Genomic DNA, 228,736 nt, shown 5'->3' with positions numbered 1-228,736 from the left:
CGCGCATGAGCGCTCGTTCCTTTCCGTTGAACGCCGAGGTCCACATCACACCATGTGTGCAGCTCTTCACTGTGCGTACAAGTGGGCGTATCATCGCCTCTTGCCGGTGGCATGGGCGACCCCCCGCTTCGCCTGCGACAGGATCGCCGCCCGGGGGCCGAACGTGGGCTGTAGTCCATTAAACGCATGGCGAGGGGTGGCGCGCGCCTGGCGCTTGCTGTCCCGCTGAACTTTTCCCCGCCACTCGGGGATGGGGCGCGGCCTCCGGCTGTTAAGACGCCCGGGCCCGCCGCCAGGTTCCGGGGCGGTCCCAACTGCCCCTGGCCATCACCGTTTACGTACCCATCACGCTTGGAATGACGCCCTACTGACCGCCCTCAGTCGACCTCAATCAACCGCCATAGGGTGCATTTTTCAGCCAAGTTAACAGTCTCGTAGACACCACCAATCCCACTGGGACAATGCTGGACATCCCCTTACGTGTGCGTGTACATGTGGATGCATGGATAGCCGCGCAGAATGACATGGGGGTTTGCGATGCTATTGAGCGAAACGCACCAGTCGGAAAGCCGACTGCCATGAGCGCCCCTCACCTGCCGAAAGTGGCTGGAATCGATTCAGCTGTTCCAGCACCCGCGCACACTTCCTCGCCCCTGCCCGCCCTTCCTGCCTCAGCGGCCCCTCCCGGCGCGGTGATTCAGGACCGGCTGGCCGGCTGGGTCTCCGATCTGACCACCCTCCACGAACTCACAGAGCGCCTGGCCAGAACCGCTTCGCTCGACGCCGCCCTCCATGAACTCCTGCGCGCGGGAGCCGCCCTGGTCGGTGCCCGCCGCGGCATGGTCGTCCTCGAACCCGCGCCGGGCTCCTCGCGCGCCGACTGTTTCGAGCCCGACCACGGCCCCGCCCTCACCAAGGGCCTCGGGCTCACCCATGCCGAACTTGGCCATATCGAGACGGTGCCGCGCGGCGCGACCGCGTACGGCAGGATTCTGGACGGTCGGCTCCCCGACGGGCGGCCCGGTCCGGGCGGCCCCCCGGAGGCCGTCGCGCATCCCGACCTGCTCGCAGAAACCCTCGACCCTCGCCACCGCGACGTCGTCGTCCGCCTCGGCTATGCCGCCAGCTACACCCAGCCGCTCGCCTCCGATGCGGCAGGCACACTCGGCGCCGCCGTCTGGATGTACGACGAGCCCGCCGCGCCGGTGGAGCGCCAGTGCCATCTCGTCGGGCTCTATATGCGCTACGCCACCGAGCATCTGGCCCGGCTCCTCGAGCTGGAACACGCCCGCGCCACGGTGGCGACCGTCGCCGAGGAGCTGCTGCCGAGCCGGCTGCCCCGGGTACCGGGCGTCCAGCTTGCAGTCAGGCACCGCACAGGACCGCACGGCGGCGGCGACTGGTACGACGCGCTGCCGCTGCCGGAAGGCGCGCTGGGGCTGGCCGTTGGCTCGGTCAGCGGCTCCGGGCCGAGCGCGCTGGCCGCCATGGGGCGCCTGCGGGCATCCCTGCGGGCGTACGCCGTGATGGAGGGCGAGGACCCCGTCGCCGTACTGTCCGATCTGGAGCTGCTGCTGCGGCTGACCGAGCCGGCCAGGACCGCCACCGCGCTGTTCGCGTACGCCGAGCCGGCCAGCAGGAAGATCGTGCTGGCCGGGGCGGGGCACACACCGCCGCTGGTGGTCGGCGAGCGGCGCACCGAGTTCGTCGAGACGTCCCTGTCGGCCCCCTTGGGGATGCTCGCCTGCTGGGAGGCGCCGAGCGTGGAGCTGTCGCCCGAGCCAGGAGAAACGGTGCTGCTGTACACGGACGGGCTGCTGCGGCGTACCGGAGATCCCATGGACCGGGCCTTCGCGCGGCTGCACGCGGCAGCGGCAAGTGTGCCGAAGGCGGTACGCCACGACCCGGCGGCGATCGCCGACCAGGTGCTGCGCACGGTCCTTCCGGAAGGCCTGGACGAGGCCGGCAGCGTTGAGGACGTGGTGCTGCTCGCCGCTCGTTTCGACTGACGTCCCACACGTTTTCCACAGGGCACCGGGCGGTCTTCCCGTCGCACATACGATGGAAGCCGGTCCAGTGTCGTATCGAGGAGAAGACGTGGCTGAGGAGCTCACCCCGGCGGAGTCCGATGAGGCTGCTGCCGCAGCGGGCCCGGAAGAAGAAGAGCAGCCGATCAAGCAGCGCAAGAACGGCCTGTACCCGGGCGTGTCCGACGAGCTCGCCGAGAACATGACGACCGGCTGGGCCGACACCGAGCTGCACGATCTGCAGCCCATCGCCCAGGCCTCGCACACCGCCGCCCGCCGTGCCGCGCTCTCGGCGCGTTTCCCCGGCGAGCGCCTGGTGATCCCGGCAGGCAATCTGAAGACCCGCTCCAATGACACCGAGTACGCCTTCCGCGCCTCGACCGAGTACGCCTACCTCACGGGCGACCAGTCCGAGGACGGCGTCCTGGTCCTGGAGCCGCACGGCGAGGACCACCGCGCCACCGTCTATCTGCTGCCCCGCTCCAACCGTGAGAACGGCGAGTTCTGGCTTTCGGGTCATGGCGAGCTGTGGGTCGGCCGCCGCCACTCCCTCGCCGAGGCCGAGCAGCTGCTTGGCATTCCCGCCGAGGACGTGCGCGAACTGCCTGAGAAGCTGCGCCAGGCGACCGGACCGGTCCGCGCCGTGCGCGGCCATGACGCCGGGATCGAGGCCGCGCTGACCGACAAGGTCACCGCGGAGCGCGACGAGGAGCTGCGGGTACACCTCTCCGAGGCGCGTGCCGTGAAGGACGAGTTCGAGATCGGCGAGCTGCAGAAGGCGTGCGACTCCACGGCGCGCGGTTTCGAGGACGTCGTCAAGGTCCTGGACAAGGCCGAGGCGACCAGCGAGCGCTATATCGAGGGCACCTTCTTCCTGCGTGCCCGCGTCGAGGGCAACGACATCGGCTACGGCTCGATCTGCGCGGCCGGACCGCACGCCACCACCCTGCACTGGGTGCGCAACGACGGCCCGGTCCGCTCCGGCGAGCTGCTGCTGCTGGACGCCGGCGTGGAGACCCACACCCTCTACACCGCCGACATCACGCGCACGCTGCCGATCAACGGCCGCTTCAACGAGCTGCAGCGCAAGATCTACGACGCGGTGTACGAGTCGCAGGAGGCGGGCATCGCTGCCGTGAAGCCGGGCGCCAAGTACCGCGACTTCCACGACGCCGCGCAGCATGTGCTCGCCGAGAAGCTCGTCGAGTGGGGTCTGCTCGAAGGACCGGTGGAGCGCGTGCTGGAGCTGGGTCTGCAGCGCCGCTGGACGCTGCACGGCACCGGCCACATGCTCGGCATGGATGTCCACGACTGCGCCGCCGCGCGCACCGAGGCGTATGTCGACGGGACGCTGGAGCCGGGCATGTGCCTGACGGTGGAGCCCGGACTCTACTTCCAGGCGGACGACCTGACGGTGCCGGAGGAGTACCGCGGCATCGGCGTCCGGATCGAGGACGACATCCTGGTCACCGAGGACGGCAACCGCAATCTGTCGGCGGCGCTGCCCCGGCAGGCCGACGAGATCGAGGCCTGGATGGCCTCGCTCAAGGGCTGACCTGCGGACAGCTGAACCGCGGACGAACGAGCAACACGGCGGAGGGCGCGCGGCTCAAGGACCTCAGGGATCTCCAAAGACGTCAGGAGACGTCAAGAGGCCTCAGGAGACCTTGAGCAGCGCGTCCTCCCGCCATTTCAGGATCTTGTCGAAACTGACCACCGCGCCGTGGCCGGGCCGGTTGCGGAAGTGCACATGGTCGGCGAGCTGCTCGATCAGACAGAGTCCTCGGCCGCTCTCGTCGGTGGGCCCGGCCTGCGGCAACGCGTGGGCGCACCCGCCCCGCCGGACGGGAAAGCCGGGGCCCGAATCGGCCACTTCGATACGGCACTTCTCGCCGTCCAGATACGCGGTGACGCGGTACGCGGCGGAGGCTTCGCCCGAGCCCTGGCCGCCGCCGTGCTCCACGGCGTTCGCACAGGCTTCGCTGAGCGCGACCGACAGATCGTAGGAGATGTCGGGGTCGACACCTGCGGTCTCCATCGTGCCGAGCAGCAGGCGTCGGGCGAGCGGGACGCTCGCGGCTTCGCGCCGCAAGTGGAGAGACCACCAGATGCTCATGCTCCAGCCTCCTGGCTGCGGCTCGACATACCGATACGTATTGCCGCAAGGCACGGTCCGTAAGCACACAGTTGACGTGATTGCGCTCATTCGGCCGACGCGCACGGGTAGCGCGGCGATGTATGTCCTCAAAGGGGATCTTCCGGACCTGCCGTATGGCCGCTTCCACCGCAGTGCGATGATGACCCGGCCATGTCGTCCATCCCCGTTGCACGCGCCGACGCCGGTCTGCGGCTGCTGAGGGCTGCGGTGTTCACCGCGGTCTGCGTTGTGCTGTCCGCGACGGGACATGTGCTTGCCGCCTGTGCGGCCGTGCCCTGGTGGACGCTGGCGGCAGGCTTCACCGGGGTGTTCGCGCTGGTCGCGCCGTTCGCCGGGCGGGCGCGCTCGCTGCCGTCCATCGCCGTCGCGCTGACCGTCGGACAGCTCGCCCTGCACGCCCTGTTCGGGGTCGGGCAGCACCGGCTGCAGCTGGCCCCGACGGCCGACGACGCGCTGATCAGAATGGCCGCGAAGCTCATGTGCGGGGCGGGCGCCGCGTCGCTGAGCCCTGCGGACGCGCGCCGGATCGTCACCACAGCGGGCATCACCCCGCCGGACCCCGGCACCCACGACCATATGGCGCAGACTGTCGCCGCTTCGCCCCAGCTGCTGCCCAGCCTCCCCATGCTGCTCGGGCATCTGCTGGCCGCGCTCGCGACCGGCTGGCTGCTTCGGCGCGGGGATCTCGCGCTCGTACGGCTGACCCGGCTGTCGGCGGACTCGGCCCATGAGGTGGCCCAGACCGCGTGGCTGCGGCCGCTGCGCGCCGCGCTCACTCTCGTACGGACGCTGCGCGCCGGCCTCTCGGGGGCGCCCATGGTGGATCCGCGCGCTCCCCGGACGTCGTCCGAACCTCCCGCACCGGCCGCCGGGGAGGCGCTCCAGCACACGGTGATCAGGCGCGGGCCTCCCGCGGATCTCGCTCTCGCAGCCTGACGCGGCCCACTCGACGGGAGTGGCGCCGCGGTGCCGGCGCATCCCTGTGTGCGCGGCGCGCATCCGCCTCTCCTGAACTGTGGAGTGTCCTCAAGCCATGAACGTTTCCCGCATCGCTGTCGCGACCGGTATCGCCGCCTCCTCCGTGCTGCTCCTGTCCGGCACGGCCTTCGCGCACGTCAGCGTGCAGCCGCAGGGCGAGGCCGCAAAGGGCGGCTACGCGACGGTCAACTTCAAGGTCCCCAACGAGCGCGACAACGCCTCGACCGTGAAGCTCGAAGTCACCGTCCCCACCGACCACCCGCTGTCGTCGGTGATGCCGCAGCCCGTGCCCGGCTGGAAGATCGAGGTCACCAAGTCGAAGCTGGCCAAGCCGCTCGAGGTGCACGGAAAGCAGATCACCGAGGCGGTCTCCAAGGTCACCTGGACCGCGGACGGTTCCAAGATCGCCCCTGGCCACTTCCAGCAGTTCCCGGTCTCTCTCGGGAAGCTGCCCGAGGACACCGACCAGTTGGTGTTCAAGGCGCTCCAGACATACGACAACAAGGAGGTCGTGCGCTGGATCGAGGAGACCAAGGAGGGCGCTGAGGAGCCCGAGTCCCCCGCGCCGGTCCTGAAGCTGTCGGCGGCCACCGATGATCACCACGGCGGCGCCACGGACGCGGCAGCCAAGGACGGCCAGGACGCCAAGAACGCCGGGCACGACGAGGACGAGAAGACCGAGGCCGCGTCCGACGACAGCAGCGACAACACGGCGCGTGTCCTGGGCGTCGTCGGCATCCTCGTCGGCGCCGCGGGTGTCGCCTTCGGCGTCCTGGCCGGACGCCGCCGCACCTCCTGACGCGCCGCTTGACGCACCGCCTGACGGTCCGTACATCACATTTGGGATATTTCTCCATGCGCAAGAAGAATGTGCTCACGGCCGCGCTCGTCGTGGCCGCCGGGCTCACGCTGTCCGCCTGCTCGGCCGGCGGCGACTCCGCCAAGGGCTCCGTCGCCGATGTCTCCGCCCAGCCGAACCGGCCGGCGACCCTGCTCGACCAGCCGTACGCCAAGCCGAACCTCGTCCTCACGGACACCCACGGCAAGAAGTACGACCTGCGCGAGCAGACCAAGGGCAAGCCGACGCTGATCTACTTCGGCTACACGCACTGCCCCGACGTCTGCCCGCTGACGATGAGCAACATCGCCGTCGCCAGGAAGCAGCTCCCCAAGGCCGACCAGGACAGACTCCAGGTCGTCTTCGTCACCACCGACCCGGAGCGGGACACCCCGGCCGAGCTCGCCAAGTGGCTGCCCAGCGCGGGCGACCCGTCGTTCACCGGCCTCACCGGCGACTTCCCGACGATCCAGGCCGGCGCACGCCAGATGGGCATCGGCATCGACCCGCCGAAGAAGGAGAAGGACGGCACGGTCGTCTCCATGCACGGCGCACAGGTCATCGCGTTCTCCCCGAAGACCGACAAGGGCTATGTCCTGTACGGCGAGGACACGACGGCGGACGAATACGCCAAGGACCTGCCGAAGCTCATCCGTGGGGAGAACCCGTGAACCGCCGCACAACCGCCGCCTCCGCCCTCGCCTCGGTCATAGCCCTGACCGCGGGGCCGGCGCTGGCGGGTTGTTCCACCTCGTCCGACAGCGGGCCCGAGTTGAAGGTCAGCGGCGCGTTCATGCCGCAGCCCGTGGGGGACGACATGGCGGCCGGGTTTCTGACCGTGCAGAACAAGGGAGGCGGGGCGGACAAGCTCACCTCTGTCACCAGCGACATCTCCGACGACATCACCATCCACGAGTCGAAGAACCAGAAGATGCAGGAGGTGAAGGCCTTCGACGTGCCTGCGGACGGCGAGCTCGATCTCGAACGCGGTGGAAACCACATCATGTTCATGAAGCTCAAGCAGAAGCCGATGCAGGGCGAGAAGGTCGCCGTGGAGCTGCGTTTCGAGAAGTCCGGCCCGATCAAGGTCGAACTTCCGGTGAAAGAGCCCACGTACAACCCGCCAGCCACGATGAAGCACTGAGCATTGAGGGACTGATCACGCCATGACAGCCACCGCCCCGCGCTTCGGCCCTTCCCCGGTACGGATGCTGCTCGCCGCGGCCGTGCTCATCGGCACGCTTCTCGGCGCGCTCCTGGCCGGTGCGAGTCCCGCTTCTGCGCACGCCGCGCTGACCGGGAGCAACCCGAAGGACGGGGCGGTGGTCGCCACCGCCCCCAAGGAAGTCACGCTCACTTTCTCCGAGCAGGTGGCCATGGGGAACGACTCGATCCGGGTCCTCGAACCCAGCGGCAAACGCTCCGACAAGGCGAAGATCCGCGATCTGAGCTCCGGTGGCACGGTCAGCTACGGCGTCGATCTGCTGTCCGGACTGCCCAACGGCACCTACACCGTTGCCTGGCAGGCCGTCTCGGCCGACAGCCATCCCATCTCCGGGGCATTCACCTTCTCGATCGGAGCGCCCTCCAAGACCACTGTCGCCCTGCCCGAGAGGGAGGTCGGCGGAGGAGTCGTCGGCGTCCTCTACGACATCGCGCGCTACGCCTCGTACGCGGGCTTCGTACTGCTGGCCGGCGGCGCGGCCTTCGTGCTCCTGTGCTGGCAGCGCGGCGCTTCCGTACGCCCCCTGCAACGCCTCGTCGTACAGGGGTGGGTGACGCTCACCGCGGCCACCCTCGCGACCCTCCTGCTGCGCACCCCCTACACCGGCTCCGGAAAACTGGCGGACGCGTTCGACCTCGGCGGACTGCGGGACGTCCTGGAGACCAAGACCGGGGCGGCGTTGATCTCCCGGCTGCTGCTGCTCGGGGCGGCGGCGCTGTTCGTCGCCGTGCTCTTCGGGGCGTACGCGAAGCGCGAGGACGAGGCCGCGAAGAAAGACCTCACCTTCGGTCTCGCCATCGGCGGCACGGTCGTCGCGGCCGGGATCGCCGCGACCTGGGCGCTGTCGGAACATGCGTCGACCGGCATCCAGCCGGGGCTCGCGATGCCCGTGGACGTCATTCATCTACTGGCTGTGGCCACCTGGCTCGGCGGGCTCGCGGCGCTGCTGACCGCGCTCTACCGTGCGCCGTCGATCGAGCGGGCGGCGGTGCGGCGGTTCTCCACAGTCGCGTTCAACAGCGTCGTCGTGCTGGCCGCGACCGGGCTCTACCAGGCCTGGCGGCAGGTCGGTTCGTGGTCGGCGCTGACCGGAACGTCGTACGGACAGCTGCTGCTGGTCAAGGTGGGACTGATCGTCGTCATGGTCGGTGTCGCGTGGATCTCGCGACGGTGGACGCGGCAGCTCGGGGAGACGACGGCGGCGGCGGAGACGACGGCGGCCGGCGCCGAGGAAGAAAAGGAAGAAGCGGAAGAAGCAGACTCGTCGGACCCCGAGCGGGCCGCTCAACTCGCCCGCCAGAAGGCCGCAGTGGCCACTGCCCAGAAGAAGAAGACACGGGACGCCGACCCCTCGCGTTCCGGACTGCGCCGATCCGTGCTGGCAGAGGCGGGTGTCGCGGTGGTGCTGCTGGCCGTGGTCACCGTGCTGACAACCACCGAACCGGGCCGTACGGAAGAAGAGGCTGCCGGGTCCGGAGGTTCCGAGGCTGCGGCGACTGTGCCCGCGGGTCCCACTGAGATCAAGCTGCCCTTCGACACCGGCGGCCAGAACGGCAGGGGGACGGTGCGGCTCAGCCTCGATCCGGCCACCTCCGGCGCCAACGAGATGCACGTCTGGATCGACACCCCGGACGGAAAGCCGCTGGACGTGCCCGAGGTGAAGGTCGCCTTCACCCTCAAGGCCAAGCAGATCGGCCCGCTGCCGATCACGCCCGACCGCCTCACGGCCGGACACTGGAGCGCGGGCGCGGTCCAGATACCGATGCCGGGCGAGTGGCAGGTCCAGGTGACCGTGCGGACCTCCGACATCGACCAGACCACCATCGACAAGAACGTGAAGATCGGCTGACGTACCCGTGAGTGACTCCGTGAAAGACCCCGTGCACGACCGCGTGAGTGGCCAAGTAAGCGACCCGGCGAGCGAAAACGCGAGCGACCCCGCGAGCGACAAGAACATCTCGCGGCGGCGACTGCTCGGCACCGTCGGCGCGGTGGGCGCGACCGGGCTGGTGCTGGGGGCCGCGGGCGGCGCCGCCGCGCACGCGGCCGCCTCCGGGGACTCCCCGACCGCGCTGACGACGGTCGGCTCGACCGGCGTCGCATTCCACGGCGAGCACCAGGCGGGCATCACCACGCCCCTGCAGGCCCGCGGTCATCTGATCGCCTTCGACCTCGCGCCGGGAGCGGGCCGCAAGGAAGCCGCCGCGCTGATGCGCCGGTGGTCCACGCTCGCCGCCGAACTGATGGCGGGCGGGGCGGGCGGCGACGGCAGCACAGGCGTCGCACTGGACGCGGGGCCCTCGTCGCTGACGATCACCTTCGGCTTCGGCCGCACGTTCTTCGACCGTACGGGGCTGGTGGCGCAGCGCCCGCCGGAGCTGGACCCGCTGCCCGCCTTCTCCTCCGACCAGCTGGACGCCAGGCGCAGCAACGGCGATCTGTGGGTGCAGATCGGCTCGGACGACGCGCTGGTCGCCTTCCACGCGCTGCGCGCGGTCCAGAAGGCGACAGGGGAAGCGGCCCGGGTGCGCTGGCAGATGAACGGGTTCAACCGTTCGCCGGGGGCCACGGGCAAGCCGATGACCGCCCGCAATCTGATGGGCCAGGTCGACGGCACACGCAATCCCAAGCCGTCAGAGCCCGACTTCGACCGGCGGATCTTCGTGCCGTCCGGGACTGAGTACGCATGGCTGGCGGGCGGCTCGTACGCCGTCGTACGCAGGATCCGGATGCTGCTCGACGACTGGGAGAAGCTCTCGCTGAAGAAGCAGGAGCTGGTCATCGGCCGGCGCAAGTCCGACGGCGCGCCGCTGACCGGCGGCACCGAGACGACCGAGCTCGCGCTCGACAGGACAGGCCCCGACGGGAAGCTGGTGATCCCCGACAACGCCCATGCCCGGATCTCCGCGCCGGAGCAGAACGGCGGTGCGGCGATGCTGCGGAGGCCGTTCTCGTTCCACGACGGCATCGGCCCGGACGGGGTGCCGGACGCGGGCCTGCTCTTCATCTGCTGGCAGGCCGATCCGCTGCGCGGCTTCGTACCCGTACAGCGCAAGCTCGACCGCGGCGATGCGCTGTCGCCGTTCGTCCGGCACGAGGCGAGCGGACTGTTCGCGGTGCCGGGCGGGCCCAAGGAGGGCGAGTACGTGGGGCAGCGGCTTCTGGAGTCGTGAATCATGGCGGCCCATTAGGGTGACGGTATGTCGGCCACGCGCTACACGTATCTCGGTCCCGAGGGCACCTTCACCGAAGCCGCCCTGCGCACGCTCCCCGAATCCGCCACCCGGGAACTCATCCCCATGGTGTCTGTGCCGGCTGCGCTCGACGCCGTACGCAATGGGGACGCCGCCGCCGCACTCGTACCGATCGAGAACTCCGTGGAGGGCGGCGTCACCGCGACCCTTGACGAGCTGGCCTCCGGCGAGCCGCTGATGATCTACCGCGAGGTGCTGCTGCCCATCGCCTTCGCGCTGCTGGTACGGCCGGGTACCCCGCTGTCCGAGGTGAAGACGGTGACCGGGCACCCGGTCGCCCAGCCGCAGGTCCGGAACTGGCTGCGGAACAACCTGCCGGACGCCCTGTGGGAGTCGGCAGCCTCGAACGCGGACGGCGCACGGCTGGTGCAGGAGGGGCGGTACGACGCGGCCTTCGCGGGCGAGTTCGCGGCGGCGACGTACGGGCTCGAGCCGCTGGTCACCGAGATCCATGACGCGGAGAACGCGGAGACCCGCTTCGTACTGGTGGGCCGACCCGCCAGGCCCGCGGCACCGACCGGCGCGGACAAGACGTCTGTCGTCATCTGGCTGGGCGACGACCACCCGGGTGCGCTGCTCGAACTGCTGCAGGAGTTCGCGGTGCGCGGGGTCAACCTGATGCTGATCCAGTCGCGGCCGACGGGCGCGGGGATCGGGAACTACTGCTTCGCCGTGGACGCCGAGGGCCATATCGCGGACCGGCGGGTGGGCGAGGCGCTGATGGGGCTGAAGCGGATCTGCCCGAATGTGCGGTTCCTCGGTTCGTACCCGCGGGCGGGTGTGGCGGTGGGGGACGTACGGGAGCTGCGCGCGGGGACGTCCGACGCGGAATTCACGGCGGCGTCGGACTGGCTGGCGCGGTGCCAGGACGGCCGCGCCTGAGCGGACGCGGAGGCTGACTATCCGGTCCTACCTGCAGATTTTCGTTGTCCACAGAAGTTATCCACAGGCGCGCTTCTCGACCTGGGGACAAGTCGACAACACAAGCCGACATGGTCGACAAATCTGCTCACTCACCCCACTTCCGTCCACAGGGCCGCAGGGTGCCCCCTGTCACCTCAATTCCATTGATCAACTCTTTAGAGCGAGGAATTCCCACCCGAATGAGTGTGTGAGGTGGGTTTGGCTGGGGAATCCTCCGGCTCACGCACAGCCCTCAAAATGATCTTTTCCGTGATTCCCCGTGGTCCACAGATCCCACACACAGCCTGTGGATAACTTTGCCGGAAGCCGCATCCCTGTGGACAAGGGGAGCCCAGGCCCCATCACCAAAAGGTGCGGGTCAATGCGACCCGCACCTTCTTGCCCCATTTCGGCGAATAGCGTCGCATTTATTGACGCTTACCCTCTCAATCAGCATCCGCTTTACCGCCCCTTTCCAATTCCGGCAATTCAAGCAATTCAGACAAAACGCACGCGCGGCGATATCGTGTGGGGCGCCGTCAGTCCGCACCGGTAGCCTGGTGGGGTGATTGACCTTCGCCAGCTCCGTGAGGACCCCGACCGTGTTCGCGCCTCCCAGCGCGCCCGTGGAGAGGACGTCGCCCTCGTCGACGCCCTGATCTTGGCCGATGAGCGGCGCAGGTCGTCCGGCCTCCGCTTCGACGAGCTGCGCTCCGAGCAGAAGCAGCTCGGCAAACTCATCCCCAAGGCCTCTCCCGAAGAGCGCGCCGAGCTGCTGAAGAAGGCCGAGCAGCTGAAGGCCGACGTCAAGGCGGCCGATGCCGCGCAGGACGAGGCCGACGAAGAGACCAAGCGGCTGCTGCTCCAGCTGGGGAACATCGTCCATGAGGACGTTCCGGTCGGCGGCGAGGAGGACTTCGTCGTCCTCGAGACGCACGGCACGATCCGGGACTTCGGCGCCGAGGGCTTCGAGCCCAAGGACCACCTGGAGCTCGGCGAGGCGCTCGGCGCCATCGACGTCGAGCGCGGCGCCAAGGTGTCCGGCTCGCGCTTCTACTACCTGACGGGCGTCGGCGCGCTGCTCGAACTCGCGCTCGTCAACGCCGCGATCGCGCAGGCCACCGAGGCCGGCTTCATCCCGATGCTGACCCCGGCGCTGGTCCGTCCGCGCGCCATGGAGGGCACCGGCTTCCTCGGCCAGGCCGCGGAGAACGTCTACCACCTGGAGAAGGACGACTACTACCTGGTCGGCACCTCCGAGGTCCCGCTCGCCGCGTACCACATGGACGAGATCATCGAGGCCGACAAGCTGCCGCTGCGCTATGCCGGCTTCTCGCCGTGCTTCCGCCGCGAGGCAGGGACGTACGGCAAGGACACCCGCGGAATCTTCCGGGTGCACCAGTTCGACAAGGTCGAGATGTTCTCGTACGTCGCTCCCGAGGACGCGGAGGCCGAGCACAAGCGGCTCCTGGACTGGGAGAAGCAGTGGCTGACCGGCCTGGGGCTGCCGTTCCAGGTGATCGATGTGGCGACCGGCGACCTCGGTGCGTCGGCCTCGCGCAAGTACGACTGCGAGGCGTGGATCCCGACCCAGGGCAAGTACCGCGAGCTGACCTCAGCGTCGAACTGCGACAGCTTCCAGGCGCGCCGCCTGTCGATCCGGATGCGCGACGGCAAGAAGGTGCAGCCGCTGGCGACGCTGAACGGCACGCTGTGCGCCGTACCGCGCACGATCGTGGCGATCCTGGAGAACCATCAGCTGGCAGACGGTTCGGTGCGGGTCCCCGAGGTGCTCCGTCCGTACCTGGGTGGGCGTGAAGTGCTGGAGCCGGTCGCCAAGTGACGTTCCCCTACCGGCTCGTCGCGACCGATCTCGACGGCACGCTGCTGCGTGACGACGAAACGGTCTCGGATCGCACACGTCACGCCCTCGCCGCGGCCACCGCGGCGGGCGCCGCGCACATCATCGTCACCGGACGTGCTGTTCCGTGGACCCGGCACATCCTGGACCACCTGGGGTACGACGGGCTCGCGGTCTGCGGCCAGGGCGCGCAGGTCTACCACGCGGGCGAGCACCGGCTGCTGACGTCCGTGACACTGGACCGGCAGCTGGCCGGACTTGCGCTCTCCAAGATCGAGGCGGAGGTCGGCCCGCTGGCGCTGGCCGCGAGTCGCGACGGGCTCGACGGCGAGGTACTGGTCGGCGCCGGCTACCGGGTTCACGATGGCCCGCTGCCGGTGGTGGCGTTCGAGGACCCTTCCGAGCTGTGGTCCGCGCCGATCAACAAGGTCTACATCCAGCATCCGGGGCTCGATGACGACGCGCTGGCGAGGGTGGCCAGGGCGACGGTCGGCAGCCTGGTGGACGTGGTGATGGCGGGCTCGGGCGTGGTGGAGATCCTGCCGCTGGGGCTGAGCAAGGCGACGGGGCTGTCGCTGGCGGCGCGGCGGCTCGGGCTGCGGGCGGCGGACACGATCGCGTTCGGTGACATGCCGAACGACATTCCGATGTTCGGGTGGGCGGCGCACGGGGTGGCGATGGCCAACGCGCACGAGGAGCTGAAGGCCGTGGCGCACGAGATCACGGCGTCGAACGAGCACGACGGCATCGCGGTGGTGCTGGAGCAGCTGCTTCAGCGCTGACGCGCGAGGATGCTTGGGCGCTGCGGTGCTTGGGCGCTGCGGTGCTTCTGCGCCGACGCGTGGCTGTGCGGCTGTGCGGCTGTGCGGCTGTGCGGCTGTGCGGCGGAGGATGCGCGGATCGAACGCGCGCGGGGTTTCCGGCCCCGACGACGGCTTAGCAAGCCGCTGCCTTACCACTCGGCCAATCCTCCGGGAGGGGGCGGCCCGCGCAGATGCGCGCTCGAAGCGGCCGCCCCCGGGCAGCTGCCTGCGGGCGGCTTCGCAGAGTGGTCGGTGGCTACTCCGCTGCCTGCCCGGCGCTGCCCTGCTGGGAGCTCGACGGACTCGTACTCGTACTCTCGGTCATCGCCGCGCTCCTCTCCCGGTCGGTGGCGTCGGTCGCACTGGCGTGCGCCGGCTCAACTACTGTGCCCCGGGCGGCGCTTCGGTGCCACTGATTTTCGAGGCGGGTCACCGCACGGCAGATGCTCGCGGCCCGCGACCGGAGGTGTCCGACGGTGTCCAGGTTCGCCTCGACCCTGGTGACGCGGCGGTCGAGGGATGCGTAACCCTGGCGCCAGCCCCCTTCCTCCTCGGCGTCGAGGAGGTACGTACGGACGCAGCGGGCGATGTCGCTGTCGCGAAGAAGCATCGCGATGTTGAGCACGGTGCGGCGGGTGTAGAGCCGGAGCTGGGTAGCTCGCCTGTGGATAACTCTCGTCCCATGTGGCCAGAACGGCCACATGGAAACTCTGCAGTTCAGAGCCCTTCAGAGTGATCAGTCCATTGGCTTGCAGCTCGTCACGGTGGCGCTTGACGACACTGTGGACAGCGTCCCTGTGGATTTCGAAGTAGCGGGCCACGTCCTCTGTGCGGACGTGAATTCCGTCCGGAAGCATGACAAGCGCCTTCACCTTGTCCAGGACTTCGACACGCCCCTTGTGCTCGTCGCGCATCGCGCGCGACTCGAGCAGGGCGACTTCCGATGGCATGAAAATGCCTTCCGTTCGCAGAACCGATCATGGACGGCCCTCCTCCCCGGGCTTCAGGGGTGGAGGTCGGCTCACGGTGCTACTCACCCAATGACCGGCCCGGCTTTCGATCCGGCACCGGCAATCCCCAGTTTCACGAACTCTCGTCGCCACGAACTCCAGTTGCCTCCACGCACAGTGGACAACGAACCGATAACCGTACAGTTATGCGGATATGCGTCAACCCCCGCCCACCGGACAGGGGTTGACACCAAAGAGGCGGGGCGCCGCCGCCTCACTCCTCCCCGGCGAGCTTCAGCACCCTCAGCTTCTGCCCCGCGTACCACGTCGCCACCACCGTGACCCCCGCCAGCAGCGCCACCGCCAGCGGCAGCCCCACGTCCGAGCCGATCAGGCCCTCCCCGCCGATCCTCTCGGCGAGCGACAGCGACCACTGCTGGACGCTCAGCGTGCGCGCCCCCGGCACCAGGCTGCCGAACAGCGTCTCCCACACCAGCGCGTAGACGAGTCCGATCACCACCGCATGCCGGCTGACCGTCCCGAGCAGCAGGAACAGCGCGCTGTACACGATCGACGCGACCAGCGCCGCCACGGTGTAGGCCACCGCGACCTGCTGGCCGTTGCCGTTCAGGATGAATCCGGCGATCAGTGTGGGCACCGCCGAGAAGGCCATCGTGATCGCGATGGCCACGATCAGTTTCGTGAAGATGATCGTCGGCCGCTTCACCGGCTTGGCCAGCAGATAGACGATCGACCCGTCGTCGATCTCGGGTCCGATCGACCCGGTGCCCGCGATCACGCCGATCAGCGGCACCATCGTGGCGATGGCGAACCCGCCCAGGACATCCGCGGCGACCTGATCGTCCACGCCGTTGAAGCTCCGTACCGCCGCCGCGATGAGCAGCAGCAGTCCGGGCAGTACGAACAGGATCGCTGCCCGGCGCCTGCCGAGCACGGCCCGATAGGTGAGCCGGGCGACTGTGGGGTTGTACATCTGCGTCACAGCTCCTTTCAGGCCGCTACGAGGTAGGAGAAGACCGACTCGAGGGACTCGTCCGAGGGCGAGACCGTGAGCAGCCGGATGGAGTGCTCGCGGGCGACCCGCGGCAGAAGTTCGGTGAACCGGCCGAAGTCGACGGCTTGGATGCGCAGCGCGCCCTCGGCCACGTCGACCTCGATGCCCGCCGTCGACGGGTCGGCGATCAGGGCAGCGGCGAGCGCCCGGTCGTCGCTGGACCGTACGAGATAGCGGTGCGGCCGGTCCGTCATCAGCCGGCGGATCTTGCGGAAGTCGCCGGAGGCGGCATGCCGGCCGGCCACGATCACCTCGATGTGGGAGGCGAGTTGCTCGACCTCCTCCAGGATGTGGGAGGAGAAGAGGACCGTGCGGCCTTCGCCGCCCATCCGGCGCAGCAGGTCCATCAGCTGCATCCGCTGGCGCGGGTCCATGCCGTTGAAGGGCTCGTCGAGCAGCAGCACGGAAGGATCGTGCACCAGCGCCGATGCCATCTTCACGCGCTGCCGCATGCCCTTGCTGTACGTCGCGATCTTGCGGTCCTGCGCGTACTCCATCTCGACGGTGGCCAGCGCGCGCTGGGCCTCCTTGGTGCCCAGGCCGTGCAACTCCGCGTTGGCGACAACGAATTCGCGGCCGGTGAGGAAGTCGTACATCGCTTCCCGCTCCGGTACGACGCCGATCTGCCGGTAGACGGATTCATTGCGCCAGATCATCTGACCGTCGAGCGTGACGCTTCCCGTCGAGGGGGCGAGGAAGCCACCCATCATGTTGATGATCGTTGACTTTCCGGCGCCGTTGGGGCCGAGCAGACCGGTGACACCCGGGCCAATCGTCATGGTCACGTCGTTGACGGCCACGACATTCCCGAACCACCGTGAGGTGTGCTCGATGTTGATGGTGGTCACAGCCCGACCTTTCGGTAGCGGCGCATCAGTACGGCGTACGAGCCGAGGACGAGCGCGAGAACGACGAGCAGATAGACCACGCCCGCACCGGCTCCCGGTCCGGCCTCGCCCGGGAAGGCCGAGGTCGCGCCGAGGAATGCGGTCTGTACGCCGTCGATGAGGGTGACCGGCGAGAAGAGGCCGAGCCACTTGATCACTCCGGGCGATCCGGTCTCCCAGGCGATCGCCTGGACGGTGGAGACAGCGCCGTACGTGATGGTCAGCGTCGCGATCACGGCGGCGACGCCGAAGCCGCGGCGCGGTGTGAGCGCGGCCATCACCAGGCCGAGGCCGCCGAAGAGCACGGAGAGGAGCGCCACGGAGACCATGCCCTGCGCGAAGCCCTTCGTCTGGTCCGCGAAGTCCATTTCGGCGAGCAGCGAGCCGATGTAGAGGATGACCAGCGGCGCCGCGGTGAGTACGAACAGCGCTGAGGCCATCGCCCCGTACTTGGCCAGGACGTAGTCGATGCGCTCGATCGGGCGCGAGAAGTACAGCGGCACCGTCTTGAAGCGCAGATCGCGGGAGACGGACTGCGGGGCCTGCGCGGCCAGGAAGAGGCCGATGACCGCCTGGGTGACGATCGCGTAGCGGGTGTAGTCGAGGGGCAGGTCGTTGAGCTTCGTGGCGACGGCGACCGCGACGATGATCGCCGCGGGCAGGCACATCACCGCGAAGAGGATCATCGGCAGCACCTTGGACTTGGCCGCGCGGCCGAGTCCGTAGGCGCCGCGCAGCGACTGCGAGTAGAGGGAGCGGCGCGCGTACGCACGGCCGAGCCGCGGGCCTTCGTAGTTCCGGTATCCGATGTTGTGGATCCGGGTGGTGTCCTTCTGGACCCCGGTGGTCTCGATGCTCATCGCGCCTGCACCTCCATGGGCTGTGCCGCTGCCTCCGGACGGAAGACCTCCGCGATGTGGTGGCGGCGCTGTTCCATCCGTACGAGTCCGAGGCCGAGCCCGGCGACGGTGTCGCGTACGACGTCGTACGTCTCCTCGCCCGTCGCCTCGATGAGCAGGATGTGGCCCGCGCCGGGCAGGCCGTCCTCCACGCGCGCGTGGAGCGTGATTCCTGCGGCGGCGAGTGCCTTACGGAGCTCGGCGGTGCCGTCGGGATGCGTGTCCGTGTCGGTGACCTCGACCGCGAGGGTCGCGGTGGTCTGGGTGAAGTCGCTGGTGGAGCTGGAGCGCAGCAGGGCGCCGCCGTCGATGACGACGACATGGTCACAGGTGCGCTCGAGCTCTCCGAGGAGGTGCGAGGTGACCAGGACCGAGATGCCGAAGTCGGTGTGGACGCGGCGGATCAGGCCCAGCATCTCGTCGCGGCCCACCGGGTCGAGGCCGTTGGTCGGCTCGTCCAGGAGGACCAGTTTCGGGTCGTGGACGAGGGCCTGCGCGAGTTTGACGCGCTGCTTCATGCCGGTCGAGTAGCCGCCGATGGGGCGGTACCGCTCCTCGTAGAGGCCGACGTGGCGCAGGGTGTCCGCGGTGCGCTCGCGGGCGGCCGTCGGCGGCAGCCCGGACATGCGCGCCATATGGACGACGAACTCGGTGGCCGACACGTCGGGCGGCAGGCAGTCGTGCTCGGGCATGTACCCCACCTGTTCGCGGATGGCGGCGCCGCTCGTGGCGACGTCGAGGCCGAGCACCGCGGCCCGGCCTTCCGTGGCGGGGGACAGACCCAGCAGGATCTTGATCAACGTGGACTTGCCGGCTCCGTTGGCGCCCACCAGTCCGGTCACACCGGGTCCGATGTCCAAGGAGAGCCGGTCAAGCGCGGTCACCCTGGGGAACCGCTTGCTCAGGCTTTCGGTCGCGATCACAGTCACAATTCGAAGGTAGTGGCGCACCACACATGGGGGCGTCAGCCCTGGCGGCTGGATCGGTGTCCGACTCGAGAGGTACGGACCCGTAGGGGGCAGCGACGAAAGTGAACAGCGGCGGGGCTGTCCGAAAGCCGGCTGTCCAGGCTCGGTGGTCCGAAGGCCGTTGGCCCACAGGCCAGTTGTCCCCGCCCGGTTGTCCGCAGATCGGTTGTCCACAGGTCGGTTGTCCACAGGGTGATGCACGGCCCTTGACGTAGCCGTCGGACATTGTCACATTCATCAGTGTCAAGTTACGGCTACGTACCGCATTCAGGACGTATGGACGGGCGGGTGGCATGACCTCAGCAGCAGCAAGCGAACTGACCGGGGAACTGCGGGGGTTCAGAGAGGTGCAGCGCCTCGCGTACGAATGCGCGGAGGCTGTCGCGGCGCAGCTCAAGCCCGGGGTGACCGAGCGCGGGGCGGCACGGATGCAGCGCGAGTGGCTGCGGGAGCGAGGTGTGCGCGACTGGTTCCACCTCCCCTTCGCCTGGTTCGGGGACCGCACGGCTTTTGCCGGATTCCGAATACCGTTGCAGTTCTTCCCGACCAACCGCGTCCTCGAAGCGGGCATGCCCTTCATCCTCGACATGGCCCCGGTCTACAAGGGCTACACCGCGGACATCGGGTACTCCGGCTGTCTCGGCCCCAGCCCTGTGCACAACAGACTGCTCGCCGATCTGGAGGCGCACCGCGAGCTGATACTGCGCGAGGTGCGGGAGCGGCGCTCGCTGCGCGAGATCTACGAGGACGTGGACCGGCTGATGCTCCGGCAGGGGTATGCCAACCGGCACCGCGCGTATCCCTTCGGTGTGATCGCCCACAAGATCGACCGGGTGAAGGAGCGGCGCTGGTCACCGCATCTCTTCGGGTTCGGCACACAGTCGCTGAAGGGGCTTGCGGGCGACGCGCTGCACGGCCACCGGGACGGCTGGTCGCCGCTGTGGAGCCCGTACAAATTCTCCGACCACCCGCCCCGGCCGGGGCTGTGGGCGGTCGAGCCGCACCTCGGGTTCAGGGGTACGGGCGCGAAGTTCGAGGAGATCCTGGTGGTCACCGACTCCAGGGACCCTGAGCAGAGCGCGTTCTGGCTGGACGACGATCTGCCGCATGTGCGGCGCTGGGCGGAGGAGTCGGCGTGAGTCTCAAGGGCGCGCGGGAGCGCTGGGTCCGTACGGGCGGAATCGAGCTCTGCGTCGCGGAGCTGGGCGACGCGACACAGCCGACCGTGCTGCTGGTGCACGGCTATCCGGACAGCAAGGAGGTGTGGTCGGAGGTCGCCGAGCGGCTGGCCGGCCGCTTCCATGTGGTGCTGTACGACGTCCGGGGGCACGGCCGCTCGACCGCGCCGACGCCCCTGCGCGGCGGCTTCACCCTGGAGAAGCTGACGGACGACTTCCTGGCTGTCGCGGACGCGGTGAGTCCGGACAGGCCGGTGCATCTGGTCGGCCACGACTGGGGCTCGGTGCAGTCCTGGGAGTTCGTGACCGTGCAGCGCACCGAGGGCCGGATCGCCTCCTTCACCTCGATGTCAGGACCGTCCCTGGACCACTTCGGCCACTGGATCAAGAAGCGGATGAGCCGGCCCACGCCCCGCAGGGTCGGCCAGCTGCTCGGCCAGGGCGCCAAGTCCTGGTACGTGTACATGCTGCATACGCCCGTGCTGCCGGAGCTCGCCTGGCGCGGGCCGCTGGGCAGGCAGTGGCCGAGGATCCTGCAGCGGCTGGAGAAGATGCCCGGCGGTGACTATCCCACGCCATCGCTGCCGCAGGACGCGGCGCACGGCGCCTGGCTCTACCGCGACAACGTCCGCGCGCGGCTGCGCCGCCCGCGCTCCGACGCGTACGCCCAGGTTCCGGTCCAGCTGATCACACCGACCGGCGATATCTTCCTGTCCGAGCGGCTCTACGACGAACTGGGAGAGTGGGCACCGCAGTTGACCCGTCGCTCGCTGCCCGCCAAGCATTGGGCGCCGCGCACCAGGCCGGACCAGCTGTCGGCCTGGATCGGCGAGTTCGTCCTGGCCAACGAGGACAGCGCTACCGGGGTGGCCGCGCGGGAGACCGTGGCCCGCGGCCCGTATGCCGAGCGGTTCGGGGGACAGCTCGTCCTGGTGACCGGCGCGGCCAGCGGCATCGGGCGCGCCACGGCCTTCGCGTTCGCCGAGGCGGGGGCGCGGATCGTGGCCGTGGACCGGGACGCGGAGGGTGCGACCAGGACCGCGGAGATGTCGCGTCTGATCGGCGCGCCCGCGGCCTGGGGCGAGACGGTCGACGTGAGCGACGAGCAGGCGATGGAGAAGCTCGCCGACAAGGTCGCCGCCGAGTACGGAGTCGTGGACGTCCTGGTCAACAACGCGGGCATCGGCCTTGCCGGCTCGTTCCTCCAGACCACCACCGAGGACTGGAAGAAGGTCCTCGACGTCAATCTGTGGGGCGTCATCCACGGCTGCCGGCTCTTTGGCAAGCAGATGGCCGCGCGTGGCCAGGGCGGCCACATAGTCAACACCGCGTCGGCGGCGGCCTATCAGCCGTCCAAAGCACTGCCCGCGTACGGCACGTCCAAGGCCGCGGTGCTGATGCTCAGCGAGTGCCTGCGTGCCGAGCTGGCCGGGCAGGGGATCGGGGTCTCCGCGATCTGCCCCGGCTTCGTCAACACCAGCATCACCTCCACCGCGCGTTTCGCCGGCGCGGACGCGGAGGAGGAGAAGAGGCGCCAGAAGAAGTCCGCCCGGCTGTACGGGCTGCGCAACTACCCGCCGGAGAAGGTCGCCGACGCGATCCTGCGCGCCGTCGTGAAGAACCAGGCCGTGGTGCCGGTGACGCCCGAAGCCCGCGGCGCCCACTTCATGTCCCGCTTCATGCCCAGGACTCTGCGTGCGATCGCCCGATTGGAGCCGCCGCTGTGAGCGCCGAGGAGCACACCGGCCGCCACCCCATCACGCCGCGCCGGGTCTCGTTCGACTGGGACAGGACCCCGCTGCACTGGATACCGGACGAGCCCACCGCCACGCATGTCATCAATGTGCTGCATCTGCTGCTGCCGGCCGGCGAACGGTGGTTCGTCAAGGTCTTCAAGGAGGCCCTGCCGCTGGTCTGCGACCCGGCACTGCAAAAGGACGTCAAGGGCTTCATGGGCCAGGAGGCCACGCACAGCGTGCAGCACGCGTACGTACTGGACCACCTGGCCGCGCAGCGTCTCGACACAGAGGGATTCACCAAGTACGTCGACTTCCTCTTCGAGAAACTGCTCGGCGAGAAGCCGCCGTTCTCAGCGCCGGTACCGGCCCGGGAGTGGCTGCGTTTCCGGCTGGCGATCATCGCCGCGATCGAGCAGTTCACGGCGGTCCTTGGCAACTGGGTGCTGCACGCCGAGGGGCTCGACCGGGCGGACGCCGACGAGATCATGCTGGATCTGCTGCGCTGGCACGGCGCGGAGGAGGTCGAGCACCGGGCCGTCGCCTTCGACATGTACCAGCACTGCGGCGGCAAGGGGCTGCCGCGGTATGCCCGCCGGGTCGAGGGCATGGTTGTCACCGCGCCCGTGCTGCTCTGGCTGTGGGGGTGGGGCACGGCCTATCTGATCCGGCACGATCCACAGCTCGCCGGCCGTCTGCGGTACTCACTGCGCGAGCACAATCGCGCGGTCGGCAAGGGGCTGCTGCCCACCTGGCGGGAGCTGGGCGCGGCCATACCCCGCTACTTCCGGGGGTCGTACCATCCCTCGCAGGAGGGCTCGCTGCGCAAGGCCGTGGACTATCTCGCGACCTCGCCCGCGGCCCGCGCCGCGGCGGGAGCAGTGGGTCGCGCCGCCTTGTCGTAGGCGGCCTGTCATCGAGCTGTCATCGAGGGAGCGCGCTTGTCCGAGCAGTCAGTAGCCGAGTACCGGATCGAGGATCTGGCCCACCACAGCGGCGCCACCGTCCGTACGATCCGCGCCTACCAGGACCGCGGACTGCTGCCGAAGCCGGAGCGGCGCGGGCGGGCCAATGTGTACGGCTCCAACCACCTCGCCCGGCTGAGGCAGATCGCGGACCTGCTCGACCGCGGCTACACCCTGGCCTCGATCAAGGAGCTGCTGGAGGCGTGGGACACCGGGCGCGGGCTCGGCGGGGTGCTCGGCCTGGTCGCCGAGGTGCAGGGGCCGTGGACGGACGAGGAGGCGGCCCGGATCACCCGCGCCGAGCTGGACGGGAAGTTCGGCGGGAAGCCGGACGAGGCGGCCGTCGCGGAGGCGGTGGACCTCGGTGTGCTGGAGCGGGTCCCGGGCCGTGACGACGAATTCCTGGTGCCGAGCCCCCAAGAGCTCGCGGTGGCGGCCGAGTTGTACGCGGCGGGGGTGCCGCTCACAGCAATCTCCGGTCATCTGCGGGAACTTCGCGGGCAGGTGGAGCACATAGCCTCCCGTTTCCTGGAGTTCACCAGCGAGCACGTCTTCGCGCGCTATCTGGGCCACCGCCCGCCGACCGACGCGGATGCGGCCGAAGCAGCGTCGCTGGTCCGGCGGCTGCGGCCGCTCGCGCAGCAGACGGTCGACGCCGAACTGGCGCGGGCGATGCGGACGTTCGCCACGCGGCATCTTCAGCAGCATCTGGGTTCGGAGGGTCCGCCGCCGGTTGACCGTGAGCCGCGCTCGGTGGCACTGCCGCCGGAGACAATGCGGGCCGTGCTCCGTCTGGTTGGCCAGGAGAACGCCGCAGCCTTCATCACGGCGGCGACCGAACGGGAGGTGCAGGCCAGGACGTTGGATACTTTGGCCTCAAAGGGCAGTAATTCTGGACAATTTGACCAAAGAGCCTAAATCGGCAAGGTGTTGTCCACAGAGATGTCAATTCCCTTGTGGATAACTACAGTTGGCTGTGGATCAAACCTGCAGAGCGATTTTTTTGGTGGCGCTCGGCCGAACCGACGGGCACGCTGACGGCATGAACGCAAGACCCGATGAACAACGCACCGTGAAGGTGTCGAAGTACCTCTCGAAGCATCTGCGGCACCAGCCGGACCGGCTCGGAATCACCCTCGACGAGAACGGCTGGGTGGCGGTCGACGAGCTGATGCGGGCCGCGTCCGCGCACGGCTTCCGGTTCACCCGCGCCGAGCTCGACCATGTCGTCGCCGTCAACGACAAGCAGCGCTTCACGATCGACGGCACGCGCATCCGCGCCAATCAGGGCCACACCGTCGAGGTCGATCTGGACCTCCCGCCGGCCGAGCCGCCCGAGTACCTCCATCACGGCACCGTCGCCCGCAGCCTGGAGTCAATCCGCGCCGAAGGCCTGCGCCCGATGAAGCGCCACCATGTCCATCTCTCGGCCGACCGCGAGACCGCAACCCGCGTCGGCGCCCGCCGTGGCCGCCCCGTCGTCCTCTCCGTACACGCCGGAGCGATGCATCGGGCGGGCCGCCTCTTCCACGTCAGCGCCAACGGAGTCTGGCTCACCGACGCCGTGCCGCCGGAGTTTCTGCGCTTCCCCGGCACGTAGGCCATCGTCAAGGCGTGGGCACCATGAGCCCGTCGCCCCCACGAAGCCCTGCTCAGCGGGCCAACTGGGCGAGGCCCTCCGTCGCGATCTGCTCGAAGACCGCTTGGTCCGCGGCGAAATCCGAGTCGGGGATCGGGGCGTGGACCACGATCTCCGTGAAGCCGAGCTCGAAGTGCTTGCCCGCGAAGTCCACAAAGGCATCGAGGGACTCCAGCACACGGCCGGGTTCCGGGGTGAAGCCGGTGAGCAGGATCTTGTCCAGCTCGGCCACATCCCGGCCGATGTCCGCACACGCCTTGCCGAGCTTCTCGATCTGCCCGCGGATGGCCTCGACGGACTGCTCGGGCGTGCCCGTCTCGAACAGCTTCGGGTCGCCGGTGGTCACCCACGCCTGCCCGTGCTTCGCCGCGAGCTTCAGCCCGCGCGGCCCGGTGGCCGCGACGGCGAAGGGCAGCCTGGGCCGCTGCACGCAGCCGGGGATATTGCGGGCCTCGACCGCCGAGTAGAAGGTCCCGTCGTACGTCACGGAGTCCTCGGTCAGAAGCCGGTCGAGCAGTGGCACGAACTCCCCGAACCGGTCGGCCCGTTCGCGCGGTGTCCAGGCCTCCTGACCCAGCGCCGTCGCGTCGAAGCCCATGCCGCCCGCGCCGATGCCCAGCGTGATCCGTCCGCCGGAGATGTCGTCGAGCGAGATCAGGTCCTTGGCGAGGGTCACCGGGTGCCGGAAGTTCGGCGAGGTGACGAGGGTGCCGAGGCGCAGCCGCTCGGTGGCGGCGGCCGCGGCGGTCAGCGTCGGGACCGCGCCGTACCACGGGCCGTCGCGGAAGGTGCGCCACGACAGATGGTCGTAGGTGTACGCGGTGTGGAAGCCGAGCTGCTCGGCTCGCAGCCACTCGTCGCGGCCACCTTTGTGCCAGGGACGGACAGGGAGAATCACGGTACTCAAACGCATGCATCGAGCGTACGTGGCCCCGGAGTGCCGCGTGCACACTCAAATGTGCGCCCTCTCGCACGCCCGTGCGCCGGCGTACGGGAGAATGGATCTGTGACCTCAGCTACCGATCCACTCCCGCTGCCCCCTTCCATCCGGCTGATCGCCACTGATCTGGACGGCACTCTGCTACGCGACGACAAGTCCGTCTCGGACCGTACGATCGCCGCCCTCGCCGCCGCCGAGGAGGCGGGAATCGAGGTCTTCTTCGTCACAGGAAGGCCCGCCCGCTGGATGGACGTCGTCAGCGATCATGTCCACGGCCATGGGCTGGCCATCTGCGCCAATGGCGCGGCCGTCGTGGATCTGCACGCCGGCGGGAAGCTGCTCGAGGTCCGCGCCCTGGAGCGGGGCATCGCCCTCGATGTCGTACGGACCCTGCGCGACGCCGCTCCCGGCACCTCTTTCGCGGTCGAGCTGACCACCGGCATCCACTACGAGCCGGACTATCCGCCGTTCCATCTCGACCCGGGCGCGACCGTCGCCACCGCCGAGAAGCTGCTCGACGAGGACCACCCCGACGCCGGCGTCCCGGTGATCAAGCTGCTCGCCCACCACCCCGAGCTGACGCCCGACGGCTTCCTCACCCTGGCCCGTACGGCCGCCGGTGAGCTCGCGTCCTTCACCCGCTCCAGCCCGACCGCGCTGCTCGAGGTCAGCGGCCTGGGCGTGAGCAAGGCAAGCACACTGGCACTCTGCTGCGCCCAGCGCGGTATCTCCGCCGACGAGGTCGTCGCCTTCGGGGACATGCCCAACGATGTGGAGATGCTGACCTGGGCAGGGGCCTCGTACGCGATGGGCAACGCGCACCCGGACGTGATCGCCGCGGCCTCCGGACGGACTGTCGCCAACAACGAGGACGGTGTGGCGGTCGTCATCGAGCAGATCCTCAAGAACGTCTAGCAGCGACCGCTAGAGCCAGACGCCGCGCTTGCGCAGCCAGGCCACCGGATCCACCCCGGACCCCAGATACGGCGTGAGCCGCACCTCGAAATGCAGGTGCGGCCCCGTCGAGTTGCCTGTGGTGCCGGCCTGTCCGATCCACTGCCCGGTGCGTACCTGATCGCCCTGGTCGACGGTGACCGCCGCCAGATGCGCGTACTGCGAGAAGTAGCCGCCCGGGTGCTGCACGATGATCTCGATTCCGAAGCCGCCGCCGCAGGAGACCGAGATCACCCGGCCCGCCCCGATCGACCGCACCGGGGTCCCGATGCCGACCGCGAAGTCCTGGCCGGTGTGCCGCTTCGCCCAGCGCGCACCGGAGCTGTTGAACCCGGCGGACAGTGCGTACTGCTGCACCGGCGCAACCCACGCCACACCCCGCGGCGGCCCCGCCCCGCGGCGGCCGAGCTCTACGGCGCCCGAACACCTGCCTGCCGCGACGCTACGGTCCGCCTCACCCTGCAGCTCCCACTGCGCGGACTCCAGCTTCGCTTCGATGGACCGCTTGATCGTCGCCAGTTGCTCCTCGCGGGCTTCGAGCTCGCGCCGGACGGCCTGGGCCTTCCCCTCGACCACGGCGAGCTTCCGCCCGGCCTGCCCGGCCCGGCCGAGCAACTGGTTCACGGCCAGCTCCGCCTGCCAGGCCAGCCGCCGCCCGCGGAGCAGTTCGTCGGGGTTTGTGGCGAGCAGCAGCTGCGCGGTGAGCGCGAGCGTCCCGCCGGTGCGGTACTGGGCGCGGGCAACGCTGCCCACCTCGTCGCGGATCATGGCGACTTCATGCCGTTGCTCGTTCAGCTGCCTTTCCAGCCGGCCCGCCTTCTCGCGCTGTGCCTCGGCCACCTGGCTGCCCTTCTCGTAGGTCGCGGTGGCCTTCGCCGCGTCCTCGAACAGCTGCGCCACCTTGGCGCTGGTGCTGGCGTCCGGCCCGTCGGACGCCATGGCCTCGTGCGCGCTCGGACCAAGGAGCGCGCACAGCACAACCGGGACGAGCAGCAACCGGTCGCGGTGTCTCAAGCGCATCCTCGGATAATCGCCCGGTGCCGCGGCGATTCCTGGTACCCGTGAGGTGTCGTACCGCCACCTGGCTCAGTTTCCCGCCGAACGACGGGGATTTCCCCCCGCCGTCCGGACTACGGCGGGGCCTGCCAGGACACCGTCGTACCCCTCGCCGTCCTCATCCGGAGGGCCGGGTACCGAGCAGGTCCGCCGCCCGCTCGCGCTCCAGCATCCGTCTCAGCGGACCCTCGGCCGCGGCGATCTCGACGTAGGAACCGCGCTGCACGATCCGCCCCGCTTCCAGGACGACGATCTCGTCGACGGCGTCCAGCCCTTGCAGCCGGTGCGTGATCAGCAGCGTTGTCCGCCCCTCGGTCGCCGTCAGCAGATCCGTCGTCAGCGCGTCCGCCGTCGCCAGGTCGAGATGCTCGGCGGGCTCGTCGAGTACGAGTACGGGGAAGTCGGCGAGGAGCGCGCGGGCCAGCGCCAGCCGCTGCCGCTGACCGCCGGAGAGCTGCGCGCCGTGCTCGCCGGCGAGGGTGTCGAGGCCGTCGGGCAGCGCGTCGACCCACTCCAGCAGCCTCGCCCTGTCCAGCGCCTGCCTGAGCTCGTCCTCCGTCGCCCCCGTACGCGCCAGCCTGAGGTTCTCCCGTACGGAACTGTCGAAGAGATGCGCGTCCTGCGCGCACAGGCCGACGAACCGCCGGACCGCGTCCCCGTCGAGCGCGGCCGCCGGCACGCCGCCGATCATGTACGTCCCCTCCCTGGCGTCCAGGAAGCGGAGCAGCACCTGCGCAAGCGTGGTCTTCCCCGACCCCGAGGTCCCGACGACCGCGATGCGCTTCCCCGCGGTGAGCGTCAGATCGACGTCGTCGAGCGCGTCCCGCTCCTGCCCGGCGTACCGGGCCCGAAGGCCCCGCACTTCGAGCGGGAACGCCGTTCCCGGCGGGGTGAGTGGCGACTCCGGTTCGTGTACGGGGACGGGCGCGTCCAGCACCTCGTACACCCGCTCGGCGCTCCGCTTGACCCGCTGCCGGTACTGGACCGCCGACGGAAGTCCGGTGACCGCCTCGAAGGCCGCGAGCGGAGTGAGCACCACCACCGCCAGAGACACCCCGTCGAGCCGCCCGTCCCGCACCGCCTGCACCCCCACGAACGCGGCGCACACGACGGTCAGCCCGCAGGCCAGCGCGGAGAGCCCGCCGCCGAGCGCGGTGGCCGCGGCGCCCTGTGAGGCGATCCGGGTCAGCCGCCGGTCGGCCTCCCGTGTCCTGTCCAGCCGGCCCTTCAGTGCTCCGGCGACGGTCAGTTCGGCGGTCCCGCGCAGGAGGTCGACGACCCGGGTGGCCAACGCCCCGCGCGAGGGGGCGAGTTGCCGCTCGGCCCGCCGTGCGCAGGTCCCGCTGATCAGCGGGACGGCCACCCCGGCGACGAGCAGGCCGACGGCGAGCACCGCCCCGGCCTCTGGCAGCAGCCACGCCGTGAAGCCGACGGACCCCGCTCCCACGACGACGGCCACGCCCGCGGGCAGCAACCAGCGCAGCCAGTAGTCCTGCAGGGCGTCCACATCGGCAACGAGCCGGGACAGCAGATCGCCGCGCCGGGTCTGCCGCAGCCCGGCGGGCGCGATCCGCTCCAGTCTGCGGTAGACGGCGACGCGCAGCTCGGTGAGCATCCGCAGCACGGCGTCGTGCGAGACGAGCCGCTCGGCGTACCGGAAGACGGCCCGCCCGATGCCGAAGGCCCGGGTCGCCGTCACGGCCACCATCAGATAGAGCACCGGCGGCTGCTCGGAGGCGCGCGAGATAAGCCAGCCGGATACCGCCATGAGCCCCACCGCGGACCCCAGAGCGAGGCTGCCGAGCAGCAGCCCGAGCGCGAAGCGCCCCCGCAGCTCCCCGGCTGTCCCCCGCACCCGCGCAAGGACAGCCGAGCCGGCCCCGGAGGGACGCGGCCCCTCGACCAGGCCGTCTCCCACACCGTCCGGCGAAGCCGACGGGCGTGGCAGTCCCGAGAGGGCCGGGGAATCCTCCGGTTCCCCCTCTTCCATCAGGGGCGGGCGGGCGGGGAGACTCCCCACCCCGGCGGGGCGGAAATCCCCGGCGGAGCCGAGCACCGCGGGTGCCCGCAGCTCCACCACCCTGTCCGCCACGGCCAGCAGCGCCGGGCGGTGGACCACCAGCAGCACCGTCCGCCCCTCCGCCAGCCGCCGTACCGCATCGACGATGCCGGCCTCCGTCTCCCCGTCCAGCGCCGCTGTCGGCTCGTCGAGCAGCAGCAGCGGCCGGTCCGCGAGGAACGCCCGGGCCAGCGCGAGCCGTTGGCGCTGACCGGCCGAGATCCCCGCGCCGTCCTCTCCGAGCAGCGTGTCCACACCCCGGGGGAGTGCGGTCACGAACTCGTACGCCCCGGCGTCCCGCAGCGCTTCCCGCACCGCCGTGTCATCGGCGTCCGGCCGCGCAAGCCGTACGTTCTCCGCGACCGTCCCCGCGAAGAGATACGGGCGCTGCGGCACCCAGGCGATCTGCTGCCGCCACCCGTCCAGGTCGAGGCTCGCCAGATCCGCGCCGCCGACCCGCACCCGCCCCTCGGCCGGCTCCACGAACCCCAGCAGTACGTCCAGCAGCGTCGACTTGCCGACGCCGCTCGGCCCGACCAGCGCCACCGTCTCGCCGGGCGCCACCACCAGCGAAGCCGCGTCCAGCGACGCCTCGCTGCGCCCCGCATGGCGGACGGTCACCCCCTCCAACTCCAGCCGCAGCGTGCCCGGCATCTCCCCCGCGCCGTCCGCCCGCGGCTCGGTCTCAAGTACCCGGAAGATCTCCTCCGCGGCCGAAAGCCCCTCGGCTGCCGCGTGATACTGCGCCCCCACCTGCCGGATCGGCAGATACGCCTCGGGCGCCAGGATCAGGATCACCAGCCCCGTGTACAGATCCAGGTCCCCGTGCACCAACCGCATCCCGATGCCGACGGCCACCAGCGCCACAGAAAGCGTCGACAGCAACTCCAGCGCGAACGACGAGAGGAACGCGATCCGCAGCGTCCGCAGCGTGGCCCGCCGGTACTCAGAGGTGATGGCGCGGATCGACTCGGCCTGGGCCTTCGCCCGCCCGAATACCTTCAGCGTCGGCAGACCGGCGATCACATCCAGGAAGTGGCCCGACAGCCGGGACAGCAGCCGCCACTGGCGGTCCATCCGCGCCTGGGTGGCCCAGCCGATGAGCACCATGAATACCGGAATCAGCGGCAGCGTCACCACAATGACAGCGGCCGAGACCCAGTCCTCGGTGACGATCCGCGCCAGCACCGCCACCGGCACTACCACCGCGAGCCCCAACTGCGGCAGATAGCGCGAGAAGTAGTCGTCCAGCGCGTCGACACCGCGGGTGGCGAGGGCGACCAGCGAGCCTGTGCGCTGTCGGCTCAGCCAGCCCGGCCCCAGCTCGGCGGCCCGCTCCAGCAGTCGCCCGCGCAGTTCCGACTTGACCGCCGCGCTCGCCCGGTGCGCGGCCAGTTCGGTCAGCCAGGAGACGACCGCCCGGCCGACCGCGACCGCCGCCAGCAGCGCCAGCGGCGTACCGAGGCCGTTGGTGGAGAGCCCCTTCTGGAAGGCCCCCACCACCACTTCGGCGATCAGCATCGCCTGGGCGACGACCAGCGCCGCCCCGACAAGTCCGAGAAGCACCACCGCGATCAGAAAGCGACGGGTGGCCCGGGCGTACCGGAGCAGACGCGGGTCGATCGGTTTCACGTGAAACATCCCCCACTAATGGGCATCGGCGATGTGCTGCGTACCGATCCGCTTGCGGAACACCCAGTAGGTCCAGCCCTGGTAGAGCATCACCAGCGGCGTGGCAATGCCCGCGCACCAGGTCATGATCTTCAAGGTGTACGGACTCGACGAGGCATTGGTGACCGTGAGACTCCAGTCCTCATTGAGCGAGGACGGCATGACGTTGGGGAAGAGCGTCAGGAACAGCATCGCGACCGCGGCCGTGATCGTCAGACCGGACAGCGCGAACGACCAGCCTTCGCGGCCCGCCTTGATCGCCACAACAGCCCCGACCAGCGCCAGCACCGCGACGATCATCGCGACCAGACTGCTGCCGTCACCGCGCGAGACCTGGGTCCAGCTCAGGAAGCCGAGCGCCAGCGCGGCAGTGAGCAGCCCCAGCTTCAGCGCCAGAGCGCGGGCCCGCATCCGGATGTCCCCCACCGTCTTCAGCGCGGCGAACACCGCGCCGTGGAAGGTGAAGAGGGTCAGTGTGACCAGCCCGCCCAGGATCGCGTACGGGTTGAGCAGGTCGAAGAGGTTGCCGACGTACTCCTTCTGTCCGTCGATCTTCACGCCGCGCACGATGTTGCCGAAAGCGACGCCCCACAGCACGGCCGGCACGAGCGAAGTCCAGAAGATCGCGTGCTCCCAGTTGGTCTGCCACCGCTCCTCGTCCCGCTTGTGCCGGTACTCGAAGGCGACTCCGCGCACGATCAGGCAGACCAGGATGAGCAGCAGCGGCAGATAGAAGCCGGAGAAGAGAGTGGCGTACCACTCCGGGAAGGCGGCGAAGGTCGCGCCGCCCGCGGTCAGCAGCCACACCTCATTGCCGTCCCAGACGGGCCCGATGGTGTTGATCAGGACCCGCCGCTCGGTCCGGTCCCGGGCCAGCAGCTTGGTCAGGACGCCGACCCCGAAGTCGAAGCCCTCGAGAAAGAAGTAGCCGATCCACAGGACGGCGATGAGTACGAACCAGACGTCGTGAAGTTCCATGCCTCAGCAGCTCCTCAGGGCCTCAGTACGAGAAGGCCATCGGCCGGTCGGCGTCACGGTCGTCGCCGCCGATCTTGGTGGGCGGGTTGAGGTCGGCCTCGGTGAGCTCGGGCGGTCCGGCCTTGACGTACTTCACCAGCAGCTTGACCTCGATGACGGCGAGCACCGCGTAGAGCAGGGTGAAGACGATCATGGAGGTGAGTACTTCGCCCTGCGAGACGCCGGGGGAGACCGCGTCGCGGGTGCGCAGCACGCCGTACACGACCCAGGGCTGACGTCCCATCTCGGTGAAGATCCAGCCCCAGGAGTTGGCTATCAGCGGGAAGAGCATGGTCCAGAGGGCGACGATCCAGTACCACTTGGTGAGCTTGGGGTTCAGTGCCTTGTTCTTGAAGAGCACCACATGCGGCACTTCGTCCTCACCCGTCCGCAGCCCCGGCGACAGCATGAACTTCTTGCGGGTGAGCCAGAGCCCGATCAGCCCGATGGTGAGGGACGCCATGCCGAAGCCGATCATCCAGCGGAATCCCCAGTACGCGACAGGGATGTTGGGCCGGTAGTCGCCCGGCCCGAACTTCTCCTGCTCGGACTTGTTGACGTCGTTGATGCCGGGGACGTACGAGTCGAAGTCGTCGTTGGCCAGGAAGGAGAGCAGTCCTGGCACTTCTATGGCGACCTTGTTGTGGCCGGCGTCGACGTCTCCGTACGCGAAGATCGAGAAGGGGGCCGGCGCCTCGCCGTCCCACAGTGCCTCGGCGGCGGCCATCTTCATCGGCTGCTGCTTGAACATGACCTTGCCGAGCAGGTCACCGCTGACCGCGGTGAGCAGTCCGGCGACCATCACGGTGATCAGCCCGAGCCGCAGTGAGGTGCGCATCACCGGGATGTGCTTCTTGCGCGCCAGATGGAAGGCGGCGATACCGACCATGAAGGCGCCGCCGACGAGGAAGGCGGCCGTCATGGTGTGGAAGAACTGGGTGAGCGCGGTGTTCTGGGTCAGCACGTGCCAGAAGTCGGTGAGCTCGGCCCGCCCGCGCTCCTCGTTGATCCGGTAGCCGACGGGGTGCTGCATCCAGGAGTTGGCGGCCAGGATGAAGTACGCGGAGAGGATGGTGCCGATCGACACCATCCATATGCAGGCCAGATGGATCTTCTTCGGCAGCTTGTCCCAGCCGAAGATCCACAGCCCGATGAAGGTGGACTCGAAGAAGAACGCGATCAGCGCCTCGAAGGCGAGCGGGGCGCCGAAGACGTCACCGACGAAGCGCGAATAGTCGGACCAGTTCATACCGAACTGGAACTCCTGGACGATGCCGGTGACGACACCCATGGCGATGTTGATCAGGAAGAGCTTGCCCCAGAACTTCGTGGCCCTGAGGTACTTCTCCTTCCCCGTCCGCACCCAGGCTGTCTCCAGGCCGGCTGTGAGCGCGGCGAGCGAGATCGTCAGGGGGACGAAGAGGAAGTGGTAGACGGTGGTGATGCCGAACTGCCATCGCGCCAGGGTTTCCGGCGCCAGAGCCAGGTCCACGTCGTCTTCTCCTTACATCGCCATGGTCACAGCGGCGGTCCGCCCCTTTAATCCGTCCGATCCCGGGATGATCAGGGCGCGCTTGTGAACGCGTTCACATTCACAAGCATTATGGCTCATGCGAAATTCGTACCTTCGAGCGGGGTGCCTCTTCCGGGGAACGGTCGCCTTCCGGACCGGGCGGCGGTCCGCTCCGGCGACCCGGTCCGGGTGGAAACAGTCGAGGCCTTGAGCGGCCGGGACCGGCTAGAGCTCCTTGCGGAACGCCTCGGCAGTGTGCAGGAAGATGTCGTTGGCCTCGGTCTCCCCGATGGTGACCCGTACACCTTCACCCGCGAACGGCCGCACCACGACGCCGGCCTTCTCGCAGGCCGCCGCGAAATCGACCGTACGGTGGCCGAGCCGCAGCCAGACGAAGTTCGCCTGGGTCTCGGGCACGGTCCAGCCCTGCTCGACGAGCCCCTCGTACACCCGCGTGCGCTCGGCAACCAGCGAGCCGACCCGGCCCAGCAGCTCGTCCTCGGCACACAGCGAGGCGACCGCCGCGTCCTGCGCGAGCTGGCTGACGCCGAAGGGAACCGCGGTCTTGCGCAGCGCGGCGGCCACCGGCTCATGGGCGATCGCGAACCCGACCCGCAGCCCTGCCAGGCCGTAGGCCTTGGAGAAGGTGCGCAGCACCGCCACGTTGGGGCGGTGGCGGTAGATCTCGATGCCGTCCGGGACATCGGCGTCGCGGATGAACTCGCGGTAGGCCTCGTCCAGCACCACGAGGACATCCGACGGCACCCGGTCCAGGAACCGCTCCAGCTCCGCCCGGCGCACCACCGTGCCGGTCGGGTTGTTGGGGTTGCAGACGAAGATCAGCCGGGTCCGGTCGGTGATGGCGTCGGCCATCGCATCCAGATCGTGCACGTCACCGGGGGTAAGCGGCACCTGCACCGGCTTTGCCCCGCTGATCCGGGTGATGATCGGGTACGCCTCGAAGGACCGCCAGGCATAGATGACCTCGTCGCCGGGGCCCGAAGTGGACTGCAGCAGCGACTGCGCGACGCCCACCGAGCCGGTGCCGGTGGCCAGGTGGGTCACGGGCACCCCGAAGCGGTCAGCCAGCTCGTTCATCAGGCCGGTGCAGGCCATGTCGGGGTAGCGGTTGAAACCCTGCGCCGCGGCGATCACTCTCTCCATCACACCCGGCAGCGGCGGATACGGGTTCTCGTTGGACGACAGTTTGTACGCGACCGGGCCGCCTGCAGCGGCGGGCTTGCCCGGCTTGTAGGTGGGAATGCCGTCCAGCTCGGCGCGCAGCTTGGGGCTCGTCTCGCTCACCGCAGGTCCTCCTCGTGCCATCAGTTGCTATCAGCAGCTTCGAATACTCCTCACCTTATGAGGATTCCCGGCTGCTGCGAACGGCAGCGGCCGGGAAAGGGGGGAGCGCCCTCTCCCGTGGCGCGCGCCGGTAGCTCACTCCGTGGCGCGCATCGCCCGTAGTAGTGAGTTGAGACCTCTTCGCAACATCGACCATTCGAGAGGTCTATGCGTCTCCACGCCCGAGACGATATGGGATGATCGCTCAAGTCCCTTGGTTTCCAAGGCAGTTGATGGCAAACGATCATGCAGAAACGTGCCTGTCAACGAGTGAATATGCGCACGGCTCAACCGCCCACGCGAGCCCTACTATCGGCTCGCCATGACAGCAGCAGGGAAGCACCAGGTGAGCCGGACGGAGACATCCCGCCGGGGCAGCAGGCGGAGTCGGGCGGGCATCCGAGACGTTGCCGCCGCAGCCGGAGTCTCCATCACGACTGTCTCAGACGCACTCAACGGCAAGGGCCGGCTCCCGGACGCCACCCGCCGACATGTCCGCGAGGTCGCCGACCGGCTGGGCTACCGGCCCTCCGCGGCGGCCCGAACGCTCCGTACGGGAAAGTCGGGCTTGATCGGCCTGACCGTGACCACGTACGGGGATGAACCTTTCACCTTCACAGAATTCGCCTACTTCGCCGAAATGGCGAGAGCCGCGACCTCCGCCGCGCTGGCCCGCGGCTACGCCCTCGTCATTCTCCCCGCCACCTCACGCCATGACGTCTGGTCGAACGTCGCCCTCGACGGCACCGTCGTCATCGACCCCTCCGACCACGACCCCGTCGTCACCGAGCTTGTCCGCCAGGGCCTCCCCGTCGTCTCCGACGGCCGCCCGGCCGGCACGCTCCCGGTCACCGCCTGGGTCGACAACGACCACGAAACCGCCGTACTCGATCTGCTCGACCATCTCGCCGCCGCCGGCGCCCGCCGGATCGGCCTGCTCACCGGCACCACCACGGACACCTACACTCGCCTGTCCACCACCGCGTATCTGAACTGGTGCGAGCGCGTGGGCCAGGACCCCGTCTACGAGTCCTACCCCGCCCACGACCCGTGCGCCGGCGCCGTCGCGGCCGACCGGCTGCTCGCCCGCCCGGACAGGCCCGACGCCGTCTACGGACTCTTCGACCCCAACGGCACCGATCTCCTCGCCGCCGCCCGGCGGTACGGACTGCGAGTCCCCGACGATCTGCTGCTCATCTGCTGCAGTGAGTCGACCGTGTACGCCACCACCGAGCCGCCCATCACCACGCTCTCGCTCAAACCACGCAGAATCGGCACTGCGGTCGTCCAGCTCCTCATCGACGCCATCGAGGGAATCGACGAAGACCGGCCGGTCGAACAGGTGATACCGACCGAACTGATCGTCCGGACGTCCTCGCAGCGCCGCCCTTCGCGGACGACTGTCAGCCCCCCGCGATCCCCTTCATCGGACTAGACCTTCCCAAACAGGACGAAACAACCGGCGAACCAGGGGTGCATCCGGATTCACCACCCCTGGTGCGTCACACAGCGCGGAGCTCATTCCTATGATGGGCGCACGACACCGCGGACCACCCCGACCAGGCTGGGCCGAGAGGTGAACGGCGGCGCGACGGTGTGGAGGGGTCGATGACTCAGGGGGCCGGTCAAGGACCCGTGGTGCGGACAGCGACATTGCGCGACTTCCGCGTTCCGCCGTACGCGCAGGTTCCCGTGCAGTCGCAGGAGCAGGCGCCGTCGCACGAGCAAGTGCCGTCGCACGAGCAGGCGCCGTCGTACACGCGGCCGACGCGGCAGTCCACCGAGTCCGACCACCCCGGCAACGCCGTCCCGGAGGGCGATGAGCCGGACGGCTACACCCCCACCGAGCGCGATCTTCCGGTGATCGGCCGCGGCGGGCCGGGCGACACCGTCCAGGTGCAGATCACAACGGACGAGACGCCCACCCCAGAAGGCCTCGGCCCGCTCTACGTCGTCGGCGACGTCCACGGCTATCTCGACGAACTCGTCGAGGCCCTGGCCCAGCAGGGCCTCATCGACGCCGACGGCCACTGGGCCGCGGGCCATGCCCGCCTCTGGTTCCTCGGCGACTTCACCGACCGCGGCCCCGACGGCATCGGCGTCATCGACCTCGTCATGCGGCTCTCCGCCGAGGCCGCGGCCGCCGGCGGCTACTGCAAGGCCCTGATGGGCAATCACGAACTGCTGCTGCTCGGCGCCAAGCGATTCGGCGACACTCCCGTCAACTCCGGTGCCGGCACCGCCACCTTCCAGGCCGCCTGGCTCCTCAACGGCGGTCAGAAGACCGACATGGACCGGCTGCAGGACGTCCATCTGCAGTGGATGGCACGCCTCGACGCGGTGATCGAGGAGGACGAGCATCTGCTGATGCACTCCGACACCACCGCCTATCTCGAGTACGGCGACACCATCGAGGACGTCAACGACACCGTCCACGCGATCCTCACCCGCAATGACGCCGACGAGTGCTGGGACCTGTTCCGCAAGTTCACCAAGCGCTTCGCCTTCCGCGACGACGAGGGGCCGCAGGCCGTACGCGAACTGCTCACCACCTACGGCGGCCACCGCGTCGTGCACGGCCACAGCCCCATTCCGTATCTGCTGGGCGAAGTGGGCACCGAGGACGGCGAGGACGGCACGCGCCCGGTCGTCGAGGGCCCGCATGTGTACGCGGACGGGCTCGCGATCGCCATGGACGGCGGTGTGACCATGGCCGGAAAGCTCCTTGTCGTCCAGCTTCCGCTGCCCAACTGATCCGAGCCCGACAGGCGATTTACTCAAACCCCCTGTCACCCCGTGCCGTAACCGCTCTACCATCGGCTTATCCGTAGCAGGCTCTCCTCCGTTTCTGCCCAACCGCCCGGTCGATGCGGGCAATCCGGCCCTACGGAGCATCGGGGGATGCACATGAACAGCGCTCCGCACCTGCAGACCGAGGACCGCGCCGAATACGAACGCATCCTCGACGACGCACTGCGCAACGCCCATGACCGTCCGGATCTCGCTGCCGTTGGGCAGCGCCTGAACACCGAACAGCTGCGCACGATGGCCCTGAACGCGACGGCAATGATCACCGCCGCCGCCGCTGGCGAGTACGAGCACTACACAAAGATCCGCGAGGAGATGAGAAGCCCCGCGGCCGGCGCCTCCATGCACAACTCCGTGCTTTCGCCCGCCGTCGGCGAGGCCTCCGAACGCGGCGCGGGAATCGCCGCCGTCATAGCCGTGCTCGCCCCGGTGCTCGCCGGGACGGCCGCGGTGATCTTCCTGCTGGTCGGCTACATCCTGAAGATGCTCAGCCCCACGCCGTCGTTCGCGGATGCCCTGGTGTCCGCGGGCTGGTTCTTCGGGGCTCTCACGGCGGCCGCCATTCTGGTCGCCGCGATCGGGCTGCTGCTCACCGCCCTGCGCAACGGCGCGACGCAAGTCCCGGCCGAGGAGTCGACGGGCGAGCTGCCCGACGAGGTGTCCCGGGCCAAGGAGGCCTGGCGGCACGCCCTGCTGGAGCGCGGCCTGCTGCCCTTCCTGCGGGCAGCGCTGGCGGACCCCAGCGCCGACCCGACCTCCGCGGACCCGCCGCGCCATGTGAGCCGTATCCCCAAGATCGGCTACAGCGGCCCGGACTACTCGAGCCCGAGCGAGGGCTCGACGGCGGGACAGCGGCCCACCTTCACCAGCCCGGACTTCACCAGCCCGGAATTCGGCGGCCCCGAGCACCAGCCGGAGTGAGCCCCGGTCGGCGCTCGTGGCCGCACGTCATCGCGGGATCACGCCGCCATCACTCCGGCATCACTCCGCGATTGGCAGATAGACGCGGTTGCCGGCGGCGGCGAACTCCTTGGACTTCTCCGCCATGCCGTCCTCGATCTCCTGCTGGGACTGCGGAGACTGCTCGGTCTGCTCGGTCTGCTGCGAGCCCCCGTGCTGCCGCCGGATGTCCTGCGAGATCTTCATGCTGCAGAACTTCGGGCCGCACATCGAGCAGAAGTGCGCGGTCTTCGCCGGCTCCGCCGGGAGCGTCTCGTCGTGGAACTCCCGTGCCGTGTCCGGGTCGAGGGCCAGGTTGAACTGGTCCTCCCACCGGAACTCGAAGCGGGCGTCGGACAGCGCGTCGTCCCACTCCTGCGCACCCGGGTGCCCCTTGGCGAGATCCGCCGCATGCGCAGCGATCTTGTAGGTGATGACGCCGGTCTTCACGTCGTCACGGTTGGGCAGGCCCAGGTGCTCCTTGGGCGTGACGTAGCAGAGCATCGCCGTGCCCCACCAGGCGATCATCGCCGCCCCGATGCCAGAGGTGATGTGGTCATACGCCGGGGCCACGTCCGTGGTGAGCGGGCCGAGCGTATAGAAGGGGGCCTCCTCGCAGATCTCCTGCTGGAGGTCGATGTTCTCCTTGATCTTGTGCATGGGGACGTGACCGGGTCCTTCGATCATCGTCTGCACATTGAAACGCTTGGCGATGGAGTTGAGTTCCCCGAGCGTGCGCAACTCAGCGAACTGCGCCTCGTCGTTGGCGTCCGCGATCGAGCCGGGCCGCAGCCCGTCGCCGAGGGAGTACGTCACGTCGTACGAGGCGAGGATCTCGCAGAGCTCCTCGAAGTTCTCGTACAGGAACGACTCCTTGTGGTGCGCCAGGCACCAGGCCGCCATGATCGAGCCGCCGCGCGAGACGATGCCGGTCTTGCGGCGGGCCGTCAGCGGCACGTACCGCAGCAGCACGCCCGCGTGGACCGTCATGTAGTCGACACCCTGCTCGGCCTGCTCGATGACCGTGTCCTTGTAGACCTCCCAGGTCAGCTCCTCGGCCTTGCCGTCGACCTTCTCGAGCGCCTGGTAGAGCGGCACGGTGCCGATCGGCACGGGGGAGTTGCGCAGCACCCACTCCCGGGTGGTGTGGATGTTGCGGCCGGTGGAGAGGTCCATGACCGTGTCCGCGCCCCAACGCGTCGCCCAGGTCATCTTCTCGACCTCCTCCTCGATGGAGGAGGTGACGGCGGAGTTGCCGATGTTGGCGTTGACCTTCACCAGGAACCGCTTGCCGATGATCATCGGCTCGATCTCCGGGTGGTTGACGTTGGCGGGCAGGACGGCCCGGCCCGCCGCGATCTCCTCGCGTACCACCTCTGGGGAGACGTTCTCGCGGATCGCGACGTACTCCATCTCCGGAGTGATCTCGCCACGGCGGGCGTACGCGAGCTGCGTCACCGCCTGTCCGGCCCGGCCCCGTCGGGGCTGGCGCGGGCGGCCCGGGAAGACCGCGTCGAGGTTGCGCAGGCCGCCCCTCGGCGAGGTGTGCTTGATTCCGTCGTCCTCGGGGCGGACCGGGCGGCCCGCGTACTCCTCGGTGTCGCCGCGGCCGATGATCCAGTTCTCCCGCAGCGGGGGCAGGCCGCGGCGGACGTCGGTTTCGACGGTGGGGTCGGTGTACGGCCCGGACGTGTCGTACAGCGTCACGTCCTTGCCGTTGGTGAGGTGCACCTGGCGGACCGGCACCCGGAGGTCGGGGCGTGAGCCCTCGACGTATCCCTTGTGCCAGCCGATGGACTTCCCGCCCTCGTCGTTCTGATTCGAGGCAGGCGTGCGTGCGTCCGATACGGTCATGAGACCTACTCCCTACGCCGGCATTACCCGGTAACAGGTTCGGCGGTCGACGCAGCGGCTTCCGTAATCGGCGTACTGGCTTCAGCCAGTCGGCGAATGCGGAGGTCAGCGTCCTCTCAGCCCGGTGCTCCGAGCTCCCGCGTGTGCAAAGGTGACACCACGCTAGCGTCATTTCTGGCGCGCTGAACAGAGGGCCCCCGTCGTTCTTGCGATGATCGGTCTGTGACCTACTCGCCGCCCCCTTCGCCGCAGACGCCCGAACCCCACGGCCACTCGCACAGCCATGGGCCCGCCGCGCCTGTCTCGCAGCATCTCCGCAAGGTCATCGCCGCGGTGCTGATTCCCTTCGCCGCCGCGGTCGTCGTGGGCCTTCTCGTCCTCTGGCCGGGCGGCGCGCCCGGCCATGAGCGCAGCGGTGTCGGTTTCGACCGGCAGACCGAGCAGGGCAGGGTGGTGCAGGTCGACAAGGTCAACTGCAAGGACGTGAACGCCGCGCAGGTCCCGCCGACCGGCGATACCTCCACGCCCGAGGGGCGCGAAGCGGTCAATGCCCAGCAGGGCAGCTGCGAGAAGGCGACGATCGAGGTCACCAGCGGCAAGGACAAGGGCCGTAAGTTCATCGAGATCGTCCAGCCGGACGCGCCGCGGCAGTTGGACAAGGGCCAGGGGGTGGTGGTCGCGTACGCCCCCGACGCGCCGCGTGACCTGCAGTACTCCGTGACCGATGTGGACCGTGAGCTCCCGATGGCGCTGCTGGCCGGGATCTTCGCGCTCGCGGTGGTGCTGGTGGGACGGATGAAAGGCGTGATGGCGCTGGTCGCGCTGGCCATCTCGTTCGCCGTACTGACCCTGTTCATCCTGCCCGCGATCCTGCAGGGCTCGAATCCGCTGATCGTCGCGGTGATCGGGGCGAGCGCCATCATGCTGGTCTCGCTCTATCTGTGCCACGGCTTCACCGCCCGCACCTCGGTCGCGGTCCTCGGCACGTTGATCTCGCTGCTGCTGACCGGGCTGCTCGGCTCGCTCTTCATCGGCTGGGCGAGCCTGACCGGCAACACCGACGACAACACCGGTCTGATTCACGGTCTGTATCCGAACATCGACATGAGCGGTCTGCTGCTGGCCGGCGTCATCATCGGATCGCTCGGCGTGCTCGACGATGTGACGGTGACCCAGACCTCAGCGGTCTGGGAACTGCGTCAGGCTGACCCGAACATGGGCCCGCGGGCACTGTACCGGGCCGGGATCAGAATCGGCCGGGACCACATCGCTTCCGTCGTCAACACACTCGTACTCGCTTACGCGGGTGCGGCGTTGCCGCTACTGCTGCTCTTCTCGATCGCGCAGAGCAGTGTGGGGACGGTGGCCAACAGCGAGCTGGTGGCGGAGGAGATCGTACGGACCCTGGTGGGGTCGATCGGGCTTGTCGCCTCGGTGCCGGTGACCACCGCGCTCGCGGCCCTGGTGGTCACCGCCGACCGGCCCGGAAACGCAGCGGCCGACGAATCACCGGCCCGGAGTGGATCGCCCGTCCGGGGCGGCAGGGGCCGCCGCCGCAAGAAGTAGCGGCGTCGACTGCTCAGCCGGCGTTCTCCTCTGCGAGGATGCGCCCGAGCTCCACGTCCAGATTGTCCTCGAAGTCGGCGAGCGTACGCTCCTGCCCCAGCGGCACCAGCTTGTCGGTGCGGTCGAGGAAGGCCACGAGCGGCGCCGCGCTCACCCGGAACAGCGCCCGGTCGCTGCCGACCTGGAGCCGGATGGCGACGTCGGACAACCCCTGGGGACCACTCGGAGCGATGCGCACATCACCGTCCCCGCTCGGCACATTGATGCCGTCCAGCAGCAACTCGCGCCCGAAAGCCCAGGTCACAGGGGCATCGCCGGGCAGGTGGAAGGTCATCCACACGGCGTACGGATCCCCCGTCTCGTACCGGAGCTCCACCGGGATCCGGAAAGAGAGCTCCTCGGAGACATGGAAACTCATCAGGACCTCGGCCTGGACCGACTCGCGCATCATGTACCCCGCAGTGGATGAAGCCGTGTGAAGAACTCAGCTGAGAACGGCCAGGAATATCCCGATGGCCTCTTGACGCAATCTTCCTGTAAGTGACCAGGAGATCACAAGGAGTGATTTTTCAGATACTGATAGAGACCGCTATGGAGCCGAGGAGCCCTCCGATGGCGTCGCAGCTGCTCGACCGCCGGAAGCAACAGTTCTTCCTGGTGGAGGGGGAGAGAAATGTCCATCACGGCGGCACCGGATCCGGTCGTGATCTCAAATGGCGGCGCAGCCGGCACCGAGCGCGTACTCCTGTCGCCCCAGGACCGGTTGCATCCGCTCCGTTGACGCGAGCCGCTCCAGCAGCGTGCGCCACTCGGCGACGCCGGGCGCGTACGGGCTCTCGGCAACGGCGACGATCTCGATTTCACCCTCGCGGCAGACCGCGAAGTAGACCGCGCCTCCGATGGCGTCCCGCCAGTGCGCGAGCAAGTCCACCAGGGTGGTGCGACGATTCTGCAGAGCGCCGCCGATGGCGAGCCGCTCGACCGCGTCACCGAGGATGAACACGCCCTTCTCACGGCGCAGATAGTCCTCGTGCGCCAGAGTGCGCAGCAGGTGGTACGCGGTGGGAAGGGGAAGCCCGGCCTCGCGCGCGAGCTGCTTCGCGGGGGCCCCGTCCGGATGGGAGCTCACGGTCTCCAGCAGCCTCAGCGCCCGCTGCACCGAAACGATCAGGGTAGGGGCAGGAGCGTTCACAGCCGTGGCCAAAGGTCACCCCCAGGCATGTGGTGACGGGCTGCGCGCCCGCCTGCGGAGGCCGCCCCCGCGGCCCGCCGCGCGTACTTCCCATGGGCGGAATTCCCATGGGGCCGCAGCGGGGTTGTCACAGTAATGGCCGCCCGGTGCGGCAGTGGGGGTTTGCCGGAGCGTTCCCCCGCCCGGGCTAACGCCCGGACGGGCACGGGCTACCAGTCGCTGCGTGAGCTCGACGACATGAACTTCCGTACGACAAAGACGAGTCCACCGACGAGGGCGACGAAGACAAGGATCTTGAAGAGCAGTCCGATCACAAAGCCGACGACGCTCGTGATCAGCCCTCCGAACACCACAAGGGCGATGACGGGCACCGCGACCCACTTGATCCACCACGGCATCCCCGCGAATACTTCCCGCACAGCCATCGTCCATACCTCGCTTCTTTGAGTTCCTGCCTCGATGCTAGGCGGGAGGGGGTGGTGCGCGGGGGGCCGCGAGCCCTTGATCTCCCCTGACCGAACCCCTAGGGACCGGGGGTGCTTGCGGTCAGCTCTCAGGGGGAGAGAAGACCACCATCACCCGCAGATCCTCGGTGATGTGATGGAACTTGTGGGACACCCCTGCCGGGACGTAGACAACGCTGCCGCGTCCGACCTGCGTCGTCTCCATCCCCACCGTGATGGCGGCGCGGCCGCTGACGACGAAGTAGACCTCGTCCTGGCGGTGGGGCAGTTGCGGGTCCAGCTCGCCGGCGTCCAGTGCGTACAGCCCGACCGACATGTTCCGTTCGCGAAGGAACTGTAGGTACGCGCCATCATTGGCGGCGCGCTCCGCCTCCAGCTCGTCCAGTCGGAATGCCTTCATCGTCCGTCCGCCCCTGCCCTTGGTCCGATCACGTCTGCCACGATCAGACACATGATGAATTTCGTAGTCAAGACGATCGCCAACGCGGCAGCCCTGGCCGTGGCCATCTGGGTGCTCCAGGACATAACACTGACCGGAGACAGCACCGGCAAGAAGGCACTGACCCTGATCCTGGTGGCGCTGCTCTTCGGGCTGGTCAACTTCCTCGTCAAGCCCGTCGTGAAGCTGCTGACGCTGCCGCTGTTCATCCTCACCCTGGGGCTGATCACGCTGGTCATCAACGCCCTCATGCTGCTGCTGACCTCCTGGCTGGCCGACCTGGTCGATCTGAACTTCCATGTCGAGGGGTTCTGGACCGCCGTGCTCGGCGGCCTGATCATCTCGGTCGTTTCGTGGGCAATGAATGTCGCCCTGCCCGACAAGGACTGAACACCGTATGAGGTCTGGGTATCGCGTCCGCGGCTTCGGGAGTGCCGGAAGAGTGCCTGAAGATGGTGGAGGCGGCGAGCGAGGTCTGCTCGACGCGGTACGGACAGCAGTCGAGGAGCGTGCGGCATGAGTGAGGGAAGTGCGGCATGAGTGAGGGAAACGGCGTCCCGGCGGGGGCAGGGGACGGAACCAGGGCGGTACGCGCGGGGCTGCCCGTGCCGGTGAAGTACGAACCGACCCTGCCGGGACCGGTCTTCGCAGCCCACTTCCATCTGCCGGGCGAGCCCACCGGGCCGTACACCTACGGACGGGACGAGAATCCGACCTGGACCCATCTGGAGCGGGCGATCGGCGAACTCGAGGCGCCGGGGGAATCCGTCGAGACCGTGACCTTCGCCTCGGGGATGGCGGCGATCTCGGCCGTGCTCTTCTCCCAGCTGAAGGCCGGGGACACCGTAGTGCTGCCGAATGACGGCTATCAGGCGCTGCCGCTCGTGCGCGAACGGCTCGAGGCGTACGGCGTCGAGGTCAGGACCGCCCCGACCGGCGACGACGCACAGCTGACCGTCCTGGACGGGGCGCGACTGCTCTGGATCGAAACTCCGTCCAACCCGGGGCTCGACGTGTGCAACGTGCGGCGGCTGGCGGAGGCGGCGCACGCGTCCGGCGCACTGGTCGCAGTCGACAACACTCTCGCGACGCCACTCGGACAGCGCCCCCTGGACCTGGGCGCGGACTTCTCGGTGGCAAGCGACACCAAGGGCATGACGGGCCACGGCGACATCCTGCTCGGCCATGTGACCTGCCGCGATCCCCAGTTGGCGGCGGGCGTACGGCGCTGGCGCAAGGTGGTCGGGGCGATTCCGGGGCCGATGGAGGCATGGCTCGCGCACCGTTCGCTGGCCACGCTGCAGCTCCGGATCGAGCGGCAGTGCGCCAATGCGCTGGCGCTCGCTGAGGCACTGGGCGCTCGCGACGAAGTGACCGGGCTGCGCCATCCCGGACTGGCGAGCGACCCCTCGTACAAGATCGCCTCGCAGCAGATGCGGCGGTTCGGCTGCGTGGTCTCGTTCGTGCTGCCCGATCGCGGGCACGCGGAGCGCTTCCTGGAGGGCCTGCGGCTGGTGGACGACGCGACGAGCTTCGGCGGGGTGCGCTCCACGGCGGAACGTCGCGCTCGCTGGGGCGGCGACGCGGTACCGGAGGGTTTCATCCGCTTCTCGGCGGGCGCGGAGGACGCGGAGGACCTGGTGGCGGATGTGCTGCGGGCGCTGGACAAGGCGGCGGGGTAGCGCGGTCACCGGGGCGCTTGGAGGGGCACGGGGGGGGGCGCTTTCCGGCCGTCGGAAGGTGCGGGCCGGGGGCGCGGAGCGCGGCTGCGCGGTGGACGGGGGCGTACGCCGGGGTACGCCGGACGCTGAGCCGGGCTACGCACAACGGGCGGCCCGAGCCTCCCCCCTCATGGCTCGGACCGCCCTCGGTTCCCCATCCCGAAGAACCGCGTGACCAAGGCTAGTTGACTCTGCGTCAGTGTCCAATCACAGTAGCGACAGCGACCTATCGACATATTTATAGTTGTACGGGTCTGCGGGCGTCGTCGGTCGAGAGGGGCATGGCATGGATCTGGCCCTGTTACGCACATTCGTCACGGTGCACCGGGCCGGCTCCTTCACCCGGGCCGCCGCGCTCCTCGGCCTCTCCCAGCCCGCGGTGACCGGTCAGATCCGCACGCTGGAGCGGCAGCTGGGGCGCCCGCTGTTCCTGCGCCAGGCCCGCGGCGTGACCCCCACGACCATCGGCGACGAGCTCGCGCACCGGGCAGCGCCGCACCTGGACGCCCTGGTGGAGATCACCGAGAGCGGCCTCGACGAGGAGTCGGGCGTACGGACCCTGCATCTCGCCGGTCCCCCGGAGTTCACCTCGCTGCGCGCCCTGCCGGCCCTCACCCCGCTGATCTCGCAGGGGCTCGCGCTGCGGGCCTCGTTCGGGACCGCAGAGGAGACGCTGGAGGGACTGGCCGCCGGGCATCACGATCTGGCCATCACCACGGCCCGGCCGCGCGGCGCATTGCTCACGGCGACCCCGCTCTGCGACGAGGAGCACGTACTGGTCGCCTCGCCGCGCTGGGCGGCCCGGCTGGGGCCCGGAGTGCTGCGCGGCGGCCATGTGGTGCTCGAGCAGCTGCCGGTGGTGGAGGTCCACGAGTCCCTGCCCCTGGTCTCGCGCTACTGGTCAGCCGTCTTCGACTCCCGGCCGGCCGCCGCGGGCGCCGTCATAGCCCCCGACCTGCGGGCCGTCCTGGAGGCCGCGACCTCGGGCGCGGGGCTCGCCGTGCTGCCGCGCTACCTGTGCGAGGAAGCCCTTCAGCACGGGCGCGTGGTGGCGCTCCTCGATCCTCCGGTGCCCCCGCTGCGTACCTACTTTCTCGTCGTACGCACCGGCACACTCGCCCTGCCGCACATCGCGCGGGCGCACGAATGGCTGCTGCGCGCTGCCGTCGAGTGGTGATCACCCGGCGGTCAGGAGTTTCAGAACCTGCTTCGCGGGCCATTTTCTAGCCATGACCGAACGGCCAGTGGTCAAGCGCACCGCACGCGCCATCCTGCTCGACGGCGACGACCTCGTCCTCATCAAGCGCACCAAACCCGGCGTGGATCCCTACTGGCTCACGCCCGGCGGCGGGGTCGAGCCAGAGGACGCCACCGTCGTCGATGCGCTCCACCGGGAGGTGGACGAGGAGCTCGGCGCCAAGATCACCGATGTGGTGCCCTGTTTCGTCGACACCGTCGAACACATCGCGGACGGCGGTGTGACGGGGGTGAAGGTGCAGCACTTCTTCGTCTGCCGGCTGGAGTCCATCGACCTCGCACGACGGCACGGCCCGGAGATCGACGAGCCCTTCGGCGAGTACGAGATCGTACGGGTGCCGTTCAGCCGGGTGGGTATCGCAGCCGTCCATCTCGTACCGCTGTCGCTGCGGCACTACCTGGACGGCAATATCGAGGGCGTTCGGGCGATGCACGCCCCCGACCTGGGCTGACCAGCCCCTTTCCCTCTCGGGCCTAGTCGCCTGCCGCGACGAGTTCCTCGAGCGAGTCGTGGCGGATCCGGTCGTACGGGATGCCGATGCCGCGCAGCGCGTTGACGCCACTGCGGATCATGCCGGGCGGGCCGGAGAGATAGGCGTCGTACTCGTACCACGGGCCGAACTCGCGCACGGCGTCCGGGAACTGCGCCCGGTCGTCCACGACAGGGCGGACCGAGAGCCAGGGGTGGGTCTGCTGGAGCCGCAGCATGGTGTCGATGTCGTACAGGTCGTAATTGGTGCGCGCCCCGTAGAAGACCTCCACCGAGCGCCGGTCACCGTGCTCGGCGACATCCTCTACCAGCGCCTTGATGGGGGCGATGCCGGTGCCTCCGCCCAGACAGAGCAGGCCGTTGTCGGTGCTGTGGTCGACGGTCATCGAGCCGGCGGGCGGGCCGAGGCGCAGCACGTCGCCGGGGCGGGCGTGGTGGACCAGGGCGCTGGAGACCCAGCCGGCCGGGACCGCCTTGACATGGAAGGAGAGCAGACCGTCGGCACGGGGGGCCCCGGCGAAGGAGTAGTGCCGCCAGATCCGCGGCCACCAGGGCGTCTCCAGGCTCGTGTACTGCCCGGCCAGGAAGGCGTACGGCTGGTCCGGGCGGACGGTGATGATCGCTATGTCCGGGGTTCGGAGGTCGTGCGAGACCACCTCGCCATGCCACCAGGCGGGGGCATGCCGCTCGTTCTCGGCTGCCGCGTCGATCATGATCTGGGAGATCGTGGTGTACGTCCGCACCCAGGCGGCCTCGGTCTCCTCGTCCCAGGTCGTCGTGGCGTACCGGGTCAACGCGCCGATCAGGGCCTCGCCGACGGCGGGGTAGTGCGCCGCGTGGGTGCCGTATTTGCGGTGGCCGCGACCCAGGTTCTGCAGATAGTCGGTCAGCACGGCCGCGTTGTCCATGTGCTCGGCGGCGGTGAGCAGCGCCTTGAGGAGCCGGTCGCGCTGGGAGTCCATGGCGGCGGGGAAGAGGCCACGCAGGTCCGGGTGGCGGACGAAGAGCAAGGCGTAGAAGTACGAGGTGACCTTGTCCGCGACCGGCGCGATCTCCGCCATGGTGCGGCGGATGAGGATGGCGTCCGGGGACGCGTCGTCCGCGGGCGCGGCGGGCCGCGGATGGTGGGCCTGGTGGTCTGCGGGAGGACCGTGGTGGGCCGGGGTTTCACGCGACCCGGGGGCTTCGCGGGGGTCGGCCGCGGCGGGTTCCGGAGGCTTTACGGCTTCGTGCGGATGAGCGGCTTCATGCGGATGAGCGGCTTCGTGCGGCTGGCCCGCCGGATGGAGTCGTTCTGCGGGCTCGCGGTGCCAAGCCTCACGGGGCGTATCGCGAAGGTGGGTGCCTTCGCGAGGCCGAAAGGTTTCGCGGGGCTGCAGGGCTTCGCCGGGGTAAGGGGCTTGGCCGGGGTGGGCGGCTTCGCGAGGGCTCGGCACCCGGGGAGCGGCCTCGTGGCTCTCGCGGCCGCCGCGCTCTTCACGGCGACCGGCGCTCTCTGGGGCCGTGTGCCCTTCGTAGGCTCCCTGGGGAAGGTGGCGCTGATCCTGGGCCCGCTCGGCCGCGTGGTGCTCGGCGGGCGCGTGCTCGGCCGGCCGATCGTCGACGGGGGCCTCGTCCAGCGCGGTCTCGTCGGTTGGAGCCCCGGGCTCCCTCGCATCTCCGATCGGCGGCGGGGCGGACCGGGACGTACCGGAGCCCACCGGGCGAATCGAGGCGACCGAGCGCCTCGGGGCTGCTATTCGTTCCTGATCTGCGTCACCTGTGGAAGCCCCCTCGCCGGGGGCGGGCCGGCCCCGGCCCGGCGGCTTACGAGGGGTGAACCATCCGCCCCCGTTGTTGTCGCCTGAAGTGCCGTTGTCGGCCGACGTGGTGGTCGGAGCGTCCATTGTGTGCCTCGCCTCGAACATCTTTCGGTCGGTCCACGCACTTCCGCTGGCTCGGAACGTGCCTCAGTTCCCCGCTCTGCCTCAGGACTACTGCCAGCCACACTAACCATGGCCACAAGCTGAATCGGGACGACTGGCCCCGGAATGTGACATTGCCCGCAGCGCCCGTCGTCGCAGCATGCCAGGCAGCGCCACCGTAGGTGACAAAGAGCGGAAAGTCCGGGCATCCGGCCCGGCATTCCCGTTAGGCTCCAGTGCCTCCATGTTCATGTCCGGGTGCTCCCGGACCGCCCAGGGGCTCCTGAACTAGCTGCGGAATCGCACCAGTTCATAGGCCTCGCGCAGATCGCCCCCCGTATAAGTGTGTGTGGCCAGACCTGACAGATGGTGATCGGCATTCATCGCCACCGCTGTGGGCACTACCGTGAAGATCTCCGCGTCCGACATGGAATCACCGTATGCAACACATCCGTCCAGACCAACCCCCAACTCTGCACAGAGCTCGTCCGCGATCTTCACTTTCGCGGCCGCGCTGAGAATGCCTGACGGGTCCACGGGCCGAGTGAAGGGCAACTCTGGAAAGCGCGAGCCGTGCGCCGCATGAGCTCCCCAACCCAGCAGCCGCTCAACGAAGAAGGACGGCGAGAGGGAAATTACCGCGCAGTAGTCCCCGCCCTCACGGATCTCCCGCCACACCTCTTGGATGCCGTCGAGCCAGGGCGCCGCCTCGAAGGCCGCCGCTACATGTGCGTCGGTGAGATCGCTCCAGAGAGCGTGCACCCGCACCGCGTACTCCGGCGGGTCTATTCGGCGGGCGATCATGTCCCGCTCCAGCTCGCCTATCTCTTCCAGCAGTCCCAACTGCCGTGATATCTCCACCGGTGCCGCCGATCCACGGATCAGCGTGCCGTCGAGGTCGAAGATATGCAGCCTGCGCGTTCTCTCCCTGTACGCCATGTACGCCGAGGTTAGTACCCGCGATTACTCCCGTCGTCAGATGCGGTACGGCGCCCCCGCCCGGCACGGTGTTTCACGTGAAACCACTCAAGCGGCCCGCTCGCCGGACCCTCCTCGTCGTCCATGTCGCCGCGTCCGCCGGCTGGCTCGGGCTTACGCTCGGCCTGCTGGCGCTTGCCCTCACCGCAGTCGGCACAGAATCCGCGCCCATGATCGAGGCTGCCTGCCGCTCGATGAAGGTCTTCACGGACTGGCTGGTGATTCCCGTCGGACTGCTGACTCTGCTCAGCGGTCTCCTTCTGTCGCTCGGCACCAAGTGGGGCCTTGCCAGGCACCGCTGGGTCTATACGAAGTCCTGGCTGACCCTCATCACCCTCACCGCGTCGATCTTCGCGCTGCGTCCGGGTGTCAATGACGCAGCCGACACTGTCGCTGCGGGCACCCCGCTGGCGGACCCCCTCGACCTGGTGATGGGACCGGTCGTCTCCTTCACCGCCTACGTCTTCATGACGGTCATCTCCGTCCTCAAGCCATGGGGTCTCACGCGGCGCGGCCGGCGGTTTCGCCTCTCGGCCACTTCTCGGAAAGCACTGGACGAACGATCACTGCGTCCGACAGCCTGACCCGTATGTCGACACCGCTGTCCGAGCTGCCCATCCGCCGTCTGACCATGGACGACCTCACATCCTGCGCCGATCTCTCCGCGGATCGCGGGTGGCCCCGCGAAGAACACAAATGGGGCCTGCTTCTTGCGGCGGGGACGGGGTACGGCATCGATGACCCTGGGGGCAAGGGGCTGGTGACCGCCTGTGTAGTGACGTCGTACGAACGCGGGCTCGTCGCGATCGGGATGATGCTCGTCGCCGAGCGGTACGCGCGCCAGGGCGTCGGACGCCGGCTGATGAAGCACGCGCTCGCGGAGGCCGCGGACACCCCGGTCACGCTGCATGCCACCCCGTACGGGCAGCCGCTCTACGAGGAGCTCGGCTTCGTCAACGTCGGGCGGGCCGAGATGGTCCGCGGCCATCTCCAGGTCCCGGACGCCGAAACGGCGGTGAGCACCCGCCCGACGACCGCCGATGATCTCCCCGCAGTGCTCCGCCTGGACACCGAGGTCTTCGGCCTGGACCGCACCCACATGATCACGCGGCTGCCGGCCTTCGCCGACCAGTTCCGGGTGGCGGAGGAGGACGGAGTCCTCACGGGATTCGCGGCGGCCTGGCCGAACATGGAGACCCATGTCATCGGCCCACTGATCGCCCGGGACACTCGGACGGCGAAGGCTTTGATCACCTCCCTGGCTGCCGGGACCGACAGGCCGCTCCGTACGGACATCGACGTACGCCACGAGGAGCTGCTGGCCTGGGTGAAGGAACGCGGCCTGGAGACGATTGCCTTCAATGCGGTTATGACCTACGGCATCCCGGATCTCCCGGGCGACTGGACCCGCCGCTTCGCCCCGCTCTCGGTCGCGGCGGGCTAGTCGCCTTTGAAATAGGAAAGGGATAATTGCAAGCGCGGACTATTGCAGTAGTCGTCTATCCTCGAGAGATAGCCGCTCCGGCAGGAGGAGGAAGACAGATGACCGCGACCGACCCCGCACTCACCGCGCTCTCCCAGAGCTGGTGCGCCCTCTCCCTGCTCCACGGGAAGATCGAGGCGCACATCGAGCGCGCACTCGAGACCAATCACGGCCTGAGCATGCGCGAGTACTCACTCCTCGACGTCCTCAGCCGCCAGCACAACGGGCCGGGCGGCCATCTGCAGATGAAGCAGGTGGCCGATGCCGTCATGCTGAGCCAGAGCGCCACCACCCGCCTCGTCACACGACTCGAGGACCGCGGGCTGCTGACCCGCTATCTCTGCGACACCGACCGCCGCGGCATCTACACCGACGTGACCGAGTCCGGCCTTGCCCTGCTCGCCGAGGCCCGGCCGACCAATGAAAGGGCGCTGCGCGAAGCCCTCGACGAGGCAGCCAAGAACCCCGAGCTGGCTCCCCTGGTCAGGACGGTCGAGGAACTGCGCGTCCCCGCGTAATCTGCCGATCATGAGCGATCTGGAAATACGGCCCGCGGAAAACGACGACATTCCGGCGATCGTGGCGATGCTCGCCGACGACCCGTTGGGCGCCAGGCGTGAATCGCCTGACGACCTCACCCCGTACACCGCCGCCTTCGAGCGGCTGTCCCGGGATCCGAACCAGATCCAGGCCGTCGCCGTACGCGAGGACCGGGTCGTCGGGACTCTCCAACTCACGATCATCCCCGGGCTGTCGCGGCGCGGCTCGACCCGCTCGATCATCGAAGGTGTACGGATCCACGCTGAGGAGCGCGGCAGCGGTCTGGGAACCCGGCTCATCGAATGGGCCATCGACGAATCCCGTCGCCGGGACTGCCAGTTGGTGCAGTTGACCTCGGACGCCTCGCGCACCGACGCCCGCCGCTTCTACGAACGGCTCGGTTTCGAGGCATCCCATGTGGGTTTCAAACTCCAGCTCTGACCAAGGGAATTCGCCGTGCACCGGATCAGTGACGAGCAGCGCCGCATCCGGCTCGGCCGCCGCCATCTGCTGGCCCCGTCCGTTCGGGCGGACTCGCCTGTGGCTGCCGCCGATGCGGTGGTCGCCCTGCACGCCACCGACGCCGCGACCGTCTTCCTCGCCGCCTGCGCACGCCTCACCGCCCCGAGCATCGCGGTTGTGGAGCGGTCCCTGTACGAGGACGTAGCTCTGGTCCGGCTCCTTTCCATGCGGAACACGCTCTTCGCCGTCTCCGCCGAACTCGCCCCGTGTGTCGATGCCTCCACCGCTCGCTCCATAGCCGCCAAGGAGCGCAGGACACTCGTAAGCCATCTCGCGGAGGACTCGAACAGGCTCGACGCAATCTGGCTCGCCGAGGCCGAGGAGGCGGTGCTTGCAACCCTCGCCATGCACGGCTCCGCGACCGGCAGCCAACTCTCCGCCGACGTGCCGGCCCTGAAGACGAAGATCACCGTCTTCCCCGGCAGGAAGCACGAGACGGTGCAGGGCGTCGCCACCCGCGTCATCCGGCTGCTGGCCGCCGACTGCCGCATCCGGCGAGACCGGCCGCGCGGCTCCTGGACCTCAAGCCAGTTCCGCTGGACGGCGAGCGATCCCTGGCCCGCGCTGCCGGCGGCCGAGGCACGGGCCGAGCTTGCCCGACGCTGGCTGCACTCGTACGGGCCGGCCACCGAGGCCGACTTCAAGTGGTGGACGGGATGGACCCTCGGCAACGTACGCAAGGCGCTCGCCACCGTCGGCGCGGAGGAGGTCCGGCTCGATGAGGGAACCGGCTATGTGGCGCCGGGCGACACCGCACCCGAACCACCTGTGGAGCCCTGGGCCGCGCTACTCCCCGCGCTCGACCCGAGCGCCATGGCCTGGGCCGACCGAGGTTTCCACTTCACCGCGGACCATCGCGCGGAGCTCTTCGACCGCTCCGGCAATGTCGGTCCGACGGTGTGGTGGAACGGGCAGATCATCGGCGGCTGGGCCCAGCGCGCGGACGGCGAGATCGTCTTGCGGCTGCTGGCCGATACCGGCCGCGAGGCCACCGCCGCCATCGAGGCAGAGGCCGCACGGCTGAGGGGCTGGGTGGGCGAGGCCCGGATCACGCCCCGCTTCCGTACGCCGCTGGAGCGGGAGTTGACGGCCTGAGGGCTGCTGCAGCAGCCTTTTGCGCGCGGCACTGGTGCCGCGCCCGTTTCACGTGAAACATCAACGGCGTTTCACGCCTGGAGTCCGCGCCAGCCTTCCTTGTCCACGCCTCCCGGAACCGGTGCCCCCGGCTCGTACGGCTTACGGGTAAAGACAAATGACCCGAGGTCGAGATGGCTCACCGAGCCGTCCTCCCGACGCACCACGCGCAGCGTCTCCCCGGCGTAGTAGCCATCGAGACCGGTCCAGGTCCCGTCCGCCTCCGCGACGAAACGCGACCCGCGGCCGTTTCCTCGGAGCGGATGCAGCTCCACGCCGCGGTCGGCGACAAGGCGTAGACCGAAGGAGGACGTCCCCCAGTACCAGGGCCCCGTCAGCTCCAGGAGCTCCTGGTCGACCTCCGGCAACGGCCGCCAGGGCTCGGGTATGCGCGGCTCGGCCTCTGCAACGATCCGTACGAGATCGGCGGCGACGACCGCCGTGAGCGGCCCCGAGGTGGCATTGGCAAGCGCGACCGCTGCCACCCCATCCTCCACGCTCACCCAGAGACCCGCGACGAAGCCGGGCAGTGAGCCCGTGTGCCCCGCGAGGGTGCGGCCGTCCTTGCGTACGATCTGCACGCCCAGGCCGTAGGCGCTGTGCCACTCACCGGCCTCTGGCGGCACGGACGGCGTACGCATCTCCCGCACGGACTCAGCGCTCAGCACGCGCTCGTCGCCCTCTGCGAGGAAGGTGGCGAAGCGGCAGAGGTCGGCAACCGTCGACCAGAGCTGTCCGGCCGGGGCCATCAGACCGAGGTCCTCGGAGGGTTCGGGCAGCATCACATCGGCCCAGGGATGCACGGCCCAGCCACCGGCATGCGGAGCTCGGGGCTGTGCGCTCGTACGGTTCAGCGCGAGCGGTTCAAGGATCTCGCGCCGCAGGACGTCCCCCCAGGACGCCCCGCGTACCGCCTCGACCAGCGAACCGAGCAGCGTATAGCCGGGGTTGGAGTAGTGGTGGCGGCGGCCGACGGGATGCATACGTGACTGGTCACCGAGGACATCGGCGAGTTCGGGGCGGAGCGAGCCCGACGTCCGCTCCCACCAGGGCGCCGGTGCTTCAGCGCTCAGTCCCGCGCTGTGGCCGAGAAGTTGTGCGATGGTCACGTCCCCCACGCCCGTACCGGGAAGGTGCTTCTCCAGGGGATCGTTCAGATCGAGCAGCCCCTCGTCGCGGAGCCTCAGCACCAGGACGGCCGTGAAGGTCTTGGTGATCGAGCCGATGCGGTACTGGGTGTCGGCGTCCGGCGCATGCCCGTCGACCGAGCTGCGGGATCCCGTCCAGACCAGCTGCCCGTCGCGCTCCACTCCGGCGACGAACGAGGGTGCGCGCCCTTCGGACTGGGCGACCGCGATGCGATGCAGTAGGGCGCGCTGCGTGGCGGGGAGCAGCTCTTCAAAAGGTGAGGTCATGAGGCAGGTCTATCGGTGCCGTCCCGTCTCGGTCGAGTTCATTACGCGGCGGGCGGAAGGGGAACCGCACCGCAGTCCGCCTGACCACCGACCGGCCCCAGGCCGCCGCCAAGGCATGGTCCCGAGCAGGCCAACTCCTCGCGCAACTGCGGCAGTGAGACACCAATGAGATACGCCACCCGTCCACCACGCCCAGCCGGATCGGACCGCCTCGGTTGATGTCGGATGCCACTACGCGGCTCAGGAGATCTGGGTGTGGTGGTCCAGCAAGCGAGTGAGCAACTGCACGAACTGGTCGCGTTCGGCCGGACAGAGCGGCGCGAGCAGTTCGTCATGGAGGTCGTCCAGGACCTTGTCGAGGAGGCGTAGGTGGCGGCGGCCTTGGGTGGAGATCGTGATGATGTTGCGGCGCCGGTCGCCGGGATCCGGCGCCCGCTCGACAAGGTCACGCTCGGCGAGTTCGGTGAGCACGCCGACCATGTCGCTGCGGTAGATACCGGTGCGCCGGCTCAGCTCCGCCTGGCTGCCCGGCCCGAAATCCTGCAGTGAGGCGAGCACGGCATAGTGCCACTTGGTGGCGTTGGCCCGGGCCAGCCCCTCGGTGATCAGCCGGTCCGACCGCAGGGTCAGCTGCGACAACAGTCGGCTCGCCCGCCTGCGCAGCCTGTCGGGCGTCTTGAGCACGCCGGCGTCGGGCGCGTCCGCGGCTTCGGCTCTGGTCATGGCGCCCATCCTACCCATTGCGTTAGTCCGACTAACGATATATGTTCACTCGCGCCGAAAACGTTAGTGCGACGAACGTCTATCGAGTGAACTCCAAGGAAGGAAGCTCTTGCCCACCAAGACACTGCAGATTCCCACCACGGACGGCCAGTCCGACGCTTTCGCCGCCTTCCCCGACCACGGCGAGCGGCACCCAGGGGTGCTGATGTACGCGGACGCCTTCGGCATCCGGCCCGTGCTGCGGGAGATGGCCCGCGAACTGGCCGGGCACGGGTACTACGTGCTCGTCCCCAACCTCTTCTACCGGCACGGCCCGGCACCGCTGATCGAACTTCCCGAGCACATCGGGGAAGAGGTCCGGCTCGCGGTCATCGCCCAGCTGATGCCCTTGATCGAGGCGCACACCGCCGAACGTGTCCTGAGCGACGCCGACGCCTACCTCAGGTTCCTCACCGCGCAACCCGAGGTCGGCGCCGGACCGGTCGCGGTGACCGGCTACTGCATAGGCGGCCTCCTGGCGATGCGCACCGCCGCGGCGCACCCCGACCAGGTGGCCGCCGTCGCCGGATTCCACGGCCCCGTGGTCACCGACGCGCCCGACAGCCCGCACCGCCGCCTCTCCAAGCTCACCGCCGAGGTCCACCTCGGCCACGCCGAAACCGACATGACTCCCGAGACCCTCGGCGAGCTCAACCAGGCCCTGAACGCCGCGGGTGTCGGCTACACCTCCGAGATCTACCCCGGCACCATCCACGGCTTCACGATGTCCGACACCGACGCCTTCAACCCCGCCGCTCTGCAGCTTCACTGGGACCGCCTGCTCCCCCTCCTCGGCCGCACCCTGGCCAACAGCTGAGGCTCCGGCCCGGAAACCAAACCCGAAGTGCACGGCTCCGCAGCCGGTAGCTCACACTCCAGCCGCAACGCGCCGGGTCCGGTGAAGGCGGGACGGAGGATTTCCGGTGCCTCGCGGGCCTGAGCTGCCAGCTGCGCGAGTTCGGGGCTGGTGTGCCCGTTCACCTTGGTCACGGGGATTCCGTGGAATTGGCCCACCGGGTCAGCCCCGGCATCGCGGCGCGGATTCCGACACGGGATTCGGGACCCTACAGGGCTCAAGATCAGGTCTGCGCCATATCCACAAAGCGGGAGTAGTGGCCCTGGAAGGCGACCGTGATCGTCGCCGTCGGACCGTTTCGGTGCTTGGCGACGATCAGGTCCGCCTCGCCCGCGCGCGGCGACTCCTTCTCATACGCATCCTCGCGGTGCAGCAGGATGACCATGTCCGCGTCCTGCTCGATGGAGCCGGATTCACGCAGGTCGGAGACCATCGGCTTCTTGTCCGTACGCTGCTCGGGGCCACGGTTCAGCTGGGAGAGCGCGATCACCGGGAGTTCCAGCTCCTTGGCCAGCAGCTTGAGGTTTCGGGACATGTCCGAGACCTCCTGCTGGCGGCTCTCGGCCCGCTTCGAACCGCCGGACTGCATCAGCTGCAGATAGTCGATGACGACCAGCTTCAGGCCATTGCGCTGCTTCAGCCGCCGGCACTTCGCCCGGATCTCCATCATCGACAGGTTCGGGGAGTCGTCGATATAGAGCGGGGCCTGCGACACATCCGGCATCCGGCGGGCCAGCCGGGTCCAGTCCTCGTCCGTCATCGTCCCCGAGCGCATATGGTGCAGCGCCACCCGCGCCTCGGCGGACAGCAGGCGCATCGCGATCTCGTTGCGGCCCATTTCGAGGGAGAAGATCACGCTCGGCAGGTTGTTCTTGATCGAGCAGGCCCGGGCGAAGTCCAGTGCCAGTGTCGACTTACCCATCGCGGGCCGGGCAGCGATGACGATCATCTGGCCCGGGTGCAGGCCGTTGGTGAGCGAGTCGAAGTCCGTGAACCCGGTCGGCACACCGGTCATCTCGCCACTGCGCGACCCGATCGCCTCGATCTCGTCGAGCGCGCCCTCCATGATGTCGCCCAGCGGCAGATAGTCCTCACTGGTGCGCTGCTCGGTGACGGCATAGATCTCGGCCTGGGCGGAATTGACGATCTCGTCGACGTCGCCGTCGGCGGCGTATCCCATCTGCGTGATCTTGGTGCCCGCCTCGACGAGACGGCGCAGCACGGCGCGCTCATGGACGATTTCCGCGTAGTACGAGGCGTTGGCCGCGGTGGGGACCGACTGGACCAGGGTGTGGAGGTACGGTGCCCCGCCGACCCTGGTGATCTCTCCCCGCTTGACCAACTCGGCGGCGACGGTGATGGGGTCGGCGGGCTCACCCTTGGCGTAGAGGTCGAGGATCGCCGTATAGACGGTCTCGTGGGCGGGCCGGTAGAAGTCATGGCCCTTGATGATCTCCACGACGTCGGCGATGGCGTCCTTGGAGAGGAGCATGCCGCCGAGGACGGACTGCTCGGCGTCCAGATCCTGCGGAGGTACGCGCTCGAAGCCGGGGGAGCCACCGTCCCAGCCGCCGTTGTCCCTGCCGCGCTCGTGCTGGTCCTCGCGGCCACCACGGCCGTCGTTGCGGCGCTGGCGGGAGACGGGGAGACGGTCACTTGGGCCGCCCTCGGCCGCCCAGGGATCGTCCAACGGCTCGGAAATGCTCACCCGGGCCACCTCCTCCCGTCCGCTCCGCGGACCTAGCCGTGCGAGTCTTTTTCTACGGCACAGCACTGACAAAACGAACGGCCCGACTCCGCTTCCGGAGCGTCGGGCGACGCCCCACGGTAGGCCCGTCGGCACCGTCAGCCAATCTGGTTATCCACAGGCCATGTGGACGACCGACCAGATGCTGTGGAGAACCCCACAGAACCTGTGCACGGACCGGGGGACAGCACTGTGGACAAGTTCATAGCCACCCCACCGAACAACCCCTGACCTGGGCTTTTTCCGTCCACCGGCTGTGGGGGAGAAAAACTTTCCCAACTGGACCAAGATCAGAACAAAGGGCGCACAGCAGAACGCGGACCGGCGGGTTCGGTAAGGAGTGCAAAGTAATTGCATCTCTTACCTGTGGAAGATTAGATTGCTGCCATGACACAGGCACCCGCGGCCCCGAAGGCCGTCCGACGGCGCCACGATCGAGAGATCGTCGCGCTCGCCGTCCCCGCCTTCGGCGCCCTTGTCGCCGAGCCGCTCTTCGTGCTGGTCGACAGCGCCATCGTCGGCCATCTCGGCACCCCGCAACTCGCCGGACTGGCAGTCGCGGCGGCTCTGCTGACGACCGCCGTGAGCGTCTTCGTCTTCCTCGCCTACGCCACCACCGCCGCCGTCGCTCGACGCGTCGGCGCGGGCGATCTCGCGGCCGCCATCCGCCAGGGGATGGACGGTATCTGGCTCGCGCTGCTCCTCGGCGTCGCCGTCATCGCCGTCACCCTGCCCATGGCGCCCTGGCTCGTCCAGGCATTCGGGGCGTCCGATACAGCCGCTCCGTACGCCATCACCTATCTACGGATCTCCAGCCTCGGCATACCGGCAATGCTGATCGTGCTCGCCGCGACCGGCGTACTCCGCGGTCTCCAGGACACCCGGACCCCGCTGTACGTCGCCATCGGCGGCTTCGCCGCCAACGCCGCGCTCAACGTGGGACTCGTCTACGGCGCCGGCCTCGGCATCGCCGGCTCAGCCTGGGGCACCGTCATCGCCCAGGGCGCCATGGCCGCCGCCTATCTGATCGTGGTCGTACGGGGAGCACGGCGGCACGGGGCTTCTCTGCGCCCCGACGCTGCGGGCATACGGGCCAGCGCCCAGGCCGGCGTCCCCCTCCTGGTCCGCACGCTCTCGCTGCGTGCCGTCCTGTTGATCGCCACCGCCGTCGCGGCCCGCCTCGGCGACACCGATATCGCCGCCCACCAGATCGTCCTCTCCCTGTGGAGCCTGATGGCCTTCGCGCTCGACGCGATCGCCATCGCCGGGCAGGCGATCATCGGCCGCTATCTCGGTGCCGATGACGCCGAAGGAGCACGCCAGGCCTGCCGCCGCATGGTGCAGTGGGGCATTGCCTCCGGCGTGGTGCTCGGCATACTCATCGTGGCGTCGCGGCAGCTCTTCATCCCGTTGTTCACCAGCGACTCGGCGGTGCACGACACGCTGATCCCTGCCCTGCTGGTGGTCGCCGTCTCCCAGCCGATCGCGGGCGTGGTCTTCGTACTCGACGGTGTACTGATGGGAGCGGGCGACGGCAACTACCTCGCAGGGGCCATGCTCGTGACGCTGGCGGTCTTCGCACCCGTCGCCCTGCTCGTGCCCACCTTTGGCGGCGGACTGACGGCTCTGTGGTGGACCATGACGCTGATGATGACCATCCGCATGCTGACGCTCTGGCTGCGGATGCGCTCCGGCCGCTGGCTCGTCACCGGCGCCACGCGCTGACGCCATGCGCTGACGCCACGCCCGATGTTTCACCATCGATGTTTCACGTGAAACAGGGCTGAGCCGGACGGCAAATCGGAAGGGCCGCACCCATCGGGTGCGGCCCTTCCTACTGCTCAGAGCTGCTCAGTCGAGAGCCAGCTCAGGCGGCGACGACCTCGACGCCGAGCTTCGCGGCAACCTCGGGGTGCAGACGCACAGACACCTGGTGCGAGCCCAGGGTCTTGATCGGCGAACCGAGCTCAACGCGACGCTTGTCGACCTCCGGACCACCGGCAGCCTTGATCGCCGAGGCGATGTCGGCCGGGGTGACGGAGCCGAAGAGGCGGCCGGCGTCGCCGGAGCGAACAGCCAGACGCACCTTTACGGCCTCGAGCTTGGCCTTGACCTCGTTGGCCTGCTCGATGGTCGCGATCTCGTGGATCTTGCGGGCGCGGCGAATCTGCGCCACGTCCTTCTCGCCACCCTTGGTCCAGCGGATCGCGAAACCACGCGGGACCAGGTAGTTGCGAGCGTAACCGTCCTTGACGTCAACGACGTCGCCGGCGGCGCCGAGGCCAGAGACCTCGTGGGTGAGGATGATCTTCATGATTCGGTCACCCTTCCCTTATCGCGCGGTGGACGTGTAGGGCAGCAGCGCCATCTCACGGCTGTTCTTCACAGCCGTGGCGACGTCACGCTGGTGCTGCGTGCAGTTGCCGGTCACGCGACGGGCACGGATCTTGCCGCGGTCGGAAATGAACTTCCGCAGCATGTTCGTGTCCTTGTAGTCCACGTACACGGTCTTGTCCTTGCAGAATGCGCAGACCTTCTTCTTCGGCTTGCGCACAGGCGGCTTCGCCATGTGTATCTCCTGTGTGATCAAGAAGTGGGGTACGAGCTGCCCTTAGAAGGGAGGCTCGTCCGAGTAGCCGCCGCCGGAACCGCCGGAGCTTCCGCCCCAACTGCCCCCACCGCCCTGCTGCTGGCCGCCGCCGGCCGGCGCGCTGGTGGCCCAGGGATCGTCGGCGGGTGCACCGCCGCCGCCCTGCTGCTGACCACCGCCACTGGAGCCGCCGCCCCAGTTGCCGCCGCCCTGCTGCTGACCGCCGCCGTAGCCACCCTGGCCACCGCGGCCGGTGGTCTTGGTGACCTTGGCCGTGGCGTTCTTGAGGCTGGGGCCGACTTCCTCGACGTCCAGCTCGTAGACCGTGCGCTTGACGCCCTCGCGGTCCTCGTAGGACCGCTGCTTCAGCCGACCCTGCACGACGACACGCATGCCTCGTGTGAGCGACTCAGCGACGTTCTCCGCCGCCTGACGCCAGACCGAGCAGGTGAGGAAGAGGCTGTCGCCGTCCTTCCACTCATTGGTCTGACGATCGAAGGTGCGGGGAGTGGACGCGACGCGGAACTTCGCGACCGCCGCACCGGACGGGGTGAAGCGCAGCTCGGGGTCGTCGACGAGATTGCCGACGACCGTGATGACGGTCTCGCCTGCCATGGGTGAACCTCTCGGCGGGGATTGCTTCTGGCTGCTTGCTGCTACTCGAACCCGATGACCTCTGAGCTAGGCGCTCAGTGGGTCTCGGGACGGAGGACCTTGGTCCGGAGGACCGACTCGTTCAGGTTCATCTGGCGGTCGAGCTCCTTGACGACCGCAGGCTCGGCCTGCAGGTCGATGACCGAGTAGATGCCCTCGGGCTTCTTCTTGATCTCGTAAGCGAGACGACGACGGCCCCAGGTGTCGACCTTCTCAACCTTTCCGTTGCCCTCACGGACGACGGAGAGGAAGTTCTCGATCAGCGGGGAGACTGCGCGCTCCTCGAGATCGGGGTCGAGGATGACCATCACCTCGTAGTGACGCATGTGGAACCCACCTCCTTTGGACTCAGCGGCCACGGTCGTTCCGTGGCAGGAGGGTCGTGATGCGTAAGCAACGGTATCGGCCGCCACTGACAATCCGGGGTGGATTGTTTTCTGGTCTGGACAGACACCGGTGCAGACCGTACAGAGTACCCGCAGACAGGCTTCCGGTTGAAATCCGGTGGCCGGGGGACGCAATCTGTACACATCGGGTGTGCGCGGCGCTACAGTGCGCCGCCTTCCGGCAACGCCAGGAGGTGCCCCATGGCACAGGCAATGCGACGTCGTTCCGTCTCCCTCTTCGCCACAGACGGCAAGCCTCACCCCCTCCAGGACACCCTGCTCGCGGTGACTCTGGTGCTCGGCGCTATCGCCTTCGTCTCGGCGATGTTCGACAACCTCCATCTGCTCAGCTCCTGGACCGGGCTGGTGGGGATCCTCACAGGCGCCTACGGCCAGTTCATCTCGGTGACGACCCGCGAACGCTTCGCGCTGGTCATCGGTCTCGGCGCCTCTGCATTCGGCTTCTTCCTCGGCATGGCCCACGGCGGACTCTTCGGCGGGGTCCTGGGCTAGGCGGGGTCCTGGGCGAGGATCCCAGCAGCCATTCGGAGCGCTCCCCCAGCGCAGTAGGCTTCGGCGCGAGAGCCGGAGCCCCTGTACCCATGGGGACACACCTGCCGAGGAGCGCCCCGCATGAGCTTGACCCTGAGGACCATCAGCCGTGAGCAGCATCTGGCGTACATCCAGAACCTGCCCGCGGCAAGTCACTGCCAGGTCCCGGCGTGGGCTGATGTGAAGACGGAATGGCGCTCGGAGAACCTGGGCTGGTTCGACAAGAGCGGTGAACTGGTGGGCGCAGGCCTGGTGCTGTACCGCCAGCTGCCAAAGATCAAGCGCTATCTCGCGTACCTGCCGGAGGGCCCGGTGATCAATTGGTATGCGCCGAACCTGGACGACTGGCTGCAGCCGATGCTCTCCCACCTCAAGCAACAGGGCGCCTTCTCCGTGAAGATGGGCCCTCCGGTCGTCATCCGCCGCTGGGACGCGCCCGCGATCAAGGCCGGAATCCAGGACCCGGATGTGAAGCGGCTGCGCGACATCGAGGCGACGCATATCGAGCCTCGTGCCTTCGAAGTGGCGGACCGGCTGCGGAAGATGGGCTGGCAGCAGGGCGAGGACGGCGGTGCCGGCTTCGGTGACGTACAGCCGCGGTACGTCTATCAGGTGCCGCTGGCGAACCGCTCGCTCGACGATGTCCTCAAGGGCTTCAACCAGCTGTGGCGGCGCAATATCAAGAAGGCCGAGAAGGCCGGTGTCGAGGTCGTCCAGGGCGGCTACGAGGATCTGGCCGAGTGGCAGCGGCTGTACGAGATCACCGCTGTACGGGATCACTTCCGGCCGCGCCCGCTCTCGTACTTCCAGCGCATGTGGACGGTGCTGAACAGCGAGGATCCGAACCGGATGCGGCTGTACTTCGCGCGGCACAACGGTGTGAACCTGTCCGCGGCGACGATGCTGGTCGTCGGGGGGCATGTCTGGTACTCGTACGGCGCGTCCGACAACATCGGCCGCGAGGTCCGGCCCTCGAACGCGATGCAGTGGCGGATGCTCCGCGACGCCTACGCGATGGGGGCGACCGTCTATGACCTGCGCGGCATCAGCGACTCCCTCGACGAGACCGACCACCTCTTCGGCCTGATCCAGTTCAAGGTGGGCACCGGCGGCGAGGCCGTCGAGTACGTCGGCGAGTGGGACTTCGCGCTCAACAAGCTGCTGCACAAGGCGCTCGACATCTACATGTCGCGCCGCTGACGGCGCCGCGGCCAACGCCGTAACCTCGTAAATCTCGTACATACCTCTGATACACCGCAGCCACCAGAAAGGTTCCGGGCCGGCCATGGCGCTCTCCCTCTACGTCGACACCGCGCGCTGGCGGGCGCACCAGAAGTCCGTGATCGACCAGTTCCCCGGTCTCGTACCGGTCTGCAAGGGCAACGGCTACGGCTTCGGTCACGAGCGCCTCGCCGACGAGGCCTCGCGCTTCGGCTCCGACATGCTGGCCGTCGGCACGACGTACGAAGCGGCCAGGATCAAGGACTGGTTCAGCGGTGATCTCCTGGTCCTGACCCCCTTCCGGCGCGGTGAGGAACCGGTTCCGCTGCCGGACCGGGTCATCCGCTCGGTCTCGTCGGTCGACGGTGTGCACGCGCTGGTCGGCGCGCGCGTGGTCATCGAGTGCATGAGCTCCATGAAGCGCCACGGCATCGCCGAGCAGGACCTGGGCCAGCTGCACTCCGCCATCGAGGACGTACGCCTGGAGGGCTTCGCCCTGCACCTGCCCCTCGACCGGACGGACGGCTCCGACGCGGTCGAGGAAGTCATCGGGTGGATGGACAGGCTGCGTGCGGCACGGCTGCCGCTGCACTCCATGTTCGTCAGCCATCTGCGCGCCGAGGAACTGGCCCGCCTCCAGCAGCAGTTCCCGCAGACCCGCTTCCGCGCCCGCATCGGTACGCGGCTGTGGCTCGGCGACCACGATGCGACCGAGTACCGCGGCGCCGTCCTGGACGTCACCCGTGTCGCCAAGGGCGACCGCTTCGGCTACCGCCAGCAGAAGGCCGCATCCGACGGCTGGCTGGTCGTCGTCGCCGGCGGCACGTCCCACGGCGTAGGCCTGGAGGCCCCGAAGGCCCTGCACGGCGTGATGCCGCGCGCCAAGGGCGTCGCCCGCGCGGGTCTGGCGACCGTCAACCGCAACCTGTCGCCGTTCGTCTGGGAAGGCAAGCAGCGCTGGTTCGCCGAGCCGCCGCACATGCAGGTGTCGATCCTGTTCGTGCCGGCGGAATCGCAGGAGCCGAAGGTCGGCGACGAGTTGGTGGCGCATCTGCGCCACACCACGACGCAGTTCGACCGCCTCGTCGACCGCTGAGGCGCCCCCAGGGGGCCTGTTCGCGCCGCCCTGAGCGGCCCGCTGGGGCGCATTGAGAGGCCCGCTGGGGCCCCGGCGGGGGGGCGCTGGCGTAGCGCCGCTAAGCCGACGGCTGCGCCCCGCCAGGCCCCTGGGACTGCGCCCCCCACTCCACCCGCGGTCCCTCCACCGCATGTGCCGCGTGCCGCGGCGGATGCGCCGCATGCCCCACCACGAACACGTCCTTGGCCCCGTCGAGCACCCCGCCCGACGGATCGTCCGAGCCGTCCTTCCGTACGCCGTCCCGTTCCGGCATCAGAATGTCCCGTACGACCACGGCGCACAGATACAGCGTCCCCAGCAGATGCAGGGCGATCGCCACCTGATAGCCCTCGGGCGGCAGCCCCTGGTGCTTGGGGCTGGTCGTGTACGCGAGGTACATCCAGATCCCCAGGAAGTACATGACCTCGCAGGCCTGCCAGATCAGGAAGTCCCGCCAGCGCGGCCTGGCCAGCGCGGCGAGTGGAATCAGCCACAGTACGTACTGCGGTGAGTAGACCTTGTTGGTGATGATGAAAGCCGCGACGACCAGGAAGACGAGCTGCGCGAAGCGGGGCCGCCGGGGCGCACTCAGCGTCAGCGCCGCGATGCCCGCGCACGCCAGGATCATCAGCAGGGTCGCGTACGTGTTCACGGAGTCGACTTCCAGCGGCTCCCCCGTGCGCTGCGTGATGATCAGCCAGAACGAGCCGAAGTCGACCTGCCGCTCCTGGCTGAAGGTGTAGAACTTCTTCCACCCCTCCGGCGCCATCAGCATCACGGGCAGGTTCACCGCCAGCCAGGCACCGGCCGCGCCGAGCGCCGCGGTGGCGAACTCTCGCCATTTGCCTGCTCTCCAGCACAGCAGGAGCAACGGGCCCAGCAGCAGAATGGGATAGAGCTTGGCGGCGGTCGCGAGCCCGATGAGGATGCCGAAAGCCAGCGCCCGGCCCCGTGACCACATGAGCATCGCGGCGGCTGTGAGCGCCACGGCCAGCAGGTCCCAGTTGATGGTGGCGGTGAGCGCGAAGGCGGGCGCCAGTCCCACCAGCAGAGCGTCCCAGGGCCGACGCCGGTGGGTGCGGGCCACACAGACGGCGATGACCGCGGTGCAGACCATCAGCATGCCCGCATTGACCATCCAGTACATCTGCTCCTGGTTCTGCATGGAGCCGCCGGCCAGATTGAGCCACGACGCGACCTGCATGAACAGGCCCGTGAGGACCGGGTACTCGAGGTACTCCATGTCGCCGGGCAGCCGGTTGAAGTACGGGATGAGCCCCTCGGAGAAACCACGCCCCAGGTAGAGGTGCGGAATGTCGGAGTAGCAGGCGTGGGTGTACTGGGAGCTCGTGCCCCGGAACCAGGCCCAGTTGTAGCAGGGCATCTTCTGCACCATGCCCAGCGCAAACATGCCGATTGCCACCAGTGCGACAACGCGTACGGGAGTCAGCCGACCGCTGCTGCCTCGCCAGGCCCACCGGCCTGCCGGACCGCCGATCAGCTCGCTGCCGGCCGCGGCGACGGAGTCACGCCGTGTGGGCCGCACGTCCGGGCGCTCCGGTCGCACCGGTCGGTCCGGCCGGTCCTGGTACACGCTCGTCTCTTCTGCGCTGGGCATGGTGCACATCCTGCCGTACGGCGTCTGGGATACGGCCAGGGCCGCCGCCCCGGAGTGCACAGGTGCTGTGCGTACCGGGTGCGGCGGCCCTTGCGCTGCTGGAACTGGTCCGGTTGCCGCTACCCCGAGCCTCCGAAGAAGCCCCCGTTGCCGTTGCCGCCGCCGTTGCCGTTGGTTCCCGGTGGCGTTGTGGTCGGACTGAGCGACGGGGTGATGGTCGGGTCGCCGGTTCCGCCATTGCCACCATTGCCGCCATTGCCACCCGTGGTGCCGCAGGTCCAGTCCTCCCAGGGATTGCAGGACTGGCTTGGGTCGGGGCTGCCGGACGGGCTGGTGGACGGCGTGCCCGACGGGGTCGACGACGGGGTGCTGGAGGGCGTGTTGGACGGCGACGGGGGCGGGCTGGAGGCGCCGCCGCCCCAGACGGCCTCGGCGTCGAGAGGCTCGGGTTCCGGGAAGGTCAGCTTCGGCTTGCCCTTGAGCGCCTCCGACATGTACGACTGCCAGATCTCGGACGGGAACGACGCACCGTGGATCTTGTCCTGGCCACCGGTGCCGAACATCTCGAGGAATTCGCGCTTCTTGGCGCTCTTCTCGTTGTCGTCGAGCCGGTACATGTCGATGGCGGTCGACAGCTGCGGCGTGTAGCCCACGAACCAGGCCGACTTGTTGCCGTCGGTGGTACCGGTCTTCCCGGCGACCTCGCGGCCCGGGAGCCGGGCGTTCTTGCCGGTGCCCTCGGGGTCGTCGACGACATCCCTCAGCACATCGGTCACATTGCTCGCGACGGCACTGGTGAAGGCCGGCTTGGGCGTGTCGTCGTGCTTGTAGACCGGGCTGCCCTCGTAGTCGACCTTGGTAACGGAGAACGGATCCATCTGCTCGCCGTTGGCCGCGAAGGTCGCGTAGGAGCCGGCCATGCGGATCGCGCTGGGCTCCGAGATACCGATCGAGAAGGAGGGGACGTTCGACGTCGACAAGGAGGACTCGAGGAGGCCTGCGTCGATGGCCGCCTTCCTGACCTTGGGAATGCCGACGTCCATGCCCAGCTGCACGAAGGGCGAGTTGGCGGAGTGGATCATGGCTTCACGCAAGTTGATGTTCTTGTACGACTCATCGCCGTCGTTGCGCTGCAGCCATTCCTTTCCTTCCTCGTTCTTCCAGACGGTGCCGTCGTATTTCTTGATCTTGAGCTTGTTCTTGCCGTTGTACACGCTCTTGTCAGGGTCGACCTTGCGGCGGTACTCGTCTGCCTGATCTTCGGGCTGACGCGGGTCGCGCACGCCGTCCCTCATCGCCGCGGCCAGTACGTACGGCTTGAAGGTCGATCCGACCTGGGCACCGGTCTGGTCGGCGTTGTTGGTGAAGTGCTTGGTGGCGTCCTCGCCACCGTAGATGGCGACGATCTTGCCGGTCTTCGGTTCTACCGAGGCACCGCCGAACTGGACGAATGTGTCGGTCTTCGGGCGCTTGTCCGGCTTGATGTTGGCTTCCCGGACCTTCTTGACCGCCCTCTCGAGCTTCTCGACCCTGTCCTTCTCGAAGGTCGTGTGGATCTCGTAGCCGCCGCGCGCGAGGTCGTCGGCCTTGATGCCCTTCTCGTTTTTGCTGAGGAAGTTCGACTTGGCGAGGGCCACCAGATAACCGACCTGCCCGCCCAGCTGTGCGTTCTTCTTGGGCGGGTCGATCTCCGGGAGCTTGGTGTACTTGGCCCGATCAGCGGCACTGAGGTGGTTGTCCTTGACCATCTCGTCGAGGATCCAGTTCATGCGCTCGGTAGCGCGAGCCTTGTTGGCTGCCGGGGTCGCCGCGGGGTCGATGTCCTCGGCGCCGGCGGGGTCGAAGTAGGTCGCGCCCTTGAGGACCGAGGCGAGGAATGCGCACTCTCCGGGGTCCAGGTCCTTGGCGTTCTCTCCGTAGTACGTACGAGCTGCCGCCTGGATGCCGTAGGCACCGCGTCCGTAGTACGAGGTGTTCAGATAGCCGGCCATGATCTCCGGCTTGTCCATGTCGGTGCCGACCTTTATGGAGATGAACAGCTCCTTGAACTTACGGCTCAGGGTCTGGGACTGGTCGCCGAGCCGCGCGTTCTTCACGTACTGCTGGGTGATGGTGGAGCCACCCTGGGTCTGCCCGCCCTTGGCCATGTTCAACAGCGCTCGGCTGATGCCCATCGGGTCGATTCCCGAGTCGTTCTTGAACGTCTTGTTCTCCGCCGAGATCACCGCGTTCTGCATGGCTTCGGGGATCTGCTCGATGCCCACGATCTGCCGGTTGATCTCACCACCGGTGGCAGCCATCTGGCTGCCGTCCGACCAGTAGTAGACGTTGTTCTGCGCCTTGGCCGTCTTGTTCGGGTCCGGGACCTCCACCATCGCGTACGCAATGGTCGCCGCAGCCATCAGGCTGCCGATGAAGCCCAGGCAGAGTCCGGTGACGAGCTTCCAGGACGGCACCCACCGGCGCCATCCGTACTTGTTGTGGCGCGGGTAGTCGATCATCCGCTTCTTGGACGGCCGCCCGCCATGACCGTGCCCGGGACCGTCATGGCCCCCGCCGCCGCCTCCGCGGCGGCCGACTCCCCGGCCTCCGTGGCCGGCGCCCGCGGCTTCGTCCACGCGCCGGCGACCACCGCCGTTGCGCTGTGCGGCGCGGCGAGCCTCGGCACGGCCGCCGTACGAACGCTCCTCGCCGGACGAAACGGCAGGAGACCCTGAGGTGGTGCCCCGGGACGGGGCTGCGCGGCGGCCGGACGGCTGCGGGGCGGCGCGCCTGGCCGCGGCACGCCCGCCACCCTGCGACTGCGGCGGTTTGCGACGGTGCTCGCTCATCGAACGACTACTCCTCGGGCAGGCGAGACGCCTGGAAGCGGCAGTTGAGTTCCGGTCCCCCCGAAATGGATACGGACCAGCCCTGCGAAGGGCTCATCCGCTGTGCATCCCAGGCGAGGACGCTCTCAGGCGTCTCGTGGTTCCCGGTGGTCTGCATGGCGCACAGACTACGCACGGTCAAAACCCCCCTAGGGCCAAAATTCACCCCAAATCAGGCAACTTGCTCGCTATGAATTGACGATGTGACGCCGTTCACCATGACACCTCTTGTCGCAGCAGCAACGCCGTTCTATCGTGCTGATGTATCGAGTCGATACATCAGCACGGCATAAGCGACCGGGACGGCGAGGGAGGCGACGATGAGCAGGCGCTCCGGCATCCTCGAATTCGCCGTGCTGGGTCTGCTCCGTGAGGCCCCGATGCACGGGTACGAGCTGCGGAAGCGGCTCAATACCTCGCTGGGAATCTTCCGGGCCTTCAGTTACGGGACCCTCTACCCCTGCCTCAAGACGCTGGTCGCCAACGGCTGGTTGATCGAGGAGCCGGGTAGCGCTCCCGAGGATGCGCTCGCCGCTTCACTCGCAGGGCGCCGCGCCAAGATCGTCTACCGATTGACGGCGGAAGGTAAGGAACACTTCGAGGAGTTGCTCTCCCACACTGGCCCGGACACCTGGGAGGACGAGCACTTCGCTGCTCGTTTCGCCTTCTTCGGGCAGACGGAGCGCGAGGTGCGGATGCGGGTGCTGGAGGGCCGCCGCAGCCGGCTGGAGGAGCGTCTGGAGAAGATGCGCGCCTCCCTGGCCCGTACTCGCGAGCGCCTCGACGACTACACGCTTGAGCTGCAGCGACACGGCATGGAGTCCGTGGAGCGCGAAGTGCGCTGGCTGAACGAGCTCATTGAGAGCGAGCGGGCGGGGCGGGATCAGCGACAGCCCGGCCCCGAGAGCTCAGCTCAGCAGAACAACACATCTGGAGAGACGGACGGCCTGCCCCGGCACAGGGGTGCCGAGCCTTCCGGGGGAACACCCCCCGGGCACTCCACCCCGCCGGATCCGTCCGACGACACCGCCAAGTGAGGCCTTGCGGTCCGCAGGGTTTCATCCGGAATACCGAGATCAAACAGGGAGCAACCGGAATGGGTTCGGTTCGCGTAGCCATCGTCGGCGTGGGCAACTGCGCCGCCTCGCTGGTGCAGGGCGTCGAGTACTACAAGGACGCCGACCCGGCCGCCAGGGTGCCGGGTCTGATGCACGTCCAGTTCGGCGACTACCACGTCTCCGACGTCGAGTTCGTGGCCGCCTTCGATGTCGACGCCAAGAAGGTCGGCCTCGACCTCTCGGATGCCATCGGTGCCAGCGAGAACAACACCATCAAGATCTGCGACGTGCCCAACTCCGGCGTCACCGTGCAGCGCGGCCACACCCTCGACGGCCTGGGTAAGTACTACCGCCAGACCATCGAAGAGTCCGCCGAGGCGCCGGCCGACATCGTCCAGACCCTCAAGGACAAGCAGGTCGACGTCCTGGTCTGCTACCTGCCCGTCGGTTCCGAGGACGCTGCGAAGTACTACGCGCAGTGCGCCATCGACGCCAAGGTCGCGTTCGTCAACGCTCTCCCGGTCTTCATCGCCGGCACCAAGGAGTGGGCGGACAAGTTCACCGAGGCGGGTGTCCCGATCGTCGGCGACGACATCAAGTCGCAGGTCGGCGCCACGATCACGCACCGCGTGATGGCGAAGCTCTTCGAGGACCGGGGCGTCATCCTGGACCGCACGATGCAGCTGAACGTCGGCGGCAACATGGACTTCAAGAACATGCTCGAGCGTGAGCGCCTGGAGTCCAAGAAGATCTCGAAGACACAGGCGGTCACCTCCCAGATCCGTGACCGCGAGCTCGGTGAGGACAACGTCCACATCGGCCCGTCGGACTATGTGGCCTGGCTGGACGACCGCAAGTGGGCGTACGTCCGCCTCGAAGGCCGCGCCTTCGGTGACGTCCCGCTGAACCTGGAGTACAAGCTCGAGGTCTGGGACTCCCCGAACTCCGCGGGTGTCATCATCGACGCCGTGCGCGCCGCGAAGATCGCCAAGGACCGCGGCATCGGCGGCCCGATCCTCTCCGCGTCCTCGTACTTCATGAAGTCCCCGCCGGTTCAGTACTTCGACGACGAGGCCCGTGAGAACGTCGAGAAGTTCATCAAGGGCGAGGTCGACCACTAAGCGTTCGCCTGCTCCACCGAGGAGGGTCCCCTGGTAATCCGCCAGGGGACCCTCCTCGTATGTGAGGCTTGATCGCATGCCTGTCGTACGTGATCTGCGCGTACTCCTGCGCCTGACGAACTTCCGCCGGCTTCTGGCGGTCCGGCTCCTCTCCCAGTCCGCCGACGGCGTCTATCAGGTCGCGCTCGCCACGTACGTCGTCTTCTCCCCGGAGAAACAGACCTCGCCGACCGCGATCGCCTCGGCCATGGCGGTCCTACTGCTGCCGTACTCCTTGATCGGCCCCTTCGCCGGCGTCCTGCTGGACCGCTGGCAGCGCAGGCAGGTCTTCCTGTACGGCAATCTGCTGCGGGCGCTCCTCGCGAGCGGGACGGCGGTCCTGATCCTCGCCTCCGTACCCGACTGGCTCTTCTACGCCTCGGCCCTGTCCGTCACAGCGGTCAACCGCTTTGTACTGGCCGGACTCTCCGCCGCACTGCCCAGGGTGGTCGACGCCGACCGGCTCGTCATGGCCAACTCCCTGTCTCCTACGGCCGGCACACTCGCCGCGACCGCGGGCGGCGGACTCGCCTTCGCGGTACGGCTGGTGTCCGCGGATTCCGACGCCGCGGTGGTCCTGCTGGGCGCCGCGCTCTATCTCTGCTCGGCCCTGGCCTCGCTCCGGATGCCACGCGAACTGCTCGGTCCCGAGAAGGAGTTGGTACAGCCGCGACTGGCCGCCGCCCTGTCCTCCACCGCGCGTGGACTGGTGGGCGGACTGCGGCACCTGACCGAGCGCCGGACGGCGGCCCGCGCAATGTTCGCCATGACGCTGATGCGCTTCTGCTACGGGGCGCTGACGGTCATGGTGCTGATGCTCTGCCGGTACGCCTGGTCCGAGAAGGAGTCGGACGGCCTGGCCCTGCTGGGGCTGGCCATTGCCATCTCGGGCGCGGGGTACTTCGCGGCGGCGGTGCTGACCCCGTGGGCGGTCGACAGGCTCGGCCAGTTCGGATGGATGGTCGCGTGCGCGGCGGCGGCAGCCGTTCTTGAACCGGCTCTGGGGCTGCCGTTCGAGCCCGTGCCGATATTGGTCGCCGCGTTCATCCTGGGGCTGATCACCCAGGGCGCCAAGATCGCCACGGACACAGTGGTGCAGACATCGGTGGACGACGCCTACCGCGGCAGGATCTTCTCCCTCTACGACGTGCTGTTCAACGTCGCCTTCGTGGCCGCGGCGGCCATCGCCGCGCTGATGCTGCCGCCCGACGGCCGCTCGGTCCACCTGGTGGTCGTGGTCGCGGTCATCTACGCGGCCGTCGCGGCAACCATGGCCCGCTGGAGCCGTGTCGGCGCGGTGCCGTAGCGGGAGACCTCACACCCGACCTGCCCCGCCCAGCACGCCGAAGGGGCGATGTTTCACGTGAAACATCGCCCCTTCGCTTATCGATCCGGCTCCATGTTTCACGTGAAACATGGAGCCGTTTCCCGCTCAGCCCTGTGTCGCCCACCACTCCTTGAGGGCGGCGACGGCCGCATCATGCTCCATCGGCCCGTTCTCCAGCCGCAGCTCCAGCAGGAAGGCGTACGCCTTGCCGATCACCGGGCCGGGGCCCACACCAAGGATCTCCTGGATCTGATTGCCGTCCAGGTCGGGCCGGATCGCGTCCAGCTCCTCCTGCTCCTGCAACTGCGCGATGCGCTCCTCGAGCCCGTCATAGGCCCGGGAGAGGGCGGTGGCTTTGCGTTTGTTCCGCGTGGTGCAGTCCGAGCGGGTCAGCTTGTGCAGCCGCTCCAGCTGCGGCCCGGCATCGCGCACATACCGCCGTACCGCCGAGTCCGTCCATTCCCCGGTCCCGTAGCCGTGGAAGCGCAAGTGCAGCTCCACCAACCGCGAGACGTCCTTGATCACGTCATTGGAGTACTTGAGCGCGGTCATCCGCTTTTTGGTCATCTTCGCGCCCACCACCTCGTGATGGTGGAAGGAGACCCGGCCGTCCGTCTCGAAGCGCCGTGTCCGTGGCTTTCCGATGTCATGGAGAAGAGCGGCCAGCCGCAGCACCAGATCCGGCCCGTCCTCCTCCAGATCCATCGCCTGCTCCAGGACGGTCAGGGAGTGCTCGTACACATCCTTGTGGCGGTGGTGCTCGTCACTCTCCAGACGCAGCGCGGGCAGCTCGGGCACCACATGGTCGGCCAGGCCGGAGTCGACGAGCAGCGCCAGCCCCTTGCGGGGGTGGGCCGAGAGGATCAGCTTGTTCAACTCATCGCGAACCCGTTCGGCGGAGACGATGTCGATCCGGTCGGTCATCTCCTTCATCGCGGTGACGACCTCGGGTGCTACCTCGAAGTCCAGCTGCGCAGCGAAACGGGCGGCCCGCATCATGCGCAGCGGATCGTCGGAGAAGGACTCCTCGGGCGTACCCGGGGTCCGCAGGACTCGCGCCGCGAGGTCCTCGAGACCGCCGTGCGGATCGATGAACTCCTTCTCCGGCAGCGCCACGGCCATCGCGTTCACGGTGAAGTCGCGCCGGGCGAGGTCTTCCTCGATCGAGTCGCCGTAGGACACCTCGGGCTTGCGTGAAGTCCTGTCGTACGCCTCCGAGCGGTACGTCGTGACCTCGATCTGGTAGCCCTGCTTCTGGCAGCCGACCGTGCCGAAGGCGATCCCGACCTCCCAGACCGAGTCCGCCCACGGGCGGATGATCTTCAGCACGTCGTCGGGGCGAGCGTCCGTCGTAAGGTCCAGGTCATTGCCGAGCCGGCCGAGGAGCGCATCCCGGACCGAACCGCCGACCAGGGCAAGACTGAACCCGGCCTCCTGAAATCGGCGGGCAAGGTCGTCGGCGACAGGGGACACCCGCAGCAGTTCGCTCACCGCGCGGCGTTGCACCTGGCTCAGTGCAGTGGGGTTGTCTTCATTGGCATTCGGCACAACAGAAAAGGGTACGTGCCCCGCCGACCGCAGCGCCCCTGTTTATGACGCCGATCCGATCATGTGGGGCACTCCGCGGCACTTCGACACAGCGCACCTCGTTACCATGCGTGGACGCAACCAGCGACACCCACCAACAGCAGCAGACGACGAGGACGGACGAGCGCGTGGCCGAGTCGGCAGACTTCCAGGAGATGAATCCTTCTCCTGCCCGCCGGTGGCTGCGGCGCACAGCCTCCCTGATCCTCGGCGTCCCGCTTGTGGCCGGACTGCTTTGCGGCCCGGCCGCACCAGCCGCGCACGCGGCCGACAACGCCTCGGACTCCAGCGCGGTCGATGTGTCTCTCGACACTCTGACGCCGACCGCCCCTGGTAAAAGCGACACGCTCACGATCTCCGGCACGGTGATCAACAAGGGCAAGCAGACCATCACCGACGCCGAGATCGATCTACGGGTGGGGCCGAGGCTGGACAGCAGGGCCGCCATCGACCGCGTCGCACAGCGGACCAGCTTTGCGCCGGGCACCGACGCCTCGCCGGTCGGCGACAAGTACACAGTCAAGATCTCCAAGCTCGTCTCCAACATCGGCCGCGATTTCAAGCTCTCCATCCCGGTCGAGGAACTCGAGCTCGACGAAGACGGCGTCTACCAGCTCGGTGTGTCCCTGTCGGGCCAGACCCCGGACCAACCGTTCAGCCAGGTCCTGGGCATCGAGCGGACCCTCCTCCCGTGGCAGCCCGAGGCTGCGGAGAAGAAGACCCAGTTCACCTATCTCTGGCCGCTGATCTCCTCGACCCACCTCACCTCGGAGACGGGATCGGACGAGCAGCAGACTCCGGTCTTCGAGGACGAGACCCTGGCCACTGAGCTCGCCCCGGGCGGACGGCTGGACCAGCTCGTCTCCCTCGGCAGGGATCTGCCCGTCACCTGGGTCGTCGACCCGGATCTACTGGCCAGCGTCGACGCGATGACCAGGAACTACCGGGTGAAGAACGGGGCCACCACAGTCCCGGGCAAGAACCAGGCGGTCGCCAAGCGGTGGCTGAGCACCGTCGAGGCCGCGGTCCAGGGCCGCAAGGTGGTCGCGCTGCCGTTCGCCGATCCTGATCTGGCGTCCCTGGCGCACCGCGGCAAGAACATCTCCGGATCCCTCAGCCATCTGCAGCCGGCCACCAAGGTCGCCGAGACGACCGTGGAGACGATCCTCCATGTGAAGCCGTCCATCGACTTCGCGTGGCCCGTTGACGGTGCCATCGACTCCTCGATCGTCGATGTCGCTACCTCGGCCGGCGCCCACAAAGTGATCGCACGCAGCGACAGCCTGCGGGACGACCTGCCGTACACGCCCAGCGCGGCGCGTCCCATCGGCGGCGGCACAACGGCGGTGGTCGCCGACGAGCGGCTCTCCACCGCCTTCCAGGGCGACATGATCAAAACCGGGAATTCCACCCTCGCGGTTCAGGAGTTCCTCGCCCAGACGCTGGCGGTGACCCTCCAGGCCCCCGCGAACCAGCGGAGCATCGTCGTCGCCCCGCAGCGGATCCCGAGCGCATCCCAGGCGCAGTCCATGGCACGCGCGCTGCAGGCCCTCGAAGCCCAGCGGTGGACGCAGCCGCTCGACCTGGTCGCTGCCGCGGGCGCCAAGCCCGACGGCAATGCCGCGACCAAGGTGCCCGGCACCTCTCGCTATCCCCAGCAGCTACGCAGGCAGGAGTTGCCGCCCCAGGCGTTCCGCGACATCAGGAACACGCAGAACACCCTCGACAACTTCAAGGTCATCCTCACCGCGCAGGACCGGGTGGAGACACCGTTCGGCAGGGCGATCGACAGGGAGATGTCCACCTCCTGGCGTGGCAACCCGGCGGGGGCCCAGCTGTACCGCAACGGTGTGCGGGCCTATCTGCAGAGCCTCACCGAAGAGGTGCAGCTGATTGAGAAGTCGGCCATCACCTTGTCGGGGCGCAGTGCGACGATCCCCGTCACCGTCCAGAACAGGCTGGTCCAGGGGATCGACCGCCTGGTGCTGCGGCTGACGTCGGACAACGCCACCCGCCTCAACCTCGACCACGACAAGGCCACCGCCCAGCAGCCGATCAAGGTCGAGGGAGGCCACAGCCAGTCGGTGAAGTTCGCCGCCGCGGCCAACGCAAACGGCCCCGTGCAGATGACGGCCCAGCTCTTCACCGAAGACGGAAAGCCGTACGGTGCCCCGATGAAGTTCACGGTGAAGGTCTCCGAGATCACTCCCACCGTGATGCTTGTCATCGCCGGCGGTGTGCTGCTACTCGTCCTCGCAGGCGTCAGGATGTACACCCAGCGCAAGCGCGCGGCCGCGCGAGACGTGTCTGCCGAGGATCCGGAAGGCACAGAGGTCACAGAGAGCACAGAGCCGGAGGGCTCACAGAGTTCAGAGAGCTCAGAGGGTGACATCAGCAGTCCCGATCCCGGGCAGCCGAGTGACCCGACACCGGACACCGGACCGGGAAGCGGCGACCCGTCGGGCACGGGTGAGAAAGTGGACCGTTGAGCGATGTCGTGGCCGGTGGGCCGGGGACGATGAGGTGGGGTTGCAATGAACGCGCCGTACGACGGTGACCGCAGTCAGGGCGCGGGCGGAGCTGTGCCTTCTCCTGGGCCGACCCCGGATCCCTCGCTGCCGGGCGAGGGCCCTCCGCCGCCACAACCGGAGCCCGATCCTTACGCCCAGGATCCGTACCTCCAGGACGCCTACGACCGTGATCCTTACCGGGCGCAGGATCTGTCCGCCCAGGACCCCGTGACCGAGGCGCTGTACGACCGGGCGTCCCACCCGCCACCGCCCCCCGGCATGTACCAGGAGCCCCAGCCGCTGTATCAGCAACCCCCGACGCCGCAGCACGCACCGGACCCCCGCGTCTGGGCGCAGACCCCGGCGCCCGAACCGGCCGGCCCCTCCCGTCATCTGCCGTACGGGGACGACGCCAGGACCACCCAGTTCACGGGCGTGGACGACCTGGTCACCCGGGCCGGCGAGCAGGAGCCTGAGCCCGACGCGTTCGCACACCTCTACCGGGACCAGCAGGCCTCCGGCCCCCCAACCCCGGCCCCGGAAAACATCCCGGCGGCACCGGCCCCCAAGAAGTCCGGCGGCCGGGCCTCCGGATTGCTGAGGTCCAGCGCGGTGATGGCAGCCGGCACTCTGGTGTCCCGCCTCACCGGTTTCGTACGCAGCCTGGTGATCACCGCTGCGCTCGGCGCCGCCCTGCTCGGTGACACCTACACCGTCGCGTTGACCCTGCCGACGATGATCTACATCCTCACTGTCGGAGGCGGCCTCAACTCCGTGTTCGTACCGCAGCTGGTGCGGGCGATGAAAAACGACGAGGACGGCGGCGAGGCCTACGCCAACCGGCTGCTGACGCTCGTCATGGTGGCGCTCGGTGCCATCGTCGCCATCGCGGTGTTCGCGGCTCCGCTGCTGATCCAGCTCATGTCGGACACCATCGCCTCCAATCCGGCGGCGAACAGCGTCGCCGTCACCTTCGCTCGCTACTGCTTGCCCACGATCTTCTTCATGGGCGTGCACGTGGTCATGGGACAGATCCTCAACGCCCGCGGGAAGTTCGGCGCGATGATGTGGACCCCGGTCCTCAACAACATCGTCATGATCACCACGTTCGGCCTGTTCATCTGGGTGTACGGCACCTCCGCCGAGTCGCAGATGGGCGTCCAGACGATTCCGCCGGAGGGCGTGCGGCTGCTGGGAATCGGCACTCTGCTAGGCCTCGCGGTCCAGGCCCTGGCGATGATCCCGTACCTGCGTGAGACCGGTTTCCGGTTCCGGCCGCGGTTCGACTGGAAGGGCCACGGTCTCGGCAAGACCGTCAAGCTGGCCAAGTGGACCGTGCTGTTCGTCCTGGCCAACCAGGCGGGCGTGCTGGTCGTCACCCAGCTCGCCACCGCCGCCGGTGAGGCGTCCGGCAGGGACGGCGCGGGCTTCATCGCGTACACCAACGCCCAGCTGATCTGGGGCATGCCGCAGGCGATCATCACCGTTTCGGTCATGGCCGCCCTGCTGCCGCGGATTTCCCGTGCCGCCCATGACGACGATCCGGGCGCGGTGCGCGACGACATCTCCCAGGGGCTGCGCAACTCCGCAGTCGCGATCGTTCCGGTGGCCTTCGCGTTCCTGGCTCTCGGCGTCCCGATGTCCAGCCTGCTGTTCGCCTCCAGCGGCCAGGAGGCCGCCCGCAGCATGGGCTTCATCCTGATGGCCTTCGGCCTGGGCCTCATCCCGTACTCCGTGCAGTACGTCGTGCTCCGCGGCTTCTACGCGTACGAGGACACCAGGACGCCCTTCTACAACACCGTCATCGTCGCCGCGGTCAACGCCGCCGCCTCCGCCGCCTGCTATGTCGTGCTGCCCGCGCGCTGGGCAGTCGTCGGGATGGCAGCCTCCTACGGTCTCGCTTACGCCGTCGGCGTCGGCGTCGCCTGGCGGCGGCTCAAGAACCGCCTCGGCGGCGATCTGGACGGCGCCCACGTCATGCGTACGTATGCGCGTCTCAGCATGGCCTCTGTCCCCGCCGCGGCCGCCGCCGGCACGGTCGCCTTCTTCATCGTCAGGGCACTCGGGAGCGGCGCCCTCGGGTCGTTGGCCGCTCTCGCCGGCGGCGGGATCGTGCTGCTGGGCATCTTCTTCGTCGCAGCGAAGCGGATGCGTATCGAGGAGCTCAACGCCATGGTCGGCATGGTGCGAGGCCGCCTCGGCCGCTAGCGGGCGCGCAGTCCCGCACAACCATCGTCGGCCGCCGTGTGTCGTGCATAGCGGCGGACTGTGGGCACAATTGGCATGGCTGTTGAATATGCGCAACGGATAGGGGAGGCAGGAGCGACGGTGGCGGAACGTAGCACGGCTGCCGTCGACGTGGCCGACAACAGCGGAGACGATCCGCTGACCGCCCAGGCGGGCAAGGCCACGACCGACGGGGCGGCGGAATCCCAGGACACGGCGGAGAAGACCGCACCGGACAAGGGCAGCGAAGGACAGGGGACCGATCCCGCCATCGCCACGCCCGAACTGCACAGTGGTCACAAACTCGCCAGACGCTACCGACTCGAGGAGTGCGTCACCCGTCTGGACGGTTTCAGCAGCTGGCGCGCAGTCGACGAGAAATTGCGGCGCGCTGTCGGCGTCCATCTACTCCCTGCCGACCATCCGCGGGCCCGGTCCGTACTCGCGGCGGCCCGCTCCTCGGCGCTTCTCGGTGACCCGCGCTTCGTACAGGTCCTCGACGCCGTCGAGGAGAACGACCTCGTCTATGTCGTCCACGAGTGGCTTCCGGACGCGACGGAGCTCACCGCGCTGCTCGCCATGAGCCCCATGGAGCCGCACGACGCGTACCAGCTCGTCGACCAGCTCTCCCAGGCAATGGCCGCGGCGCACCGTGAGGGGCTGGCCCATCTCAGGCTGACGCCCGGCGCGGTGCTGCGAACCTCGACCGGGCAGTACCGGATCCGCGGTCTCGCGGTGAATGCCGCCTTGCGCGGGATCACCGCCGATGGTCCGCAGCGTGCCGACACCGAGGCGATCGGCGCCCTGCTGTACGCCGCGCTGACTCAGCGCTGGCCGTACGAGAACGACGCATACGGCCTGTCCGGACTGCCCAAGGGCGTCGGACTCATCGCCCCCGACCAAGTGCGGGCCGGTGTCCACCGCGGGCTCTCGGAGCTCGCCATGCGCGCTCTGGTCAACGACGGCGCCACGGCATCCCGCCAGGAGCCGCCGTGCACCACGCCCGACGAACTCGCGAAGGCCGTCGCTGCGATGCCCCGCATCCGGCCGCCGGAGCCTGCGTTCACCTCACCGCCCGAATACCAGCGGACCACCTACCAGCAGGGCACGTACGGCCGTCCTGCCGCCCGTCCTAACGCCACCCCCCAGCCGGTGCCCAGCCTGCCCGCGCCGCTCCAGAGCCGTACGGGCAAGGCTCTCAAGTGGACCGTGGCTGCTCTGCTCATCGCCGCGCTGGGACTCGGCAGCTGGCAGGTCGCCGACAAGCTGATCGACCGCGACAAGGACCCGGTCGATCCGGGCACCTCGCAGACGGACAGCGGCGAGAAGAACAGCGGGGTCGAGACCGGCAAGCCGGTCGCCATCACCGACGCCCATGACTTCGACCCGCTCGGCGACGGCTCCGAGAAACCTCCCGGGATAAAGAACAGCTACGACGGCGACCCGGCCACCTACTGGAACACCGATGGCTACCTCAGCGCGGACTTCGGCCGTTTGAAGGCGGGCGTTGGCATCGTGCTGGACCTCGGCAAGGTCCAGCAGGTCGGCACCGTGGACGTGTCCTTCCTCGGTGGCGAGACGTCTGTGGAACTGCGGACCGCGCCCGAGGATGCCTCGTCCGAGCCGACGACCCTCGACGGTTTCACCAAGGTCTCCGACGGATCCGGTTCGAATGTGTCCCTCAAGCCCGGCAAGCCGGTGCAGGCACGGTACGTTCTGGTCTGGCTGACCGAGCTGCCGCAGACCGACGAGGGCAACTTCCGGGGCAAGGTCTCGGAGATCAAGATCACCAGCTGACGGCATCAGGGGAGGGGGCTCACCGTTGGACGACGCGACACTCGGCGACACGAACGACCAGGACCTTCTGGCCCGCCACGTCGCGGGGGACCCGGATGCCTTCGGTGAGCTTGTACGGCGCCACCGCGACAGGCTCTGGGCCGTCGCCCTGCGCACCCTGGGGGACCGCGAGGAGGCCGCGGACGCGGTCCAGGACGCCCTGGTTTCCGCCTTCCGGGCCGCCCACACATTCCGCGGCCAGTCCGCCGTCACCACCTGGCTCCACCGCATCACGGTCAATGCCTGTCTGGATAGGGCCCGCAAGGCGGCCTCGCGCAAGACCTCCCCCGTCGACGACACCGAGCGCCTGGAGCAGCTCCTCGAGCCTCATGAATCCGCAGAGGCTCCGGCAGAGCGTCAGGATCTCCACCGTGAGCTCCTGGCCGCGCTGGCAAAACTCCCCCTCGACCAACGGGCAGCGCTGGTTCTGGTGGATATGCAGGGCTACCCGGTGGCGGAGGCGGCCAGCGTTCTCGATGTGCCGGTCGGGACCGTAAAGAGCCGCTGTGCGCGTGGTCGGGCACGACTGTTGCCGATGCTCACTCATCTGCGCGGTGATGCCGGGGATAGCACCGAGCTCAGCATGGGAAGGAACCGGACGCCGGGGGCATCCGTCCCACCGGCGTCGGGACAAAGGGACGCAGGGCCAAGTGATCCTGCAGCTGTGAAGGGAGGTGGGCGCGCGTGACATCCACGGCCGACACGACTGAGCACCCGGACGTCTCGGAAATCGCCGACCTCACCGAGGGGCTGCTTTCTCCGTCCCGTACGACCGATGTGCGACTGCATCTGGACGGCTGTTCACTGTGCGCCGATGTACGCGCGTCCCTCGAGGAGATCCGTGGGCTCCTCGGCACGCTCCCCGGTGCACACCGAATGCCCGCCGATGTCGTCGGCCGCATCGATGCCGCGCTGGCCGCCGAGGCTCTGCTGGACTCCACCGCTCCCGAACGGACCGCGGATGTTTCACGTGAAACGGAGCCCGCTGAAGTGCCCGCCGCACAGCTGGCCGAGTCCGCTCCGGCCGACCGGCCGGCGGGGCACGCGCGTGCTGCCACCGGTCCCGGCCGCGGGCGCCAGACCCGGCGGCGACGCAAGGCTGTCCTGGGTGCCGTCCTCGGGGCGGCGGCGGTCAGCATGAGCGTCCTGCTCCTGCAGTCGTTCCAGTCCGCGAGCAACAGCTCCGCCCAGAAAGATGCGAACGTCAGCTCCGCGGCTGGCGACGCCCACGAATTCTCTGCGGCAGGCCTTGAGGATCGCGTACAGGCGCTGATCACCACGAGCCCCACCCAAGCAGAGCCACGGATGGAGAAGGGGCCGTCCATCGACAGCCACTCCAACACCAATTCTCCGAAGCGCACACCGGACATCGCCGTACCGCCCTGTATCCAGAAGGGCACCGGCAGGACCGATGCTGCGATCGCCGCGGAGCGGGGCCAGTACGAGGGCACCAATGCCTTCCTTGTTGTGCTGCCGCATTCCACGGACAGCGGGCAGGTCCAGGCGTATGTGATCGATGCGGCCTGCATCGGGACCACGCCCGCGCCCACCGGCAAGCTGCTGCTGACGAACTCCTACCCTCGCCGCTGAGTCACCCCGCTGCGCCGCTCGGACGTCCAGGGAATGCAAGCCCCGTAGGATCCGTTGGGTGGGGTGGGAGTCATTGACCCGGCCCCCCGTAGGCAGCAGGCAGTCCGCAGAGACGAGGAAGAAACCCGTGAGCGACGTCCGTAACGTGATCATCATCGGCTCCGGGCCGGCCGGCTACACGGCGGCGCTGTACACCGCGCGCGCTTCGTTGCAGCCGCTGGTCTTCGAGGGTGCAGTCACCGCCGGCGGTGCGCTGATGAACACGACCGAGGTGGAGAACTTCCCCGGCTTCCGCGACGGCATCATGGGTCCGGATCTGATGGACAACATGCGCGCCCAGGCCGAGCGCTTCGGGGCCGAACTCGTTCCGGACGATGTCGTCTCCGTCGACCTCACCGGCGAGATCAAGACCGTCACCGACACCGCGGGTACCGTCCACCGGGCCAAGGCCGTCATCGTCACCACCGGCTCCCAGCACCGCAAGCTCGGCCTGCCCAACGAGGACGCGCTCTCCGGACGCGGCGTCTCCTGGTGCGCCACCTGCGACGGCTTCTTCTTCAAGGACCAGGACATCGCCGTGATCGGCGGTGGCGACACCGCGATGGAGGAAGCGACTTTCCTCTCCCGCTTCGCCAAGTCCGTCACCATCGTCCACCGCCGCGACACCCTTCGTGCGTCCAAGGCCATGCAGGACCGCGCCTTCGCCGACCCGAAGATCTCCTTCGCATGGCACAGCGAGGTCGCCGAGATCCAAGGCGAGCAGAAGCTCACCGGTCTGACTCTGCGCAACACCAAGAGCAGCGAGACCTCGGAGCTCCCGGTCACCGGGCTGTTCATCGCCGTCGGCCACGACCCGCGCACCGAGCTCTTCAAGGGCCAGCTCGACCTGGACGACGAGGGCTATCTGAAGGTCGATGCGCCGTCGACGCGCACCAACCTGACGGGGGTCTTCGCAGCGGGTGACGTCGTCGACCACACGTACCGGCAGGCCATCACCGCCGCCGGCACCGGCTGCTCCGCCGCCCTGGATGCCGAGCGCTACCTCGCCGCGCTCGCCGACAGCGAGAAGACTGCCGAGCCGGAGAAGTCCCCCGCGGTCTGACCCCCTGAACCATCCCCTCCCACCCCGCAAAGAAGTTAAGGAGGCCGCCGTGGCCGGCGCCCTGAAGAACGTGACAGACGACACCTTCGAAGAAGATGTCCTCAAGAGCGACAAGCCCGTGCTGGTGGACTTCTGGGCCGCCTGGTGCGGTCCCTGCCGCCAGATCGCGCCGTCCCTCGAGGCCATTGCGGCCGAGCATGGCGACAAGATCGAGATCGTCAAGCTCAATATCGACGAGAACCCGGCCACCGCGGCCAAGTACGGCGTCATGTCCATCCCGACGCTGAACGTCTACCACAACGGCGAGGTCGCCAAGACGATCGTCGGTGCCAAGCCGAAGGCCGCGATCGTCCGCGACCTTGAGGGCTTCATCGGCGAGTAGTCCGAGCACTCGGCTCCGTTGTTTCACGTGAAACACGAATGGGCTCATCCCTCGGGGGATGAGCCCATTCTCGCGTTCGGGATCACAGCGGCCGCAGCACCGGCTCCTTCTGCACAGCGCCCAGCAGCCGGTCCAGAGCCAGCTCCACGTCTTCCTTCCAGGAGAGGGTGGTCCGCAGCTCCAGCCTCAGTCGGGGATACGTCGGGTGCGGACGGACCGTCTTGAAGCCCACGGCAAGCAGATGATCGGCGGGCAGCACGCAGGCCGGCTCTTTCCAGCGGGCATCGCCGAATGCCTCGATCGCGCGGAAGCCTCGCCGCAGCAGATCCTTGGCCACCGTCTGCACGATGACCCGGCCGAGCCCCTGTCCCTGGTAGCCCGGACTGATCCAGGCAGTCATCAGCTGGACGGCGTCCGGTGATACAGGGCTCGTCGGGAAGGCCATGGAGCGCGGCACATAGGCCGGAGGCGCGTACAGAACGAATCCGACCGGTACCTCGTCGACGTAGACAACCCGGCCGCAAGAGCCCCACTCCAGGAGCACGGCAGAGATCCAGGCTTCCTTCTCCAGATCAGGCGTGCCCGCCTCTACCGCGGCTTCGCCGCTGACCGGATCAAGCTCCCAGAAGACGCACGCACGACAACGCTTGGGAAGGTCCGAAAGGTTGTCCAACGTGAGCGGTACAAGCCGACGTCCCATGAAGGCTGTTCCTCGCTTCCCTCACCTGCCGCGCTACGAGCGGCTGCCAGGGCGCTCCGCTCCTGGAGCAGACTGCTGATGAAACCTCCGACTGCCCCAAGGCCCAGGCCTGCCGTCACCAGTTGGCTGCGGCTCACAGTTCGCACTGCCCTCGCCTTCCCTTTGAGGTGGATCAAGGCGGATGCGCTATACCAGAACGCATCGTATCCACCCAGCCCCGGCACGGATACCGTCCTACGCCAAAGGGCGGGTCGTGTCCGGTCAACCAACCGGAGACGGCCCGCCCTTTACGACACTGCGGGGGCCTCAGCCCTCGTCGTCCTCCTCGGGCTCCTCGGCGAGTCCCTTCTCCAGGACCCGTCCCTCCCCGGGGGCGAGGGTGCCGAGGATGCGCTCCAGATCGTCTATCGAAGCGAACTCAACGACGATCTTTCCCTTCCTCTGGCCGAGGTCGACCTTTACCCGGGTCTCGAAGCGGTCCGAGAGCCGAGAGGCGAGGTCCGTAAGCGCCGGCGACAGCCGCGCTCCGGCCCGAGGGCTCTTCGGCTTGGCCGTGCTCTTGGAACTCGAATTGATCAGTGTCACGATCTCTTCGACCGCCCGCACCGAGAGCCCCTCGGCCACGATGCGGTGGGCGAGCCGGTCCTGTTCCTCGGAGTCCTCCACCGAGAGCAGGGCCCGTGCATGACCTGCCGACAGCACACCGGCGGCGACCCTGCGCTGGACGGGAGGCGACAGGCGCAGCAGACGCAGAGTGTTGGACACCTGCGGACGCGAACGTCCAATCCGGTCGGCCAGCTGGTCGTGCGTGCAGTTGAAGTCCTTGAGCAGCTGGTCGTAGGCGGCAGCCTCTTCCAGCGGGTTCAGCTGTGCGCGGTGCAGGTTCTCCAGCAACGCGTCCAGCAGGAGCTTGTCGTCATCCGTGTGCCGGACGATGGCCGGAATGCGCTCCAGAGCGGCCTCACGGCAGGCCCTCCAGCGGCGCTCGCCCATGATGAGCTCGTACCGCTCGGGCCCCAACTGCCTAACGACGACGGGCTGGAGAAGCCCCACTTCCTTGATGGACGTGACCAGCTCCGCAAGGGCGTCCTCGTCGAAGACCTCACGCGGCTGGCGCGGATTGGGCGTGATGGCGTCGAGCGGCAGCTCGGCGAAGTGCGCGCTGGCCGGCTCAGCGGGGTGCGCTGCCGCCTCAGGCTCCGGCACCGGGGTGATCGCCTCGGGAGCGGTGGCAGCCGCCGGTAGCGTCGTCACCTTGGCTGCTGCCACACCTCGTTCCGCGGTCAGCACCGGAGTCGCTCCCGGAGAGCTCGAAGCCCCGGAAGGAGGCACCTGCTTCTCCTGGGGAGCGGCCGGGATCAGCGCACCGAGCCCACGCCCCAATCCTCTACGTCGCTCGCTCACTGCATCCCCTCCGACATGTTCTGCTGGCTGTTCTGACTGCCCGCATGGGCATGCTGCGGGTCGTAGTGAATCCCGACCCCACGCAGCGCGATCTCACGAGCCGCCTCAAGATACGACAGGGAGCCGCTGGAACCCGGATCGTAGGTCAGCACCGTCTGTCCGTAACTAGGGGCCTCGGAAATACGCACCGACCGAGGGATGCTCGTCCGCAGCACCTCTTCACCGAAGTGGCTGCGCACCTCATCAGCCACCTGCGAGGCAAGGCGAGTTCTGCCGTCGTACATGGTGAGCAGAATCGTCGAGACATGCAGCGTCGGGTTGAGATGCCCGCGCACCAGGTCCACGTTCCTGAGCAGCTGCCCCAAGCCCTCCAGCGCGTAGTACTCGCACTGGATGGGGATCAGCACCTCCGCACCGGCGACCAGCGCATTGACGGTCAGCAGACCGAGGGATGGCGGGCAGTCGATGAGGATGTAGTCCAGCGGCTGCTCATAAGCCTGGATGGCTCGCTGCAGTCGGCTCTCCCGCGCCACCAGCGACACCAGTTCGATCTCCGCACCGGCGAGATCGATGGTGGCGGGGGCGCAGAAGAGGCCTTCGACGTCCGGGACCGGCTGGACCACATCGGAGAGCGGTCTGCTCTCCACCAGGACGTCATAGATCGAGGGGACTTCGGCGTGGTGATCGATCCCCAGCGCCGTGGAGGCGTTGCCCTGTGGATCCAGGTCGACCACCAGGACGCGCGCGCCGTGCAGCGCGAGCGAGGCGGCGAGGTTGACCGTGGTGGTGGTCTTCCCTACGCCGCCCTTCTGGTTGGCGACAACCATGATGCGCGTCTGCTCAGGTCGGGGCAGACCCTCACCGGCACGCCCCAGCGCCTCCACGGCCAGCTGGGCAGCTCGACCAATGGGGGTGTCGTCCATCGGGGGCGGTGTTTCACGTGAAACATCGTCCCCCGGTGACTCGGTACGGGGACCGGGGACCGGATCGGTCATCGGTCCCGCGATGTTGGCGTCGGACCGCAAGGATTCACTCTCCTCGACTTCAGGCTCGCAATAAGCAGAGCCTGCCATGCTTTCGGGGTCGTGAACCAGCGAGGCCGGTGGTTCTGTGGATGAATCCACCTCTGTGGACAATTCCGTAACCCTCGAGAAGGGCTTGCGGTCCCGCATCGGGGCGGCAGCACGGCCGCGGCTGATGATTCCCTGCAGCAGTGAGCGACGTTTCACGTGAAACACGATGCACGCGACGCCGGACTACGGGCGCACGACACTCCGAAATGCGTACGTATGGCAGCTTGTATGGAGCATCGCTGATAGACAGTTACGAACTGCTATCGATCAGCGACGCCGACGGGTACGACTGGTCCGGGCGGCCTTGGCCCGCTTCGCTGCGAAGCGCACTCCACCCGGGCTCTCCCCGACCTCCACACGCACCACAGTGGACAGTGGGTCGACGAGCCCCTCACCGACATGCAACACCGAGGTCTCCACGACGCCGAGCTTGCTCAGTGCGGCCCGGGCTCCCTGGACCTCCTCCTCGGCGGTGTCGCCCTTGAGCAAGAGCATCTCTCCGTAGGGACGCAGCAGCGGCACTCCCCAGCCCGCCAGCCGGTCCAGCGGCGCCACGGCACGCGCCGTCACCACATGGACCGGAGGGAGCTTGCCCAGGACCTCCTCGGCACGGCCCCGAACCACGGTCACATGGTCCAGGCCCAGCAGCTCGACGACTTCCTGAAGAAAGTTCGTGCGCCGCAGCAGAGGTTCAAGAAGCGTGATCTTCAGATCCGGACGTACCAGCGCCAGGGGAATGCCCGGCAGGCCGGCGCCCGAGCCCACATCGCAGACCGTCACACCCTCCGGTACGACCTCGGAGAGCACCGCACAGTTCAGCAGATGCCGTTCCCACAGCCTCGGCACCTCACGGGGACCGATCAGGCCACGCTTGACTCCGATGTCCGCGAGCAGCTCCGCATACCGCACGGCCTCCGGAAAGAACTCGCCGAATACCGTCCGCGCCTCTTCGGGCGCCTGGGGAAGCTCTGCTGCCTCCGTCACGGGAACCGTCCTTCCGTACCGCACAGTCGCATGTGGACTGCGGTGGCTGGCTGATGATCAGGCTGACAAAGATCGGCCCCGCCTGCGAACAGACGGGGCCGACAGAACGGTGGAGGTCAGGCGGGGAGTACGACGACGAAGCGCTGCGGCTCCTCGCCCTCGGACTCGCTGCGCAGACCCGCCGCGGCGACCGCGTCATGCACGACCTTGCGCTCGAACGGCGTCATCGGGTCCAGCTTCACCGGCTGACCGGTGCTCTTCACCTCGTCGGCGGCCTTGGCCCCGAGCTCGGCGAGCTCCGTGCGCTTCTTGGCCCGGAAGCCCGCGATGTCCAGCATCAGCCGGCTGCGGTCCCCCGTCTCCCGGTGTACGGCGAGCCGCGTGAGCTCCTGGAGCGCCTCCAGAACCTCGCCGTCGCGGCCCACGAGCTTCTGCAGATCTCGGCCGCCCGCCTCACTGATGATCGAGACCGCGGCCCGGTCGGCCTCGACGTCCATGTCGATGTCACCGTCGAGATCGGCGATGTCGAGCAGACCCTCGAGGTAGTCGGCCGCGATCTCCCCTTCCTGCTCGAGGCGGGTCAGGGTGTCGCCACCCTCGGCGGCGGCGGAGATGGTGCCTTCCGTCACGGATGGACTCCTTCTTACTTACTTCTTGGACGCTTACTTCTTGGACGACGGGTGCTTGGGCCGCTGCTGGCCCTTGCGCTGTCCGGACTTGGGCTGCTGGCGTGCGGAACCTGAGGCAGGCTTCCCCGCCGGCTTCGGCTTGGTGTCTCCCCCAGAGCCTCCGGCCTGGGAGGTACCCCCAGGGCGCGGCTCCTTCTCGAGCGAGGGCCTCGACTCGGAGTCGGCGGACTCGGAGCTCTTGGCTGCGCCCTGCTGTGCAGCGGCGGCCTGACGCTTCGACTTGGTCTGACGCTTGGGCTGCTGCCGCCTCTGTGCGGGGCCGCCATCGGCCTCGGCGACAGCCGTGTCGCTCTTGGCCACCGTGCCGTCGGGCTGGGCAGCGAGGCCCGCCTTGGCCAGGCCCGTGATGAACCGACGCTCGTTCTCGTTGCGGTCCGTGCCCTTGGCCACGATCGCCTGGATGACATTGCGCTTGCGACGCGACCGAACCTCGCTGTGGGCGGTGACGCTCTTCAGCAGGCGCTGCAGGTAGTGGTCCTGGGCCTTGCTGCCCGGCGTCGGGTTCTGGTTGATCACGTACATCTGCTGGCCCATGGTCCACACGTTGGTGGTCAGCCAGTAGACGAGGACACCGACGGGGAAGTTGATGCCCATCACGGCGAAGATGACCGGGAAGATGTACATCAGCATCTTCTGCTGCTGCATGTACGGCGTCTTGACCGTCAGGTCGACGTTCTTCTGCATCAGCTGGCGCTGGGTGTAGAACTGCGACGCCGACATCAGCACGATCATGATCGCGGTGACGATGCGCACATCGGTCAGCGAGGCGTTGAGTGCGGCGACCTTCTCCGTGCTGTCCGTGAACTTCGACGCCAGCGGGGCGCCGAAGATGTGCGCCTGACGGGCGCTGTCCAGCAGCGATTCATTGATAACGCCGACGGTCTTGCCCGAGGCGATGCTGGAGAGCACGTGGTACAGGGCGAAGAAGAACGGCGACTGCGCGAGGATCGGAAGGCACGAGGAGAGCGGGTTGGTGCCCGTCTCCTTGTACAGCTTCATCATCTCTTCGGACTGACGCTGCTTGTCGCTCTTGTAGCGCTCCTGGATCGCCTTCATCTTCGGCTGGAGCGCCTGCATGTTCCGGGTCGACTTGATCTGCTTCACAAAGAGCGGGATCAGACAGATCCGGATGAGGATCACCAGCGACACGATGGACAGTCCCCAGGCCCAGCCCGTGTCGGGGCCGAAGATAGCCCCGTAGAGCGTGTGGAACTGGACGATGACCCACGAGACAGGTGTGGTGATAAAGCTGAAGAGACTGGCAATCGTGTCCACTAATCAGGCTCCTTGAGCATTGGGCGAGGTCTCTGCGGCCGCACTCGGGGGTTCTGGGGTCGACTCCCGGGGAGGCACATCGGCGGCGGAGTGCCCGCCCTTGCTGCCACGCAAGGCGTCGCGCAGCATTTCATGCCATCGCGGACGCTTACGCGGCGGCACATGATCCACGCCGCCCGGCGACCATGGATTGCATCGCAGGATGCGCCAGGCGGTCAGTGCTGTGCCCTTGACCGCGCCGTGCCGGTCGATGGCCGTATATCCGTAGTGGGAACACGATGGGTAGTACCTGCAGACAGGCCCCAGCAGCGGGCTGATCGTCCACTGGTACAACTTGATCAGAGCCAGCAGCGGGTACTTCATCGCGCGCCCCCTCCCAGCAGCCGCTGAAGAGCGGCATCCAGGTCTCGGGCCAGCTGTGCATAGTCGGCGTCGCCCGCACCGGGCAGCGCCCGTACGACCACCAGGCTACCGGGGGGCAGCTCGGCGAGCCGGTCGCGTATCAGGTGGCGCAGTCTCCGCTTGACCTTGTTGCGGACGACCGCCCCGCCCACGGCTTTGCTTACGACGAAACCCGCACACGTCGGGGGAGCGCTCTCCCCAGGCGCGTGCGGGTCCGTTGCACCGCTCTGTAGGTGGACGACAAGGAGCGGGCGTCCGGCCCGGCGTCCTCGGCGTACCGCGGTCGCGAAGTCCTCGCGCCGCCTCAGCCGATTCTCGGTAGGCAGCACGTCATGACCTGTGTATGCGATCAGGCGGACAGGCTGGCGCGACCCTTGCCACGGCGGTTCGCGAGAATCGCGCGGCCGGCACGGGTGCGCATCCGCAGGCGGAAGCCGTGGGTCTTGGCGCGACGACGGTTGTTCGGCTGGAAGGTGCGCTTGCTCACTCGGGGGCTCCAGAAATGATTCGTTGGTGGCGGGACATCGCCTGGCTGTCACCGTGCGCCCACGAGTAGCTCGCGTTTACGCCCGAGTGCACCGCTTCACGATCACAGACCGTGATCATTGCCCATCGGAGGCAGGCGGCAGCAGCCATCGACAACTCGACCTGGTTACGGTACGCGCGGCTACGCCATCGGGTCAAACCAGGGTCACGGCGTGCTCCACTGTGCACAGGCTGTGGACAACAACTTGAACCGCGCGGGTCGCCCTGACTACCGTGGCTGAACTCCAATTCCTTTCCTGCCTGTCTTCCCATCCCGTCCCGAGAACCACATATTCGTGGGACCTGCGAGAGAGCGTGCCTTGTGGCTGACGTACCTGCCGATCTTGCCGCAGTGTGGCCACGAGTGCTGGAACAGCTCCTCGCCGAGGGCCAGCAGGGCATCGAACCCAAGGACAAGCAGTGGATCGAGCGCTGCCAGCCACTCGCACTGGTGGCCGACACCGCGCTGCTCGCCGTACCCAATGAATGGGGCAAGCGCGTCCTCGAGGGCAGACTCGCCCCGTTGATCAGCGAGACCCTCAGCCGTGAGTGCGGCAGGCCGATCCGGATCGCCATCACGGTGGACGACTCCGCGGGCGAGCCCCCAGCTCCCCAGTCACCCCCCGCACAGCAGCAGGCGCCTCGCTATCAGGGCCCGCAGCACGACGAGCGGCAGAACGACCCGTACGACGACTACGGGCACCGCCCCGACGACGACCGGCTGCCGAACGTCCGTCCTGCCTACCCCGATTACCAGCAGCGCCAGCACCAGCAGCAGCGCCCGGAACCCGGCGCCTGGCCGCGTACACAGGAGGACCTCTCCTGGCAGCAGCCGCGGCTCGGCGGTTTCCAGGACCGCGACCCGTACGCCACCGCCCGGCCGCGCCAGCCCCAGCACGACTACCGGCAGCCGCAGCCGCCAGAGCGCCAGCAGTACGAGCAGCCGCACCCGGAGCGTCACGACCTGCCCGATCGGCAGGCACCCCATCGCAGCGCTCCCGGGGGCGCGCCCGGACCGCTGGGCGCTCGGCCCTCGCCGGCGCCCGGTCCCGGTGAGCCGCATGCCCGCCTGAACCCGAAGTACCTCTTCGACACCTTCGTCATCGGCGCGTCCAACCGGTTCGCGCACGCCGCGGCGGTCGCTGTCGCGGAGGCGCCGGCCAAGGCGTACAACCCCCTGTTCATCTATGGGGAGTCAGGGCTCGGCAAGACCCACCTGCTGCATGCCATCGGGCACTACGCGCGCAGCCTCTACCCCGGCACCCGGGTGCGGTATGTGAGCTCGGAGGAGTTCACCAACGAGTTCATCAACTCGATCCGCGACGGCAAGGGCGACACGTTCCGCAAGCGCTACCGCGATGTGGACATCCTGCTGGTCGACGACATCCAGTTCCTGGCGAGCAAGGAGTCGACGCAGGAGGAGTTCTTCCACACCTTCAATACGCTCCACAACGCCAACAAGCAGATCGTGCTGTCCTCTGACCGGCCGCCCAAGCAGCTGGTGACGCTGGAGGACCGGCTGCGAAACCGCTTCGAGTGGGGTCTGACCACCGACGTACAGCCGCCGGAGCTGGAGACGCGGATCGCGATCCTCCGTAAGAAGGCCGTGCAGGAGCAGCTCAACGCTCCGCCGGAAGTGCTGGAGTTCATCGCCTCCCGGATCTCGCGCAACATCCGCGAGCTGGAGGGTGCGCTGATCCGGGTGACCGCGTTCGCTTCGCTCAACAGGCAGCCTGTGGACCTCGGGCTCACCGAGATCGTGCTCAAGGATCTGATCCCCGGTGGGGAGGACGCGGCTCCCGAGATCACCGCAAGCGCGATCATGGCGGCGACGGCCGACTACTTCGGGCTGACGGTGGAGGATCTCTGCGGATCGTCGCGCAGCCGGGTGCTGGTGACCGCCCGCCAGATCGCAATGTATCTCTGCCGTGAGCTCACCGATCTGTCGCTGCCGAAGATCGGCGCGCAGTTCGGCGGCCGTGACCATACGACCGTGATGCACGCGGACCGCAAGATCCGCGCGCTGATGGCCGAGCGGCGCTCCATCTACAACCAGGTCACCGAGCTCACCAACCGCATCAAGAACGGCTGACGCAGGCCCCCAAGAGGCCCCCAAGAAGCCTTCGAGGGCGCCCCGGGACGAGGTCCCGGGGCGCCCTTCGTCGTTCCGGAGCCATCGCCGCAGCCCTCCCGCACCCCTCCTCCAGATGTCCGGTGTTCGAATAGTCGGCGACCGGGAGGTGTTCTCCACAGATCTGGGGGCGACCTTCCGTCCACAGCCTGGGGACTGCAAAGTTGTCCAGATTGCGTCCACAGAGGCAGTTGCAGAGACTTCATCACGCCAGGTCAGACCCTTGTGGATTTGTGGCCAACCGCGCTCCACAGACTGTGGACACAGAAGTCCTCCACAGGGCGCGATCAAGGTTGTCCACCGGCGGCCCACAGGCAGCGCCGCGTTGCCCACAGCTTCTCCACACCCCTGTCCACTGTTCGGCAACGAAACACCCCGACTCACTGCGTCGAGTGAAAGGCGTCACACCGACGAGGTCGGTTGGCCTGTGGGGAACGTGGGCAAAGCTGGGGACGGCGCTGGGGAGAAGTCCCCTCGGGCTGTGCATCGGATGTGCAGAACTTTCGGGCGTCCACAGAAGCACCGGGTTGTCCACCGGCTCCGCCCACAGGCCCGGTGGACAAAAAAACGGGTCTGACCTGCATGGATGGCGTTATCCACGGTTTCCACAGGCCCTACTACTACTCCCACTTAGAGTTACCGGTGAATTCGCTTCGAAGAAGGCCCTGTGCACAACTCGAGCCCGGAGCGCCCGGCACCTCTTGCCACGACTTGACCCCGACCCGCACCGACTGTCGGTGCCGTACGTCAGACTGGTCCCCGGCGACACAGCCGACGACGAAGGCCAGCAAGGGCGAGCCAGCAACAGCAGGAGGCGGTTCCGGTGAAGATCCGGGTGGAGCGCGATGTACTCGCGGAGGCGGTGGCCTGGGTGGCCCGGAGCCTCCCGGCCCGTCCGCCGGCGCCCGTACTCGCGGGCCTTCTTCTGAAGGCGGAGGACGGCGCCCTCAGCTTCTCGAGCTTCGACTACGAGGTCTCGGCCCGCGTCTCCGTGGAGGCGGAGGTGGACGAGGACGGCACCGTCCTGGTCTCCGGCCGACTGCTCGCAGACATCTGCCGTGCCCTCCCCAACCGGCCGGTGGAGATTTCCACAGACGGTGTACGGGCGACCGTCGTCTGTGGCTCCTCGCGATTCACACTCCACACCCTGCCTGTGGAGGAGTACCCGGCCCTGCCGCAGATGCCGACCGCGACCGGCACCGTGCCCGGTGAGATCTTCGCCTCCGCCGCCGCGCAGGTCGCGATTGCCGCCGGCCGCGACGACACGCTCCCGGTGCTCACAGGTGTACGTATCGAGATCGAGGGCGACACCGTCACGCTGGCCTCCACCGACCGCTACCGCTTCGCGGTCCGCGAGTTCCTCTGGAAGCCGGAGAACCCGGACGCATCCGCTGTCGCGCTGGTGCCCGCCAAGACGCTGCTGGACACCGCCAAGGCGCTGACCAGCGGTGACACGGTCACCCTCGCGCTCTCCGGCTCGGGTGCGGGCGAGGGGCTCATCGGTTTCGAGGGCGCCGGGCGGCGGACCACGACCCGGCTGCTCGAAGGCGATCTGCCGAAGTACCGGACGCTGTTCCCCACCGAGTTCAACTCGGTCGCCGTGATCGAGACCGCGCCCTTCGTCGAGGCCGTCAAGCGAGTGGCCCTGGTCGCCGAGCGGAATACCCCGGTGCGGCTCAGCTTCGAGCAGGGCGTGCTGATCCTGGAGGCCGGTTCCAGCGACGATGCACAGGCTGTGGAGCGCGTCGACGCGAACCTCGAGGGCGACGACATCTCGATCGCCTTCAACCCGACCTTCCTGCTTGATGGCCTGAGCGCCATCGACTCGCCGGTCGCCCAGCTCTCGTTCACCACCTCCACCAAGCCGGCACTGCTGAGCGGCAAGCCGGCTATGGATGCCGAGGCGGACGAGGCGTACAAGTACCTGATCATGCCTGTGCGGCTGTCCGGCTGAGTCCGGTTTGGTCCGCCCAAGGGCTGATCCCGACGGGCCTGCTCACGCCGCAGCAGGCCCGTCAGGCCGTTCCGTACCGGCCCGGCGTAGGCTCGGATCCGGGTACGAATCGGCATACAACGCTTAAGGAATCTCTGATGGAGCTCGGTCTCGTCGGCCTCGGCAAGATGGGCGGCAACATGCGCGAGCGCATCCGCCGCGCAGGCCACACCGTCATCGGCTACGACCGCAACCCGGATGTCGCCGATGTCCACAGCCTCGAAGAGCTTGTGGGCAAGCTGAAGGGCCCGCGAGTCATCTGGGTGATGGTCCCGGCCGGATCCGCGACCCAGTCCACCATCGACGAGCTGGCCGCGCTGCTGTCCCCCGGCGACATTGTGGTGGACGGCGGCAACTCCCGCTGGACGGACGACGAGAAGCACGCCGTAGAGCTGGGCATCAAGGGCATCGGCTTCGTCGACTGCGGTGTGTCCGGCGGCGTCTGGGGCCTGGAGAACGGCTACGCGCTGATGTACGGCGGCCATGCCGAGCACGTCGCGAAGGTGCAGCCGGTCTTCGACGCGCTGAAGCCCGAGGGCGAGTTCGGCTCGGTGCACGCGGGCAAGGTCGGCGCGGGCCACTTCGCGAAGATGGTCCACAACGGCATCGAGTACGCCATGATGCAGGCCTACGCCGAGGGCTGGGAACTGCTGGAGAAGGTCAACTCGGTCACCGACGTACGTGAGGTCTTCCGCTCCTGGCAGGAGGGCACCGTCATCCGCTCCTGGCTGCTCGACCTGGCGGTCAACGCGCTGGACGAGGACGAGCACCTGGAGCAGCTGCGCGGTTATGCGGAGGACTCCGGCGAGGGCAGGTGGACTGTGGAAGCGGCGATCGACAACGCGGTGCCGCTGCCCGCGATCACCGCGTCGCTGTTCGCGCGGTTCGCGTCCCGTCAGGACGACTCCCCACAGATGAAGATGATCGCGGCGCTGCGCAACCAGTTCGGTGGCCACGCCGTCGAGAACACGAAGTAGCCCTGAGCCGGGGGAGGTCGGCGTACATCCATGCACGTCACGCATTTGTCGCTGGCCGACTTCCGCTCGTACGCCCGGGTCGAGGTCCCTCTCGACCCGGGCGTCTCCGTCTTCGTGGGGGCGAACGGGCAGGGCAAGACCAATCTCGTCGAGGCGGTCGGCTATTTGGCGACGCTGTCGAGTCACCGGGTCTCCTCGGACGCGCCGCTGGTACGGATGGGGGCTGACCGGGCGGTGATCCGGGCCGCCGTCACTCAGGGCGAGCGCTCCCAGCTGGTCGAGCTCGAGCTCAATCCGGGGAAGGCGAACCGGGCCCGCATCAACAGGTCTTCGCAGGTCAGGCCGCGCGATGTACTGGGGATAGTGCGGTCGGTGATGTTCGCGCCGGAGGATCTGGCGCTGGTGAAGGGCGATCCGGGCGAGCGGCGGCGGTTCCTCGATGAGCTGGTCACTGCGCGGTCGCCGCGGATGGCGGGGGTGCGGTCCGACTACGAGCGCGTGCTCAAACAGCGCAACACCCTGCTGAAGTCGGCGGCGATGGCACGGCGGCACGGCGGGCGCGTGGGGTCCACTCCCGGGACGAAGTCCGGGGGCGCGGATCTGTCGACGCTGGACGTGTGGGACCAGCATCTGGCGCGAGCAGGCGCGGAGTTGCTGGCGCAGCGGATCGAACTGATCGCGGCGCTGGAGCCGCTGGCGGAGAAGGCCTACGAGCAGGTGGCGCCGGGGGGCGGGCCGGTAGCGCTGGAGTACCGTTCCTCCGCCGCCGGCGGCGGTGTGGCTGCGAGTGGGGTGCAGGGGCGCGACGCGCTGTACGAGCAGCTGATAGGCGCGCTGACGGAGGTACGCAAGCAGGAGGTCGAGCGGGGCGTGACGCTGGTCGGGCCGCACCGGGACGACCTGGTGCTCAAGCTGGGGCAGCTGCCGGCGAAGGGGTACGCCAGCCATGGCGAGTCCTGGTCGTACGCGCTGGCGCTGCGGCTGGCCTCGTACGACCTGCTCCGGGCGGAGGGCAATGAGCCCGTGCTGGTGCTGGACGACGTGTTCGCGGAGCTGGACGAGCGGCGTCGGGAGCGGCTGGCGGAACTGGTGGCTCCGGGTGAGCAGGTGCTGGTGACCGCGGCGGTCGAGGACGATGTGCCGGGGGTGCTGGCGGGGACGCGGTACGTGGTGGCGGGCGGGGCGGTGGAACGCGTATGAGCGAGGACCCAGGCGGCGAGCCCGTGGAGACGCCGAAGGCGCCCGAGTCGTCGGGCGTCGACCTGGCGCGCGTCGCGCTGCGCGCGGCGAAGGAGCAGGCGAAGGCTCAGGGTGCGGCGGCGCAGCAGAAGAAGCAGGCCAGGCGGGGTGGAGGGCTGCGCTCGGGGGCGCATGCGGACGGCCGCGATCCGCTGCCGCTGGGTGCGGCGATCAACCGGCTGATCACCGAGCGGGGCTGGGAGACGCCGGCCGCGGTGGGCGGGGTGATGGGGCGCTGGCCGCAGATTGTGGGCGAGGACCTGGCGAACCACTGTGTGCCGTTGAAGTACGACGAAGATCCTGCCGAGCGCGTCCTGACGGTGCAGTGCGACTCGACGGCGTGGGCGACGCAGTTGCGGCTGCTGGCGCCGAGGCTGGTGGCGCGGCTGAACGAGGACTTGGGGCACGGGACGGTACGGCTGATCAAGGTGCTGGGGCCGGGCGGGCCGCACAGGGGGTACGGGCCGCTGAGGGCGCCCGGGAGTGTGGGGCCGGGAGACACGTACGGCTGAGGGGTGCCTCTCCCCACCTCCATCCCCTTGCTGAATACGGGGCTGTGCCCCGTACCCCGGGCATTTCCGCCCCGGCCCCGCCCTCGACGGGGCCGGGGCGGGCCCCCGGCCGCACGGCCGTGGCTGCGTCCATGGCGACACCCCACCCCCAACGAGCGAAACCCCACGAGTTGTGTGAGGTGTCTCTCACCACAGCCGGAACATAGTCAGACGGTAGCGAGTGGTTGACAGGCCGAAGCGCTCAACGCCCGTGTGAGCCCCTTGGAGCCCCTTCCTGGATATGGGGAGTCGGACCAACATGGTTCAGGGCGGCACATGCGGACTCAGCCACCGGCAAACCCCCACTCGGGTCGGCGGTACCGGTAGACTGGTGGACAATCCCGCCCACCCGCGGAACATGTCGAACGACGCAGCCGCTCCCGCCTGCCCGGAGAACGGCTTGTGCTGTGCCAGAAAGGGCGCTTCGTGGCCGATTCCGGCAACCTCAACGAGAACATTCCGTCCACTCCTGCCGGCGGGAACGGCGAGGTCACCGCCTCGTACGACGCCAGCGCGATCACCGTCCTCGAGGGTCTGGACGCGGTCCGCAAGCGGCCTGGCATGTACATCGGCTCGACCGGTGAGCGTGGCCTGCATCACCTCGTGTACGAAGTCGTCGACAACTCTGTCGACGAGGCCCTCGCCGGGCACGCCGACGGGATCGACGTCACGATCCTCGCCGACGGCGGCGTACGCGTGGTCGACAACGGCCGCGGCATCCCGGTGGACATCGTCCCGTCGGAGAACAAGCCGGCCGTCGAGGTCGTACTCACCGTGCTGCACGCCGGCGGCAAGTTCGGCGGCGGCGGCTACGCGGTGTCCGGCGGTCTGCACGGCGTCGGCGTCTCGGTCGTCAACGCCTTGTCGTCGAGGGTCTCCGTCGAGATCAAGCGCGACGGCTACCGCTGGACGCAGGACTACAAGCTCGGTGTCCCGACCGCGCCCCTCGTGCGCAACGAGCCCACGGACGAGACCGGCACCACGGTGACGTTCTGGGCCGACCACGACATCTTCGAGACGACCGAGTACTCCTTCGAGACGCTCTCCCGCCGTTTCCAGGAAATGGCCTTCCTCAACAAGGGCCTGACCCTGACGCTGACGGACGAGCGCGAGTCGGCGAAGGCCACCGTGGGTGCCGACGCCCCCGAGGAGCCGGACGAGGAGCCGCCCGCACGCACGGTGAAGTACTACTACGAAGGCGGCATCGTCGACTTCGTCAAGTACCTCAACTCCCGCAAGGGCGAGCTCATCCACCCGACCGTCATCGACATCGAGGCCGAGGACAAGGAGCGGATGCTCTCGGTCCAGATCGCGATGCAGTGGAATTCCCAGTACACCGAGGGTGTGTACTCCTTCGCGAACACGATCCACACCCACGAGGGCGGTACGCACGAGGAGGGTTTCCGGTCCGCTCTGACGGGCCTGGTCAACCGGTACGCGCGCGACAAGAAGCTGCTGCGCGAGAAGGACGACAACCTCTCCGGCGAGGACATCCGCGAGGGTCTGACCGCGATCATCTCGGTCAAGCTGGGCGAGCCGCAGTTCGAGGGCCAGACCAAGACCAAGCTGGGCAACACGGAGGCGAAGACCTTCGTCCAGAAGGTCGTGCACGAGCACCTCACCGACTGGTTCGACCGCAATCCCAACGAGGCCGCGGACATCATCCGCAAGTCCATCCAGGCGCAGACGGCGCGTGTCGCGGCCCGCAAGGCCCGCGACCTGACCCGTCGCAAGGGCCTGCTGGAGTCGGCTTCCCTGCCGGGCAAGCTGAGCGACTGCCAGTCCAACGATCCGACGAAGTGCGAGATCTTCATCGTCGAGGGTGACTCCGCCGGTGGCTCGGCGAAGTCCGGCCGTAACCCGATGTACCAGGCGATCCTGCCCATCCGAGGCAAGATCCTGAACGTCGAGAAGGCGCGGATCGACAAGATCCTGCAGAACACCGAGGTCCAGGCGCTGATCTCGGCCTTCGGCACCGGGGTCCACGAAGACTTCGACATCGAGAAGCTCCGCTATCACAAGATCATCCTGATGGCGGACGCCGACGTCGACGGCCAGCACATCAACACGCTGCTGCTGACCTTCCTGTTCCGCTTCATGCGGCCGCTGGTCGAGGCCGGGCACGTCTATCTCTCACGCCCGCCGCTCTACAAGATCAAGTGGGGCCGGGACGACTTCGAGTACGCGTACTCGGACCGTGAGCGCGACGCGCTCGTCGAGCTCGGCAAGCAGAACGGCAAGCGGATCAAGGAAGACTCGATCCAGCGCTTCAAGGGTCTCGGCGAGATGAACGCCGAGGAGCTGCGCATCACCACGATGGACGTGGACCACCGAGTGCTCGGCCAGGTCACGCTCGACGACGCGGCGCAGGCCGACGACCTGTTCTCGGTGCTGATGGGCGAGGACGTCGAGGCGCGGCGCTCGTTCATTCAGCGCAACGCCAAGGACGTCCGCTTCCTCGACATCTGAGTCGGTCTGTCGCTGACCGCTTCGAAAGGATTTTGACCAGCAATGGCCGACGAGAACACTCCCGCCACGACCGAAGAAGAAGAGCCGACACTGCGGATCGAGCCCGTCGGGCTCGAGACCGAGATGCAGCGCTCGTATCTCGACTACGCGATGTCCGTCATCGTCTCGCGTGCGCTGCCCGACGTACGGGACGGTCTCAAGCCCGTCCACCGTCGTGTGCTGTACGCGATGTACGACGGCGGCTACCGGCCCGAGAAGGGCTTCTACAAGTGCGCCCGCGTCGTCGGTGACGTGATGGGTACGTACCACCCGCACGGCGACTCCTCGATCTACGACGCGCTCGTACGTCTCGCCCAGCCGTGGTCGATGCGTATGCCGCTGGTGGACTCCAACGGAAACTTCGGTTCTCCCGGCAACGACCCGGCCGCCGCCATGCGGTACACCGAGTGCAAGCTGATGCCGCAGTCGATGGAGATGCTCCGGGACATCGACGAGGAGACCGTCGACTTCCAGGACAACTACGACGGCCGTAACCAGGAGCCGACGGTCCTGCCGGCGCGCTTCCCGAACCTGCTTGTCAACGGTTCGGCCGGCATCGCGGTCGGTATGGCCACGAACATCCCGCCGCACAATCTGCGCGAGGTCGCGGCCGGCGCGCAGTGGGCGCTGGAGCACCCGGAGGCCACCCACGAGGAGCTCCTCGACGCGCTCATCGAGCGGATCAAGGGCCCGGACTTCCCGTCCGGCGCGCTGGTCGTGGGACGCAAGGGCATCGAGGAGGCGTACCGCACCGGTCGCGGCTCCATCACGATGCGCGCGGTCGTCGAGGTCGAGGAGATCCAGGGCCGGCAGTGCCTGGTGGTCACCGAGCTTCCGTACCAGACCAACCCGGACAATCTCGCGCAGAAGATCGCCGACCTGGTGAAGGACGGCAAGGTCGGCGGCATCGCCGACGTACGCGACGAGACCTCGTCCCGTACGGGCCAGCGTCTGGTCATCGTGCTCAAGCGCGACGCCGTTGCCAAGGTCGTGCTGAACAACCTCTACAAGCACACCGACCTCCAGACGAACTTCGGCGCGAACATGCTGGCGCTGGTCGACGGCGTGCCGCGCACGCTGTCGCTGGACGCCTTCATCCGCCACTGGGTGCACCACCAGATCGAGGTCATCGTCCGGCGCACGAAGTTCCGCCTGCGCAAGGCGGAGGAGCGGGCGCACATCCTGCGCGGTCTGCTCAAGGCGCTGGACGCGATCGACGAGGTCATCGCGCTGATCCGGCGCAGTGACACCGTCGAGATCGCGCGTGAGGGCCTGATGGGCCTGCTGCAGATCGACGAGATCCAGGCCAACGCCATCCTCGAGATGCAGCTGCGCCGACTGGCCGCCCTGGAGCGCCAGAAGATCGTCGCCGAGCACGACGAGCTGCAGGCCAAGATCAACGAGTACAACGCGATCCTGGCCTCGCCCGAGAAGCAGCGTCAGATCGTCAGCGAGGAACTGGCAGTCATCGTCGAGAAGTTCGGCGACGACCGGCGCTCCAAGCTGGTGCCCTTCGACGGCGACATGTCCATGGAGGACCTGATCGCCGAGGAGGACATCGTCGTCACCATCACGCGTGGCGGCTATGTGAAGCGTACGAAGACGGACGACTACCGCTCGCAGAAGCGCGGCGGCAAGGGCGTACGCGGCACGAAGCTGAAGGAAGACGACATCGTCGACCACTTCTTCGTCTCCACGACCCACCACTGGCTGCTGTTCTTCACCAACAAGGGCCGTGTCTACCGCGCCAAGGCGTACGAACTCCCCGACGCCGGCCGGGACGCGCGCGGCCAGCATGTCGCCAACCTGCTGGCCTTCCAGCCGGACGAGCAGATCGCCGAGATCCTGGCGATCCGCGACTACAACGCCGCGCCCTACCTGGTGCTCGCCACCAAGGGCGGTCTGGTGAAGAAGACATCTCTTAAGGATTACGACTCGCCCCGCTCGGGTGGCGTCATCGCGATCAATCTCCGCGAGACGGAGGACGGCAGCGACGACGAGCTGATCGGCGCCGAGCTGGTGTCGGCCGAGGACGATCTGCTTCTCATCAGCAAGAAGGCGCAGTCGATCCGGTTCACCGCGACCGACGACGCGCTGCGTCCGATGGGGCGTGCGACGTCGGGTGTGAAGGGGATGAGTTTCCGCGAGGGCGATGAACTGCTCTCGATGAATGTCGTCCGGCCAGGTACGTTCGTGTTCACTGCCACCGATGGTGGGTACGCGAAGCGGACCGCCGTCGACGAGTATCGCGTCCAGGGTCGCGGCGGCCTCGGTATCAAGGCCGCCAAGATTGTGGAGGATCGCGGTTCGCTCGTGGGTGCGCTGGTGGTCGAGGGGACGGATGAGATCCTCGCCATCACCCTCGGTGGCGGCGTGATTCGTACGCGAGTCAATGAAGTCAGGGAGACGGGCCGTGACACCATGGGCGTCCAGCTGATCAACCTGGGCAAGCGCGATGCCGTGGTCGGTATCGCTCGTAACGCCGAGGCGGGTCGCGAGGCCGAAGAGGTCGACGGGACCGAAGAGGCCGACGTTGTGGCGGTCGAGGCGGTGGTCGAGGGCACGCAGCCTTCGGCCGGGGAGCACGAGGAGTAAAGCGTGAGTGGAGCCACGGGCGCCGGATCGGCCGATTCCGGAGCGAACGGTGCCCGTGGCCCTGCCGCGGACTCCCAGGGTGGGGGCACCCCCGCCGAAGGCAGGGGGATTACGGTGACGGACACCCGGGGGCAGACGCCCCCGTACGACAGATTCGGCGGCGAGCAGCCGCCGCAGCATGCCCCGTCGCCGCAGCAGGCCGGGCAGCCGTACCACCCGCCGCAGGCGTATCCCTCGCCCCAGGGCGGTGGCGGCGTGCCGCAGGCGGGCGGCGCTGTGCGCCGGCCGCGGACCGGGGCGCGTACGACGCCGCGTACCCGCAAGGCGAGACTGCGGGTGGCCAAGGCCGATCCGTGGTCGGTGATGAAGGTCAGCTTCCTGCTCTCCATCGCGCTGGGCATCTGTACGGTGATCGCGGCCGCGGTGCTGTGGATGGTCATGGACGCGATGGGCGTTTTCTCCACGGTCGGCGGGACGATCAGCGAGGCCACCGGCTCCAACGAAAGCAATGGCTTCGACCTTCAGTCGTTCCTTTCGCTGCCGCGGGTGCTCGTCTTCACCTCGGTCATTGCGGTGATCGATGTGGTGCTGGCCACAGCGCTGGCGACGCTCGGGGCGTTCATCTACAACCTGTCCGCGGGGTTCGTCGGTGGCGTGGAGCTGACCCTGGCGGAGGACGAGTAACCAATTTTGGCACTGCCCCGGACGTGCGCTAATCTTCAGAGGTCAGCGCGCAGCGCGGCGGGGCTATAGCTCAGTTGGTTAGAGCGCATCCCTGATAAGGATGAGGCCACAGGTTCAAATCCTGTTAGCCCCACAGTTGTGATTCGGCCCGGACGAGCTTCTCTGTCCGGGCCGATCGCTTTGTCCGGGGCCCGAGTTGGGGCGTTCGCCGGTCCCTCGGACGTCGCACGCAGGTCACCGATCGGTATCGGTCGGTGTGTATAGTCGGGCGCCAGAAGTCCTCATACGTCAAGGAAAGACGAGGTCGCGCGGTGAAGAAGCTTCTCCTGGTCGCACTGGCCGCCATCGGCGGGCTCCTCGTGTACCGCCAGATCCAGGCGGATCGCGCCGAGCAGGATCTGTGGACGGAGGCGACCGACTCCGTGCCCGCAGGTTCGGGTGTGTGAGACGCAGCAGTCTTGGTTCGAAGCCCCGGTCGCGGAAGCGGCCGGGGCTTCCTGCTGCCCCGAAGCATGCCCGCTGCACGCGCCCCCTTCTGCCGTTGCGTGACCGTGACAATCTTGCTCTTGAGTTCACCCAAGCAAATCATTAACTTGCAAGAGCAAACTTCGGGGACTCGGGAGGGGAACACGGGTGAAGGCACGACTGGGCCGCCGTACGACGGTGGCCACGATCGGTGCGGCGCTGCTCGCCCTGGCGGCGGGCCCGCTGCCGGCGGCGAGCGCTGCCGGGCAGGTCGGGCAAGCGGAGCGGAACGGGCAGGCTGGGGAGGCGAGTCGGGCGGGGCAAGCGCGGCAGGCCGAAGCGCCGGACGGCAAGAGCGGCCTGGTGATGGTGCTCGACTCCTCCGGCTCCATGGCCGACGACGACGGCAGCGGGCAGAGCCGGATGGACTCCGCCCGCGCGGCCGTGGGGACGGTCGTCGACGCCCTCCCCAACGGCTTTCCCACCGGTCTGCGGGTCTACGGCGCCGATCGGCCCAAGGGCTGCACAGACACCCGGCTGGTCCGGCCCGTCGAGCCGCTCGACCGTGCGGGCATGAAGCAGGCCGTGGGGGCTCTGCGACCCAAGGGCGACACCCCCATCGGACTCTCGCTGCAGAAGGCTGCCGAGGACCTACCGAAACCCGCGGACGGCACGATCGGGACGCGGACGATCCTGCTGATCTCCGATGGCGACGACAACTGCGGCTCTCCGCCGCCCTGCGAGGTCGCCGAGCAGCTCTCCAAGGACGGCATCGGGCTGCGCATCGACACGGTCGGCTTCCAGGTGCGGGGCGCGGCGCGCCAGCAGCTGGAGTGCATCGCGAGGGCGGGCAACGGGCGCTACTACGACGCGCCTGACGCCAAGGCGCTTGCCCGCCAGCTTCAGCGCTCGGCCCAGCTGTCGGCCGACGGATACCGCTTCCGCGGCAAGCGGGTCGAGGGCGCGCTGCCGCGGGACGCGGCGCCCACTCTCGTACCCGGGCAGTATCTGGACACGATCGGACCCGGTGAGCAGCGGTACTACGCGGTCGACCTGGATGCCGAATCCACTGTGGAGTTCTCCGCGACGGCGGTGCCGCAGCCCGGGGCGGCTGTCGACACCCTCGACGTCCTGCGCACCAGGATTGCGTACGGCACTGACAGTGCCTGCGCCACCAGCACGGAGCACTTCTTCCAGAAGGAGGGAGCGACCCCTCTGACCTCGGCCGTTGCCCGGATTCCGAGCGAGAAGGGCACGAGTGGCTGCGACAAGGCGGGCCGGTACTGGCTGGTCGTCGAGCGGGAGAGCAAGAAGGACTCGGACGCCGCGCGCTGGCCGCTGGAGCTGACGTACGGCGTCGAGCAGCCGCTGCCCAAGGATGTGACGCCGGCTCAGTCGCAGCCTGAGTACGGGAAGGGCGACAAGGACGCCCCGCTGCCGATCGGGGACCCGCGTGACGTGACGGGCGGCACCGGCTTCAACGACGCCAAGGAGATCGGGCAAGGCGTGTGGCGGGACAAGGTGTTGCCGTCGCAGACGCTCTGGTACAAGGTGCCGGTCGGCTGGGGGCAGCAGCTGCGGAACGACGTGGAGTTCGCCAACGAGCCCACTGTGGAGGGCTCTTCGTCGGTGTGGTCCTACGGAGCGACGCAGGTCTTCACGCCGGGGCGGGCGCCGGTCGGCGGAGGCACCGGGGAATTCAGCCCGCGGGCCATCTACAACGGCCGGCCCATGGCGCTGGAGATGGGCACCGTGCCGGTCGCCTGGACCAACCGCCACGAGTCTCACCCCAATGTCGTCCCGGTGCATGCCAAGGGCGGTTTCTACATCGCCGTCACGCTGGGCGCGAAGGCTGCCGAGATCGCCGAGAATCCGCAGATCGGTGTGGTGCTGCGGGTGGCGGTGATGGGCGACGAGCTGGCCGGGCCGCAACACAACGCGCCGGTCCTCGCGAACAAGGCGGACAAGAAGGGTGATTCGGCTGCCCGCGCAGACAGCGAAGCGACCGGCGGGGCAGGATGGACCGGCACCACGATCGCCGCGGCAGCAGGCGGGGCGGTCATCCTGATCGCGGGCCTGGTGCTCGTACTGGTACGGCGCAAGCCGACGACGGGCGCCACGGACACGACCACACCAAGGAGAAGCGCGTGAAGAGGCAGCGCGGCAGGGGCCGGGTGGCGCTGGCCGGCATGGCGGCGATGTGCGCGGTGGCGGCGCTTCCCGGGCAGGCGTGGGCGGTCGGCGAGCCCAATCCGTACGTCTTCGACAGCGAGGCCAAGGCGGTGCGGGGCTCGGCGGTCAACAGCGATGGACCGCCCCTGACGGCCGGATCGACCTACAAGGACACGATCAAGCCCGGCGGGAAGCGCTACTACCGTGTCGACCTGGACGCCAAGATCAATGCGTACGTCTCGGCGGTGGCCGTCCCCAAGCTGGCCACCAAGGTCGGGTACGCGGACAAGCTGACGGTCAGCATCGAGGACCGCTCCGGGACCAAGTGCGGTGACGACGATGCCCAGTTCGGCTCCGCCACGTACGCCAGGCCGGTCGCCGCGTACGCGGACCGGACGATCAACAAGGAGAGCAGCAGCTGTCAGGAGGCGGGCGCGTACTACGTGCTTCTGGAGCGTTCCAGTGAGGGCACATCGACGCCCGAGCCATGGGACGTGGAGATCCGTTTCGCCTCGGAGCCGGGTCTGAAGTCCGCCGGCCCGACGGCACCGCCCGAGACCTGGCCGTCCGCATCGCCCGCCGCGCCCGGCGGCGGGCCGGAGAAGCGGCAGGGCGGCACGAGCTTCACCGACGCCACCGGCCTCGCGCAGGGCGAGTGGCAGGACGAGATCAGGCCCGGCCAGACGCTCTTCTACCGGGTGCCGGTCGACTGGGGACAGCAGATCTTCGCCAGCGCCGACCTCGGCACCAGCGCGGCGGACGACAGCGCGGAGGGCGTCGGCAACGCCCTCGTGCTGGCTTTGCACAACCCGGCCCGCGGGATCGTGCAGGACGCGTCGAGCGTGTACTACGACGGCAAGCAGAAGTCGCTGGCGATGGATCCGCTGCCGCCGGTGGCGTACGAGAACCGCTACGACTCCGACTCCTCCACCAAGGCCATGCGGTTCGCCGGCTGGTACTACCTCTCGGTCACGCTCAACCCGGAGGTCGGCGAGGAGTTCGGCCAGAAGCCGATCTCGCTGACCCTGCGGGTGAACGTCGAGGGCGAGGCGAACAGCGCTCCGGCGTACGCGGGGCCCGCGGGGGACTTCGAGGTCACCAAGGACGACCAGGAGGCCGCCGCCAGCGGGAAGAACGCGCCGGAGGCGGCGAAGAGCAACACGATGCAACTGGTCGCCGCCGCGGGGATCGGTGCCGGGGCCGTGCTGGTGCTCGGGCTCGGGGTGTGGATGCTGCTGGCGCGGCGGCGGACGGCGAGCGCGGACGCGACCGCGGCACCGGGGCCCGGGCCGGGGGCGGGGGCGGGGGCGGGGGCGGGTCCGGTGCCTGGTCCTGTCGGTCAGGGGCAGGTGCCGGGGCAGGCACCCGGGCAGGCGCCGACGCCGGGGCAGTACGGGCCGCCGCCCGCCTGGTAGGTCAGGACTGGTAGTTCAGGACTGGCGGCTCAGGACTGGGTCAGCGCCCAGATGCCGACCGCGAAGCAGAGCAGAGCAACGATCAGCACCGGGACCGCAACCTTCGGGGGCGGTCCCGGTCGCTTTGTGCCCGCCGTCGGAATCGGTGCGTGCGGGAGCGGAACCTGCGGGCTCTGAGCGGTGTAAGCACGAGTAAGAGCTTGTTCGTACTGCGCCGGGGCGGTCGGAGCTGTCTGAGACTGCGCGGGCTGCTGGGGCGCTGGGGCGTAAAGGGGGGAGGCGCTGTGCGCCGGTACGGGTGTGGGGTTGGGAATCGGCGTGGGGGTCGGTGTCGGAGTCGGCGTTGGCTCCGCGGCCGCAGGCATGGGGGGAGGAGTGGACGGCTGCGCCGCGTACGGCAGTTGTGTGTTGTGCTGCTGTACGGGCGGCTGCTGCGGCGGCGGGGCCAGATGGAAACTGCCCGTCTCCGACAGGGGGAGCGGCTGCTGCACGGGAGCCTGCGCTCCCTGCTGGCCTGCCTGGGGGTCGGTTACGGGACCGGTGGGGCCGAATCCCGCGGGGAGCGGCCCGATCTGGTCGAAGACCTCGACGGGCTCGTCGCCGGCTCCGGCCTCAGGCAGCATCTCCACGGCCGCCGTGAGCGCCTTGCGCGCGCCCGTGGCAGTGCGGAACCGGGCCTGCGGGTCGGGCTGCAGCAGACCGGCCAGCACCTGCCACAGCGGTTCCGGCATGCCCTGGGGGGCGCCGGGAGTGCCGTGGCTGGCGAAGTGCTCGACCAGCGCCCGGGAGTCGGGCTTCTGGCCCTGGAGCAGATAGAGCGCGACCAGTCCGACCGCGAAGAGATCGGCCGTGAAGTCCGGCTCCGCGCCCATCATCTGCTCGGGCGCGAAATAACCGGGCGTGCCCACCACGTAGTTGGTCTCGGTCAGCCGCGGCTCGCCCTTGCGCATCGAGATCCCGAAGTCGGACAGCCGCAGATGCGGCCGTCCGGTCCCGGTGGCCTCCAGCAGGATGTTCGCCGGCTTGATGTCGCGGTGCACGACCCCCTCCGCGTGCACCGCGGCCAGACCGGACAGCAGCTGATCGAGCAGGGTGCACACAAAACGGGGCGGCAGCGGGCCGTAGTCGCCGATCACATGCGCCAGCGACCCGCCGCTCACCAGGTCCATGGTGAACAGCACCTTGTCGTCGTCCGCGGCCCAGCTGGCCGGGGCGAGGACATGGGGATGATCGATCCGCAGTGCCTGCTCGCGGACGAAGCGCAGCAGGGTGTGCGCATCGCTCTGCTGCAGCACCTTGGCCGCCACATAGCGGCGGCGCCGGTGGTCCCAGGCGCGCCAGACCGCACCGACACCGCCGCGCCCGATCGGGTCGATCAGTTCATACCGACCAGCGAAGACCTCACCCATTGCGCTGCGCCCGCTCCCCGTTCCCTTGTGAGGCGCCCTGCCTCGATCAGCTCTGGTGCGCCTCGTAGTGGGCAACCGCGTCCGCGGTGCGCCCGGCACCGTACACCCGGAGGAACTCTGCCAGTTCGGGGTGGCTCGAGGCGAGGGAGTCCGCCGCATCGATGATGTCGCCCGCCGCCGAGACGGAGCGCAACAGCGACTGGATCTCGCGTACGACGCGGCGCACCGTCGGTGCGCCAGAGCTGCTCGTGCTCTGGCTGGTGCCGGTCAGCACGGAGCCGCCCTGCGACTTCTTGATCTCTTCCATCCGGTCGGTGGCCTCGACCGCGCTGACGCTGCCGTCGGCGACCTGACTCGACAACTCCTGGAGCGCCTGCACCCGTTGGACCACCGCAGGGTTGCCGATCTTGGCCCGCTGGCCGCTCATCAGCTGGGAGAGCATCGGCGCCGACAGCCCGAGCACCGCCGCGAGGCGGGCCTGGTTCAGACCCAGATCATCGATGAGCCGACGGAAGAGCGCCCCCAGCGGCTCTCCGTACCAGCTGCGCTGCAGCTCTCTGGCTCTTGCGGTCGTTTCCTGCTGTGTGGCTTCCATCGCGTCTCCCCATCGCTTCCCCAAGCGGGCTTCGCTGCTGCGAACCTCGCCGAGCATCTTACGGAGCGTGGTCGCCGACCGGGAGCCCCAATCCTTTTGCAGGATCACGGGGGTCACCCGGTACTCTGGTCTGCGGCGGTGGCCGAGGCACGTTTCTGCTCGGTCGTATCCACCTTTCCGGGGCCTTAGCTCAGTTGGTAGAGCGCTGTCTTTGCATGGCAGATGTCAGGGGTTCGACTCCCCTAGGCTCCACGCTTCAAGACCCCCTTTGACCTGTGGAAACGCGGGTCGGAGGGGGTCTTTTGCGTCGATCGGCGCGAAGGCGCGTACCTTCGCCGCGTGACTAGCCGCCCGTGCGGCCGAGCCGGGCCTCCTGGCCGTCGAGTACTCGCTGGAGCCCGTAGTCGAAGTCGTCATCACGGATCTTCTGCGGATCGCGGATCCTTGCCCCGCTGTGCGGACTGCCCCTCCCGCAGCGCTGGCGGGCCTTTCGTCGGACGCCGGCTCCCGTCATCCTCATCCGCGACCACAAGGCTGACGCGGATGAGGCCGGCCGGTGGCGGAGCAGGCCATCGCCGCGGGCACGAGCTCGTAACCGGGCGGATGCTCCGGCGGCCACCCGCGCCGGAGCATCCGGCCGCGACATTCGCTCTTGTGGCCTTGCGGCCCTGCTCACGCTGCCGATTTGGGCTGTTGCCGGGGCCGCCGCTGGACCGTACGGGTGGTGTTCATCGGAAGAACTGCACGGCGGCGGCGTAGATCCCCCACTTCCCAAGATGCGTACACATCATGAGGAAGGTATGTAGATCGCTCAACCTGAAAGTGAGGGGTCATGGCCGCCTTCAAGGTCAAGAACCTGTGGACCGCGTTCATCACCGCGTTCTTTGCGCTGCTTGCCTCGGTGGGGCTGACCACTGCCGCCAACGCCGCTCCGAAGTCGGCCGTGCGGACGCCGGGCCGACTGGACCTGCCGAAGCAGGCTCGTCCGCAGGGCGTCCGGGCGACGGTGCCTGTCCCTGGCACACGATGGAGCAGTACACGGTGGAGCCCCCTCGCGCGCGGCTGGTCAGTGCCGCCCACCATCAAGCAGCGCATCCGCGCCGAGGCCCATGGCTCGTCACCCGCCACCAGGCACCGGCCCGTGGTCGACGCCGACAGCGCCGACAGCGTGCTGCGCACCGTCTCCGCCCCCGGCGCGGATCCGGCGCTCGCCGCCGCATGAGGCGCCGGGAGCTCACACTCCTCCCGACGCCACCGGCCACAAAGGCGGTATGCGATCAGCGACGGTCGTCGCGGTCCCCAGACTCCGCATCGGCCTGCTTCGCCTGCACCTCAGGATCGAGATCGCCCTGTCCAGTGCCGTCGACTGACGTCAGCGGTGCGCGGTCGGAGACCTCCGTGGCGGCGGGCGGTTCCACCAGCCAATCGGGGTTGGCCTGCTTGTCCCACCACTTCCAGGCGGCGAAGGCGCCACCCGCCAGCGCGCCGGCGACCGCGAGACCCTTGGCGAGACGTCCGGCCTTGGCCCGCCGTTCGTGCTTCCTCACCAGCTTCTGAATCTCCTTCGCCGTCACCTGTCCGCGCAGAGCGGCCAGCGCGGCAGCGGAGCGGGCCGCAGCCTGTTCCCCTACGGGCTGAGCGACGGCCACCGCGTGCTCGACACGCGGAACCGTGTAATCCGCCGCCTGCCGAGCGGCCTTACGGGCCCGCACCGCAGCTCGGTGTGCGGCCTTGTCGACCTTTGGCGGCACATGCGGCGCCACTCGCGCGTCGTACTGATGACGGGCCTGATTCGCGGCCTTCGAGACTTTGGGCGCGAGCCGTACACGAGCCTCGTGCGCATACTGCGCGGTCTGGTGCTTGGCCGTCCCGGCGTAGGGCGCCACCACTTCCGCGGCGTGCAGCACGCTCTCCTTCGCCGTACCGGTCGCGGCGCGCACGCTGTCGATGCGGGTCACGGGATCCTCCTCCTCGGTGGCGTTCTGGGGCGCTGGGGTTCATCCCCAGTTGGGCACAGTTTCGCCTTTCCACCCGTTTGAAAATCATGCCTGTTGACGGCCACCTCGGCACGCGGGGCGGGCATCCGGGTCATGTAGGGAGCTTTGCGGACGACGATGCCACGGTTCGCCCTGCAGCGCGCCGCTCGTGCGACGACTCGGTGCCTTTTATCCGTAGGCGGCCCTTCCGTGCGAGGATCGGAGGACGTCAGAGCAGACTTACGGAAGGCAGACCGTGGCCGAGCAGCTTTACGCCACCCTGAAGACCAACCAAGGCGACATCGAAATCCGGCTTCTGCCGAACCACGCGCCCAAGACGGTCAAGAACTTCGTCGAACTCGCCACGGGCGAGCGTGAATGGACCCACCCGGCGACCGGCAAGAAGTCCACGGACAAGCTGTACGACGGTACGGTCTTCCACCGCGTGATCAGCGGCTTCATGATTCAGGGCGGTGACCCGCTGGGCAACGGCACCGGCGGCCCGGGGTACGAGTTCGGAGACGAGTTCCACCCGGATCTCGCCTTCGACAAGCCGTACCTGCTGGCCATGGCCAACGCCGGCCCGGGTACCAACGGCTCGCAGTTCTTCATCACCGTGTCGCCCACTGCCTGGCTGACCCGTAAGCACACCATCTTCGGTGAGGTCACGAGCGAGGCCGGGAAGAAGGTCGTGGACGCCATCGCGGGTACCCAGACCAACGCGCGCACCGACCGCCCGGTCAACGACGTCGTGATCGAGTCGGTCGTCGTCGAGACCCGCGAGGGCTGATTCCCGGATGATCCCCCGGGTGTGATCCCGTGTGATCCCGTGGTTTCCGTGTGATCCCACGTCGTGATCCACGCGTGATCCCCAGGGAACCTTTTCGCCCCGCCCGTCCGTATGGATGGGCGGGGCGGTGTGTTGAGCCGGAGAGATTGTGGGGACCTCATGGACCAGGCGCCAGGCAGTCCGCAGGAGCCGCAGGGCACGCAAGGCCTGCCGAGCTGCTACCTGCATCCGGGCCGCGAGACGGGCATCAGCTGCACCCGCTGCGAGCGGCCTATCTGCCCGGAGTGCATGGTCAGCGCCTCGGTCGGCTTCCAGTGCCCGGAGTGCGTCCGTACCGGATCCGGTACGGGACACGCCCCGACCGCCAACCGGCCGCGGACGCTCGCGGGCGGCACCGTCGAGGCCGACCCCTTCCTGATCACCAAGATCCTCATCGCGGTCAACATCGCGGTGTATGGCGTGGTGCTCGCGCTCGGCGACCGCTTCGTCGCCGAGATGGAGCTGATCGGACTCGCCCGCAATCCACAGCTCGGCGGCGAAATCGTCGGAGTGGCGGACGGCGAGTGGTACCGGCTGATCACCGCGACGTTCCTGCACCAACAGGTGCCGCACATTCTGTTCAACCTGCTGAGCCTGTGGTTCCTGGGCAGACTCGTCGAACCGGCCCTCGGTCGCACCCGTTATCTCGCCGTCTATCTGCTCTCGGGCCTCGGCGGCAGCGCTCTCGCCTATCTGCTGACCGTCCCCTACCAGCCCTCGCTGGGCGCCTCGGGCGCGATCTACGGCCTGATGGGTGCGTTCGCCGTACTCGTACGGCGTACGAACCTCGACATGCGGCCGGTCATCGCTCTGCTCGCGCTGAGCCTGCTCTTCACCTTCACGTGGTCGAACATCTCATGGCAGGGGCACATCGGCGGCCTGGTGGCCGGCGGTCTGATCACCCTCGGCCTCGTCTACGCACCGCGCCAGCACCGCACCCTGGTGCAGGTCGGGACCTGTGCACTCGTCTTCCTGCTCGCCGTGGCGGCCGTGCTGGCGAGAACCGCCTCGCTCACCTGAGCGAGACCTTTCCCCAAAGTTGTCCACAGCGTGTGGCGGATCTTGTGCATGCTGTGGGGAACAAGCGTGCCCCTCGTCGCTGAGCTGGGTTTTCCCAGCAGGGACAAGGGGCGGGCTGCTTCACCAAGATGGCCGATGCAGTCACACCGGCGTCAATGCTCCGAGGGTTATCCACAGATCGTCTGACCTTTTCCCCACTGTGGACAACGCTGTGGATAACCTCAGGGCAGGGCTTGACGGCCGGGCTGCGGAAAAGCTACTTCCACTGAGTGGAGACGCCGAAGCCCGCGGCGATGAAGCCGAAACCGGCGACGATGTTCCAGTTGCCGAAGCTCTTGATCGGCAGGTCGCCCTCGGTTACATAAAAGAGGACAATCCAGGCGAGACCGATCAGGAACAGCGCGAGCATCACTGGTGCTACCCAGCTACGGCTGGTCAGCTTGATGCTCGTCGCCTGCTTCGATGCCGGCGGCGGCGTGAAGTCGGCCTTCTTGCGGATACGTGACTTCGGCACGAGGGACTCTCCTGTCGATGCGCTGCGTGACCGCGCAGGGAACTGTGGCTGGCGCCGGGGGCTGTAGCGAGGGGGACGACTGCCTCCCCCGGGCGTCCGTTAGCGTAGTGCTTCCGCGGCGCCTGAGGAGCTAAGGGTACGTTGAGCAATTCTGCCGACGCCCCCCAAGGGCCGGTCAACCGCTTCGAGGGACAGAAAGGTGGGCGAGCTCGATGAGGGGTGGTGGCGGGGTGATGGGCGGGACTGCCCGGCTGCTGACGGCTGCCGTCTTCGCCCTCGCCGGGCTGATCTTCGTGACCAGCTTCAACACCGCCAAGGGCACCAATATCCGTACGGACGCCTCGTTGCTGAAGCTCTCCGACCTGATCCAGCAGCGCAGTGCGAAGAACGGCGACCTCAACGAGACCACCGCGGCGCTGCGCGGGGACGTCGACGCCCTTGCCCAGCGCGACGACGGCTCCACCAGGGCCGAGGACGCCAAGCTCGGCGCCCTGGAGACGGCGGCGGGCACCAAGAAGCTGAGCGGGCCCGCCCTCACGGTCACCCTCAACGACGCCCCGCCGAACGCTCAGGCCGCCCCCGGCTACCCCGAGCCGCAGGCCAACGACCTGGTCATTCACCAGCAGGACCTGCAGGCCGTCGTCAATGCCCTGTGGAAGGGCGGCGCCAAGGGCATCCAGGTCATGGACCAGCGGCTGATCTCCACCAGCGCCGTGCGGTGCGTGGGCAATACGCTGATCCTGCAGGGCCGTGTCTACTCCCCGCCGTACAAGATCACCGCTGTCGGTGACCAGGACGCGCTCAAGAGGGCGATCGCCGCCTCTCCGGCGATCCAGAACTACCAGCTGTATGTGAAGGCGTACGACCTCGGCTGGAAAGTCGACGAGCGTGAGGCGGTGACTCTCCCCGCCTACTCGGGCACAGTGGATCTCCACTACGCGAAGCCCGTTGGGTAGTGCTTGGGGGAGCCGTGTCGGTGCGCCTGGTCGTCAGGACCTTCAGCGAACTCTGCATCACCGTCGGCACGTTGATTGTCCTCTTTGTGGCGTATCTGCTGTTATGGACCGGTATCAAGGCCGACAGTGCCACTCACAGCCAGATCGACAGGCTCCAGGACGAATGGTCGCAGGGCCCGGTCGCGGCCCCCGCGCCCGCACAGACGGCGTCGCCCGCTCCCCGGACGTACGAGGACGGCAAGCCCTTCGCCGTCATGTACATCCCCCGTTTCGGCGGGAGTTGGGACTGGCCGGTCCTGGAGGGCACCGGGACCGCCACCCTCAAGAAGGGCCTCGGGCACTACGCCTCCACCGCCGCGCTCGGCGAGAGCGGCAACTTCTCGGTCGCCGGCCACCGGCGCACGTACGGCGATCCCTTCAAGGACTTCCCGGAGCTGCGCGCCGGGGACGCGGTGGTGCTGACGGACGGGACGACCTGGTTCACGTACCGCATCGAGAAAGAGCCCTACCGCACCGTGCCGAGCGACGTCGGCGTCATCGACCCCGTCCCGCGTAAGTCCGGCTTCGACGGGACGGGGCGCTATCTGACGCTGACCACCTGCGACCCGGAGTGGGGCAGCAGCCACCGGCTGATCGCCTGGGCGCATCTGGACGCCACCCAGCCTGTGACCGACGGCAAACCGGAAGCTTTGCGCAGCTGACCCATGTGCCCCTGCCGCCCTTTAGTCTGGTGCGGTACCGAACGGAAAGGGACAGCATGTACGGCTGGATCTGGCGGCATCTGCCGGGCAACGCATGGGTGCGGGCTTTCATCTCGCTCGTGCTTGCCCTCGCGGTCGTCTACGTGTTGTTCCAGTACGTCTTTCCGTGGGCGGAGCCGCTGCTTCCGTTCAACGACGTGACGGTCGACGGAGCGGGGGCGGCCCGATGAGCGCCCGCATCCTGGTCGTCGACAACTACGACAGCTTTGTCTTCAACCTCGTCCAGTACCTGTACCAGCTCGGAGCCGAGTGCGAGGTGCTGCGCAACGACGAGGTGGCCCTCAGGCACGCACAGGACGGCTTCGACGGGGTGCTGCTCTCCCCCGGGCCCGGCACGCCCGAGCAGGCCGGTGTGTGCGTCGAGATGGTGCGGCACTGCGCGGACACCGGCGTTCCGGTATTCGGCGTCTGCCTGGGCATGCAGTCCATGGCGGTGGCGTACGGCGGTGTGGTGGGCCGCGCCCCCGAGCTGCTGCACGGCAAGACCTCGCTGGTCGCGCACGAGGGCAAAGGTGTCTTCGCCGGGCTGCCCTCGCCCTTCACCGCGACCCGCTACCACTCGCTGGCCGCGGAGCCGGCTCAGCTGCCGGACGAGCTGGAGGTCACGGCACGAACTGCGGACGGCATCATCATGGGGCTGCGCCACCGCGAACTGGCCGTCGAGGGCGTGCAGTTCCACCCCGAGTCGGTCCTGACCGAGCACGGGCATCTGATGCTCGCCAACTGGCTGGAACAGTGCGGCGACACCGGGGCGGTCGGGCGTTCTGCGGGGCTCGCACCGGTGGTGGGCAAGGCCGTGGCGTGAGTGGTCCGCGCCCTGAGGACGGGTACGAGTACGACCCGCTGACGGACCCTTTGCCGCCGGGGGAGAGCGGCTCGCCGTGGTTCCGGGCGACCAGCGTTCCGGAAGAGGAGGAGCAGGCTCCGCCGCCGTCCCCGCCCCCGCCCCCGTCCCCGCCCCCGCAGGAGTGGTCTGACTACCGCCAGTACTCCGTGGACGACTCTGGGGGCTATCAGCGGGACTGGTACGCCCAGCCGGAGGCGGCGCGGGTACCGGAACCGGGGCCAGTACCCGTAGCGCGCCCTGAGCCGGAGCCCGTGCCTGTGCCAGCGCCGAGGCCGGAGCGGATAACCGAGCCGGCGCCGGTGCCCGACCCGATTCCGGTACCTGACGACGAGACCGTCGCGCTGCGTAGGGCTGACACCCGGCGCGCGCTGGAGACCCCCGCAGGCCCCGGCCGGGCGGAGCGCCGCCGGGCGGCCAGGGCCAGGGGCCGTAAGCGCCCTGAGCCTGCCGCCCCGACGACTTCCGAGTCCGGCAGGCCCCTTTCGCGCGTCGAGGCCCGCCGTGCCGCGCGTGCGGCGAAGGACAGCCCCGCCGTCATCGCCAGCCGTGCCATAGGTGAACTCTTCATCAGCTTCGGCGTGCTGATGCTGCTGTTCGTCACGTACCAGCTCTGGTGGACGAACATCCGCGCCGGTCAGCAGGCCAACCAGGCGACGAACAAGATCCAGGACGACTGGGCGAACGGCCGCAAGCCCGATGCGTTCGAGCCCGGGCAGGGCTTCGCCATAATGCACATCCCCAAGCTGGATGTCGTCGTCCCGATCGCCGAGGGCATCAACAAGCCCAAGGTCCTCGACCGCGGAATGGTCGGGCATTACGCCGAGGGGAAGCTGAAGACCGCGATGCCGTCGGACAAGTCGGGTAATTTCGCGGTCGCGGGCCATCGCAACACTCACGGCGAACCGTTCCGGTACATCAACCGTCTCGAGCCGGGGGACCCGATCGTTGTTGAGACGCAGGACGCGTACTACACGTACAAGATGGCGAGCATCCTCCCCCAGACCTCGCCGTCGAACATCGGCGTCATCGGCCCGGTGCCCCCGGGTTCCGGGTTCACGGAGCCGGGCCGGTACATCACGCTGACGACGTGTACACCCGAGTTCACGAGTACGTACCGCATGATCGTGTGGGGCAAGATGGTCGAGGAACGGCCGCGCAGCAAGGGAAAGCCGGACGCGCTTGTCGGCTGAGACAGCTGAAGCGCCGTGAGACTTCAAGACGGGAAAAGGTGCAGTGGCACGTGCTCGTGGCCGGATCGCCGGCGTCATCAGTGTCCTCGGTGAACTGCTGATCACTGCGGGCCTGGTGCTGGGGCTCTTCGTCGTCTACTCACTGTGGTGGACGAATGTTCTCGCCGACCGTGAGGCGTCCAAACAGGGCGACCAGATCCGCGACGGCTGGGAGAACCGCGGCCCGGGTGCGCTCGACACCAAGGACGGCATCGGCTTCCTCCATGTACCCGCCATGAGCGACGGCGAGGTGCTGGTGAAGAAGGGCACCGACCCCAAGGCCCTGAACAACGGCATCGCCGGCTACTACACCGACCCGATCAAGTCGGCGCTCCCCTGGGAGGCCAAGGGGAACTTCACGCTCGCCGCGCACCGCGACGGCCATGGCGCGAAGTTCCACAACATCCACAAGCTGAAGGACGGCGACCCGATCGTCTTCGAGACGCGGGACACCTGGTACGTCTACAAGGTCTACAAGAAGCTCCCGGAGACCTCGAAGTACAACGTGGATGTGCTGCAGCCGGTCCCGAAGGAGTCGGGCAAGACGAAGCCGGGCCGCTACATCACGCTGACGACCTGCACGCCGCTGTACACGTCGGACTACCGCTACATCGTGTGGGGCGAGCTGACGCGTACGGAGAAGGTCGACCACGACCGTACGCTGCCACAAGAGCTGCGCTAGGCCGTACGAACGGACGCAGGAAGCCCCGGCACCCTCTGGGAGGGTGCCGGGGCTTCTCGCTGTACGGAGCGTTCCCGGTCGGCTAGTCCCCGTCCCCGGCTCCGCCGATGAATCCGCCGCCGTTGTTTCCGCCGTTGTTCCCGCCGGCATCGACCGTCTGGACCGTGATCGTGGTGGTCGCCGGATCAACCTGGGTGCCGGGCTGCGGGTCGAGCCCGGTCACTATGGCGTTGTCGTCCGTGGAGCTGCCAGGCGCGAACGTGATGTTCGTGAAGCCGCTCTGCGCCAGGATCTGCTTGGCCTCGGACAGCTTCTTGGTCCTGATCTCGGGAACCGGCACCAGCGTCTGCTGCGGGCCCTTCGAGACCTCCAGCGTGACCTGCGTGCCCTTGGCCGCCCTCGAGTCGCCCGACGGGCTCTGCTTGGTGACCTGGCCCGCAGGCTGGTCGGAGTCCACGTCGACCCGCGCGACGGTGAATCCGAGGCCTTCGAGCTGGGCCTTGGCGGCGTCGAACTGCGCGCCCACGACCGGAGGCACGTTGATCTTGGACTGCTTGGCCACGGTGAGGGTGACCGTCGAGCCACTCTCGGCCTGGGTGCCGCCCGTGGGGTCCTGTCGGAGCACGGTGCCCGGGTCCTCGTCGGACTCGGTTTCCTTGACCTCGACCTTGAATTTCTTGCCCTGCAGCTGGTCCCTGGCGTTCGCCAGGGACTTCTCCGTGACGTCGGGCACCTCGACCTTGGGCGCGCCCTCCGAGACGACCACCTGGATCGTCTCGCCCTGAGCCATCTTGCCGTCGGCCGGTGTCTGGGTGCAGATGCTGCCCTTGGGCTGGTCGCAGCGGTCCGTACCGGACTGTGCGACCTTGACGCCCGCGTTGGTCGCGAGCGTCTGAGCCTCCGCGAACGGCTTGCCCACCAGCTGCGGCACCGGCACATCGCCGTTGCCGCCGCCGTTGCCGCTGAAGACCGACTTGCCGATCAGCACCGCGCCGACCAGCACCAGGATGCCCGCGAGCACCAGCAGGATCGTCGAGGTGTTCGACTTCTTCTGGCGGCGGCGGTCCGGCCGGTCGTCGTAGCCGTTGTAGCCCCCGTCGTCCGGGTTCATCGGCGGGAGCATCGACGTCTGGCCGCCCTGGTCGGCCTGGCGCAGCGCCGTGGTCGGCTGGTCGTCCGGGGCGTACCCGCCGTAGCCGACTGCGCCCATCGCCGCCGTCGCCGCGACCGGCTGGCCGTCGAGGCAGGCCTCGATGTCCGCGCGCATCTCGTCGGCCGACTGGTAGCGGTAGTCGGGGTCCTTGACCAGGGCCCGCAGGACGATGGCGTCCATCTCGGGTGTGATCTCGGGGTCGAAGTTGCTCGGCGGCTGCGGCTCCTCGCGCACATGCTGATACGCCACCGCCACCGGGGAGTCGCCCACGAAGGGCGGACGCACGGTGAGGAGCTCGTAGAGCAGGCAGCCCGTGGAGTACAGGTCGGAGCGCGCGTCGACCTGCTCGCCCTTGGCCTGCTCCGGGGAGAGGTACTGGGCGGTGCCGATGACGGCCGCGGTCTGCGTCATCGTCATGCCGGAGTCGCCCATGGCACGGGCGATGCCGAAGTCCATCACCTTGACCTGGCCGGTGCGCGTCAGCATGACGTTCGCCGGCTTGATGTCGCGGTGGACGATGCCGTTGCGGTGCGAGTACTCGAGCGCCTGGAGGATGCCGATGGTCATCTCGAGCGTGCGCTCGGGCAGCAGCTTGCGCCCGGAGTGCAGCAGCTCTCTGAGCGTGGACCCGTCGACGTACTCCATGACGATGTACGGGATCGAGACCCCGTCCACATAGTCCTCGCCCGTGTCGTAGACCGCGACGATCGCCGGGTGGTTGAGCGAGGCGGCAGACTGGGCCTCACGGCGGAACCGGGCCTGGAAGGACGGATCGCGGGCGAGGTCGGCCCGCAGCGTCTTCACGGCGACGGTGCGGCCGAGCCGGGTGTCGTGGGCGAGGTAGACCTCTGCCATGCCACCACGGCCGAGCACCGAGCCCAGTTCGTACCGGCCGCCGAGGCGACGCGGCTCTTCCATAACTGTTCCAGCCCTCTCCGTCAGTCCCGACCGCACCGGTGTGTGGTCCGGCGGTGTGCTGTTCGCGCATACGCTACCGGGCACGCCGCACCTGATCCGCCCGTGACCGTCACCTGATACCCGACCGGTATCGCAATGTGCAGGTATGGACGGCGGACGTGATCCGCGTCACTTCTTGCTGTCCAGTACCGCCTGCATCACGGCCTTGGCGATGGGGGCGGCGAGACCGCCACCGCTGATGTCGTCCCGCTTGGCCTCGCTGTCCTCGACGACGACCGCCACGGCGACCGGTGAGCCACCGTCGGGGGACTTCGCGTACGAGATGAACCAGGCGTACGGGTTCTTGCTGTTGTTCTCGCCGTGCTGGGCGGTACCGGTCTTGCCGCCGACCTGGACGCCGTCGATCTTGGCGTTGGTACCGGTGCCCTCCTCGACGACGTTCTCCATCATCTCCTGGAGGAGCTGCGCGTTCTTCTGGGAGAGCGGGCGGCTCATCTCCTGCGGCTCGTTCTTCTTGATGATGTCCAGGTTGGGCGCTTCCAGCTGGTCGATCATGTACGGCTTCATCAGCTTGCCGTCGTTGGCGATCGCCGCGGTGACCATGGCCATCTGGAGCGGGGTGGTGGCGGTGTTGAACTGGCCGATGGACGACAGGGCGTTGCCGGGGCGGTCCATCGTCTTGTCGTAGACGGAGGCGGCGGCCCGCACCGGGGTGTCGATCTCGGGGTTGTTGAAGCCGAACTCCTGGGCCGTCTCCACCATCTTGTCCCGGCCGACCTTGTCACCGAGGTTGGCGAAGACGGAGTTGCAGGAGACCTTGAGCGCCTGGTTCAGGCTGGCGTTCTTGCAGCCGCCTGCGTGGTTGACCATCGGCGTGCGGGTGTTCGGCAGGATGTACGGCTCCGGGGTGTCCGTCGGCGCGTTGATGTCGTCGACGGCGCCGTGCTCCAGAGCCGCGGCCGCAGTGAGCACCTTGAAGGTGGAACCGGGCGGGTAGACCTCGCGCAGAGCGCGGTTCAGCTTCGGCTTGTCCTTGTCCCGCTCGAGCGCCAGCCACGCCTTCTCGTCCTTGCCGGAGTAGCCGGCGAAGGTCGACGGGTCGTACGAGGGGGTGGAGGCCAGGGCCAGGATCTTGCCGGTCTGCGGGTCGATCGCCGCGACCGCGCCCTTCTTGGAGCCGAGGCGCTCGAAGGCGGCCTTCTGCGCGGCGCCGTTGAGGGTGGTGACGACGTTGCCGCCCTTCTTCTTGTCGCCGGTGAACATCGCCATCGTGCGGTCGAAGAAGAGCTGATCGGAGTTGCCGGTGAGGATGCTGTCCTCGAGCTTCTCGATCTGGTTGGCGTCGAAGGCCTGCGATGCGTAACCCGTGACCGGTGCCCACATGGGGCCGTCGACGTAGGTGCGCTTGTACTTGAAGTCCGTGTCGTTCGTCTCCACGGAGCCGGTGATCGGCTTGCCGTCGACGATGATGTTCCCGCGCTCGCCGGCGTACCGCTCGATCAGGACACGGCGGTTCTTGGAGTGCGTGTTGAGTTCCTCGGCCTCGACGTACTGGAGCCAGTTCGTGCGCACCAGCAGGGCCAGCACGAGGAGCCCGCAGAAGATCGCGATACGGCGCAGGGGCTTGTTCACGGTCGGACCACCTGGGTCATCTCGGCGTCGGGGGACGGGGCAGGCGCGGGGGCGGGACGGCGGGCGGTGTCGCTGATGCGGATCAGGATGCCGACCAGGGCCCAGTTGGCGATCACGGACGAGCCGCCGTACGCGACGAACGGCATGGTCATACCGGTCAGCGGGATGAGACCCATCACGCCGCCGGCCACCACGAAGACCTGGATGGCGAGGGCGCCGGAGAGGCCGATGGCGAGGAGCTTGCCGAAGGGGTCGCGGGCGGCGAGGGCGGTGCGGACGCCGCGCTCCACGATCAGGCCATAGATCAGCAGGAACGCCATCATCCCGGCGAGACCGAGCTCCTCGCCGAAGGTGGAGAGGATGAAGTCGGAGTTGGCGGCGAAGCCGATCAGGTCGGAGTCGCCCTGGCCGAGACCCGTGCCGAGTGTGCCGCCCGAGCCGAACGACATCAGGGCCTGGCCGATCTGCTCGCTCTGTGCCCAGGTCTTCTCGGCGAAGGGGTTGAGCCAGAACTCGACGCGCTGCTGGACGTGCGGCTCGAAGGTGGCCACGCCGACCGCGCCGACCGCGGACATCAGCAGACCGAAGACGATCCAGCTGGTCCGCTCCGTGGCGACGTACAGCATGATCACGAACAGGCCGAAGAACAGCAGCGAGGTACCCAGGTCGGTCTCGAAGACCAGGATCAGGATCGACATCACCCAGACCACGAGAATGGGTCCGAGGTCACGGCCGCGCGGCAGGTACAGGCCCATGAACCGGCGGCTGGCGAGCGCCAGGGCGTCCCGTTTCACCATCAGATAGCCCGAGAAGAAGATCGCGATGATGATCTTTGCGAACTCGCCGGGCTGGATGGTGAAGGGGCCGATGCTGATCCAGATCTTCGCGCCGTTCACGGCGGGGAAGAACACCGGCAGGATCAGCAGGACCAGCGACACCGCCATCGAGATGTAGGTGTAGCGCTGCAGGATCCGGTGGTCCTTCAGCAGGATCAGTACGCCGACGAAGAGGGCGATGCCGATCGCCGAGTACAGCAACTGCTTGGGGGCGTCGGGGCTGAAGTCCCCGAAGAGCGTCTTCGCCCGCTGGATAAGCCGGGGCGACTGGTCCAGGCGCCAGATCATCACCAGGCCGAGGCCGTTGAGCAGGGTGGCCAGCGGCAGCAGCAGCGGGTCCGCGTACTTGGCGAACTTGCGCACCACGAGGTGGGCGACGCCGGCGAGCAGGCCGAGGCCGAGCCCGTAGCCGAGCAGTCCGGCAGGCACTTCGCCGTTCAGGGCGAGGCCGACGTTGAGGTACGCGAACACCGGGATGATTACGGCGAAGGCGAGCAGCGCCAGCTCGGTGTTGCGGCGGCTCGGTGCTTCGATCGCGCCGATCGTGGTGGTGTTGGTGACAACGCTCATGGTGGAGAAGGCCCCCTACGGCCGATTACTGCTTTCCGCAGTTCGAGGCCAGCTTCTGCTCCTCCTCCGAGAGGGTGGGCCCCGGAGAGGGAGTAGCTGCGGTCGGCTTGGTCTTGGCGTTCTGGGTGGTCGGCTTGCCGGTGGCGCCGCCGGCCTCGCCCTCGCCGGGCGGCGGGGTGCTGGCGCGGTCGGCCGCCTCGCGGCGCTGCTCGACCTTCTTGCAGGCGGTGGCCTGGACGGCGAGCTCGTCGATCTTCGCGCGTGCCTTGCCGAGGCTGTCGGCGGTGATCGTCGCCTCCACCTGCTTGCGCTGGTAGGGCGGGAGGTACTTGAGTTCGATCTCGGGGTGGTCCTTCTCGACCTTCGAGAGCGAGACCCAGGCCAGGTCCTGGCTGATGCCCTGGTAGAGGGCGACGTGCTCATCCTGGGAACCGACGTAGTACTGGGTCTGGGTCCACCGGTAGCCGCCGTACAGCCCGCCGCCGACGACCGCCAGGGCGAGCACGATGTAGAACGATCTCTTCAGCCACTTGCGGCCGCCGCGCGGCTTGACGAAGTCCTCGTCGGTGTACGCCCCGAAGCTGCCCTCGGGCGGCATGCCGCCGTATCCCATGCCGTCGCCGCTGCCGGGCGGGCCGAAGCTGCCGTTCGGCTGCGGGGGCACCGGGCGGCCGAGGCCGGCCGCGCGTCCCGCCGGGGTCTGCATGGCGCCGCCGTCGTTCAGCTGGAGCTGGTTCTCGGCGACCGCGCCGACGACGACCGGGGTGTCGTTGAGCTGCACGGCCAGGGTGTCGTTGGAGTCGGTGTCGAGAACGTCGGCGACGATGCAGGTGATGTTGTCGGGGCCGCCGCCGCGCAGGGCGAGCTGGATCAGGTCCTGGACCGTCTCCTGCGGGCCCTGGTAGCTGGCGAGGGTCTCCTCCATCGTCTGGTGGGAGACGACGCCGGACAGGCCGTCGGAGCAGATCAGATAGCGGTCGCCGGCGCGGACCTCGCGGATGGAGAGGTCGGGCTCGACATGGTCGCCGCTGCCCAGCGCGCGCATCAGCAGGGAGCGCTGCGGGTGGGTGGTGGCTTCCTCCTCGGTGATCCGGCCCTCGTCGACGAGGCGCTGCACCCAGGTGTGGTCCTGGGTGATCTGCGTCAGCACGCCGTCGCGGAGCAGATAGGCGCGCGAGTCGCCGACATGTACCAGGCCGAGGCGCTGGCCGGTCCAGAGCAGGGCGGTGAGCGTGGTCCCCATGCCTTCGAGCTGGGGGTCCTCCTCGACCATCAGCCGCAGCTGGTCGTTGGCGCGCTGTACGGCACTGCCGAGCGAGGTGAGGATGTCCGAGCCGGGCACGTCGTCGTCGAGCGTGACGAGCGTGGAGATGACCTCCGAGGAGGCGACCTCGCCGGCGGCCTGGCCGCCCATGCCGTCGGCGATGGCCAGAAGGCGGGGGCCGGCGTAGCCGGAGTCCTCGTTGCCCTCCCGGATCATGCCCTTGTGAGACCCGGCGGCGAAGCGCAGAGACAGACTCATGCGCACCTCGCCCGTCGGCTCGGGGTACAGCCGGTCTCGAGCCACACTGCCCACCCTCCGGTCGGGAGCCCGTCCCGGTCCGCTGTCGGGACCGCTGCGGCTCGCTCGCTCCGCTCGCTCATTGTCGTACTACTTCCGCAGCTCGATGACGGTCTTGCCGATGCGGATCGGCGCGCCCAGCGGAATCGGTGTCGGGGTGGTGAGTCGGGTCCGGTCGAGATATGTGCCGTTGGTGGACCCGAGATCCTCGACGATCCACTGGCCGTCACGGTCCGGGTAGATCCTGGCATGCCTGCTGGACGCGTAGTCGTCGTCCAGCACGATCGTGGAGTCGTGCGCCCGGCCCAGCGTGATGGTCTGGCCCTGCAGGGCGACCGTGGTGCCGGTGAGTGTGCCTTCGGACACAACGAGTTTGGTGGGCGCCCCACGGCGCTGGCGGCCGCCGCCCGTCTGCTGGCGCTGCTGCGGCGGCGCCGCGGTCTGGCGCGTCTGCTGGGGACGCGCGTCGGCGTTGCGGCGTGAGCCGCGCTGCGTGACGCGCGTACCGAACAGATCACTACGGATGACCTGGACGGCCACGATCACGAACAGCCACAGAACGGCCAGGAAACCTAGCCGCATGACCGTCAGGGTCAGCTCTGACATTGCCCCCGCTTCACCCTTCGGCTTGCCGGAAAACGATGGTGGTGTTGCCCACGACGATCCGCGAGCCGTCGCGGAGCGTAGCGCGGGTTGTGTGCTGCCCGTCTACCACGATGCCGTTGGTAGACCCGAGATCCTGGATCGTCGAGGGCGTTCCGGTCCGGATCTCACAGTGCCGGCGCGATACGCCGGGGTCGTCGATCCGCACATCGGCGTCGGTGCTGCGACCCAGCACCAGCGTCGGGCGGGAGATCTGATGGCGGGTGCCGTTGATCTCGATCCAGCGTCGTACTTGAGTGCTCGGCATCGGGCCTGGGCCTGGCGCCGGGCGGCGGTCCGCGACGGGCGCGGGACCGGGTCGGCCGCCGCCAGGAGGCGGCGCGGCCGGCATCGGAGGTGCACCGGTGGGCGGATAACCATAGCCGCCGCGGGGGCCGCCCTGAGGGACTGCGGCCGGCCCGGGGCCGGCCGGGGCCCGCTCGGGCGCCTGTGACGTACTCGACGCGAGAGTGCGGCTGCGTACCCGGTACAGACCGGTGTCGAGGTCCTCCGCCTTCTCCAGGTGGACCTTGATGGGGCCCATGAAGGTGTAGCGCTGCTGCTTGGCGTAGTCGCGGACCAGGCCGGAGAGCTCGTCGCCGAGCTGGCCGGAGTACGGGCTCAGGCGTTCGAAGTCGGGCGCGCTGAGCTCCACGATGAAGTCGTTGGGGACGACTGTCCGCTCGCGGTTCCAGATCGTCGCGTTGTTGTCGCACTCGCGCTGGAGCGCGCCCGCGATCTCGACGGGCTGGACCTCGGACTTGAACACCTTGGCGAAGGTGCCGTTGACCAGACCTTCGAGTCGCTGCTCGAACTTCTTCAGGACTCCCATGAGGCACCTCCTCCGTCGTTGCCGTCCTGGTACTGCTTACTGATCGTATCCACGCGTAGGGAAATCGGCTGGTTCCCCTTGTCTGCCCCGTCGATGAGTGTCACCTCTCACACGGATCGTAGAGGCGGCCTCCTGACAGTGTCCCGCACTCAGGGTGCACCCAGGAGGAGTGGGGGGCGGCCGCTCTCCGTTCCCTGTTCCTTCGTCCGCTCTGCCGAAACAATCGAGTGTGAATGCACCCTGGGCCGCGTGCTAATCTTCTGGATGTCGCCAGGGGGTCACGCCGAGCAGGTGTGACGCAAGGCGGCAGCACCCAATGCGCGGGTGGCGGAATAGGCAGACGCGCTGGATTCAGGTTCCAGTGCCCGAAAGGGCGTGGGGGTTCAACTCCCCCCTCGCGCACAGATTCAGAAGCCCCGTAGGTCATCGACCTACGGGGCTTCTGCGTTGCCGACAGCGGTCCGGGGGACTCTGTGCGGGCGGGGCTCTCCTCCGCGCGGGCTGCCGGAGTGTGGGATGTACGACTGTGCGACGTTCGTCGCTCCGGGGCGAGACGAAAGTGGGCCGTGGGCGGCGGGCCGGGCTGCTTAGGGTGCGGGCGTGAACGCGTCATCGAAGATACGGACCGGCTGGACGATACGAGCCGGCTGGGCTTGGCTGGCGGCACCCGAGCTCTGGTCTCGGAAGCGGATCGCCGGCGAGGTGGTGCTCGCGCTGGTGCTCGGTCTGATGGCCGCCGGAACCGAGGAACTGACGGGCAGCACGGGGCTGCGGCTGCCCGTCGTCGGGGCGGCGGCCGCGCTGCTGTCGCTGCTGCGGCGCCGGATGCCCGCTCCGGTGCTGGCGGCCACCGGGGCGCTCGCGCCGCTCCTGAGCGGCTTGGCGCCGCTGCTGATGGTCGTGGGCTGGTCGGCCGGGCGCAGGATCCTGGGAGCCGGGCGGGCGCTGGCCGCGTTCACCGTCGCGTACGGCCTCTTCGTCGGCATCATGCTCGTCGACAGCTGGTCGGAGCAGACGCCCATGACGCTGGTGCTGCTCAGCACTCTGTACTTCCTTGCGACGGCGGTCGTACCGGGCCTGGCCAGCCGCTACTGGACGCAGCGCCGGACCCTGCTGCACACCCTGCAGCAGCGCAACATCCAGCTGTTGCGGGAGCGCACGATGGTGGAGGGGCAGGCGCGGCTGCGTGAGCGCCAGCGGATCGCCCAGGACATGCATGACAGCCTCGGTCATCAGCTGGCGCTGATCTCCGTGCACACCGGCGCGCTGGAAGTGGATCCCGAGCTGACGCCGCGGCAGCGGGAGGCGGTCTCGGTGCTGCGGGACGCATCGGTGACCGCGATGCACGAGCTGCGTGAGGTCGTCGGGATTCTGCGGGACGGGGTCGAGGGGCCGGCGGCGGTTGACGAGTCGGGGCGGGTCGCGCGTGGGACGGCCGGTATCGAGGGACTCGTGGAGGCCGCGCGGGCGGCGGGCAACACGGTGGAGTTGCGGTGCAAGGGCGAGGTGCGGGCGCTCGCCGCGGCGGCCGACCATGCGGCGTACCGCATCGTGCAGGAGGCGCTGACCAACGCGTACAAGCATGCTCCCGGCGCTCCGATCGAGGTGGAGCTGCGATATGAGCCGGACTCGGTCGTCGTCGAGATCGTCAGCGGGGCGGCTGGGGCGCCGGCACCCGGCGAGGTGGTCAGCGGCGGGCAGGGGCTGACCGGGCTGCGCGAGCGGGCGCGGCTTGTCGGCGGCATCGTGCATGCGGGGCCGGCGGACGGCGGGGGCTTCCGGGTGGCGGGAGTGCTGCCGTACGGAGTCGTGGAGGCCGCGCCCTTCGTCGTTGCGGAGGACGACTTCCGCCAGCAGTCGCCGAAGCCCTCGCTCGGGAACGGTGATCCGGTCATGGACTGGACCGTTTCTGAGCGGGAGTTGGCGATGGGTGGGAAGAGCAATGGCGGGGGTTTCGCGGTGGGCTGCGGGATTGCCTTGGCGGCGTTGCTGGTGCTGGTGGTGGCGGGCGTCTTCGGACTGTTCTTCCTGGTGGGGTCGGTGAACGACGGGATGATCGATCCGGCCGACTACGAGAAGGTGGAGGTCGGGGCGCCCGAGGAAGAGGTGCGCGATCAGCTGCCGAGCGGGGACACGATCACGACGACCGGGCTGAGCGGCAAGGGTCCGAAGGAGCCCAAGGACTCCGAGTGCCTGGTGCTGATGTCCTCGGCGGTGGGGGAGGACATCGAGACCGAGCCGGTGTTCCGGTTCTGCTTCAAGGGCGGCAAGCTGATCGAGAAGAAGTCCTACGAGGTCAGCCGCTGAGGGCTGCAGTCGGCGTCAGGGGCCGGTAGGTAAGGGCGGATGTGTGGTGGGGGTGCGTGTGACGGGGTCGCAGACGGGTTCGTCGACAGGGGCGACGGGGGCGCCGCCTGGGTCGCCCATCCGGGTCGTCGTCGCTGATGACGAGCCGCTCATAAGGGCCGGGATCAGGATGATCCTCACCTCGGACCGCGAGATCGAGGTCGTGGCGGAGGCTGCGAACGGGCGCGAAGCCGTCGACCTGGCGCGTTCGCACACCGCCGATGTAGTGCTCCTCGACATCCAGATGCCGGTGATGGACGGGCTCACGGCGCTCGGGGAACTTCGTAGGGCGGCGCCGGCGACGCGCGTGATCGTGCTGACGACCTTCGGTGAGCGGGAGAACGTCCTACGGGCGCTGGAGCACGGAGGCGCCGGATTCCTGCTCAAGGACACCGCACCCGCGGAGTTGATCCGAGCGGTACGGGCCGCAGCCGCGGGAGAGGCGTACCTCTCCCCAGGAGCGACTCGGCATGTGGTGGACCAGCTCGCATTCGGGCGGGCCGCTGAACGCGGCGCAGAGGCGCGGGCTCGCGTTGCCGGGCTGAGCGCGCGCGAGCGGGAGGTGCTGGCGCTGCTCGGGGAGGGGCTGTCCAACGCGGACGCCGGGAGGCGGCTGCATATGAGCGAGGCCACGGTGAAGACGTATGTGAGTCGCATCCTGGCGAAGCTGGAGTGCGAGAACCGGGTGCAGGCGGCACTGCTGGCGCGGGACGCGGGGTTGGACGGTGGGTGGTGAGGGCGTCCTGACGGACTGACGTTTCACGTGGAACATCCGCGTTGACTGTTTCACGTGAAACGCCCGCGGAGGCGAACCCTCCGCGGGCGTTCGCGTGTGCATGCGCTGTGCGCGCGGCGCCTGTACTCAGGCGACGAGGCGGGCAGCCAGGGCCTTGCCCTTCTGGGCCGCCTCGTCCAGCGCCTTGGCACGGGAGGCGTCGGCGAGCGGAATCAGCTCCGCCATCTCGGGCTTGGAGCGCGCCAACGTCAGCTCGGGGACGATGAAGTCGACCTCGGCGCCGAGCATGCCGGTCAGCACCTTCTCCAGGTAGTTCTGGACGAACTCGTAGTCCTCGCGCGGGGTGCCTGGAGCGTACGAACCGCCGCGGCTGGCGACGACCGTGACCGGGGTGCCGGCAACCGGGCCGTCGGGGCCCGCGTTGTGGCCGACGACGATCACCTGGTCCAGCCATGCCTTGAGGGTGGACGGGATCGTGAAGTTGTACATCGGTGCGCCGATCACAACGGCATCAGCCGCCTCGAGTTCGGAAGCGAGCTCGGCGCGCAGCGCATTCTCTATCCCCGCGGAAACGGCGGCGAAGTCCAGGTGGGGCAGAGGTGTGGCGGCGAGGTCGCGGTAGACGACCGCGCCTTCGGGATGCTGCTCCTGCCAGGCCTGGACGAAGGAGGCCGTGATTTCGCGGGAGGCCGAGCCCTGGGGGAAGACGGCGGAGTCGATGTGCAGCAGTGTGGCCATGAGGTTCTCCATCAGAGGGGCGTGATGAAATTTCGTATGCACCTATACATAGCATAGGTACTTATTTTTTGTAAGCTCATTGAGATGGCGCAGTACTCTGGAGGCATGGCGGAACACAGCGAAGAGGCGTGCAAGAGGGTCGATGGGGGCATCACGCGCGTCTTCGAGCTGCTCGGCAAGCGCTGGACCGGGCCGATCGTCTCGGTGCTGATGCAGCGCGCGGTGCATTTCGCGGAGCTGCGGCGGGCCATTCCGGGCATCAGCGAGCGCATGCTCTCGGACCGGCTGACCGAGCTGGGGGCGGCGGGGCTGGTCGTGCGAGAGGTCGACGAGGGGCCGCCGTTGCGGGTCGCGTACCGGCTGACCGAGGCCGGGGCGGCGATGGAGCCCGCTCTCAAGGAACTGGCGCTGTGGGCCGATACGCATCTGGCGAAGGGTGAGTCGGGCTCCTGTTAGCAGGGCTACCGGCTCGGGCGGAGGCTCGGGGCCGGGTGTGGGCGCTTGATCCATGCCGGCCGCGGAGTTGCGCGACGTTATCCACAGGGGGAGACGGCTGTCGGGCAGCGGCGGTACGGTCGTTGACAGTTGATGTTGAAGTCGGTACGACGACGGGGGAGGCAGCGCGTCATGAGCGAGGTTGAGACGGTGATGCCGGTGCAGCAGGTCGGGCCAGGGACAGGGCCAGGGACAGGAGCGACGGGCGGGGAGCGCATCCCGCTGGTGCCGGGCTTCGCACGGCGTCCGGGTCAGGAAGCGCACGGCCCTGCGGAGGACGCCCGGTCGCCGAAGGAGGCCGGGAAGGCGCTGCGAGAGCGGGTGCCGCGGGCCTCGCACGACTCGCTTGTGCTGGCGGTGGGGCGGCCCGACGCGGTCGAGGCCGTCGAGGAGTCCAGCCGCGGCCGGGTGCCCGAGCTCACGCCGATACGGGTGGGCCGCATGGCCGCCTCGCCCTTCGCGTTTCTGCGCGGCTCGGCGGGATTGATGGCCCACGACCTCGTGGGCACTCCGGTCACCGGGGTGAGCGCGCAGATCTGCGGCGATGCGCACGCGGCGAACTTCGGGCTGTACGGCGATGTGCGCGGCCGCCTCGTCATCGACCTGAACGACTTCGACGAGACCGTCGTCGGCCCGTGGGAATGGGACGTCAAGCGGCTCGCCGTCTCGCTCGTACTGGCCGGGCGGGTGGCGGGCGCGGATGAAACCGTCTGCCGGGCGGCCGCGTTCGACGCGGTGGGCGCGTACCGGCGCACCATGCGGCTGCTGGCCAGGCTGCCCGCGCTGGACGCGTGGAACGCCATCGCCGATGAGGAGCTCGTTTCCCACACGGACGCGCGCGATCTGCTCGGCACGCTGGAGCGGGTCTCGGAGAAGGCCCGTAACAACACCAGTGCGCGTTTCGCCGCCAAGGCGACGGAGGAGTGTGGCGACGGGGGACGGCGCTTCGTGGACGCGCCGCCGGTGCTGCGGCGAGTGCCGGACGCGGAGGCGGCGGCCGTCGCCTCGTCGCTCGAGGGGTATCTGCACACGGTGTCGGAAGACCGGCGGCCGCTGCTCGCGCGGTACGCGATCCACGATGTGGCTTTCCGGGTGGTGGGGACAGGCAGCGTCGGCACGCGGTCCTATGTGGTGCTGCTGCTCGACCATCGGGGCGAGGCACTGGTGCTTCAGGCGAAGGAGGCGCGAGCCTCGGCCCTGCTGCCCTATCTGCCGGCCGCCGGGTTCCAGGTGGCGGAGGCGGACCACGAGGGGCACCGGGTGGTGCTCGGCCAGAAGCGGATGCAGGTGGTCAGCGACATTCTGCTCGGCTGGACGACCGTCGACGGACGGCCTTTCCAGGTACGGCAGTTCAGGAACCGCAAGGGAAGCGTGGACCCGACGGCGCTCGCACCCGACGAGGTCGACGACTACGGGCGGATGACCGGCGCGCTGCTGGCCCGGGCGCATGCGCACAGTGCCGACCCGCGACTGCTCGCCGGGTACTGCGGCAAGAACGAGGAGCTGGACGAGGCGGTGGCCGGCTTCGCCATGACGTATGCGGACCGTACGGAAGCGGATCATGCGGAGCTGCTGGCGGCGATCAAGAGTGGGCGGATAGCCGCTGAGCTGGGGGTGTGACGGGGGGCTTCGTCGCGCCCGTAGGGTGGGCGGGTGACCCAGGATGCATCCGGCGGGCCGACGACCCGGAACGACGAAGAGCAGGACGCGCAGCCACGGCCCGAGGCCCGGCTGGAGAAGGCGGTGCGCGCGGCCGAGCAGGCGCTGATCGAGTTCGAGATCGCGCTGGAGACGTTCCGGGTGGAGGTGGAGAACTTCTCCCGGCTGCACCACCAGAAGCTCGGCCCGATGTACGCGCGCCTGGACGAGCTGGACGCGCAGATCGCGGAGGCCCGGGCCGCTCGTAGCGGCGACCCGGAGGATCTGCGCAAGGCGCAGGAGGCGCGGGCGATGGTGATGCCGATGCCCGGTGTCGAGGAGCTGTTCCACGACTGGATGGACTCCGAGGGCCTCTCCCCCGAGGCCGCCGCGATGCTCAACGAGCAGCCCGTGCGGGCGCCGAAGCGGGTGCGTCCCAGCGAGGAGGCTCGCAAGCTCTACCGCGAGCTGGCCCGCAAGGCGCACCCGGACCTGGCCCAGGACGAGGAGGAGCGGGCACGGCGCGACGAGTTCATCACGCGCGTGAACGCCGCGTACGGGCTCGGCGACGCGGCGCGTCTGCGGGAGCTGGCCGAGGAGTGGGCGGCCGGGCCTGTGCCCGCAGAGCAGCCGCTCAGCGAGAGCGAGGAGCTCTACGCCCGGCTCGAGTGGCTGTCGCAGCGCAAGGAGCTGCTGACCGCGGTCGCGCAGGAGCTGGAGGAGAGCGCGATCGGCGCGATGCTGAAGATGGCGCCCGAGGACCCCGACCGGCTGCTGGAGGAGATCGCCGAGCAGCTGCTCGCGCAGGTCGCCGAGCGTGAGAAGGAACTGTCCGGACTGGTGCAGTAGGTTTCCTGAGGTCTCAGACCCGAGAACCCGCCGCGTATGTTCTAGATTTTCTGTATGTGCGAGATGTGCCCGATGCATGAGAGAAGGCAGGATCCATGAATTTCGCCCCGCTGCCCTCGGTGGACGCCTCGGCAGTACCGTCCGATGGCCTGGTACTGGACGTCCGGGAGGACGACGAGTGGGCCGCCGGGCATGTCAAGGGCGCACTGCATGTCCCGATGAGCGACTTCGTGGCCCGCTTCGGTGAGGTGACCGAGGCCCTGGCCGACGGGGGCCGGGCGTATGTGATGTGCCGGGTCGGCGGGCGGTCCGCGCAGGTCACCCAGTACCTGGTGCAGCAGGGCATCGACGCGGTGAACATCGAAGGCGGCATGCTCGCCTGGGACGGCGCCGGCCGTCCGATGGTCACCGACACCGACAACCCGGCGTTCGTCCTCTGAGGCTCGGGGCCCGCGGCTCGGAGTGGCTGCCGAGCCGTTAGCCGAGGGGGTGGGCGGCCAGCAGGTCGCCCAGGGCCTCCTGATGGGCCGCGGCCGGGCCGAGTGAGAGCTCGAGCTGCTTGGCCCAGGCGTGGTAGCGGTGCAGCGGATAATCGGTGTCTGCGCCGAAGCCGCCATGGAGATGCTGCGCGGTCTGGACGACGCGGCGTACGCCCTCCGAGGCCCAGATCTTCGCCACCGCGACATCGCCGGACACCGGCAGCGGGCCGCCGACTCCCGTGCTCCCCCGCGCCGGGGTCAGCCGCCAAGCCGCCTGCCAGAGGGTCGCTTCCATCGCGCGCAGATCGATATAGCGGTCGGCGGCCTGGACGGCGACCGCCTGGAATGTCGCGACTGGGAAGCCGAACTGCTCGCGTTTTCCGGTGTACTCGCTGGTCATCGTGAGCACGCCCTCGCCGAGCCCTAGAGCCAGTGCACAGGTCCCGGTGGCCAGGAGCTGGCGCAGCCACTCCCAGGCGCCGTCGGCGTCGATCAAGTCGCGGCTGTCGATCCGCACGGAGTCGAGGCCGACCTCGGCGAACCGCTCGCCGCTGGTGGAGATCTGCTCGCCGAGCGTGATCCCTTCACGGTCCCGGGGGATCAGGGCGAACACGGCCCGGCCGTCCCCGGTGTGCGCCGGTACGGCGATCCGGTCCGCGGACTGCGCCCAGGGCACGCCCGTCTGCACGCCGTCGAGCACCCAGCCTGCCCCCTCCCCGTCCCTGTGCGCGGGGTCAGGGCGCGCGGCGACGGCGAGCTCGGCGGGGTCGTGGCCGGTGCGGCCGTTGGCCCCGACGGTGAGCGCCAGTTCGCCGCGGCCCACGCGGGGCAGGATTTCGTCGCTCAACTCGGCGCTGCCGTAACGCTCCACGGCCATGGCGACCGCGCTCGTCTCCAGCAGAGGCACCCGCGCCAGCACCTTCGCGGACTCGCGCAGCACCAGGCAGAGCGCGATGGGATCGAGGCCTGCTCCGCCGTGCTGTGGCGACAGGACCAGGCTCAGCAGATCGCAGTCCGCGAGCCTGGCCCACAGCGGCCGGTCGAACTCCTCGGCCACCGCGCCCGGGGTGAGCGCGGGGCTCGGCACTCCGTCGGGCGCGACGCCCGAGAAGACCGCCTTCGCGGCCTCGACCGCCGCCTGCTGCTCCTCGGTGAAGGTGAAGTCCACTGCCCTGTCCTCCCACGCACCGTGCTGTCCTGAATGCTGCCCGAATCCATATCTGACGGACCGTCAAGATAGAGCAGGTTCTGTAAAAAGAACACAGCGTGGGCGGAGCGACCCCGGCGTCCGCTCAGCGGTCGAAGTCCAACTCCACTTCCGGTGTGGCCGGATGGGACTGGCAGGCCAGCACATAGCCCGCCTCGGTCTCCTCCGCCTCCAGCGCGAAGTTGCGGTCCATGCGCACCTCGCCCGAGACCAGGAAGGCCCGGCAGGTACCGCAGACTCCGCCCTTGCACGCGTACGGCGCGTCGGAGCGGCTCCGCAGCACGGTCTCCAGCAGCGACTCGCCCTCCCGCACCGGCCACTTGCCGGAGCGCCCGTCCAGGGTCGCGGTCAGCTCGGCGTGGGCCGGCGCGGTCGCCGCCGCCGGGCGGGCCGTCGAGCCGTCGTCGACGTGGAAGATCTCCTCGTGGATACGGCTTCGGTCCACCCCGAGCCCGCGCAGCGCGCGCTCGGCCCCCTGGACCAGGCCGAAGGGGCCACACAGGAACCAGCCGTCCACGTCGGCCACCGGAAGCAGAGCGGGCAGCAGCCCGGTCAGGCGCTCCTGGTCCAGCCGTCCGGACGGCAGCCCCGACTGCTGTTCCTCCCGGGAGAGCACGGTGACCAGCTGAAGACGGTCAGGGAAGCGGTCCTTGAGGTCGGCGACGTCGTCCAGGAACATCGTCGACGCCGCGGTTCGGTCGCTTCGTATCAGACAGAACCGAGCCTCCGGCTCTCGCGCCAGCAGCGTCGCCGCCATCGACAGCACCGGGGTGATGCCGCTGCCGCCTACGACCGCCGCGAAGTACCCGGGCCGCGGGGCGAGGAGGAAGCGGCCCATCGGTGGCATCACCTCGACGGTGTCGCCGACGCCGAGCTCCTTGAGCGCGAACGTCGAGAACTCGCCGCCGTCGACCAGCCGGATGCCCACGCGCAGTATCGGATCACCGTTGGCCGAGGCGGCCGGGGCGCAGATCGAGTACGTACGGCGGATCTCCTCGCCTTCCACCAGCCGGCGCAGTGCCAGGTGCTGGCCGGGGGTGTGGCGGAAGGACTCGCGCAGCTCGGGCGGCACCTCGAAGGTGACGGCCACCGAGTCGTCCGTGAGCTGTTCGACCTCGCTGACCCGGAGCGGATGGAACATCTACAACTCCTTGAAGTGGTCGAAGGGTTCGCGGCAGCTGACGCAGCGGCGCAGTGCCTTGCAAGCGGTGGAGGAGAACCTGCTCAGCAGCTCGGTATCGGCGGAGCCGCAGTTCGGGCAGCGTACGGAGAGCGTGAGCGGCACCGGCCCCTCCGCCGCGTGCGGACGGGGCGGGGCTATCCCGAACTCGGCGAGCTTGCGCCGTCCTTCCGCGCTGATGTCGTCCGTCGACCAGGCCGGGGAGAGGACCTTGACGACCGAGACGTCCGGTATTCCGTGGTCGTGCAGGATCTGCTCGATGTCCGAGGTCATGGCCTCGATCGCGGGGCAGCCGGTGTAGGTCGGGGTCAGCTCCACCTCGACCCTGCCGGGCGCGAGGATCTGAACCCCGCGCAGCACGCCGAGCTCCTCCAGCGTCAGCACCGGCAGCTCAGGGTCGGGCACGGAGCCGGCGAGCCTGCGCAGCTCCGCCTCCAGCCGCGTCTCGGTCCCGTCGGTCACGTCGGTCACGTCGGTCACGTCGGTCACGTCGGTCCCGTGGGTCACGTCGGTCACCATGACGCCCCCGGGTGGCTGCGGTGCAGATGCTGCATCTCCGCCAGCATCCGCCCGAAGGACTCGGTGTGCAGACCCTGCCGTCCCGCGCCCGCCGCCCAGCCGCCGGCCCGCGGCCCGTCGGGCACGGTCAGCGTCGCCCGCTCCAGGACGGCCGTGACGGCCTGAAGCCAACTGGCCTCCAGCGCCTGCCAGTCGACGTCCAGCCCTTCGACCGGCTGGAACATCTCGCCGGTGAACCGCCACAGCACGTCGCACGCCCGCTGCATCCGCTCATGGCTCTCGGCCGTGCCATCGCCGAGGCGCTCGGTCCAGTGCTCGGCGTGGTCCTGGTGGTACGCCACCTCCTTGACCGCCTTGGCCGCGAGCGCGGCGAACTCGCTGTTCCCCGCGGTCAGCTGCCCGTACAGCAGTCGCTGGTAGAGGGAGAAGTAGAGCTGGCGTGCGATGGTGTGGGCGAAGTCGCCGTTCGGCTGCTCCACCAGCTGGAGATTGCGGAACGCCCGCTCCTCGCGCAGATACGCCAGCTCGTCCTCGTCCCCGACGAGGGAGAGCAGCACCCGCGCCTGCCCCAGCAGGTCCAGCGCGATATTCGCGAGGGCGACCTCCTCCTCCAGGACGGGCGCGTAGCCCGCCCACTCCCCCAGCCGGTGCGAGAGCACCAACGCATCGTCGCCGAGGGCGAGCGCCGCGGCATTGGCCGTCGCGGTCACAGGTGCTTCACCCCTTCCGGGATCTCGTAGAAGGTCGGGTGACGGTAGGGCTTGTCACCGGCCGGCTCGAAGAACGAGTCCTTCTCGTCGGGCGAGGACGCGGTGATCGCCGTGGAGGGGACCACCCAGATCGACACGCCTTCGTTCCGCCGGGTGTACAGGTCGCGGGCGTTGCGCAGGGCCATCTCCGCGTCCGGGGCGTGCAGGCTTCCCGCGTGGGTGTGGGACAGCCCGCGGCGCGAGCGCACGAAGACCTCCCACAGCGGCCAGTCGGTCGAGCTGCTCATGCCGTCGCCTCCCCGGGCTTCGCGTGCTGTGCTTGGTGTTTCGTGGCGTACGCCGCGGCCGCTTCCCGGACCCAGGCGCCCTCTTCGTGGGCCTGGCGGCGCTGCGTGATCCGCTGTTCGTTGCAGGGGCCGTTGCCCTTGAGGACGTCATGGAACTCGGCCCAGTCGATCGCACCGAAGTCGTGGTGGCCCCGCTGCTCGTTCCACCGCAGATCGGGGTCCGGGAGGGTGAGCCCGAGGGCTTCGGCCTGCGGGACGCAGATGTCCACGAAGCGCTGGCGCAGCTCGTCATTGGAGTGCCGCTTGATCTTCCAGGCCATGGACTGCGCGGAGTGTGCCGACTCGTCGTCCGGCGGGCCGAACATCATCAGCGACGGCCACCACCAGCGGTTCACCGCGTCCTGCGCCATCTCGTGCTGGGCGGCCCTCCCCCGGGAGAGGGTGAGCAGCAGCTCGTACCCCTGGCGCTGGTGGAAGGACTCCTCCTTGCAGATCCGGACCATCGCGCGGGCATACGGACCGTAGGAGCAGCGGCAGAGCGGCACCTGGTTGGTGATTGCCGCGCCGTCCACCAGCCAGCCGATCGCGCCGACATCGGCCCAGGTCAGCGTCGGGTAGTTGAAGATCGATGAGTACCTCTGGCGGCCGGCGTGGAGCTTGTCGAGCAGCTCCTCGCGGCTCGTGCCCAGGGTCTCGGCGGCGCTGTACAGATACAGCCCGTGCCCCGCCTCGTCCTGGACCTTGGCCATCAGGATCGCCTTGCGCCGCAGCGAGGGCGCCCGCGTGATCCAGTTCGCCTCCGGCTGCATGCCGATGATCTCGGAGTGGGCGTGCTGCGCCATTTGGCGGACGAGCGTGGCCCGGTAGGCATCGGGCATCCAGTCGCGCGGCTCGATGCGCTCGTCCGCGGCCACGGCGGCGTCGAAAACCGCCTCGTACGTATCCGCAGTCACTGCCGTCATCCGGGCCCCCTACCGACCGATCGTTCGGTTCATTGACTTCAATGGTGAGTCGACGGCCCGTAGGGTGTCAACCCTGTGGATAACTGAGGTGGACCGATGGAGATCGGGGCGGGATGGACTCCTACGAGGACGAGGACGTCAACGGCGCCAGGGGCCTGAGCTCCGAGCCGCGGCCCGGCCGCGTCCCCAAGGCCCGTACGCAGCCCGAATCCCGACCTGAATCCCGACCTGAATCCCGACCTGAATCCCAGCCTGAATTCGAACCCGCGCTCGAGTCCGAGTTCCAGCACCAGCACCAGCAGGGGCAGGAGCTCAGGCAGCAGTTTCCGCCGGTCGCCCCTCCCGACGCCCCTGAGCCCGCAGCCTCCGAGCCCGCCCCCGTCCACGGCATGGCGGCGCTCTCCCTCCCCTACCAGGTCGCCGCCGCCGTCTCGCTCGCGATCATCGGCGCACTGGCCTGCCTCCACCTGGCCATGGTGTTTCTGCACGTCGCCCCGTCCAACACCGTCACCAAGGAGTACGGCAAGGCGGTCGACGGCTGGGTCTACCCCGAGTTCGAGCAGAACTGGAAGCTCTTCGCACCCAACCCGCTCCAGCAGAACGTCGCCGTGCAGGTGAAGGTCGAGTACACGGCCACCGACGCCGGCCGTAAGACCACCGACTGGATCGACCTCACCGCCGAGGACGGTGAGGCGATCCGCGGCAATCTCCTCCCCAGCCATGTCCAGCAGAACGAGCTGCGCCGGGCGTGGGACTTCTACGTCAACTCCCACGACAACGAGAACCGTGCGAGCGGAGTGCGTGGCCAGCTCTCCGAGAGCTATGTCCGCAGGATCGTGATGATGCGCCTCGACGCGCACGACCTGGGCGGCCCCGTCGAGCGCATCCAGCTCAGGTCCTCGACCCGCTCGGTCAAGGCCCCCGAGTGGAGCGAGGAGAAGATCGACACCCGCCCCGCCTACCGGGTCCTGCCCTGGTGGACGGTCACCGCCGCGGATCTTCCCGAAGGTGTCAGCAACGGCCGGACGGAGGCAGGCACGTGAGCGAGACCGCCGACCGCCGGGTCGCACGCGCTCTCCAGCACATCACCTCCACGGCTCTCGGCCCGTACCAGAGCGCCGTCGTCCGGATCGGCTTCGCCGCCACCTGGCTGCTCTTCCTGCTGCGTGAGCTGCCCAATCGCCATGAGATGTACGGCCCCAACGGTCCGTGGAGCTGGGACATGGCGCGGCAGCTCATAGCGGGCAATGACGCCTTCACGGCACTCATGTGGTCGGACACCACTTTCTGGTTCGAGGTCGCGTACGGGGTCGCCGTGCTGTCCAGCGTTCTGCTGATACTTGGCTGGCGTACCCGCACCATGTCCGTGCTTTTCATGGTCGGCGTGCTCTCGCTGCAGAATCGCTCCATCTTCATGGGCGACGGCGGCGACAACGTCATCCATCTGATGGCGATCTATCTGGTCCTGACGCGCTGCGGGCAGGTCTGGTCCCTGGACGCACGGCGCGCGGCGCGAGCGGCGGCGGTGGCGGCCGTACCGGACGCGCAGGGAGTGCCGGGGCAGGGCGCGCAGGGAGTGCCGGGGCGGCCGCCCCGCGACCGCGTCGGCCCCCTGCTCTGGGCGGTTCTGGGACTTGCCCTGGTCACCGCCACATTCCTGAACCGGACCGGCTGGCTCATCATGCTGCTCGTCGGCGTCCTCTGGGTGGGGCTCGGGCTGTGGTGGATGGTGAGCCGATACGCGCCGAAGAGCGAGCTGCGCACCCTGCTGGACGTTGTCGCCAACCTTGCCCACAATGCCGCTCTCGTCGTGATCATGGCCGAGGTCTGTCTGATCTACGCCACCGCAGGCTGGTACAAGATCCAGGGTTCCCGCTGGCAGGACGGCACCGCGCTCTACTACCCGCTCAAGCTCGATTACTTCACGCCCTGGCCGGCCCTCTCCGACCTCCTCGCCTCCGGCGGCGTGATGGTGATGGCGCTGACGTACGGCACGGTCATCGTGCAGGTCGCCTTCCCGTTCACGCTCTTCAACCGGCGCGTCAAGAACGTCCTGCTGGTCGCCATGATGCTGGAGCACGCGGCCATCGCCGTACTGCTCGGGCTGCCCTTCTTCTCACTCGCGATGATCGCCGCGGACGCGGTCTTCCTGCCCACCGCCTTCCTGGTCTGGCTCGGTGGGGGGGTGGCGCGCGGGCGGGACCGGCTGTTCTCGCGCGCGGACGTCGCGGGGCGGCTGGAGCAGCGGCGGGACAGCCCGGACAAGCCCCGGTCGCTCGTCGGGTGAGCACCACCGAAGAACCGATTCAGTACAACGACGCCTACAGCCCCGAGGTACCGCCTCTGAAGCGGTCCCGGGCCGTCGCGGGGCTACCGGTGGCGGCTTGCGCCCCTATCAGCACTGGTTGGGAACGCCTAGCAGCGGGGCAGGGTGCCGCTCTCCTTGGTGAGTTTGGTGCTGTGGGCCCAGCCTTCGGTGTTCGTCCCATCGATACGGGCGTAGATCCACTTGTTGCCGTAGGCGTTGGTGATGTAGCAGTGGTAGTAGAGCTTCACACCGGTCTTGACCACGGTCACGTACTGACATTCCGCGTACGGCCCGGTGTAGAGGTGGGACGTCTCGGCCAGGTAGCCGTAGCCGTCGCTGCGGTTCTCGTGGCCCCAGCCGGTGCAGGCCGTCGACACCGGGGTGGGCTCCTTCACCGTCGGGCTGGGCTTGGTCTCTGGGGAGGCCGACGGGCTCTCGGTCGGCTTGTCGCCTTCGACGCCGGGCTTCTTCGTGGGGCCCAGCTCCTCGTCCTCGTGACCGTCCGGCTCCTCCGAGGTCGACGGCTTCGAGGACGTGCCGGGAGAACCGGCGGACGAGGGGGTGCTGCCCCCGGTCGACCAAAGGCTGTCCGTGGGGAAGCCGACGCCGGGCGGCGTCGCCTGTGCGCCGTCCGTGGTCGTGCCGCCCTGTTGGGACGTCAGGGCGTAGGTGATGCCGGCACCTGCGGCGAGGAGCACGACGGCGGCCGCTGCCGCGACGACGGTGCGGTTGCTGCGGCGCCGTGCGCGATGGGCTGCCGTCCGGCTCGTCTCGGGAGCGGGGACTCCGGCGTGGCCCGCGACCGGCGCGCCGTGCTGCGGCAGCGTCGGCGGCAGGTCGGGCTGCGCGTAGCCGGCGTGCGGAGGCTCAGGCTGTGGGGCGGGCTGGGGGAACAGCGGGGGACCGAACGCGGGGGCCGGTGCGGCGGCGGCCGCAGCCCCGGGACCCACTGTGGGAGCGGGAGCGGGAGCGGGAGCGGGAGCGGGTGTCGGCGTCGGAGCGGCGGATGCGAGGTGCACCGTCCCGCCCGAGGCGACGCGCTCTAGCATGCCGCGCGCCTGTTCCGCGGTGGGCCGGTTCTCCGGCTCCTTCGCCATCAGCGCCTGGAGCACCGGCGTGAGCGGTCCCGCCCGGCGGGGCTCCGGCAGGGGCTCGGTGACGATCGCCGAAAGGGTGGACCACGCGGACGTGCGGCGGAACGGCGGAGTGCCCTCCACGGCCGCGTAGAGGGTCATGCCGAGCGACCAGATGTCCGACGCGGGACCGGGCTCCCTGCCCTGCGCGCGCTCCGGCGGCAAATAGTCGAGGGAACCGACGAGTTGACCGCTCTGGGTCAGCTTGGCCATGGCGTCGTCGCCGGAGGCTTCCATGCTGGCGATGCCGAAATCGGTGAGCACGACCCTGCCGCCGTGCTCGATCAGCACGTTTCCCGGCTTGACGTCCCGGTGGAGTACGCCGGCCCGGTGCGCGGCGTCGAGCGCGTCCATCAGCTTGGCGCCGATCGCGGCGACTTCGTGCGGCTCCAGTGTGCCGCGCTCCATCAGCACGTCGTCGAGCGAGGGCCCGTCGACGAGTTCCATGACGATGACCGGGAGGCCCTGCTCCTCGGTCACGTCGTGCACGGTGACCACGCCGCTGTGCCGGATACGGGCGGCGGCCTGCGCTTCCCGCTGCATCCGGGTCCGCACGTCGGCCAGTTCGGCTGCGGAGGTGTCGGTGAAAGCCCGCAGGACCTTGACGGCGACCTCTCGGTTCAGGAGTTCGTCCACCGCCCGGGCGACCACTCCCATGCCGCCGCGCCCGATCATGGAGGTCACCCGGTAACGCCCGCCGAGTACCTTGCCCGTCAGCTCTCCGCCATGCGCTTCCCCCGCGGTCACCGCACGCTCCGTTCCATGGTTGTTCGTGAACCATCAATCCGAAGTCCTCAAGGGTAGAGGCAGGGGCGTGAGGGGAAGGCGGCGGCCGTGCGCAGGTATGTGGCTGCCCATCAGGGTTGTCGCCCATGGCGGGCACGGCGGTCCCTGGCCGTGCGTCTCGGCTGGCGACAGATGTAAGAGCCGGGTGCTAACTTCCGCCGTCCAAGCCCGTGATCACCATGCCCTGCGTCAACGCCGCATACGTGCAACACGCGCAGTTCGACCAGAGCATTGCCGCCCTGCGCGCCATGGGCGTTCACGTGTTCTACGGGGAGGGCGGGTTTGTTCCCAACGAGCCGGGTCAAGGCCGACCGGACGCGTACCCATGGCACCTCACCCTCGCAGCCGCAGAGTCAGTCATCAGCCGACGCGATGCAGGCCGGACATAGGCCACCCCAAAGCAGGCCTCCAGGGCGCTATGCGATGCGGGAGAGCGGCTGTTCGGCACCGTAGCCTGAGGCGATGAGCGATGACGATGCCACGAGGGCTGTACGGCAGTGGAGTGAGGCCCCGCCTGATGCTGTGCTGCTCGACGGCTTCCATGCGCTGAAGCACGCGCTTCGGTTCGGGGCGGACGTACGAGTCGCAGTCGCGGCCAGCAAGGAGGCTGCCCTGGCGCTCGCTGCTTCGCTTGCCGACGACGTCACGGACCGCATCAGGGATCTTGTCGTACAGGTGCCAGTACAGACCCTGCGGGAACTGGTGCCGAGGATTCACCCCACACAGGTGGCCGCTCTGGCCACCAGGCGGAGCCGCCAGACGAACTTGGCGGAGTTGGGCAGGCTGCCACGGACGTCACCGATCGTCGTCCTGGACAACCCGCGCAATCTTGGGAATGTCGGGGCCGTGGTTCGTCTTGCTGCCGGTTTTGGCGTCACAGGCGTGGTCACGACCGGCGACATGGACCCGTGGCATCCCAACGTGGTGAGGGCGGGCGCGGGTCTTCACTACGCCACCGCCGTCGAACGGCTCCCCTCCAGTGATCTTCCGCCGGGACCGATGTATGTCCTGGACCCGGAGGGGGAGGACATCAGGTCTGTCGCCATCCCTGGTGACGCGCTGCTTGTGTTCGGCTCTGAGCGGCACGGGGTCTCGCCCGAGCTCCGGGGCCAGGCAACCAAGCTGCTGGCGCTTCCCATGCGGCCACAGGTGTCGAGCTACAACCTTGCCACCAGCGTGGCCATGGCTCTGTTCCACTGGGGAGGCCCGCTACAGGGACCAGACGCCCAGGACGACGGAGCCCGGGCACGGCCTCGCTGACCGCGTGGGCGGCGGCGGAGGATCTGCCGGTCATCCGCATCGACAACCTGCCGGGGGCCGTGCCGCTGGAGCGGACCGCGCTGCCGCGGCGCTGCGTACTGCTCTTCGGGCAGGAGGGGCCCCGGGTTGACGGAGGAGGCGCGTAAGCACGCGACGATGGTGTGCTCGATCGCGCAGTTCGGCTCGACGCGCTCGATCAACGCAGGCGCGGCGGCGGCCACGCGTGGGTGCAGCGGCACGCGGAAATCCCGCGCCCGTAAGCGACAGCGCGGCCGTCGGGCGGACCCCGCGTGCGTGCCGACAGCATGGTCCTCGCCGTCGGCACACACGCGCAGATCGCCGAGGTCTCACGCCTGGCGGCGGACCTCCACCACCCGGAAGCGGTTCGAGACGAACGCCCCGTCGCACAGCGCGGCATTCGCCGCCGGGTTGCCGCCCGAGCCATGGAAGTCGGAGAACGCCGCCGTCTGGTTGACGTACACCCCGCCCGTCAGGTTCAGGGAGAGCTGCGCCGACTCGTCCAGACAGACGTCCTCGATCGCGCGCTCCGTGTCCGACGACGTGGTGTACGCGCCGACCGTCATCGCGCCCTTGTCGCGGACCGTACGCCGCAGCAGCTCCAGCCCGTCCGCCGTCGAGTCCACGGCGACGGCGAAGGACACCGGGCCGAAGCACTCCGACAGATAGGCCGCCTCGGCGTCGGCCCCATCCCAGAATTTCCGCGCGCCGTCGAGCTTGACGATCACTGGCGTACGAACGACAGCATCCGGGAATTCCGGGTTGGCGATCTTCCGAGAGGGCAGGGCCACTTCGCCCAGCCCGGCGGCACCGTCCAGGCGCGCCTTCACATCGGGGTTGACCAGCGCGCCCAGCAGGGCGTTTGCCCGGGCGTCGTCGCCGAGCAGGCCGCCCACAGAGGCCGCGAGGTCGGTGACCACCTCGTCGTACGACTTGGGGCCGGCGTCCGTCGTGATGCCGTCCCTGGGGATGAGGAGGTTCTGCGGGGTGGTGCACATCTGGCCGCTGTACAGGGACAGCGAGAAGGCCAGGTTGGACAGCATCCCCTTGTAGTTGTCGGTGGAGTCGACGACGACGGTGTTGACGCCGGCCTTCTCGGTGTAAACCTGCGCCTGGCGGGCGTTGGCCTCCAGCCAGTCGCCGAAGCCGGTGGACCCCGTGTAGTCGATGATCTTGATCTCTGGGCGAACCGCCAGGGTCTTGGCGATGCCCTCGCCCGGTCGCTCGGCGGCCAGGCAGACCAGGTTCGGGTCGAAGCCCGCCTCTGCCAGCACCTCGCGGGCGACCCGCACCGTGAGCGCGAGGGGCAGCACCGCGCGGGGGTGCGGCTTGACCAGCACAGGGTTGCCGGTGGCCAGGGAGGCGAACATCCCCGGGTAGCCGTTCCACGTGGGGAAGGTGTTGCAGCCGATCAGCAGGGAGATCCCGCGTCCCGCTGTGGTGAAGGTCTTCCGCAGCTCCAGGGGGTCGCGCTTGCCCTGCGGCTTGGACCAGTCGGCGGCCGCGGGCGTGCGGGTCTGCTCCTCGTAGGCATACGCCACGGCCTCCAGGCCGCGGTCCTGGGCGTGCGGGCCGCCCGCCTGGAACGCCATCATGAAGGCCTGCCCGCTGGTGTGCATCACCGCGTGCGCGAATTCATGGGTGCGGGCGCTGATCCTCGAAAGGATCTCCAGGCAGACCAGGGCCCGAGTCTCCGGACCGGCCTCGCGCCAGGCGGCCATGCCCGCGCGCATCGCGGGCAGCAGGACGTCGATGTCGGGGTGGGGATACTCGATGCCCAACTCCGGGCCGTACGGAGAGATTTCGGCGCCCGTCCAGCCGTCCGTGCCGGGCTGGTTCAGCTCGAAGCGGGTGTCGCGGAGGGCCTCGAACGCCGCGAGTCCGTCGGCCGGCGCGCTCTCGCCGTATGCCTTGGGGTGCTCGGGATGCGGGGACCAGTAGGCGCGTGTGCGGATGACTTCGAGGGCCTGGTCGAGCGTCGGCCGGTGGGTCTCGGTCAGCTGCATGAAGGACCAACTCCTCGTCGAGCTGGGCAGGGAAGGAATGACAGAGTTAGAGTAACCGAACGATCGGTCGGTACAAGGGGGCCTGTCAAGCCTGTGGATAACTCATCGGGGAGGATCGCTCCATGACCGCCATCGATCAGAGCCGTACTGTCGCCGTGGTCGGCACCGGCACCATGGGGCAGGGCATCGCCCAGGTGGCCCTCGCCGCAGGGCATGGCGTACGCCTCTACGACGCCGTTCCCGGGCGAGCCGGCGAAGCCGCGGACGCCATCGGCGCGCGCCTCGACCGGCTGGTCGAGAAGGGCCGGATGGACGCCGCCGAGCGCGACGCGGCACGGACCCGTCTGTACCCGGCAGCGAACCTCGCCGAGCTGGCCGACGCAGCGCTCGTCGTCGAGGCGGTCCTGGAGCGACTGACGGTCAAGCAGGAGCTGTTCACGGCGCTGGAGGAGATCGTCGCCGACGACTGCCTGCTCGCCACCAACACCTCCTCCCTCTCCGTCACGGCCGTCGCGGGCGCCTTGAGACACCCCGGCCGTTTCGTAGGGCTGCACTTCTTCAACCCGGCGCCCCTGCTCCCCCTGGTCGAGGTCGTCAGCGGCCACGCCACCGACGAGGCGACTGCCACGCGCGCGTGGGCGACGGCGGCGGCCTGGGGCAAGACCCCGGTGCGCTGCGCCGACCTGCCCGGATTCATCGTCAACCGCATAGCCCGGCCCTTTTACGCCGAGGCATTCGCGGTGTATGAGGAGCACGGCACCGATCCCGCCACCATCGACGCCGTCCTCAGGGAATCCGGCGGCTTCAAAATGGGCCCCTTCGAGCTCACAGATCTGATCGGCCAGGACGTAAACGAGGCCGTCACGCGTTCCGTCTGGGAGTCCTTCTTCCACAGCCCCAAGTTCCTCCCTTCCCTCGCGCAGCGCCGGCTCGTCGAGTCCCGCCGCCTGGGCCGGAAGTCCGGCCACGGCTGGTTCCCGTACACCGAAGGGGCGACGAAGCCCGCACCGCACACGGCGGAGCCGGCGAACGCCCCCGAGTACGTCGTGGTCGAGGGTGATCTGGAGCCCGCCGGAGAGCTGATCGCGATGATCCGGGAAGCGGGCATCGAGGTGCGGCAGAAGGACGAGGACAAGGGGACGCGGCTGGTGCTGCCCAGCGGCGGTCAGCTGGTCCTCGCCGACGGCCAGACATCCGTCGAGTTCCGCGATGTCGTCTACTTCGACCTGGCACTCGACTACCGGTCCGCGACCCGGATCGCCCTGTCCGCCGCCGACGGCGTCGGGGACGCGACGCTCGGGCAGGCGACCGGCCTCTTCCAGGCGCTCGGCAAGCAGGTCAGTGTCATCGGTGACGTACCGGGCATGATCGTCGCGCGTACCGTCGCGATGCTCGTGGACCTGGCACTGGACGCGGTCGCCAAGGGGGTCGCGACCAAGGAGGACATCGACACGGCGATGCGTCTGGGGGTCAGCTACCCCCTGGGGCCCATCGAATGGAACGACAGCCTGGGGCGGGACTGGGCGTGGGAACTGCTCGGCAATCTCCATGAGAGTGTGCCGACCGGACGTTACGCGCGGTCCCTCGCGCTTCATCAGTGGTCGTACGCGACCTCCCAGGAGGACGCCTCATGACCACCGCCAAGCGCGACACGTACACCCCTGAGACACTGCTGACCGTCGCCGTACGGATCTTCAACGACCGCGGCTACGACGGCACCTCCATGGAGCATCTCTCCAAGGCGGCCGGCATCTCCAAGTCCTCGATCTACCACCATGTGGCGGGCAAGGAGGAGCTGCTGCGCCGCGCGGTCAGCCGGGCTCTCGACTCGCTCTTCGCGATCCTCGACGAGCCGGGAGCCGTCCGCGGGCGGGCCATCGAGCGGGTCGAGTACGTCACCCGGCGCACCGTCGAGGTGCTGATGGCCGAGCTGCCCTATGTGACGCTGCTGCTGCGTGTACGGGGCAACACCAAGACCGAGCGGTGGGCCATGGAGCGGCGCCGGGAGTTCGACCAGCGGGTCGCCGACCTGCTGAAAGCAGCCGCGGCGGACGGTGATCTCCGCGCGGACATGGACATCCGGCTGGCCACCCGGCTGCTCTTCGGCATGGTGAACTCCCTGGTCGAGTGGTACCGGCCGCACCCGGGCGGCGGCTACGACGGCGACCAGGTCGCCGAGGCGGTCGTCCGGCTCGCCTTCGACGGCCTGCGCACGGACTCCTAGGTCTGTCCGTCTCCTCACCCTGCCAGGGCTCCTACAGCTGCTCGGCGTCCGGAGAGGGCGCCACGACCTGCCCCAGCCCCGGCCCCGGGTCGAGGTCCGTCTCCTCGAACACCAGCAGCGTGCGGGTGGACAGCACCTCCGGGATCGACTGGAGCCTGGTCAGGACGAGCTCGCGCAGGGTGCGGTTGTCCGAGGTGTGCACCAGCAGCAGTACGTCGAAATCGCCGCTGACCAGCGCGATGTGCGCGGCTCCGGGCAGCGCCTGCAGCTGCTCGCGCACCGTTCGCCAGGAGTTCTGCACGATCTTGAGCGTGATGTAGGCGGATGCACCCTGACCTGCGCGTTCATGGTTCACACGGGCACTGAAACCGCGGATCACGCCGTCGTCGATGAGCCGGTTGATCCGGGCGTAGGCATTGGCGCGGGACACATGGACCCGCTCGGACACGGAACGTATCGAGGCGCGACCGTCCGTTTGCAGGATCCGCAGGATGTCCCGGTCGATGGCGTCGAGCGGGCGCGGCGGAGGTGTCTGCTCAGCCCGGTCCCCGCCCTCGGCCATTTGTTCAGCTGCCATATCCCCCCGCCTTCCTAGCATGGACGACCTGTCTCTATCCCAGGCTGTGGAGAACCGTTTGTCCACAGGCTGAAGGTGCCTGTAGCCAAAATGCGTCCACGACCGAACAATCGGTAGGGGAGGCGCGCCATACTCGGGCCGCTTCGTCGTCGCTCCCACGAGGAGGTGCTCGCGTTGAGAAAGAGCAGCATGACGGTCCAGGAGCTGCCCGGTGCCGCCGCCTACCGGCCCACCCCGCCGCCGGCGTGGAAGCCCCGTACCGACCCCGCACCACTGCTCCCGGACCCGGAGCCGTACCGCGTGCTCGGCACGGACGCCGCAGCCGGGGCGGACCCCGAGCTGCTGCTGAGGCTGTACGCGCAGCTGGTACGCGGCCGCAGGTACAACGCCCAGGCCACCGCCCTGACCAAGCAGGGCCGGCTCGCCGTCTACCCGTCGAGCACCGGGCAGGAGGCGTGCGAGGTGGCGGCGGCGCTGGCGCTGGAGGAACGGGACTGGCTCTTTCCCAGCTACCGCGACACCCTCGCGGCCGTGGTGCGCGGCCTCGACCCCGTGCAGGCCCTGACCCTGCTGCGCGGCGACTGGCACACCGGCTACGACCCTCGCGAGCACCGCATAGCGCCGCTGTGCACCCCGCTCGCCACCCAGCTGCCGCACGCCGTGGGCCTGGCGCACGCCGCCAGGCTCAAGGGGGACGACGTCGTCGCGCTCGCCATGGTCGGCGACGGCGGAACCAGCGAGGGCGACTTCCACGAGGCGCTGAACTTCGCCGCGGTCTGGCAGGCCCCGGTCGTCTTCCTCGTGCAGAACAACGGCTTCGCGATCTCGGTGCCACTGGCCAAGCAGACCTCCGCGCCGTCGCTCGCCCACAAGGCCGTGGGGTACGGCATGCCGGGCCGGCTCGTCGACGGTAACGACGCGGCCGCGGTGCACGAGGTGCTCGGCGAGGCCGTCGCGCGAGCCAGGCGCGGTGGCGGCCCGACGCTGATCGAGGCCGTGACGTACCGCATCGACGCGCATACGAACGCCGACGACGCCACGCGCTACCGAGGCGAGGGCGAGGTCGAGACCTGGCGTGCACACGATCCGATCCGGCTGCTGGAGCGGGAGTTGACGGAGCGAGGACTGCTCGACGAGGACGGCAAGCGGGCGGCGGCAGACGCGGCGGAGACGATGGCCGCGGATCTGCGCGAGCGGATGAACGCCGACCCGGTGCTCGACCCGATGGACCTGTTCGCGCATGTCTACGCGGAGCAGACCAGTCAGCTCAGGGAGCAGGCGGCGCAGCTGCGGGCCGAGCTGGAAGCGGAGGGAGAGGCGCGATGACCACGGCCGCGGTGAAGCCCGCATCCATGGCACAGGCCTTGCAGCGCGCGATGCGCGACGCGATGGCAGAGGACCCGGCCGTTCACGTGCTGGGGGAGGACGTCGGAGCGCTCGGAGGGGTCTTCCGGGTCACGGACGGCCTCGCCAAGGAGTTCGGCGAGGACCGCTGTACGGACACGCCGCTCGCCGAGGCGGGCATCCTCGGCACGGCCGTCGGCATGGCTATGTACGGGCTGCGGCCGGTCGTCGAGATGCAGTTCGACGCCTTCGCGTATCCGGCGTTCGAGCAGCTGATCAGCCATGTTGCACGGATGCGGAACCGCACGCGGGGTGGGATGCCGCTGCCGATCACCGTGCGCGTGCCGTACGGCGGCGGAATCGGCGGTGTGGAGCACCACAGCGACTCGTCAGAGGCGTACTACATGGCGACTCCGGGGCTCCATGTCGTCACGCCGGCCACGGTCGACGACGCGTACGGGCTGCTGCGGGCCGCGATCGCCTCCGACGACCCGGTGGTCTTCCTGGAGCCGAAGCGGCTGTACTGGTCGAAGGCGCAGTGGTCGCCGGAGGCGCCGTCGGCGGTCGAGCCGATAGGCCGGGCCGTGGTTAGGCGCCCGGGGCGCAGTGCCACGCTGATCACATACGGGCCTTCCGTGCCGGTCTGCATGGAGGCGGCGGAGGCCGCCGCGGCCGAGGGCTGGGACCTGGAAGTCGTCGATCTGCGCTCGCTGGTGCCCTTCGACGACGAGACGGTCTGCGCGTCCGTGCGGCGTACGGGACGGGCGGTCGTCGTCCATGAATCAACGGGCTTCGGAGGGCCGGGCGGGGAGATCGCGGCGCGGGTGACGGAGCGCTGCTTCCACCATCTTGAGGCGCCCGTGCTGCGGGTGGCCGGGTTCGACATTCCGTATCCGCCGCCGATGCTGGAGCGGCACCATCTGCCGGGAGTGGACCGCGTGCTGGACGCGGTGGCGCGGCTGCAGTGGGAGGCGGGGAGCTGATGGCTCAGGTGCTCGAATTCAAGCTCCCGGACCTCGGGGAGGGACTGACCGAGGCGGAGATCGTGCGCTGGCTGGTGTCGGTCGGCGACGTCGTCGCGATCGACCAGCCCGTCGTCGAGGTCGAGACGGCCAAGGCGACGGTGGAGGTGCCGTGCCCGTACGGAGGCGTGGTGACCGCGCGCTTCGGTGAGGAGGGCGCGGAACTGCCGGTCGGGGCACCCCTGTTGACGGTTGCGGTGGGGGCGCTGGAGTCGGCCGGTTCGGACGGTGGCGGTGCCGGCTCCTCCGCGGCCGCGGGCTCTGCGGGGTCCTTGGGCTCGTCGGGGTCCTCGAACGAGTCGTCCGGCAACGTTCTCGTCGGCTATGGGACGGGGGCGCCTGCCGCCCGCCGTCGCCGGATCCGGCCTGCCGTTCCCGCCGCCGTCCCGGCTGCGGCTGCTGCTGCGCCGACGGCGGTACCCGCCCCGACTGAGGCTGGGGCTGGTGCTGAGGTCCCAGCTGCGGAGCCCGCGCGGCGGGCGGTGCGCGCGGGGGCGGTCGAGGACATGCCCCAGGGCGGGCCGGTGCCCGTCATATCGCCGCTGGTCCGGCGACTGGCCCGTGAACACGGTCTCGATCTGCGCAAGTTGACGGGGTCCGGGCCTGATGGCCTGATCCTGCGGGCCGACGTCGAGTCCGCGATGCGGGCCGTCGAGGCACCTGCCGCGCCCGAAGACGTCGTCGCCGCGGCCCCGGCCGCCGCCGCGTCGCGCGGTGAGCGGATACCGCTGCGCGGCGTACGCGGGGCCGTGGCCGACAAGCTGTCCCGCAGCCGGCGTGAGATACCGGACGCCACCTGCTGGGTCGACGCGGACGCGACCGAGCTGATGGCCGCGCGGGCCTCGATGAACGCCGCGGGCGGTCCGAAGGTCTCGCTCCTGGCGCTGCTCGCCCGGATCTGCACGGCGGCGCTCGCCCGTCACCCGGAGCTCAACTCCACGGTGGACATGGACGCCAGGGAGATCGTGCGCCTGCCCGAGGTGCATCTCGGTTTCGCGGCGCAGACCGAGCGCGGCCTGGTCGTTCCCGTCGTACGGGACGCGCACAGCCGCTCGGCCGAGTCGCTGAGCGCGGAGTTCGGACGGCTGACGGAGGCCGCCAGACAGGGGAAGCTGACTCCGGCGGATCTGACGGGAGGGACGTTCACCCTGAACAACTACGGGGTGTTCGGCGTCGACGGCTCCACGCCGATCATCAACCACCCGGAGGCGGCGATGCTCGGGGTCGGCCGGATCGTGCCGAAGCCGTGGGTGCACCAGGGCGAACTGGCCGTCCGCCAGGTCGTACAGCTCTCGCTGACCTTCGACCACCGGGTGTGCGACGGCGGCACGGCGGGCGGATTCCTGCGCTACGTCGCCGACTGCGTGGAGCATCCGGCGGTGCTGCTGCGCAGCCTGTAGGGCGAGCGCACAAGAAGAACCCACGAGAGAGGGCTGCACCAGAGATCTGATCGGCGCAAGAGAGAGATCCACTCGGGGCTCCCCGCCCACGCGATCGCGGCCCATACTTCAGGCATGACCGCGTATGACGCCATCGTGCTCGCCGGAGGTGCCGCGAAGCGGCTGGGCGGGGTCGACAAGCCGTCCGTGAGCGTGGGCGGACGGGCCCTGCTCGACCGGGTGCTCGGGGTGTGCCGCGACGCGGGGCGGACCGTTGTCGTCGGCGGGCGCCGGGCCACCGCGCGGCCTGTGGTCTGGGCGCGCGAGGAGCCCCCCGGCGGCGGGCCGCTGGCGGCGCTGGACGCGGGGGTGCGGCAGGTCGAGGCGCAGTCCGTTCTCGTGCTCTCGGCCGATTTGCCGTTCCTGGGGGAGCGGACGGTGCGGCAGCTGATCGGCACGCTCGGCGCCAGCGGGCGTGAGGCGGCGCTGCTCACCGATGCGGGCGGCCGTGACCAGCCGCTCGTGGCCGCGTACCGCACCGAACCGCTGCGACGTGAACTCGCTCTCCTCGCCACCGAACACGGGAGTCTGACCGGGCTGCCGTTGCGTCTGCTGACGCAGGAACTTGACCTCGCCCGGATCGACGCGGAGCCGCTCGCCTCCTTCGACTGCGACACCTGGGAGGACATCTCCGCAGCCCGGGCCCGTATACGGGAGCATGGGAACGTGCTGGACGAATGGATCACCGCAGTCAAGGACGAACTCGGCATCGAACTCGACGTCGACATCGGCGTCCTGCTCGACCTCGCCCGGGATGCCGCACACGGCGTCGCCCGCCCCGCCGCGCCGCTCACCACGTTCCTGGTGGGGTACGCGGCGGCCCAGGCAGGCACCGGCGGCCCGGCGGCGGTCGCAGAGGCCGCCCGTAAAGCGGCCGCGCTCGCCGCGCGCTGGGCGGAGGAGGCCGAACAGGCCACCCCGGAAGCGGGTCCCGGCAAGCCCGCCAAGCCCGCTGAGCCTGCCAAACCTGCCGAGCCTGCCAAACCTGCCGAGCCCGGCGAGCAGGACCAGGCCGACGCCGGATGAACGGCCGGGACCACGAGTTCGACGCGGAGGACGGATCAGATGTGACCGGTTCCCCTTCCCCCCTCAATGGGAGCGACAAGGCCGAGTCGGACGGCGTCGAGGAGGCCCTCGCGCTGGTCGGCCGCCAGGCGCGCCAAGCGCCCGCTCCCGCTCCGGCCGGCGCCCCCTCGACAACTCGGCACAGGGCGACCCCCTGGCCCGATGCCCGCGCGCTCGCTGCGCGTATCGGGCGCGCCGCCCCGCCCCGTACAAAGCGTGTGCCCCTTGATCAGGCCCTCGGACAGGTGCTCGCCGAGCCGCTCGTCGCGCTCTGCGATCTGCCGTCCTTCGACACCTCCGCCATGGACGGCTGGGCCGTCGCGGGCCCCGGGCCATGGACCGTTCAGGAGGGCGGCTCGATTCTCGCCGGGCACGTTGAAGCCCCGCCGCTGCCCGACGGGGCCGCGGTACGGATCGCCACCGGCGCCCGTATCCCGCCCGAGGTCACAGCGGTGATCCGTAGCGAGCACGCCCGTACCGACGTGGACAAGGCCCATCTGTACGCCGAGCGCGAGGTGATCCCCGGCCAGGACATCCGCCCGCGAGGCCAGGAGTGCCGCTTGGGCGACCGACTCCTGCCCGCCGCCTCCCTGGTGACCCCCGCAGTGCTCGGTCTCGCCGCGGCCGCCGGCTACGACGAACTGCTCACTGTTGCCCGGCCGCGCGTCGAAGTCCTGGTCCTCGGCGATGAGCTGCTCACAGCCGGACTTCCCCACGACGGCCTCATCCGCGACGCCCTCGGGCCGATGGCCGGTCCCTGGCTGCGCGCCCTCGGCGTCGATGTCGTCGCCACCCGCCGCCTCGGTGACGACGCCGAGGCCCTCCACCGGGCAGTCGCCACCTCCGATGCCGATCTCATCCTCACCACCGGCGGTACGGCAGCGGGCCCGGTCGACCATGTCCACCCGGTCCTGCGGAAGGCGGGCGCCGAGCTGCTGGTGGACGGCGTCGCCGTACGCCCCGGCCATCCGATGCTGCTGGCCCGGCTCGCCGCGGACATCGACCTCCCGGCAAGGCATCTGGTAGGTCTCCCCGGCAATCCCCTGGCCGCGGTCTCCGGGCTCCTCACGCTTGCAGAGCCGCTGCTGCGCGGACTCTCGGGCCGCCCGGCGCCCGTCCCGTATCGCGCGCCCGTACGTGACGCGGTGCACGGGCATCCGCACGACACCCGCCTTGTGCCGTTCGTACATCACGCCGACGGCCTTGTGCCGCTGCACTACAACGGGCCGGCCATGCTGCGTGGTGTCGCCGCTGCCGACGGACTCGCCGTCGTGCCGCCGGGCGGGGCGCGGGCCGGTGACGAGCTGGAAGTGCTCGATCTGCCGTGGACGTCCTGGACACCCTCGCTCGCCGAGGGAGGGTGTTTCACGTGAAACTTCCCGGCCATGACTCCATGGCCAGGCAAGCCGACGAGTAGCTCGTCACCAGCCGGGTGAAACTCCCCCGCCGCGTCGTCCAGCGCCCGTCGCGCCAGGTCGGCAAACGCCTGCTGATGGCTCGAGTGGCGACTGAACCGCTGGAGTCAACGGTTTGCCAGATGTGCCACGAGCCGCGCCTGGTCAGCCGTGTGACTTCGTCCGGGTCACCGTGATCACCCGATCGCCGGGCTGGAGCGTCGCGGCGTCTGGGTGGTCGTAGCCCAGTACCTCGCGCCTGCGCACGACAGCGACGACTTGGTCCGTGCACTCGCGAGGTGATCGGCCTGTCTCTTCGTCCGTCACCGGCCGCTCGGACAAGTCAAGCCCGCTGCCATAAGTCATCAGGTCTTCCAACACCGTGCCCACATAAGGCTTGATGGTGGAAAGCCCGAGGAGCCGCCCGGCCGAACTGGAGCTGGTTACTACGGCGTCGGCTCCACTCTGCTTGATCAGCGGTACGTTCTCGTCTTCCCGGACAGCTGCGACGATGGCGGCTCGCCTATTGAGCTGTCTCGCGGTGAGAGTGACCAAAGTGGCTGTGTCGTCCCGCTCGGGAGCGATGATCACTTGTGCGGCACGCGGCACCTCTGCTTGCAGCAGTGTTTCGGAGCGTGTCGCGTCCCCATGGACCGCTACGAAGCCGTCACTGCTGGCGGCTTTCACCGCCTTCAGCTGAGGGTCGATGATGACGATCTTGTCTTTGGGGGTTCCCTGGCCGAGCAGCGTCGCGATGGCGTGACGACCCTTGGTGCCATAGCCGACGACGACCACGTGGCCTCGGGTGCGGCTCTTCCAACGGTGAACGCGAGCCTGCTGCCGCGTTCGTTCGGTGAGCACTTCGAGGGTGGTGCCAACCAGGATGATCAGGAAGAGCACGCGCAACGGAGTGATGAGAAGGATGTTGGTCAGGCGTGCGCTGTCGCTATGCGGAACGATGTCGCCGTATCCGGTGGTGGAGAGGGTGACTGTCGCGTAGTAAAAGGCGTCGAGAAGATCAACCGAGTCGTTGGCATTGTCGTGGTAGCCGCCGCGATCGACGTAGACGATGGCCACTGTGGCCAGCAGCACGCCCAGGGCCATGGTGAGGCGTCGTAGGACTTGCTGAAGTGGAGGCACCACGCCCATGACCGGCATGACGACGGTGCGGGCAGCTTCGGCGTCGACCTGGCCCCCAGACCGGGTGCCGGACCAGAGGGACCGGAAAACCGAGAGTCTTCCCGTCTCGGCCGGCTGCGTCTCGTCTTTCATGACCGGTCCTTGCGCGCAGTGATCCACTCGGTCAGCATGCCGACCATGCTTCCGTACCGGACCGGCGAATGGTGTGCATGCGGGAGGCTTGATCTGAGCTCGCCATGGCTCTAGCTCTGTACGAACGAGAGGCGATTGTCGCCGGTGGCGGTCCACTCGACACGGCATCCAGCGGCGTAGCCGCAGCTCGTTGTGCTCGGTGGCCTCGCTACTGCGCCGCACGTTTTCACTAGGACTTGTCCGGGCGATCACGTTCGGAGCCAGATGGCGGCTGTCGCGGTGCCGAGGAAGACGTAGCCGCGCTTGATGCCCCTATGGATGTCAACTGGCCGATCTTTGCTCCGATGCAGGCCGGAGCGTGACGATCGTTTGGTAGATCTCGCGGGCGACGTAGCGTTTGAGGCAGCGGATGGCTTCGCGGCGTGTCTTGCCTGCGGTAACCCGGCGTTCGACGTAAGTGCGGGTACGTGTGTCCCAGCGCATCCGGGCCGACCGGGCCCAGGACAGGAGCAGGCGATAGCCCTCCCGCGTGGTGGGAAACGTGCGGCCGTCGAGCAGAGCTCCGGTCGTGGTGACTACCGCTGCCGCGTGGAAGCCCTTGTGGGTGTCCACCCCGAGGACCACCTCCTCCCTGCGGAAGCGGTGCTGTATGGAAAGGCGTGCTGGGCCATGCTGGTCACGGTCGCTGTCTCCTGAACGCCTCGCGGGAATACCGGCCGACGCCGGCCCGGCGACGCGGTGGTCAGGACTGTGACGGTGCGTGTCGCGAAGGCCCCTATCGGGACACATCCACCAGCCCGGCGGCAGCATGCGCCGCCTCAGACAGCGGTCGGCAGATCAAACTCAGGGCACCACAGCCAGTCGTACCTCGGGCCAGACCGCCGCCCGAGGCGGCACCCGGTCATCCTCACGGTCATACCTGGTGGCTACCGTTCTGGACTGCTTGAGCCTGTTGATCGCCCGCTCGACGGCGTTGCGCTTCTTGTACCGCTCTTCGTCGAAGCCGGGTGGCCGTCCGCCACGTGAGCCTTTGCGCAGGCGGTCGGCCTGGCTGTCGGTCTTCTCCGGGATCGTGTGCCGGATGCCCCTTCGCCGCAGGTACTGGCGACACGGGCTGCGGGGCGCAGCTGTTCGGACGGTCGCGCTTGGCGGCAGCCAAATTCGGATCTCGGATGCCCCAGCCGAAGACGCGACTGCCTCTTCCTGAGACCGGCAACCGAGGCTCAGGCCTCGGCGCGCTCCTCATGAACACCTCACCCGGACCGCCTTTCGGCGACGATGACGACGAATGGCGACGCGTGAGGCTCGGCTCTGGTCCATCGTGTGGTCAGAATTCTATAAGGAATCAACGCGCCGCAAGAATGGGGGGAGTCAAACGCCTTGAAATTAAAGAAAATTGATGGCCCATCAAATTGCGGCTACGGTGACTGCGGGATTTTGCCTGGCGTCGGTCTTGGGGACGCATCGATGGCCAGGTGGTGGTCGGCGCCCCGCTTCGGCCTGCGGGCCGGCTCCTCATGATCACGCCTCCGTGACGTGCTGATCTATGCTGGACAGCATCACTCGAAGGGGGTGCACGTGCACTTTCTCACTCTCGGAGTGATGGCACAGTCACGTAAAGAGAACGAGCGTCGACTGCCGATTCACCCCTCACACTTTGACCAGATCGACTCGGACCTCCGGGAACGCATTTTCCTTGAACGCGCGTACGGGGAGCGCTTCGGCATCCCCGACGAGAAGCTGGCGCCCCTCGTCGCCGGGTTTCGCTCCCGCGAGCAGCTCATCACTGAGTGCGATGTCGTCCTGCTGGCCAAACCGCTGCAGGAAGATCTCGAGGAACTGCGCTATGGACAGGTCCTCTGGGGCTGGCCGCACTGCGTCCAGGACAAAAGGCTCACTCAGGTGGCGATCGACCGGAAGCTGACGTTGATCGCCTTCGAGGCGATGAACCACTGGACCAACGACGGCTCGTTCAACCTGCACGTCTTCCACAAGAACAACGAGCTGGCCGGCTACTCCTCCGTACTTCACGCCTTGCAGATCAACGGTTCGACGGGCGACTACGGCCGTCGGCTTCGAGCGGCCGTGCTCGGCTTCGGCGCGACCGCCCGCGGAGCCGTGACCGCTCTGAGCGCCCTGGGCGTGCACGACGTCGACGTCCTCACCCAACGTGGCGTCACAGCCGTCAGCTCGCCGATCCATTCGGCGCGGATCATACAGTTCGACCGTGACGAAGCCGACACCCGCCGCAGTTACGCCCTCTCCGACGCCGGCCGAGTACCGCTGGCCGGATTCCTCGCCGAGCACGACGTCATCGTCAACTGCGTATTGCAGGACACCGCGGCGCCGCTGATGTTCCTCAGCGACGACGACCTCGGTCTGCTCGCACCGGGCACCCTCATCATCGATGTCTCCTGCGACGAGGGCATGGGCTTCAGCTGGGCGCGGCCGACATCGTTCATCGAGCCGACGTTCGTGGTCGGCGAGAACATCCTCTACTACGGCGTGGACCACAGCCCGTCCTACCTGTGGAACTCCGCGACCTGGGAGAACAGCGAGGCCCTCCTCCCCTTCCTGCGGGCTGTGCTCACCGGACACAGCACCTGGGAGTCCAACGAGACCATCCGCCGCGCCATCGAGATCCGCGACGGTGTCATCCAGAACCCCAGCATCCTGGCGTTCCAGCACCGTTCGGCGCAGTACCCGCACCCGCCTGACTGACCGATACGATCACTTTCGATGCGGACTCGGAGGATGGGCGCGGGCTGGGCCTGATTGCTGCGCTGGCGGACCAGTGGGGTGTAAGTGAGCGGGTTGGTGTCGGCAAGGCGGTGTGGGCCGTGGTGGTCCCCGGCAGGGGTGAGGCGTGATGGCTCGGGTGACGGCGCTGCGGGTGCAGCGTGGGGACTGAGTGAGCATCCGCGGACGGTGGTGTGAGGTCAAGGCGGTTCGTTCCGGCCGATACGCCTCGGGCGGTCCGCTGGTGGTCCTGGACTTCAAGTCCGGTCCTGCGCTGCGGGTGAATGCGGCCGATGTGCTGACGGTGGATCGCGGTGGCCGGGTCTCGCACGCTGAGTCGAGAGGAGGGCGGCGGTGATTGCCGCGCGTGCCGTGTGGCGGTTCGTGGACTGCGTGTTGCAGGTTGACGCCTCTGGAACCGGGCCGATCTATGAGGCCGAGTGCACCACATGCGGGGAGTCATCGGGAGCCGCTGACAGCACGGAGGCTCCAGAGGTGTGGTGCCTGCGGGCATGCGGGCCGTTCCGGTCATACGGGATTCCGGGCCGCAACGACCACGTTCTTCCGGGCTACGCGGACTGAGACCGGCGGTGCGCACTGCCACGTCATGAGCCGCAGCCGCCGACAGCACCACGCGCAGCCTCCCTCCCCCGTCCGCAGCTGCGCTTGCCTGCCACCTGAACCCGGTCGTGTCGACCCCGGCCGCAGCCAACGCATCCACCAGAGCTCTGCTCGGCATCCGTCGCGTCCCGCCAGCCGGCCAGGTAATCGACCCCACGCACCCACAGCACGTCGTCAGGGTCGAACGGCTCGTTCTCGAAACCGGCGTCTTCTGGGTCGTACATCTGCCTCAAGTCCCTTCCACGCACATTGGCTTGACTCCGACCAATCGGGATTGTGAACGCGGCTGAATGAGAGGGAAACTGAGACGGCGGCGGTTTCGCGTGTGGGCCAAGGGGCGGCGCTCAGCTCGGAGGATCGTCCGGCTTGTACTCGTGTGCTCTGCCGCCGACCCATTCGACCCAGGTCGGGTCGTCGAGGAGGTCTTCTGCGTCGGGTAGGCCTGCTTGGCGGAGGAATTCCAGCAGGTCTCGCTCGGAGTGGGCGAGGCCCATGATCTGGTCCCGCACGGTGATCCGTCGGCCGCCGGTCGGGGAGATCCGGTGCACGACGATCGGTGCGCTTCTCATGTCTCCGGGCTGCGACGGGTGGTCGGTCACAGCGTGCCGAGGTCTCGGTCGGGGCGGCAGATGGTGCAGGGTTCGACGTGCGCGGCGAGGGCGGCGAGTGCCTGCTCGCGGCTGATCGGCTTGGCTCGCGGTGCGCCGCCGTGTGTGCAGTCCCCGGTATGGACGGCAATGGCAGGCTGTCCGCCACGGCTCATCTCGATCTTCCACTCCGGCAATGGTGGCGGAATGTGGGCAGCGCGCATGGCTCGGTCCTCCTCTTGCTCCAGCGAGCGTTTTGTCTGCTGGAGTTGTTGAAGCTGGACCCGCTCCAGGAAGCGCAGAAGCTCCAGCCGCGATGGTGGGCGCTCGGCCATGACGGTCTACGCCGCCTTGCCCTCGGCCTGCTCGTGGACGTGTTTGAGAGCCATCCGCGCATCGACCACGCCCGCCGTCAGGGACGCCCAGTACGGATGCGTGCTCACCATGACCGACAGATCGAGCAGCCGCCGGCGCAACCGCTCTACCTCCGCTGTCTGTTCCGCGGTGTATCCCGGGCTGTCGGGAAAGGACACCACCCGGTCGCCGAGTACGTGCTTCTCGCTCGCCCAGCCGGGCTCCGGGGTCACCGACCACGGCAAGCCACGACACAGCGCGGCGTACTCAGCACGCGTCCGGTGCAGGTCGAGCTGCGCAGCACGGAGATCGTCGGGGAAGTCGTACGTTTCAGCCACACCGGAATGGTACGTCTGTTCGATTCGTGTGGGCGAGCACCGCGCGGTCGCGTGCGTGCCAGCGAGTCAGACCCCCGGGGCGGCGCCATCGACATCCTCAAAGTCAGACGGTGAAGTCAGGTTGGATGGCCGGATGGAACGAGCCGAGGCTGAGCTGTTCACGGACGGTGGGAACAACGCAGTGGTGCGCCTGCCAGGCCGCCAGTTTCCCGGTGTGCTGATCCAGGGTGACTCTCTCTCCATCCTCCGCGGCGACGTTGTCGAAGTGGTGGAAGCCTTCGACCAGGGCGACGTGGCAGGGGCACGGGAAACCGCCGGCCTTCTGCTGGCCGACCTCGACGCGCCGCTGACGCGCTACTCCGTTGCACTGGAAGCGCACGAGATCCCGCGGCCGTACTGACCTCGGGGCTGGTGCCGAGGCGCACGCTTTCCAAGTCTGTTGGTGGGGTGGTGAGTGGCGCGCATGGCCGTTCACCTGCGTTCATGCGCGGCCGGGTACCAGGGAGAGTTGGGTTACCGGCCTTGGCTGAACGGGGGTGAACCTAACTGAATGAGACGGAAACTGAGACGGACCCACCTGTCATCGACGCCTGCCGGCACGTACGGCCGGCTCCGTCACAGTGGCCACATGCCGAGGATTCGCGAGGATGAGCTGTGGGTGCGCAGGTGTCTTCAGGCTGCGCTGCCAGGTGTCGAAGTGTGCCCCCACGACGACGGCTCCCGGCCGAGCATGCATGACTTCGACCTCGTGACGCGGACGGGAATGCCGGAAGTCAACTCGTCAACCAAGCGGAGCGGATGGGGGTCATCGCTGACTTCCAGTCACCCGCCACGGGTTTCCCCGGCAGCATCTACTGCCTTATCAGGCAGCCACCCGAAAAAGCAGGGGGTTGGGCGGCTCCCACGGGGGACGCGTTCGCTCACTGGGTCAGCGGCTGGATAGGTGAGTCGAAGCAGGCAGACAATCTTGCGAAGCTCCAGCGGTCAGGAGCGGACGAGCGGCACTTGTTCGTGATCTCGCCTGGGCACACAGTTGCTCCATTCGCAGCGTTTGACTTGCTGATGAGGCCCGCAGCACCCCTTCCCATAGTGGACCCTGCTCTACCTCGCGAGGTGACGCACCTTTGGGCGATGAGCACCTGGGATTCGGGAGATGGCTTCACTTGGTCGCCAGGGGCTGGCTGGAGCCGATTCCAGAAGAACTCCTGACGACGCTGCTACCTGGTCCGGCCGGCCCCAGCGCTTCGCTCTGACCTCTTCGTCCCGAACTACCGGCGGGGCGGTCACTGAGGTCTGCTGGGCTGGTCAGTCGTCTCCTGGGGTTTGGTGGCGGCCAACTGCGGTCAATGCGGTTGCTGTACTTCGCTGCTGTACCGCAGGATCCCGAGTTGAGGTGACCGTGGAACGCGAGGCGCTCATTCGACTGCTCGCTGACGGCGCTGAGGCTACGACCCCGGCTCATGCCGCACTGCTGGACGGTAGTGCCTTCGTGGTCTGGGACTAGGCGCCCTCTGCTGAATCGCTCGCCGAGATCTACGGGCGTCGGCTTCGGCACACTCGCCGGATCGGCCTGGTGACGCTGGATCTGGAGCGGGCAGTACAGCTACTCCGCCAGCGCGACGAACCCGTTCGCCTTGGCCGCGTCGATGCTTCCGACGGATCGTGGTTCTTCATGCTTTTCCTTGAGCAGGGCGGCCAGTCCCTCATTGCGTGCACCGGCGTTAGACAGCCGGGCCCTGCCGGCCTGACTGCATGCTCCGGCTCGCGCCCGGTGACTGCTCCCAGAATCCGGATCCGGCCTGGCGGATGTTTCTCCGGTCTGCGCCATCCAGAGGACATTTACTGCAACATCGCCCGTTTCCCTGGTGACGCCTCTTAATTGGGACATCACTTGCGCGGTGAATCGCGGCCTCCCTATTCCGCTGACGGGCAGTAGGCCGACGATCGGCCTATCAGGAGGGATTGACTGCATCAACGATGGATCGCCGCACGGATGAGTGACGGCCAGCCAGATCAGTATTGATCATACATTCTTGATGCGATCGGTCGGTTCCGGCGACATCACCCGGATGAATCGCAACGGGGGTTGGGTGTCTGCTTAATATGCCGCCGACAGGCGAGGCGATTCCGTTCGACGAGGAACGTCGGACGTCACCACCCCCACAGGAGTTGGCACCTCGATGACACTGAATATTCCCGATGCGCCGCATCGGCGCCAAATGACGGTTTGGATCGCGGGGGTACTCACCCTGCTGGTCGCCTTTGCCGTTGTCGCAGTGACGCCTACACGGGCGAATGCAGCAACACCTGTAGATCTGGGGACCGCGGAAAGCTTCGCGGTACTGGCCGGCGCGGAGGTCACCAACACCGGGCCCTCAGTGGTCACTGGAGACGTCGGGGTGCATCCGGGGACGTCCATCTCCGGATTCCCGCCCGGTACGGTCAACGGGACTTTGCACTCCGGGGACACTGTGGCTGAACAAGCCAAGACCGACCTGGTCGCGGCGTACAACGACGCCGCCGGACAGGCATCGAATGGCGCCCTTCCCCCGGATGCTGGTGGCTTGACGCTGGTTCCGGGCGTCTACACACGCTCTTCCAGTCTCGGGCTCACCGGCACCCTCACCTTGGATGCCCAGGGCGACCCGAACGCAGTGTGGGTGTTCCAGGTCGGTTCGACGCTGACGACGGCGAGCAACAGCAGCGTGTCCCTCATCAACGGCGCATCGCCGTGCAATGTGTTCTGGCAGATCGGCAGCTCGGCCACCCTCGGCACCGGCACCACCTTCGTGGGCACGATCATGGCCAAGGCAGCGATCACCGTAACGACGGGGGCGACCATCGACGGCCGCGCGCTGGCCGAGGTCGAGGCCGTGACGCTGGATACCAACCGGATCACCAGGCCGGAGTGTGCGGGCACCACTACCACAACAACCACCGGTGATGCTGCGACGGGTGATGCTGCGACGGGTGATGCTGCGACGGGTGATGCTGCGACGGGTGATGCTGCGACGGGTGATGCCGCGACGGGTGATGCCGCGACGGGTGATGCCGCGACGGGTGACGCCGCGACGGGTGACGCCGCGACGGGTGACGCCGCGACGGGTGACGCTGCGACGGGTGATGCTGCGACGGGTGACGCCGCGACGGGTGACGCTGCAACCGGTGACGACGGCGGTTATGACGACGGCGGTTATGACGACGGCGGTTATGACGACGGCGGTTATGACGACGGCGGTTATGACGACGGCGGTTATGACGACGGCGGTTACGACGACGGCGGTTACGACGACGGCGGTTACGACGACGACGGTTACGACGACGGCGGTTACGACGACGACGGCGATACGGCGAGAAGCCCGGGAATCCCGGCAAGTGTGAGGGACAGCGCAGGGTGCACAAATGCACGTGCAACGCTGAGCGAGTTGTTCCTCCGCCGGTCGGCGGGGCCAGTGAGTCGCGCGGGGGTCCTTTCGGCGGAGTGCGCGCACGGGTAGTCGACCCCACACGCGAGTGGGACGGATGGCGCGCGTCGGATCGTGGTCGATTCCGTCGCGCGCCGCCCGCGGAAGCAGGAGAAGCAGGTGCGAGCAGTCGGGATGGGAAGGGCCGGGTGGGGCCGTGCGGGGCGGCGTTGAGTCGACGAATGTGAAGGAATCGCCGCGGACCGATGCTGAGCCGGCAGCACAGGACGCTGACGGGGGACCGCGTATGACTCGTGACATTTCAGGGCCACCCCGCCTGCTGACCGCGGGAACGGGAGCCGCGGTGGCCCTCTGCCTTGCAGTGGCTCTGGTCCATGTGCTTCTGGTGTTTCTGCATGTGGCGCCTCCGAATGCCGTCTCGAAGGCGTACAGCCGACAGATCGACGCCTGGGTCCGGCCCGTGTTCGAGCAGAACTGGCGGCTCTTCGCCCCGAATCCGCAGTGGGTCAACCGGCAGATCTCGGCGAGGACCAAGCGGACAGCGCCGGACGGCACCACACGGGTGAGCGACTGGATCGATCTGACCACCAGCGACAATTCCGCCGTCAAGCACAACGTCTTCCCGAGCCATACGGCACAGAACATGCTGCGCCAGGCTTGGAATACCTACCTCAAGACGCACGGCGGCGACAACCATCCGCGCTCGGACCGTGCTGTGATGATCCAGAAGTATCTGCGCAACATCGCAGTGGACCGTGTCGCCGCCCAACGTGGCGGCACCTTCGACTCCATCCAACTGCGGGTCATCACGCAGCCCATCACAGCGCCCGGTGCAGCGGGCGGTTCCCGGCCGGCCGCCGCGGCACCGGCGCGGGCCGAAACCCGGTATCTGCCCTGGTGGAAGGTGGCCTCGCATGGAACGGACTGAGCAGGCACCGGTCGCAGCGCCCCCACGCACCACCGAGCCGGCGGCCGTGCGAATGCCGCAGCGCGCACTCGACCGGATCCATGCGTTCCTCGTCCTCCTGACCGAGCGGCCAGTCTCCTTGTACGCGGCAGCGATGCTGCGCATCGGGTACGGGCTGCTCTATCTCGTTTTCCTGCTCCGCGAGTTTCCACACCGCGACGAGATGTGGGGCCCCGGTTCACCCTGGACGCCCGCGCTGGCCAGGCAGATGTTCGACCAGAGCGGGTGGATCAGCGTCCTCACCCTGTCCGACAGCTGGGTGTACTTCGAGGTCTGCTACGCCGTGGCTCTCGTCACGTGTGCGCTGTTCTTGTTGGGCTGGCGGACCCGGGCGGTGTCCGTGCTGTTCGCGGTCGTGGTGGTGTCGTTCCACGCTAGGGCGATCTTCATGGCGGACGGCGGGGACAATCTCATGGTCCTCATGGCCGTCTACCTCGTCTTCACCGCGTGCGGCCGGCGCTGGTCCCTCGACGCGCGAAGGACCCGGCTCCAGGCGTCGGCGGGCAAGACGGCAGGCCGGCTCGGCGGCGGTCTCCGGCACCAGCTCGGTGACGCCCGCATCATCTTGATCACTGTGCTGCACAACTGCGGCATGTTCGTCATCGCCGCCCAGGTCTGTTTCCTCTACGGATGCGCGGGCCTGTACAAGGTGCAGGGCGTCAAGTGGGGCGATGGCACCGCCCTCCACTACGTCCTGAACATCGACCTCTTCCGGCCCTGGCCTGAGTTGTCCCAGATGATCGACAGCCATCACGTGCTGATTGCAGTCGTTGGCTATCTGACAGTGCTGGTGCAGGTCGCGTTTCCGTTTGTCCTGTTCGGCAGGCTCAAATACCCCGTCCTGGTCCTGCTGCTGGGCATGCACGTGAATATCGCGGTGGTCATGGGACTGCCGATCTTCTCCGGCGCGATGATCGTCGCGGACGCCGTGTTTCTGCCGGACCGCTTCTATCGGTCCCTGGGGCGACTGCGGTGGTGCACCCCCCGGCCCACAGGTGTCACGGGAGCGGGAGCCTCACCCGGGCCGGAATCCGCCCTCGTGCCACCGCAGCCCGGACCGGCCGGCTGAGACCGATGCAGTGTTCGCGTGAGGTCGGTGGAACGGCTTTGGCCGGTGTCCTGCCCGGTTTGGGGTCGGGCATGATCAGGGGGCCGTACGCTTGCCAGCTACTCGGGCAGGCTTGTCCCCTGCCCGCAATGTGTCCGAGTGGCCCTTGGTCTTGCTCGACGCGGGGCCCGAATCGGGGATTGTGGGTAAAGCCGTGGAGCCGTCCGTCTCCACCCCCGGCCTGGACTTTCGCCCCTTTGTGGGCGCGGCGGCGTCCGGCCGGCGCCGCCGCGCTGTGCGCGGAACCTCTGACCTTGTGTCAGACAGCATCGCTGTTCAGGAGGCCGGGAACGCAGACGCCCCAAGCGTCAACTGTGGTGATCTCCCGAGCTTCCGCCCGTTCTCCGAGGCCCTGGGCCTGGTGTCTTTGCAGACTTCTGGGGCCACTCGGGCGCATGGCGGGCATGGGGAGACAGCCGGGCCCGTTGTGGATGTACTGCGTGACGGCGGCTGGGCTGGCAATGATTCGCTGACCGAACCTCGGTCGGGCAGCGAGCGAAGCGAGCACTTGTAGGTGTAGACGTACCGCCCGCCGCGCTGCTCGACGAACTTGCGGCTGTCCTTCTCCTGCTCGTCCTGGTTCCTGATGTCGCGCCCGGTTAAGGGGCGGAATCCCTTCTTGGCCTCTGTGGTGTCGGTACCGTCGTTCCCATCGGTACTGGGGCCGTCGTCAGGCTCGAAGGAAAGCCGGACGAGACCGGCCCAGTTCTGGCTTCAAGATCGCCCCAGCGTGCCCGCTTCACGAGATCGTCGCTCATGTTCTTAGGTACTTTTGGAAAACCGTTGGAGGCTTCGCTTGCGTGATCACACCGTCATCGTCGGCTTCGGCACGAAGGGCCGGTCCGCGATCCAGACGCTGACCGCCACGGGCCTGAAGAAAGAGCAGATCATTGTCGTCGACCCGAGCAGCAAGGTGATCGAAGCCGCGACCGCCGAGGGCTTTGTGGGGGTGGTCGGCGATGCGACCCGTAGCGATGTGCTGACACGCGCCGAGTTGCAAAGAGCGCGCCAGATCGTCATCGCGACGCAGCGCGACGACACGGCGGTACTGGTCGCGCTGACCGCGCGCCAGCTCAATCGTGGAGCGAAGATCGTCGCCGCGGTGCGCGAGGAGGAGAACGCGCCGCTGCTGCGTCAGTCCGGCGCCGACGCGGTGATCACCAGCGCCAGTGCGGCGGGGCGGCTGCTGGGTCTGTCCGTGCTCAGCCCCAGCGCGGGGACGGTGATGGAGGACCTGATCCAGCAGGGCAGCGGGCTCGACCTCATTGAGCGGCCGGTGGTGAAGGCCGAGGTGGGGCGTGGTGTGCGGGAGACGGACGACCTTGTGGTGAGCGTGCTGCGGGGGCACCGGCTCATCGGATACGACGATCCTGCGGCCAGTCCTTTGCTGGTGACGGACCGCCTCATCACGATCGTACGGGCCGAGGAAGGCGCATCCCTCAACCGTCCTGAATAGGGCCGCTCCGGAGTAGCCTCGCGGCCATGTATGCGATCACGATTCCCGAACCTGGCGGCCCTGACGCGCTTGTGTGGGCCGAGGTGCCCGATCCTGTACCCGGCGAGGGGGAGGTCCTCGTCGAGGTCGTGGCGAGCGCCGTCAACCGCGCCGATCTGCTGCAGCGGCAGGGCTACTACGACCCGCCGCCCGGGGCGTCGCCGTACCCCGGCCTTGAATGCTCGGGGCGCATCGTCGCTTTGGGGCCGGGTGTTTCCGGCTGGACCGTGGGCGACGAGGTGTGCGCGCTGCTGGCCGGCGGCGGTTACGCGGAGAAGGTCGCCGTGCCCGCCGGGCAGCTGCTGCCGGTGCCGGAGGGGCTGGACCTGGTCACGGCGGCGGCGCTGCCGGAGGTGACCGCGACGGTGTGGTCGAACGTGTTCATGATCGCGCACCTGCGGCCGGGTGAAACGTTGCTGGTGCATGGGGGTGCGAGCGGGATCGGCACGATGGCGGTCCAGCTCGCCAAGGCGGTGGGTGCGCGGGTGGCCGTGACGGCCGGCGGGCCCGAGAAGCTGGCGCGGTGCGCCGAGCTGGGCGCGGACATCCTGATCGACTACCGCGAGCAGGACTTCGTGGAGGAGCTGCGGAAGGCGACCGAGGGGGCAGGGGCGGACGTCATCCTCGACATCGTCGGCGCGAAGTATCTGGACCGGAATGTGAAGGCGCTGGCGGTCAACGGCCGGCTGGCCGTCATCGGGCTGCAGGGCGGCGTCAAGGGTGAGTTGAACCTGGCGGCGCTGCTGGGGAAGCGGGCGGCGGTGACGGCGACGTCGCTGCGGATGCGGCCGCTGGGCGAGAAGGCGGCGATCGTGGCGGCGGTGCGGGAGCACGTGTGGCCGCTGATCGAGGGGGGCCGGGTGCGGGCGGTCGTGGACCGGACGGTGGGGATGGCGGATGCGGGGGAGGGGCATCGGGTGCTGGAGGCCGGGGCGAACGTCGGCAAGGTGCTGTTGGTGGTGCCTGCGGGGGGCTCTGGCGCCCGCGGTTGACGTGGTGGCGGTGGTGCGGCGCGGGGGGCCGGGGTGCGGGCCTGGTTGTCCCACCCGCCCGCCCTTGAATGCGGGGGTACTGCGTACCCCCACGCCCCCGCCGCCACGCCCCCGCCGCCACGCCCCCGCCGCCGTGCCGGCTTCGCCGCACGGCGGGCCTCGGCGTGGAAAGCGGGCGGGCCGCCTCCGGCGCGCCTGGTACCGCGCCCGGCTTCGCCGCACGGGTTGCCCAGCTCTGGAAGGCGGCGCGCCGTTCCCTTCCAGCACCCCGGACTTGCCGTGCCCGGCTTCCCCGCAGGCGGGTCGCGGTTCTGCGTGTTCCCATGCCCGGCGGCCGTGCTGGCTTCACCGGGGCTTCGCGCCCGCCCTGCTGGAGCGCGCGGGGCCTGGCGTGGACCTCGGACCCCGACCGTCCTGATGGCGCGGGCCACGCTCAAGGGGCGCGTCCGCCCTGCCGGTGCGGGATGAGCGTCGTGGCGCGGGCCTCGGAACCCAGCCCGCCCCGTCGGCGCGGGCTGGGATTCCGGCGCGAGCTGCGTCCCCCGCCCCGTCGGCGCGGGATGGGGGTTCCGGCGCGGACCTAGCGGTACCCCACCCCCACCCCCTACAAATACGGCCCCGAGCGGATCGCGCCGTGTTGGCCGTGCTCGTCGTCCTCGTGCGGGGCTCCAGGGGGGAGTGCTCTGCGCATTTGTTCGAGTTGGGCGCGGGCCGCCATTTGCTGCGCGAACAGCGCCGTCTGGATTCCGTGGAACAGGCCCTCCAGCCAGCCCACCAACTGGGCCTGTGCGATGCGCAGTTCGGCCTCGGAGGGGATTGCCTCGTCGGTGAAGGGGAGCGAGAGTCGTTCCAGTTCCTCCACGAGTTCGGGGGCGAGGCCGTCCTCCAGCTCCTTGACCGAGCTGGCGTGGATCTCCTTGAGCCGGACCCGGCTCGCCTCGTCCAGAGGTGCTGCTCTGACTTCCTCCAGCAGCTGCTTGATCATGCTGCCGATGCGCATGACCTTGGCAGGCTGTTCCACCATCTCCGTCACCGGGACCTCGCGCGACTCGTCGTCACTGTCACCGCCGCCGAGCGCCATCCCGTCCTGTCCCACGACAAGAATATTGGGGCTCTCCTGCGACCGTTCATTCCTCGGCATCTCCATGCCGCCATTCTCTCGCACCTGTGCCTCACCACACGGTGTGCCCCCGTACAAGGGTGATCCACCCTGGTACGGGGGCACGAAGCCGCTGGATATGGCCGGATGCCGGATGCCGGATGCGCCTGGTTACGCCGGTCAGGTCGCTTCGCGGCGGGACAGCGCGCCGCGGGAGCGGGTCACCAGCGCCGCCAGCAGCGCCGCGCCGACCGGGACCGCGACAAGCAGCGCGGCCAGGGTCTCCCAGGGCACGATGATCGGTACGTGCGGCACCGAGTCGACCGAGCCGTAGCCCTGGTCCAGCGCTTGCTGGTACCACTTCATCTGCGAGCGCTTCTCGGTGAGCCGCAGCCCGATCGCGGGCAGAACACCCGCCGCCGAGCCGAGGACCACACCCATCGCGGCCACCACACCGCACTGGAATCCGCTGAGCGTCCTGCGGACCCGTGGGGGTGCGCCCACAGCCGCCAGCGTCTTCAGGTCGGCCTCGGCATCCGCCTGGGCCAGGCCCGTGGCGATACCGGCCGCGCCGATCGTGATCAGTCCGGCGAAGACGGTCAGCGCCAGCAGGATGATGCTGTTCTCGCTGGTGTAGCCCTCCTCGATGTGGAGGTTGATGTCCGAGCCGGTCTTGTCGAGCTCGCCGTCCAGCCGCTGGCGCTGCTCGCTGCTCGGCATCTTGTCCGTCGAGTAGTACGCCCCGAACGGCACCGTGCTGATGCCCGCCGACTTGGCCGCGGCCGGGGGCAGGATCATCGCGACGCCGTACGAATTGGTCTCACCCGCGACCTGGTGCGCGGTGAAGCTCTTGATCTCGCCCGGCGCGTCCTTGCCCTTCTCCGCGGCCTCGTCTGCCCTCTTGGTGTCGGTGATCAGCCGGATGCCGATCTTGCCCTTGGCGTCGACGTTGCGTTTGTCGAAGGACACGATCTGGCCGGCCGCCAGCGCCTTCTCGGCCGCGGCGTCGTCGATCGCGAGCACCTTCAGCAGCTTCGCGTCACCGACCAGCACACCGCCGTCGACGTAGCTGCCACCGCCCGGGAGCTCCTTGCAGCGCCAGTCCTCGGCGAGCTTGCGGCGCTCGGCCTTGCTGAACTTCTGCGTGGGGTCCTCGTCCGGGTGAGCGGGGTCGGGCACCCACAGCGGGCACTGGTTCGCCTTGGGTACGACCACCTCGTAGCGGCCGCAGCCCTCCCCGTCGCCGTATATCGAGCAGTTGGCCTTGCCGACCGAGATCCGGTCCACATCGGCCCGTAGATCGATGGGCAGCATCTTCTGCACGGTGGCGCGCACCGCCGGGACGTCCCGGCCGCCGGCCTCGTCGAGCATCACCGAGACCGCGCCGTGCGGAAGGCGTGCCTCGTACGCCGCCCTGCCCTGGGCGTCGTCGCTGGCGGCGTACGTCGCCACTGCCACGGTGCCCGCGACGGCGGCCAGCACCGCGGCCACGGCCGGAGCCGTACGGCCCCGGTTGCGTACCGCGTCCCGCAGCGCGAGCCGCGGGGAGAGCGGCAGGATGCGTCCGGTCCGGCCGAACAGGCCCACCAGGGCTGGGGTCAGCGCGACAACGCCCAGCTCGGCGATGGCGCTGCCGCCCGCGACAACGATGAACTGGTCGGTCATCACCGAGCCGTAGAGCGCGATCGCCGCGCCCAGCCCGACCGCGATCAGGCCGATCACCGGCAGTACCCGGCTGCTCTTGCGTACGCCCCGACGGCCGGTGAGCGAGGCCAGCACGGACTGGCGGGACGAGGTGATGGCCGGGACGATCGCGGCCATCAGGCCCGTGAGCACGGCGAGCAGCCCGATGCCGAGCAGTTCCAGCGGCCGTACGTCGAAGCTGCCGAAGCGCTTGCCCATGTAGTCCTCGAGCAGCGGCTGCAGCGCGAAGGTGAGGAGCAGGCCGAGGACCGTGCCGACCACCGCCGCGGCGATGCCGATGACCAGGCCGCCGGCGAGGACGATGGCGCGGATGTGGCGGCGGTCGCCGCCGTTCGCGCCGACCAGGCCGAGCTGGCGCCGGGAGCGCCGGGCGCCGACCGCGAAGGCAGGCCCTGCAAGCAGGCAGATTTCCAGCATCGCGAGGCCGACGACGGTGCCGACCGCGGCGAGCGCCGCGGCCTTGGCGGCCGTGCTCTCCTCGAACTGGCCCCAGCCCTCCTGCTGGAAGATCGGAACGTCCGACCTGGCGGGCGGGTCGAGAGCCACGGCGCGCGAATTGACCGTTACGCCCTTGGTGTTGGCCTCCTTGACCATGTTCCACGTGAAACCACCGGACACGCTCACCAGATGCGTGGTGCTCGCCTCGGTCACGGGCAGGCCGGCCTTTTCCAGGGCCTTGTCGAGCGGGGCGAGGAGCGCGCCCGGCAGCGCGTTGACCTGGTCGGTGTCGAGCGCGTCGGGGAGTTCGTAGGCGCCGACGATCTTGTACTCGCGGTCGAGCCCGCGGGCCGTGAGCTTGGAGCCCACCTTCAGACCGCTGGTCTGAAGGAAGTGCGTGGTCGCGGCGACCTCGTCGGTCTTCTGCGGGAGTCGGCCCTGGTCGACGACCATGATGCCCTTGACCAACGGGTCCGAGGCCTTCAGCTCCCGGATCTCCGTGTTCAGCAGACCGTGCGTGGTGCGCAGCTTGCCCGAACCCAGCGAGTCCGTCAGGGACTTGGCACCGGTGGGCAGTGCCTTGTCGACGTCGGTCTTGCCCTCGGGATAGGGCTTGTTCTCGAAGTCGCCGACCGGTGTTGAGTTGTCGCCGTCGGGGGTCTGCATGACGGGCACGCCGCCCGTGCCGGCGTCGGTCAGCCGTGCGTCGGCGGCGCCCAGCGTGCGCTCCAGGCTCTGCTCGGTCGACAGCTCGGCACTGCGCAGGGTCAGATCCGCGGCGCTGACGCCGAGGATGGGCAGGGCGATCATGGCGAGGACGAGGAAACTGCGTCCCTTGGAGCGCCAGGCGTCGCGGCGGGCGATCCGGATCGCGGCCCGCCAGGAGTGGTACCAACTGTTCACAGCTCTGCCGCCTGGCCCGAGAGCAGCGAGTCGGCCTGGCTGCGGATGGTCTGGTCGACGACCGCGCCGTCGCGCAGGAAGACCACACGGTCCGCCCAGGCCGCGAAGCGCGGTTCGTGGGTGACGAGAATGCCGGCCGCGCCGCTGTCGCAGCGGGCGCGCAGCAGGGCGAGTACGGACTCGCCGGTCTCGGAGTCCAGGGCGCCGGTCGGCTCGTCGGCGAGGACGAGCCGGCGCTCGCCGACCAGAGCGCGGGCGATGGCCACGCGCTGCTGCTGGCCGCCCGACATCTCGTCGGGGAAGCGATCGGCGAGATGGCCGAGCTCCATCTCCTCCAGCGCGGCGACCGCCTCGGTGCGGGCCTTGCGTGCGGAGATGCCGTCCAGCTCGCGCGGCAGGGAGACGTTCTCGGCGGCGGTGAGCGCCGGGATGAGGTTGTAGTCCTGGAAGACATAGCCGATGCTGCGGCGGCGCAGGGCGGCGAGCGTCTTGCGGTCGGCGGTGGTTATGTCGGTGTCCTCGACGATCACACGCCCCGAGGTGGGGATGTCGAGTCCGCCCGCGATGGTGAGCAGAGTGGACTTGCCGGAGCCGGACGGGCCCATGACCGCGACGAGTTCGCCGGGGAAGACATCGAGGTTGATGCCGCGCAGAGCATGCACCTCGGTGGCGCCGCTGCCGTGAACTCGGGTGAGTTGCTGGAGTTGCAGCACTGGCTGCTGTGACTTCTGTGACTGGTGGTCGGACATGGAAGGGTCCCCCCTTGGACGGACGGTGTACGAGCGGCTGGCTGCCGCGAGCGGATGCAGCGCGTGCAGCCGATGTACGAAGACTGCGAGAGCTGGGCGAGCGGGACGTTCGGTGAACTGAGCCGCGACGTTCCGTGGACTGTGTCGGCGGCGTTCGGCGGGCTGCGCCGGCGGCAAGGGCGGCCGTGCGCGCGGACGTCGGCGGCGTTCGGCGGGCTACCTCGGCGGCGCGGGCGGCCGTGCGCGCGCCGAGCCTGACGGTGCCGCCGGGGATGCCTGACCCGACGGGCCTTCCGATGGCGCCCCCGTCGGAGACGCCGAAGACGCCCGCCCCGCCGGGGTGCCGAGCAGGGATGCGGCCGTCGTGTGCTCCGCGTCGCGGTCCGCTCCCCGGCCGGCCGCCGCGGAGAGGCGGATGAGCCGCACCTCGCAGTGGTCGAGCCAGCGTGCCTCGGCCTCCGTCTGGAAGATCAGCTGTTCCAGCACGAGCAGCCAGGCCACGTCGTCGCGTTCCTGCGAGCCCCCGTTCTCGATCGCGGCCAGCGCCTGCGCCTTGAGACGGGTGTAGTCCTGCATCGCCTTCACCGTGTGGTGGCGCTGGGACTGGATGACGGCACGGATGTCGACGCCGGGCGCACCCACCGCCATCGCGAGCTTGATCGCCAGCTCGTCACGTGGCGGGCTGCTGCGGTCCACAGGCGTCGCGAACCAGCTCTTCAGCTCGGTGCGCCCGGCATCGGTGATGACGTACAGCGCATGGCCCGCGTCGTCCTCGCCGCCCTGGGCGACCATGCCGTCGCGCTCCAGGCGGTTGAGGGTCGTATAGACCTGACCGACGTTGAGGGGCCAGGTGGCTCCGGTGCGCGACTCGAACTCCGTACGGAGCTGAGAGCCGTAGCGAGGGCCGTGCTCGAGGAGGGCAAGGAGCCCGTGGCGGATGGACATACTCGGTATATATACCGGGTATGGCGACCACCGCCAACCATCGAGAGGCGGAGTCTGTGAGTCCATCCTGAGGAGGACGAGAAGATCAACGACGCCGGAGCCGTACCCCCAGGAAGCCGATTCCGAGCCCCATGAGCGCCATCCCGACCCCCAGTGACAGCGGGCTGATCTGGTGCGCGACGGGCTCGGGGACGGCCTGAGGTTCCTGGTCACGTGCGGCGGCGGGTGGCGTCGGGCTCGGCGAGAGCGCCGGGAAATCCTCGGCTTCCTCCCGCTCTTCCCGCTCCTCCTGTTCCTCCGTCTCGAGTGCCTCGTCCTCCCCTGGAGGGGGCTCCGACTCGGAGGATCGCGATGCCGAATCAGACGCAGAATCCGACTCGGACTCGGAATCCGACTCGGACTCGGACTCGGAATCCGACTCGGACCGTGCGGCGGACGGCTCACCGTTCGGGGGGTCCTCACTGTCGGGGCTCTCGGACTCGTCCGGGCTCTGCGACCGGGGAGTCCGTCCGGGTCGCTGCCGCCCCTCCCCGGCCTGCCGCCCCGCGAGGGAAGCGGAGGCCGAAGCTGCCGGCGTGGCGGAACGCGCGGCCAAACGCGTGTCGGTCCGGGTGCGGTCGGGGGTCTCGGACTCCTCGGACTCCTCGGCGTACGCAAGCGGCGTCGCCAGCAGCAGGAGCGAGGCGGCCGCGACCGCGCACCGTGTGCGGAGCATTGGAGTCACGGCGTGACCCCCTCCCGTGCCGAGTCGCCGAGATGTCATGGATATCGGACTCAGCGTCACATGCCGTGACACTTCCGGCATCCCGGGGAGGGCAATAGGAGGAGAGCGGGGGAAACGGCAGGCGGGAAACGGCAAACGGGAAACGGGAACGGCCCGGCACGCGATGCGCGTGCCGGGCCGGTCCCGTGGATTCGATGCGGCTCGGGTTATCCGGACTTGCCCGTGGAGATCTTCAGCTCGAACTCCTGGTTCTGCATCACCACGGGCTGACCCTGGCTGGGGTACTGCTCGACCACGGCGTCCTTGGGGTACTGAGGGTTGTCCACCTCGATCACCTTCCAGGTCCACCCGGCGGACCGCAGGCACTCCTTCACCGACAGCAGGTCCTTGTAGAGGAGGTCCGGGGCCTGCACCTTCGCCGGGTCCGTGCCGTCCTCAGTGGCGTCAGAGCACTTCGTCTTTTCGATCGTCCGGGTGCGGTCCGGAGCCAGTCCCGCCGAGTCCGCAGACTCGCTCGAGCTCGGGTCGCCGCCCGCGTTGTCCCCGCCCCCCGAGCCCTTGTTCAGCGCGATCGCCGCGATCAGGCCGCCGACCGCCAGCAGCGCCACCACTATCGCGCCCACGATGACCGGCATGTTCCGCTTGCCGCCACCGCCGCCGCTGCCGCCCGAAACCCCCTGCTGGGGCGTGAGGTTGTACGGCGGCGGCGTCGACGCCATCGGCCCAGGAGTGTGGTAGGCGGGAGGGGCCGGCGTCTGCGGGTAGCCGTACTGCGGCGTCGGAGCGGGAGCCGGCGTGTGAGCCTGCACGGGCGCCGGCGTCGGCGGTCCGTACGGACCGGGCTGGTACGGAGTCTGCACGTTCTGCGGCGCCGGAGTCGACTGATCCAGCGGCGGGAACACCGCGGAACCCACCCCCGCGCCGCTCGTGGCCGGAGCACCGCCGATGATCACCGGCGCCCCCGTCTGCCCGGCGCTCGCCACCCGCGCGCACTCGTCGCGCATCGTGGCCGCGCTCGGAAAGCGCTCGTTCGGGTTCTTCTTCAGCGCCCGCGCGACCAGCGCGTCCATCGCCGGGGTGACGGAGCGGTTGATCGTGGACGGCGCGACCGGCTCCTCCTGCACATGCGCGTATGCGATCGCCAGCGGCGAGTCCGCGTCGAACGGGAGCCGCCCGGTCAGCAGCTGGAACAGCATGATGCCGACGGAGTACAGGTCGGAGCGCGCGTCGACGCCGCGCCCCAGCGCCTGCTCGGGCGACAGATACTGCGGAGTGCCGACCACCATGCCGGTCTGCGTCATCGAGGTGACGCCCGACTGCATGGCGCGCGCGATGCCGAAGTCCATCACCTTGACGATGCCCCGCTTGGTCATCATCACGTTGCCGGGCTTGATGTCCCGGTGTACCAGGCCCATTTCATGGCTGGTCTCCAGCGCGGCCAGCACATCGGCCGTCACCTTCAGCGCCTTGTCGGCCGGCATCGCGCCGTATTGCTGAATGTCCGTCTGCAGTACGGATCCGAGCGGCTGGCCCTCGACGTACTCCATGACGATGTACGGCATCAGCGAGCCGTCGAGCTCGTCCTCGCCGGTGTCGAAGACCGAGACGATATTGGTGTGCGACAGCTTGGCGACCGCCTGCGCCTCGCGCCGGAACCGTTCGCGGAAGGACTGCTCCCGGCCCAGTTCCGTGTGGAGCGTCTTGATGGCGACCTGGCGGTCGAGTGCCGAGTCGTACGCCAGATACACGGAGGCCATGCCGCCTTCACCGAGCAGGTCGCGGAGCTGATACCGGCCGCCCGCTACGGAACCACCCGCATAGCGGCCCTGTGCGCCGTCCTGGCTCATGACTGTGCATCCCCCTCGGCGCGCAGGCTCGATGGCCCGCGATGATCCCGTTGCGCTGTGATCCGCATTCCGTGATGGATCCGTATGACGTGATCCGTATTACGGGGCAAGTCTGCCCGAGGGGTCCGGGACGTCAAGCCAGGTGCCCGTTCCGTGACCGTACGCACTGGAAGCGTCTCGGAAGCGTTACCGGAAAAGCATGGAATTTGCACGGCCGCACGGGCAGCGGGTTTGATGACCGGTCCACATCGAAAGAGGCGACTCGCGCGAAGGCTGTAGCGTGACGTGGCAGAGCACCCCGAGGACCACAGCGAAACCCGCACGCACAGTGCGCACGCGGACAGATACGACGGCGAGGACTGATGGCACCGGAACCCGAAGCAGGCGGCGGCGGACTGCCGGATGCGGCGGACTGGGGCATCGGCGGACTGGTCGGCGACGGCCGCTACCGCCTGACGCACCGTCTTGGACGTGGCGGCATGGCCGAGGTGTTCGCGGCGGAGGACGTACGGCTCGGCCGCACGGTCGCCGTCAAGCTGCTCCGTTCCGACCTCGCAGAGGACCCGGTCTCCAAGGCCCGCTTCACGCGCGAGGCGCAGTCGGTCGCCGGCCTCAACCACCATGCCGTGGTCGCGGTCTACGACTCCGGCGAGGACGTGGTGGGCGGGCAGACCGTCCCGTACATCGTGATGGAGCTGGTCGAGGGGCGCACCATCCGCGATCTGCTGGTCCAGGCGGAGGCCCCGCCGCCCGAGCAGGCGCTGATCATCGTCTCCGGTGTGCTTGAGGCGCTCGCCTACTCGCACCAGCACGGCATCGTGCACCGCGACATCAAGCCCGCGAACGTCATCATCACCAACTCCGGTGCGGTGAAGGTGATGGACTTCGGCATCGCGCGCGCCCTGCACGGCGCGCAGTCGACGATGACTCAGACCGGCATGGTCATGGGCACGCCTCAGTACCTCTCCCCCGAGCAGGCGCTGGGCAAGGCCGTCGACCACCGCTCCGATCTGTACGCCACGGGCTGTCTGCTCTACGAACTCCTCGCCCTGCGGCCCCCGTTCACCGGCGAGACGCCGCTCTCGGTGGTCTACCAGCATGTCCAGGACATCCCCCTGCCGCCCTCCGAGGTCTCGGACGCGGTGCCGCCGGAGCTCGACGGCCTGGTGATGCGCTCGCTCGCGAAGGACCCGGACGACCGGTTCCAGAGCGCGGAGGAGATGCGCGGTCTGGTGCAGTACGGGCTGCAGATGCTTCAGCAGCAGGGCAGCCACACCGGCACCTGGAGCACCGGTCCCGTCGAGACGCACGACGGCGGGTTCACCCCGGCGATGGGTACGACCGGGCCGACCGCGACGCACCACCCCGTGCACGGCGATACCTCGCAGAGCCCGATCCTGCCGCCGATGAACCCGAACGACGGGGGATACGACGGCGGTCACCGGGGCGGGCGGAACGGCGACGGCAAGGGCCGCGGCCGCGGAAAGATGTGGCTGTTCGCCGTGTTCGCGGTGATCGCCATCGCGGCGGGCATCGCCTTCGCGCTGGACAAGGCGGGGACCACCGGCAACAAACCGAACGACAAAACCACGATCTCCGAGACCCCGTCGACGCCGGACGCCTCGCCGACGCCGACCGATGAGGAGACGGATCAGAGCGAGGAGCCGGACCCCACGGGCGACGATCAGGAGCCGTCCTGGACGCCGTCCGACACTCCCTCGTTCACGCCGAGCGATCCGCAGACGCCCACGGACGACCCGACCACGGCCGACCCGACGGATCCGACCGGCGAGCCGACGGACGAGCCGACCACGGCCGATCCCACCGGGCCGACCGACGAACCGACGGCGTCGACCGGCAATCCGGGCGACCCGGGAGACAACAACGGCTGACGGGCCCCGCGACGGTCTCATTCCGAGAAGGCCCCACCCCGCGAAGGCCTCACTCCGCGAAGGCCTCACCCCGCGAAGGCCTCACCCCGCGAAGGCCTCGCACACCGCCTCGTACTCCCTCGTCCACCACACCGCCAGGGCCGACGCCGCAGGAAACTGCGGGTCGGCCCTTCGGTCGTGCAGCTGGTAACGCCAGCGCAGGATCCAGAAGTCGTTGAGCCGCTCCCACCACACCCGGTGCACCGCCGCCGCCAGCTCCGACTCGTCCGCGCCCGCCGCCCGCCGGTAGGCCTGTGCGTACGCCCGTACCTTCGTCAGCTCCAGCTCCCCGGCGGGCTGGACGAAGAAGATCGCCGCTGCCCGTACCGCCTCCTCCGCGCGCGGGTGCACCCCCAGCCGGTCCCAGTCGACGATCGCGGCCGGCTCCGCGCCCCGGTAGAGCAGATTCAGCGGGTGGAAGTCGCCGTGCACCCAGCAGCCCGCGGAGGCCGGCGGCGGTCTGCGGTCGGCATGGCGCTCCAGCAGCGCGCGCCGTTCGAGCAGCCGGTGCTCGGCGAGGCCGTCGAAGGCGTCCCGGGGCCGCGCACTGCGCGCCAGCCCCAGCAGTTCGTCGATGAGGGCGAAGGTCTCCTCGGGGTCGGCGCTCTCGTACTCCCGGGACGCTGTGGCGTCCACCGCCATGACCCGCTCCAGACAGGTGTGTACGAGGCCGAGGAGTGAGCCGAGCCGCCGCGACTGGAGGGTGGACAGCTGCGCTCCGTCGCGGTGCCGTCCGTCGACCCAGGGATGCAGGGCGTAACACCGCCCGCCGATGACGACGACCGTGTCGCCGTTCGCGTCCTCGACGGGCGGCGCGACCGGCACGCCGAGCGCCTGGAGTCGCTGGGTGGCCCGGTGCTGGCGGGCGATGGCCTCGTGGTCGCCGTCGAGATGGTGCTTGAGGAAGTACGCGCCACGGGTGGTGGCGAGCCGGTAGCCGCGGTTGAGGAGCCCCTGCGTGACGGGCTCGCAGGAGACGGGTTCGCCCGGGTCGGAGTAGCGGCGCAGCAGCGCATCGACAGGTGGGGCAGTTACAGATGAGCGCGGCACTCGCCAGATGCTAGATCACGCAGCGTGGCCGAGCGGCAGCTCTTGCAGATAATGCCAACGTGTGCATAGGAACGAACCGGGGCGAGATGCGCATATGGACCGACAGGCCACCACTGGATCGGCAGACCTCGACGGCGCTGCTGTTCGATGGCCGAGAGCAGCCCATGGTCGCTACGCCCGACGACTTCGTCGTCATCGAGCAGAAATAGGCTGATTTTTCCCTCTCCAGGCAAGAAGACGGTCTCGCACATCTACTCTTCCCGTGTCCGGGGTGCCCGGTATAACGTGCCGGTGTTCCGGCGGCCTGCAAGGCTGTGACCAGTGGTTGTTCCCGAATTTCTCGATTTACTTGGAAATCCAAGCAAAATCGCAGGTCAAATGGGGTTTCGCAGTAATGCTTCCCACTGGGTAACGTGCCATTGGCGGCACTCGCCGGGGCACCTGTCACGCCTGATTCCGGCCGAGTGGCACCCCACCCCGTGCACGGGTACGGGAATCAGGCGAGCCGCACTGGCCGACCGGCGAACCCGGGGGCCGGACCGACGGAGGAGCACGCACGTGACCGTGGAGAGCACTGCCGCGCGCAAACCGCGACGCAGCAGCAAGCGCGTCAGCGCCGCGAAGAAGCCGCAGAGTTCCGACCCCCAGCTCGTACAGCTGCTGACGCCCGAGGGAGAGCGCGTCGAGCACCCGGACTACGAGATCGACCTGACCCCCGACGAGCTGCGCGGGCTGTACCGGGACATGGTCCTGACCCGCCGCTTCGACGCCGAGGCCACCGCTCTTCAGCGGCAGGGCGAACTGGGACTGTGGGCGTCGCTGCTGGGCCAGGAGGCCGCACAGATCGGGTCGGGCCGCGCGCTGCGCGACGACGACTACGTCTTCCCGACCTACCGCGAGCACGGCGTCGCCTGGTGCCGCGGGGTCGACCCGACCAATCTGCTCGGCATGTTCCGCGGTGTGAACCACGGCGGCTGGGACCCGAACACCAACAACTTCCACCTGTACACGATCGTCATCGGCTCGCAGACGCTGCACGCCACCGGCTACGCGATGGGCGTGGCCAAGGACGGTGCCGACTCCGCCGTGATCGCGTACTTCGGCGACGGCGCGTCCAGCCAGGGCGATGTCGCCGAATCGTTCACCTTCTCCGCGGTCTACAACGCCCCGGTCGTCTTCTTCTGCCAGAACAACCAGTGGGCGATCTCCGAGCCGACCGAGAAGCAGACCCGCGTGCCGCTCTACCAGCGCGCCCAGGGCTTCGGCTTCCCCGGCGTCCGCGTCGACGGCAATGACGTGCTCGCCTGCCTGGCCGTGACCCGCTCCGCGCTGGAGCGGGCCCGTCGCGGCGAGGGCCCGACGCTGATCGAGGCGTTCACCTACCGGATGGGCGCGCACACCACCTCGGACGACCCGACCAAGTACCGGGCCGATGAGGAGCGTCAGGCCTGGGAGGCCAAGGACCCGATCCTGCGCCTCCGCACGTACCTGGAGCAGGCCGGCCTCGCCGACGAGGCGTTCTTCACGTCCCTGGACGAGGAGAGCGAGACGCTCGGCAAGCGGGTGCGTGAGGCCGTACGGGCCATGCCCGACCCCGACCACCTGGCGATCTTCGAGAATGTCTACGCCGACGGGCACGCGCTCGTCGACGAGGAGCGCGCCCAGTTCATCGCGTACCAGGCGTCCTTCGCCGAGGAGGGCAACTAACCATGGCTGTACAGAAGCTCCCCATCGCGAAGGCACTCAACGAGTCGCTGCGCAAGGCGCTCGAGACCGACCCCAAGGTCCTGATCATGGGTGAGGACGTCGGCAAGCTCGGCGGCGTCTTCCGCGTGACGGACGGACTGCAGAAGGACTTCGGCGAGGACCGGGTCGTCGACACGCCGCTCGCCGAGTCGGGCATCGTCGGCACGGCGATCGGTCTCGCGCTGCGCGGCTACCGGCCCGTCGTGGAGATCCAGTTCGACGGTTTCGTCTTCCCCGCGTACGACCAGATCGTCACGCAGCTCGCGAAGATGCACGCCCGCTCGCTCGGCAAGATCAAGATGCCGGTCGTCATCCGCATTCCCTACGGTGGCGGCATCGGCGCGGTCGAGCACCACAGCGAGTCCCCCGAGGCGCTCTTCGCGCACGTCGCGGGCCTCAAGGTGATCTCGCCGTCCAACTCCTCCGACGCGTACTGGATGCTCCAGCAGGCGATCCAGAGCGACGACCCGGTCATTTTCTTCGAGCCGAAGCGGCGCTACTGGGACAAGGGCGAGGTCGATGTCGACGCCATCCCCGGTCCGCTGCACAAGGCCCGCGTCGTCCAGACCGGATCGGACATCACGCTCGCCGCGTACGGGCCGATGGTGAAGGTCTGCGTCGAGGCGGCGGCCGCCGCCGCAGAGGAGGGCAAGTCGGTGGAGGTCATCGACCTGCGCTCGATGTCCCCGATCGACTTCGACACCATCGAGACGTCGGCGGAGAAGACAGGCCGGCTGGTCGTGGTGCACGAGGCCCCGGTCTTCTACGGTTCCGGTGCGGAGATCGCCGCCCGGATCACCGAGCGGTGCTTCTACAAACTGGAGGCCCCGGTGCTGAGGGTCGGCGGCTTCCACGCGCCGTACCCGCCGGCCAGGCTCGAGGAGGAGTACCTTCCGGGTCTTGACCGGGTGCTGGACGCCGTCGACCGCTCGCTCGCGTACTGAGGAGTGCCGTGACCATGACTGACACTTCCACTCGCTTCCGTGAGTTCAAGATGCCCGATGTGGGCGAGGGACTGACCGAGGCCGAGATCCTCAAGTGGTACGTCCAGCCCGGTGACGCGGTGACGGACGGCCAGGTCGTGTGCGAGGTCGAGACGGCGAAGGCGGCCGTCGAGCTGCCGATTCCGTACGACGGCGTGGTGCACGAGCTGCGCTTCGAGGAGGGCACGACCGTCGACGTCGGCACGTCGATCATCACGATCGACGTGGCGCCGGGCAGCGGTGACGTGCCGGCCGCGCCCGTGGCCCAGACGTCGGCCGCGCCCGTCGCTCCCGCCGTCGAGGAGGCCGAGCCGAAGGGCCGCCAGCCCGTCCTCGTCGGCTACGGCGTCGCCGAGACCTCCACCAAGCGCCGCCCCCGCAAGGGGACGGCGGGGGTGCCGGAGCAGGCCGCCGCGGCAGCCGCCGTCCAGGCCGAGATGAACGGCCACAACGGCGCGGCCACGGCGCCCGTGGCCCGCCCGCTCGCCAAACCGCCGGTCCGCAAGCTCGCCAAGGACCTGGGCATCGACCTGGCGACGGTCACCCCGACCGGCCCTGACGGCGTCATCACCCGGGAGGACGTCCACGCGGCGGCCGCACCGGCGACGGCGCCCGCGGTCTCGCCCGTGGCCGCCCCTGTCGCGCCGCAGCCCGTCGCGGCGCAGCCCGTGGCCGAGGCCCCGGCGGCTGTCGCGGCCGGTGCGCGCGAGACCCGTATCCCCATCAAGGGCGTACGGAAGGTCACCGCGGCGGCGATGGTCGGCAGCGCCTTCACCGCGCCGCACGTCACGGAGTTCATCACGCTCGACGTGACGCGGACGATGAAGCTCGTCGAGGAGCTCAAGGCCGACAAGGACATGGCGGGGCTGCGGGTCAATCCGCTGCTGCTGATCGCCAAGGCGCTGCTGGTCGCGATCAAGCGCAACCCGCAGGTCAACGCCGCCTGGGACGAGGCCAATCAGGAGATCGTGCTGAAGGAGTACGTCAACCTGGGCATCGCGGCCGCCACCCCGCGCGGACTGATCGTCCCGAACATCAAGGACGCGCACGCCAAGACGTTGCCTGAACTGGCCGCGGCCCTGGGCGAGTTGGTCTCCACGGCACGCGAGGGCAAGACGACCCCGGCGGCGATGCAGGGCGGCACGGTGACCATCACCAACGTCGGCGTCTTCGGCGTCGACACCGGTACGCCGATCCTCAACCCCGGCGAGTCCGCGATCCTCGCGGTCGGCGCGATCAAGCTCCAGCCGTGGGTCCACAAGGGCAAGGTCAAGCCGCGCCAGGTCACCACGCTCGCGCTCTCCTTCGACCACCGGCTGGTCGACGGCGAGCTCGGCTCCAAGGTACTCGCGGATGTCGCGGCGATCCTGGAGCAGCCCAAGCGGCTGATCACCTGGGCCTGACCGGCTCGAGGCCGGCCTTGCTCGCCACCGGCCTTACGTCAGCCGCCCCGTTCCGCACTGCGGAACGGGGCGGCTGACGTCACGGCGTGTACGGCGTGGGCTGATCAGTCGCGCTCGGCGCCCTGCGGCAGGCTCCGCAGTTGCATCGTCTGCGCGGTGCTCGATCCGAATCCGAAGTCGAGCAGCTTCGCGGCGTCCTTGTAGCGGTCGGCGCCGTTCAGGGTGACCCCGACGAAGGTCTTGTCGCCGCGCGTGGCGGCGAAGACCAGGCAGGGGCCCGCGGCCGTGCCGGTGCCCGTCTTGATGCCGATCGCGCCCTTGTAGGAGCCGAGCAGCTGGTTGGTGTTGTACCAGGTGTACGTGCGCTTGCCGCCCGTGCTGGTCGTCGCGGAGGTCACGTACTTCGGCGCGGCGACGACGGCGCGGAAGTTGGCGTTCTTCATCGCGTAGCTTGCGATCTTCGCGAGGTCGCGCGGGGTCGTGTAGTTGTTGCCGGCCTTCGAAATGCCGTCGAAGGAGTCGAACTTGGTGTTCTTCAGGCCGAGGGACGTGGCCGTCTGGTTCATCTTGGTGATGAACGACTGCGTGCGTGCGGCCTGGGTGGTCCCCTTGCCCAGGAGGTCGGCGAGGGCGTACGCGGCGTCGCAGCCGGAGGGCAGCATCGTCCCGTACAGCAGCTGACGGACGGTCACCTTGTCGCCGGTCTTCAGATCGGCGGTGCTGGCGCCCTGCTTGACCACGTAGTCGCGGTACGACTGCTTGACGGTGACCACGTGGTTCAGGTTGATGCCCTTGGTGTGCACCACCACCGCGGCAGTCATGATCTTCGTCGTGCTGGCCATCTGACGGCGGGTGTCCGGGGTCTTGGTGTAGACGGCCGTGCCGGTGGCGTTGTTGATCAGGATCGCGCCCTTGCTCGCGATCGGCGGTACGGGGACCGCATGAGCGGGCGCGGCCAGAGGCGAGACGGTCAGCAGCGCGCCGGTGGTGAGGACGACCACGGCGGCTTTGCGTACGCCCGGAAGACTGGTTCTCAAGAATCGCTCCGAGTTCGCGAATGCATCGAAAAAGGTCGAAGTGGGGCCCGGGTGGAAACAAGGCCCCGATACGAGACCGTTGACAACGCCGAAGGGATGTACGCGGCGGCCACATCAGTTCTGTTTTGCATCGTGGACGCCGCTTTCTGATGCACCTGTGTTGTATCTAAGCTGTGCGCATGCCCGCCGCCGCCCCTGCCGCCGAACGCGTCTACGCCCATATCAAGCAAGCCGTCCTCGACCGCCGATACGAGGGCGGCACCCTGCTCACCGAGGGTGAACTGGCCGACGCCGTCGGCGTATCGCGCACCCCCGTCCGCGAGGCGCTCCTCAAACTCGAGGTCGAAGGACTGATCAAGCTCTACCCGAAGAAGGGGGCGCTCGTCCTCGCCGTCTCCGCCCAGGAGATCGCCGATGTGGTGGAGACCCGGCTGCTGGTCGAGGAGCACGCCGCCCGCAAGGCCGTACCGGCGTCGCCGCAGCTCCTCGCCAGGCTCGAAGAGCTTCTCGAGCAGCAGAAGCGGCAGGGCGAGGCGGGCGACCTCGCGGCCGTCGCCGTCACCGACCGCTGCTTCCACGCCGAGATCGTGCGCAGCTGCGGCAACGAGATCCTCTCCCGCCTCTACGACCAACTCCGGGACCGGCAGCTGAGGATGGGCGTCGCCGTGATGCACTCCCACCCCGACCGGATCACCAAGAACGTCGCCGAGCACAGCGAGATCCTCGAAGCCCTGCGCGCCTCGGACCCGGACGCGGCGGCCGCACTCGTACACCGGCACGTCGGCTGGTTCAGCAACCTGGCGCGGGGCGAGGTCCGATGAGCGCCGCCGCCGTCACCCTGCCGGGCGATCCACCAGGCGGACGGCGCGCCGCCGCGGTCTGGGGCATCGGCGTCGCCGTCTACTTCGTCGCCGTCATCTTCCGTACGTCGCTCGGGGTCGCCGGCCTCGACGCCGCCGACCGCTTCGACGTCAACGCCTCCGCCCTGTCCACCTTCTCCATACTCCAGTTGCTGGTGTACGCGGGGATGCAGATACCCGTCGGTCTGATGGTCGACCGGCTCGGCACCAAGAAGGTGCTGACCCTCGGCGTGGTGCTGTTCACCCTCGGACAGCTGGGCTTCGCACTCTCCCCCTCGTACGGCACGGCCCTCGCCTCGCGCGCGCTGCTCGGCTGCGGCGACGCGATGACCTTCATCAGCGTGCTGCGGCTCGGCTCGCGCTGGTTCCCCGCCCGGCGCGGGCCGCTCATCGGGCAGGTCGCCGCGCTCTTCGGCATGGCGGGCAACCTCGTCTCGACCATCTTCATCTCGCGGCTGCTGCACGGCGTCGGCTGGACCGCCACCTTCGCGGGCAGCGCGGCGGCCGGACTGATCGTCCTCGTACTGCTCTCGCTCTTCCTGAAGGACCACCCCGAGGGTCACGAACCCCCGCCCGCCCAGCACGCCGGATCAGCGTTCGTACGCAAGCAGATCGCCCAGTCCTGGCGGGAGCCCGGCACCCGGCTCGGCATGTGGGTGCACTTCACCACCCAGTTCCCCGCCATGGTGTTCCTGCTGCTCTGGGGGATGCCCTTCCTGGTCGAGGCACAGGGACTGTCCCGGGAGACCGCGGGCGAGCTGCTGACGCTGGTGGTGCTCTCCAACATGGTGGTGGGGCTGGTGTACGGGCAGGTCATCGCCCGCCATCACGCGGCCCGGACGCCGCTCGCACTCGGCACGGTCGGGGCGACCGCGCTCCTGTGGGCGACGATCATCGCCTACCCCGGGGACCAGGCCCCGATGTGGCTGCTCATCACCCTGTGCACGGTGCTCGGGGCGTGCGGTCCCGCGTCGATGATCGGCTTCGACTTCGCCCGTCCTGCCAATCCCCCGCAGCGGCAGGGGACGGCGTCGGGAATCGTCAATATGGGTGGTTTCGTGGCCTCGATGACGACACTGCTGGCGGTCGGGGTGCTGCTGGACGCGACCGGGGACAACTACCGGATCGCGTTCTCGTCGGTGTTCGTGCTGGAGGCGCTGGGGATCGCGCAGATCCTCCGGCTGCGGGCGCGCACGGTACGGCGGGAGCGGGAACGGCTGGTGGCGAGCCGCGTGGAGGTCGTGCACGTACCGGCGTGAGCGGCAAGGTCCGAGCGGCCACCGTCGAACGGCGGCGCGCCCGGCGCCCGCCGCGGCCCACGGCGCGAGCGCTACGGCGTGAGCGCGCTAACGCGTGACAGCTACCGCGTGACGGCTGCGACGTGATCGCTCGGCGTGACAGCTACCGCGTGACAGCTACCGCGTGACCGCGAACTGCCGCAGGATCGCCGCCGCCAGATCGGCGTCCCCATCCACCTTGATCCGGTCCTGCACCGCCGCCACCCGCACCCGGCCACACGCCAGCCGCAGGAACGTCTCCCAGTCCATCGCGAGGGTGACGATCGGCCCGAGCGAGGGCGCGCCGTCGACCGTGCCGTGGCCGTCCGCGTCCACCCGGACCGTACGCAGGAACTCCACCGCGCCGTGCACATCGAGGACGACCGCCGAATTCGCGGGCGCGCCCGCGTCCTTGGCGACCACCTTCGGCAGTGCTTCGAGCAGACAGTCGCGGGTGATGTACGCGCCGGGGGAGTCGAGGTTGCCGGGCTTGCCGAGCGCCATACGCAGATCCTGCTCGTGCGCCCAGGTGTCGAAAGCGCGCATACGCATGGCCAGTTCCAGGGTTTGCTCGGTGCCGAGCGGGGCGCGGACCATGGTGTCGGGGGCGCGGTTCTCATTGCGCAGCTGACGGGCCCGGCGGATGATCGTGTACTCCAGCTCGGAGGTCATCTCCGGCGCCGTGTGGTGCCGGCGCACATCGACCTGCATCTCCATGTAGCGGGCGAACTCGCTCTGCACATGGTAAAGATCGCGCGGCAGGGTGTGGATGGGCCGGGGATCGCCGAGCATCTCGCACTCCATGCCGATGACGTGCGAGACCAGGTCCCGCACGGACCAGCCGGGGCACGGCGATGGCCGGTTCCACTCGCCCTCGACGAGCGGCTGCACCAGCTCGGCTATCGATTCGATGGAGTGGGTCCAGGCGTCGGCGTAGGTCTGGAGGCTGGGATGGACGGTCACGGGACCCCTCGGCGGTTCTGCGGTACGCGGGCTGGGCTGCTGACTGCTGGGCTGCGTGGGAGGCTCGGCAGTTAAGTTACGCTGCCGGGCGGTACCCCGGCAGTGGTTTCGTGTGACGATCGTAGGCCCGTGTTGAAGGCTCGAATGCCAGGACGGTGGTAGTGTGCGCGCCTCACTCATCCAGATCGCAGTAGATCCGGACGAATCGGTCAATTCGCGAAGGCAGCGAGCCGCCGCGCTCGTACGGGAACAGCACGCCGCCGATCTGGTGGTTCTTCCAGAACTGTGGCCCGTCGGAGCCTTCGCCTACCAGTCCTTCGCCGACGAGGCCGAGTCGCTGGACGGACCTACGTACGACGTGATGCGGAAGGCCGCGAGCGACGCGGGCGTCTGGCTGCACGCGGGCTCCATCGTCGAGAAGGCTGTATCCGACAGCGGCTCCGCCGCGGGCCCCGGCACCCTCTACAACACCTCCCTCGTCTTCTCCCCCGCCGGTGAACTGGTCAGCACCTACCGGAAGATCCACCGCTTCGGCTTCGACGAGGGCGAAGCGGTGATGATGGGCGCGGGCGACGAACTCGTGACCGTCCCGCTGCCCGGGACCGCGACGGGGACCGTGAGCGGGCCCGGGACCGGACTCACCCTCACCCTCGGCCTCGCCACCTGTTACGACCTGCGCTTCCCCGAGCTGTTCCGCGGCCTGGTGGACGCGGGCGCGCAAGCCTTCGTCGTCCCGGCCGGCTGGCCCGCCCGCCGCCGCGAACACTGGACACTGCTGGCCCGCGCCCGCGCCGTGGAGAACCAGGCGTACGTCCTGGCCTGCGGCACCGCGGGCACGCACGCCGGGGTCGAGCAGGCCGGTCACAGCATCGTGGTCGACCCCTGGGGCGAGGTGCTCGCAGAGGCGGGCCCGGACGAGGAGATCCTGAACGTCGAGCTCGACCCGGCGAAGGTGGCGACGACGCGCGAGCAGTTCCCGGCCCTCAAGGACCGCCTCCTGGGCCTGGCGGCCCCGCGCCGCGACTAGCCGGACTCGCGCCCGCGACCAGCCGGACTCGCGCCGCGACCAGCCGGGCCCGCGCCGCGACTAGTCGTCGCCGTCGCGTTCCTTCTCCGCCATCCGGATCACACAGACCGCGACCGCGATCATGAGCGCCGCGTCCGCGTCCTCCCGTACGACGTTCACGGCGTACGTCTCCCGCACCCGGAACCACTGCCGGGAGATGTGCGCCAGCAGCTCGCCGTCGTACTCGACCCCGAACTCCCGGTCCAGGACCCGGCCGCTGACATCGAGTTCCGTACCCTCGACGAGCGTCACGCGGTAGTGATTGCGCAGCAGCGAGAGCCGCTTCTTGCGGATGGTGGCGAGCGGCGCGTCGCCCCGCTCGATGGTCATCGTGTCCCGCAGGCTGAACATCTTCTTGCGCAGCGTGATGAGGACAAGCCCGTTCGGATCCTTGATCTCCAGGGTGTCGCGCAGCCGCAGCGCCTTTCCGTCGACGAGGAAGGCGTGCCGGCCGTGCTCGTCCTCGATCCAGTAGTCGTCGCCGATCGCGAAGACTTTGTCGCGCACCAGATACTTCATGGCGGAATGCGTACCCGTATCGGTGCGGTTGGATGGAGGTATGGCTACACGTGCACGCGTTCGGGCCCCCGAGCTGATCGGCAAGGGCGGCTGGCTCAATACAGGCGACCACCAGTACACCCTCGCTGACCTGCGCGGACGCGTCGTCATTCTCGACTTCTGGACATTTTGCTGTGTGAACTGCCTGCATGTCCTGGACGAGCTGCGCGAGCTCGAGGAGAAGCACCGCGACACCGTGGTGATCATCGGGGTCCACTCGCCGAAGTTCGTGCACGAGGCCGAGCACCAGGCCGTCGTCGACGCCGTCGAGCGCTACCAGGTCCACCACCCCGTGCTCGACGACCCCGAGCTCGCCACCTGGAAGCAGTACGCCGTACGGGCCTGGCCCACCCTCGTCGTCATCGACCCCGAGGGGTACGTCGTCGCCCAGCACGCGGGCGAGGGGCATGCGCACGCCATCGAGAAGCTCGTCCAAGAGCTGGAGGCCGAGCACGCCGCGAAGGGCACGCTGCGGCGCGGCGACGGCCCCTATGTCGCGCCCGAGCCCGTCGCCACCGATCTGCGCTTCCCCGGCAAGACCGTGCTGCTGCCGTCCGGGAACTTCCTGGTCTCCGACTCGACCCGGAACCAGCTCGTCGAGCTGGCGCCGGACGGCGAGAGCGTCGTACGGCGCATCGGCGACGGCGAGTTCAACGAGCCGCAGGGACTTACTCCGCTGCCCGACGGCAGGATCGCGGTCGCCGACACCGTGAACCACTCCATCCGTGCGTACGACCCCGAGAGCGGCGCCATCGAGACGCTCGCCGGCACCGGCAAGCAGTGGTGGCAGGGATCGCCGACCAGCGGCCCCGCCCTCGATGTGTCCCTCTCCTCGCCCTGGGACGTCGCCTGGTGGGGCGAGCGGCTGTGGATCGCGATGGCGGGCGTCCACCAGCTGTGGACGTACGACCCGGCGACCGGAACGGTCGAGGTCGCGGCCGGGACCACCAACGAAGGGCTGGTCGACGGTCCCGCGGCCGAGGCGTGGTTCGCCCAGCCGTCCGGGCTCGCGGCCACCGAGGACCGGCTGTGGATCGCCGACTCCGAGACCTCCGCGGTGCGCTGGATCGACCGCGATCTGGTCGTGCACACGGCCGTCGGCACCGGACTCTTCGACTTCGGGCACCGCGACGGGGCAGCCGGACAGGCCCTGCTCCAGCACCCGTTGGGCGTCACCGCGCTGCCCGACGGATCGGTCGCCATCAGCGACACGTACAACCACGCACTGCGCCGTTACGATCCGGCCGACGGCCAGGTCACCACGCTGGCCACCGATCTGCGTGAGCCCTCCGGCGCCGTCCTCGTCGGCGACGACATCGTGGTCGTCGAGTCGGCCAGGCACCGGCTGACCCGGCTGCGGCTGCCGGAGGAGGCGGTACGGGTCGATTCCGTCGCCCACCGGACACAGCGCGCCGCCACCGAAGTCGCCGCGGGCAAGCTTCAGTTGGACGTGGTCTTCCAGGCCCCGGCCGGCCAGAAGCTGGACACGCGGTACGGGCCCTCCACCCGGCTGCTCGTCTCCTCGACCCCGCCCGAGCTGCTGATCGGCGGGGATGGCGCGGGGACCGACCTCTCACGCGAGCTGGAGATCGACCCGGCGGTCGCCGAGGGCGTGCTGCATGTCTCGGCGATGGCGGCGTCCTGCGACGACGACCCGGAGAAGGAGTACCCGGCCTGTCACGTCCATCAGCAGGACTGGGGGGTTCCGGTGCGCGTGGCCGAGGACGGAGCCTCGCGGCTGCCGCTCGTACTGGCCGGGATGGACCAGGCCTAGCGTGGGCTAGTGCAGCAGCCCCTGCCGCTCGGGCTGCCGCCCCGCCGCGCCGGCCAGGCAGCCTTCCACCCACAGACCCGGGTCGTACGACGCCTTCCGCCCGCCGCGCCCGGCCGACGCCAGCTCTTCGCACCCACCGGCCAGGAGCCTGTTGACCTCCTGGCCGGTCGGGTCGTACTGCCGGACGCGGTTGCCCTGGATGAAGCCACCCTCGTACGCGACGTCCTTCGCCCAGGGCGGCCGCTCGTTGTACTGCTGGATGCCGAACCAGCACCCCGTGAGCAGGACCGCGGCCGCAGAGGCGAGCGCGAGGGACAGAGTGCGGCGCGACGGGCCCGGGCGGTGCGCGCCGACCGTCTGATGACCGAGCAGAACCATGGTCATCAGCGTGCCGTGCGCCTGCTTTCGCGGATGTTTCGCAACAGGCCGCCCGGCGTGGGGACTTCAGCCCTCCAGGAACGCGGTCAGCGCGTTCGCCAGCAGATACGGGTCGTCCACGCCGCACAGTTCACGCGCGCTGTGCATCGACAGGATCGCCACGCCGATGTCCACGGTCTGGATGCCGTGCCGGGCGGCGGTGATCGGGCCGATGGTCGTGCCGCACGGCATCGCGTTGTTCGACACGAACGTCTGCCACGGCACCCCCGCCTTCTCGCAGGCCGCGGCGAACACCGCGCGTCCGCTGCCGTCGGTGGCGTACCGCTGGTTCACATTGACCTTGAGGATCGGGCCGCCGTTCACTCGCGGGTGGTGCGTCGGATCGTGCCGCTCCCCGTAGTTGGGGTGCACGGCGTGCCCGGTGTCGGAGGACAGACAGACCGTCCCGGCGAACGCGCGCGCCCGGTCGTCGTAGCTGCCGCCGCGCGCGAACACCGAACGCTCCAGCACAGAGCCGAGCAGCGGACCGTCCGCACCGGTGTCCGACTGCGAGCCGTTCTCCTCGTGGTCGAAGGCGGCGAGCACCGGGATGTACGGCAGATCGCGGCCGGCCACAGCCGCGAGCGCCGCAGTCCCGGCGTGCACGGACAGCAGATTGTCCATCCGCGGCCCGGCCACCAGCTCCCTGTCCCGGCCCAGATGGGTGGGCGGCTCGATGGAGTGCATCATCAGGTCCCAGCCGGTGACCTGGCCCTCCGCGATCCCCGCCTCCTGCTCCAGGAAACGGATCAGATCGCCCTCCGCGACATCGCCGAGACCCCAGATCGGCTGCATGTGCTTCTGCCGGTCGAGCTTCAGACCGTCGTTGGCCTGCCGGTCGAGGTGGATCGCGAGCTGTGGAACGCGCAGCAGCGCCCGGTCCACATTCACCAGCCGGTGCGAACCGTCCCGCAGGCTGAGCCGCCCGGCCAGCCCCAGATCACGGTCGAGCCAGGTGTTGAGCAGCGTCCCGCCGTACACCTCCACGGCGATCTGCCGCCAGCCGTACGAACCGGTGTCCGGCATCGGCTTGACCCGCAGATTGGGCGAGTCGGTGTGCGCGCCGACGATCCGGAAGGGGGTGTGGGCGCGGGCGCCCTCGGGCACGTACCAGGCGATGATCGCCCCGCCGCGCAGCACATACTTGCCGCCGGTCGTCCCCTCCCAGGCATCGGTCTCCAGCACGTGCCGGAAGCCGGCCTTCTCCAGCCGCTCGGCGGCGGCGGCCACGGCGTGGTACGGAGAGGGCCCGGCCGCCAGGAAGGACATGAGGTCGTCGGTGTGGCCGCGGTCGAAGCGGGAGGGTGCGCTGCTGCTCATGAGGTCACCTTAACGAGGGGCGCGCGCAAGGGGCGTACAGATGAATGCGGCCCGCCCCCGGGGAGGGGCGGGCCGCATCGACAGATGGTCCGGGGCGACTAGAAGGCCGCCTCGTCCAGGTCCATCAGGGAGGTGTCCACGGTCTCGGCGAGCGCGCGCTCGGCCGAGACGCCCGGCAGGATGTTGGCGGCGAAGAACTTCGCGGCCGCGATCTTGCCCTGGTAGAACGGCACATCCTTGGCGGATGCCGTCTCGAGCTTCTCCGCGGCGACCGCCGCGCCGCGCAGCAGCAGGTAGCCGACGACCACATCGCCCGAAGCCATCAGCAGGCGGGTGGTGTTGAGGCCCACCTTGTAGATGTTCTTGACGTCCTCGCCGGTGGCTATGAGGTCGTTCGTCATCGTGCCGACGATCGCCTCCAGGTCGACCGCGGCCTTGGCGAGCGCGTCGCGGGCCGGGGCCAGCTCCTCGCCGCCGGTGCCGACCGCGAGGAACTTCTTGATCTCCTCGGAGAGGGTGTTCAGCGCCTGGCCCTGGTCACGGACGATCTTCCGGAAGAAGTAGTCCTGGCCCTGGATGGCCGTGGTGCCCTCGTAGAGGGTGTCGATCTTGGCGTCCCGGATGTACTGCTCGACCGGGTACTCCTGCAGGTAGCCGGAGCCGCCGAAGGTCTGCAGCGACTGGGCGAGCTGCTCGTACGACTTCTCCGAGCCGTAGCCCTTCACGATGGGCAGCAGCAGGTCGTTCAGCGCGACGAGGGCCTTGGCGTCCTCGCCCGCGGTTTCCTTGACGGCGATCTCGTCCTGGACGGACGCGGTGTACAGCACGAGGGCGCGCATGCCCTCGGCGTACGCCTTCTGCGTCATCAGCGCGCGGCGCACGTCGGGGTGGTGGGTGATGGTGACCTTGGGCGCGGTCTTGTCCGCGAAGTTCACCAGGTCCTGACCCTGGACGCGCTCCTTGGCGTACTCCAGCGCGTTGAGGTAGCCGGTCGACAGGGTCGCGATGGCCTTCGTGCCGACCATCATCCGGGCGAACTCGATGATCATGAACATCTGGCGGATGCCGTCGTGCTTGTCGCCGATCAGCCAGCCCTTGGCGGGGTGCTGGTCGCCGAAGGTCATCTCGCAGGTGTTGGAGGCCTTGAGGCCCATCTTGTGCTCGACGTTCGTGGCGTACACGCCGTTGCGCTCGCCCAGCTCGCCGGTCTCCCAGTCGAAGTGGAACTTCGGCACGAGGAAGAGGGACAGACCCTTGGTGCCGGGGCCGTGGCCCTCGGGGCGGGCCAGCACGTAGTGAAGGATGTTCTCCGACATGTCGTGCTCACCGGAAGTGATGAAGCGCTTCACACCCTCGATGTGCCAGGAGCCGTCCTCCTGCTGCACGGCCTTGGTGCGGCCGGCGCCCACGTCCGAGCCGGCGTCCGGCTCGGTGAGGACCATGGTGGAGCCCCACTGCTTCTCGACGGCGATCTCGGCGACCTTCTTCTGCGCCTCGTTGCCTTCGGTGAAGAGGATGCCGGCGAACGCCGGGCCGGAGGAGTACATCCAGACGGCCGGGTTCGAGCCGAGCAGCAGCTCCGCGTACGACCAGATCAGGGAGCGGGGCGAGGTCGTGCCGCCGATCTCTTCGGGCAGGCCGAGACGCCAGTACTCGGAGTCCATGAAGGCCTGGTAGCTCTTCTTGAAGGACGCCGGGACGGGCGCGGTGTTGGTCTCAGGGTCGAATACCGGGGGATTGCGGTCGGCGTCCGCGAAGGATTCGGCGAGTTCGTTCTCGGCGAGGCGGGCGACCTCGTCGAGGATGCTCTTGGCGGTGTCGACGTCCATCTCCGCGAACGGGCCGGTGCCGTACAGCTTGTCGCGCCCGAGGACCTCGAAGAGGTTGAACTCGATGTCGCGGAGATTCGACTTGTAGTGCCCCATGGCGACGGCTCCGTAAGGATCGGGAGGCGGATTTTTATCCACGTACCAGTAAGTAGCAACGATGATGCTACCCGTCGGTAATAAGATGCAACCCCCAAGGGGCATCTGTGACTAAGTACTCTTGCGGGCATGTACGGCTACGACCAGACCCCGGGCGCTCAGCAGCAGCAGTACGTGCCGCAGCAGCCTTCCTACGGCGAACAGCCGCTGTACCCCGAGCCGTCGCCGCCCTCGCTCGCCGATGCGGTTCGGGCCTTCACTACCGCGTCGCTGTCGGCCGAGGACTTCCAGCAGATCTTCGCGACCTCGAAGGTCTACTGCCCGCGCGGCGACAACCCCGGCTTCCTGGCGCTGCACAACACCCAGCAGCCGGTCATCCCTATGTTCACCACGCTCAAAGAGCTGCGCAGGTACGCGGGCAAGGAGTCCAAGTACTTCGTGATCACCGGGGCGGAGGTGATCGACCTGCTGCCGACCGGGTACGGCTTCGTCCTCGACATGGAGGGCGATCACCGGATGGTCTTCGACGCGAAGGCCGTGGAGCAGATGGTCGACTTCGCGATGCGGCGTATGTACGGCTAGCCGCGGCCGACGGCTCGCAGTCCTGTGTGCAGGGGCGCCCGGGGGGAATTCCTCCCGGGCGCCTCGCGTTCCAGTGGCAAGAAGTTCAGTCTTCAACTAAACTGGTCGCACAAGGAGGTCCCGTCATGCCTGCAGTGACTGTCGAGAACCCGCTCACCCTGCCGCGCGTATCCGCGCCGGCCGGGGCTGTGCCGCGCCCCGTGCTTGCCGTGTCCACGGCGCCGAGCGGGTTCGAGGGAGAGGGCTTCCCGGTGCGACGTGCGTTCGCCGGGATCAGCTACCAGTACCTCGACCCGTTCATCATGATGGATCAGATGGGTGAGGTGGAGTACGCGCCGGGTGAGCCTAAGGGAACGCCCTGGCATCCGCACCGCGGCTTCGAGACCGTGACGTATCTGATCGACGGAACGTTTGTCCACCAGGACAGCAACGGCGGCGGCGGCACCATCCAGAACGGCGACACCCAGTGGATGACCGCGGGCTCGGGTCTGCTCCACATCGAGGCGCCGCCGGAGTCGCTGGTCACGTCCGGCGGGCTCTTCCACGGGCTCCAGCTGTGGGTGAACCTCCCGGCGAGCGACAAGATGATGGAGCCCAGGTACCAGGACATCCGCGGCGGCCAGGTCCAGCTGCTGACCTCGCCGGACGGCGGGGCACTGCTTCGGGTCATCGCGGGTGAGCTGGACGGGCACGAGGGCCCTGGCATCACGCACACGCCGATCACGATGGTTCACGCGACGCTGCGGCCCGGCGCGGAGATCACGCTGCCGTGGCAGGAGGACTTCAACGGCCTGGCGTACGTCCTGGCGGGCCGCGGCGCGGTCGGTACGGACCGGCGGCCGGTCCGGATGGGCCAGACGGCGGTGTTCGGGACGGGCGGATCTCTGACGGTCCGCGCGGACGAGTCCCAGGACTCCAACAGCCCGGACCTGGAGGTCGTGCTGCTGGGCGGGCGTCCGATCCGGGAGCCGATGGCGCACTACGGGCCGTTCGTGATGAACAGCCGCGCGGAGCTGCAGCAGGCGGTGGAGGACTTCCAGGCGGGACGCCTCGGCACGATCCCCGCCGTGCACGGCATGTGAGTGCGTGAGCACGAGGGACCGGCGGGGCGCGTCACTAGGGGACGCGCCCCGCCCCACCCGCGAATCAGCGGTCGCGGCCCGGCCCTTCTTCGTCATCGGGCGGCGGCCATTGGTACGAGGCCGGGCGGGGCTCCATCTGGGCCACCATCTCGGAGAACTGCGCGAAGACCCGTCTGATCTCATCGTGAGTCCGGTTCCGCTCGATGATGACCGCAGAGAGCAGCAGCGCCGTCAGAGCCGCGACGCCGTTGAACGCCTGGAGCGTGACCATGTTCGCGAAGAGGTCGTGATGGGCGAACGGGCCGCTTTGGCGGGCGGCGGCAAGAATCGCCAGCGTCGAGACGACCAGCGCGCATGGAGCGGCGCCGGCCAGCTGGAAGCGCAGCGCGGACCAGATCAAGAACGGAAAGACGAGGAAGAGCAGGGAAGCGTTGTTGGTGCCCGTCGCCAGATACGTGCCAGACAGGGTGCCCAGCAAGAGCGCCGCCGCTTCGGCCCAACGGCTCAGGGGGGCCCGCGGCCAGTGGGCCGCGCGGATGACCAGCAGGAACGGTGTGACCACGAGCACGCCCATGGCGTCCCCCGTCCACCACACCGACCACGTCGGCCAGAAGTCGTCCGGCTGCAGCGCACCGGCGAGCACCAGCACACCGCTGCCCACGGTTGAGCTGATCAGCATCGTGCCAAGGGCGCCGAGGAAGATCAGCGCCAGCGCGTCGCGCAGCCGGTCCAGTTCGTTGTGGAACCCCACACGTCGCAGCAGCAGGAAGGCGCAGACGGGGGCGAGCGTGTTTCCCGCGGTGATGCCCAGTACGGCGGGGAGCGTCGGACCGAGGGACACGTTGATCAGGAATGCCCCGAGGGCGATTCCTGGCCAGATCCGCAGACCGAGGATGAGCAGGCCGGCCACGGCCACGCCGGTCGGTGGCCACAGCGGCGTGACCTGGCCACGCACGAGTTGCTGGAGGAGCCCCAACTCCGCGGCTCCGTAGTAGACGGCGGCGACAGCGAGTACCCAGAGAGCGGCGGAACCATGACGCCGCATCTCCTTGTTGCGCAGGACGCCAGTCACCGGCCCAGCTTATGTATCGGCACAGACAGGCGCCTTTCCGGCTGCGCTGTCCGGCGGCATCACGAGCGTCGGCGTCGGCCTCGGCGGCTACGCGGCTACACGGCCGCCGGGATTCCGTCGTAGCGGGCGACGAGGACGGCGGCGTCGTCACTGTGTCCGGTCAGATCGGCCACTTTGACCACTGCGGCGGCCAGGTCGTCGGGGTCGTCGCCGAATCCGGCGCAGACCAGCCGGGCCACCTCAGCCAGACCCTCCTCTATCCGGTAGGACGGTCCTTCCACGACTCCGTCGGTGAGCAGGACCAGGGATCCCGCCGCCAGCAGCCGCAGGCGGGTCACCGGATAGTGCTCGCCGGACATGACGCCGAGGGGCGGGCCACCGTGGTCGAGGGCGATGCCGGAGCGTCCGTCGGCGCTGGCCCAGACCATCGGGACATGGCCGGCGCGGGAGAAGGCAAGATGTCCGCTGAGCGGGTCGAAACGCAGAAAACAGCAGGTCGCGAAGCGGTCGCAGCCCATCGAAAGCAGCAGGTCATTGGCGTGGCTCAGCACCTCGCCAGGATCCGTGGTGGGGCCGGCGAGGGCCCGCATGCTGGTGCGGACCTGCCCCATGAACGCGATGGCTTCCACGTCGTGGCCCTCTACGTCCCCGATGGCGATCCCGACCGACCCGTCAGCCATCTGGAAAGCGTCGTACCAGTCGCCGCCGACGTCCAGGCCGTCCTGTGAGGGTGTGTACCGGGCCGCGATCTGCAGGCCGGGCAGCCTCGGCAGTGCGGGCGGGAGCATGTGGCGCTGCAGGGCCATGGCCAGCTCCACCTGGGCCCGCTGGTACTTGATCCGGTCCAGGGCGTGGTCGACGAGACGCCCGAGGCTGACCAGGAGTTCCTGGGCGTTGTCGGATGTGCTGTCGGACGGGGGCGTGCGGCGTTCACGCATGACCGCTCCGGGAGGCGCTTTCTGTTCCTTATGTCACCTTAGCTCCCGCCTCGTCCGACCGGCCCCACTCGTCGGGCTTCCGTACGAGCACAGGCGCGGCCAGGATTTCTGACGGGGTGTCACCCGCCTGGCCGCGGTGGACGCGACGGGGCGGCGAGCAGTGTGGTCGGGTGGTGGTGTGCAGACCCTTCTTCCCGAGCCCGTGAGGCGGCTTGCCGCCTGGTGCGCGGTCGCGCTGCTGGTGGCCGGGGTGGTCGCAGTCGGCGTGTGGCTGGTCGTGACGCTCAAGGCCGCAGTCACGCCCGTGCTGCTCGCGCTGCTCGGGACCGCCCTTCTCGGGCCCCTGAACCGGTGGCTCGTCAAGATGAGGATGAATCGCTCGCTCGCCGCCGCGCTGACCTGTGCCGCCGTTGTCGCCGTCGTCGGCGGGGCCGTCTACATCATCGTCAACGCGCTGATAGAGACCGGCGACCAGATCATTGCCTCGCTGCGGCTGGCCGCCAAGGATCTCGCCAAGTACTTCGGGGCCGCCGGTACCTCGCTCGACGACGTCGCCGGCAATGCGAAGGAACTGCTGGGGAAGTTCGGCGGGACCGCCGCGTCCGGGGTGATCAGTGGGCTGAGTGTGGTGGGTGAGCTGATCGCCACCGCCGTGCTGGCGCTGCTGCTCAGCTTTTTCTTTCTGCGGGATTCGCACCGGGCCGCGGGCGCGCTGCGGTCCCTCGTGCCCCGTACGAGCGGGGAGGTCGTCGTGGCCATGGGGCGGCGGGCCTTCGAGGCCGTCGAGGGCTTCATGCGCGGGACGACGTTCATCGCGCTCATCGACGCGGTCTGCATCACCGTCGGGCTGCTGATCCTGCGCGTCCCCGGCGCCGTCGGGCTCGGCGCGCTCGTCTTCGTCGCGGCGTACATCCCCTATCTCGGGGCTTTCCTCTCCGGAGCCGTCGCCGTGCTCGTCGCGCTCGCCGACCGGGGGTTCGTGATCGCGCTGTGGGCGCTGGGCGTGGTCATCGCGGTGCAGGTGCTGGAGGGGCACGTGCTCCAGCCCGTGATCCAGAGCCGTACGGTCCAGATGCACCCCGCGGTCGTGATACTGGCGATCACCGCGGGGGCAACCGTCGCCGGCATTCTCGGGATGCTCCTCGCCGTGCCGCTCACGGCCGCCGTCTTCGGCGTGATCAGCGAGCTCAGGACACGTTACGAGGGCGAATCCGGGGTCGAACCCGGGCCCGGATCCGGGTCCGTCTCCGGGACGGCCGACTCATAGAGCTCGAACCAGACCGACTTGCCCTCGCCCCGCGGATCCACCCCCCACGCGTCCGCCAGCATCTCCATCAGCAGCAGGCCACGCCCCGACGACGCCATCTCTCCGGGCCGCAGCTTGTGCGGCAGCTCGTCGCCGGTGTCCGCGACCTCCACACGCAGCCGCCGTGCCGCATCCCCGCTGGCCACCTCCGCCACCAGCAGCGCGGTCCCGTCCGTGTGGACCAGCACATTGGTGACCATTTCGGAGACCAGCAGCACCGCGGAGTCGATCTGCTCCGAGTTTGTCCAGTCGTGCAGCAGCTCTCGTACCTGCTGCCGGGCGGCCGCGATCAGCTCGGGCTCCGCCTGGGCGACGTTCATCGCCGTGCGCCGCGGGGCCCGAAGCGCCGGTGTGCCGTCCCGGGAGATCAGCAGGACCGCGATGTCGTCCTCGCGCCGGTCGGCGAGCGGCCCGGTGGTGGAGTGCGAGGCGGGTCCGTGCACGGCCTGGACGAGCGCGTCGGCGAGCTCCTCCAGCGACTGGTCCACGTGATCTTCGAGGACCGTACGCAGCCGGGCCCACCCCGTGTCCAGATCGTGGCCGCCGGTCTCGAGGAGACCGTCCGTGCAGATCATCAGCGTCTCGCCGGGCTCCAGCACCAGCCGCGTCGTCGGATAGTCCGTGTCCGGGTCGATGCCCAGAGGCAGCCCGCCGTCGGCGGGGCGCACCAGCACCGTGCCGTCGGCGGTCCGCACCACCGGCTCCGGATGGCCGGCCCGGGCGATCTCGATCCGGCCGGTGGGCGGGTCGACCTCCAGATAGAGGCAGGTGGCGAAGCGCGGGCTGGAGTGGTCGCCTTCCTCGTCCCTGATCGCCCCGGAAAAGTCATGCAGCCCGTGCAGAAAGCGGGAGGCGCGGGAGAGCACCGCGTCGGGCCGGTGCCCCTCACAGGCGTACGCGCGCAGGGCGATCCGCAGCTGGCCCATGAGTCCGGCGGCGCGCACATCGTGGCCCTGGACGTCGCCGATGACGAGCGCGACGCGTCCGGTCGGCATCGGGATCACGTCGTACCAGTCGCCGCCGACCTGGAGCCCGCCGCCCGTCGGGACGTACCGTGCGGCCACCGACATCCCGGGGACCTCGGGCCCGAGCACCGGCATCATCGAGCGCTGCAGGCCGAGCGACAGCTCGCGCTCGGAGTCGGCGACCTCGGCGCGGGCGAGCGCCTGCGCCAGCATTCTGGCGACCGTCGTCAGCACGGACCGTTCGTCGGGCGTGAAGGTGACCGGGTGTTTGAACGCGGCCATCCAGGCGCCCATCGTGCGCCCGGCGACGGTCAGCGGCAGAAAGGCCCACGACTGGCGGCCGAAGTGCTTCGCCAGCGGCCAGCTGGCGGGGTAGCGGCGCCGGTACTCCCGCGGCGTCGGCAGATAGGAGGCCCGGCCGGTGCGCACCACCTCGGCGGCCGGATAGTCCGCGTCCAGCGGCATGTCGGTGAACGGGTGGTCGTCTCCCGGCAGGTGGCCGTGGTGCCCGACGATCGTGAGCCGGTCGCCGGCCACGCCGAAGACGGCCAGGCCGTCCGGCGAGAAACCCGGCATGGACAGGGAAGCGGCGACCCTCAGCACCTCCGCGGTGGAGCCGGCCTCGGCCAGCGCCCGGCCCGCGTCCAGCAAGAACGCCTCGCGCGAGCGCCGCCAGTCGCCGGTGATCGGACTCTGCGCGGCGGTCGTGCCCGGCTGCGGCCAGGCGACCTCCTGGACCGTGCCGACCACTTCGAAGTCGCCGCCGCGGACGAAGGGCTTGGAGCGGCTGCGTACGGTACGGAGCACATGGCCCGCCTCGTCGACGATCCGCAGTCTGGCCTCGGCGAGGGTCCCCTCGGCGACCGCGAGATTGACGATGCCGTTGATCTCGTTCCAGTCGACGGGGTGGAAGCGGGAGCGTACGGCGGCCTGCGGGAAGGCGCCCGGTTCGCCCGGCATCCCGAGCAGCCGGGCGGCCTCGGCGTCCAGGGTCACCATCCCGGATGCGTTGTCCCACCGCCACAGGCCGGTCGCGATCGCGGCCAGGACGTCCTCGGTGCGCATTGGCTCACTTTATTGGGATGTTCTCGGCGACGACCCGCCGGGCTCCTGGCATGCGTATGTCAATGAGGTGTCCGGGGGCAGGCCGGTACCCTTGACGGGCCCACCCCTCTCTATTTCGCTAAGACTGGATGAACGACGATGCATCGGTACAGGTCCCACACCTGCGGCGTGCTCCGCGCCTCTGACGTCGGAGCCGACGTCCGGCTGAGCGGCTGGCTGCACAATCGCCGAGACCTGGGCGGCATCCTCTTCATCGATCTGCGCGACCACCACGGCATCACGCAGCTCGTCGCCCGCCCCGGCACCCCTGCCTACGAGACTCTCGACAAGGTCAGCAAGGAGTCGGTCGTCCGCGTCGACGGCAAGGTCGTCTCGCGCGGCGCCGAGAACGTGAACACCGATCTGCCCACCGGCGAGATCGAGGTGGAGGTCTCCGAGGTCGAGGTGCTCGGCGCGGCCGCGCCGCTGCCCTTCACCATCAACGCCGACGACGGCGTGAACGAGGAGCGGCGTCTGGAATACCGCTTCCTCGACCTGCGCCGCGAGCGCATGCACCGCAACATCATGCTGCGTACGGCCGTCATCTCCGCCATCCGGCACAAGATGACCGCGCTGGGCTTCAACGAGATGGCGACCCCGATCCTCACCGCGACCTCGCCCGAGGGCGCGCGCGACTTCGTGGTCCCCTCCCGGCTGAACCCCGGCAAGTTCTATGCGCTGCCGCAGGCCCCGCAGCAGTTCAAGCAGCTGCTGATGATCTCCGGCTTCGACCGCTACTTCCAGATCGCGCCCTGCTTCCGCGACGAGGACGCCCGCGCCGACCGCTCGCCGGGCGAGTTCTACCAGCTCGACGTCGAGATGAGCTTCGTCGAGCAGGAGGACGTCTTCCAGCCGATCGAGAAGCTGATGACCGAGCTCTTCGAGGAGTTCGGCGGCGGCCGGCACGTCACCTCGCCGTTCCCGCGGATCCCGTTCCGCGAGGCGATGCTCAAGTACGGCAACGACAAGCCGGACCTGCGGGCCCAGTTGGAGCTCGTCGACATCACGGACGTCTTCGAGGGCTCGGAGTTCAAGGCCTTCGCCGGAAAGCACGTACGCGCGCTGCCGGTGCCGGACACGGCCTCCCAGTCGCGGAAGTTCTTCGACGGCCTCGGTGACTTCGCCGTCGAGCACGGCGCGAGGGGCCTGGCCTGGGTGCGCGTCGGCGAGGACGGTTCGCTCACCGGCCCGATCGCGAAGTTCCTCACCGAGGAGAACGTCAAGGTCCTCACCGAGCGGCTCTCCCTCGCGCCCGGCCACGCGATCTTCTTCGGCGCCGGCGATTTCGACGAGGTCTCCAAGATCATGGGCGCGGTCCGCGTCGAGGCCGCCAAGCGCGCCGGCCACTTCGAGGAGGGCGTGTTCCGGTTCTGCTGGATCGTCGACTTCCCGATGTACGAGAAGGACGAGGAGACCGGCAGGATCGACTTCTCGCACAACCCGTTCTCGATGCCTCAGGGCGGCCTCGAGGCCCTTGAGACCCAGGACCCGCTGGACATTCTGGGCTGGCAGTACGACATCGTCTGCAACGGCGTCGAGCTGTCCTCCGGCGCGATCCGGAACCACGAGCCCGAGATCATGTTCAAGGCGTTCGGGATCGCGGGCTACTCGAAGGAGACCGTCGAGCACGAGTTCTCCGGCATGCTGCGCGCCTTCCAGTACGGCGCCCCGCCGCACGGCGGCATCGCGCCGGGCGTCGACCGCATCGTGATGCTGCTGGCCGAGGAGCCGAACATCCGCGAGACGATCGCCTTCCCGCTCAACGGCAACGCGCAGGACCTGATGATGGGCGCGCCCACCGAGCTGGACGAGGCGCGGCTGCGCGAGCTGAACATCGCGCTCCGCAAGCCGGTCGCGGACAAGGACAAGCCCGCGAAGTAGTACGTAGGCCGAGGGGCCCCGGACCGGAAGGTCCGGGGCCCCTCGGCGTTGACACGCATCCCTTCGTAGAAGGCCCCGGAACTGCGGTTCCGGGGCCCTTCTTGCGTGCCCTGGCTCCCCGCCCCCGAAGGCCGGCTTCGGCGAGCCCGCCGGTCCGGTGGGAGTCGAGCTCCCTCTCGTCCGCCTGCCGGAAGATCCGCGGCAGCAAGGAGTACGCAGCGCTGATCGGCGGAGTCCCGGTCGCTCCGTACTCAGCTGAGTACTCCGCTCCTGACCGACTGATCTTCGCCAGCCTCTGTGTCTCCGGCGACGCCTCACGCGTTGTGACCGAAACGCGGCAGATGATCGTACATGTCGTATTCGATGCCGCAGGAGCCGAGGTCACCCCGGGCCCGCCCCCGACGTCGGCTCCGACGCCGAAGAAGCAGCACACCCAGCTGTCGAACGAAAGGCCCGCACATGTCTCTCCGCACAGGACCGTTCCAGGTGGTCGCACTGGCCGTCGCTGGTCTGCTGCTCACTGGCTGCGCGGGCGATACCGGCGATGCTGCGCCCCCGGCTGTGAAGAGACCCGCGAGCGCCGCGGCCAGGTCGGGTGCTGCCGGGCAGCTCGGCGCAGAGGCGCAGAGCGTCCTGGCGCAGGAGATCCCCTCGCTCGGGCCAAAGACCCGCGCCAAGATCACCGCGTCCAACCGGCAGGCGGTCATGGTGGTCGGCAACCACCCCAACTCCAACCAGTCCGTCGCCCTGCTCTACGAGCGCGATCCCGTCCGGGGCTGGAAGCACGTCTTTGGCCCGTGGCCGGCGCGCAACGCCCTGCTCGGCTGGACCGACGACCACCGCGTCGCCGACAATCGCTCGCCGATCGGGGTCTTCGGCCTCACGGACGCGGGCGGCAAGCTGCCCGACCCCGGCACAAAGCTCCCGTACGACCAGGAGCCCGCCTTCGACGCGCCCGGCACCGGCTTCGAGGGGGAGCCGCTCGAGGGGTCCTTCGACCATGTCGTGGCCATCAACTACAACCGCGAGCCGGGGAACACGCCGCTGGACTGGACCCGCCCGCTCGGCGCGGAGAAGGGCGGCGGTATCTGGATCCACGTCGACCACGGGGGGCCCACACAGGGCTGCGTCTCACTGCCGCTCGCCCGGATGAAGGACCTGCTGCGGTGGCTGGACCCGGCGAAGCGGCCGGTGGTGGTGATGGGCGACGCGGCGGCGCTGGGACGCTGACACGTAAGAAGCTGTCAGGCGTAAAAAGGGCCCCGGACCAGGTCCGGAGCCCCTTCTTACGCGGCTGGCCACTCGTACGCCTGACTACGCCGGCTTCTCCTCCAGGCGCGGGAACAGCACCGCACCCTTCGTCACCGTCACGCCCGCCGGGAGCTTGCCCCACTCGCCCGCGTCCTGGACCGGCTGGTCACCGAGGGCGCCCAGCGAAGCCTCCGCGCCGAGCGAGTCCCACAGGGCCTGCGAGGTCTCGGGCATGACCGGATTCAGCAGCACCGCGACCGCCCGCAGCGACTCGGCCGCCGTGTACAGGATCGTCGCGAGACGGGCCTGGCCCTCGTCCGATTCGTCCTTGGCGACCTTCCACGGCTCCTGCTCCGTGATGTAGCCGTTGACCTGCTTCACGAAGTCGAAGACCGCCAAGATGCCGCCCTGAAAGTCCAGCTCCTCGCCGATCTTCCGGTCGGCCTCTGCAACCGCCTTCGCGAGTCCGGCCTGGACCGTCTTCTCCGCCTCGCCGGACGCCGTCGCCTCCGGCAGCGCGCCGCCGAAGTACTTGCCGACCATCGCCGCGACACGGGACGCGAGGTTGCCGTAGTCGTTGGCGAGCTCGCTGGTGTACCGGGCGGTGAAGTCCTCCCAGGAGAACGAGCCGTCCTGGCCGAACGAGATCGCGCGCAGGAAGTACCAGCGGTACGCGTCCACGCCGAAGTGCGAGGTCAGGTCCTGCGGCTTGATGCCCGTCAGGTTCGACTTCGACATCTTCTCGCCGCCGACCATGAGCCAGCCGTTCGCGGCGACGCGACCCGGCACCGGCAGGCCGTTCGCCATCAGCATCGCGGGCCAGATGATCGCGTGGAAGCGCAGGATGTCCTTGCCGACCAGGTGCACATCGGCGGGGAAGGTCGCTTCGAACTTCGCCGGGTTCTCGTTGTAGCCGACCGCCGTCGCGTAGTTGAGCAGCGCGTCGATCCAGACGTAGATGACGTGCTTGGGGTCCCACGGCACCGGGACGCCCCAGTCGAACGTCGAGCGCGAGATCGACAGGTCCTGCAGGCCCTGCTTGACGAAGTTCACGACCTCGTTGCGGGCCGACTCGGGCTGGATGAAGCCGGGGTTGGCCTCGTAGAACTCCAGCAGCTTCGGGCCGTACTCGCTGAGCTTGAAGAAGTAGTTCTCCTCCTTGAGGATCTCCACCGGCTTCTTGTGGATCGGGCAGAGCTTCTGCCCGGCGTACTCGCCCTCGCCGTCGAGCAGATCGGCGGGGATTTTGTACTCCTCGCAGCCCACGCAGTACGGGCCTTCGTACCCGCCCTTGTAGATCTCGTCCTTGTCGTACAGGTCCTGCACGAACTCCTGCACACGGTCCGTGTGCCGCTTCTCCGTCGTACGGATGAAGTCGTCGTTCGCGATGTTCAGGTGCTCCCAGAGGGGCTTCCAGGCCTCCTCCACGAGTTTGTCGCACCACTCCTGCGGGCTGACGCCGTTCGCCTCGGCAGTGCGCATGATCTTCTGACCGTGCTCGTCCGTGCCGGTGAGGTACCACACCTTCTCGCCACGCTGACGGTGCCAGCGTGTGAGCACGTCGCCTGCGACGGTCGTGTAGGCGTGGCCCAGGTGAGGAGCGTCGTTGACGTAGTAAATGGGGGTCGAGACGTAGTACGCCTTCGCCCCCTGCTTCTCGGATCCAGTGGCCGCCATGGTCGAAATCCTAACGGCCCGCGGAAGGTCCACTCACCCGGTTAAAGGGGGCGGAGAGGTCTGCGAAACATCTCGTCCCGTAGAAAGGCGCATCCTGGGCGGAGAGGCGGGCGCGGCGGGTGCGTGGGGAGCGGGAGCAGGGGGACGGCAATATGCGGGTACTGGTCGCCGAGGACGAGGAAGTCCTGGCCGAGCTGGTCGCGACCGGGCTGCGGCGGGCCGGATTCGCCGTCGACACCGTGTACAGCGGGGATGCCGCACTCGCGTATCTGGGGCTGCACGACTACGACGTCGTCGTCCTCGACCGCGATCTGCCGCGGGTCCACGGCGACGACGTGGCACGCGAGCTGGTCTCGTCCTCGTCCCGCACGCGGATCCTGATGCTGACCGCGTCCGCGTCCATGGAGGACCGGGTGGAGGGCCTCGACCTGGGCGCCGACGACTATCTGGGCAAGCCCTTCGAGTTCCCCGAGCTGGTCTCCCGGGTGCGGGCGCTGCGCCGGCGCCGCGCCAGGACGGTGCCGCCGCTGCTGGAGCGGCACGGGGTGCGGCTCGACACGGTGCGGCGGACGGCCGAGCGGGACGGGCGAGATCTGGATCTGTCGCCGAAGGAGTTCTCCGTGCTGCAGATCCTGCTGGAGGCGGACGGGGCGACGGTCTCGGCGGAGGAGCTGCTGGAGCGGGCGTGGGACGCGCACACGGATCCGTTCACGGGCGCGGTGAGGGTCTGCATGAGCAAGCTGCGGGGCAAGCTGGGCGAGCCGGCGCTGATCCGTACGGTGCAGGGTGTGGGGTACGCGCTGTGAGCCGTCCATACCTGGGGGCCGGGTCGACGATCCGGACGCGGATCGCGCTCGTCTACGGCGGGGTCTTTCTGGTGCTCGGCGGTGTGCTGCTGGGGATCGTCAATCTGCTCTCCCGCGCCGGTACGGAGGACGAGGTCACGGCGATAAGACGGCGCGCCGTTCCCGCGCTGCCGGTGACGGACGTGCGCGGCGTCACGGTCGTCCAGCTGACCGACAGCGTCAGGGACGCGGCGGGGCAGCAGATGCTGATCTGGTCGTCATTCGCCCTGCTGGGGACGGCGCTGTGCGCGGTCGTGGTGGGGTGGTGGACGGCGGGGCGGGTGCTGCGGCCGGTGCACGCGATGACGGCGAAGGCGCGGCGGCTGTCGGAGCGGACGCTGCACGAGAGGATCGGCGCGAGTGGACCCGACGACGAGCTGAAGGAGCTCGGGGACACGCTGGACGCGCTGCTGGCGCGGCTGGAGAAGGCGTTCGACAGCCAGCGGCGGTTCATTGCGAACGCGTCGCACGAGCTTCGTACGCCGCTGGCGACGCAGCGTACGGCGATCCAGGTGGGGCTCGACGAGTCGGCTTCTGCGGAGGAACTGGCCCGTACGAAAACGGTGTTGCTCGACAACAACCGGCGCAGCGAGCGGCTCATCGAGGGACTGCTGGTGCTGGCGCGCAGCGAGCGGGGGCTCTCCGAGCGGGAGGACGTCGACCTGGGGGAGGTCGTGGCGGAGGAGGCCGCGAGGTACGAGGTGAAGGCGTCGGTCGGGGGTGGCTCCGGCGCGGCCGGGGTGGTGCGGGGGAACCGGCTGCTGCTGGCCCAGCTGGTGGGGAACCTGGTCGCGAACGCGGTGGCGTACAACGTGCCGGACGGGACGGTGGACGCGGTCTGTGCGGACGGGGTCCTGACGGTGCGGAACACCGGGCCGGTCGTGGCGGCGGAGGATGTGCCGGCTCTGTTCGAGCCGTTCAGGCGGGGGGAGGGGCGGGACCGGATGGGTCCCGGGGCGGGGCTGGGTCTGTCGATCGTCCGCTCGATCGCCGACGCCCACGGCGGCACGGTGACGGCCGAGCCCGGCCCTGAGGGCGGACTGGCCGTCACCGTGTCGCTGCCGGTGACTTGCCGGGTGACTTAGCTCTGCCCAGCTCTGCCTAGCTCTGCCAGTGGGCGAGAAGCCCTTCGTACAGATCGGCGTCGGCGACCTCGCGCGGTGTGGGCCCGGCGTGGAAGAAGCCGGTGTTGCCTGTCGCGTTGTCGGCGGTGAGCTTGCGGAGGTAGTCGAAGGCCTTCGCGTCGTGCTCGCCGAACGCCACGAACTGCCAGAAGACGCGTGCCGACTTGGCGGCGGCCGCGGCGAGCGCGGCGGTGGCGGCGGTCTTGGACTCGGGCGCACCGTCGGTCTGGAAGATCACGAACGCGGGCGCGTCGGCGTCGGTCTTGGCATGCAGGGCGAGGACCTCTTCGACCGCGAGGTGGTAGTTCGTACGCCCCATGCGGCCGAAGGAGTTGTGGAGCTCGTCGATCCGTCCCTGGTGGGCGGGGAGGGTGAGCTCGCCGGTGCCGTCGATCTCCGTGGAGAAGAAGACGACGTTGACGGTGGCGTCGTCGTCCAGATGCGCGGCGAGCGCGAGGGCCTGCTCGCCGAGGTGCTGGGCGCTGCCGTCCTTGTAGTACGCCCGCATGGACCCGGACCGGTCGAGCACGAGGTAGACCCGGGCGCGGGCCCCGGTGAGCCCACGCTTGCCGAGGGCGGCGCCGGCGGCGGCGTAGTGGGGGGCGAGGTGGGGCGGGACGTCGGCGACGGCGTCTGCGTCTGCGTCGGCCTTCGGCTCGACCTCAACGACCGCTGCGGCGACGGGTTCGGGTGCGGTGTCGGCCTGCGGCTCGACGGCGGGTGTGTCGTCCTCCGGCTCGACCTCGACGACGACCGCTGCGGCGATGGGTTCGGGTGCGGTGTCGGCCTGCGGCTGGGCGGCGGGTGCGTCCGCCTTCGGCTCCGCCTCGGCGGCGGGAGCCGGGGCGCTCTCCTCGGCTTCGGCGGCTGGGACTTCGGTCTCCGGCTCGGCCTGGACGACCGCTGCGGCGACGGGTTCGGGCGTGGAGTCGGTCTGCGGCTCGGCGGCGGGTGCGTCGGCCTTCGGCTCGGCAGCCGACTCGGCGGGTGCCGCAGGGGCCTTCGCAGCCCTGCGCTTCGGCTTCGCCGGAACAGCCTTCGGCTCGGGCGCCTTGCTGGTCTCGGCGGCGTCGGCCTCCGCCACGGTGGCGGGCTCGGTCTCCTCGGCCGTTGTCTTCGGTGCCGTCTCGGCAGTCGCGGGCGCGTCCGCCTCGTTGGCCGGCTTCGCCGGAGCGGCGTTCGTCTCGGCGGGGGCCTCCGCGTCCGCCGCGGCACCGGCAGGCGCCTCGGTCTCCGCTTCGGTCTCGGCGACCGGCGCGACCTCCGCCGCGGCGGGCGCCGCAGTCTCCTCGTCCCCCTTCGCCTCAGCGGCGGCCGGGGGCTCGGTGGCCTCCGGCTCGGCAACCGCCTCGGCGGGAGCCGCAGAGGCCTTCTCGCCCCCGTCCGTGGGCTTCGGCGACACCTTGTCCGGCGACACCTGTGCCGGGACCGACGCGCCCCCGGCCCTCGGGGCCGGGTTGTCGAAAGCCGCCGAGACCAGGTCCGCCGCCGCCCGTTCCGCCGGAGACGGAGCCGGGACCGTCGCTGTGGGCGGCTCCGTGTGTCCGGTCTGGGGCGGGACGGAGGTTGCCGTCGACTCGTCCAGCTCCGAACGGTCGCGTCCGAACACCTTGCGCAGCAAGCTCCGAATGCCCATGGGCGAGGCCTTTCGCATGAGTGAGTGCGTGAATGTCCACACTTGGGCCTGGCGTCCTCAGGGTGTCCTGGCCAGGGCGGACACGTAAGGTTAGCCGCCACACCGCCCTGACCCCGGCAGGGGCATGCCCTCGTTGTCAACCCCGCCCCGTCCGCGCCGGATTCATCCCCCGTTCACTTCACGGCCGCCGCATTGCACACGTACGCCCCTAACGTCGCGGCGGAACATATTTCCGACACCATGTCGGCGCAGGCTGCGCCGTAGGAGGACGAAGTGCGCAAACTGCTGCCGCTGTTGAACTCGAACCCCCACCCGGGCGGACGTTCCGCTCTGACCTGCCGTTACCGCTGCGGTGACGCTTGCTTCCACGAAGTGCCCAACACCAGCGACAACGAGTACGTCGGCGACGTCATAGCCGGAGCGCTCTCGAGACGATCGATGATGCGCACCGCCGCCGTCGTGACCGTCGCCGCTGCCGCCGGCTCCGCCGCCGTCATCGGCCAGGGCGGCGACCAGGCTGTCGCCGCGCCCGCGACCACGGACGGTTACGGAAACACGCCCGGCAGCACCGACGGAGCCCGCGGGCTCCGCTTCGCCGCCGTCGCGCCCAACAAGGACGACAAGGTCACCGTCCCCGACGGCTACGCCCAGAACGTGGTCATCCGGTGGGGCGACCCGATCCTGCGCGGCGCCCCCGCCTTCGACCCCGACAATCAGACTGCCAAAGCGCAGGCGGGCCAGTTCGGTTACAACAACGACTTCCTCTCCCTGCTCCCCCTCCGCGGCGAGCACGGGCGGCAGATCCTCGTCGCCAACCACGAGTACACGGACGAAGTCCTGATGTTCCGCGGCTACGACGCGGCCAAGCCGACCCGCGAGCAGGTCGAGATCGCCTGGGCCGCACACGGCCTGTCCGTCGTCGTGGTCCAGGAGGAGCACCGCAGCGGCAAGCTCACCCCGGTGGGCCGCCACCCGCTCAACCGCCGCCTCACCGCGACCAGCGAGTTCAAGGTCACCGGCCCGGCCGCGGGCAGCGCCCTGCTGCGTACGAGCGTCGACCCGACCGGCACCAAGGTCCTCGGCACGCTCAACAACTGCGCCGGCGGCACCACCCCCTGGGGCACCACGCTCCACGGCGAGGAGAACTTCAACCAGTACTTCGCCAACGGCTCCAGCGCGACCGACAAGCGCTACGGCATCGGCACCGGCGCGACCGAGCGCAAGTGGGAGCTCTTCGACAAGCGCTTCGACCTGAAGCAGGAGCCCAACGAGGTCCACCGCCACGGCTGGGTCGTCGAGCTCGACCCGTACGACCCGGACTTCACGCCGCGCAAGCGCACCGCGCTCGGCCGCTTCAAGCACGAGGCCGCGGAGCCCCGCCTGACCGACGACGGCCGTCCCGTCGTCTACATGGGCGACGACGAGCGCTTCGACTACTTCTACAAGTTCGTCTCGTCGAAGCAGATGAAGAAGGGCGGCGGCCGGGCCGCCCGCGAGCACAACCGCACGCTGCTCGACGAGGGCACGCTCTACGTCGCCAAGCTCACCGGCGACAGCCCGGCGACCGAGATCGACGGCAGCGGCAAGCTCCCGAACGACGGCGAGTTCGACGGCAGCGGCATCTGGATCCCGCTCGCCAGCGGCGACAAGTCGTTCGTCCCCGGCATGTCCGCCGAAGAGGTGTACATCTTCACCCGCCTCGCCGGCGACAAGGTGGGCGCCACCAAGATGGACCGCCCCGAGGATGTCGAGCCGTCCCCGCGCACCGGCCGCGTCTACGTCGCGCTGACCAACAACACCGACCGCGGCAAGCCCGGCAAGGCCGCTGCGGACGAGGCCAACCCGCGCAACCTCAACAAGCACGGCCAGATCCTGGAGCTCGCCGAGAACTGGGACGACCCGGCCGGCGACGGCTTCGCCTGGCGGCTCTTCCTGGTCGCGGGCGACCCGAACGACCCGTCGACGTACTTCGCGGGCTTCCCGAAGGACAAGGTCAGCCCGATCTCCTGCCCGGACAACGTCGCCTTCGACCCGTACGGCAACCTGTGGATCTCCACAGACGGCAACCAGCTCGGCTCCCACGACGGCCTGTTCGGCGTCGCGACCCAGGGCGAGCGGCGCGGTGAGCTCAAGCAGTTCCTCACCGTCCCGGCCGGCGCAGAGACCTGCGGCCCGATCATCCAGGACCGCCGCGTTCTCGTCGCGGTCCAGCACCCGGGCGAGATCGACGGCGCGTCCGTCGAGAAGCCCGCGAGCGCGTGGCCGGACGGACCGGGCAAGATCGTCCGTCCGTCGGTCGTCTCCGTCTGGCGCAAGGACGGCCGCGACATCGGCGTCTAAGACGCATAAGCAGTACAAGCAGTACAAGCAGTACGAGCACTAGCTCACGAAGCTTCATGAGGTGGCGCGTACGTGTGCGCGCCACCTCGTGAATTCCTCCGTCGCGTCGCCCGTGTACGACCACGGCACCCGCGCCGCGCGCGTCCCCAGCAGCTCGAACAGCAGCCGGGCCTCCTCGCTCAGCCCCGCGTAACAGGCCGCGTGCGCCAGATAGTTGAGCTCGCCGGTCTCCTCCGGGACGGCAGGGCCCTGTACCCGCCCGCCGATCCAGCGTTCCCAGGTGCGGTGCACCTCGGTCACCGCAAGCTCGTGGTGCCAGTGCCTCCCGAAGTCCCGTACCGGCGCCCGGCCCAGTACGCCCTCGGTGGCATAGCGGTACTCCTCCACCCGCGCGATCTGCACCAGAACCGGCAGCGGTGACCCGGGCGGCGCCGCGCCCGCCGCGTCGCGGGCGAAGTCGTACATCCTGCCGTGCGTGCCGTGCCAGCGCGCCGAGTAGTAGCGCAGCAGCTGCACATGACCCTCGATGTTGAACGGGTCGCGACGGCGCAGCTCGTCGAACCAGGAGCGCAGTTCGCGCCGCGGAATCCCCGTCTCGTACAGCCGCGCCACCGTCAGCAGCGACACCCACGGCATCGGGTCGGCAGGCCGCGCGTCCGCCGCGCTCAGGCAGGCCATCACCGCCACATCGAGCCGCGCCTCGTCGAGCCCGACCCCGCGGCCCGCCTCGATCGCCTGGTGGAAGACCCGTACGACCTCCGTCGCCGCCCGCAGCACCGCCGCGTCGGGGTTGTCGGGCTCCGCCGCCCGCCAGGTCTCCACCGCCGACGAGCCCGCCGCCGCGTGCGCGAGCAGCCGCAGCCGGTGGGTGCGCAGCGGCCAGTCGTCGCCGGTGGCGTGCAGTAGATCCCGTACGCCCTGCCAGCGGCCGATGACGATGTCGTGGACGGCGTCGGCGAGCGGCCGGTCTCCGAGGGCGGGATCGAAGTCCGGTACGAAACGGCGGCGGGCGGCGGCCATCTGCGGCACTTCCCTCAGAAGTCCGTGGCCAGCGACTTGTCGGCGTAATCGGTGTGCTGTGAGGCGGAGTTGGCGTACTGCTCCTGGGCGGCGACGGAGCGGGTCGCATCCAGCCGGGCGGGACGGTAGTACGAACTCCCGCGCCGCCAGTACCGGATCATCGGCACCAGACCGGCGGCGAGACCGCCGATGCCGATCGCGATCGAGGCCGCGCTCAGCTCGCTCAGCGCCTCGAAGAAGATCCAGAACATGAACACGGCCCCGAGCAGCGGCCACACGCCGCCGAGGACGAAGTCGCGTACGGATGTCAGCAGCATTTTGCGGTACGCGACGACTGCAGCGATGCCCGCGAGTCCGTAGTAGAACGCGATCTGCAGGCCTATGGCGGCGACCGCGGCGGACAGCACATCGCCTACCGAGCCGAGCGCGGTGGAGGCGACGAACATCGCGAGCGCCACCGCGCCGACGACGGCGACCGCTACATACGGGGTGTTCCACCGGCGGTGCACGGTGCCGAGCGCGGCGGGCATCGTACGGTCCCTGCCCATCGCGAACAGCGACCGCGTGACCTGGATCAGGGTGGTCTCCAGCGTGGCGACGGTGGACAGCAGCACCGCCACGACCAGCAGTTTCCCGCCGACGCCGGGCCAGATCGCATCGCCCAGCAGGCCGAGGACGTTGGCGCCGCCGGCCTTGATGTCGTCGGCGGTCAGGAGCACGTTCACCGCGATCGTGAAGGCCTCGAAGAGGAGGAAGACGACGCCTACGCCGACGAGGGCGGCGAGTCCGGCGGTGCGGCGGCTGTCGCGGGTCTCCTCGCTGAGGTTGCTGGTGACGTCCCAGCCCCAGTAGTAGAAGGCGGCGACCAGCGCGCCGGAGGCGAATCCTGCCGGTCCGTCGAAGTGCGAGAAGCCGAACCAGGACCAGTCGAAGGCGGCGGCGGCTCCGTTGTGCAGCAGCGCGGCGAGGATGAAGAACAGCAGGATCAGCAGCTCGACGCCGGACATGAGGAGTTGTGCCCGGACGGTAAGCCGCGCGCCGCCGAGTACGACGAGCAGCATCATCAGGAACCAGGCGGCGCCGACGGCCGTCGCGAGGAAGGTGTTCTCGGCGAGCGCGGGGTCGAAGAGCGCGAGCGTCATCGCACCGGCAGGGAGCGAGCCGGCCACCATGAAGATCGTCGCGGAGACCACGAGGGCCCAGCCGGACAGAAAGCCGAGGAACGGGTGGAGGGTGCGGCCCACCCAGGAGTAGCCGGCGCCCGCGTTGACGTCGATCCGGCCGAGTCTGCTGTAGGCCAGGACGATGCCGAGCATGGGTATGGCGCAGTAGAGCAGCGCGGCGGGTCCGGCGAGGCCGACGGATGCGACGAGTACGGCGGTGGTGGCCGCGATGGAATAGGCGGGAGCGCTGCCCGCGATCGCCATCACGATGGTGTCGAACGTGCCGAGGACATTGGGCTGAAGCCCTCTGCCGGAGCTGTTGCGCATGGGATTCTCCGAACGACCTGGTGCTGAATGCCCTTGTGCCACACGACATGTGCCGGTATCTCAGAAACGAACGCCCGCCGCGGAGTGAAGGCCTCCGTAAAGGAAGAACGTGCGCATCGTAGTCGGATGCGCGCGGGCGGGGTGAGGGGGTGGGGCGGGGGGCGCCCAGCGGGGAGCAGGGGGCGCCGTGGGCCGTTGTCCTCGCGTCCTTGCGCCTCGGATGCGGTCGGATCGTAGAGTCGGTGTATGGCTGCAGAGGTTTCGGACGAGGGGACCGTACGGATCGACGCATGGATCTGGTCGGTCCGGCTCACAAAGACCCGCTCGCAGGCGGCGTCGGCCTGCCGGGCCGGACACGTCCGCGTGAACGGCGAACGGGTCAAGCCGGCGCACGCGCTGCGGGCGGGGGACCAGGTGCGGGTGTTCCACGCGGGCCGTGAGCGCCTGGTGGTCGTCTCAAGGATCGTCCGCAAGCGGGTGGGCCCACCGGTGGCGGCCCAGTGCTACGTGGACAACAGCCCGCCGCCTCCGCCGAGGGAGTTCACGGCCCCGGTGGCGGTCCGGGAACGAGGCGCCGGCCGCCCGACGAAGAGGGACAGGCGAGAGCTGGAGCGCCTCCAGCGAGGGAACCTGACGGGACCTGACGGGACCTGACGGGGTGGTGCGGTCCGCCGGGCGGGACTGGCCGCGGGCGGGAACGCTGCACCCCGGAGGTGAGCCATGGAACGCCGGGATGCGGACGTGTGCGTGGTAGGTGCGGGTTTCGCGGGTCTGGCCGCCGCGCGGCAGCTGGCGCAGGCGGGCCGCGAGGTGGTGGTGCTCGAGGCCCGGGCCCCGGTCACCCCGGTCACCCCGGGCGGCCCGGGGACGCGATTGCCCGGGCTGCCTTGACCTCCTGCCGCAGCGCCCCCAGCACCCCCGCCTCGTCCCCCTCCAGCTCCGCCCGTACCTCCACCAGCACCTCGCTCTCCCTCAGCCCCTCCGCCAGCTCGTGCAGCTGCTGCTCGACCGCCGCCACCTCCGCCCGCGTCGGTGGCTCCGCCCCGTGGTCGACCCGGACCCTCGCCGCCGTCGTCGCGTCCACGATGCGTTCGACGGCCACGACCAGCGGCCACCACGCCGCCGCCCGCGTCCCCGTCGGCGGTGGTTCGGTCAGGGCTCGCTGGAACTCGGACCGGACCGACGACAGGTCGCGGTAGATCCGGCGCCGCCTGCGCACCCGCTCCCCCTGCTCCTCCGCCTCGGCGCCGAACGCGCACGCCACGTAGCGCGCCGCGTCCTCCACCGCCGTCGCCAGACGGTCGCCGATCCGGGTGTGCCAGCTCTCGGGCCAGAGCAGATAGCCCGCGACCAGCACGATCGCGCAGCCGATGAGGCTGTCCACCAGGCGTGGCAGGACCAGGTCGAAGCCCTGGTGGCTGAGGACGTCGGAGAGCAGCAGGATCACCGGGGTGATCGCCGCCGTCTGGAAGGCGTACCCCTTCGCGGAGAACGCGGGGATGAGCGCCGCGAGGAGCATCATCACCGGCACGTCCCACCAGCCGCGCGGCACCTGCGCGAGCACCGCCGCCGCGACGACCAGCCCCGCCGCCGTGCCCAGCGCCCGCAGTACCGCGCGGGAGAAGACCGAGCCGAAGTCCGGCTTGAGGACGAAGGTGACGGTGAGCGCGACCCAGTACGAGCGCGACACCGGCACCAGCGACACCAGCGACTGCGCGAGACCGATGCAGAGTGCTAGCCGCAGCCCGTAGCGCCAGGAGGATTCGGAGAGCAGCACGCTGCGGGCCGCGCGCCGGGCCCTGATGCGCAGTGCCGCGGGCCGGCCGAGCCGGTCGTCGACGTTGTAGGGGTCGGGGTCGGCCTTGTGCACGACGACGACGGCGTGCCGCAGCGCGCTTTCCATGGCGCGGTCGGCGGGGCCCTCCGGCTCCGGCAGCACCAGGTCGGGCGCGTCGCCGCGGCCGCCCCGGTCGACCGTGTCCGCCAAGTCCCGTACGGCCGCGGCGATTTCGGGCCGTCGCGAGGCCCGCCCGTGCAGATGCGCGGCCGCGGCCGCCTCGACGAGCGGGATGAGCACGTTGAGCTGCGAGAGCAGCCGTACGAGCGGGCTGCGCCGCCCGTGGTCGCGGGCCCGCCGGGCGAGGATCAGGTCGTAGGAGGTGTTGAGGGACTCCGTGACGGCCTGGCGTTTCTCGTCGTACGCCGTCGTGCCCGCGGCCGCCAGCAGATCGGCGACACTGCGGTACGTCTCGGCGACCGCGGTCCGCTCCGGCATCCGGCCGCGCAACGGCCAGGCCAGCAGCGTCAGCACGAGGACGAACAGCCCGCCGAGCGTGAGCAGCAGCGGCGCCTTCCACCACGGCCCCGGCATCGGCAGCCCCGCGCCCACCACCGCGTTGAGCAGGAGCAGCAGCCCGCCCACGGAGGCCACCGCGCCGATCGACGAGATCATCCCGGAGACCAGCGCGACGAGGGTCAGCGCGGCGACCGCGGTCCAGCCATCCCCGTACACGAGCGTGCCGAGCGTGACGCCGACCGCGCCGAAGAGCTGTGGGACCGCGATATTGAATATCCGCATGCGGTACGCGTCGGCGGTGTCGCCGATGACGCCCGACAGCGCGCCCATCGACACGAGCGCCCCGTACTGGGGCTGCCCGGCGGCGAGGCCGACCGCGAGTGGAGCGGCGAGCGCGACGGCGGCGCGGGCGCAGGCCGCCCAGGGGACGGGCGCGGCCTGCGGCCGCAGGCCCTTGAGCAGCCACTCGGGCGGGGACAGCCGTCCCGCTCGTGTCCCTGATCCGGAGGAAGCCCCGCCCATGTCGTCGCCCATGGTCATCAAAAGACCTCGAAGCCGCCCTCCGGCGCAACTCCCCTGCAAGGTGGCAGGGCGGGACGGTCAGCCGAGGTAGCCCTCCACTTCGTCGGCGGGCTGCACCCTCGCCGTGTCCGGGTCCTCTCCGAACTCCGCCTTGGCGCGTCTGCGGCGCAGCAGGTCCCAGCACTGGTCGAGCTGGACCTCGAGGGAGCGCAGCCGCGCGAGTTCGTCGGAGCCGAGGCCGTGCAATTGGGAGGACCGCTCCCGCAGGGCGCGTTCCTCTGCGACGAGATCGTTGATGCTGCCGAGTATCTGATCGTTGTCCATGACACCTGCTCTCGGAGTACGAACGCGGTGTACCAACCCAGCGTACGAACGCGGCGCACGAATTCAGAGTACGAAGACCGTCTTGCCGCGTGCCCCGCCCGCGCGGTTCTGCGCGAGTGCGTCCGGCGCCTTCTCCAGCGGGTATTCCGCGTCCACCGGGGCATGGAGGGAGCCGTCCCCGGCCGCCGCGGCCAGGGTGTCCAGCAGGGCGGACGAGGCTTTGAGATGGAAGTCGACGCCCTCGACCCCGGCGGGGAGCCGCGCCGGGTCCGCCACGGAGCGAGTGGTGAGGGCGCGGCCGCCGGGCCGCACGAGGGCGGCGTTCGCGGTGAAGGAGTCCGAATCGGGCGAGACCAGGTCGACCAGGGCGTCGACGCCGTCAGGGCAGGCGTCCCGTACCGCGGAGGACAGATCGCACGTCGTGGTGTCGAGGGTGACGGCCGCCCCGAGCGCGGACATCCGGTGCTCTTCGTCGCCGCGCACCGCCGCCAGGACGTGGTTGCCGCGGTCGGCCCCCAGTTGGGTCAGATAGCTGCCGACGCCGCCGGCCGCGCCGATGACCAGCAGCGACTGCCCGGCGTGTACGCCCGCCGCGTCCAGGAGCTGCGCGGCGCTCATCCCGGCCGTGGGCAGCAGGGCCGCCGTCTTCAGCGGCAGCCCGTTGGGCACGAACGCGATCGCCCCGTCCTGCGGCATCGTCACGTACTCGGCGTATGTGCCGGTGCCGACCGGCGGCCGGCCCGCCTGGCCGAAGACCGCGTCGCCCACCCGGAAGCGGTTCTCGCCGGGGCCGACCACATCCACCTTGCCCGCGAAGTCCGAGCCCATGACCAGCGGAAACACATGCGGGACCCGACCTTCGAGCAGTCCTTCGGCGGCCCGCCAGTCGAACGGGTTGAGCGCCGCGTACTCGACCTTCACCAGCACCTCGCCCTCGCCGGGTTCCGGTTTGGGGACCTCGATCAGCTCGGGCTCCGCCCTGAACGCCCTGACCGCGACAGCGCGCATCCGCAATGCCTCCTGCTGGACGGCCCCCCTGCTCTGGCCACCTCGACCCACTCTCACCCGGGCGGGCGGTCAGCGCACGTCGTGCAGTTCCAGTTCGACCAGCAGAGACCGGTGGTCGGTGTCCGTCAGATCCAGGAAGCGTGCCCCGCGCACCGAGAAGTCCTCGCTGATCAGCACATGGTCGATCTGGGCGCCCAGCGGCCGGCGGGCCATGGCGGGCCAGGACGGGGTACGGGCCGCGCCCGCGAGGGTGGCGCTGTCGCGCAGATCGCCCGCGTCGAGCAGCCGGCGGAAGGCGGCGTGGTCCTGGCTGGCGTTGAAGTCTCCGGCGAGGACGGTCGGCCGCCCCTTCGTTCCGGCGGCGTACGTACGCACCAGGCCGAGCTCCCGCTGCCAGTCGTCCACCCCGCTGGGGATGGGCGGCAGGGGGTGCGCGAGCTGCAGATTCACCGGGCGGTCGCCGACCATGGCGACCGAGCCCGGCATCGCGAGCGTCGCGTCGATCCCCGGGGCGGGGCGCAGCGGGTGCTTGCTGAGGATGGCCGAGCCGGAGGCGGAGTAGCCCTCGACGATGTTGCGGTACGGGTAGTCGCCGCGGGAGATCTCCGCCGCGAGCGCGTCCGAGCAGGTGTGGTCGCATTCCTGGACGAAGACCAGATCGGGCTGCTCGCGGCGGATGGTGGCCAGCAGTCCCTTGGTGGCGTTGCCGAACTCGACGTTCGATGTGAGCACTTCGAGGCGGGCGACGACCGGGCCGGGCGGATCATCGGTGAGCCCGGTGTCGTACGGCCTGACGAACCACCCGGTGACGGCGAGCACGGCGAGGGCCCAGACCATGCCGGTGCGCCACCGCGCGAGGAGGGCCAGGAGCAGGGCGGTCCCGGCGGGCAGCAGCAGCCAGGGCAGGAACGCGAGCAGCTGGGGGACGGGCGTGATGCCGTCGGTGTCCGCGACGCGGCAGGCCACGACCACGCTGGGCGCTATGAGCAGCAGGCCGGCCAGCCAGGCGGCGGCGCGGCGGCCGCCGGAGGGGCGGAAGGGGGCGTCCTGCGGGGCTGCCGGGGCCGCCGTCGAGATGGCGCTGTCCATACCGGCCTCCGAGCCGCGGGATATCACTGGATGTCGCTGGATGTCTGTCAGATGTCCGTCGGTGATGAGGACGTCATTCCCGGCCGGTCTGTTGCGTCAGACGGAGCGTACGTTCGCAGCGCGTCGATCAGCAGCTCCACGCCGAAGGTGAACTCCGCGTCGTGGTCGATCACCGCGAGCATCGGCGCGAGCTTCGCCACCGCCGGGAACCCCGAGCTCTCCAGACGCGCTGTGCGCTCCCGTACCGCCGACTCGTCCTCCCCCTTGAAGCTGGGCGAGTGGAACTCCCGTATCAGGGAGCCGACCTGGAAGGCGATGAGCAGCCGCAGGGCATGCACGGCGGCGGCCTCGTCGAAGCCATGGTCGAGCAGGACGGCGAGGGAGCAGTTGATGGTCGGGAGTGCGTGGCGGGAGGAGAGCTGGCGGGTGAGGACCAGTTCGCAGGCGCGTGGGTGACGCAGCGACGACTGCCGGAACCCGTACGCGACCGAGCGGATGCCGTCCTCCCAGCCGCCGTCGGTGCGCCTGGGCAGCTGCATGCCCGTGGTGATGAACTCCGTGATCCCGTCGAGGACGTCCGCCTTGCCGTCCACATGGTTGTAGAGCGACATCGCCTGGACGCCGAGGGTGGCGGCGAGGCGGCGCATGGAGAGCGCGTCCACGCCCTCGTCGTCGATGATCGTGAGCGCGGCCTCGATGATCCGCTCGCGGGACAGCGGCTCGCGCGATACCGGCTCGCGCGATACCGGCTCGCGCGATACCGGCTCGCCCGGCGGCGGCTCGCTCGATGACGGCTTGCTCGGCGACGGTTCGCAGGAGGCCGGCTTGTGGGCCGATGTGCTGCGCTCCGTGGGGTGTTGACGGGATCTTCCGTCAGACATCGGGGTGCTCCTGAGTGGGTTTCGCGGACTCCCGTCGTACTCCTTGACGGCTTACAGCGTAGGTGCTTCCCTCGGTCCCGTACTTCGCCTACTTACGGCGTAAGTATGGAACTTACTGGCCTGGAGGGCCCGGACGATGACGAAGGAAGCGCGCGAGGCTCTCGCCCTCGAGCACCTGGCGAGGGAGAACCGGTACGAGTCCGGCGGCGCCCTCAAGGACTTCGGCCACCCCCCGTACGAAATCGTCGCCCCAGGTCAGTTCTTCGACGGACCCGCCGAGGTCGCCGGCCGGATGCTCGCGCTCCTCCTCTTCGAGGAAGAGCAACTGGTCGGCGGACGTGTCTGCTTCGACACCGCGACCACCCTCGCCCAGCTCGGCCTCGCGCCGTCCCTCCCCGTCCCCATCCCCGCGTAAGCGGAGTCAGGTATGTCTGTGCCCACCGTTCACCATCTCGACTGCGCCCCGATGCACCCGCTCGGCGGCGCCCCCCTGGTCGCCCACTGCCTTCTGGTGGTCACGGGCAGCGGCCTCGTCCTCATCGACACGGGCCTGGGCACCGCGGACGTCCGGGACCCGCGTCGGCTGGGGGCGTTCTTCCGGCGGACCATGCGGCCGACGCTGGATCTGTCCTGGACGGCCGCCCATCAGATCCGGGCGCTGGGTTATGACCCGTACGACGTCCAGGACATCGTGCTGACCCACCTCGACCTGGACCACGCGGGCGGTCTGGCCGACTTCCCGGACGCGCGGGTCCATGTGATGGCCGACGAGTACCGCGCGGCGATGCGCCGCGACACCCGCCTCGACGCCAGTCGCTATGTCATCGCGCAGTGGGCGCACGGCCCGCGCTGGGTCGTCCACGACACGGCGGACTCCGACTGGCACGGCTTCGCCGCGGCCCGGGTCCTGCGCTTCCCCGACATCCTGCTGGTCCCGCTGCCGGGCCACACCCGCGGTCACTGCGGGGTGGCGGTCCAACAGCCCGACCGCTGGCTGCTGCACGCGGGCGACGCGTACTTCTTCCACGGCGAAATGGACCTGCGCCGGCCCCGCTGCCCCCGCTCGCTGGCGCTCCACCAGCGCATGGCGGCGGACAACCACGGCGAGCGTCTGACGCAGCTGGAACGACTGCGGGAACTGCGCCGGGCGGACCCGAGGCTGATCCGGATCTTCTCGTCGCACGACACCCACGAGTTCGCCCAGTTCAGCGAAGAAACGGTCGGTCCTCTGCGGTGACGTCGGGGCGGGGTGCGGGAGCGGAGCTCCCCCGCTCGGGCCGCCCCCGCCGCTGCGCCGGCCACGCGACCGCCGCCAGGGCAAGGCCCGCCCCCAGCACCCACCAGGCCGTCGTGTGCAGCGTCGCCGTCAGGGCGTCGTACACCGCTCTCGCCGCCGGGCGGTCCACGTCCGGGGGCAGGTCGTCGAGGGCGAGGCCGCGGCCGAGCGTGACCGCGATGCGGAGCAGCGCACCGCCCGCGGCGAGGGCGATGCCGAGCCCGACAAGAGCGCGGGCGGCGCGGCGGGCGCGGACGGCCAGGAGCACCGCGGCCGCCGCCAGCAGCAGGGTCGCGAACGGCAGCCACACCCCCGCGATCCGCAGGCCGTCGAAGATCTCGCGTGCGACGCCGAGCCTGTCGGAATCCAGGATCGTGATCCGGGTCCGCCCGACCGGAATCTGCTCCGCCAACTGCAGCACGTCCGCGCTGAGCTGCTGTTTCACCTGCTCGATCACGGGTGCCAGATCGATGCTGACCGCATCGCCGCTGTCGCTGGTCAACGCCTGCTCGACCGCGGTGTGGGCGGCCCGGTTGACCGTGTTCCAGGCGGTCTTGTAGGAGTCGGTGCCAAAGAAGGAGATCACGGCCTCGTACAGCAGGTCCCGCGCGCCCTCATGGAAAGGACCGACGTCGATCTTCTGGACGACCTCGTTGGTGATCCGTACGGCGACCGCGTTCTGCACCGCCGGGTCCGACGCGAGGGGCGCCATCGCGGCGACGTAGCGGTCCGTGTCGCCGATCTCCCGGTCGGCCCAGACGGCGAGCGCGCTGAGCGGCGTCAGGATGGCCACGAGGACGATCAGCACCGCCGACACCGCTGAGAGGAAGCTCCGCACTCCTCCAGGGAACGTGGGCCGCGGGCCGGACGCGACCGGTGTTCCGCCGACCGGGCGTGCCCTGAAGGGGCGGTGTTCCGACTTGCCGGGCGGCGGGTGCTGGTGTGCCCTGAAAAGGGGACGCGGGGCAATTCGGGGGAGGGAAGAAACGGGGGGCGAGGGAAGGAGCTCTCCGCCATGGCCGCACACGCAGCGGTACGCGTACGGCACTACCGTTCTCGCGCCTGGGCGCTGCCCGTCACCCTGGGCGTGGCCTACGGCTTCTACGCGGGGTTCCTGCGCCGCACCGGCCGGGACGTCAACTGGGGCGACGTCCTCTTCGGCGTCGTCTGCGGCGTCATCGTCGCGGCCCTCGCCTTCGGGCTGGGCCGGATCCAGCAGTCACTGTCCCACGAGGTCCGGGCCGCCGCGTACGCAACGCTGTTCGGCGGGGCCATGGGCTATCTGTTCAGCCAGACCGGGGCGAGCGTGCTCAAGTCGTCAGTGATGGGGCTGGTCCTGGGCGGGGCGATGCTCGTCTGTGCGTTCTACGTCTTCCACACCAGGGAATAGCGGTCTTCCACACCAGGGAATAGCGCTGCCGGACGCCTCCTCGCGCGGCCGCCAGATCTGATCTGGCGGCCGCGCGCCGCCGTCTCGCGCCTTCTGGGTGAGGGCCACAGACCGGCGGAAGGGAGGCGTCCCATGGGGGACCAGGACATACCGCCACTGCGTGTCACGGTCATCATCGGCAGTACGCGCGAGGGGCGCGTCGGCGAGAAGGTCGGCCGCTGGTTCACCGAGCTGGCCGCCGAGCGGGACGGGATGGAGCTCGCGGTCGTCGACCTCGCCGACTTCGACTTTCCGGCCCGCTACCCTGACCGGGCCACCGTCCAGATGCGGGAGTTCGTCACGGAGGTCGGCCGCGCCGACGCCTTCGTGGTCGTCACCCCTGAGTACAATCGCTCCTTCCCCGCCTCCCTCAAGCAGGCCATCGACTACGCCTACGACGAGTGGCGGACCAAGCCGGTCGCCTTCGTCAGTTACGGCCACGGCTCCCGCGGGCTGTACGCCGTCGAGCAGCTGCGCTCGGTCTTCACCGAGCTGCACACCGTGACCCTGCGCAATGGCGTGAGCATCAACCTCCTCGACGAGGCGTCCCAGGACCGGGACCGCGCAGCCGAGCTGATGCTCGATCAGCTCGGCTGGTGGGGCTTGGCGCTTCGGGAGGCCCGCGCCGCCCGCCCGTACGTCTCCTAGCGCTCTTGGCCCTGGAGCTTCAAGGAACCCGGGGCCCCGCCGATGACTTCACCCGACGACCCGAGTCAACCCCCTACACCGTCCGGCAGAGCTCCCAGAAGGATCAGAAGGAACTGACGATGAGTACAGATCTGGCAATCGAGACCACGGGCCTGGTGAAAGTCTTCGGTGACAACCGGGCCGTCGACGGCGTCGATCTCAGCGTGCCCGCGGGCACGGTCTACGGCGTCCTCGGCCCGAACGGCGCCGGAAAGACCACCACGGTACGGATGCTCGCCACCCTGCTGCGGCCGGACGGCGGCGAGGCCCGGGTATTCGGCAAGGACGTGCAGAAGGACGCCGACGCCGTCCGCGGCAGGGTCAGCCTCACCGGTCAGTACGCCTCGGTGGACGAGGATCTCACCGGCGCCGAGAACCTGGTGCTGCTCGGCCGGCTGCTCGGCCACTCCAAGCCGGCCGCGCGGGAGCGTGGCGCGCAGCTGCTGGACGCCTTCGGCCTCTCCGAGGCGGCCGAGAAGCAGGTGAAGAACTACTCGGGCGGCATGCGTCGCCGAATCGACATCGCCGCGTCCATCCTCAACACCCCGGATCTGCTCTTCCTGGACGAGCCCACCACCGGCCTCGACCCGCGCAGCCGCAACCAGGTCTGGGACATCGTGCGCGCGGTCGTCGCGCAGGGCACGACGGTGCTGCTGACCACGCAGTATCTGGACGAGGCCGACCATCTCGCGTCCCGTATCGCCGTGATCGACCACGGCAAGGTGATCGCGGAGGGCACCAAGGGCGAGCTGAAGGCCTCCGTCGGGTCCGGCGCCGTCCATCTGCGGCTGCGCGATCCCGGCCAGCGGCCGGAGGCGGAAAAGGTGCTCGGGGCGGTGCTCGGCGCCGAGGTGCAGCTGGACCCCGATCCGGTCGCGCTCACCGCCCGGGTCAACGGCCATGGCACCGAGCAGGGCGCGGCCGAGCAGGCCGGGCGGGCGCTGGCCGAACTGGCCCGCGCCGGAATCACCGTGGACAACTTCGCGCTGGGCCAGCCCAGCCTGGACGAGGTCTTCCTCGCCCTGACCGACAAGAAGGGGACTGCGGCATGAGCACCGCGACCACCACCAAGTCCACCAAGGACATCGACGATCTCGTCCTCGAAGCGCCCAAGGCGGAGGATCTCGCAGCGCTGCTGGTGAGCAAGGACCGCCCACCGCGGCCCAGCGCGCTCTCCGCGTCCTTCACCTTCGGCTGGCGGGCCATGCTCAAGATCAAGCATGTGCCGGAACAGCTCTTCGACGTGACGGCGTTCCCGATCATGATGGTGCTGATGTACACGTACCTCTTCGGAGGGGCGCTGGCCGGCTCGGTCTCGGCGTACATCCAGTTCCTGCTCCCCGGCATCCTCACCATGAGCGTCGTGATGATCACGATGTACACGGGCGTCGCGGTCAACACCGACATCACCAAGGGCGTCTTCGACCGGTTCCGCACGCTGCCGATCTGGCGGCCGGCGCCGATGGTGGGCTATCTGCTCGGCGATGTGGTCCGCTACTTCCTCGCCTCCGTGGTGATGCTGGCCGTCGGCATGATCATCGGGTACCGACCGCACGGCGGGCCGCTGGGCGTGGTCCTCGGAGTCGCGCTGCTGATGGTCTTCTCGTTCTCCTTCTCGTGGGTCTGGACGATGTTCGGCCTGCTGCTGCGCACCGAGAAGTCGGTGATGGGCGTCAGCATGATGGTGATCTTCCCGCTGACCTTCCTGAGCAATGTCTTCGTCGACCCGAAGACCATGCCGGGCTGGCTGCAGGCCTTCGTCAACAACAGCCCGGTGACCCATGTCGCCACAGCGGTGAGGGAGTTGATGGAGGGCAACTGGCCGACGGCCGACATCGCCTGGTCGCTCGGATGGGCCGGGCTGCTGGTGCTGGTCTTCGGCTCGGTGACGATGCGGCTCTACAACCGCAAGTGAGGCGTGCGCGTGGCCTCGGTGGGGCCGGTTGCGCGTGGCGTCGGGGGGGGGGGGGGGGCCCCCCCCCCCCCCCCCCCCCCCCCCCCCCCCCCCCCCCCCCCCCCGGGGGGGGGGCGCGGCCGCCCCCGGGCCCCCGCCCCCCCCCCCCCACCGCCCCG

At 69.0% G+C, this 228,736-nt stretch carries 203 protein-coding genes, 4 tRNA genes, 5 pseudogenes and 1 riboswitch (1 of these 213 running past the window's edge); of the genes and pseudogenes, 118 read left to right on the top strand and 94 right to left on the bottom strand.

All coding sequences use genetic code 11. The features are described 5' to 3' along the window. Window positions 1-7: the 5' portion of a bifunctional DNA primase/polymerase gene (locus ACFYWY_RS05645; protein WP_389180159.1), read on the bottom strand. It extends 677 nt beyond the left edge of the window; the window shows 7 of its 684 coding nt (coding positions 1-7); the start codon lies at window positions 5-7; its stop codon lies beyond the left edge, outside the window. Between the two features lie 454 nt (window positions 8-461). Here ACFYWY_RS05645 and ACFYWY_RS05640 point away from each other — a divergent pair, with 454 nt between their 5' ends. Further along, the gene (locus ACFYWY_RS05640; RefSeq protein ID WP_389180157.1) at window positions 462-2,009 is read left to right on the top strand and encodes a PP2C family protein-serine/threonine phosphatase; all 1,548 of its coding nucleotides are present in this window, start codon (window positions 462-464) and stop codon (window positions 2,007-2,009) included. Window positions 2,010-2,097: 88 nt separating this feature from the next. Next, window positions 2,098-3,582 (top strand): aminopeptidase P family protein, encoded by a 1,485-nt coding sequence (locus ACFYWY_RS05635; protein WP_389180154.1) that lies wholly within the window; start codon window positions 2,098-2,100, stop codon window positions 3,580-3,582. Window positions 3,583-3,684: 102 nt separating this feature from the next. Here the strand turns inward: ACFYWY_RS05635 and ACFYWY_RS05630 are convergent, their stop codons facing one another. After that, a complete protein-coding gene (locus ACFYWY_RS05630; protein WP_389180151.1) occupies window positions 3,685-4,143 on the bottom strand; it encodes an ATP-binding protein in 459 nt (152 codons plus the stop codon). Window positions 4,144-4,335: 192 nt separating this feature from the next. On the opposite strand from ACFYWY_RS05630, the gene ACFYWY_RS05625 reads away from it, so the two are divergent. The 9 genes from ACFYWY_RS05625 to ACFYWY_RS05585 all read left to right on the top strand — a co-directional run bounded on the left by ACFYWY_RS05625 (window position 4,336) and on the right by ACFYWY_RS05585 (window position 14,026). After that, window positions 4,336-5,121: a hypothetical protein gene (locus ACFYWY_RS05625; RefSeq protein ID WP_389180148.1), complete on the top strand. Its 786-nt coding sequence runs from the start codon at window positions 4,336-4,338 to the stop codon at window positions 5,119-5,121. 97 nt (window positions 5,122-5,218) lie between these two features. Further along, window positions 5,219-5,962, top strand: a complete 744-nt coding sequence (locus tag ACFYWY_RS05620) for a YcnI family protein (protein WP_389180145.1) — start codon at window positions 5,219-5,221, stop codon at window positions 5,960-5,962. A gap of 56 nt (window positions 5,963-6,018) precedes the next feature. Beyond that, window positions 6,019-6,672 carry an SCO family protein gene (locus ACFYWY_RS05615; protein WP_389180142.1) on the top strand — a complete coding sequence of 218 codons (654 nt, stop codon included), beginning with the start codon at window positions 6,019-6,021 and terminating at the stop codon, window positions 6,670-6,672. Beyond that, the gene (locus tag ACFYWY_RS05610; RefSeq protein WP_389180140.1) at window positions 6,669-7,145 is read left to right on the top strand and encodes a copper chaperone PCu(A)C; all 477 of its coding nucleotides are present in this window, start codon (window positions 6,669-6,671) and stop codon (window positions 7,143-7,145) included. The genes ACFYWY_RS05615 and ACFYWY_RS05610 overlap by 4 nt, the downstream gene beginning before the upstream one ends. A 22-nt stretch (window positions 7,146-7,167) precedes the next feature. Continuing rightward, window positions 7,168-9,075 carry a copper resistance protein CopC gene (locus ACFYWY_RS05605; protein WP_389180137.1) on the top strand — a complete coding sequence of 636 codons (1,908 nt, stop codon included), beginning with the start codon at window positions 7,168-7,170 and terminating at the stop codon, window positions 9,073-9,075. A 106-nt stretch (window positions 9,076-9,181) separates the two neighbouring features. Continuing rightward, a complete protein-coding gene (gene efeB, locus ACFYWY_RS05600) occupies window positions 9,182-10,399 on the top strand; it encodes an iron uptake transporter deferrochelatase/peroxidase subunit (RefSeq protein WP_389180690.1) in 1,218 nt (405 codons plus the stop codon). Window positions 10,400-10,426: 27 nt separating this feature from the next. Beyond that, window positions 10,427-11,362 (top strand): prephenate dehydratase, encoded by a 936-nt coding sequence (gene pheA, locus ACFYWY_RS05595; protein WP_389180134.1) that lies wholly within the window; start codon window positions 10,427-10,429, stop codon window positions 11,360-11,362. Window positions 11,363-11,948: 586 nt separating this feature from the next. Next, the gene (gene serS, locus ACFYWY_RS05590; RefSeq protein ID WP_389180131.1) at window positions 11,949-13,226 is read left to right on the top strand and encodes a serine--tRNA ligase; all 1,278 of its coding nucleotides are present in this window, start codon (window positions 11,949-11,951) and stop codon (window positions 13,224-13,226) included. Continuing rightward, the gene (locus ACFYWY_RS05585; RefSeq protein WP_389180128.1) at window positions 13,223-14,026 is read left to right on the top strand and encodes an HAD family hydrolase; all 804 of its coding nucleotides are present in this window, start codon (window positions 13,223-13,225) and stop codon (window positions 14,024-14,026) included. The genes serS and ACFYWY_RS05585 overlap by 4 nt, the downstream gene beginning before the upstream one ends. Before the next feature lie 103 nt (window positions 14,027-14,129). On the opposite strand, the gene ACFYWY_RS05580 is transcribed toward ACFYWY_RS05585, so the two are convergent. From ACFYWY_RS05580 to ACFYWY_RS05555, 6 genes and pseudogenes are all read right to left on the bottom strand, one after another. Continuing rightward, window positions 14,130-14,217 (bottom strand) — tRNA-Ser (locus ACFYWY_RS05580). A 245-nt stretch (window positions 14,218-14,462) separates the two neighbouring features. Beyond that, a pseudogene (locus tag ACFYWY_RS05575) lies at window positions 14,463-14,997 on the bottom strand (hypothetical protein); the annotation flags it as partial. Between the two features lie 274 nt (window positions 14,998-15,271). Then, window positions 15,272-15,991: an ABC transporter permease subunit gene (locus ACFYWY_RS05570; RefSeq protein WP_389180125.1), complete on the bottom strand. Its 720-nt coding sequence runs from the start codon at window positions 15,989-15,991 to the stop codon at window positions 15,272-15,274. 17 nt (window positions 15,992-16,008) lie between these two features. Then, window positions 16,009-16,920: an ABC transporter ATP-binding protein gene (locus ACFYWY_RS05565; RefSeq protein WP_389180122.1), complete on the bottom strand. Its 912-nt coding sequence runs from the start codon at window positions 16,918-16,920 to the stop codon at window positions 16,009-16,011. Continuing rightward, window positions 16,917-17,819, bottom strand: coding sequence for an ABC transporter permease (locus ACFYWY_RS05560; RefSeq protein ID WP_389180119.1), 903 nt, complete (start codon window positions 17,817-17,819; stop codon window positions 16,917-16,919). The genes ACFYWY_RS05565 and ACFYWY_RS05560 overlap by 4 nt, the downstream gene beginning before the upstream one ends. Next, a complete protein-coding gene (locus ACFYWY_RS05555) occupies window positions 17,816-18,787 on the bottom strand; it encodes an ABC transporter ATP-binding protein (RefSeq protein WP_389180116.1) in 972 nt (323 codons plus the stop codon). The genes ACFYWY_RS05560 and ACFYWY_RS05555 overlap by 4 nt, the downstream gene beginning before the upstream one ends. Before the next feature lie 332 nt (window positions 18,788-19,119). On the opposite strand from ACFYWY_RS05555, the gene ACFYWY_RS05550 reads away from it, so the two are divergent. From ACFYWY_RS05550 to ACFYWY_RS05530, 5 genes are all read left to right on the top strand, one after another. Further along, the gene (locus tag ACFYWY_RS05550; RefSeq protein WP_389180113.1) at window positions 19,120-19,965 is read left to right on the top strand and encodes a M24 family metallopeptidase; all 846 of its coding nucleotides are present in this window, start codon (window positions 19,120-19,122) and stop codon (window positions 19,963-19,965) included. After that, complete coding sequence (locus ACFYWY_RS05545; RefSeq protein WP_389180111.1) at window positions 19,962-21,731, top strand: SDR family oxidoreductase; 1,770 nt, start codon at window positions 19,962-19,964, stop codon at window positions 21,729-21,731. The genes ACFYWY_RS05550 and ACFYWY_RS05545 overlap by 4 nt, the downstream gene beginning before the upstream one ends. Beyond that, window positions 21,728-22,645, top strand: coding sequence for a metal-dependent hydrolase (locus ACFYWY_RS05540; RefSeq protein ID WP_389180108.1), 918 nt, complete (start codon window positions 21,728-21,730; stop codon window positions 22,643-22,645). Before ACFYWY_RS05545 ends, ACFYWY_RS05540 begins: the two co-directional genes overlap by 4 nt. A gap of 36 nt (window positions 22,646-22,681) precedes the next feature. Continuing rightward, window positions 22,682-23,623, top strand: a complete 942-nt coding sequence (locus tag ACFYWY_RS05535) for a MerR family transcriptional regulator (RefSeq protein ID WP_389180105.1) — start codon at window positions 22,682-22,684, stop codon at window positions 23,621-23,623. A 124-nt stretch (window positions 23,624-23,747) separates the two neighbouring features. After that, window positions 23,748-24,305, top strand: a complete 558-nt coding sequence (locus ACFYWY_RS05530; protein ID WP_389180102.1) for an RNA 2'-phosphotransferase — start codon at window positions 23,748-23,750, stop codon at window positions 24,303-24,305. 52 nt (window positions 24,306-24,357) lie between these two features. Here ACFYWY_RS05530 and ACFYWY_RS05525 read toward each other — a convergent pair whose 3' ends face one another. Continuing rightward, window positions 24,358-25,257: an LLM class flavin-dependent oxidoreductase gene (locus ACFYWY_RS05525; RefSeq protein WP_389180099.1), complete on the bottom strand. Its 900-nt coding sequence runs from the start codon at window positions 25,255-25,257 to the stop codon at window positions 24,358-24,360. Between the two features lie 93 nt (window positions 25,258-25,350). On the opposite strand from ACFYWY_RS05525, the gene ACFYWY_RS05520 reads away from it, so the two are divergent. Further along, window positions 25,351-26,199, top strand: a complete 849-nt coding sequence (locus ACFYWY_RS05520; protein ID WP_389180096.1) for a Cof-type HAD-IIB family hydrolase — start codon at window positions 25,351-25,353, stop codon at window positions 26,197-26,199. Window positions 26,200-26,208: 9 nt separating this feature from the next. On the opposite strand, the gene ACFYWY_RS05515 is transcribed toward ACFYWY_RS05520, so the two are convergent. From ACFYWY_RS05515 to hisC, 5 genes are all read right to left on the bottom strand, one after another. Further along, window positions 26,209-27,258, bottom strand: a complete 1,050-nt coding sequence (locus tag ACFYWY_RS05515) for a peptidoglycan DD-metalloendopeptidase family protein (RefSeq protein ID WP_389180093.1) — start codon at window positions 27,256-27,258, stop codon at window positions 26,209-26,211. A gap of 154 nt (window positions 27,259-27,412) precedes the next feature. Continuing rightward, window positions 27,413-30,994, bottom strand: a complete 3,582-nt coding sequence (gene cydD / locus ACFYWY_RS05510; RefSeq protein ID WP_389180090.1) for a thiol reductant ABC exporter subunit CydD — start codon at window positions 30,992-30,994, stop codon at window positions 27,413-27,415. A gap of 6 nt (window positions 30,995-31,000) precedes the next feature. Then, on the bottom strand, window positions 31,001-32,002 hold the full coding sequence (gene cydB / locus ACFYWY_RS05505; RefSeq protein ID WP_389180087.1) for a cytochrome d ubiquinol oxidase subunit II: 1,002 nt from the start codon (window positions 32,000-32,002) through the stop codon (window positions 31,001-31,003). 22 nt (window positions 32,003-32,024) lie between these two features. Continuing rightward, window positions 32,025-33,533: a cytochrome ubiquinol oxidase subunit I gene (locus ACFYWY_RS05500; protein WP_389180084.1), complete on the bottom strand. Its 1,509-nt coding sequence runs from the start codon at window positions 33,531-33,533 to the stop codon at window positions 32,025-32,027. 246 nt (window positions 33,534-33,779) lie between these two features. Next, window positions 33,780-34,859, bottom strand: a complete 1,080-nt coding sequence (gene hisC / locus ACFYWY_RS05495; protein WP_389180082.1) for a histidinol-phosphate transaminase — start codon at window positions 34,857-34,859, stop codon at window positions 33,780-33,782. 361 nt (window positions 34,860-35,220) lie between these two features. On the opposite strand from hisC, the gene ACFYWY_RS05490 reads away from it, so the two are divergent. From ACFYWY_RS05490 to ACFYWY_RS05480, 3 genes are all read left to right on the top strand, one after another. Further along, entirely contained in the window at window positions 35,221-36,333 is a 1,113-nt protein-coding gene (locus ACFYWY_RS05490) for a LacI family DNA-binding transcriptional regulator (RefSeq protein ID WP_307662375.1), read from the top strand. 173 nt (window positions 36,334-36,506) lie between these two features. Continuing rightward, window positions 36,507-37,652 (top strand): metallophosphoesterase, encoded by a 1,146-nt coding sequence (locus ACFYWY_RS05485; protein ID WP_389180078.1) that lies wholly within the window; start codon window positions 36,507-36,509, stop codon window positions 37,650-37,652. 147 nt (window positions 37,653-37,799) lie between these two features. After that, the gene (locus ACFYWY_RS05480; protein ID WP_389180075.1) at window positions 37,800-38,627 is read left to right on the top strand and encodes a hypothetical protein; all 828 of its coding nucleotides are present in this window, start codon (window positions 37,800-37,802) and stop codon (window positions 38,625-38,627) included. A gap of 60 nt (window positions 38,628-38,687) precedes the next feature. Here ACFYWY_RS05480 and thiC read toward each other — a convergent pair whose 3' ends face one another. Continuing rightward, window positions 38,688-40,499, bottom strand: coding sequence for a phosphomethylpyrimidine synthase ThiC (gene thiC / locus ACFYWY_RS05475; protein WP_389180072.1), 1,812 nt, complete (start codon window positions 40,497-40,499; stop codon window positions 38,688-38,690). Continuing rightward, a riboswitch (TPP riboswitch) is annotated at window positions 40,492-40,650 on the bottom strand. Its footprint overlaps the gene before it by 8 nt. A 71-nt stretch (window positions 40,651-40,721) precedes the next feature. On the opposite strand from thiC, the gene ACFYWY_RS05470 reads away from it, so the two are divergent. Beyond that, window positions 40,722-42,065: a YibE/F family protein gene (locus ACFYWY_RS05470; protein WP_389180069.1), complete on the top strand. Its 1,344-nt coding sequence runs from the start codon at window positions 40,722-40,724 to the stop codon at window positions 42,063-42,065. Window positions 42,066-42,078: 13 nt separating this feature from the next. On the opposite strand, the gene ACFYWY_RS05465 is transcribed toward ACFYWY_RS05470, so the two are convergent. From ACFYWY_RS05465 to ACFYWY_RS05450, 4 genes and pseudogenes are all read right to left on the bottom strand, one after another. After that, window positions 42,079-42,513: an SsgA family sporulation/cell division regulator gene (locus ACFYWY_RS05465; RefSeq protein WP_389180686.1), complete on the bottom strand. Its 435-nt coding sequence runs from the start codon at window positions 42,511-42,513 to the stop codon at window positions 42,079-42,081. 121 nt (window positions 42,514-42,634) lie between these two features. After that, window positions 42,635-43,269 (bottom strand): annotated as a pseudogene (locus tag ACFYWY_RS05460) (helix-turn-helix domain-containing protein). A 197-nt stretch (window positions 43,270-43,466) separates the two neighbouring features. Further along, entirely contained in the window at window positions 43,467-43,676 is a 210-nt protein-coding gene (locus ACFYWY_RS05455) for a DUF5326 family protein (RefSeq protein WP_389180683.1), read from the bottom strand. Between the two features lie 127 nt (window positions 43,677-43,803). Next, on the bottom strand, window positions 43,804-44,121 hold the full coding sequence (locus ACFYWY_RS05450; RefSeq protein ID WP_389180065.1) for a cupin domain-containing protein: 318 nt from the start codon (window positions 44,119-44,121) through the stop codon (window positions 43,804-43,806). Window positions 44,122-44,172: 51 nt separating this feature from the next. Here ACFYWY_RS05450 and ACFYWY_RS05445 point away from each other — a divergent pair, with 51 nt between their 5' ends. From ACFYWY_RS05445 to ACFYWY_RS05430, 4 genes are all read left to right on the top strand, one after another. Next, window positions 44,173-44,550: a phage holin family protein gene (locus ACFYWY_RS05445; protein WP_389180062.1), complete on the top strand. Its 378-nt coding sequence runs from the start codon at window positions 44,173-44,175 to the stop codon at window positions 44,548-44,550. A 146-nt stretch (window positions 44,551-44,696) separates the two neighbouring features. Beyond that, window positions 44,697-45,842: a cystathionine gamma-lyase gene (locus tag ACFYWY_RS05440; RefSeq protein WP_389180059.1), complete on the top strand. Its 1,146-nt coding sequence runs from the start codon at window positions 44,697-44,699 to the stop codon at window positions 45,840-45,842. Window positions 45,843-46,167: 325 nt separating this feature from the next. Further along, window positions 46,168-47,058 carry a LysR family transcriptional regulator gene (locus ACFYWY_RS05435; RefSeq protein WP_389180057.1) on the top strand — a complete coding sequence of 297 codons (891 nt, stop codon included), beginning with the start codon at window positions 46,168-46,170 and terminating at the stop codon, window positions 47,056-47,058. 52 nt (window positions 47,059-47,110) lie between these two features. Then, window positions 47,111-47,590: an NUDIX domain-containing protein gene (locus ACFYWY_RS05430; RefSeq protein ID WP_389180054.1), complete on the top strand. Its 480-nt coding sequence runs from the start codon at window positions 47,111-47,113 to the stop codon at window positions 47,588-47,590. A gap of 22 nt (window positions 47,591-47,612) precedes the next feature. Here ACFYWY_RS05430 and ACFYWY_RS05425 read toward each other — a convergent pair whose 3' ends face one another. Continuing rightward, window positions 47,613-49,064 (bottom strand): globin domain-containing protein, encoded by a 1,452-nt coding sequence (locus ACFYWY_RS05425; RefSeq protein ID WP_389180680.1) that lies wholly within the window; start codon window positions 49,062-49,064, stop codon window positions 47,613-47,615. Between the two features lie 756 nt (window positions 49,065-49,820). Then, a complete protein-coding gene (locus ACFYWY_RS05420; RefSeq protein WP_389180051.1) occupies window positions 49,821-50,471 on the bottom strand; it encodes an HAD family hydrolase in 651 nt (216 codons plus the stop codon). A 77-nt stretch (window positions 50,472-50,548) separates the two neighbouring features. On the opposite strand from ACFYWY_RS05420, the gene ACFYWY_RS05415 reads away from it, so the two are divergent. The 5 genes from ACFYWY_RS05415 to ACFYWY_RS05395 all read left to right on the top strand — a co-directional run bounded on the left by ACFYWY_RS05415 (window position 50,549) and on the right by ACFYWY_RS05395 (window position 54,150). Beyond that, entirely contained in the window at window positions 50,549-51,094 is a 546-nt protein-coding gene (locus ACFYWY_RS05415; protein WP_389180048.1) for a DUF2269 domain-containing protein, read from the top strand. Window positions 51,095-51,099: 5 nt separating this feature from the next. Then, a complete protein-coding gene (locus ACFYWY_RS05410) occupies window positions 51,100-51,954 on the top strand; it encodes a GNAT family N-acetyltransferase (protein ID WP_389180045.1) in 855 nt (284 codons plus the stop codon). A gap of 98 nt (window positions 51,955-52,052) precedes the next feature. After that, complete coding sequence (locus ACFYWY_RS05405; protein WP_389180042.1) at window positions 52,053-52,511, top strand: MarR family winged helix-turn-helix transcriptional regulator; 459 nt, start codon at window positions 52,053-52,055, stop codon at window positions 52,509-52,511. A gap of 10 nt (window positions 52,512-52,521) precedes the next feature. Continuing rightward, the gene (locus ACFYWY_RS05400; protein WP_389180039.1) at window positions 52,522-52,974 is read left to right on the top strand and encodes a GNAT family N-acetyltransferase; all 453 of its coding nucleotides are present in this window, start codon (window positions 52,522-52,524) and stop codon (window positions 52,972-52,974) included. Window positions 52,975-52,989: 15 nt separating this feature from the next. Continuing rightward, the gene (locus tag ACFYWY_RS05395; RefSeq protein ID WP_389180036.1) at window positions 52,990-54,150 is read left to right on the top strand and encodes a winged helix DNA-binding domain-containing protein; all 1,161 of its coding nucleotides are present in this window, start codon (window positions 52,990-52,992) and stop codon (window positions 54,148-54,150) included. A gap of 71 nt (window positions 54,151-54,221) precedes the next feature. Here ACFYWY_RS05395 and ACFYWY_RS05390 read toward each other — a convergent pair whose 3' ends face one another. Next, entirely contained in the window at window positions 54,222-55,604 is a 1,383-nt protein-coding gene (locus ACFYWY_RS05390) for a serine hydrolase domain-containing protein (protein ID WP_389180033.1), read from the bottom strand. Window positions 55,605-55,844: 240 nt separating this feature from the next. Continuing rightward, a complete protein-coding gene (locus tag ACFYWY_RS05385) occupies window positions 55,845-56,327 on the bottom strand; it encodes a MarR family winged helix-turn-helix transcriptional regulator (RefSeq protein WP_389180030.1) in 483 nt (160 codons plus the stop codon). Between the two features lie 109 nt (window positions 56,328-56,436). Here ACFYWY_RS05385 and ACFYWY_RS05380 point away from each other — a divergent pair, with 109 nt between their 5' ends. Next, window positions 56,437-57,183 (top strand): dienelactone hydrolase family protein, encoded by a 747-nt coding sequence (locus ACFYWY_RS05380; protein WP_389180027.1) that lies wholly within the window; start codon window positions 56,437-56,439, stop codon window positions 57,181-57,183. A gap of 262 nt (window positions 57,184-57,445) precedes the next feature. On the opposite strand, the gene dnaB is transcribed toward ACFYWY_RS05380, so the two are convergent. Further along, window positions 57,446-58,912: a replicative DNA helicase gene (gene dnaB / locus ACFYWY_RS05375; protein ID WP_389180677.1), complete on the bottom strand. Its 1,467-nt coding sequence runs from the start codon at window positions 58,910-58,912 to the stop codon at window positions 57,446-57,448. A 444-nt stretch (window positions 58,913-59,356) separates the two neighbouring features. Between dnaB and ACFYWY_RS05370 the strand changes: the two genes are divergently transcribed. After that, the gene (locus ACFYWY_RS05370) at window positions 59,357-60,694 is read left to right on the top strand and encodes an MATE family efflux transporter (protein ID WP_389180023.1); all 1,338 of its coding nucleotides are present in this window, start codon (window positions 59,357-59,359) and stop codon (window positions 60,692-60,694) included. 142 nt (window positions 60,695-60,836) lie between these two features. On the opposite strand, the gene rplI is transcribed toward ACFYWY_RS05370, so the two are convergent. From rplI to rpsF, 4 genes are all read right to left on the bottom strand, one after another. Then, a complete protein-coding gene (gene rplI, locus ACFYWY_RS05365; RefSeq protein ID WP_389180020.1) occupies window positions 60,837-61,283 on the bottom strand; it encodes a 50S ribosomal protein L9 in 447 nt (148 codons plus the stop codon). Between the two features lie 18 nt (window positions 61,284-61,301). Continuing rightward, the gene (gene rpsR / locus ACFYWY_RS05360) at window positions 61,302-61,538 is read right to left on the bottom strand and encodes a 30S ribosomal protein S18 (protein WP_003956534.1); all 237 of its coding nucleotides are present in this window, start codon (window positions 61,536-61,538) and stop codon (window positions 61,302-61,304) included. 42 nt (window positions 61,539-61,580) lie between these two features. Continuing rightward, window positions 61,581-62,174 (bottom strand): single-stranded DNA-binding protein, encoded by a 594-nt coding sequence (locus ACFYWY_RS05355; protein WP_389180016.1) that lies wholly within the window; start codon window positions 62,172-62,174, stop codon window positions 61,581-61,583. Window positions 62,175-62,248: 74 nt separating this feature from the next. Further along, a complete protein-coding gene (rpsF, locus tag ACFYWY_RS05350; RefSeq protein WP_004950685.1) occupies window positions 62,249-62,539 on the bottom strand; it encodes a 30S ribosomal protein S6 in 291 nt (96 codons plus the stop codon). Window positions 62,540-62,800: 261 nt separating this feature from the next. Here rpsF and ACFYWY_RS05345 point away from each other — a divergent pair, with 261 nt between their 5' ends. The 3 genes from ACFYWY_RS05345 (at window position 62,801) to ACFYWY_RS05335 (ending at window position 65,468) form a co-directional block, all read left to right on the top strand. Then, entirely contained in the window at window positions 62,801-63,112 is a 312-nt protein-coding gene (locus ACFYWY_RS05345; RefSeq protein WP_389180014.1) for a hypothetical protein, read from the top strand. Window positions 63,113-63,232: 120 nt separating this feature from the next. Next, the gene (locus tag ACFYWY_RS05340) at window positions 63,233-64,351 is read left to right on the top strand and encodes a lipid II:glycine glycyltransferase FemX (protein ID WP_389180011.1); all 1,119 of its coding nucleotides are present in this window, start codon (window positions 63,233-63,235) and stop codon (window positions 64,349-64,351) included. A gap of 85 nt (window positions 64,352-64,436) precedes the next feature. Beyond that, window positions 64,437-65,468 (top strand): alanine racemase, encoded by a 1,032-nt coding sequence (locus ACFYWY_RS05335; RefSeq protein WP_389180008.1) that lies wholly within the window; start codon window positions 64,437-64,439, stop codon window positions 65,466-65,468. 100 nt (window positions 65,469-65,568) lie between these two features. Here the strand turns inward: ACFYWY_RS05335 and ACFYWY_RS05330 are convergent, their stop codons facing one another. Together ACFYWY_RS05330 and ACFYWY_RS05325 are read right to left on the bottom strand one after the other, a co-directional pair. Beyond that, complete coding sequence (locus ACFYWY_RS05330; protein ID WP_389180005.1) at window positions 65,569-67,107, bottom strand: glycosyltransferase family 87 protein; 1,539 nt, start codon at window positions 67,105-67,107, stop codon at window positions 65,569-65,571. Between the two features lie 119 nt (window positions 67,108-67,226). Continuing rightward, a complete protein-coding gene (locus ACFYWY_RS05325; protein ID WP_389180002.1) occupies window positions 67,227-69,608 on the bottom strand; it encodes a transglycosylase domain-containing protein in 2,382 nt (793 codons plus the stop codon). A 24-nt stretch (window positions 69,609-69,632) separates the two neighbouring features. Between ACFYWY_RS05325 and ACFYWY_RS05320 the strand changes: the two genes are divergently transcribed. After that, the gene (locus tag ACFYWY_RS05320; RefSeq protein ID WP_389179999.1) at window positions 69,633-69,824 is read left to right on the top strand and encodes a hypothetical protein; all 192 of its coding nucleotides are present in this window, start codon (window positions 69,633-69,635) and stop codon (window positions 69,822-69,824) included. 121 nt (window positions 69,825-69,945) lie between these two features. Here ACFYWY_RS05320 and ACFYWY_RS05315 read toward each other — a convergent pair whose 3' ends face one another. Further along, window positions 69,946-70,095, bottom strand: a complete 150-nt coding sequence (locus tag ACFYWY_RS05315) for a hypothetical protein (protein ID WP_389179996.1) — start codon at window positions 70,093-70,095, stop codon at window positions 69,946-69,948. Between the two features lie 202 nt (window positions 70,096-70,297). Here ACFYWY_RS05315 and ACFYWY_RS05310 point away from each other — a divergent pair, with 202 nt between their 5' ends. From ACFYWY_RS05310 to ACFYWY_RS05300, 3 genes are all read left to right on the top strand, one after another. Beyond that, window positions 70,298-71,014: a helix-turn-helix transcriptional regulator gene (locus tag ACFYWY_RS05310; protein ID WP_389179993.1), complete on the top strand. Its 717-nt coding sequence runs from the start codon at window positions 70,298-70,300 to the stop codon at window positions 71,012-71,014. 59 nt (window positions 71,015-71,073) lie between these two features. Next, complete coding sequence (locus tag ACFYWY_RS05305; protein WP_389179990.1) at window positions 71,074-72,156, top strand: inositol-3-phosphate synthase; 1,083 nt, start codon at window positions 71,074-71,076, stop codon at window positions 72,154-72,156. A gap of 76 nt (window positions 72,157-72,232) precedes the next feature. After that, window positions 72,233-73,501 (top strand): MFS transporter, encoded by a 1,269-nt coding sequence (locus ACFYWY_RS05300; RefSeq protein ID WP_389179987.1) that lies wholly within the window; start codon window positions 72,233-72,235, stop codon window positions 73,499-73,501. A gap of 126 nt (window positions 73,502-73,627) precedes the next feature. Here ACFYWY_RS05300 and ACFYWY_RS05295 read toward each other — a convergent pair whose 3' ends face one another. Beyond that, window positions 73,628-75,070, bottom strand: a complete 1,443-nt coding sequence (locus tag ACFYWY_RS05295) for a CCA tRNA nucleotidyltransferase (RefSeq protein ID WP_389179984.1) — start codon at window positions 75,068-75,070, stop codon at window positions 73,628-73,630. Between the two features lie 167 nt (window positions 75,071-75,237). Between ACFYWY_RS05295 and ACFYWY_RS05290 the strand changes: the two genes are divergently transcribed. The 7 genes from ACFYWY_RS05290 (at window position 75,238) to trxA (ending at window position 84,755) form a co-directional block, all read left to right on the top strand. Next, entirely contained in the window at window positions 75,238-77,598 is a 2,361-nt protein-coding gene (locus tag ACFYWY_RS05290) for a DUF6049 family protein (RefSeq protein WP_389180674.1), read from the top strand. Window positions 77,599-77,643: 45 nt separating this feature from the next. Continuing rightward, the gene (gene murJ / locus ACFYWY_RS05285; RefSeq protein WP_389179981.1) at window positions 77,644-79,827 is read left to right on the top strand and encodes a murein biosynthesis integral membrane protein MurJ; all 2,184 of its coding nucleotides are present in this window, start codon (window positions 77,644-77,646) and stop codon (window positions 79,825-79,827) included. 120 nt (window positions 79,828-79,947) lie between these two features. Next, the gene (locus ACFYWY_RS05280) at window positions 79,948-81,642 is read left to right on the top strand and encodes a protein kinase family protein (RefSeq protein WP_389179979.1); all 1,695 of its coding nucleotides are present in this window, start codon (window positions 79,948-79,950) and stop codon (window positions 81,640-81,642) included. A 25-nt stretch (window positions 81,643-81,667) separates the two neighbouring features. Next, complete coding sequence (sigM, locus tag ACFYWY_RS05275; RefSeq protein WP_389179976.1) at window positions 81,668-82,369, top strand: RNA polymerase sigma factor SigM; 702 nt, start codon at window positions 81,668-81,670, stop codon at window positions 82,367-82,369. Next, on the top strand, window positions 82,366-83,271 hold the full coding sequence (locus ACFYWY_RS05270) for a hypothetical protein (protein WP_389179973.1): 906 nt from the start codon (window positions 82,366-82,368) through the stop codon (window positions 83,269-83,271). Before sigM ends, ACFYWY_RS05270 begins: the two co-directional genes overlap by 4 nt. Window positions 83,272-83,398: 127 nt before the next feature. Then, window positions 83,399-84,373, top strand: a complete 975-nt coding sequence (gene trxB, locus ACFYWY_RS05265) for a thioredoxin-disulfide reductase (protein ID WP_389179970.1) — start codon at window positions 83,399-83,401, stop codon at window positions 84,371-84,373. Window positions 84,374-84,422: 49 nt separating this feature from the next. Next, window positions 84,423-84,755, top strand: a complete 333-nt coding sequence (gene trxA / locus ACFYWY_RS05260) for a thioredoxin (RefSeq protein WP_307662338.1) — start codon at window positions 84,423-84,425, stop codon at window positions 84,753-84,755. Between the two features lie 82 nt (window positions 84,756-84,837). Here the strand turns inward: trxA and ACFYWY_RS05255 are convergent, their stop codons facing one another. The 9 genes from ACFYWY_RS05255 to rpmH all read right to left on the bottom strand — a co-directional run bounded on the left by ACFYWY_RS05255 (window position 84,838) and on the right by rpmH (window position 91,769). Beyond that, entirely contained in the window at window positions 84,838-85,455 is a 618-nt protein-coding gene (locus ACFYWY_RS05255; protein WP_389179965.1) for a GNAT family N-acetyltransferase, read from the bottom strand. Window positions 85,456-85,761: 306 nt separating this feature from the next. After that, on the bottom strand, window positions 85,762-86,859 hold the full coding sequence (locus tag ACFYWY_RS05250; protein WP_389179962.1) for a ParB/RepB/Spo0J family partition protein: 1,098 nt from the start codon (window positions 86,857-86,859) through the stop codon (window positions 85,762-85,764). Beyond that, entirely contained in the window at window positions 86,856-87,932 is a 1,077-nt protein-coding gene (locus tag ACFYWY_RS05245) for a ParA family protein (protein ID WP_389179959.1), read from the bottom strand. The genes ACFYWY_RS05250 and ACFYWY_RS05245 overlap by 4 nt, the downstream gene beginning before the upstream one ends. Window positions 87,933-88,199: 267 nt before the next feature. Next, a complete protein-coding gene (gene rsmG, locus ACFYWY_RS05240) occupies window positions 88,200-88,916 on the bottom strand; it encodes a 16S rRNA (guanine(527)-N(7))-methyltransferase RsmG (RefSeq protein WP_389179956.1) in 717 nt (238 codons plus the stop codon). 116 nt (window positions 88,917-89,032) lie between these two features. Next, window positions 89,033-89,545 carry a protein jag gene (locus tag ACFYWY_RS05235; RefSeq protein ID WP_389179953.1) on the bottom strand — a complete coding sequence of 171 codons (513 nt, stop codon included), beginning with the start codon at window positions 89,543-89,545 and terminating at the stop codon, window positions 89,033-89,035. A gap of 33 nt (window positions 89,546-89,578) precedes the next feature. Further along, complete coding sequence (gene yidC / locus ACFYWY_RS05230) at window positions 89,579-90,880, bottom strand: membrane protein insertase YidC (RefSeq protein ID WP_389179950.1); 1,302 nt, start codon at window positions 90,878-90,880, stop codon at window positions 89,579-89,581. A 3-nt stretch (window positions 90,881-90,883) separates the two neighbouring features. Beyond that, window positions 90,884-91,243 carry a membrane protein insertion efficiency factor YidD gene (yidD, locus tag ACFYWY_RS05225; protein WP_307662333.1) on the bottom strand — a complete coding sequence of 120 codons (360 nt, stop codon included), beginning with the start codon at window positions 91,241-91,243 and terminating at the stop codon, window positions 90,884-90,886. Next, window positions 91,240-91,611 carry a ribonuclease P protein component gene (gene rnpA / locus ACFYWY_RS05220; protein ID WP_389179947.1) on the bottom strand — a complete coding sequence of 124 codons (372 nt, stop codon included), beginning with the start codon at window positions 91,609-91,611 and terminating at the stop codon, window positions 91,240-91,242. The genes yidD and rnpA overlap by 4 nt, the downstream gene beginning before the upstream one ends. 20 nt (window positions 91,612-91,631) lie before the next feature. Continuing rightward, window positions 91,632-91,769, bottom strand: a complete 138-nt coding sequence (rpmH, locus tag ACFYWY_RS05215; RefSeq protein WP_006381191.1) for a 50S ribosomal protein L34 — start codon at window positions 91,767-91,769, stop codon at window positions 91,632-91,634. A gap of 360 nt (window positions 91,770-92,129) precedes the next feature. Between rpmH and dnaA the strand changes: the two genes are divergently transcribed. The 12 genes from dnaA to ACFYWY_RS05155 all read left to right on the top strand — a co-directional run bounded on the left by dnaA (window position 92,130) and on the right by ACFYWY_RS05155 (window position 108,537). After that, entirely contained in the window at window positions 92,130-93,899 is a 1,770-nt protein-coding gene (dnaA, locus tag ACFYWY_RS05210) for a chromosomal replication initiator protein DnaA (protein WP_389179944.1), read from the top strand. Between the two features lie 862 nt (window positions 93,900-94,761). Continuing rightward, a complete protein-coding gene (dnaN, locus tag ACFYWY_RS05205; protein WP_389179941.1) occupies window positions 94,762-95,892 on the top strand; it encodes a DNA polymerase III subunit beta in 1,131 nt (376 codons plus the stop codon). A gap of 137 nt (window positions 95,893-96,029) precedes the next feature. Then, window positions 96,030-96,908, top strand: a complete 879-nt coding sequence (gene gnd / locus ACFYWY_RS05200) for a phosphogluconate dehydrogenase (NAD(+)-dependent, decarboxylating) (protein ID WP_389179937.1) — start codon at window positions 96,030-96,032, stop codon at window positions 96,906-96,908. Between the two features lie 30 nt (window positions 96,909-96,938). Further along, complete coding sequence (gene recF / locus ACFYWY_RS05195) at window positions 96,939-98,108, top strand: DNA replication/repair protein RecF (protein WP_389179934.1); 1,170 nt, start codon at window positions 96,939-96,941, stop codon at window positions 98,106-98,108. Next, the gene (locus ACFYWY_RS05190) at window positions 98,105-98,659 is read left to right on the top strand and encodes a DUF721 domain-containing protein (RefSeq protein ID WP_389179931.1); all 555 of its coding nucleotides are present in this window, start codon (window positions 98,105-98,107) and stop codon (window positions 98,657-98,659) included. Before recF ends, ACFYWY_RS05190 begins: the two co-directional genes overlap by 4 nt. A gap of 441 nt (window positions 98,660-99,100) precedes the next feature. Further along, a complete protein-coding gene (gyrB, locus tag ACFYWY_RS05185; RefSeq protein ID WP_389179928.1) occupies window positions 99,101-101,167 on the top strand; it encodes a DNA topoisomerase (ATP-hydrolyzing) subunit B in 2,067 nt (688 codons plus the stop codon). A gap of 42 nt (window positions 101,168-101,209) precedes the next feature. Further along, the gene (gene gyrA / locus ACFYWY_RS05180) at window positions 101,210-103,801 is read left to right on the top strand and encodes a DNA gyrase subunit A (protein WP_389179924.1); all 2,592 of its coding nucleotides are present in this window, start codon (window positions 101,210-101,212) and stop codon (window positions 103,799-103,801) included. A 114-nt stretch (window positions 103,802-103,915) separates the two neighbouring features. Then, the gene (locus ACFYWY_RS05175) at window positions 103,916-104,485 is read left to right on the top strand and encodes a DUF3566 domain-containing protein (protein WP_389179921.1); all 570 of its coding nucleotides are present in this window, start codon (window positions 103,916-103,918) and stop codon (window positions 104,483-104,485) included. Window positions 104,486-104,544: 59 nt separating this feature from the next. Continuing rightward, window positions 104,545-104,618 (top strand) — tRNA-Ile (locus tag ACFYWY_RS05170). Between the two features lie 178 nt (window positions 104,619-104,796). Next, window positions 104,797-104,931 (top strand): DLW-39 family protein, encoded by a 135-nt coding sequence (locus ACFYWY_RS05165; RefSeq protein ID WP_003958712.1) that lies wholly within the window; start codon window positions 104,797-104,799, stop codon window positions 104,929-104,931. Between the two features lie 187 nt (window positions 104,932-105,118). Beyond that, window positions 105,119-107,101 carry a VWA domain-containing protein gene (locus ACFYWY_RS05160; RefSeq protein ID WP_389179918.1) on the top strand — a complete coding sequence of 661 codons (1,983 nt, stop codon included), beginning with the start codon at window positions 105,119-105,121 and terminating at the stop codon, window positions 107,099-107,101. Then, window positions 107,098-108,537, top strand: a complete 1,440-nt coding sequence (locus ACFYWY_RS05155) for a hypothetical protein (protein ID WP_389179915.1) — start codon at window positions 107,098-107,100, stop codon at window positions 108,535-108,537. The genes ACFYWY_RS05160 and ACFYWY_RS05155 overlap by 4 nt, the downstream gene beginning before the upstream one ends. Before the next feature lie 29 nt (window positions 108,538-108,566). On the opposite strand, the gene ACFYWY_RS05150 is transcribed toward ACFYWY_RS05155, so the two are convergent. Both ACFYWY_RS05150 and ACFYWY_RS05145 read right to left on the bottom strand, forming a co-directional pair. After that, on the bottom strand, window positions 108,567-109,946 hold the full coding sequence (locus ACFYWY_RS05150; RefSeq protein ID WP_389179912.1) for a serine/threonine-protein kinase: 1,380 nt from the start codon (window positions 109,944-109,946) through the stop codon (window positions 108,567-108,569). Window positions 109,947-109,992: 46 nt separating this feature from the next. Further along, a complete protein-coding gene (locus ACFYWY_RS05145; RefSeq protein ID WP_389179909.1) occupies window positions 109,993-110,541 on the bottom strand; it encodes a helix-turn-helix domain-containing protein in 549 nt (182 codons plus the stop codon). Between the two features lie 179 nt (window positions 110,542-110,720). Here ACFYWY_RS05145 and ACFYWY_RS05140 point away from each other — a divergent pair. After that, window positions 110,721-110,793: transfer RNA gene (locus ACFYWY_RS05140), tRNA-Ala, on the top strand. Between the two features lie 91 nt (window positions 110,794-110,884). Here ACFYWY_RS05140 and ACFYWY_RS05135 read toward each other — a convergent pair. Beyond that, on the bottom strand, window positions 110,885-111,055 hold the full coding sequence (locus ACFYWY_RS05135) for a hypothetical protein (RefSeq protein WP_389179906.1): 171 nt from the start codon (window positions 111,053-111,055) through the stop codon (window positions 110,885-110,887). A gap of 318 nt (window positions 111,056-111,373) precedes the next feature. On the opposite strand from ACFYWY_RS05135, the gene ACFYWY_RS05130 reads away from it, so the two are divergent. Continuing rightward, window positions 111,374-111,763, top strand: coding sequence for a DUF6344 domain-containing protein (locus tag ACFYWY_RS05130; protein WP_389179903.1), 390 nt, complete (start codon window positions 111,374-111,376; stop codon window positions 111,761-111,763). 55 nt (window positions 111,764-111,818) lie between these two features. Here ACFYWY_RS05130 and ACFYWY_RS05125 read toward each other — a convergent pair whose 3' ends face one another. Next, on the bottom strand, window positions 111,819-112,499 hold the full coding sequence (locus tag ACFYWY_RS05125) for a DUF5324 family protein (RefSeq protein ID WP_389179900.1): 681 nt from the start codon (window positions 112,497-112,499) through the stop codon (window positions 111,819-111,821). Window positions 112,500-112,773: 274 nt separating this feature from the next. Between ACFYWY_RS05125 and ACFYWY_RS05120 the strand changes: the two genes are divergently transcribed. Next, window positions 112,774-113,307, top strand: coding sequence for a peptidylprolyl isomerase (locus tag ACFYWY_RS05120; RefSeq protein ID WP_389179897.1), 534 nt, complete (start codon window positions 112,774-112,776; stop codon window positions 113,305-113,307). 159 nt (window positions 113,308-113,466) lie between these two features. Then, entirely contained in the window at window positions 113,467-114,366 is a 900-nt protein-coding gene (locus ACFYWY_RS05115) for a rhomboid family intramembrane serine protease (protein WP_389179894.1), read from the top strand. Window positions 114,367-114,622: 256 nt separating this feature from the next. Here ACFYWY_RS05115 and crgA read toward each other — a convergent pair whose 3' ends face one another. After that, window positions 114,623-114,880 carry a cell division protein CrgA gene (crgA, locus tag ACFYWY_RS05110; protein WP_142214706.1) on the bottom strand — a complete coding sequence of 86 codons (258 nt, stop codon included), beginning with the start codon at window positions 114,878-114,880 and terminating at the stop codon, window positions 114,623-114,625. A 233-nt stretch (window positions 114,881-115,113) separates the two neighbouring features. On the opposite strand from crgA, the gene ACFYWY_RS05105 reads away from it, so the two are divergent. The 6 genes from ACFYWY_RS05105 to ACFYWY_RS05080 are packed head-to-tail and all read left to right on the top strand — an operon-like array spanning window position 115,114 to window position 119,355. Further along, window positions 115,114-115,836, top strand: a complete 723-nt coding sequence (locus tag ACFYWY_RS05105) for a DUF881 domain-containing protein (RefSeq protein ID WP_389179890.1) — start codon at window positions 115,114-115,116, stop codon at window positions 115,834-115,836. 14 nt (window positions 115,837-115,850) lie between these two features. After that, the gene (locus ACFYWY_RS05100) at window positions 115,851-116,537 is read left to right on the top strand and encodes a class E sortase (RefSeq protein WP_389179887.1); all 687 of its coding nucleotides are present in this window, start codon (window positions 115,851-115,853) and stop codon (window positions 116,535-116,537) included. A 56-nt stretch (window positions 116,538-116,593) separates the two neighbouring features. Continuing rightward, on the top strand, window positions 116,594-116,767 hold the full coding sequence (locus tag ACFYWY_RS05095; protein WP_307662312.1) for a hypothetical protein: 174 nt from the start codon (window positions 116,594-116,596) through the stop codon (window positions 116,765-116,767). Then, window positions 116,764-117,402, top strand: coding sequence for an aminodeoxychorismate/anthranilate synthase component II (locus ACFYWY_RS05090; RefSeq protein WP_389179884.1), 639 nt, complete (start codon window positions 116,764-116,766; stop codon window positions 117,400-117,402). Before ACFYWY_RS05095 ends, ACFYWY_RS05090 begins: the two co-directional genes overlap by 4 nt. After that, a complete protein-coding gene (locus tag ACFYWY_RS05085) occupies window positions 117,399-118,634 on the top strand; it encodes a class E sortase (protein WP_389179881.1) in 1,236 nt (411 codons plus the stop codon). Before ACFYWY_RS05090 ends, ACFYWY_RS05085 begins: the two co-directional genes overlap by 4 nt. A gap of 43 nt (window positions 118,635-118,677) precedes the next feature. After that, window positions 118,678-119,355 carry a class E sortase gene (locus tag ACFYWY_RS05080; RefSeq protein ID WP_389179878.1) on the top strand — a complete coding sequence of 226 codons (678 nt, stop codon included), beginning with the start codon at window positions 118,678-118,680 and terminating at the stop codon, window positions 119,353-119,355. An 82-nt stretch (window positions 119,356-119,437) separates the two neighbouring features. Here ACFYWY_RS05080 and pknB read toward each other — a convergent pair whose 3' ends face one another. The 6 genes from pknB to ACFYWY_RS05050 form a co-directional block, all read right to left on the bottom strand. Continuing rightward, entirely contained in the window at window positions 119,438-121,426 is a 1,989-nt protein-coding gene (gene pknB / locus ACFYWY_RS05075) for a Stk1 family PASTA domain-containing Ser/Thr kinase (RefSeq protein ID WP_389179875.1), read from the bottom strand. A gap of 168 nt (window positions 121,427-121,594) precedes the next feature. After that, a complete protein-coding gene (locus tag ACFYWY_RS05070; protein WP_389179872.1) occupies window positions 121,595-123,058 on the bottom strand; it encodes a peptidoglycan D,D-transpeptidase FtsI family protein in 1,464 nt (487 codons plus the stop codon). Beyond that, complete coding sequence (locus ACFYWY_RS05065; protein ID WP_389179868.1) at window positions 123,055-124,464, bottom strand: FtsW/RodA/SpoVE family cell cycle protein; 1,410 nt, start codon at window positions 124,462-124,464, stop codon at window positions 123,055-123,057. Before ACFYWY_RS05065 ends, ACFYWY_RS05070 begins: the two co-directional genes overlap by 4 nt. A gap of 25 nt (window positions 124,465-124,489) precedes the next feature. After that, a complete protein-coding gene (locus ACFYWY_RS05060; protein WP_389179865.1) occupies window positions 124,490-125,986 on the bottom strand; it encodes a PP2C family protein-serine/threonine phosphatase in 1,497 nt (498 codons plus the stop codon). 129 nt (window positions 125,987-126,115) lie between these two features. Continuing rightward, window positions 126,116-126,631, bottom strand: a complete 516-nt coding sequence (locus ACFYWY_RS05055; protein ID WP_389179862.1) for an FHA domain-containing protein — start codon at window positions 126,629-126,631, stop codon at window positions 126,116-126,118. Window positions 126,632-126,641: 10 nt separating this feature from the next. Next, complete coding sequence (locus ACFYWY_RS05050) at window positions 126,642-127,499, bottom strand: FhaA domain-containing protein (RefSeq protein ID WP_389179859.1); 858 nt, start codon at window positions 127,497-127,499, stop codon at window positions 126,642-126,644. 318 nt (window positions 127,500-127,817) lie between these two features. On the opposite strand from ACFYWY_RS05050, the gene ACFYWY_RS05045 reads away from it, so the two are divergent. The 3 genes from ACFYWY_RS05045 to ACFYWY_RS05035 all read left to right on the top strand — a co-directional run bounded on the left by ACFYWY_RS05045 (window position 127,818) and on the right by ACFYWY_RS05035 (window position 130,581). Next, window positions 127,818-127,901 (top strand) — tRNA-Leu (locus tag ACFYWY_RS05045). Between the two features lie 198 nt (window positions 127,902-128,099). Next, window positions 128,100-129,806 (top strand): sensor histidine kinase, encoded by a 1,707-nt coding sequence (locus tag ACFYWY_RS05040; RefSeq protein WP_389179856.1) that lies wholly within the window; start codon window positions 128,100-128,102, stop codon window positions 129,804-129,806. A gap of 118 nt (window positions 129,807-129,924) precedes the next feature. After that, entirely contained in the window at window positions 129,925-130,581 is a 657-nt protein-coding gene (locus ACFYWY_RS05035; RefSeq protein ID WP_389180671.1) for a response regulator, read from the top strand. 126 nt (window positions 130,582-130,707) lie between these two features. Here ACFYWY_RS05035 and ACFYWY_RS05030 read toward each other — a convergent pair whose 3' ends face one another. Beyond that, window positions 130,708-131,319: an FMN-dependent NADH-azoreductase gene (locus ACFYWY_RS05030; RefSeq protein WP_389179853.1), complete on the bottom strand. Its 612-nt coding sequence runs from the start codon at window positions 131,317-131,319 to the stop codon at window positions 130,708-130,710. Between the two features lie 105 nt (window positions 131,320-131,424). On the opposite strand from ACFYWY_RS05030, the gene ACFYWY_RS05025 reads away from it, so the two are divergent. From ACFYWY_RS05025 to ACFYWY_RS05010, 4 genes are all read left to right on the top strand, one after another. Next, complete coding sequence (locus tag ACFYWY_RS05025) at window positions 131,425-131,775, top strand: winged helix-turn-helix transcriptional regulator (protein ID WP_389179850.1); 351 nt, start codon at window positions 131,425-131,427, stop codon at window positions 131,773-131,775. Window positions 131,776-131,946: 171 nt separating this feature from the next. Next, window positions 131,947-133,434 carry a DUF2252 domain-containing protein gene (locus ACFYWY_RS05020; RefSeq protein ID WP_389179847.1) on the top strand — a complete coding sequence of 496 codons (1,488 nt, stop codon included), beginning with the start codon at window positions 131,947-131,949 and terminating at the stop codon, window positions 133,432-133,434. A gap of 33 nt (window positions 133,435-133,467) precedes the next feature. Then, a complete protein-coding gene (locus ACFYWY_RS05015) occupies window positions 133,468-134,301 on the top strand; it encodes a J domain-containing protein (RefSeq protein WP_389179844.1) in 834 nt (277 codons plus the stop codon). Window positions 134,302-134,396: 95 nt separating this feature from the next. Continuing rightward, window positions 134,397-134,741: a rhodanese-like domain-containing protein gene (locus tag ACFYWY_RS05010; protein ID WP_389179841.1), complete on the top strand. Its 345-nt coding sequence runs from the start codon at window positions 134,397-134,399 to the stop codon at window positions 134,739-134,741. 37 nt (window positions 134,742-134,778) lie between these two features. On the opposite strand, the gene ACFYWY_RS05005 is transcribed toward ACFYWY_RS05010, so the two are convergent. The 6 genes from ACFYWY_RS05005 to paaA form a co-directional block, all read right to left on the bottom strand. After that, window positions 134,779-135,948, bottom strand: coding sequence for an acyl-CoA dehydrogenase family protein (locus tag ACFYWY_RS05005; RefSeq protein ID WP_389179838.1), 1,170 nt, complete (start codon window positions 135,946-135,948; stop codon window positions 134,779-134,781). Between the two features lie 124 nt (window positions 135,949-136,072). Next, window positions 136,073-137,128 (bottom strand): 2Fe-2S iron-sulfur cluster-binding protein, encoded by a 1,056-nt coding sequence (locus ACFYWY_RS05000; RefSeq protein ID WP_389179835.1) that lies wholly within the window; start codon window positions 137,126-137,128, stop codon window positions 136,073-136,075. Beyond that, window positions 137,129-137,686, bottom strand: coding sequence for a 1,2-phenylacetyl-CoA epoxidase subunit PaaD (gene paaD, locus ACFYWY_RS04995; protein WP_389179832.1), 558 nt, complete (start codon window positions 137,684-137,686; stop codon window positions 137,129-137,131). Continuing rightward, the gene (paaC, locus tag ACFYWY_RS04990) at window positions 137,680-138,396 is read right to left on the bottom strand and encodes a 1,2-phenylacetyl-CoA epoxidase subunit PaaC (protein ID WP_389179829.1); all 717 of its coding nucleotides are present in this window, start codon (window positions 138,394-138,396) and stop codon (window positions 137,680-137,682) included. The genes paaD and paaC overlap by 7 nt, the downstream gene beginning before the upstream one ends. After that, window positions 138,393-138,683, bottom strand: coding sequence for a 1,2-phenylacetyl-CoA epoxidase subunit PaaB (paaB, locus tag ACFYWY_RS04985; protein WP_254372136.1), 291 nt, complete (start codon window positions 138,681-138,683; stop codon window positions 138,393-138,395). Before paaB ends, paaC begins: the two co-directional genes overlap by 4 nt. Further along, complete coding sequence (gene paaA / locus ACFYWY_RS04980; protein ID WP_389179824.1) at window positions 138,680-139,645, bottom strand: 1,2-phenylacetyl-CoA epoxidase subunit PaaA; 966 nt, start codon at window positions 139,643-139,645, stop codon at window positions 138,680-138,682. Before paaA ends, paaB begins: the two co-directional genes overlap by 4 nt. 113 nt (window positions 139,646-139,758) lie before the next feature. On the opposite strand from paaA, the gene ACFYWY_RS04975 reads away from it, so the two are divergent. Then, window positions 139,759-140,688, top strand: a complete 930-nt coding sequence (locus ACFYWY_RS04975) for a DUF5819 family protein (protein WP_389179821.1) — start codon at window positions 139,759-139,761, stop codon at window positions 140,686-140,688. Further along, entirely contained in the window at window positions 140,685-141,932 is a 1,248-nt protein-coding gene (locus ACFYWY_RS04970; protein ID WP_389179818.1) for an HTTM domain-containing protein, read from the top strand. The genes ACFYWY_RS04975 and ACFYWY_RS04970 overlap by 4 nt, the downstream gene beginning before the upstream one ends. A 128-nt stretch (window positions 141,933-142,060) precedes the next feature. On the opposite strand, the gene ACFYWY_RS04965 is transcribed toward ACFYWY_RS04970, so the two are convergent. Beyond that, window positions 142,061-143,833, bottom strand: a complete 1,773-nt coding sequence (locus tag ACFYWY_RS04965; RefSeq protein WP_389179816.1) for a serine/threonine-protein kinase — start codon at window positions 143,831-143,833, stop codon at window positions 142,061-142,063. Between the two features lie 501 nt (window positions 143,834-144,334). On the opposite strand from ACFYWY_RS04965, the gene ACFYWY_RS04960 reads away from it, so the two are divergent. Both ACFYWY_RS04960 and ACFYWY_RS04955 read left to right on the top strand, forming a co-directional pair. Continuing rightward, window positions 144,335-145,132: a TrmH family RNA methyltransferase gene (locus tag ACFYWY_RS04960; protein ID WP_389179814.1), complete on the top strand. Its 798-nt coding sequence runs from the start codon at window positions 144,335-144,337 to the stop codon at window positions 145,130-145,132. Beyond that, a pseudogene (locus ACFYWY_RS04955) lies at window positions 145,105-145,392 on the top strand (TrmH family RNA methyltransferase); the annotation flags it as partial. The gene ACFYWY_RS04960 and the pseudogene ACFYWY_RS04955, both read left to right, overlap by 28 nt. A gap of 87 nt (window positions 145,393-145,479) precedes the next feature. Here ACFYWY_RS04955 and paaN read toward each other — a convergent pair. Continuing rightward, window positions 145,480-147,156 (bottom strand): phenylacetic acid degradation protein PaaN, encoded by a 1,677-nt coding sequence (paaN, locus tag ACFYWY_RS04950; RefSeq protein WP_389179811.1) that lies wholly within the window; start codon window positions 147,154-147,156, stop codon window positions 145,480-145,482. A 122-nt stretch (window positions 147,157-147,278) separates the two neighbouring features. Here paaN and ACFYWY_RS04945 point away from each other — a divergent pair, with 122 nt between their 5' ends. Further along, complete coding sequence (locus ACFYWY_RS04945; RefSeq protein ID WP_389179809.1) at window positions 147,279-148,790, top strand: 3-hydroxyacyl-CoA dehydrogenase; 1,512 nt, start codon at window positions 147,279-147,281, stop codon at window positions 148,788-148,790. Further along, window positions 148,787-149,380 carry a TetR/AcrR family transcriptional regulator gene (locus ACFYWY_RS04940; RefSeq protein ID WP_389179806.1) on the top strand — a complete coding sequence of 198 codons (594 nt, stop codon included), beginning with the start codon at window positions 148,787-148,789 and terminating at the stop codon, window positions 149,378-149,380. Before ACFYWY_RS04945 ends, ACFYWY_RS04940 begins: the two co-directional genes overlap by 4 nt. Before the next feature lie 31 nt (window positions 149,381-149,411). On the opposite strand, the gene ACFYWY_RS04935 is transcribed toward ACFYWY_RS04940, so the two are convergent. Continuing rightward, entirely contained in the window at window positions 149,412-149,942 is a 531-nt protein-coding gene (locus ACFYWY_RS04935; RefSeq protein WP_389180668.1) for an Lrp/AsnC family transcriptional regulator, read from the bottom strand. A 204-nt stretch (window positions 149,943-150,146) separates the two neighbouring features. Between ACFYWY_RS04935 and pdhA (ACFYWY_RS04930) the strand changes: the two genes are divergently transcribed. From pdhA (ACFYWY_RS04930) to ACFYWY_RS04910, 5 genes are all read left to right on the top strand, one after another. After that, window positions 150,147-151,283: a pyruvate dehydrogenase (acetyl-transferring) E1 component subunit alpha gene (gene pdhA, locus ACFYWY_RS04930; RefSeq protein ID WP_389180665.1), complete on the top strand. Its 1,137-nt coding sequence runs from the start codon at window positions 150,147-150,149 to the stop codon at window positions 151,281-151,283. Next, entirely contained in the window at window positions 151,280-152,284 is a 1,005-nt protein-coding gene (locus tag ACFYWY_RS04925; RefSeq protein ID WP_389179803.1) for an alpha-ketoacid dehydrogenase subunit beta, read from the top strand. The genes pdhA (ACFYWY_RS04930) and ACFYWY_RS04925 overlap by 4 nt, the downstream gene beginning before the upstream one ends. Next, window positions 152,284-153,723 (top strand): dihydrolipoamide acetyltransferase family protein, encoded by a 1,440-nt coding sequence (locus ACFYWY_RS04920; protein WP_389179800.1) that lies wholly within the window; start codon window positions 152,284-152,286, stop codon window positions 153,721-153,723. The genes ACFYWY_RS04925 and ACFYWY_RS04920 overlap by 1 nt, the downstream gene beginning before the upstream one ends. A gap of 114 nt (window positions 153,724-153,837) precedes the next feature. Further along, window positions 153,838-154,788, top strand: coding sequence for an NTP transferase domain-containing protein (locus ACFYWY_RS04915; RefSeq protein ID WP_389179797.1), 951 nt, complete (start codon window positions 153,838-153,840; stop codon window positions 154,786-154,788). After that, the gene (locus ACFYWY_RS04910) at window positions 154,785-156,200 is read left to right on the top strand and encodes a molybdopterin molybdotransferase MoeA (RefSeq protein WP_389179794.1); all 1,416 of its coding nucleotides are present in this window, start codon (window positions 154,785-154,787) and stop codon (window positions 156,198-156,200) included. Before ACFYWY_RS04915 ends, ACFYWY_RS04910 begins: the two co-directional genes overlap by 4 nt. A gap of 186 nt (window positions 156,201-156,386) precedes the next feature. Here the strand turns inward: ACFYWY_RS04910 and ACFYWY_RS04905 are convergent, their stop codons facing one another. The 3 genes and pseudogenes from ACFYWY_RS04905 to ACFYWY_RS04895 form a co-directional block, all read right to left on the bottom strand. After that, window positions 156,387-157,379 carry a potassium channel family protein gene (locus ACFYWY_RS04905; protein ID WP_389180662.1) on the bottom strand — a complete coding sequence of 331 codons (993 nt, stop codon included), beginning with the start codon at window positions 157,377-157,379 and terminating at the stop codon, window positions 156,387-156,389. A 435-nt stretch (window positions 157,380-157,814) separates the two neighbouring features. Beyond that, window positions 157,815-158,105 (bottom strand): hypothetical protein, encoded by a 291-nt coding sequence (locus ACFYWY_RS04900; RefSeq protein ID WP_389179791.1) that lies wholly within the window; start codon window positions 158,103-158,105, stop codon window positions 157,815-157,817. A gap of 231 nt (window positions 158,106-158,336) precedes the next feature. Then, window positions 158,337-158,600 (bottom strand): annotated as a pseudogene (locus tag ACFYWY_RS04895) (hypothetical protein); the annotation flags it as partial. A gap of 471 nt (window positions 158,601-159,071) precedes the next feature. Between ACFYWY_RS04895 and ACFYWY_RS04890 the strand changes: the two are divergent. Continuing rightward, a complete protein-coding gene (locus ACFYWY_RS04890) occupies window positions 159,072-160,214 on the top strand; it encodes a N(5)-(carboxyethyl)ornithine synthase (protein WP_389179788.1) in 1,143 nt (380 codons plus the stop codon). A gap of 983 nt (window positions 160,215-161,197) precedes the next feature. Here the strand turns inward: ACFYWY_RS04890 and ACFYWY_RS04885 are convergent. From ACFYWY_RS04885 to ACFYWY_RS04875, 3 genes are read right to left on the bottom strand one after another with little or no spacing between them, the layout of a single operon-like run. Next, window positions 161,198-161,422 carry a hypothetical protein gene (locus tag ACFYWY_RS04885; protein ID WP_389179785.1) on the bottom strand — a complete coding sequence of 75 codons (225 nt, stop codon included), beginning with the start codon at window positions 161,420-161,422 and terminating at the stop codon, window positions 161,198-161,200. A gap of 26 nt (window positions 161,423-161,448) precedes the next feature. Then, window positions 161,449-161,775, bottom strand: a complete 327-nt coding sequence (locus tag ACFYWY_RS04880; protein ID WP_389179782.1) for a DUF6233 domain-containing protein — start codon at window positions 161,773-161,775, stop codon at window positions 161,449-161,451. Between the two features lie 6 nt (window positions 161,776-161,781). Continuing rightward, a complete protein-coding gene (locus ACFYWY_RS04875) occupies window positions 161,782-162,132 on the bottom strand; it encodes a hypothetical protein (RefSeq protein ID WP_389179779.1) in 351 nt (116 codons plus the stop codon). A 133-nt stretch (window positions 162,133-162,265) separates the two neighbouring features. Between ACFYWY_RS04875 and ACFYWY_RS04870 the strand changes: the two genes are divergently transcribed. The 6 genes and pseudogenes from ACFYWY_RS04870 (at window position 162,266) to ACFYWY_RS04845 (ending at window position 170,119) form a co-directional block, all read left to right on the top strand. Further along, complete coding sequence (locus tag ACFYWY_RS04870) at window positions 162,266-162,532, top strand: DUF6959 family protein (protein ID WP_389179776.1); 267 nt, start codon at window positions 162,266-162,268, stop codon at window positions 162,530-162,532. A 1,780-nt stretch (window positions 162,533-164,312) separates the two neighbouring features. Next, window positions 164,313-165,629, top strand: a complete 1,317-nt coding sequence (locus ACFYWY_RS04865) for an ice-binding family protein (protein ID WP_389179773.1) — start codon at window positions 164,313-164,315, stop codon at window positions 165,627-165,629. A 214-nt stretch (window positions 165,630-165,843) separates the two neighbouring features. Then, on the top strand, window positions 165,844-166,485 hold the full coding sequence (locus ACFYWY_RS04860; protein ID WP_389179770.1) for a DUF5819 family protein: 642 nt from the start codon (window positions 165,844-165,846) through the stop codon (window positions 166,483-166,485). Window positions 166,486-166,537: 52 nt separating this feature from the next. Next, window positions 166,538-167,593, top strand: coding sequence for an HTTM domain-containing protein (locus ACFYWY_RS04855; RefSeq protein WP_389180659.1), 1,056 nt, complete (start codon window positions 166,538-166,540; stop codon window positions 167,591-167,593). 820 nt (window positions 167,594-168,413) lie between these two features. Next, a pseudogene (locus ACFYWY_RS04850) lies at window positions 168,414-169,088 on the top strand (potassium channel family protein); the annotation flags it as partial. 26 nt (window positions 169,089-169,114) lie between these two features. Further along, window positions 169,115-170,119: an NAD(P)H-quinone oxidoreductase gene (locus ACFYWY_RS04845; RefSeq protein WP_389179767.1), complete on the top strand. Its 1,005-nt coding sequence runs from the start codon at window positions 169,115-169,117 to the stop codon at window positions 170,117-170,119. 604 nt (window positions 170,120-170,723) lie between these two features. On the opposite strand, the gene ACFYWY_RS04840 is transcribed toward ACFYWY_RS04845, so the two are convergent. From ACFYWY_RS04840 to ACFYWY_RS04815, 6 genes are all read right to left on the bottom strand, one after another. Beyond that, entirely contained in the window at window positions 170,724-171,266 is a 543-nt protein-coding gene (locus ACFYWY_RS04840) for a bacterial proteasome activator family protein (protein WP_389179764.1), read from the bottom strand. A gap of 132 nt (window positions 171,267-171,398) precedes the next feature. Next, window positions 171,399-174,263 (bottom strand): FtsX-like permease family protein, encoded by a 2,865-nt coding sequence (locus ACFYWY_RS04835; protein ID WP_389179761.1) that lies wholly within the window; start codon window positions 174,261-174,263, stop codon window positions 171,399-171,401. Next, window positions 174,260-175,012, bottom strand: coding sequence for an ABC transporter ATP-binding protein (locus ACFYWY_RS04830; RefSeq protein ID WP_389179759.1), 753 nt, complete (start codon window positions 175,010-175,012; stop codon window positions 174,260-174,262). Before ACFYWY_RS04830 ends, ACFYWY_RS04835 begins: the two co-directional genes overlap by 4 nt. A 216-nt stretch (window positions 175,013-175,228) precedes the next feature. After that, window positions 175,229-175,957, bottom strand: a complete 729-nt coding sequence (locus ACFYWY_RS04825) for a PadR family transcriptional regulator (RefSeq protein WP_389179756.1) — start codon at window positions 175,955-175,957, stop codon at window positions 175,229-175,231. Between the two features lie 85 nt (window positions 175,958-176,042). Then, window positions 176,043-176,672, bottom strand: coding sequence for a hypothetical protein (locus tag ACFYWY_RS04820; RefSeq protein WP_389179753.1), 630 nt, complete (start codon window positions 176,670-176,672; stop codon window positions 176,043-176,045). A 215-nt stretch (window positions 176,673-176,887) separates the two neighbouring features. Further along, window positions 176,888-178,528, bottom strand: coding sequence for a protein kinase (locus ACFYWY_RS04815; RefSeq protein WP_389179750.1), 1,641 nt, complete (start codon window positions 178,526-178,528; stop codon window positions 176,888-176,890). Between the two features lie 362 nt (window positions 178,529-178,890). On the opposite strand from ACFYWY_RS04815, the gene ACFYWY_RS04810 reads away from it, so the two are divergent. Next, window positions 178,891-180,420 (top strand): protein kinase, encoded by a 1,530-nt coding sequence (locus ACFYWY_RS04810; RefSeq protein WP_389179747.1) that lies wholly within the window; start codon window positions 178,891-178,893, stop codon window positions 180,418-180,420. Between the two features lie 81 nt (window positions 180,421-180,501). Here the strand turns inward: ACFYWY_RS04810 and ACFYWY_RS04805 are convergent, their stop codons facing one another. Further along, complete coding sequence (locus ACFYWY_RS04805; RefSeq protein ID WP_389179744.1) at window positions 180,502-181,509, bottom strand: phosphotransferase; 1,008 nt, start codon at window positions 181,507-181,509, stop codon at window positions 180,502-180,504. Between the two features lie 59 nt (window positions 181,510-181,568). Here ACFYWY_RS04805 and ACFYWY_RS04800 point away from each other — a divergent pair, with 59 nt between their 5' ends. From ACFYWY_RS04800 to ACFYWY_RS04785, 4 genes are all read left to right on the top strand, one after another. Further along, on the top strand, window positions 181,569-181,718 hold the full coding sequence (locus ACFYWY_RS04800; protein WP_389179741.1) for a hypothetical protein: 150 nt from the start codon (window positions 181,569-181,571) through the stop codon (window positions 181,716-181,718). A gap of 349 nt (window positions 181,719-182,067) precedes the next feature. Then, window positions 182,068-183,216: a pyruvate dehydrogenase (acetyl-transferring) E1 component subunit alpha gene (pdhA, locus tag ACFYWY_RS04795; RefSeq protein ID WP_389179738.1), complete on the top strand. Its 1,149-nt coding sequence runs from the start codon at window positions 182,068-182,070 to the stop codon at window positions 183,214-183,216. Between the two features lie 2 nt (window positions 183,217-183,218). Further along, the gene (locus tag ACFYWY_RS04790) at window positions 183,219-184,199 is read left to right on the top strand and encodes an alpha-ketoacid dehydrogenase subunit beta (protein WP_389179735.1); all 981 of its coding nucleotides are present in this window, start codon (window positions 183,219-183,221) and stop codon (window positions 184,197-184,199) included. 14 nt (window positions 184,200-184,213) lie between these two features. Then, the gene (locus ACFYWY_RS04785) at window positions 184,214-185,641 is read left to right on the top strand and encodes a dihydrolipoamide acetyltransferase family protein (RefSeq protein WP_389179732.1); all 1,428 of its coding nucleotides are present in this window, start codon (window positions 184,214-184,216) and stop codon (window positions 185,639-185,641) included. A 104-nt stretch (window positions 185,642-185,745) separates the two neighbouring features. Here the strand turns inward: ACFYWY_RS04785 and ACFYWY_RS04780 are convergent, their stop codons facing one another. Beyond that, entirely contained in the window at window positions 185,746-186,678 is a 933-nt protein-coding gene (locus tag ACFYWY_RS04780; RefSeq protein WP_389179729.1) for a D-alanyl-D-alanine carboxypeptidase family protein, read from the bottom strand. A 179-nt stretch (window positions 186,679-186,857) separates the two neighbouring features. On the opposite strand from ACFYWY_RS04780, the gene ACFYWY_RS04775 reads away from it, so the two are divergent. Beyond that, entirely contained in the window at window positions 186,858-187,499 is a 642-nt protein-coding gene (locus tag ACFYWY_RS04775) for a GntR family transcriptional regulator (RefSeq protein WP_389179726.1), read from the top strand. After that, window positions 187,496-188,797, top strand: coding sequence for a nitrate/nitrite transporter (locus tag ACFYWY_RS04770; RefSeq protein WP_389179723.1), 1,302 nt, complete (start codon window positions 187,496-187,498; stop codon window positions 188,795-188,797). The genes ACFYWY_RS04775 and ACFYWY_RS04770 overlap by 4 nt, the downstream gene beginning before the upstream one ends. A 156-nt stretch (window positions 188,798-188,953) precedes the next feature. On the opposite strand, the gene ACFYWY_RS04765 is transcribed toward ACFYWY_RS04770, so the two are convergent. Next, window positions 188,954-189,778, bottom strand: a complete 825-nt coding sequence (locus ACFYWY_RS04765; protein WP_389179720.1) for a maleylpyruvate isomerase family mycothiol-dependent enzyme — start codon at window positions 189,776-189,778, stop codon at window positions 188,954-188,956. Window positions 189,779-189,941: 163 nt separating this feature from the next. On the opposite strand from ACFYWY_RS04765, the gene ACFYWY_RS04760 reads away from it, so the two are divergent. Further along, window positions 189,942-190,805: a carbon-nitrogen family hydrolase gene (locus ACFYWY_RS04760; protein ID WP_389179718.1), complete on the top strand. Its 864-nt coding sequence runs from the start codon at window positions 189,942-189,944 to the stop codon at window positions 190,803-190,805. Window positions 190,806-190,865: 60 nt separating this feature from the next. Here ACFYWY_RS04760 and ACFYWY_RS04755 read toward each other — a convergent pair whose 3' ends face one another. Continuing rightward, window positions 190,866-191,363 carry an LURP-one-related/scramblase family protein gene (locus ACFYWY_RS04755; RefSeq protein WP_389179715.1) on the bottom strand — a complete coding sequence of 166 codons (498 nt, stop codon included), beginning with the start codon at window positions 191,361-191,363 and terminating at the stop codon, window positions 190,866-190,868. Between the two features lie 40 nt (window positions 191,364-191,403). On the opposite strand from ACFYWY_RS04755, the gene ACFYWY_RS04750 reads away from it, so the two are divergent. Further along, window positions 191,404-193,176 (top strand): NHL domain-containing thioredoxin family protein, encoded by a 1,773-nt coding sequence (locus ACFYWY_RS04750; protein WP_389179712.1) that lies wholly within the window; start codon window positions 191,404-191,406, stop codon window positions 193,174-193,176. A gap of 6 nt (window positions 193,177-193,182) precedes the next feature. Here the strand turns inward: ACFYWY_RS04750 and ACFYWY_RS04745 are convergent, their stop codons facing one another. The 3 genes from ACFYWY_RS04745 to ACFYWY_RS04735 form a co-directional block, all read right to left on the bottom strand. Continuing rightward, on the bottom strand, window positions 193,183-193,554 hold the full coding sequence (locus ACFYWY_RS04745; protein WP_389179709.1) for a hypothetical protein: 372 nt from the start codon (window positions 193,552-193,554) through the stop codon (window positions 193,183-193,185). A 66-nt stretch (window positions 193,555-193,620) separates the two neighbouring features. Further along, entirely contained in the window at window positions 193,621-194,913 is a 1,293-nt protein-coding gene (locus ACFYWY_RS04740; RefSeq protein WP_389179706.1) for a M18 family aminopeptidase, read from the bottom strand. A gap of 98 nt (window positions 194,914-195,011) precedes the next feature. Then, a complete protein-coding gene (locus tag ACFYWY_RS04735; RefSeq protein WP_389179703.1) occupies window positions 195,012-196,838 on the bottom strand; it encodes an acyl-CoA dehydrogenase in 1,827 nt (608 codons plus the stop codon). A 129-nt stretch (window positions 196,839-196,967) separates the two neighbouring features. Here ACFYWY_RS04735 and ACFYWY_RS04730 point away from each other — a divergent pair, with 129 nt between their 5' ends. Together ACFYWY_RS04730 and ACFYWY_RS04725 are read left to right on the top strand one after the other, a co-directional pair. Beyond that, window positions 196,968-197,420, top strand: coding sequence for an SseB family protein (locus tag ACFYWY_RS04730; RefSeq protein ID WP_389179700.1), 453 nt, complete (start codon window positions 196,968-196,970; stop codon window positions 197,418-197,420). Between the two features lie 125 nt (window positions 197,421-197,545). Further along, window positions 197,546-198,502, top strand: coding sequence for a pirin family protein (locus tag ACFYWY_RS04725; protein ID WP_389179698.1), 957 nt, complete (start codon window positions 197,546-197,548; stop codon window positions 198,500-198,502). A 64-nt stretch (window positions 198,503-198,566) separates the two neighbouring features. On the opposite strand, the gene ACFYWY_RS04720 is transcribed toward ACFYWY_RS04725, so the two are convergent. Then, window positions 198,567-199,547 carry an MASE1 domain-containing protein gene (locus tag ACFYWY_RS04720; RefSeq protein ID WP_389180656.1) on the bottom strand — a complete coding sequence of 327 codons (981 nt, stop codon included), beginning with the start codon at window positions 199,545-199,547 and terminating at the stop codon, window positions 198,567-198,569. Window positions 199,548-199,669: 122 nt separating this feature from the next. Next, the gene (locus ACFYWY_RS04715; RefSeq protein ID WP_389179695.1) at window positions 199,670-200,512 is read right to left on the bottom strand and encodes a PP2C family protein-serine/threonine phosphatase; all 843 of its coding nucleotides are present in this window, start codon (window positions 200,510-200,512) and stop codon (window positions 199,670-199,672) included. A gap of 178 nt (window positions 200,513-200,690) precedes the next feature. Between ACFYWY_RS04715 and ACFYWY_RS04710 the strand changes: the two genes are divergently transcribed. After that, window positions 200,691-201,779, top strand: a complete 1,089-nt coding sequence (locus ACFYWY_RS04710; RefSeq protein ID WP_389179692.1) for an AI-2E family transporter — start codon at window positions 200,691-200,693, stop codon at window positions 201,777-201,779. Here the strand turns inward: ACFYWY_RS04710 and ACFYWY_RS04705 are convergent. Next, on the bottom strand, window positions 201,710-203,848 hold the full coding sequence (locus tag ACFYWY_RS04705; protein WP_389179689.1) for a SpoIIE family protein phosphatase: 2,139 nt from the start codon (window positions 203,846-203,848) through the stop codon (window positions 201,710-201,712). The two genes, ACFYWY_RS04710 and ACFYWY_RS04705, sit on opposite strands and share 70 nt — an antisense overlap. 138 nt (window positions 203,849-203,986) lie before the next feature. Between ACFYWY_RS04705 and aspS the strand changes: the two genes are divergently transcribed. Beyond that, complete coding sequence (gene aspS / locus ACFYWY_RS04700) at window positions 203,987-205,768, top strand: aspartate--tRNA ligase (RefSeq protein ID WP_389179686.1); 1,782 nt, start codon at window positions 203,987-203,989, stop codon at window positions 205,766-205,768. 459 nt (window positions 205,769-206,227) lie between these two features. Further along, window positions 206,228-206,998, top strand: a complete 771-nt coding sequence (locus ACFYWY_RS04695) for a L,D-transpeptidase family protein (protein WP_389179683.1) — start codon at window positions 206,228-206,230, stop codon at window positions 206,996-206,998. Between the two features lie 84 nt (window positions 206,999-207,082). On the opposite strand, the gene metG is transcribed toward ACFYWY_RS04695, so the two are convergent. Then, window positions 207,083-208,696, bottom strand: a complete 1,614-nt coding sequence (metG, locus tag ACFYWY_RS04690) for a methionine--tRNA ligase (protein WP_389179680.1) — start codon at window positions 208,694-208,696, stop codon at window positions 207,083-207,085. 152 nt (window positions 208,697-208,848) lie between these two features. On the opposite strand from metG, the gene ACFYWY_RS04685 reads away from it, so the two are divergent. Together ACFYWY_RS04685 and ACFYWY_RS04680 are read left to right on the top strand one after the other, a co-directional pair. Continuing rightward, complete coding sequence (locus ACFYWY_RS04685; protein ID WP_389180653.1) at window positions 208,849-209,502, top strand: response regulator transcription factor; 654 nt, start codon at window positions 208,849-208,851, stop codon at window positions 209,500-209,502. Then, window positions 209,499-210,626 (top strand): sensor histidine kinase, encoded by a 1,128-nt coding sequence (locus tag ACFYWY_RS04680; protein WP_389179677.1) that lies wholly within the window; start codon window positions 209,499-209,501, stop codon window positions 210,624-210,626. Before ACFYWY_RS04685 ends, ACFYWY_RS04680 begins: the two co-directional genes overlap by 4 nt. Window positions 210,627-210,642: 16 nt before the next feature. On the opposite strand, the gene ACFYWY_RS04675 is transcribed toward ACFYWY_RS04680, so the two are convergent. Next, on the bottom strand, window positions 210,643-212,301 hold the full coding sequence (locus ACFYWY_RS04675) for a VWA domain-containing protein (RefSeq protein ID WP_389179674.1): 1,659 nt from the start codon (window positions 212,299-212,301) through the stop codon (window positions 210,643-210,645). Between the two features lie 273 nt (window positions 212,302-212,574). Here ACFYWY_RS04675 and ACFYWY_RS04670 point away from each other — a divergent pair, with 273 nt between their 5' ends. After that, entirely contained in the window at window positions 212,575-214,641 is a 2,067-nt protein-coding gene (locus ACFYWY_RS04670; RefSeq protein ID WP_389179671.1) for a PhoX family protein, read from the top strand. Between the two features lie 54 nt (window positions 214,642-214,695). Here the strand turns inward: ACFYWY_RS04670 and ACFYWY_RS04665 are convergent, their stop codons facing one another. Next, a complete protein-coding gene (locus tag ACFYWY_RS04665) occupies window positions 214,696-215,661 on the bottom strand; it encodes a hypothetical protein (protein WP_389179669.1) in 966 nt (321 codons plus the stop codon). A gap of 14 nt (window positions 215,662-215,675) precedes the next feature. Continuing rightward, on the bottom strand, window positions 215,676-217,151 hold the full coding sequence (locus ACFYWY_RS04660) for an APC family permease (protein ID WP_389179666.1): 1,476 nt from the start codon (window positions 217,149-217,151) through the stop codon (window positions 215,676-215,678). Window positions 217,152-217,397: 246 nt separating this feature from the next. Here ACFYWY_RS04660 and ACFYWY_RS04655 point away from each other — a divergent pair, with 246 nt between their 5' ends. Then, on the top strand, window positions 217,398-217,805 hold the full coding sequence (locus tag ACFYWY_RS04655; RefSeq protein WP_389179663.1) for an RNA-binding S4 domain-containing protein: 408 nt from the start codon (window positions 217,398-217,400) through the stop codon (window positions 217,803-217,805). Between the two features lie 66 nt (window positions 217,806-217,871). Further along, entirely contained in the window at window positions 217,872-218,042 is a 171-nt protein-coding gene (locus ACFYWY_RS04650) for an FAD-dependent oxidoreductase (RefSeq protein WP_389179660.1), read from the top strand. On the opposite strand, the gene ACFYWY_RS04645 is transcribed toward ACFYWY_RS04650, so the two are convergent. The 5 genes from ACFYWY_RS04645 to ACFYWY_RS04625 form a co-directional block, all read right to left on the bottom strand. Further along, window positions 217,999-219,981: an FUSC family protein gene (locus tag ACFYWY_RS04645; RefSeq protein WP_389180650.1), complete on the bottom strand. Its 1,983-nt coding sequence runs from the start codon at window positions 219,979-219,981 to the stop codon at window positions 217,999-218,001. The two genes, ACFYWY_RS04650 and ACFYWY_RS04645, sit on opposite strands and share 44 nt — an antisense overlap. Before the next feature lie 66 nt (window positions 219,982-220,047). Then, on the bottom strand, window positions 220,048-220,293 hold the full coding sequence (locus ACFYWY_RS04640; protein ID WP_389179657.1) for a DUF2630 family protein: 246 nt from the start codon (window positions 220,291-220,293) through the stop codon (window positions 220,048-220,050). A 63-nt stretch (window positions 220,294-220,356) separates the two neighbouring features. Continuing rightward, complete coding sequence (locus ACFYWY_RS04635; RefSeq protein ID WP_389179654.1) at window positions 220,357-221,301, bottom strand: NADP-dependent oxidoreductase; 945 nt, start codon at window positions 221,299-221,301, stop codon at window positions 220,357-220,359. A gap of 69 nt (window positions 221,302-221,370) precedes the next feature. Continuing rightward, complete coding sequence (locus ACFYWY_RS04630) at window positions 221,371-222,390, bottom strand: endonuclease/exonuclease/phosphatase family protein (protein WP_389179651.1); 1,020 nt, start codon at window positions 222,388-222,390, stop codon at window positions 221,371-221,373. A gap of 47 nt (window positions 222,391-222,437) precedes the next feature. Beyond that, on the bottom strand, window positions 222,438-223,271 hold the full coding sequence (locus ACFYWY_RS04625; RefSeq protein ID WP_389179648.1) for a TetR/AcrR family transcriptional regulator C-terminal domain-containing protein: 834 nt from the start codon (window positions 223,269-223,271) through the stop codon (window positions 222,438-222,440). A gap of 136 nt (window positions 223,272-223,407) precedes the next feature. On the opposite strand from ACFYWY_RS04625, the gene ACFYWY_RS04620 reads away from it, so the two are divergent. Beyond that, window positions 223,408-223,686, top strand: a complete 279-nt coding sequence (locus ACFYWY_RS04620) for a hypothetical protein (protein ID WP_389179645.1) — start codon at window positions 223,408-223,410, stop codon at window positions 223,684-223,686. Between the two features lie 12 nt (window positions 223,687-223,698). Then, window positions 223,699-224,508 carry an MBL fold metallo-hydrolase gene (locus tag ACFYWY_RS04615; RefSeq protein WP_389179643.1) on the top strand — a complete coding sequence of 270 codons (810 nt, stop codon included), beginning with the start codon at window positions 223,699-223,701 and terminating at the stop codon, window positions 224,506-224,508. Here the strand turns inward: ACFYWY_RS04615 and ACFYWY_RS04610 are convergent. Then, a complete protein-coding gene (locus ACFYWY_RS04610; RefSeq protein ID WP_389179640.1) occupies window positions 224,477-225,385 on the bottom strand; it encodes a hypothetical protein in 909 nt (302 codons plus the stop codon). The two genes, ACFYWY_RS04615 and ACFYWY_RS04610, sit on opposite strands and share 32 nt — an antisense overlap. A 177-nt stretch (window positions 225,386-225,562) precedes the next feature. On the opposite strand from ACFYWY_RS04610, the gene ACFYWY_RS04605 reads away from it, so the two are divergent. The 4 genes from ACFYWY_RS04605 (at window position 225,563) to ACFYWY_RS04590 (ending at window position 228,578) form a co-directional block, all read left to right on the top strand. Beyond that, window positions 225,563-225,937: a hypothetical protein gene (locus tag ACFYWY_RS04605; RefSeq protein WP_389179637.1), complete on the top strand. Its 375-nt coding sequence runs from the start codon at window positions 225,563-225,565 to the stop codon at window positions 225,935-225,937. 132 nt (window positions 225,938-226,069) lie between these two features. Further along, the gene (locus tag ACFYWY_RS04600; RefSeq protein ID WP_389179634.1) at window positions 226,070-226,624 is read left to right on the top strand and encodes an NADPH-dependent FMN reductase; all 555 of its coding nucleotides are present in this window, start codon (window positions 226,070-226,072) and stop codon (window positions 226,622-226,624) included. 119 nt (window positions 226,625-226,743) lie between these two features. Then, window positions 226,744-227,715, top strand: a complete 972-nt coding sequence (locus ACFYWY_RS04595) for an ATP-binding cassette domain-containing protein (RefSeq protein WP_389179630.1) — start codon at window positions 226,744-226,746, stop codon at window positions 227,713-227,715. Then, complete coding sequence (locus ACFYWY_RS04590; protein ID WP_389179628.1) at window positions 227,712-228,578, top strand: ABC transporter permease; 867 nt, start codon at window positions 227,712-227,714, stop codon at window positions 228,576-228,578. The genes ACFYWY_RS04595 and ACFYWY_RS04590 overlap by 4 nt, the downstream gene beginning before the upstream one ends. The last annotated feature ends 158 nt before the right edge of the window (window positions 228,579-228,736 follow it).

The organism is Streptomyces sp. NPDC002870 (assembly GCF_042888505.1).
Taxonomy (GTDB): domain Bacteria; phylum Actinomycetota; class Actinomycetes; order Streptomycetales; family Streptomycetaceae; genus Streptomyces.
The sequence above is the reverse complement of the archived record's forward strand: the minus strand, read 5'-3'. Positions and strand labels throughout refer to the sequence as shown.

Bases quoted from the DNA above. Each gene is read 5' to 3' on its own strand.
- ACFYWY_RS05640 (WP_389180157.1), top strand. From the start codon at position 462: ATGCTGGACATCCCCTTACGTGTGCGTGTACATGTGGATGCATGGATA.
- ACFYWY_RS05630 (WP_389180151.1), bottom strand. From the start codon at position 4,143: ATGAGCATCTGGTGGTCTCTCCACTTGCGGCGCGAAGCCGCGAGCGTC.
- ACFYWY_RS05625 (WP_389180148.1), top strand. From the start codon at position 4,336: ATGTCGTCCATCCCCGTTGCACGCGCCGACGCCGGTCTGCGGCTGCTG.
- ACFYWY_RS05620 (WP_389180145.1), top strand. From the start codon at position 5,219: ATGAACGTTTCCCGCATCGCTGTCGCGACCGGTATCGCCGCCTCCTCC.
- ACFYWY_RS05615 (WP_389180142.1), top strand. From the start codon at position 6,019: ATGCGCAAGAAGAATGTGCTCACGGCCGCGCTCGTCGTGGCCGCCGGG.
- ACFYWY_RS05605 (WP_389180137.1), top strand. From the start codon at position 7,168: ATGACAGCCACCGCCCCGCGCTTCGGCCCTTCCCCGGTACGGATGCTG.
- pheA (WP_389180134.1), top strand. From the start codon at position 10,427: ATGTCGGCCACGCGCTACACGTATCTCGGTCCCGAGGGCACCTTCACC.
- ACFYWY_RS05570 (WP_389180125.1), bottom strand. From the start codon at position 15,991: ATGTACAACCCCACAGTCGCCCGGCTCACCTATCGGGCCGTGCTCGGC.
- ACFYWY_RS05560 (WP_389180119.1), bottom strand. From the start codon at position 17,819: ATGAGCATCGAGACCACCGGGGTCCAGAAGGACACCACCCGGATCCAC.
- ACFYWY_RS05550 (WP_389180113.1), top strand. From the start codon at position 19,120: ATGACCTCAGCAGCAGCAAGCGAACTGACCGGGGAACTGCGGGGGTTC.
- ACFYWY_RS05530 (WP_389180102.1), top strand. From the start codon at position 23,748: ATGAACGCAAGACCCGATGAACAACGCACCGTGAAGGTGTCGAAGTAC.
- ACFYWY_RS05525 (WP_389180099.1), bottom strand. From the start codon at position 25,257: ATGCGTTTGAGTACCGTGATTCTCCCTGTCCGTCCCTGGCACAAAGGT.
- ACFYWY_RS05515 (WP_389180093.1), bottom strand. From the start codon at position 27,258: ATGCGCTTGAGACACCGCGACCGGTTGCTGCTCGTCCCGGTTGTGCTG.
- cydD (WP_389180090.1), bottom strand. From the start codon at position 30,994: ATGTTTCACGTGAAACCGATCGACCCGCGTCTGCTCCGGTACGCCCGG.
- cydB (WP_389180087.1), bottom strand. From the start codon at position 32,002: ATGGAACTTCACGACGTCTGGTTCGTACTCATCGCCGTCCTGTGGATC.
- ACFYWY_RS05490 (WP_307662375.1), top strand. From the start codon at position 35,221: ATGACAGCAGCAGGGAAGCACCAGGTGAGCCGGACGGAGACATCCCGC.
- ACFYWY_RS05485 (WP_389180078.1), top strand. From the start codon at position 36,507: ATGACTCAGGGGGCCGGTCAAGGACCCGTGGTGCGGACAGCGACATTG.
- ACFYWY_RS05480 (WP_389180075.1), top strand. From the start codon at position 37,800: ATGCACATGAACAGCGCTCCGCACCTGCAGACCGAGGACCGCGCCGAA.
- thiC (WP_389180072.1), bottom strand. From the start codon at position 40,499: ATGACCGTATCGGACGCACGCACGCCTGCCTCGAATCAGAACGACGAG.
- ACFYWY_RS05465 (WP_389180686.1), bottom strand. From the start codon at position 42,513: ATGCGCGAGTCGGTCCAGGCCGAGGTCCTGATGAGTTTCCATGTCTCC.
- ACFYWY_RS05450 (WP_389180065.1), bottom strand. From the start codon at position 44,121: ATGAAGGCATTCCGACTGGACGAGCTGGAGGCGGAGCGCGCCGCCAAT.
- ACFYWY_RS05445 (WP_389180062.1), top strand. From the start codon at position 44,173: ATGATGAATTTCGTAGTCAAGACGATCGCCAACGCGGCAGCCCTGGCC.
- ACFYWY_RS05440 (WP_389180059.1), top strand. From the start codon at position 44,697: ATGAGTGAGGGAAACGGCGTCCCGGCGGGGGCAGGGGACGGAACCAGG.
- ACFYWY_RS05435 (WP_389180057.1), top strand. From the start codon at position 46,168: ATGGATCTGGCCCTGTTACGCACATTCGTCACGGTGCACCGGGCCGGC.
- ACFYWY_RS05430 (WP_389180054.1), top strand. From the start codon at position 47,111: ATGACCGAACGGCCAGTGGTCAAGCGCACCGCACGCGCCATCCTGCTC.
- ACFYWY_RS05420 (WP_389180051.1), bottom strand. From the start codon at position 50,471: ATGGCGTACAGGGAGAGAACGCGCAGGCTGCATATCTTCGACCTCGAC.
- ACFYWY_RS05410 (WP_389180045.1), top strand. From the start codon at position 51,100: ATGTCGACACCGCTGTCCGAGCTGCCCATCCGCCGTCTGACCATGGAC.
- ACFYWY_RS05405 (WP_389180042.1), top strand. From the start codon at position 52,053: ATGACCGCGACCGACCCCGCACTCACCGCGCTCTCCCAGAGCTGGTGC.
- ACFYWY_RS05400 (WP_389180039.1), top strand. From the start codon at position 52,522: ATGAGCGATCTGGAAATACGGCCCGCGGAAAACGACGACATTCCGGCG.
- ACFYWY_RS05390 (WP_389180033.1), bottom strand. From the start codon at position 55,604: ATGACCTCACCTTTTGAAGAGCTGCTCCCCGCCACGCAGCGCGCCCTA.
- ACFYWY_RS05385 (WP_389180030.1), bottom strand. From the start codon at position 56,327: ATGACCAGAGCCGAAGCCGCGGACGCGCCCGACGCCGGCGTGCTCAAG.
- ACFYWY_RS05370 (WP_389180023.1), top strand. From the start codon at position 59,357: ATGACACAGGCACCCGCGGCCCCGAAGGCCGTCCGACGGCGCCACGAT.
- rplI (WP_389180020.1), bottom strand. From the start codon at position 61,283: ATGAAGATCATCCTCACCCACGAGGTCTCTGGCCTCGGCGCCGCCGGC.
- rpsR (WP_003956534.1), bottom strand. From the start codon at position 61,538: ATGGCGAAGCCGCCTGTGCGCAAGCCGAAGAAGAAGGTCTGCGCATTC.
- ACFYWY_RS05355 (WP_389180016.1), bottom strand. From the start codon at position 62,174: ATGGCAGGCGAGACCGTCATCACGGTCGTCGGCAATCTCGTCGACGAC.
- rpsF (WP_004950685.1), bottom strand. From the start codon at position 62,539: ATGCGTCACTACGAGGTGATGGTCATCCTCGACCCCGATCTCGAGGAG.
- ACFYWY_RS05345 (WP_389180014.1), top strand. From the start codon at position 62,801: ATGGCACAGGCAATGCGACGTCGTTCCGTCTCCCTCTTCGCCACAGAC.
- ACFYWY_RS05340 (WP_389180011.1), top strand. From the start codon at position 63,233: ATGAGCTTGACCCTGAGGACCATCAGCCGTGAGCAGCATCTGGCGTAC.
- ACFYWY_RS05335 (WP_389180008.1), top strand. From the start codon at position 64,437: ATGGCGCTCTCCCTCTACGTCGACACCGCGCGCTGGCGGGCGCACCAG.
- ACFYWY_RS05330 (WP_389180005.1), bottom strand. From the start codon at position 67,107: ATGCCCAGCGCAGAAGAGACGAGCGTGTACCAGGACCGGCCGGACCGA.
- ACFYWY_RS05325 (WP_389180002.1), bottom strand. From the start codon at position 69,608: ATGATCGACTACCCGCGCCACAACAAGTACGGATGGCGCCGGTGGGTG.
- ACFYWY_RS05320 (WP_389179999.1), top strand. From the start codon at position 69,633: ATGACCGTGCCCGGGACCGTCATGGCCCCCGCCGCCGCCTCCGCGGCG.
- ACFYWY_RS05315 (WP_389179996.1), bottom strand. From the start codon at position 70,095: ATGCAGACCACCGGGAACCACGAGACGCCTGAGAGCGTCCTCGCCTGG.
- ACFYWY_RS05310 (WP_389179993.1), top strand. From the start codon at position 70,298: ATGAGCAGGCGCTCCGGCATCCTCGAATTCGCCGTGCTGGGTCTGCTC.
- ACFYWY_RS05305 (WP_389179990.1), top strand. From the start codon at position 71,074: ATGGGTTCGGTTCGCGTAGCCATCGTCGGCGTGGGCAACTGCGCCGCC.
- ACFYWY_RS05300 (WP_389179987.1), top strand. From the start codon at position 72,233: ATGCCTGTCGTACGTGATCTGCGCGTACTCCTGCGCCTGACGAACTTC.
- murJ (WP_389179981.1), top strand. From the start codon at position 77,644: ATGAACGCGCCGTACGACGGTGACCGCAGTCAGGGCGCGGGCGGAGCT.
- ACFYWY_RS05255 (WP_389179965.1), bottom strand. From the start codon at position 85,455: ATGGGACGTCGGCTTGTACCGCTCACGTTGGACAACCTTTCGGACCTT.
- ACFYWY_RS05245 (WP_389179959.1), bottom strand. From the start codon at position 87,932: ATGGCAGGCTCTGCTTATTGCGAGCCTGAAGTCGAGGAGAGTGAATCC.
- yidD (WP_307662333.1), bottom strand. From the start codon at position 91,243: ATGAAGTACCCGCTGCTGGCTCTGATCAAGTTGTACCAGTGGACGATC.
- gnd (WP_389179937.1), top strand. From the start codon at position 96,030: ATGGAGCTCGGTCTCGTCGGCCTCGGCAAGATGGGCGGCAACATGCGC.
- recF (WP_389179934.1), top strand. From the start codon at position 96,939: ATGCACGTCACGCATTTGTCGCTGGCCGACTTCCGCTCGTACGCCCGG.
- ACFYWY_RS05190 (WP_389179931.1), top strand. From the start codon at position 98,105: ATGAGCGAGGACCCAGGCGGCGAGCCCGTGGAGACGCCGAAGGCGCCC.
- gyrA (WP_389179924.1), top strand. From the start codon at position 101,210: ATGGCCGACGAGAACACTCCCGCCACGACCGAAGAAGAAGAGCCGACA.
- ACFYWY_RS05150 (WP_389179912.1), bottom strand. From the start codon at position 109,946: ATGGGTGAGGTCTTCGCTGGTCGGTATGAACTGATCGACCCGATCGGG.
- ACFYWY_RS05145 (WP_389179909.1), bottom strand. From the start codon at position 110,541: ATGGAAGCCACACAGCAGGAAACGACCGCAAGAGCCAGAGAGCTGCAG.
- ACFYWY_RS05135 (WP_389179906.1), bottom strand. From the start codon at position 111,055: ATGACGGGAGCCGGCGTCCGACGAAAGGCCCGCCAGCGCTGCGGGAGG.
- ACFYWY_RS05130 (WP_389179903.1), top strand. From the start codon at position 111,374: ATGGCCGCCTTCAAGGTCAAGAACCTGTGGACCGCGTTCATCACCGCG.
- ACFYWY_RS05115 (WP_389179894.1), top strand. From the start codon at position 113,467: ATGGACCAGGCGCCAGGCAGTCCGCAGGAGCCGCAGGGCACGCAAGGC.
- ACFYWY_RS05105 (WP_389179890.1), top strand. From the start codon at position 115,114: ATGGGCGGGACTGCCCGGCTGCTGACGGCTGCCGTCTTCGCCCTCGCC.
- ACFYWY_RS05095 (WP_307662312.1), top strand. From the start codon at position 116,594: ATGTACGGCTGGATCTGGCGGCATCTGCCGGGCAACGCATGGGTGCGG.
- ACFYWY_RS05090 (WP_389179884.1), top strand. From the start codon at position 116,764: ATGAGCGCCCGCATCCTGGTCGTCGACAACTACGACAGCTTTGTCTTC.
- pknB (WP_389179875.1), bottom strand. From the start codon at position 121,426: ATGGAAGAGCCGCGTCGCCTCGGCGGCCGGTACGAACTGGGCTCGGTG.
- ACFYWY_RS05065 (WP_389179868.1), bottom strand. From the start codon at position 124,464: ATGAGCGTTGTCACCAACACCACCACGATCGGCGCGATCGAAGCACCG.
- ACFYWY_RS05060 (WP_389179865.1), bottom strand. From the start codon at position 125,986: ATGAGTCTGTCTCTGCGCTTCGCCGCCGGGTCTCACAAGGGCATGATC.
- ACFYWY_RS05055 (WP_389179862.1), bottom strand. From the start codon at position 126,631: ATGTCAGAGCTGACCCTGACGGTCATGCGGCTAGGTTTCCTGGCCGTT.
- ACFYWY_RS05050 (WP_389179859.1), bottom strand. From the start codon at position 127,499: ATGGGAGTCCTGAAGAAGTTCGAGCAGCGACTCGAAGGTCTGGTCAAC.
- ACFYWY_RS05030 (WP_389179853.1), bottom strand. From the start codon at position 131,319: ATGGCCACACTGCTGCACATCGACTCCGCCGTCTTCCCCCAGGGCTCG.
- ACFYWY_RS05025 (WP_389179850.1), top strand. From the start codon at position 131,425: ATGGCGGAACACAGCGAAGAGGCGTGCAAGAGGGTCGATGGGGGCATC.
- ACFYWY_RS05020 (WP_389179847.1), top strand. From the start codon at position 131,947: ATGAGCGAGGTTGAGACGGTGATGCCGGTGCAGCAGGTCGGGCCAGGG.
- ACFYWY_RS05010 (WP_389179841.1), top strand. From the start codon at position 134,397: ATGAATTTCGCCCCGCTGCCCTCGGTGGACGCCTCGGCAGTACCGTCC.
- ACFYWY_RS05000 (WP_389179835.1), bottom strand. From the start codon at position 137,128: ATGTTCCATCCGCTCCGGGTCAGCGAGGTCGAACAGCTCACGGACGAC.
- paaD (WP_389179832.1), bottom strand. From the start codon at position 137,686: ATGGTGACCGACGTGACCCACGGGACCGACGTGACCGACGTGACCGAC.
- paaB (WP_254372136.1), bottom strand. From the start codon at position 138,683: ATGAGCAGCTCGACCGACTGGCCGCTGTGGGAGGTCTTCGTGCGCTCG.
- paaA (WP_389179824.1), bottom strand. From the start codon at position 139,645: ATGACGGCAGTGACTGCGGATACGTACGAGGCGGTTTTCGACGCCGCC.
- ACFYWY_RS04975 (WP_389179821.1), top strand. From the start codon at position 139,759: ATGGACTCCTACGAGGACGAGGACGTCAACGGCGCCAGGGGCCTGAGC.
- ACFYWY_RS04960 (WP_389179814.1), top strand. From the start codon at position 144,335: ATGAGCGATGACGATGCCACGAGGGCTGTACGGCAGTGGAGTGAGGCC.
- paaN (WP_389179811.1), bottom strand. From the start codon at position 147,156: ATGCAGCTGACCGAGACCCACCGGCCGACGCTCGACCAGGCCCTCGAA.
- ACFYWY_RS04945 (WP_389179809.1), top strand. From the start codon at position 147,279: ATGACCGCCATCGATCAGAGCCGTACTGTCGCCGTGGTCGGCACCGGC.
- ACFYWY_RS04940 (WP_389179806.1), top strand. From the start codon at position 148,787: ATGACCACCGCCAAGCGCGACACGTACACCCCTGAGACACTGCTGACC.
- ACFYWY_RS04935 (WP_389180668.1), bottom strand. From the start codon at position 149,942: ATGGCCGAGGGCGGGGACCGGGCTGAGCAGACACCTCCGCCGCGCCCG.
- pdhA (WP_389180665.1), top strand. From the start codon at position 150,147: ATGACGGTCCAGGAGCTGCCCGGTGCCGCCGCCTACCGGCCCACCCCG.
- ACFYWY_RS04925 (WP_389179803.1), top strand. From the start codon at position 151,280: ATGACCACGGCCGCGGTGAAGCCCGCATCCATGGCACAGGCCTTGCAG.
- ACFYWY_RS04920 (WP_389179800.1), top strand. From the start codon at position 152,284: ATGGCTCAGGTGCTCGAATTCAAGCTCCCGGACCTCGGGGAGGGACTG.
- ACFYWY_RS04915 (WP_389179797.1), top strand. From the start codon at position 153,838: ATGACCGCGTATGACGCCATCGTGCTCGCCGGAGGTGCCGCGAAGCGG.
- ACFYWY_RS04910 (WP_389179794.1), top strand. From the start codon at position 154,785: ATGAACGGCCGGGACCACGAGTTCGACGCGGAGGACGGATCAGATGTG.
- ACFYWY_RS04905 (WP_389180662.1), bottom strand. From the start codon at position 157,379: ATGCCGGTCATGGGCGTGGTGCCTCCACTTCAGCAAGTCCTACGACGC.
- ACFYWY_RS04885 (WP_389179785.1), bottom strand. From the start codon at position 161,422: ATGAGAAGCGCACCGATCGTCGTGCACCGGATCTCCCCGACCGGCGGC.
- ACFYWY_RS04880 (WP_389179782.1), bottom strand. From the start codon at position 161,775: ATGGCCGAGCGCCCACCATCGCGGCTGGAGCTTCTGCGCTTCCTGGAG.
- ACFYWY_RS04870 (WP_389179776.1), top strand. From the start codon at position 162,266: ATGGAACGAGCCGAGGCTGAGCTGTTCACGGACGGTGGGAACAACGCA.
- ACFYWY_RS04865 (WP_389179773.1), top strand. From the start codon at position 164,313: ATGACACTGAATATTCCCGATGCGCCGCATCGGCGCCAAATGACGGTT.
- ACFYWY_RS04860 (WP_389179770.1), top strand. From the start codon at position 165,844: ATGACTCGTGACATTTCAGGGCCACCCCGCCTGCTGACCGCGGGAACG.
- ACFYWY_RS04855 (WP_389180659.1), top strand. From the start codon at position 166,538: ATGCCGCAGCGCGCACTCGACCGGATCCATGCGTTCCTCGTCCTCCTG.
- ACFYWY_RS04845 (WP_389179767.1), top strand. From the start codon at position 169,115: ATGTATGCGATCACGATTCCCGAACCTGGCGGCCCTGACGCGCTTGTG.
- ACFYWY_RS04840 (WP_389179764.1), bottom strand. From the start codon at position 171,266: ATGGAGATGCCGAGGAATGAACGGTCGCAGGAGAGCCCCAATATTCTT.
- ACFYWY_RS04830 (WP_389179759.1), bottom strand. From the start codon at position 175,012: ATGTCCGACCACCAGTCACAGAAGTCACAGCAGCCAGTGCTGCAACTC.
- ACFYWY_RS04825 (WP_389179756.1), bottom strand. From the start codon at position 175,957: ATGTCCATCCGCCACGGGCTCCTTGCCCTCCTCGAGCACGGCCCTCGC.
- ACFYWY_RS04820 (WP_389179753.1), bottom strand. From the start codon at position 176,672: ATGCTCCGCACACGGTGCGCGGTCGCGGCCGCCTCGCTCCTGCTGCTG.
- ACFYWY_RS04815 (WP_389179750.1), bottom strand. From the start codon at position 178,528: ATGAGCCAGGACGGCGCACAGGGCCGCTATGCGGGTGGTTCCGTAGCG.
- ACFYWY_RS04810 (WP_389179747.1), top strand. From the start codon at position 178,891: ATGGCACCGGAACCCGAAGCAGGCGGCGGCGGACTGCCGGATGCGGCG.
- ACFYWY_RS04790 (WP_389179735.1), top strand. From the start codon at position 183,219: ATGGCTGTACAGAAGCTCCCCATCGCGAAGGCACTCAACGAGTCGCTG.
- ACFYWY_RS04785 (WP_389179732.1), top strand. From the start codon at position 184,214: ATGACTGACACTTCCACTCGCTTCCGTGAGTTCAAGATGCCCGATGTG.
- ACFYWY_RS04775 (WP_389179726.1), top strand. From the start codon at position 186,858: ATGCCCGCCGCCGCCCCTGCCGCCGAACGCGTCTACGCCCATATCAAG.
- ACFYWY_RS04770 (WP_389179723.1), top strand. From the start codon at position 187,496: ATGAGCGCCGCCGCCGTCACCCTGCCGGGCGATCCACCAGGCGGACGG.
- ACFYWY_RS04755 (WP_389179715.1), bottom strand. From the start codon at position 191,363: ATGAAGTATCTGGTGCGCGACAAAGTCTTCGCGATCGGCGACGACTAC.
- ACFYWY_RS04750 (WP_389179712.1), top strand. From the start codon at position 191,404: ATGGCTACACGTGCACGCGTTCGGGCCCCCGAGCTGATCGGCAAGGGC.
- ACFYWY_RS04745 (WP_389179709.1), bottom strand. From the start codon at position 193,554: ATGGTTCTGCTCGGTCATCAGACGGTCGGCGCGCACCGCCCGGGCCCG.
- ACFYWY_RS04740 (WP_389179706.1), bottom strand. From the start codon at position 194,913: ATGAGCAGCAGCGCACCCTCCCGCTTCGACCGCGGCCACACCGACGAC.
- ACFYWY_RS04735 (WP_389179703.1), bottom strand. From the start codon at position 196,838: ATGGGGCACTACAAGTCGAATCTCCGCGACATCGAGTTCAACCTCTTC.
- ACFYWY_RS04730 (WP_389179700.1), top strand. From the start codon at position 196,968: ATGTACGGCTACGACCAGACCCCGGGCGCTCAGCAGCAGCAGTACGTG.
- ACFYWY_RS04725 (WP_389179698.1), top strand. From the start codon at position 197,546: ATGCCTGCAGTGACTGTCGAGAACCCGCTCACCCTGCCGCGCGTATCC.
- ACFYWY_RS04720 (WP_389180656.1), bottom strand. From the start codon at position 199,547: ATGCGGCGTCATGGTTCCGCCGCTCTCTGGGTACTCGCTGTCGCCGCC.
- ACFYWY_RS04715 (WP_389179695.1), bottom strand. From the start codon at position 200,512: ATGCGTGAACGCCGCACGCCCCCGTCCGACAGCACATCCGACAACGCC.
- ACFYWY_RS04705 (WP_389179689.1), bottom strand. From the start codon at position 203,848: ATGCGCACCGAGGACGTCCTGGCCGCGATCGCGACCGGCCTGTGGCGG.
- aspS (WP_389179686.1), top strand. From the start codon at position 203,987: ATGCATCGGTACAGGTCCCACACCTGCGGCGTGCTCCGCGCCTCTGAC.
- ACFYWY_RS04695 (WP_389179683.1), top strand. From the start codon at position 206,228: ATGTCTCTCCGCACAGGACCGTTCCAGGTGGTCGCACTGGCCGTCGCT.
- metG (WP_389179680.1), bottom strand. From the start codon at position 208,696: ATGGCGGCCACTGGATCCGAGAAGCAGGGGGCGAAGGCGTACTACGTC.
- ACFYWY_RS04685 (WP_389180653.1), top strand. From the start codon at position 208,849: ATGCGGGTACTGGTCGCCGAGGACGAGGAAGTCCTGGCCGAGCTGGTC.
- ACFYWY_RS04675 (WP_389179674.1), bottom strand. From the start codon at position 212,301: ATGGGCATTCGGAGCTTGCTGCGCAAGGTGTTCGGACGCGACCGTTCG.
- ACFYWY_RS04665 (WP_389179669.1), bottom strand. From the start codon at position 215,661: ATGGCCGCCGCCCGCCGCCGTTTCGTACCGGACTTCGATCCCGCCCTC.
- ACFYWY_RS04660 (WP_389179666.1), bottom strand. From the start codon at position 217,151: ATGCGCAACAGCTCCGGCAGAGGGCTTCAGCCCAATGTCCTCGGCACG.
- ACFYWY_RS04655 (WP_389179663.1), top strand. From the start codon at position 217,398: ATGGCTGCAGAGGTTTCGGACGAGGGGACCGTACGGATCGACGCATGG.
- ACFYWY_RS04650 (WP_389179660.1), top strand. From the start codon at position 217,872: ATGGAACGCCGGGATGCGGACGTGTGCGTGGTAGGTGCGGGTTTCGCG.
- ACFYWY_RS04645 (WP_389180650.1), bottom strand. From the start codon at position 219,981: ATGGGCGACGACATGGGCGGGGCTTCCTCCGGATCAGGGACACGAGCG.
- ACFYWY_RS04640 (WP_389179657.1), bottom strand. From the start codon at position 220,293: ATGGACAACGATCAGATACTCGGCAGCATCAACGATCTCGTCGCAGAG.
- ACFYWY_RS04635 (WP_389179654.1), bottom strand. From the start codon at position 221,301: ATGCGCGCTGTCGCGGTCAGGGCGTTCAGGGCGGAGCCCGAGCTGATC.
- ACFYWY_RS04630 (WP_389179651.1), bottom strand. From the start codon at position 222,390: ATGGACAGCGCCATCTCGACGGCGGCCCCGGCAGCCCCGCAGGACGCC.
- ACFYWY_RS04625 (WP_389179648.1), bottom strand. From the start codon at position 223,271: ATGTCTGACGGAAGATCCCGTCAACACCCCACGGAGCGCAGCACATCG.
- ACFYWY_RS04620 (WP_389179645.1), top strand. From the start codon at position 223,408: ATGACGAAGGAAGCGCGCGAGGCTCTCGCCCTCGAGCACCTGGCGAGG.
- ACFYWY_RS04615 (WP_389179643.1), top strand. From the start codon at position 223,699: ATGTCTGTGCCCACCGTTCACCATCTCGACTGCGCCCCGATGCACCCG.
- ACFYWY_RS04605 (WP_389179637.1), top strand. From the start codon at position 225,563: ATGGCCGCACACGCAGCGGTACGCGTACGGCACTACCGTTCTCGCGCC.
- ACFYWY_RS04600 (WP_389179634.1), top strand. From the start codon at position 226,070: ATGGGGGACCAGGACATACCGCCACTGCGTGTCACGGTCATCATCGGC.
- ACFYWY_RS04595 (WP_389179630.1), top strand. From the start codon at position 226,744: ATGAGTACAGATCTGGCAATCGAGACCACGGGCCTGGTGAAAGTCTTC.
- ACFYWY_RS04590 (WP_389179628.1), top strand. From the start codon at position 227,712: ATGAGCACCGCGACCACCACCAAGTCCACCAAGGACATCGACGATCTC.